This is a genomic window from uncultured Fibrella sp., assembly GCF_964250085.1.
GTDB lineage: Bacteria > Bacteroidota > Bacteroidia > Cytophagales > Spirosomataceae > Fibrella.
The window spans coordinates 1-230,686 of record NZ_CAXUEC010000006.1 but is presented as its reverse complement, the minus strand read 5'-3'; the positions used below and the strand labels follow the sequence as shown (position 1 = coordinate 230,686).

The following is a 230,686-nucleotide window of genomic DNA, read 5'->3' as shown; positions in this document are numbered from 1 at the left end:
ATCGGATACTGTGATCACCTGGCTTTTTGAAGAAAGCAGTTTCGCACCAGTTGGGAAGATAGCCCATGAGAGCCACTATAGCATTGTAACCGATCATATAGGGACACCCTTAGAGATGATCGATCAAAGTGGTCAGTCAACATGGCAGGCGGAGACAACAAGTTACGGGAGAATACGGGTAAGCAAGGGAACAAGATCCGACTGTCCGTTTCGATTTCAGGGGCAGTATGAGGATGTAGAAACCGGACTGTACTACAACCGTTTCAGGTACTACGCACCACACGAGGGCATCTACCTATCTCAGGACCCCATTGGATTGATGGGAGACTCCGCAAACCTATACGCCTATGTTGATAACCCATTAGGGTTTATTGATCCGCTGGGTCTAGCCCCAGTACCACCTGGCGGTCACCGAACAGGAGATATCTCGAATCACGGTACACTTTCACCTGGTACTAACCGGGCTCCCGGATATACCAACACACGTCCAGATCGCTTTGTACAAAGTCACCACCCTATACAAGACGAATGGGCGCAACGTTGGGCCAGTAACAATGGCATAACCGATTACCGCCGAAACAACGCCCCTGCTACCTTACTGGAGTCATCAAGCGGTACTCCACACGCGCGGATTAGTGCTGCTCAGCGGGCGAGACGTCGGTTGCCCGGTGGGTGGGATACTACATTAAGGGATGAATTCCGAACTTCGTATCGCGAAATGCTGGACGCAGGTGTGCCAGGGTGCCAAACGAAGAAGGCGATAAAGAAGGCATACAAGTACTTTGACTCATTAGGCGGTTTTGACTTATAAGTGAATATGAATAACAATGCATTTGAAAGGCTTAATGGCCACTTCAACCCCCCGGCATCTCAGGAGATGATTCAACAGATGGTTGGCCGAATGCCTGATTTGCCGTTGGTGTTACAACAGTTCTGGCAGCAGGCCGATGGTGGTGAGTTGAATTCTGGCGTTAAACTGTACAGCCTTGATGAGATTGACGAACGTAATGAAACGTTCGAAGTAGCTGAGTATGCCCCTCAGCTAGTATTGATAGGTGATGACAGTGGGGGCGATGGCTTCTTTTTAGATCGTCAGACCGATGCCAGTAGGGTATATCAGATAGGCCTGGGAGCGATAGGCAGCTCAGAAGGGCGTTTGGTGTCTGAGAACCTTCTGACCTGGTTGGCCGAAGGAGCCGTTTCTACAGAGGAGTCGACATCAGAGGCCGACGCGCTACTAGTCGATATCTACCTGACAAAGCCTCCAGAGCAGGGGATGAAGGCACTATTAACGATAAAATCTAAACTCAAGCTCGATCTTGGCATTGCTGCTTTAAAACAATTGGCAACCCAAACCCCAGTGATGCTGCTCAGTAGCGTGTATAGGAGCAAATACCGAAAAGCCGTGGATGAAATTAACCAAGAAGAGCACTGCATCGATTTTAGAAAAGCTGAGGCGGTTTGAGCCATGATAGGGTACCATCCTTACGGCTTTCATCGCCGAACTAACGTACCTGATATACTGACAAATTGTAGCTGTTTATCGATGAACACTCTCAGGCTAAGATCCTATAATAAAGGGCCTTTGACCAAATGAACCTGACCGACATAATGCAAACAGTTAACTACAATGGCCTGTTTATGCAGCACATCGGTGGAAGCGTTTTGTGCGGATGATGAGGCCATCATTGGCTGGTTGAGTGAGGTTGACTATAGTTCCCCACCGACGGTGGAATTAACCAATAGTTGGGTACACGACAATGTGCATTAGCAGTCTGCTGGCTTAAGCGCAGGCACCAGCAGGTGAATGCACAGTAACGCAACCAGGTAGGCTGTTCCGCAAAGAACAAATAAGATATTGTATCCGGTAGCAATGTTGCCCAGTGCTTTGTAGGTGTCTAGCAGGGAGCCGACGAGCAGGGGGAAAAGCATACCGCCCAGCGAGCCAGCCATGCCCCCGATGCCCACTACCGAACTGACGGCTTTGCGTGGAAACAGGTCAGACACCAGGGTAAACAGATTGGCACTCCAGGCCTGATGCGCGGCCACCGCCAGGCTTAGTAACCCAATGACGATCCATAGGCTGGTGGCAAACTGAATGGCCATCACCGGCACAATACACAGCGCAAACACAAACATGGCAGTCTTCCGCGACCAGTTGGCCGTCCAGCCCCGGCGAAGGAAATACCCGGAGAGATAGCCGCCGCCCACACTACCCAGTGTAGCCGACGAGTAAATAATGATGAGGGGCAGACTGGGTTTGGTAAGGTCCAATTTGAAGGTCGACGCCAGAAAGGAGGGGAGCCAGAACAGGAAAAACCACCATACAGGGTCTGTGAAGAGCTTGCCCGTAATAAAGGCCCAGGTTTGGCGACGTTTCAATAAATCAACCCACTTGAGCGGTGCTTCCCCGGCCGCCTGAGGAGCTTCGTTCACATAAGCGAGTTCTTCGGGCGAAATTTTCTTGTGTCGGGTTGGACTTTCGTAGTAGTGCCACCAGAAAAATAGCCAGATAAAACCAATGGCACCCGTTGCCAGAAACGCTGCCTGCCAGCCGTAGTGTCCCAGAATCCAGGGGACGAGTAAGGGGGCAACGACGGCACCGATGTTGGTGCCCGAGTTGAAAATGCCCGTGGCGAAAGCCCGCTCTTTCTGCGGAAACCATTCGGTTACCGTCTTGATGGACGCCGGGAAGTTTCCGCCTTCGCCCAGGCCCAACATGGCCCGGAAAACACCGAAACTAAACGTACCAGTAGCAGCCGCATGCAGCATGGCCGCCAGGCTCCACAAAAAAACCGAGATGCTGTAGCCAAGTTTAGCGCCAATCCGGTCGATACTCCAGCCGAAGGTGATGAAGCTTACCGCATACGCTCCCTGAAAAGCCATTACGATGTGGCTATAATCCGTTTCCGTCCAATTGAAAACTTGCTCCAGCGTTGGTTTAAGCAGACTGATTACCTGGCGATCGAGGTAATTGATGGTCGTTGCAACAAACAATAAAGCGGTAATCTGCCACCGGTAACTGGTTGGGAAGTTAGGCATTGAAAGGAGGGAAGAGTGGAGGAAAGTGTAGTGGCAACGTACCTGAGTACTCAAAAGCGCAGGGTTCGGCCTTCGCTACTGCTTTGCCGGGCCAGCGCAATCACTCTGGCAATCGCCTGTATTTCGTGGGGCTTCACCACGGGTTCGGCACCATTGGCGATAGAGTCGTACAGGGCTGCGTAAAAAGCGGCGTAATTACCGGGCAAACTATCGACTAATGTTGTCTCGCTTTCGGTGGTGAGCAGGCCCCGGTTCTCTATGGGTTCATATCCCCAGTTTGGCGTGTTGGGCAACGTACCCCGTTTCGCCGCAGGTTCCTGAACGTCCAGCCCGCCTTTGGTAAACGAACCCGCCGTTCCGTGAATAGTAAACCGCCGATGGTTCTGATGGGCCATCAGGCTGGATTTCAACGTCACTTCCTTGTCAGGGTAAGCCAGCCGAATTGTAAACCAGTCTTCAACCCGACTGTTGGGTCGAATAAGCCGGATATCGGCCGAAACGGTTTTCGGATTGCCAAACAAGTGAAGTGCCTGATCGACAAGGTGCGGGCCAAGATTGAACAAACTGCCGCGACCTTCACCGGCCAGCTCTTTCCAGGAGTCACTCCGACTGTCGACCGGCGCAAACCGATCATAGCGTGCTTCGTAATCGAGCACAGTGCCTAACCGATTGTCGGCGAGAAGTTGTTTGACGGTCAGAAAATCAGCGTCCCAGCGTCGATTCTGATAGGCGGTCGCTATCAGGTTGCGCGATGCGGCCAGCTCCAGTAACTGACTGGTTTCGGCTTCAGTAAGGGCAAACGGTTTTTCAACGACCACGTGCTTGTTGCTGTTGAGCGCGGCCTGGGCGTAGCGAAAATGGCTGTCGTTGGGTGAACAGATAAAGACCAACTGAATGGCACCGTCGGCGAATAGCTCCCCGGCCGAAGCAACCGTGTCAATTGCCGGATCGAACGCCGCCACTTCGGCGGGTCGACTGCTTACCACTTTCGTCAACTGAAAGCCCGGATGAACGGATAGGAAGGGAGCATGGAAGTAGCGGCCAGATAGGCCAAACCCGACAAGACCAACGTTGATTTTTTCGTGAGGCGTCATGTAATCGAAAAAATGGCTAATGGCAGGGTGAGAAATTGCCGTTTTAATAGCACGGTAAGGGCTTTTAGCCTTTAAATTACCCGTCTCAAGGCTAATTTAGGTTCATTATCTATGCGACGCATCACTCAATATGATGGCCTATATGGCGAAGCCAACACTGACACGCCGGGCCACCGACCCGATGCCGGGTATGTATTCTCCGAATTACTCGAAACCCGTAGCCGTAGCTTCGACTGGGTGATTCAGCCGCACATTCATGCCCGGTTGTTTCAGTTATTCTTTATAGAGACCGGCGAATTCGAGCTTCAGGAGGCTACCCGCAAGCGTCAGCTATCGGGGCCTTGTCTGCTGCTGATACCACCCACCGCCCTGCATGGTTTTATGTATAGTGCCGACGTGCGAGGGCGCATTATAACGTTATCAGGCACGCTGGTCGATAGCCTGTTTCCCAGCGGGTCGCCGGTACCGGTTATGCTGGCCTCTCTACAGTGCATACCCATAGTAGATGCCCCTGACACGGCCCGTCGGGTTGGGGAGTTACTTAAAGCCATCGACGGAGAACTGTTTGATAACCAGGCCGAAAAACAGTTAATGTTACAGGTTTACCTGCAACAATTTTTCCTGGCTACGTACCGGCTCTGGCAGCAAAACGAGGCGATAGTGCCACAGGCAACTGGTTTGCCGTTTCACTATTTTCGGAAATTTCAGCAATTGGTGCGGCAAATGGGAACAACCCATACGATTACCCAATTGGCCGACGAACTGGCCATGACCACGGTTCACCTGAACCGGATCTGTCAGGCCGTTGCTGGCAAGTCGGCCGGGCAGTTGGTGCAGGAGCATACCCTGGACGAAGCCCGCAAACTATTGACCTATACAACGTATTCTGTGTCAGAAATCGCTTACCTGCTTCACTTCGAGTACCCTAACTATTTCGCCAGATTTTTCAGGAAGCATACTGGCTTATCGCCCACCGAATTCAGGGAAGGGCGGGGGCAGCCTTGATCTGAACCCATACGGCCAGGTACGTTGTCAGGGCAGGGGCACGGGGGCTGAGACGCGCTTCCAAAACGTAAAAAGTAACGCTACGACCGCCAGCAGAGCCAGCCCGTACGGGGCGTAAGGAATTCCTTTTTCAATCAATAGGGTTAGGAAATTGGGCTGATTGGTTATGCGTTCGACCACCCACGCAACGGCAGCAACTGTGGCCAGAAAAGCACCCGTTTGCCGAACGGCCGGGTAAACAGACGTCCGGCTCAGCAAAATAAGCCAGGGGATAGTTAGGGCGATGACTACTACCTGCATGAGTTCGATACCCAGGTTGAAGCCCAGAATACTCAACGCCATCGGGCCGGTATCCAGGCGCAGATTCACCAGCGTTCCAGCAAATGCCAGGCCATGAATCAGGCCGAAACCAGCCGCTACCCAGGCTTCCCGGCCCGGAAACAGGGGGCGAAAGGCATGAAAGGCCGAAACAAGGATAGAGATCGCAATGAGGATTTCGACGGGCTGGGCCGGGAGGCGAACCCAGCCGAGTGAGCCCGCCAGCAGGGTAACCGAATGGCCCAGGGTAAACGCTGTCACGATCTGTAACAGACGAATCAGGCTGTAACGTACCCCGCCGAAGCGGCCCCAGCGCCGCCGGTTGACCAGCAGCGGTGCGGGCAGTAACAGTACCAGCAGAAACAGCAGGTGATCGGTGCCTTCGGCAATATGCCGCATACCCAGCCAGATCATGGCCTGAAAACCTACCCAGGCGCTTCCCGTTTCCAGACTGATCGGCAGAGGGTCTATGCGATTATTGACGATATCCAGTTCAATGACGCCGACCTGAGCCGGTTGTTCGTCGGCCACCTGTCCACGTGCCCAATCCTGCCGTACCGACACCAGTATTTTATGCGTCACCACCTGATGAAGAACCGCATCGTAGCGCAAAACGAGCCGCCGAACATCGCTTCCCGGTGGGGGAACCAGCCGCAACTGAGCTATCAACTCGCGGTATACACCGTTGATGGGGTTTTGCGTTTGTTGCACCGACAAGGCTGTCACCGATACCGCCCACGAATGTCCATTGAGGCTTTCGGGCCGGATGTGCTGGATCAGATAGGTCCGCAACCGGGGGCCAAGGCGAGCGATGAGCCCGACAGATGAATCGTTGACGGCGTGGCCAAAGGCGGCCTGTAGTTCGTTCAACGGAATCTGTACGTCGGCATCAATGCGGTGGGCGTGGATGTTGAGCAAAACCACCGAATTGGGCATCGGGTGAGCCAGTGACGGGCCAGGTGCGAACGTCAGCAACAAGGCACACAACGTACCCAGCAACCTCCTGAAAGCGGAAGCACCGGGTACGTTGTGTGCTGGTCTCACCAATGAACGGTTAGTTGCTGCCATAATCGCCGGTGCGGTCGCGCCATACCGAGTGTGGGTGAGGGGTGTTCCGAATGATAATACCGCCCTGCGCTGAGTACTCGATCCAGATGCTGGGGCCGTCGAGCCGTATATAATCGTTCTGAGTGCTCATGGTGCCGGTTCCTGAGTAAGCGATATACGTGTTGTCTAGCTCAGTCGTGTATTTAGCCAGAACTGTAGCGGCCGTTTCGGTATCCAGGTCGTTGGTGTATAGCTTTATAGCGTTCAGTACCAGTGCTTTGTTCGCCGCACTAAGGTCTCCTACTTTCAGCCCCTGTCTGGTTGTCGGAAACTTACTGTCCTGACCGGGCCCCAGCAGTATATCCGTAAATGTAGCAGCTAGTTTGGCTGTGCTCAACTCGCTGCTGCTTAGCCCCGCCAGCAGGTCGGCAAACGCTTTCCGTTCCTGCTCAACAGGCTGGTATGTTCTACTGTTGGCAGTTACGGTAGCCATCGGTTCCACGGCCCGGAACGAGGGCGTAACACCGGTGATTTTTCCCCCGTTGTAGGTATTGGCCAGCGTATAATGGTGCCCGCCAAACTGCAATTCCCAGAGGCCGGTCGTGCTGGGTGTACCCAAAAAGGCCATGTAATAATTGCCTCTTCCATAATCCGAGCCACCACCGTTGGCCGCTAAATAATCATCGGCTACCAGATTGCCTTCCATCTCGTCGAAGCCTTCATTGGTTACGTTCTGCACCAGCACAGCGGCCAGTAACGACCTGGCGGCAGCTAACTGGGTGCTGGACAACGTACCCAGGCTGATACCAACCCGGTTTCGGTAGAGGCCCTCTGGTAGGTTCGACCAGCGTATGGCGTTTGCTTTTGTATAGGTTAGCTGCAACGTGGCCAACTGGGTGGCGGTTAGGGTAGCTTTAAAGGCTTCGGACAGACAGACAACCCGCGCCAACCCGGTTACCGAGGCACAGTCGGTTGTTACCACCGTTCCTGAGCCGGGTGCGCCAACGGGAAGAGCGAGGCTGCAACTCTGCCCACCGAAGCTAAGGGCAAACGTAGCCGTACCTGCCCCCGAGGGTGTTCCGCTGATGGCGAACGTCAGGTTACCAGCGCCACTGCCCAGTGAACCAGCTTGTAGGCTGGCCGTCAGGCCGGTCACGCCCGTCGACGTTATAGCGCTGCCTGTTGCATAGGTGCCTCCGTTACCACCTGTATACGGCACGGTGCCCGTGCCCGTGTAGGCTGTTCCACCAACTGCTGCCGTTGAAAAGGTGGCTGATCCGCAGGAAAGTGCGGAAACTGTTGCCGAATCGGGCGTTACGGTGGTCCCGTTTTTTTGACACGAGACAACTGCTAAAAAGCTCACAACGAGAGCAACGATAATTGGCTTGAAAGAGGTATGCATGCTTTGAGCGATGATAGTAAATAAACACTACCACCAATACGCCAGGGTCGATTTGGTTGTTGCCCGGTAACCGGATACGTAGCTAACATAATTGGCTACTTTTAGAACCCATCTACTCAATTCTTTGCTAACTGAGCAAGGCATCAGGGAAGGATTAATAAAAAAAGCAGACTAACAAGGTCAGTCTGCTTTCCGATCTATCCACACCATAGGAGGCGTAATGCCCCCTTGATGCAGTAAGAATAGTGATTAGTCAGGTTACTTTCGATCTACCTATGCTCATTTTTTTATAAACTGGCCTTATCCGAAATGTGTGTATACCTATCACAGCCAGTTGATCTGGCAAATTTTGTTGAGTTGGCCCAGAAAAAGAAACAGGATACATGACCGACATTACTATATAACACCCCTGCTAAACTCTACCACGTAATAGAAATGTAATGGGCTGCTAATAACGTCAAGTCGGTATATTAATTTACTGATAACCAGTTATATAAAAACTTTGTGTTTTCTGTGAACGAGGCATGGAAAGTAAGTAAAACAGCTTGCGTCGCCCGGTTTATCTAACACTATGGCCATTGCCTGGTTAATCATAACTAGTTTACGATTGATTGGCTACCGGATTTTCTGGCTGTTCACATAGACAATTAGGTACAATTGATAAGAGGGATTAGGCAGAAGAAAATACAACCTGTTGTATCAGTCAATGAGGAGTAGCCAGCATATATTAAATCACCTTATCTCATAACTCTACCTTTTTTATATGTACACATATTGATTTGTACATTTTGGTAAATTCTTAGTAGCCAGGCTACATTTTCCTAGTCAACTTATGTCTGTTCAGCCCTTGCTACCCGAAGAAACCAACAGACTGGAAGCGCTAAAAAGCTACGATATTCTGGACTCCCTGCCCGAACAGGAGTACGAAGACATTACCCTGCTAGCTTCTCAAATCTGCCAGACACCCATTGCCCTGATTAGCCTTATTGATGATCATCGGCAGTGGTTTAAATCGAATCACGGTCTGGATATCCGGGAAACGGATCGCGAATTTGCGTTCTGTTCCCACGCGATTGTCAACCCTGAGCAGACGATGATTGTTACGGATGCCCGGGCCGACGAGCGCTTCGCCACTAATCCGCTGGTGACGGGCGATCCGCACATTGTTTTTTACGCTGGTGTTCCGTTGGTCGATTCAAACGGGTATGCACTGGGGTCGCTATGTGTAATTGACCAGTCGTCGAAAGAGTTAAGTCAAGCGCAGTTGGTTGCCCTGGAAGCGCTGTCGCGACAGGTGATGACGTTACTTGAACTCAGAAAAGCCAATAAAGCCCTCAGAGACAATGAAGAACGTTTTCGATCGCTGATCGAGGAATCGCCCGTGGCTACCTGCCTGTTGGTTGGCCGGGAGATGCGGGTGGAGGTAGCCAATGAAATGATGCTGAGCTACTGGGGAAAAGACCGCTCTGTTATTGGTCAGTCTCATGCGGAGATATTACCCGAACTTAGCGGACAACCATTCAACCAGTTGCTGGATGAGGTGTTTACCTCCGGGAAAGCGTACTCGGCAAAGGCGGCCAGAATAGAACTGATGAGTCGGGGCGTTGCTGCCAGTTTCTATTTCGACTTCACCTACAAGCCGCTGCGTAACGGCGCTGGTGAGGTATACGCTATTCTGGTGGTTGCTCTCGATGTTACCCAGCAGGTAAAAACACAACAGCAACTGACCATTAGCGAAGATCGGTTCCGAAGTATTGTGGAGCAGGCACCTATGGCGATCGGGTTGCTGAGTGGCCGGGACATGGTCATTGAAATCGGCAACCGGAAAATGACCGAGATCTGGGGTAAAGACCCATCCATTGCGGGGCAGCGGTTGGTAGAGGCTTTGCCCGAAATCCAGAACCAGGGGTTCATCGAACTACTGGAATCTGTTTATGACACCGGTGAGCCGTACTGGGGCAGCGACATACAGGCTAATCTAAACCGTGATGGCAAGCTGGAAGATGTTTATTTCGACTTTGTTTACACGCCCCTGCGCGATGCCGACGAAGCCATTGTTGGTGTTATGATCATGGCTGCGGAGGTTACCCAGCAAGTGTTGGCCCGGCAGAAGATTCAGGAGGCCGAGAGTACGCTTCGGAGCGCTATTGAACTGGCCGAACTGGGCACCTGGCAAGTGGATCTCACTACGGGTGTACTCGATTACTCGGATCGACTGAGGAGCTGGTTCGGCCTTGACAGAGAAGAGGTCATTACCGTTGAGCGAGCCTACAGCGTCATTCATGAGGAGGACAGGCCGCTGGTTCGGGCTAGTATGCTGCGGGCAATTGCCCCCAATCAGGAGGGTCTCTATGATGTTGAATACAGGGTGGCGGCCAGCGATACCGATCAACAGCGGATTGTTCGGGCGCAGGGAAAAGCGCATCGGAATCAGCAGGGAAAAGCCTACAAGGTGAGTGGAACAGTTCAGGATGTGACGCATCACCGACGTACCCAGATGGCGTTGGAAGAGCAGGTGCAGCAACGTACCCAGGCGTTGACCGAATCGAATAACTTACTCATGCGCTCCAATGAGAATCTGCAGCAGTTTGCCTACATCGCCAGCCACGATCTACAGGAACCCCTGCGTAAGATTCAGGCGTTTGGCGATCTGCTGGAAGGGAAATTTATCGCTCAGCAAGACGATAGCATCGACTACCTGCGACGCATGAAACTGGCCGCCGGCCGGATGTCTACGCTGATTCGGGATTTGCTGGCCTTCTCACGCATTTCTACTCAACGGGATACCGACGCACCCGTTTCGCTGACGGAGGTTATTAAATCGGCCAAAAGTGCGTTGGAACTGGTACTTCAGGAAACGGAGGCCGTTGTGGAACTCACCCCGCTGCCGGTCGTGGTCGGCGATGCAACCCAGTTAGGCCAACTCTTCCAAAACCTGATCAGCAATGCACTCAAGTTTCGTCAGAACGGCCGTCCGCCTGTTATCTGCATACGAGCCAGTTGGATCGCGGCCGACAATCTTCCTGCTGGCGTGGTTCCCAGTCGCGAGGCAATCGCTTATCACCAGGTTGATGTAGTAGACAATGGAATTGGCTTCGATGAAAAATACCTCAACCGTATTTTCCAGGTATTCCAACGGTTGCATGGCAAGTCGGCCTATGAGGGCACGGGTATTGGTCTGGCAATCTGCGAGAAAGTGGTGGCCAACCACGGTGGCGCAATTACGGCTAAAAGCCAGCCTGGTCAGGGGGCTACATTCAGTGTGTATTTACCCGTTTAATCAGTCGGCAGGGGGTTAATTGTACCAGGGGTGAAAAGAAATTCGCTGGTATGATGGTACCTTGGCCCCGCCCGCAGACGACAGTAGACACGCTATGTCGAAGCAGGGCAAACGGGTATGAAGAGACACTATAGCTCAATTGTGGGTTTGTTGATAAGTAACTACCTTGGTTTGCTGGCAGGTACGTGTCAGGCACAATCCACGGTCGATTCAACGACAACCCGTGCGTTTCGCAATCAGCAAAGTTATCAGTCGATTAGCCGGTCGTCGGAAGATTCAACGCGTTCTGTTTTCAACTTCGGCACTGCTCCCTGGTATGGCCGTGTAACACCGCTCCTGATGTATACGGGGATGGGTAATGTGCGGGATAAGATTGCCCAAAGTATCGAAATCGGTAAGTCGTTCAACGTCATTGATTTGGGTGTTGCTTTTGGTCGCAATTCGCTTCGTCCCGACTCCACAATGTTTCTGGAAGGGCGGGTCACGATGGACGTAGCCAATTACGGGGTTTTCGCCAACGAAATGACCATTGGCGCAGGTCGGGTGTTCGACAAAGCGGGTAGCCTGATGCTGGAACTGACTTATAGCATCATTGCGCAGGTTGCACCCCGGTTAGGCATTGGCCTCACGACAGGCTACTACGATTTCAGCAGCGAATTTGCCGACAGTTCCAAAACGTTCTACGGCGTCTACATCCGGTATGGCCTGTTGCGTACGGATGCGGGCGGTTTGCTGGGTGGTGGCCGGGGCCGTCCCCCGCGCGTTGGCCGCCCCGGTCGGCACGGGCATGGGCGGTAGAATCGTCTGGCGAAAAACCGTAATTAAAGGCTGATTAATGTTATCATAGAGCAGTGACATAGCCCATACCTGTATAGTGAGTACTTTTGCAGTATGCAGCAACTTCCTCTGGTTTCAGTTGTGTTGGCGACCTATAATGGCGAGCGCTTTCTGGAAGCCCAACTTGATAGTATTGTTCGCCAAACGTACTCGAACCTGGAAGTCGTTATTGTTGATGACTGTTCAACGGATGCTACCCCGGCTATCCTCGGCAACTATGCCAACAAGTACCCCTTCGTCCGTGTCGTACTGAACGAAAATAACCTTGGGTACGTCCGTAACTTTGAGAAAGGCATGTTGCTGGCTACGGGTGACTACATTGCGCCTAGTGACCAGGATGATATATGGCACCTCGACAAGATTAGCACCCTGATTGCTGAAATTGGCGATAGCGATCTGGTATATGCTGATTCCCGACTGATCGACGAAGATGGAAATAGCCTGAACATGGTTATCTCTGACGTAAAACCTGTTCAGAACTTCGACAATTGCCTCGCGTTCGCCATTTGGAATACTGCCCCAGGGCATGCTATGCTGATCACGAAAGAATTAGTCCGGCAAACTACCCCGTTCCCGACTAGTTTACCTCACGACCACTGGCTGTGCTTTGTGGCTACCTTCCGTAAGCCAATCCGGTTTGTCCCGGACGTGTTGGTCGATTACCGCCAGCATAGTCAGAACGTCTTTGGCATTACGCACCGGGTCGATGGTGTACGAAGGCCACGTAAACAGAAAACCGAAGAGCAGAAACTGCGTGAAATCCGTGAGCGAATCCAACTACTTTACGATAAATGCCCGGCCGAACTGACTGAACAAAAAGAAGTGCTGGCGCGGCTAAATCAAAGCTATAAAAGCTTCTCGTTGAGGAATAATTACATTCGGATGATGACTTTTTTTCAAAATCGGGACAAGCTATTAGCCTCTAAAAAGCGATCTGCGTACCGAAAATGGCTATTCTGCCTGAAGATGTTTGTGAAAATACGGTAGTGCCCGGTAAGCTGAACTCCCCACTACGATGCCCGTTTCACCGCAATAGCGCTTGTACCTGATCAACCAACTGATCGAATTTGTCGGGGAGGGTTGCTTCTTTTTTAACCAGTTTCCCCTGTGGTGTATATAGCCTGACCGGAGACATATCGCTAAGATTCAGTGTGTTGAAGACGGAATACGTTTGCGTCTCCGATAGCCTGATGTGCTCGCCTTTCAAGCGATTACGAACGATAGACTCCAGCCAGAGTGTCTCGTCTTCATCATTAGTGCTGACATAGAGAATGGTGAGATCGCGCGGGAGAAAGGCATCGCGAAGGCGCTGGGCATCACGCGCCAGTTGCCGTTCGGGTTCACTTTTCGGCGCCCATAAGACCACATACACAACTCGTCCCCGGTTTTGATCAATGACTTTTTGGAGTAGTTCTGATCCGGTCCGGTTGGTGCCCGTAGTCACGTAGATACCGTCGCTGACAAAACCGCTGTTTACACCCGGTTGTTTTTCCAGTACCAGATACTCGGCACGGGCTTTCCTGACCAGGGCCGTGTCGCGGAGGGCCTGACCAATCATGTCATTGAAGGATTGCTTCAGGTACTTATCTCCGATCTTCGGCGCAATGTATTGCCCAAGCACCTGAACCATGCTAAGTGTCGACTCGCCCGTAGTCATCGTCATCATGTATGCTTTTAAGTAGTCGAGCGTCAGGCTATCGAAGAGAGGGCGGGCGGTTTGTATGGCGTTTTCGTAGGTCAGCAGGCGGGTCAGTGTATCAGGATTTTTCTCCAGTAGCTTTGATAAATAGCGGACATCGGCTGTTCGGGCAGTGTTGGTTTCGCGAAAAACAGCGAGTCGTTGCCGGTCGTTGTCGGTAAGCCCGGTGCCGTATTGTTCGAGAAGCTGGGCCAGGGTACGTATCCGTATGCCGCGACCGCCACTGGGTGTTTCCTGCTGAATGCGCATGCCCGCATAAGCCCCCAATCGGCTCAGGGCATTGGCCCGGCTTGCCGTCAGCGGGGCGTCGGCGTCGGCAATCAGGTCTTTGAAGTAAGTGGCCGGTATCGTTTGCTGTTCCTGCAGGGCTTTATCGAATACGTAGGCAGCCGCGTCGTAGCGGACGTTGGTAAGTACCCAGTCGCGCACCAGTGGAAAAACTACCTTTTGAGCCGTAAACTGGTTGAAAGGCGCTAAAAAGGCCTGGCTTAGGGTGGTGTAGGTCTGGTTGATGTTGCCGTTCAGCGCTCGCTTCAGGGTACGTTGCTGTGTGGCTTCATCGGGCTTATTCTTCGCTTCGAAGGCTTTATACTGCGCAAATTGTTGATTGACCTGTGCGTTCATACCGCCAAACTGAAACGGAACGGCCGCTACATACAGCGAATCATTGTCGACGTCGATGGAAAGACGGCCCGCTGAAGCAAGGAAAGGCGTGCTGATGTTGCCCAGCACAAACTGCATTTCTTCCTGTGGATAGACGATCGGCACGGCCACCCGGAATCGGCCGTCGGGCTGAAGTGGGGCAGGAAAGGCTTGTTCAATGCCACCCCGGAGTATATTCGTCCGGGTGACGAGCACCGACGGCGATTGGCGATAGAGCTTAGCCGAGAGGCGACGTACCTGACCCGTTATAATGACTGAATCGACAGGAGACTGAGCGAAGACCGTGTTGACAGTCAGTACAAGAAAGAAGAGCAGGCGAGCCATTTGTCAGTTATCAATTAGCAGTGAACAGGTATCAGTGAAATAGCAATCAACAAGTATCAACTGTTTTGGTAGCTTAGGAACATCGATAATTGATCATTGCTATTTCGTTGAGATGCCGTGGTACCGTTCGGGTTCCTGGTAATCCTGGCGAAGTGGATGCCCTTCCCAGTCTAATGGTAACAAGATACGCCGTAGATCGGGATGACCGGTAAATCGAATACCGACCAGGTCAAAGGCTTCCCGTTCGTGCCAGTCGGCGGTACGCCATACACCGGCCAGGCTGGGTACGTTGGGCAACTGCTCCTGGTCGCCGGGGGAGTGCCGTGGTACGGTTAGTTTCAGCATCAGGTCATGCGCGTAAGGAATCGACGTCAGGTTATAAACGACCTCCATTGTGTTCGTTTCCGGGCCGTTGTCGATCGCCGTTACGCAGGCCAGCAGGTCGAAAAAGAACCGCTCGTCGTTCCGCAGAAACTGACATAAGGCTACCAACTCATCAGCCTGCACCGTCAGGTAGGCTTGCAGGCCGGTGGTCACTGGCTCAACGTTGAACCGCTCCTTTAATAGCGTGGTAATGTCAGAGAAAGTCATCTTCTTACGTCTTCCGTCCTCTGTCTTCTGTTGTGTTGCGTGCCAAGTAAGCCCCTTTAGGGGTTTGGGGTAGCAGCGCAATAGAAGATGGAAGACAGAAGACTTTTTACACGTCCATTTTTACCAGTGCGCTGCCACGCAGAACCGGCACCACATCGTACAGGTCATGCTGGAGACAGTAGGCAATATCTTTGTGAATTCCCAGCCGTTGTAGCCGCCGGATATGCGACGCATTCGATAGGTAGTTGACCAGATTATCTTTCCCATCACAATACAGCCGATGGGCCATCAGAGCGCCATCTTCCTGCATCGAATAATCGTCGCGGAGGCGGTGGGCCAGTGCACCGGCAAAGAGTGTGTCTTCGAGGTTGGGACGCCCTTTCCAGCCCGCGCACAATACCATTACGTCGTAGGTCTGGGTGCGCAGATAACGCGCAATAGCGTCGAGATTGAGGAACGACCCAACCAGCACTTTCACCGCCGACCGTGACTTGGTAATTGCCAGCGTGCCGTTGGTGGTTGTCATCGCAATGTCGGTGCCCTGGAGGCGCTCGTCCATGTAGCTGAATGGCGAGTTGTCGAGGTCGAAGCCTTCTACTGTATGAGCGTTACGCTCGGCAGCGGCCAGATAACCACGTTGTTGCAGGGCCCGACATTCGTCGACAGTAGCCACGGGAATGATGCTTCCCACGCCGTAGGCGAAGGCGGTTACCATGCAGGAGGTAGCCCGGAACACATCGGCCACGACAACAATCGTGTTATCGACCGTGTGTAGATGAAGCAGGTCCGGGGTTAAGCAAACGTCAATTTGTTTCATTAGAGATAAAGGTTTTTTTGACAGGATTTGTCTTTAGTCTAGTTTCTCCGGGTAAGGGACAAATCCTGTTAATCCTGTCAAAAAACCTTTTTATTTTTTCAGAAATGGAAGTTTTACTACCTCGGCTTTGAGTAGCTTTTCGCGGACGCTGACGTAGATTTCGGTACCGGGCTTACTCAGTTCAGCAGGTACGTAGCCCATCCCAATGCCTTTTCCCAACGTGGGCGACTGCGTGCCTGATGTAACCTCGCCAACCACCGTACCATCGGCGGTGCAGAGCGAATAATGGCCGCGCGGAATACCCCGGTCAATCATGCTGAAGCCAACCAGCTTACGCGCAATACCTTGGTCCTTCTGTTGTTTGAGGGCCTCGGAGTTAATAAAGTTATGGGTAAATTTTGTCACCCAGCCTAATCCAGCTTCCAGCGGAGAAATATCGTCAGTGATGTCGTTGCCATACAGGCAGTAACCCGATTCGAGGCGGAGCGTATCGCGGGCTCCCAGACCGATTGGTTTGATGCCATACGGGGCACCGGCTTCCATAATTGCATTCCAGACGGTTTCGGCCTGATGGTTCGATACGTAGATTTCAAAACCGCCCGCGCCGGTGTAGCCTGTAGCCGAGACAATGACGTTGGCCATGCCTGCGAAATCGGTCTTCTCGAAGGTGTAATACGACATTGATTCGAGCAGGGCGTTGGTCAACGGTTGAAGCGCTTTGGCCGCCAGCGGACCCTGAACAGCGAACAGGCACATATCGTCCGACACGTTCACTAGCTCTACATCATAGTCTGGCGCATATTGGTTGACCCAGTTCCAGTCTTTGTCGATGTTCGAGGCGTTAACTACAAGCATGTATTCGTTTTCTGAGATGCGGTAAACGAGCAGATCGTCGATAACACCGCCCCGGTCGTTGGGGAGGTACGAATACTGCACTTTTCCATCGAACAATACGCTGGCATCATTGGCCGACACGCGCTGAATGAGATCGAGAGCACCGGGGCCTTTCAGGATGAACTCGCCCATATGCGAGACATCGAAAATGCCTACGGCGTTGCGAACGGTGTTGTGCTCGTCGAGATCGGAGCTATAGCGAACGGGCATTTCGTAGCCCGCAAATGGAACAATTTTGGCACCCAACGCCCGGTGTACGGCGTCTAACGGAACTTGCTTCAGCGACATGTTGACGGTTTTATTGCCGCAAAAGTACGGTCTTTCGGCTGGAAAGTGTAGACTATTCCAGTTGAAACGAAACCGGCAGGTTGTACTTAACCCGAACGGGTTCGCCACGAAGAAGACCGGGTTGCCAGCTTGGCATTTTCTTGACTGTACGTAGCGCCTCGGCATCAACAGACGGGTAAATGCCTTTCAACACGTCGTAGTCGCATAATGAACCGTCAGTACAGACAACAAAGGAGATATATACCTTTCCTGACACATTTTTTTTCTGTGCGTCTATCGGGTATCTGATTGTCTGCCCCAGAAATTGATACATAGCAGACTGCCCTCCATTGTAGGAAGGGTTACTCATGGATTGCTTGTAGCTAATCGTTTTGCCACCAAGTAGTGTAGCCATACCGCCAAGGTCTTCTCCTGCATCATACCGTTCAATGTAGCTGTACGAACCATCGGCTAAACGGCCGGTCCACTGCCCGTTTTTAAATCCGTCTTTGTAATCGCCTTCTTCAATAAATGTGGTTTTTCGCGTAGAATCACTACGCGACTCCTGACTACTGACGTACCTGTAGTGACCGTTTCCTTCTTTAATAAGTTGTTTACCAGTACTATCCCAGGCAGCCATCAACTGCGTGTGTTGATGAAGCGCTTTTCTTTCGCCCTCATATCTTGTTTCTATCTTCAGAAGCAAGCCATTAGGTTGCCAGGTTGTTGTACCTGCTTCGTCGGGTAACGTGGTTGATTCAACCATGCCTCGTTTATCGTAGCTCACCGACGGGCCTTTCATCAAATCAGACGATGTCCGCTGACTTATAGAGCCATCTTCCCGTAGGGTATAGATGGCGCCGATCCAATCACCGGTTGGTTCTTTATGCCCAAATTGATACGTCAGTTCACCATTCTGTCGCTGGGCATTAGCTACCCTTGCTAAGGGTACTTTAGCCACCTCTTTGAGTTTCCCGGATTCCTTTATTTCGAACAGTGTTAACTTTCCACTTGGCAAGCCAGTAAGCGTGTCAATGGGTGTATGTTGTTGATATACAGGTTTTGCACCCCATAGCGAATTAGCGATTGGGGTAAATTTGGCATCGAATTCCTCGATCAGGCTACCATTCTCATAGCGGATCGGTGTATTGGCACGAAACATAATCGGGTACGTTACCAGTTGCCGGACGGGTTGCCCGCTCTTTGTGGCAGGTTTCCAGGCATTGAAGAGGCGCATTACGCGTAGGGCTTCCTGGTCGCAGTCGGACCGCAGACCTCGCATCACCTGCACATCGGATACATGACCATCGGGCTCAACAACCGCCGTCAGAAATACCTTTCCCGTAACGTTAGCCACCTTCGCCATAAATGGCTTTTGCAGGTTTGCGGCCAAAAACGTTTCGAGCATTGCCTGCCCGCCAATTGGCGTTGCTACCGAGTCAACATCAAAGGGTTTATAAACGGGTGCCTGAGCGTGGAGTTGGCTCAGGCTAACACTTAAGAGCAGTAGGAGGATGTGTAGATAAAGGCGCATTCTGGCTGCATGAGTTAGCATGTTTGACAAATATAACGGAAACGTCAATTTGGTATATATGCATCCATTAAGTGGAGATTCTCGTCCTGGTTTGCGTCCATTTGGCCCGGACGCTACCTTCGCGGGTAGTCACTTCATATAGTCGCATCGCATGAATTCTGTAGGTACGTTATCCCCTGATTTATTGCTCGTTACTGAACAGGACGAGGTGATCGGCACAGCCGAAAAAATGCAGGTCCATCACGATGGCGTGCTGCATCGGGCTTTTTCGGTTCTGATCTACAATGATCGGGGCGATTATCTGCTCCAGCAGCGCGCTCTGGAGAAATACCATTCGGGGGGGCTCTGGTCAAATGCCTGCTGCGGGCACCCTACACAGCCTACAGGTACGTCGGCGCAGGCCGAACAGCGGCTGGAGGAAGAGATGGGTTTCCGCACACCGCTTTCGCCTTCATTCAGCTTTATATATCACGCCTCATTACCCAATGGCTTAATCGAACATGAGTTCGATCATGTATTCGCGGGACAGTATGATGGCGAAATTCCCTTCAATCCCGCCGAAGTAATGGCCGTGCGCTGGGTTAGTCGTGCAGAATTGTTACGCGAAATAGCCACTGCGCCGGAGACGTTTACGGTCTGGTTCAGGATACTGGTTGATACGATTGAACAGCAGAAGTAGGTACGTTGCATTGGCCGACTGGTGTTAGTTAGGCCATACCTCCAGGATGTAGCCTCACTGACACCAGTCGGCCAATGCGTTTCGTCAAGTTGCAGGAGTTATTCGCACTAGTTCAATTCTCTATCTTTTCCAGCAGGGCTGACACGGCTGTGTAGGCTACCTGCAACTGGGCATCGGTGGTGCAGTAGGGCGGCATAAAGTACAGAACATTGCCCAGGGGGCGCATCAGCACGCCTTTTTCGAGCAGGAATTGATAGGCTACATCGCGAATGTTATTGAAATAGGAGGTCTGTCCGCTGGTGATCAGATCAAAGGCCAGTAACGTACCCCGCTGCCGCACGTTACCTACTACCGGTGACTGGCGCAACGTATCGGCAAACCCGGCATGGCTGGCGGCAATGCGTTGAATATCGGCCAGTCGTTCGGGGGCGAGTAATAAATCGAGGCTGGCAAGAGCGGCGGTGCAGGCCAGCGGATTGGCCGTGAATGAATGCCCGTGGAAAAGGGTTTTCATCTTATCGTCCGACAGAAACGCATTGTAAATGGCGGCTGTGCAGGTCGTTACGCCAAGTGCCATCGTGCCGCCGGTAATACCTTTCGAAAGGCACATCAGGTCGGGCTGTTCGGTCAGGTAATGGCTGGCGAAGAGTTTGCCGGTACGGCCGAAACCGGTCATCACTTCGTCGGCGATGAGTAGCGTTCCCTGGGTACGTGCCAGCACGAATAGCTCGTTCAGCACATCGGGCTCATACATCGTCATGCCACCAGCCCCCTGCACCAATGGTTCCACAATGAAGGCAGCTACCTCGTCTGTAAATAACGTTCGGGCCAGTTCCAGCACCTCGGCTTCGCGGCCGGGAACGGGGGCGGGCAGGTACGTTACATCAAACAGAAATGGCGCAAACGGAGCCGTAAAGGCCGAGCGCCCACTCACAGCCATTGCCCCAAAGGTATCGCCATGATAGGCATCCTCGAAGGCCACTACTTTTAAACGTGGCTGACCGATGTTATGCCAGTACTGGAAAGCCATTTTCAGGGCTACCTCCACGGCCGTGGAGCCATTATCGGAGTAGAAAACGCGTCGCTGATTAGTCGGGAGAATCGGCAACAACCGTTCGGCAAGCTGAACGGCAGGCTCGTGCGTAAAATCAGCAAAGATAGTATGCTCCAGCGTGCGTAGCTGAGCCGATACCCGGTCGGCGATATACGGATGCGAATGGCCGTGGATAGTGACCCACCACGACGAGATCATGTCGAGAATTTCGCCTCCGTCTTCAGTATACAGCACCGATCCTTCGCCCCGCACAACGGGAATAGGCAGCGGCGCCGTCTGCATCTGCGTAAATGGATGCCAGATAACGGCCTGGTCGCGTTGAGAAAGTGTAGTCATATAGCAAAGGTAAAGCGTATTGTGGCGCCGAAGCGCCGGCTTCGGTAGTGTACAGCAATCAGGATCATACCAAAAAAAGGGTAGCCAATCTTCCGATCAGCTACCCTTCCTGTATAACCGGGAACTAATACTAGCGCTCGCCAATGGCTTTGAACTCGCGGAGGTTTGAGCCGGTGTAGATCTGACGTGGCCGACCGATTGGCTCTTTCTGTTCACGCATTTCCTTCCACTGCGCAATCCAGCCGGGGAGACGGCCGATGGCAAAAAGCACCGTAAACATGTTGGTTGGAATGCCAAGAGCCCGGTAGATGATACCCGAATAGAAATCGACGTTCGGGTACAGCTTGCGCTGTACAAAATACGGATCATTCAGGGCGGCTTCTTCCAGACCTTTAGCGATCTCCAGTACCGGATCATTAACACCAAGTTTGCTCAGCACATCGTCGGCGGCTTTTTTAATGATCTTGGCACGCGGGTCGAAGTTTTTATACACGCGGTGACCGAAGCCAAAGAGCCGGAAGCCGGTTGTTTTGGCATTCTTGGCCATGTCGATGTATTTAGCCACATCGCCACCACCTTCCTTGATTTCTTCGAGCATCTCGATCACTTCCTGGTTGGCACCGCCATGCAGTGGCCCCCAAAGTGCGTTGATACCAGCGGCAATGGACGAGTAGAGATTGGCCTGCGACGAGCCTACAAGCCGAACGGTGCTGGTTGAGCAGTTCTGCTCGTGGTCGGCATGCAGAATCAGGAGTACGTTTAATGCTTCAGCGACAACGGGGTCAACTTTGTAGTTTTCGACTGGCAACGCGAACATCATATTCAGGAAGTTCGGGATGTAATCGAGTCCGTTTTTAGGGTAATTGGTGGGGTGACCGAGTACCCGTTTATACGACCAGGTGGCAATGGTAGGCAACTTGGCCATCAGCCGGGTAATGTGAAGGTCGGTGTTTTTTCCATCCTGAGAGTCAGGATAGAATGCGCTCATAGCATTGACCAGCGACCCCAGTACGCACATCGGGTGGGCATTGACCGGGAAGCCATCGAAGATCTTACGCATGTCTTCGTTGACCAGCGTATGGTGGCGAATGTCGTTCGAGAATGTTTCGAACTGTTCCTGCGTCGGTAGTTCGCCGTAGATCAGCAAATACGATACTTCAAGGAAAGACGCCTTTGAAGCCAGGTCTTCAATTGAATAACCCCGATAGCGCAGGATTCCCTCCTCGCCGTCTAAGAACGTAATGGCACTTTGGGTAGCACCTGTATTCTTGTACCCTCGGTCGAGGGTGACGTAACCCGTCTGGTCACGGAGATTAGAAATATCAACGGCTTTTTCGTGCTCAGAGCCTTCCAGGGTTGGAAAACTGTACGATTTGCCATCTACGGTTAATTCAGCAGTGCTTGCCATACGTGCGTGCGAGGGTAAAAGAAATTCAGCGTTAACGGATTGTGTGCCCGTACAATGAGCGGTGGGCGAAATTAGTATCAAAAGCAATCGAAAGCCCAGCCTTATCGCCGAAAAGTTCAAGGATTAGGAAGGTTGTTTATACAACTCCAAAAACGGGTAGCCAGTTTCGGGAGAATATGAAGAGCGAAAGGGACAAAGAGTGACTGAGTGAAGTCGCTTTGCTATATCCCGTTCATTACTTTAGCGAAGCGCTTTCACTCAGTCACTCTTTATTTATGGTTCGCGTAAAAATCTGTTGTATCAGCAGCCCCGACGAAGCTCGAATGGCTATCTCCATGGGGGCCTCAGCGCTGGGGCTGGTTGGCCCTATGCCCAGTGGCCCCGGCGTTATCACCGACGAGCAAATTGCCACTATTGCCCGGATCGTGCCGCCGCCGATCGCCACTTTTCTACTAACCAGTGAAACCGACGCTGACCGGATCATTGCGCATCAGAAACGGGTGCATACCAATACCGTGCAGATCGTGGATGAATTGCAAACGGGCGAGTACGATCAGATACGGGCTGCTTTGCCCGGCATATGGCTTGTTCAGGTGATCCATGTTATCGATCAGAAATCAGTCGAAGAGGCCTTGCGAATAGCCCCGCACGTAGACGCGCTATTGCTCGATAGCGGAAATCCAAACCTGACCGTTAAGGAACTGGGTGGCACGGGTCGGGTACACGACTGGGCGCTGAGCCGCCAAATCCGTGACCGCTCGAACGTACCTGTCTTTCTGGCTGGTGGGCTGCGACCCGATAATGTCCGGCAGGCAATCGACGCGGTTCAACCATTCGGCCTCGATCTATGTAGCGGCGTTCGCACCAACGGCCACCTCGACCCCGCAAAACTGGAAGCGTTTATGGCGGCAGTAAACCTATAAGGGCTCGGAACAGCAGTGGCGGATTGCCTTACAGGTCTGGAAATTATTTCATTTTCACCAGCGTAACGCCCTGACCGCCACGGTCGGGGTGTTCGTCGGCCATGCTGGCTACCTGCTTGTAGGAGCGGAGGTGGTTGCGAACGAGTGTGCGCAGAATGCCATCGCCTTTACCGTGTACAATGCGGAGTTCGGGATAGCCAAGCATGAGCGCACTGTCCATAAACCGGTCGAGTTCGCCGAGTGCTTCTTCGCCCCGATAACCCCGAATATCCAGGTTGAACGAGAAATTCATCATCTTCTCGTTGAGGTCCATGCCCTGGCTGCGGGGTGTTTCGCGGATGCCTACTGCCTCCCGGTACGTTTTACGACTTACTTTTTCGAGCCGGTTCAGCTTGATATTCGACTTCAGTTCGCCGATCCGTACTTCCGCATCTTTACCACGAATAGCCAGGATTTCGCCAATGGCGGTCTGCCCCTGAATGCGCACGTAACTGCCCACACCAATAGGGCTGGTGTCGTTCTCGAACTCCTCTTCCGGCTCTTTCGGTTTGGCTGGCTCCACCACCACTTCGGGCTTCAGCTCTTTATGGTCAAACTGCTGTAGTTCAGCACGTACCTGGCGGGTTGTGTCTTTGTCGGCTTTCGATTCCTTGATCTCCCGAATCGTATTTTCGATGCGCTGATTGGCTTCCTGAACCAGCGTTTTGGCCTTAGCCTTGGCCGTATTCAGCAACTGTTTCTGCTCATTGTCGAGCTTGGTTTTCAGCGCTGTGTACTCCGCTAGCTGCTGCGCTACTTTGCGCTGCTTGATGCTGATATCGAGGTTCTTTTCTGAAAAAACGCGCTTCTCTATGTCCAGTTCTTTCAGCAATTTCTCGAAGTTCACCTGCTGGTTGCCCAGCTTTTCTTTTGCCCGCTCAATGACGGCGTTAGGCAAGTTAATTTTTCGGGCAATTTCGAACGCGAACGATGAGCCGGGCCGACCCATCTCCAGTTCGTAGAGCGGCTCCAGCTTTTCGCCGTCGAACCGCATGGCACCGTTGATGAGGCCCGGTGTTTTGTCGGCAAACACTTTCAGGTTGGTGTAGTGCGTGTTGATGACACCGTAAGCGCCTGATTTATTCAGTTCTTCCAGAATGGCTTCAGCAATGGCACCGCCTTGTCCGGGTTCGGTGCCCGTACCGAATTCATCGATCAGGAAGAGGGTCCGTTTGTTGGCCCCGATCAGAAACTTTTGCATGTTGGTCAGGTGCGACGAGTACGTGCTGAGGTCATTCTCCAGCGACTGTTCATCGCCAATGTCGATAAACAGGTTCTGGAATACGCCCATATCCGAATACTCAGCCATAGGCACCAACAGGCCGCACTGCATCATGTATTGCAGCAGGCCAATGGTTTTCAGGGCGATCGATTTACCACCAGCGTTGGGGCCGGAGATGATCAGAATACGTTCGGCAGGCGTTCCTGGCTGCTCGTCGAGGCGGATGTTCAGCGGCACCACACTTTTTTTCTGCTTCTGGTGCGACAGGTATAGCAGCGGGTGGCGGGCGGCGGTCCAGTTCAGCACGGGGCGGTTCATTACCTGCGGCATACCCGCCTGTAGTTCTCCCGCCAGTTTCGCTTTGGCCCGGATAAAATCGATCTGCGCCAGAAAATTGATTGCCTTGCTTAACTCAGGCAGGAAGGGACGTACCTGATCCGTCAGCGCGAGTAGAATTCGGTACACTTCACGGCGTTCTTCGTATTCCAGTTCGCGTACCTCATTGTTACCATCAAATACCTCGGCAGGCTCGATATACACCGTTTTGCCGGTATCTGATTCGTCATGTATAAAGCCCCTTATCTTACGTTTATGCTCAGCAGCCAGCGGAATAACCAGCCGACCACCGCGAACCGTAAGCCCCAGATCATCGGGAATCCAGCCCTGTTGGCGGGCGGTACGAAGCATGCCATCCAGCTTTTTGCGGAGGTTTGTCTGCTCCGAAATAATCCGTCGACGGATGCTGGCCAGTTCGGGTGACGCGTTGTCGCGCACGTGGCCACGGTCATCAATAACGCGTTCAAGGGCGGCCAGCAGATTTTTGTCGACGACGACAGGCTGGGCCAGTTCGGCCAGGTATGGGTATTGGTCTTCTTCCTGGTTGGCCAGGAAACGAAGGCAATCCTGAATGGCTTTCAGGGCCAGTTTCAGGTCGAAAAACTCATCTTCCATGAGCGTAATACCTTCTACGCGCGCCTTCTGCAATTGCGGGCGCACATCGAGGTAATTGCTCTGCGGAAAGTCAGGTTCGTACTGCACAATCTGCGTGAACTCGTAGGTCTGACGCAGCAGCTTATCAATCAGTTGATGATTGTCGGAGAAACGAATCTTATCCACATAATCCTGTCCCAATGGGGATATACAGGCCTGCCGAAGCAGTTCGCGGATTTTATCGAAACCTAGTTTTTGTTCGAGGGTATTGGGGTAAAGCATTCAGGACTATGTTAATGATCAATTAACAATAATCAATTAACAATGGGTCCGCTCGTTACTGAGTTTCTCCGTTGGCTGGCGAAAGAACGCTAATTGATCACTGATAATTGATCATTGACACTACTTCACGCTCTTGCCAACGTCGATGAGGTCTTCGGCCGACATGTAGCCAATCGCTTTTTTCACGACGCGGCCATTGCTATTGATAAACAGGAGGGTAGGATAGGCTTCCAGCGGATACACCTGAGCCAGCGAAGGGCCTTCGCCTTTCTCCATATCCATTTTCACGTTAATAAACTTCTTGTTGAAGACATCGCCGACTGTCTTCTGCGTAAACACGTTTTTCTGCAACATTTTGCAGGGGCCACACCAGCTAGCGTACGCATCCAGGAAGATGACTTTGTTTTCAGCTTTCGCCTTCTTCAAAATATCGGCCCAGCGAGCACTGGTAAATTGGATACCTGCCCCCTTCTCATCATCACCAGCCGGTGTAAATGAAGAAACGGTGAGCAGAACAACGAGGCACAGGCTAAGTAATCGAAGCATGATTAGAAAACGGTTATGATACGTACCTAACGAAGAGATGCTACGCTTTCGTTTCTGAAAACGAGTGCGGTAGCCAAATTTACCCAGTCTTCGTTACAAACGAACGGGTTTTCGACCGTATTTACGGACTAAACAGAATTTTTCACTTGTTCCTGATGAACACTGAAAACCCTGTCTATCCCGCAAATTCCGTCGAAAACCCGTTTGTCTAACTCAAAAACTGGTTATTCTTCCGTGCTCCGGTTCCAGTCAGCGTCGGCAACGTGCGTTGGCTGATTGGCATCGTCATTTTCGGCGATAACCTCGTCGATTGCTTCCACGTCTTCAGCCACTGAGGTACCGTTGGCCTGGTCGTTGAGACGTGATGGCAATTCATTATCTAAATTTTTATCGTTCAGTTGCGCAATCCCACCGTTGGGGTCATTGCCCATAGTATTGTGCATTTGCTGAGCCGCGTGCGACTCGGTGCTTTCCTTGCGGATGTTGCTTGATACGCTCATGATTTCGTTGAGTTTTAACTTTTTAACTATTAAATACCAGACGCCGGATTGATGCTTTCGCCGACTATCCAGCCTCCTTTTAATCCCTTTAATACGTTGGTTGATGATCGACCGACGTACCTGTGTTGGCTACGTCTTCGTCTGTCTCTTCCTGCGATACCGAGCTATCAGACTCGTCATCATCGTTGTCGTTATCGTCCTGCTTTTTAGCCTCTTTCTGGGCGTTGGGCACCCCTACAACCGAATCGGAACCGTAATCATCTGGTCCTGCCGTTGTTACGCTGACCGTCGATGTTTTGGTCTGGTCGCTACTTGGTGCGGCGTTCTTTGCACCTTCTTCGGTTACCTCCATCGTGCTGTTGTCCATGTCGCCCATGCGTAGTACGCCATTCTGGCTGTCCATGTCCTGGCTTCCCATGGCGCGAATGTTGCGTCCGTTCTGGCCATCCGTTATTTCGGTGCTATCCAGGCCGTTGGCCGAGTTTTCTATCTCGTCCGTATGCTTGTTATCACCCTCGAAATCGCTATTGGTCGAATCGTCGCTACTATGCGCCGTCCGGTGCTGATCAGTCTCCATACTGTATAAGTTTCACTGTTGAGTACCTGGAGAACTCATTTATATGCAAAAAGTTGTCTAATTTGCTTGCGCGGTCAAATGAGATTCACCTTTTAATAAATATGACCGAGTATTATGCTAGATTTTCGGTATAAATACTGATATTTGGTAACTCAAAGTACACAAGAGTTTCAACGCGTAACTATAGCATACTAGAAGCTATCATTTACTAACAGGCTGTTCTATAAGAGCGCCGTACAGATCTTAATAGTTGGATAAAGCGTAATTAGAAAGCGAGCCGATGCTGTCGACTCGCTTTTTTGTTTGCAGACAGTATGAGTATTAAATACTTTATTTGTAGTACATCGTACTTTATTTATTTCATAGGTGTTAGCCTTTGTTTTCTGGTAATGGATCAGCTAGTACAATGCAAACGCCCCCGGCCAACATTGGCCGGGGGCGTTTGCATTGTACTAATTTTTAAGTGGTACTAGTTTTTCTTGATTGTTTCGGTAATAACCCGGTCTCCACCTGCACCTGCATACTTATAGCTCAGGGTGAAAGTTTTGGTAGCAGCGTCATATTTATTTACACCGAACTGAACGGTTGCCGTGCTAGCAGTCCCCCCTGGCGTTAGGGTGACAGTGTTGTCTGCGTTAACTCTCAACTGCATGGTTGCGGCAGCGCCCAAATCGGCAAATTCTGTCTCGCTCGTGGTAGCGTCAACCGTTGCCAGCGTCTTGCTACGTTTGATGTCACGTGGACCGGCTGTTGGGTGGTTGAACAAGCCTGTTGCCGTATACACGCCATCATACGGATTTTTGGCCTTCAGGTTGATAAGAATGGTGCCAAAATTGCCGCTTACAGCACCTGTAGAAACCGATTTGATTTGAACGGGCAACACATAGTTTTTGCTGAAATCGAAATTGGCACTTTTGAATTTCATACCCACCGTAGCTGTACGCTGTCCCTTCGGAATTACTACCTGAGTTGGTAGCGTGTATAAAGCGGCAGGAATCAGATCAAACGCCTTTTTTTGCTCTGTGTTATACTGCGTCAGGGCGGTTGGATCGGTACCCAGGCTAACCGTAATGTCTTCCGGGGCCACGTTTGCGCCCGAATAACTCACCGTGAGTGTATAATTATTTTCTGGTGCTACCTCAAAAGCCTGGCTATACAACGCGTATTTGCTGCCGTAGGGAGACGAGAAACTGCTTGGGTTTTTGAACTCGACCACGTTTACTGAATTAGCCGGGTCAAGGCTAAGAGTGTCGTTCAGACAGGAAGTCATTGTTGCCCCTACGAAAAAGAGGCCAACTAGTTTTATGAAATTTTTCATGTTCATCTAATCAGTTTGGGTCCCAGAAAATCAAGTCAGCGAACTGGTTGACCGCTTTGAAATTAGCCGCGTTGTACGACTGCTCCGATGAAGGATACAGGATACGGGTTGGCAGTTTGTCGGGCCGGGTTGAGTTTGATTTATTGGAAGCAATGTTGGTGTATCCGTTGCCAGCCGGGTCCGTTTTAGGATAGCCTGTGCGACGGTACTCGTTCCAGCCCTCTTCAGAATTGATCATGTTCAGCGCAATGTATTTCTGCGTGATGATCGCCTCCAGCCGTTGCTCGTTGGTGGTGGCCAGGGCAATGTTTACCAGATAACTGGTGGCGTTGTCTGTTTTGTATGTAGCTACATCGGCAGTTACGTTTTTCCCCGCGCCCACCACGTTGGTTACGTCTTTATACAGGTACGTGAATGACTGCGTGATACCCTGATCAAAGCTGGTAGCAAACGTACCTGGCAGATACCCTTTCAACTGGGCTTCTGCCTGTAGGAAATAAGCCTCGCTAGCCAGCATAATGGGCTGGCCCATTGACGGCCCTTTCAGAACACCCAGCGCATCGGTAATGCTGGACGCGCTGTTGAACGTACCTGTATACCAAGTCGAATAGCTTGCAATGATGGCTGGCGCGTTGCTCTCGTTACCCAACTGATTGATAGGCGTTGGCGCAGTGGTAGAGGCGAAGTTTTTGTAAATCACCGTACCCCGGCCGGTGTCTGTCAATTTTTGCCCCTTGTAGAAGCCAAAAGCAAACTGAGTTGGAATCCGTGATGAGTTAGCCAGGGCCCCTGCTACAGTGTAGCCCCATGTGCCCCATGTTGGGTTCTGCTTGCCATCCTGCTTGATATAACCTGGGTTAACAATGGCATCCGTTGTCAGGAAACCAAGGGTTTTATCAAGAGCGGCAAACTTTGTGGTTACGAAAGACGACAACGCCGATACGCCCGACATCCGAATTAGTAGACGGAGTTTCAAGGTGTTGGCAAACTGCTTCCAAGTCGTCATGTTTCCTTTGAAAAGGGGATCAGATGACGAGTTCAGCGCCAGCGGAAACTTGGCAGCATCGATGGCAGCAATAGCCGCATCCAGTTTAACCACCAGGTCCTGATAAATCGTGGCTGCATCGTCATATTTGGGCGTACGGCCAGCGTTACCCAACAGGGCTTCTGAATACGGAACGTTACCAAAGGCATCAACCAGCCGCGCAAAGTCCAGCACCGTCATGATCTTGGCCGTTGCGTTGAAATAGCCCTGCCCTTCAACACCTTCTGTTTGATCAATTACGTATTTGAAATCCTGAAGGTTGTCATACGTATTAACCCACAAACCGTTGTAGTCACCTGTAACCAGGTTGTAGTTCAGCAGGTTGCCGAAGCCAGAGAAGCCACCGGCATTGGCCATATAGCCGCCGAAATGAGCCCCATAGTTGTTGTAGGACGAAGACAATCCGGCTGCGCTGACAATAGCCTGTGGCAGTACTAGCTGCGCCGAAGCGCTGATCGCTGAGTTTGGATTGGCGTTTATATCCAGGTAATTATCGCAAGAGGAAGTGACTAGGGCGACCAGGGTCAGCAACCAATAGAGTGAAGTTTTTTTCATCGTTTGTCAATTAGAAAGTTAACGAAACAGTGCCGCCGAAATACCGCGCTGGTGGAGTCTGAGCCAGGGTCGTGAAACCTACTGCGTTGCTGTCTGTACCGTTGGCGCTATATTCCGGATCGGTGTACAGGTTCGATTTTGGCACCCAGATAAACAGGTTGCGGCCCTGTGCGCTCAATGTAGCCCCCTTGATAAAGCCCGATTTAGCTAACAGTGCCCGTGGGAAATCGTAAGAGATTGCCGCTTCACGCATTTTCCAGAATCCGGCCGAGTTCACGTAGTTTTCGCCAATACCCGTGTTACGCGTGCCATCAGTCCAGAAATCGGCACCACCGCTGCGAACAGCAATGTTGGTGTTGGCTACGTAGCTACCGTCAGCCTGGAGAACTGATGAATTCGGGATCACAAACCGGTCGCGGTTATACCAGGCCGTACGAATACCGGCACCTGAGAAGTCGTACCCTGTCGACACGCTATTGTAGATATAGTGGCCGTTCCGATATTCAAACACGGTTGTAAAACGGAACCCTTTGTATTTCAACGTCGTGTTCAGACCCACGATGTGTGGTGGGTTCGTGATGCCCACATCGCTGAAGCTACCATTGCTGGCTGGGTAACCGGTAATTGGGTCAACGATGATACGGCCCTGCGGATCGCGGTTATACGTAGTTGCCTGTAGCAGTGGGAAAGGCTGACCGGTTTTGGCCAGAACCCGTGCCGACGTACCTACGCTCGACAGAATCAGTTGATCTGACTGCTCTGACAGCGATATAACCTTGTTGCGGTTGAGGGTGTAGTTTGCGCCAACGGAGAATTCCAGGCCATTGGCCAGCTTGATTGGCGTAAAGCTCAGGTACGTCTCTAAACCCCGGTTTTCTACCTCACCAACGTTGGTCAGCAAGCTTTGGAAACCAGAGGCCGACGATACGAATACCGAGATGGTTTGATCGACGGTATTGGTTTTATACACCGTCAGGCCACCACTGATGTTGTATTTCTTCAGCTCGAAGTCGAAACCTGCCTCGGCACCGGTCGTAATCTCTGGTTTCAGGCTAGCCGAAACCAGGCCGTTATTGATCGTAAAACCAGCTCCGCTTGAGTAAGGGTAACCAGCCCCTTGGCTAAAGGTTGTATTCAGGGCATAGGCACCAAATGTGGTTGAGTTGCCTAAGTTGATCTGACCCACTTTTGAGTAGCCACCCCGAATTTTCAGGCTCTGTAACCAGCTTGTATTCTGAAGGGCAGGAATAGCATCGGTGGCAATGAAGGAAACGTCGGCCGATGGGTAAAAGAACGAACGGTTTTCTGCCGCCAGAATCGACCGCCAGTCGTTACGGGCCGTTACGTGCAGGTAGATAAACTCCTTGAAGCCGATCCGAGTCTCGCCATATACGCCAGCCTGACGGGCCGTGTAGTTCGATTCAAACGCAGCCGGATTGTTCAGCGAGTTGCTAATGTTGTACAGGCCGTTGATAACCAGGCTGCTGGCACTAACATCTACGTTTTTCGAGGTGTTGTCGCGGAAACTGGCACCGCCAACGATGTCGAACGTGATATTCTGACCAATCTTGGTTTTATACTCGGCCAGAAAGTCATTCACCAACTGTGTGTTGAAACTGCTGTTGTCAGATACTCCGCCGGGGTTATCGGTCTTAGAGCTACCAGAAATACTCTTGGTATAGTCTGAATAGGTGAACTTACCCGTTGTGGTCTTGCTCGACACGTTCCGGGTTGTAATACCCACACGGTAGGTCAGTTGCAGCTTTTCAACAGGCCGGTAGCGTAACTCCATGTTGCCCTGGAAATAGTCATTCCGGGTTTGAACGCGGTTGTTGGCCAGCGTGAAATACGGGTTCTGGAAATACTCGTTGTAATAGCCATTCGGATTGGCGAACGGGTTATTCTGCCAATCCGAATATTTCGTAACATCTACCTGACCAGGTGACATCAGCAGGTTCTGGTAAGCTGTTCCGGTGGCGCTACTCTGATCATACCGGTTGGCGATGAAGTTGGTATTGAAGATCGCCGTCAGGTTCTTGTAGATCTGGCGCGTACTGTTGGCCCGGATGCTGTACCGCTTGTAGCCGTCTTGTGGTACCGTCGACTTCTGATCGAAATATTGAGCCGACAGGTAATATGTCGACTTGTCATCGCCCGACGACAGGCTGAAATCGGTCTGGTTGGCGGCACCCGTCTGCCAGAACTTCTCGCGCGAACCCGCATACGAGTAAGGAACCGTCTGGATAGAGCCGTCTTGCAGCGGCTTTCCGATGATAACCGGCGAACCGTCAAAAGCAGGACCGTACTGCTGGTTCTCATACGGAGTGTACGTAGGTACGTCGTCAGGCGTAGTACCTGACCCGAATCCCTGCTGCAATTGGGGCAGGTAGCTTACTTTTTCAAACGTGGTCGTATTCGACAGTTTAATTTGTGTCTGACCCGCTTTTCCTTTCTTGGTCGTCACGATCAGGGCACCGTTCGATGCATCTGAACCGTAAAGAGCGGCAGCACCAGCCCCGTTCAACACCTGGATATCTTCAATATCTTCCGGGTTCAGGTTGCCAAGAATGCTGTTTGGTGAGATAATGTTGTCGATGATGATAAGTGCCTGGTTATTGCCCGTTAATGAACGGTTACCACGCAGAACCAACCGATACGATGGGTTAACCCCACTGCTTACGGCCGAAATCAGCAAACCTGGTACTTTACCCGATAAGCCTGCTGCAATGTTTGATGATTTGCCCTGGGTAATGTCCTGGGCTTTGACGGTAGTAGACTGGCTACCCAGTGCCCGACGTTGCGCCGTGATACCACCAGCCGTAATAACAACTTCGTTCAAGTTGGTCGCGTCTGGCGATAACGTAACATTCAGAGACGTTTGATTACCCGTAACGACTTCCTGAGTAACGAAACCGATGAATGAGTAAATTAAACGCACCGTGCCTGATGGAACGCTGATTTTATACTGCCCATCTACATCGGTTGTAACGCCCCGCGTGGTGCCTTTAATGGCAATATTCACCCCTGGCATAGCCGCACCGTCCTCATTTGAGGTAACGCGTCCCGAAATAATCCGGTCTTGCGCCAGCAGAGGAACACTTAAGAAGCACAGCAGAAGCTGAGCTATCAGTAAAAGTTTTCTCATGTTAGAAAGTTGATTAGTTTAATATGGAATTAAAAATTGGTAAGATTCCTCAAAACTACCAGATAGTTGCTTTGCGAACAAATTGTTATCAATCCTTTTTCATGTATACTTTATTCTGAAATAGCGGGAAATAGGTATATTTTATTCTGTAAGCGATCTAATTTTAGAATTATTGGCGAATTAGTTGACTTTAATGTAGGATTAATATTCATAATTCGGCTTATCCGTTGAATAAGTTACACACAATAAAATCCAATGTTACCCCACCACTGATCCAGATAAGATTACGTTTAAAGCCACGAAGTGTGGGGCATGCCAGTTAAATGAAAAAAGGCGATGCCAGCTTATGCCGACATCGCCTTTCTATGGTAAGCGAGACTAATTAAACTACTTACGTCTGAGGGTCTCATTAATTACCCGGTCGCCGCCTGAACCTGCATACTTATAATTAAGTGTGTAGGTTTTGGTGGCCGGATCATATTTGTTGACCCCAAATTGTATCGTAGCCGCATTGGCTGATCCTTTGGGAATCAGTGTAACGGTGTTATCGGCATTGACGCGCAATTGCATCAACCACCCTTGGTTACCTAAATCAGCGAAGTTGGTCTGAACCGTATTAAGGTCAATGGTTTGAAGCGTCTTCTCTTCGTTGATTGCCCTCGGACCATTCACCGGGTGAGTGAACGTACCTGTTGCGCCATACGTACCATCATACTGATTCTTGAGTTTCAGCGAGATGATCTTGTAGCCAAAATTACTACTTACAGCCAGGTTGTTGCTGGTGCCCGTTACCCGGATTGGTAAGGCGTAATTGGCGTTGTTATAACCCACCTGATCTGTAATCTTGTCAGAGCCCGAAAAGAAATTCAGGGACACTGGCGCTAAACGCTGACCTGCTTTAATAGTCGTTGTCGTTGTCGTGAACTGATACAGCGAAGATGGTAACGGCTTATAGTTAGTGCTATTAGCCGCGTTATAGGCCGTGAGCACAGATGGGTCGATGGCCAGATTCACAGTCACATCCTGACCCAGCGTTTGTGGGCCCGACAGGTTGACGTTGAACGAGTAGCTCACCGGAGCCGTCTGGATTGAAAGTCCCTGGTTAGCTACTACACCGTAGAAAGCCGACGTAGGAATATCAATCACCGGAGCTGTCGCCGTGAAATCAACGAAGTGTTCGTCGTCTTTGAGGCAGGAGGTCATGCTAAGGGCAATAGTAGCCGCCAGGCATAGACTTAAATAATTTTTCATAGTCTTTGATGTTGTGTCTTACTTAATCCAGAAGATTTTGGTCTTGTCGAACTGGCTGTCGGTGCCTTGCGCTTTTACAGCCGTTTCATTATACTGTGTCTCCGTTTGTGGATACAACAGGCGAGCCGGAATTTGCTTGATCGAGGTGCTGGGGTCTTGTGAGATTGGCACCGCCGGAATTCCCGTACGGCGGAAATCGCTCCAGGATTCGAAGGGGGCTGTTCCGTTCAGCGAATTCCATTTTTGCGTAAGAATGAGGGCCAGTTTGTTGGTCGCTACATCCCAGGTCACGTTTGCGTTGCCACTATCCAGGAACTGACGGGCATAATCGGCGGCCGTACCCTGATCATCGAAAATGCCTAGATCAGAATACGACTGTGTAATAGCCGACTCGTACAACGTCTTGGCATTACCCGTGATATAACCCCGCTGTACAGCTTCAGCTTGTATAAACAGTGATTCTACGGCAGAGAGAATAGGGGCATCCTGTTCTGGACTCTGTAACACACCAGGCCCGATACTCGACGTCTGGCTATTCACCAACGGCGATATTGTGCCAAAGAAGGTAGCACCGAAGGCATTGCCACTCACTGGATTATAGAGACCAAATATCCGGCTGTCCTGCGTACTGACGAGGAAATTCACCGCGTAACCACCCGCCCTGTAGATGTTATTATTTTCTACTGGCTGCCCATTTACACCATTGCCATACGTAGCGTATAACGGATTCTGCTGGTTGGTCGAGTTCGTGTAACCGGGGTTGATGGTTGCGCCCTGATCAGCGGTGGTGATGAAGCCATATGGTGAGGCTTTCAGTACCGCCAGTGCCGACTGGATGAACGCTTGCCGATCTGCCCGCTCGCTCTGTCGCAGGATCATGCGCAATTTGAGCGTATTGGCAAACTTACGCCATTTATTAATGTCGCCCTGATACATGATATCATTGACGCCCGGGTTGGTGATGGTCTCGCCAGCCGCCGCACGTGTCTGACCACTGGCAAACAAGGCCAGTGCCGCATCGATCTGCTTGAAGAGGTCTTCATACACTGCAACCCCTGTGTCGTAGGCAGGCTGCGCCACAGTCAATCCCTGCAAAGCGTTCGTATACGGAATGTTGCCGTATGTATCGACCAGAATCTGGTAGTGAAACGCCTTCATGATCTTGGCCATCGCCTGCGCATTGGGCTGGTTCTGGGCCAGTGCCTGCTTCTCGATATAGTCGTAGTTCTTCAGGTTGGTATACGCATTGTTCCACACTCCCTGATTGAACGTGTTGGTGAACTGGTAGTTCTTATCCGATGTAGCGATCGAATAGTTACCGCTGTAGTTCCAGTAGCCCATCCACAGATTCAGAAACGTGAAGCTGGTCTGGTAATAGGTCGCCGTGTTGGCCAGGGCGTTGGGCAGCACCAGTTCGGGGGTAGCCGCCGTTACCTGGTTTGGGTTATTGTTGACGTCGAAAAACTCGTCTTTGCAGCCCGAAGCGGTCATCAGCAGCAGGGCCAGTGATCCGAGGGCTAGTTTCTTAGTAAGCATAGAGATGTCTTGTTTGGAGGTTAGAAGCCAATACCCACCCGGAAACCGTAGAAGCGGGTAGGGGGCGTCTGGTATTCGTTGGTGGTACCCTGTGCGTTTGAGTTGTCAAGCGAGTACTCAGGATCGGTGAAGACGTTGGTCTTGGGCCGGATCATAAGCAGGTTACGGCCGGTGAGGGCGATGTTAAACGTTTTAACGAACTTGGTCCAGCCCAGAATAGACGCAGGAATGTCGTAGCTCAGGGCTACTTCACGCAGCTTCCAGAAGTCGGCCGAGGTAACGTAGCTCGAACCGGCATTGTGGTAACCCGAGTTGGTCCAGAACTCCAGGTTGCCATCGCGGGTGGTTACGCTGGTGTTGTTGGCAAACGAACCGTCGGCATTAACGATGACCGAGTTAGGGAAGATAAAGTTCTGCCGGTCGTTGTACGTTGTCCGAATACCTGCACCGGTAAACTCAAGCGCGTTACCCAGCGAGTTGTAGATAACCGCTCCGCTCCGGTATTCCACTACGGCTGTCAGGGTAAGTCCTTTGTATCCGAACGTGTTAGACAGGCCAAAACGGTTCTTAGGTTGCGTAGTGCCCTGGTATTGCAACTCCGTGTTGAGGATAGGATACCCAGTAGCCGGGTTTACCACCGGCCGACCCACAAACTGACCCGATGCGTCGTAATAGGCACCTGTCGGATTCGTGTTCTGCACCCGGGCAATATCGGTCGTATACAGAGCGGGGTAGTTTTTCCCAACAGCCGCATACACATCCGAGCCTACTCCATTGGTGAGCGGAAGCTGTACCCGATCAAGGCCAGGAAATACATCGCTTACGATGTTGTTGTTGTAGGTGTAGTTAACGTTCAGGTTCCAGGTGAAGCCGCCCGCATTAACGATAGGCCGGGTTGTTTTTACTTCCACTTCCACACCCTGGTTCTTCATCGTACCGGTGTTAATCAGGGCTGATGTGTAACCCGTTGAGCGAGCTACCCCGATGGGCACTGTCTGGTTAGACGTAACCGTATTATAAACAACCACTTCCGCGTTCACGCGGCTAAACAGGCCAAACTCGATCCCTGCTTCCACATTGGTGGTAAATTCAGGCTTTAGATTTGGTGAGTTCAGGCGGTTGCTCAATTCAAAGCCGGGCTGGCTACCGAATGGGAAGAAAGCACCCACGCCCGTACCGGGGTTGAAGGTATTTTGCAACTGGTACGGATCTACGTTCACGTTACCCGCCTTGGCATAGCCACCGCGCAGTTTCAGGTACGTTAGCGTGTTGTTGCCTTTCAGAGCAGGAATGGCCTCGGAGAGAATAGCTGAGATGTTGGCCCCTGGGTAGAAGAATGAGCGGTTGGCTGATGCCAGCAGCGAGGTCCAGTCATTACGGCCTGTCACGTTCAGGAACAGGTAGTCTTTATAACCAACGGTCAAATCAGCAAAGGCACCTACCAGGCGGCTCTGTGATGTAGATTCCGAGCCTACTAACTGACCCAGGCGGTTGGCGATGTTATACACACCGGGAACCACCAATTGGCCAGCCGATGAGGTGATTTGCCGGGCATACTGTATCCGCGTTTGCTGACCTAAAATCAGTTTAGTAGTAAAGTCACCAAACTTGGGCGAGAGCGTAACCAGCAGGTCACCGGTGAACCGGGTGCTGGTGGTACTCTGATCCGTAACGTTACCGTTCACCTGCTTTACCGACGAAGCGATGTTACCCGCGCTCCAGGGGTCAGACTTGGCGTAGTCGCTGAATGAAACCGCCGACAGATTGCTCTTATACTGGTTGATGTTGATCTGACCACCTAACCGGTACAACACGTTCAGCCAGGGCTTGACCTGGTAGGCTACGTCGGCGAAGCCCTGCACCGCGTAGATGTCCTGTTTCGCCCGCGAATTATCACCCGACACCTGCCACCAGGGGTTTGGGTAATACGCATTGAAATAGCCGTTCACATCGCCATAGGGGCTATTGATGTCCATGATGCGGGGGTCGCGCAGGGGGGCGTGGGCAGGCTGGTTCAGTACGTTCCAGTAAACCGGACGGCCCTGCGAGAAATCACCGTTTTCAACATTTTTGTTGGTGTAGGTGAAGTTAATTTTGCCATTAGCCGAGAACTTACCGATGGTGCGCCCACCGTTCATCAGAATGTTGGTTCGTGAGTACTTATCATTAGGTACCACGCCATTTTGGTCTACGCGCTGAATGCCCAGACCGAAATATTCCGAAGCGTCGCCGATCCGGTACGAAAGGTCATGTTGTACGGTGGTACCAGTGTTGAAAAACGCCCGGCGAGGATCGGTGCCCGTTGATGTGAAAGGCACTTTCAGGGTATCCAGACGAATAGACCCATCCGCGTTGCGAATCTGCACGCCATAACCCAGGGGCTGGATCGAGCCGTCGTAGCGGGGACCAAACTGCTGGTTTTCATAGGGTACATACAGGCGATAGCCGTTGGCATCGAGGAAAGGATTGCCTTCACCACCGTTGGAACTGAATGTGCGCTGTAAGTCAGGCATGTACGAGATGCTCTCGAACTGGGTGTTGTTGGTATACGACACCTGAGCCTTGTTTTTGCCACCACCACGCTTGGTATTAACGATCAATACGCCGTTCGAGGCATCCGAGCCGTACAGAGCAGCCGCTGATGGCCCTTTCAGGATAGACGTGTTGTCGATGTCGTTCGGGTTGATCGAAGCCAGAAAAGAAATATCTGTCAGTACCCCGTCGACAACCAGCAAGGCCTGGTTGTTACCCAGGAAAGAACGGTTACCCCGGATGGTCAGACGTGGGTTGGAGCCCACCCCATTGTTGGTCAAATTGACCTGTAAACCAGCTACTTTGCCAGTCAGGCCGCTGGCAATGTTGACGGGAGCAGCCTGAACAATCTGTTCATTGTTTACCCGCGTTACCGACGTACCTATCTCACGGGCATTCCGTTGAATACCGAAGGCGGTGACAACTACCTCGTTGAGGTTGGTCGCATCGGGCGACAGCGTGATGTTGAGCGTAGTCTGGGCCCCGGTAACGACTTCCTGAGAAACGAATCCGATAAAGGAGTAGATAAGCCGGACAGTACCTGAAGGAACACTAAGTCGATAGTTGCCATCGGCATCGGTAGTGACCCCGCGGGTGGTGCCTTTGATGGCGATATTAACGCCAGGCAGGGGGGACCCGTCTTCACCGGAGGTGACGCGTCCGGTAATCGTCCGGTCCTGCGCCAGCAGGGGAAGGCTGAATAGGCACAGCAGTAGCTGTGCGACCATTAAAAGTTTTCTCATTTTGAGTGAGTCGATTAGTTTATAAATGAAATATTTGTTGACACTCTTATTCAAAATTACCAAATTGTTGTCAAGCGAACAAATTGTTTTTTAACTCTATTTAACTGATCTTATTTGGCTATCATTAAAATAATCTATATAAAATTCGGTCATATATTAATTTCATGATAATACTCAAAATAAAAATTGCTCCGTAGAAAATACGGAGCAAAGTGATAGTATAAAATGCTTAAGCTAAAATACGGTAGCTATTTGTCTGGCTGCAACTTGTCCACCAGTTAATTCAGCCAGCAGTTCATCGACGTTGACAGTAGCAAAACTGCTGGCATAATCAGACATGGCGTAAGGGATAATAAGCGTGTTGCCATGAATCTGTCCACCGCAACTGTATACTACATTAGGTACGTACCCTTCACGCTCGTTTTCGTCGGGGCTAAGCAATGGGTCTTTCGTACGGCCAATCACTTTGGATGGATCGTTGAGGTCAAGCAGAAACGCGCCAATGGCATATTTGCGCATTGGCCCTACACCGTGACTCAATACCAGCCAGCCAGCCTCTGTTTCGATCGGTGATCCGCAGTTACCAAGTTGCACATATTCCCACGGGTACGTCGGTTTAACAATCAATTCTTTCGTCTGCCAGAAGTACAGGTCTTCCGAGTACATCAGGAATATGTTCTCGCCATCCTGCCGTGATAGTGTAGCATAGCGCCCGTTGATTTTACGCGGAAAAAGAGCCATCCCTTTATTCTGCACCTCCGCGCCATTCAGCGTGCTGATGGCGAAATGAGTGAAATCTTTCGTCTCCAGTAATTGTGGAAACGTTACCCGGCCGTTGTAGGCGGTATAAGTGGCGTAGTAGGTAATTTCGCCGTCGTCGTCCCGAAACTCAACAAAGCGGGCGTCTTCAATGCCATTGGTCTCATTGGGTGAATGCGGGAAAATACACCGCTCATCGATGCTCTGGTCATCATCGAAGTGCATTTCGTAGTTCGACCGGGCCAGGGCCAGCAGGCCGCTGGTAATCGTTTCGTACTCGGCATTGTGTCTAAACTGGCTCATCACCCGTTTTACCTGCGCCTCAATGTCCTGCAGTGTGAACTCATCGCTGAGGCCTGCCAGAATTCCCTCTGAAATGCTGTTGATCAACCGAAGTTCATACAGCTTTTTTACAAACGTTGCCTTGTCAAACTGCTGGCTGACAATGGCTTCGGGCGAGGTAACGTACCTGGACGGTTTCTGGAGAATCACTTTTCCTTCCCCGTCAATATACCCAGTCCGGAAGGAGATGGACGAGATGTGACCTTCGCCGGTAGCGCGCAGACTGAGCACAAAGCGCTTATAACCAGCGGGCAAATTTGTTTGATCTGGATGCCATACCATCGACGGATTAAACAGCGCGGCCGATTCCAGCGAGTACTCCATCGTGAAATACGCGCCCAGCAACAGTTTACGTTCGTCGGTGAGTGGTTCGTCGGTCAGTAACTGGCTTTTTACCTGATCGAACCGGCGCAGAAAAAATGGGTTCAGCTTATGATGGCGGTTGCCGAATTCGCGGATTACTTCATCCAGCTTTTGACGAACTTCGTCTTCCGTTAACGAATTGACACGGGCGATGATCTTCAAAACGCGGGTGCTGTTGCCCAAATCGAAAGGACGAAACAGCACACGGGCCGGATCGGGACGCAAGACAACGCCCGTACGAGTGGCTTTTAGGCTCATAGGAGATTGGTTCAATGGTTAACCTCTAACGTCCAATGTTGCCCGGCATGTCATAACTATAGACAGAAAATAGTAATTACCGATCAGGCAGAGCAACAGTGAATGGTAGTCGTTAAACGTTAAACCATATAGATATACAAGGCTAAGATAAGACACTTACGGCTGACCGGGCAATCGATTTTTCAATTGTTGGTTGAAAAGCCAGTTGTAATTCGGCCAGCGACAGCAGGTAAGATAATGTCGATTCGGCACCCTGATTCTGGTTTACCCGGTCAATATGCAGGCCATCCCGGCAACCGCCGGTCATTGAATCGTAAAGAGGCAACCCCAGGTCATTCAGGCCCGTAAACCAGCGGAAAACACGCATGGCCCGGCGCTGCCAGTCAATATCGCCTGTACTACGCCACGCTGCCAGACAGGCCGAAATAGAGCTGTAGGCTTCCAGCGGTTGCTGGTCAAACTCGGCCCGGGGCATGCCTTTTACGTGGAAACCGTTGGAGCCGATTGGTTGGAAATGAGTCCGATTATCAACACCCAGCGGCGTTTTTTGCGGAGTCGTTCCCGGCTTCGACGTTTGCAGATCCATCAACCAGGTTAAGGCTTTCAAGCCGATGGAAACAGCTTCTGGATCGCCGGAAACAATAAGCGCATGGCACAAGACGCCATTATCATAGGCCACCGTGTTCTCGAACCATTGCCAGTCGGGCGTGGCCGTTTCGCTGAATCTAAACAGGAGCTTAGCCACCAGTTTTGTGCGAATGTTCTTGGCCAGCCGGTCGTCGCTGAAGCGCTTCAGGTATTCATTGATGCCCAGCAGGGCAAAGGCCCACGACCTCGGCGACTGCATAGCCAGCGTAGAGGGCAGCACCTGTTCAAGCAGGCTCATCGCCCACACGAGCGCGTTCTGCTCGTCGGTGCGGCCAATGCACGTACCCAGCGCCCAGATGGTTCGCCCCGTGCTGTCTTCAGAGCCCACCTCTTCGAGCCAGCGCCGATCGTAACTCATAAAATTCCGAAACTGCCGGTGTTCATCTGAATAGGCGTGGTTGATGAACGCCATATACGTATCAGCCAACTGGTCGACACGCCGGTCGTGAACCCCCGATTCTTTCAGCAGTAGGGTTAGTATCAGGGCACGGGCATTATCATCGGTGCAGTAGCCTTCTTCGTAAAAAGGCAGATGATACCGCGCGTGCTGAATCATACCGGTCGAATCGGTCAGGCGATATACATGATCAAGCTTTAAGGTGGGTAAATGAAGGCCACCGCCCAAACCGCCCGGATAAAGTCCCGGTGTGTAGGTCGCACTCATTCGTTCGTGGCGAGCCTGAGCAAACGAATCAGCGTACTCCCCAATAACACGCTCCCAGATCATGCCACGCCCCATCAGATAGGCCCGCTTACGCATGGCATGGCGGGCGGGTTCGTCGCTCAGTAAGTTAATTACTTCGTTGGCAATAGCCTCTGAATCGCCAAAGGGAACTAGGCGGCCCCGGTCGTCGGCCAGCAGTTCTTCGGCATGCCAGTAAGGAGTAGAAATCACGGCTTTCCCCACACCAACCGAGTACGCTAACGTACCTGACGTGATTTGGGCGGGATTCAAATAAGGGGTTATGTAAATGTCGGCAGCACCGAGAAACTCAAGCAGATCGTCGAGTTCGACAAACTGGTTGTAAAACTGAATGTTGTTTCGTACTCCGTTCGTCTCCGCCAGTTGCTTCAGCTTGTCGCGGTACGCTTCCCCCTCATGCCTGATCAAGTGCGGATGCGTAGCACCCAACACCATATAAACGACATTGGGAAACTGCTCTACAATGCGTGGAAGGGCATTAATGACGTTTTCGATGCCTTTGTTGGGCGATAAAAGCCCAAACGTAAGCAGCACCTGCTTGCCTTCAAGGCCGAACCGATCTTTGTAGAAATGCGGATCGACAAACGACATATCGGGAATGCCGTGCGCGATGACATCAATTTTCTCATCAGGAATTTCGTAGATCGTCGTCAGAAACTGACGCCCTTTTTCCGACATACAGACCACCCGTGCCGACACGTCGGCAATCGCTTTCAGGGTTAGCAACTGATCCTGATCGGGGTTCTTCAGGATGGTATGAAAAGTTGACACAATGGGCATTGTCAGCCCGCGAAGTAACGTCAGGATGTAGTTACCCGCTGGCCCGCCGTAGATACCGTATTCATGCTGAAGGCAGACAACATCAACGTTTTTAGAGTTCAGAAATTCGGCAGCTTTCCGGTAGGCTTCCAGGTCATGCTGGTAAAAGTCGTACCGGACCTCATCGGGGTAATCATAGCCTTCGAGCGTGTCGTTGACCGAGACTACCCACGGTTTGGCGTCTGGAATGAACCGGGCGTATGACTGATACAGGTCGGAGGTAAATGTAGCGATACCACACTGCCGGGGCAGGTAGTCTCCGATGAAAGCTATGTTCTTTGGCGTTTGCCTCCGGAGCGATGCAGATCCCGTGTTTGTTATCATAACTAATTGAGTAGTGAGTATTTGTCTACTTTTAACACTATTTCTGTAAACCCTGTTCAATTCTTTACAGAATGGACTTAATGCAAAAAGCCAGCACACTTGGGCTGGCTTTTTGCATTAAGTCGGTAGATCCTTTCGTTGCTTATTGTTTTAGCAGGCGAATTGTCTTGGTTTGTGTGCCCGTCTGTAGTTGATATATATAGACCCCGGTCGGCAGGTTAGCTCCGTCTACGCCTACCTTGTATACGCCGGCTGGCTGTGCATCGGTTGGGGCATTCTGCCTGAGAATAGCGCCACGGGCATCGGTCAGGGTATGCTTCACAGTGCTGCTTTCTGGAAGTTTATACTCAACCGTGGTCAGGTCCTGAAATGGATTCGGCCAGGCCGACACGGTCAGGTCCGAGCTTGCTTCGGCAGATCGGGCAGCTACGGGTGCAATGGTCGCTGCGAAAACAGAGCCTGCTTTTGCTTCGAAACCAGGCTGAAAAACAATTGCTTTTCCGGCTGTGTAGGTAGCCGTAGCCGACCGCTCCACTATGTTCGTGGCGGTAATCTGGTCAACCGCCTGCACGTCGACAGGGGCGTTGGTGCCAACGGCATCAACCAGTGCTATTGATGTATTGCTGAAGACTGATTTAGTGGCCGTGCGTTGCCCTGTGTTCTGCGCCTGAGCGGCAGTAGCGGCAACACAAAGAGAAAGAAAAAGTAGCGTCTGTTTCATGGATGCCGATCGTTTCAACAAGTTTACAGAATTTCGGTCAATAGTTTAGTTACATCTTTAAAAAACGATTAACTGAATGCTAACCAATTACCGGAAGAAGGGGTTATTTTTAAAGAGTCAATGGCCCCGAACAACCTGTTATGAAAGTAGAACACATCCGCGAACAACTTCACCTGCTCATCGAAGAAGTCGATGATATTTATGTCCTGAACGGGCTATACCGTAACCTGCTGGCTGATAAACGGCAGCGTGATGCCTATGAGCAGGAGCAGGTTCGGAAGTTGAAAAAGAAAGAAAAGTAAGTGTATCAGGCAAGAGCAACAGGCCGTGCCAAACCACCTGGGTTTACAAGACAAGGAGTGCTCATTCGGGCTGGAAAGATGGCGCAATCACCCCCTCAGATCGCCGCTTTTACCCCCCGTTCCCCGCTGTGTAAGTCTGTATATTTGATCTGTTAATCAGATAACAACTACTTTATAACACGCATGAAAAAGATAACCGTTCTCTACTGGGTCTTCACAGGCCTGTTCGCCTTCTTTATGTTCGGATCAGCCATTCCGGATATTCTGATTATGCCAATGGCAGTGGAAGGGTTCAAAGGAATTGGGTTTCCGGCTCATCTGGTCCCCTTTCTGGGCTGGGCAAAAGCATTGGGCGTCATTGCCATACTAGTGCCGGGTTATCCCCGCATCAAAGAATGGGCCTACGCCGGATTGATGTACGATGTTATTGGCGCGATCTATTCCGTGGCTTTTGTGCAGCCGATCAGTACCTGGGCACCCATGCTGATTATCCCGGCTGTAGGGCTTTTATCGTATCTCTACTATCACAAAAGGCAGCAGGGAGGGAGTACCGGCTGAAAATCGACCGGAGGTGTTGCCTGGCTGACAAAGAATAGGAACGTTCCTATTCTTTGTCTCCTTCGATCTCGTTGACCAGTTTGTCGTACCAAACCTGCCCGTAGGCGCGGACAAGGGCTTCGCGGACGAATTTATAGATAGGTACGTTCAATTCTTTGCCGAAGCCGCAGGCAGGCGCGCAGATTGGCCACCGGTCGTAGTTCAGCGCGTGGTATTGATCATACTTCGTGACGCGGATCGGGTACAGATGGCACGAAATCGGCTTTTTCCAGTTGATCTTTCCGTCGTTATACGCCTCTTCGATGCCGCATTTCAGGATGTTTTTCTCGTCGTAAATGGCATACACACACTCGCGTCCGCCGACGGTCGTGGTTACGTAGTCGCCGTCTTCATCGGCTTCGTAAAGGCCCTGCGCCTCGATTGCCTGAATGCCCGCGGCCGACAGATACGGTTTCACTTCGGGGTATACGTCCCGTAGTTTAGCCAGTTCGTCGCGTTCGAGCGGAGCACCGGCGTCGCCTTCCACACAGCAGGCACCCTTGCATTTATTGAGGTTGCAGACGAAAAACTGCTCAGCAATGTCGTCGCTGATGACGGTATGGTCGATTAAAATCATGGAGGCTACTGGCTTACTTTCAACTTCTGACCCTCTTTCACACCCAAATCACGTAAATCGTTCCATTGCAGCAGTTGCTCGATGGTAACGTTGTAGGTCCTGGAGATACGGTACAGCGTTTCTCCTTTTGCCACCACATGGTAAGTCGGTTCGGCCACAGGCGGCACAACGGTAACGGGCGGAATGGGTGAACCCGAGCGAGGCGTACCAGCCGGATTTGTAGCGGCACCTGACGTAGGCTGACCGGCAGGGAAACCCGCTGGAATGTTCTGCACGACCAGCGTTTGCCCAACAGCTAATTTATCCTCTGAAGTCAGGTTATTGCTTGCCAGTAACTCCTCGACGGTTACACCATAGTACCGCGACAGGCTGTAATATGTTTGTCCCGGCTCTACCGTATGTTTCATGGTTCGGCCTTTGCTGGGTTCTGCCGCCGGGGGCGCTGCCGTAGTCATAGGCGGCAGCGGCGGAATCGTAACCGACTGATTGCGCGGTAATGGCTCCCGCTCAACAGGTTGTTGTTGCTGCGGTTTTTTTACGGGCTGGCTGGTAGTCGCGCTTTCCGTCGGATCGGGTGTTTCGGCGAACGTACCTGAACCTGTCACCGGCCGGGCGGGCGTTGTGCGTTCGCGAACGGTTTCACCTTCCGATCGAACAATAATGGTGCGTTGGGGTGAACCGGCATCGCGGGGAGGCGCAATCGGTACTTCCACGGTTTCGCCCGGGTTGGCCCGGTCAGGGGTTACGGCCGTAGTCACAGTAGGGGTGGGTGCCGCCGCAACGGGTCGGGTCACGGGCGTCGTTGCTGTACGCGACGGGGCTGGATTGGGATCTGTTCCCCGCGGCTCGTCAGACTGGGTCGGTGGGGTGGCGTTACCCAGTAGTTTGGGCTGATACCGTTTCCGTTCCGAGGCATTGCGCGGAATAGCGTTGGCCGTTTGCCCGTTGGCGGGGTCCAGGCCAGTCCGTTCAACAACGGGCCGGGTCGACGGTGTGGCGGGCGAATTGTCGTAAACGGGTGGGGTAGGGGCGTTCATGATCTCGATCGGCGTTTTCGACGGGCGACGTTCGCGTAGCCATAACACCCGGCCAACCTGCAATTTCTGCACCCGGTCCATTCTGTTGTAGCGGAGCAGTTTTTTCAGCCGAAGCGCATACCGTTGCGAAATACCGCGCATGTTCTCGTCAATACGGGCCGTGTGGAATGGCACCAGTGCTTTCTTCCGTTTCTTAGCTAAATAATACACTTCACCGGCCGTAATGGCGTCGCGTTCGCCCATGTCGTTGAAACGCAGGAAGCTCGACAGGCTGATCTTTGCTTTCCGTGCCAGCGAACCGGCATTGTCGCCGCTCTGGGCCTGAATACCGGGCAAACCGTTTATTTCGTACAAGATCGGGTCATTGGCCGACGCCGTTGCCTGGGTTACGCGCTTCAACACCGGGAAACCGATGTCGTCGGTTACGACCGCCTTGATGGGTTTATCGGTTGCCTGCGCAATCCGTTGACGCAGGTCATTGATCTGTCCGTTTGGGGTTGGAATAACCAGCACATACGGCTTGTCGATGGGTACGTGGTCAATCAGCAGCCAGCGGTTGTAGGTACGTATGTCGTTGGCGTTCAGGCTCAGTTCACTCGCAATTTCGTCGATCGTCTTGCCGGCACCACCGTTGTATTCCACCAGCGAAAACGTATTGACAGGCTGATAATTCCGAATGGCGTATTCAACGGCCAGTTTGTGGGCAAAGAACCGGAGCATGTACCGGTCGGTGCGGCCATCGAGTGTGACGTCGCGCGAGTTGGCCCAATCGGGCGAAACGAGTTTGCTGATGCCTCCCGTGCCGAGGTAGAACGAGAATAGCGACGATAACCAGTTGGAATACATGCCATTACTGCGGCGGAGGTATCGGGCCGTAGCGGCGGTCGATGACGAAATATTTTTCCGCTCGTCTACCTCTTCATTCACCACCATACCATAGTCCTGGGCTGTTTCGCGCTTGAACTGCCAGAAACCTACGGCTTGTGAAGACGATACGGCATCGGGCGTCAATGAGCTTTCCTGGAGCGCGAGGTATTTGAAATCGGTCGGTATTTTTTCGGTCAGCAGGATCGTTTCGATGATCGGAAAGTACAGCAGCGCCCGGTCGAGTTTCGCATTCCAGTATTGCCGGTTGCTCATCAGGGCGTTCACATCCTGCTGAATCAATCGCCGCGCATCGGGGTCGAACCGAACCGTCAGATCGGCAAATGTCACTTGCTCTGGCACAGTGGGGCTCGGTACGGGCTGGGCGGAGGCCGTCAGCGCGAACCATAGGAAGAAGAAGGTCAGGGCGTGTTTCATAGGTTACAGTTTACGGGCAATAAGGATGCCGTCGCGAACGGGCAACAGCAGATTCTCGACGCGGGGGTCGGTGTGAATTTTTTGATTAAAGGCGACTACGGCCTGCGTGTCGCGGTCGGCGGGCTTGATGGGCTCCACCACTTTACCACTCCACAGCACATTATCGGCCAGAATGAAACCTCCCGGTCTGACCTTATCAAAGACCAGGTCATAATATAGCCCGTAATTCTCTTTATCGGCGTCGATGAAAACAAGGTCAAACACCTCATTCAACTCTGGAATCAGTTCGCTGGCCCGGCCAATACGCAGGTCGATCTGCGCGGCATAAGGCGTTTCAGCCCAGTAGCGCCGGGCTATCGACTCCAGTTCTTCGTTCTTGTCAATCGTGATAAGGCGGCCCCCGTTGGCCAGCCCTTCGGCCAGGCAAATGGCCGAATAACCCGTGTACGTGCCAATTTCGAGCACCCGCCGGGGACGAATCATGTGCGAAAACATGGATAAAAGCCGCCCCTGTAAATGCCCCGACAGCATTCGTGCGTGTAATATATGGGCGTGGGTATCGCGGTTTAATCGCTGTAACACCTCGTCTTCAGGCGAGGTATGCACATCGGCATAGTCGGCAACATCAGTCGGCAGAAAGTTCATTCGGTACGCTGTGAAGCGGAGATTGACTGTAAAAGTACGGTTTTCTCCAAAAACGGTGGAAAGCTATTGTCAGTATACGGTTGCTCAGGTACGTTGTCGTAATTCGTCTCTGTATCAGTTATGCCATATCCTGGAGATATGGCATAACTGATACAGAGACGAATTACTGTTTCTTCGTGTCGATAATAATGGTAACGGGTCCGTCATTGACCAGCGACACCTGCATATCTGCCCCAAACTCACCCGTTTGAATGGGGTGACCCACCTCCGCAGAAAGTCGGGCAATCAGTTGTTCATAGAGTGGAATAGCGAGATCAGGTTTAGCCGCTTCGACAAAACTGGGCCGATTTCCTTTTTTTGTTTCAGCATGAAGAGTAAACTGGCTGATTAGCAGGATACTTCCCTCAACGGTAGCCAGATCCAGGTTCATCTTGCCAGCCTCGTCGCTGAAGATACGCATCCCGGCAATCTTTCTCGCCAACCAGACCACATCGTCCGACGTGTCGGTGTGCGTAATGCCCAGCAGTACTAAAAAGCCACGCTGAATCTGACCACGTACATGCCCGTCAATGCGAACAGCCGCTTCAGAAACACGTTGAAGAACAGCAATCATATAGTTACGTCAGTAGGTTGTCATTATCGCAAAACTAAGCCATGAGTTGGTCGATTCCCGTAGTTGGCTACCTTATCTTCGTTTCCCACAAGCTCTTAAACGCATCGACTATGGTTACTCTCAACGACCTGCACGCTTTTCCTCAATTTGCCAACGTACCTGACGAGCAATTATCCTGGCTGCTCGAACGGGCGGAGGAAGCCAGTTTCCCCAAAGGCCATGTCATCTACGAGGCCCAGAAACCGATCGACTCGCTACGGTTGCTGCTCGACGGGCAAATTAATATAATTGGTCAGGCATCTGAAGACCTGATAACGTACCTGGCTCCGGCTGTGCTGGGGCTGCTGCCCTATTCCCGAATGGCCGAGGCGCGGTTCCCGATCGTGGCCGAAACAGACGTGCGCACGCTGGGTCTGCACCGCGATCACCTGCGCGAGATGACCAGCACCTGCTACGAACTCACCGAAACATTCGTTCAGCAGATGACCGATCGGGTACGGTCGTTTGCGCATCAGGTGCAGCAGGAAGAGAAAATGGCCTCGCTGGGTCGGCTATCGGCCGGGCTGGCCCACGAACTGAATAATCCCGTGGCGGCTATCGTGCGCAATGCGGAAGCGTTGAAAGGGCACATGCGCGCCACGCCCGAACGATTTAAAGTGATCATGGGCCTGGCCCTGACCGATGTGCAAACCGACGCCGTAGACGAGTGGCTCTTCAATAAACTTGACCACCGGGCGAAACCGCTGTCGCTGCTGGAACGAAGCAGCCTGGAAGATGACCTCACCGACTGGCTCGACGATCATGACGTACCTGAAGCAGCCGATCTGGCTAGTTCGCTGGCCGATTATAATTTCTCGGAAGATGATCTGGAGACGATTCTGGAGCAGGTAGGCAAGGCCAACTTAACCGGCGTGCTGGAATGGGTGAGCAATAATCTGGTTACCGAAAAACTGGTCGTCGATATTGGCGAAGCGTCGAGCCGGATGGCTACGCTGGTAGCGTCGATCAAATCGTACACGCATATGGACCGGGGGGCGGGCAAAGAAACGGTCGATCTGGCCGAAGGCATCCGAAGCACGCTCACCCTGCTGGGCCACAAGGTACGCGCCCGAAACATAGCCGTCACCGTCGATATTCCCGACGATTTACCCACACTCTGCGGCTGGCCCGGCGAACTGAATCAGGTCTGGACCAACCTCATCGACAATGCCATCGACGCCATGCCGGAGAAGGGCGGTGCGCTGACCATTCGCAGCTACCTGGAAAGCGAAAAGTTTCTTTATACCACCTTCACCGACAATGGATCGGGCATTCCCGACGCGATTCAGAAGAAGATTTTCGAGCCATTTTTTACCACAAAAGGCGTCGGTAAAGGCTCCGGTCTGGGCCTGGATATTGTGCAGGGCGTGATCAGGCACCACAACGGCAGCATTAAAGTCAACTCTAAACCCGGCTCGACTACCTTCACCGTTTGCCTGCCCATTGATGGGTAAAGGGTAAACCCGCACGCGGAGCACCTGAAACATATTCCTCTACTTCACCAAAACCCCGCCTTTCATCACCATACGTACCTGGCGAACGGCGGCGATCTGGCGGGTTGGATCGCCTTCTACGGCTACCAGATCGGCCAGTAAGCCGGTCTTGATGCGGCCCCGGTCGGCCAGGTGAAAGACATCGGCGTTGATGGAAGTGGCCGACCGAAGCACGTCAACAGGAGCCATGCCATAATCGGCCATCAGTTCGAGTTCGCGGGCATTGTCGCCATGCGGAAAAACGCCTACATCGCCACCCGCACAGATCGTGACGCCCGCCTGAAGCGCCTGCTTCACCGTTTCCCGTTTCTGCTTCAACCGTTCGGGTTCAGGTTCGCCTCGTTTCCAGCCACGGTATTGCGCAATGGCGTCGCCAGCGGCAATCGTGGGACATAATGCAGTACCATGCTGTTTCATCAACGCAAAGATTTCGGGCGTACCCGCGTCGCCGTGTTCCAGGGTTTCGCAGCCCGCCAGAATAGCCCGACGCATGCCTTCGGCTGTTCCTGCGTGGGCCACCACGCCCCGCCCGCTGCTTTTGGCCACCTCCACAATGAGTTTCAATTCATCGAGCGTGTAGGTGGGGCGGGCATCAGCCATCAGGCCCCAGCGGTAGTCGGCATATACTTTTATTACGTCTGCTCCTTTACCGATTTGCTGCCGCACTGCCTGAATAATCCGGTCGTGCCCATCGGCTTCTTCGGCTCCCTGTGGTATGGTAATGTCGACGCTAAATCCCTTTGGCGCATAACTGCCCGTAGCAATAAGCGCCCGTGTGGCCACAATCATGCGCGGACCGGGAATAATGCCTTGATTAATAGCCTGCTTTAAGCCAACGTCGTCATAGTCAGCCCCTTCGGTGCCTAAATCACGAACGGTAGTAAAGCCCGCCCGGAGCGTTTTTTCGGCATGAACCGTGGCCCTGGCTACCCGTAGCGATCGGGCTTCGCGCAATACCTGATCGTCCCAGGGTGTTTCGTTATACGGATGTAGCAGCAAATGCGAATGCCCTTCGATCAGGCCCGGCAACAGGGTTGTGTTGGGTAAGTCTACCACCGTCGCCGATACGCTGTTGCTTCCCGTCAAACTGGCGACCGGCCCCACCGCGTCGATCTTATCGCCACGTACCCGCACGGCCCAGCCTTCATGCATGGTTTCGCCGTCGAAGACCCGTGCTGGTCGGAGTAGCGTAACGGGTTGGGCAAACGTGGGGAGTGTAACGAAAAACAAAAATAAGTAGCTGTAGATGAAGTGCATTTGTAGCGGTGTAAAGTCCGGTACCAAAATAGGTAACACTGACTTGAGTCCGCATTTTAAAGACAAAAAATGCGGACTCAAGTCCGCGTTACCTTGGCTTGGCGCGTTCGTACTGAACAGGCCAGGGCATGTCGTCGCCTAGCTCAGTAGCAGCATGGAGCGGGAAATAGGGATCGCGGAGAAAACCACGAGCCAGTAAGATCAGATCGGCCTGACCATCTGTTAGAATGGCCTCGGCTTGTGCCACCTCGGTGATCAGACCAACAGCACCTGTTGCCAGACCTGTTTCGCGCTTGATCCGTTCAGAAAAGGAAACCTGATACCCAGCCGTATTCGGAATGTTGGCCTTAGGTACGTTGCCGCCCGTTGAGCAGTCGATCAGATCGACGCCATGCTGTTGCAACAAGGCAGCCAGTGCCACTGAATCATCGGCTGCCCAGCCGCCTTCGGTCCAGTCGGTGGCGGAGATGCGTACGAAAAGCGGATAGTCGGCGGGCCATATTGTCCGCAGATCATCAACGATTTCGAGCAGCAGCCGAACCCGATTCTCGAATGAACCGCCGTACTCGTCGGTCCGCTGATTGCTGAGCGGCGATAGAAACTGGTGTAGCAGATACCCGTGTGCCGCGTGGATTTCGGCCACAACGAACCCCGCCTGCAAAGCCCGCTCTGCCGCCGACCGGAAATCGGAACGTACCTGCTGGATGCCTTCGCTTGTCAGTGCGGTGGGCGCAGGTTCGTCGGGCGTAAACGGCAAGGCGCTTGGCGCTCCCGTCTGCCACCCGGTGGGCTCGTCAGACAAAATCGCCTTGCCGCCATCCCAGGGGCGATGATGGCTGGCTTTTCGACCCGCATGGGCCAACTGAATACCCGGCACAGACCCATTGGCGGTGATAAAATCGGTAATGCGTTTCAAGCCGGGAATGTGCTCGTCCGTCCATATACCCAGATCGTGAGGCGTGATGCGGCCCTCTGGCGAAATGGCCGTGGCTTCGGTGATGATCAGGCCCGCGCCGCCCACTGCCCGGCTACCCAGATGGACCAGGTGCCAGTCGTTGGCAAATCCGTCGACGCTGGAATACTGGCACATGGGCGATACAACAAGGCGGTTTTTAAGCTCGACGCCGCGAATCGTCAATGGCGATAGTAGCAAAGACATGTTGATATAAAAGATGATCGATCTTTAAATAGGATGGCTCATCGGTTGTTCATACCACTAACGCAAAGATTGGCCGAACGTTTGGGCGCTGGCCGATATATGCTTAAATAGCAATATCAGGATCAATCTGTTTCCCTATACCCTCCGTTTTCATGACCTTTCGTGATTTGTTTGCCTATGCTGCCGCCCAGCCGGGAGTCATTGCGTTGTTCTTGCTGCTCATTCCTGCGCTGGTTTATGTACTGAATTTATGGGCGGGCGATACGGCAGAATCCATCTGGCGCTGGCGGTATCTGTATGCCGGTCTGGTCTACGCAGCCTGTATTCCGGGCATGTTTGCCGTCACGCTGAATGTCTACCTGTTCCTCTTCGAACGGCAAAGCATTTGGGACATGAACCTGGTGCTTCAGGTACTGCCCATCCTGACAATGGTGGTCACCCTGATGCTCATTCGCCGGAAATTGCCCTTCCAGTATATCCCCGGTTTTGGGCGACTATCCAGTTTCCTGACCCTGATCGCCGCGCTGATCGGTATTCTATGGTTCGTTGATCGATTGCGGCTGGTTGCCTTTACCTACGTACCCTTCACCTACATTGTTGTAGGTTTCGTAGCCCTGTTGCTCATTATCCGGTTTGCCTGGAGCCGTATTTTTTAGGAGGTTTTATTGATGACTTCGCGAAGCCAGACACATCACGAAATCAAACGAACGACAGTGAACGACAGCGTATGTTCAGACCAACGGCGTGCTTTTTTGGTTATACGAAAGTCCACATACTTAGCTACGAATGACCGACGATTTACTCCATTTTCGGGTTACCCGGATTCAGGTCGAAACCGCCACCGCGAACAGCTACTTTCTCGAACAGGTTGGAGGTCAATTGCTTTCATATCAGGCTGGTCAATTTCTGACGCTTCTGGTGCCCCGGCATGGTCAGGAGGTACGTCGGTCCTATTCCCTTAGTTCGTCTCCTGGTGAACCGTTGCGTCTGACGATCAAACGGGTGCAGAATGGGGAAATATCACGCCATCTGATCGATACGCTGCGTGTTGGCGACGTACTGGCGAGCCTCCCTGCGGCAGGTCGGTTTACGCTGAACGCCAACCAGCCCGGTGATCTGGTGTTGCTGGGGGCCGGGAGCGGCATAAACCCGCTGTTCAGTAGCCTGAAAGATGTATTGCGTCATCAACCCGACCGCCGGGTGACGCTGCTGTATAGCAATACCAGCGAGGTCGATATTATCTTTCGCGATGAACTGGCTCAGTGGCAGGCAATGTACCCAGACCGCTTTCGACTGATTCACCTCCTTAGTCGCCCGCTAACAAATCAGGTTGGCCGACAGGGGCGATTAAATAATCTGTTGCTCGAAGGGTTACTTCCTGAACTGATCGGAGCATCGGACCGGCACACTGTGCAATTTTATATTTGTGGACCAGGCGATTACATGCGTATGGCGCAGTTTACGCTGATTGTCAACAGGATTAGCCCGGATTCGATCCGGCGCGAGAATTTTGTGGTGCAATCGGCTGTTGTCGATTCGGCGCTGGCCACGTTACCGCCCCAAGCCGCAGTTGCCCGAACCATCAGTCTACAGTTTCGTGGTCACGCCATCGACCTACACGTACCGGCCTACAAGTCGGTGCTACAGGCAGCACTGGCGGCGGGCATTGCACTGCCATACAGTTGTCGGGGCGGTCGTTGCTCTACCTGCATGGCGCGTTGTTCGGTTGGACACATGTACATGACAATCAACGACGTGCTGACCGACCGTGATCTGCGCGAAGGCTGGGTACTGACCTGCACGGGATATCCAATGAGTGACACTGTCAGACTGGACGTTTAATTCAATCGCTATGAAATTACCCATCTTACTGGCCATCGACGACGATGAACAGGTACTCGAAGCCCTCCGGCGCGACCTGCGGGCACATTACCGGAAAGAGTACCGAATTTTAACGACGGCTTCGGCCAATGAGGCCCTGGAATCGCTGGCCGAACTAAAAAAACGGGGCGATACCGTAGCCCTCTTATTGTCTGACCAGAAGATGCCCGACATGCTGGGCGTCGATTTTCTGCGTCAGGCCCGCACCATTTTCCCCGAGGCCAAGAAAGCCCTGCTCACGGCCTATTCCGACATCGACGCGGCGGTTCGGGCAATCAACGAGGTGCAACTCGACTATTACATCGCCAAGCCCTGGGACCCGCCCGAAGAGAAGCTTTACCCAATCCTGGACGGTTTGTTATCCGACTGGAAGTTCAAATACGTACCTGACTACGTGGGCCTCCGGTTGATCGGCTACCAGTTTTCGCCCAGTTCCCACGAGTTGAAAGACTTCCTGGCTGGCAACCTATTCCCGTACCTCTGGCTCAATATCGAAGCCGACGAACGGGGTAGGCAACTGCTCGACCTACATGAACTGACTACCAGCGATTTGCCCGTCGTTGTTTTTGAAGATGGGTCTGTATTGAAACAGCCTTCCATTCAGCAACTGGGCGAGAAATTGGGATTAAGCCCTAAAGCAGAGGGGGACCTATATGATCTGGCCATTATTGGTGCTGGTCCGGCTGGTCTGGCGGCGGCGGTCTACGGTGGTTCGGAAGGGCTACGCACCATCCTGATCGACAAACGGGCACCGGGTGGCCAGGCAGGTACGTCCTCCCGGATCGAAAATTACCTTGGTTTCCCCAACGGGCTAAGCGGCTCGGAATTAACGCAACGGGCTATCACGCAGGCCAAGCGATTCGGGGTCGAGTTTCTGGCCCCGCAGGAAGTGAACGAGATTCAGTCGGAGGGGCAATACAAGCGCATCAAAATGGCAGACGGCAGCGAACTGGCTGCCCGCGCTATTCTGCTGAGCACGGGCGTTTCATACCGAAAACTGACGAACGAAAGCCTCGAAAAATTCACTGGAGCCGGTGTGTACTACGGAGCCGCCACTACTGAAGCCTATGCGTTTAAAGGCCAGCCGGTCTACATCGTGGGTGGTGGCAATTCGGCGGGGCAAGGGGCGATGTACCTCTCGCGAACGGCGTCGGAGGTGTTTATCTGTATCCACCGCCAAAGCCTGTCGGAAACCATGTCGCAATATTTGATCGATCAGATCGAGCGAACGCCCAACATCAAGCTGTTGCCCTGTACCGAAATTATTGAAGGAAAAGGTAGTGACAAGTTGGAAGCGTTGGTGATCGAAGACCTAAATAATAACGAACGACGCGAGGCGCCGGCGGCAGCGCTGTTCATCTTCATCGGTGCAAAACCCCTCACCGACTGGATTGAGATGGACATTATCCGTGATGAAAAAGGATTCATCCAAACCGGCCGCGACCTGATCAATCATGCCCGCTACCGCGACATCTGGAAGCAGAAACGCGAACCGTTCCTGCTCGAAACGTGCAGCCCCGGCATCTTCGCCGCAGGCGATGTCCGTTCGGGTGCCATGGCCCGCGTTGCCTCGGCCGTGGGTGAAGGTGCCATGGCCGTCAGTTTCGTGCATAAGTACCTGGCCGATAGCTGATTGAACCCTGTGAGGCCTTACAGGGTTGAAGAATGAGTAACGTACCTGAAACAAAAAAGCCCTGCTGGTACCAGCAGGGCTTTTTTATAAATCAAAATTCAATGTGATCTAATAGAACTTGGCGCGACGGTCGGTGATTTTCGCGGCTTCTTTAATCGCTTCGTTCACGTAGACTGTTGTACGCTGTCCCTGATTCTGCTGAATCGAGGTTTTGTACATCGCGTAGTCAGCTACGTTTGGCGCGGGTGAAATACGGGTTGGCTCTACGATCAGAACACCACCTTCACCAGCAAAGGGCTTCGAGCGGCTACCTGCTTTTAGACCAAAAGCACGTCCGAGTGCGATAGGGTCCACACCGGCGGTGCGCATAAAACCGGTGGCGAGGTTGATGTCTTCGGCGGTTTCAACAATAGCACCTGCTCCGTATTTCTGGGCAATGGTTTCGAGTGGACCACTTGGGTTGCCCAATTTCGCCATGATCTGCTCGGCTTTCTTCTGGTTACGCACTTTGGCGGTCAATTCAGCGCGGTAGTCATCAACTTTTACGTCGTCTTTATCCGTGCTGCCCGTTAGAACAGCCACTACATACTGGTCGCCCACCTGGAACGGCTCCGATACGCTGTTTTTGTCGGTCTTGTCGTCGAATGCCCAACGAACGATGGCGCGGGCGTCGGTCAGCGCGTTGATGTTCGAGGCTGTTTCCGGAATGCGTTCAGCGTTGGCAATGACCAGCGACTTATCTTTTTTGGCGTTTTCATCAAACGCTTCTTTCGTCTTGCTGTTTGCCGCAAACTGGCTGGCTTTCTGGTACGCTTCGTTGGTTGTCGCTTCGCTTGGCGTAATGGTTTTGCCAATGCCCGCAACGCGATACAGTTGGTTGGTTTTAGGCTCGGTGATCTTGATGATGTGATACCCGAAATCCGTTTCTACAACACGAGGAATCAGGCCTGAACCAGCGAATCCAAAAATGGCTGACTCGAAGGGTTTCACCATCCGGCCATCATTTTTGAAGTAACCCAGATCGCCACCCTGTTGGGCCGATCCATCTTCGCTGTTGCTTTGCGCCAATGCTTCAAAGCTGGCACCGCCCTGAATCTGCTTCAGGAGGCTTTCGGCCCGGCGGCGGGCGTCTGCCTTAGCCGAATCTGTTTTAGCCGTTGCCCGAATCAGGATATGGCTGGCCCGAATGGTGAAGCTGGTGTCTTTCTTGGTGCCGCCGTACTTATAAATAAAGTAGGTGTTGCCTTCTCGGAAAGGACCGTATACGCCACCTGACGAGAATGTTGGAATGGCCGCGCGCAGTTGCTCTGGCATTTCGCCGGCCGTCAGATAGAGTGGTACAGGTACGTCGCTATTTTGGCGGGCAAACGTCGAATCGTTCTTCGCACCGCCAAGGCCACGGGCCAGCGTTTTGATTTCGTTATACAACGAAGCACTGTCTTCTTTCGATGGGTTCACCGCAAACGATACGTACTGGATCGAGCGGGTGTCGGCACCTGGGTATTCCTGTTTGTGCTTGCTCAGGTAGTCGCTCAGTTCCGAGTCGGTCACCTTCACGGTGGTGTCGTTGACCGAGTAGTATGGAACGAACAGGAACTTCACATCGGCCTTGGTATTCTGCGCCTGGTATTCTTTCTGCGCTTCGGCCGTGGTGGCGTAGTTCGACAACCGCATCAGGTTATCGAATTTCTCGCGGAGGCGGTTTGTGCTGATCTGCTGTTCGAATGAGGCCCATTGTGCCTGTTGGGCAGGTGGTACGTTGCGCAGACCTTTCAAGTACTGAATGATCTGATTTTTGTCGAAAACACCTGTTTGTGGGTTAGTAAACGCCTGCCGCACTTCAGCGCTGATGTTGTTTCCCTGCACCATATCGACGAGTTCTTCGGGCGATACAGTCAGACCCAGGTTGTCGAATTCTTTCTGATAAGCCGTTTCAAAAATGAGTTGATTCCAGGCTTGTTCCCGAATCTGAGTCATTTCCTGTTCGCCGGGCGCGCGGCCCGTCTGCTGCTCATACTGAGCACGAACCTGCTCTACTTTCGCCTGGAAGTCCTGATTATCAATGGTTCGCCCATCAATTGTTCCGATCTCCTGGTTGTTGCCGCCAAACAGCGTACTCTTGCCGCCCAGCAAATCGCTCCCTACAATGAACAGAATCAAGCTAACGGCGATTACGCCAACTGCTAATCCGGAGCGTTCACGGATTTTGTTAATTAATGACATCTCGGTTTATACACGAATTTAGCCCGCAAAATAACAATCTTTCCCGCAGGGATACAAGAATTAAGCCAAAAACTGGCGAGAGAGTGCTGTCTTCATGTAGCCTATTTTTGCTGGGACCCCCGCACAACGAGAATTGACTGTGTTGCCAGTTCTGCTGTTTCCGGCCATCTATCGTATTCATATTGTCCATTTGTAGCAATTGCCGTATACGGGCCACCCGGTTTCACATAAGCGCGTATCTCGAAGGTCTGCCCGTCGGTGGTATGGTCGGCTTTTCCAACAAAAATTCGGGTTTTCCAAGTGCCATCTTTGTTTACATTGGCTGGGTCCTGCACATAGAATTTCTGGTCCTTAAGGACAGGATGAACCACAACCCAGACGAAATTGGCGTTCGTTACTTTTCCTTCTACAAAGGACATTCGGGGAACGACCTGCCTTGGATAAGGGCGACGAATGACAAGCCCGCCTGCCGTTGCTTTTTCTCTTACCAACAGCCAATACCCGGCTAATGCGCTGAGAAGTAAAAAAAGCGCAGTTGCTACACTCACTAAAAGCAATTTGGTACGCTTAGGGTAACCTGGCGTAGCCGTTGAGTCAACGGGAGGCGGGGCGTTGGCAGGCTGAGAAACCCCCTCGGCGTAGGAGCGGCAGGTGTTCAGAATCTTCGTGCCAGGTACGTAGGCGGGATCCGAAAAGAGCAGAGCAAGGGTGTTTAGACTGGGAATATGCAGGAAGTTATGTACACGGTCTATCTTCCTGACAAGAAAAAACTCTTCTTCAAAGGAGTCTTTGAGTGGCTGATAATTCGCCCGGCTGGAGTTAAACTCGAAAGCCGGGTATGTATCTCGATCTCGTGCGTGATAGGCGGCGTACTGGCGTTTGATGCCCTCCCGCAGTAGGTGCATCTCCTCTGCACTGACAGATTTAGATGACTTATTCATGCTGCGAAAACTGGCCTGCCTAGTTGTGGGCTGCCCCTTTGCTTACTTCGGTGATGCGGCTGGAAAGTTCAGCGTCGGGCCAGTTTTCCAGCATATCGCCCGATGTGAGTTTAGTGGCTGGATTGACGAACGCCCGTATCTGACAGATAAGCCCCTCATCGTCTTTTGCGGTTCTGCCGACATAAATAACTCCGATCCAGGTGCTGTTTTCCTGCACCAGAATAGGTGGTTGAATCCAGACCGGCCCGCCAGATTTGGCACGTACCCCAATCCACACTGTTTTTGCATTGGTTGCTTTTCCATCAATAATAACTTCCTGCGGCACCCTGCTCAGAGGAGTAGGCCGGTCTATTACCAAACCGCTCGGCGGAGGGCCAAACGAGACGTAGCCAGCGAAGATGAACACACCCAAACAAAGTAAGCAGACAAGACCACCCAGGAATAGCCACTTGATAGGTGACGGTTGCAGTGGCGTAGGTTGATGAAGCGTAGGTACGTTGGAAACAGCCTCCAGGTTAGTTGGCCCCAAGGCATAAGACTGGCAGGTATTCAGAATCTTAGTGCTGGGTACGTAGGTGTTGTCGCTGAAAATAAGTGCCAGCGTATGAGTACTGGGAATACAGACGTTGGGGCTTGCCCGATCAATTTTCCGCACCTCATAAAATTCTTCTTCAAACGAGTCTCTGAGCGGCTGGTAGTTTGCCCGGTTGGTGTTGTAGTCAAAATCAGGATACCGATCTCTATTACGCAGATGGTAGACACGGTATTTGCTTTTGATGCTTTCACGCAGTACCTGTATCATATGTGAAATAATTGATTTGACAAACGTAAACATACCGTAGGAAAACGGAAAGTGGCTGAAGGCGACCGAAAAGGAAACGAAAGGAAACCGAAAGACAACGGGAACAGCACCAAAATGACTTTGTGGGCCGCAAACCTACTTTCGTCTCGCCGCAGGCTTTCCGCCTTATATCCATCCAGTTCAACCTTCTCTTTTCTATGTACACACGATTACACGCTTTTCTACGGCTGTTTCTCTGGATTGCCTGTTTAAGTACCCTGCTTATTCAGTGCAAGAAACCAGATGAACAACCAATAACGCCAACACCCACCCAGGAGCCAATCAAGCCCGGCGTTAACGTAGGTTTTGGTGCCCAGCTATTACCCAAAGCTGATTACGAAAAGGTTCCTCTGTTGCCAGACCCGTTGGCAGGTGCCCGCAGGAGCAGCCTGTCAAAGGACCCCAATTTACCCACGAGCTACGATCTATCAATCAACACACCACCTGTTGGCAATCAAGGTAATCAATCCTCCTGCGTAGCCTGGGCGGTTGCCTATGCTGCAAGGAGCTATTTCAATAAAGTAGCTAAGAATGTATCCTATAAAGCTACTAATGGTAGCCTGAACACAGAAAGTCTGTTTAGCCCTGCCTTTCTATATAATCAGGTAAAGCTGGGTGGTTGTGATGGTGGGTCTCAGGTCAGCACGACCCTTGAGTTATTGAAAACCACTGGCGTATGTACCCTTAAAGAGATGGCTTATGTAGACAATGACTGTTCTACTCAACCGACCGCCGACCAGCGGCAAAAAGCGGCTGCTTATAAAATAAGAGATTGGGGACGGATTAACATTTCGGCGACTGTAATTCGGAAATACCTGTATTTCGATTCCCCGGTTATCATTGCAGCTAGAGTGGATGACAATTTTGTACAGCTTAAACAAAAAGACAGCAGTGGTGAATATAGCTGGCAGGAATACAATCCGTCGACAGTAGTTGGAGGTCATGCTATGGTCATCGTCGGGTATGATGATACCCGCAAAGCGTTTAAAGTCCAAAACTCTTGGACTGATCGTTGGGCTAACAAAGGCTTTATCTGGCTTAGCTATGATATTCTTCCAAAAGCAGTATTTGAAGCATATGTGATGATAGCGGACGGTAACCCAAACGCAAAGCAGCCGAGCATCAAAACCGAGTCGGCAGGGCCTGTTATTAATCGTCAGGTACAGCTAAAAGGTACGATCACTGACTTAGGCGATATTCCTGTCCTGCGCTATGGGTTTTGTACGTCTTCAATCCTTGTATTGCCAACCGACCAGACGGTCGTTCAGAATCAGACGGTTACCAGCCTGCCCTATAGCTTTTCACAGAACGTTCCGATAACTACCGAACGGTTGTATTACCGGGCATTTGCCGAAACAACCAATGGTATTGTTTACGGCGATACGGCTAGTGTAATAACCAAAACTACGGCTGTCTCTGCAACCGGCGGTGTGCTGGTTTACCAGACTGACGCATTAACGTATGCTTATGATGCGGGCAGTGGAAAACCGGTATGGAACTACCGGATGCCGTCGAGTTATGCCAGTGGGCTGGGATCAATCACCAACAACGTTTATGCTTGTGCTTCCCGCTTGTTGTTATATGGCATCAACGCACAGACAGGGCTACAAAAATGGACCTATGATCCAGGCGGGCAAATTCCTTATCCACACTCGGCTGCGGTTGTTACCTCAAAAGATGTGGCGTTTCTGGTTGCCGGTAAAACGATCCATGCTCTTGATTTAGCAACGGGCGCAAAAAAATGGACCTATACACCTACAACGCCGGGTACTATCAGTGGTATAGCCGTAGCTGAGAATTACCTGGTTGTGTATGGCCTCAATGATGCTGTGCTGGTATTGGATGCGTCAACCAGCGCATTAAAACAGACAATTCCCGTTGGAACGGAGGCTAGTCCGGTGATAGCCAACGGCGTACTGTATATGCTGGGTTACAATAGCATCGAAGCCTATTCGCTTGCTACTGGTGTGCAGAAATGGGTATATAGAGGTGGAAATCTTGGTACGCCCACAGTGTACAATAATACGCTGTATATCAATCAGTTATCTCCACAGCGCCTGCTGGCAATTGATGCCGGCACCGGCATTCAGAAATGGGCATATACCTCAACGGAGGGCTGGATTGATGCATTAAGTGTAGATAATGGCATTGTTTGTATAAAGCAAAATACAGCAAGTGGTTTTGATGCGAGCATCATCGCTCTGGATGCTGTTGCAGGTGGGATAAAATGGAGCAAAAAGTACGTGTACACACGCAGTTCCTACCCGGTAGACGCTCCTTTGGTGGCTCGTAGTACTGTTTATATCAGCTCTTTCGACAATGTGCTGGGTCGGAATATCCTGACTGCCCACGAGGCTGATACGGGAAAAACACTGTGGGAAATTACAGATCAGGGTGCGTCTCAACGGGGAGCTTACTGTGTTCAGGACCCGGATGGCAAAACACATCATTTTCCACAATCAGGTACTCAGCAATAAAGGGTGTACCGGTTATTTAAGTGATTGATTTGTTGTGTTCCAATACATAGATAAGAGACTCTTCGGCTTTATATCCACACCTTTTTCATCGCTTCGTTTTATGTTAATCAACTTACTGGTATCCTCGATCGAGCAATTGGCCTCTTCCACTAGCCCAAACCGTTTAAACCAAAAATTAATGGTTCAACTCTGCCATAGTACTTCCTGCTTCATTACGTGTGTTCTGATAGCGTTGGTCTTCAGCCAATGTGGTAAATCGGGGGCCGATGGTCAGCCCATGCCAAAGAATTCGGCCAAAATGCTGGAAAATCCTACAATCAGCGGTGTGTCTAATACAACAGCTATCTATAGTGCCAGTGCCGCTTCCTACACGATTGTGATCCCGTCTCTACTTAATACACCGACACTTAACGTGGCGTTTAGCGTACCGGCTAGTGCAACGGTGAATCCAGCCTCTGGTAGTCTACAGAACTTTGCGGATCCTGTCAGCTATACCGTTACAGCGGAAGATGGCAGCAAGCAGGTATATACAGTAAGCATCCGAACACCTTTGCACGTTATGCATGAGAAAGCCCAAAGCCTCTACAATGTGAAACTTAGCCCTGTATTTTCAGCTACGGTTACCCCAAATACGAGCTTGACAGGTTCTACTTTCGAGAAGACGCTGGATGGTAATGATGCAGCCTATGTTGATACGGCGATGTTTCGCACGCTGGTCGTAAACCGTTCTGGTGCGGCCCCCTACACTGACACTTATAGGATTTCTTCTGTTAATGGAAAAGCTTCTAACGGCCAGCGGAAACTAGCCTATTTCATTACCAGGTCGTCAAACTCCGAATTGATCACCTTCCAAAAGGTTATCGCAGTTGATCCTCAACCTGAATACGGATTTTTACCTATGATCACCTGTCGCTGGAAAGTTGTTGGTGGGCGCATGGCTGCACCAACGCCAGGGGAAGAACACGAAAAAGGCGGGCCGATGAAAAATTCGGACGGTTCCTACACGTTCAGACGACATTGATACCTTGCTCTTCAAGCCATCGTATAGCCCGTATAGGGCCGGTATAACGGTGGCCGAAAGCCGATTGTACTATGAATTACCCGTCAAAACCCGTCCATTTTCAGCACGGTGAAGCGGGCAAACAGCTCTTCGGAATACCAGTTGCGCTGCCGGGTTTTCTTTACAATCTCCCGATGGCCGCTTTGCCGGTAAGCAAACTGATCCACGAGGGCCGCGTTGCGCCAGACGCTGATTGTGCATTGCTGAACCACCGGTTTTTCGCCCGCACCGAAGGCCAACAGCAGGTTATCCTCCTGTTCATCAATGCGTTTTCGGGCTTCAGGTACGTTCCGCCAGAAGTCCAGCAATGCGCCGGTACGAATGCTGGCCCGGGTCAGTACGGCGATGGGTCGGTCTGGCGTGTTTGCGTTGGCCGGTACGGTACCAGCGAGTTTCTCAGGTACGTTATTGGTTGGCCGAAACGGGTCGATGCCGTCCCACAGACCATGCGATTTAAAGGGCTGGAGATAGAGCGTGGGCGGTTGCGAGTGGGCTGTCTGGTGCTTATCTGGTAAAAAAAATCGCCACTGATCGGTAGCGAAAAAAGCCTGTGCCTGAGCTTCTGTTTCCCACACTCCCAGGAAGATGTAGCGCGAAAAATCGGGCCACAGCCCAAAGTTTTTGCCCGTCCCCATCATTTTCTGAAAACCCAGCCCAGGTACGTTGAATGGCTTCATGAGCCAACGCCCCATGTTGGCAAAGGCCCGGTAACGTTGACCAGGAGGAAATGTCAGGATAGAGATGGTAACAAGCGACATAAATCGGAAAGCGATTTTTTCAGGCGTGTGCCTTGTAGGGTAACGCTAAATGGGGCCTCCCGGTTTAGGGTTGCCCTGCCCAGCGGGCTACGAGTTGCTGCAAAGCACCCGGTTCGCCGCTAACGGCCACGGCCACCTGCCCGATCTGCTGAATGGCGGGCTGTTCGCCAAACCAGTCGTAACGGGGGTACTGCCAGAACCAGAACCCAGCCCGGCCACTGGAGGTAGCCGGTACGGTGGGGTGCAATAAAACCAGCCCCCGGCCAATGGGTGCAGGATGGCGAGGTTTTAGAGGACCGAGGCCATGAATATACCGCAGTACCAGACGTGACAAGTCCTGCTCGCGCACAGCCAGCGCGGGGCGGAACTTGGCATCGGCCACCAGCCACTGGGCCGGTTCATCAACGGGTCGCCATTCGACCAGGAAGTCGGGGCGGAGGGGTAAATCAGACCGGTAGGGCATGGTGGTGCCGTAGCCGGGGGGCAAACATTCGTAAGACACCGTGACGCGGTTGCCGTTGGGGTGCAATAGCCGATAGTGGCCGCGTTCGGGGTAATCGGCATCAGCCTGCGACTCGAAGGTGTGCCATTGATAACCAAGCGTCTGCCAGGCGTCGAGCCATTGGTAGAGGCATACCAGTTCGTAGAGCGTATCCACCGAGCGCACACCCGTGAGCCAGTCGGTGGTTTGGTCGGTACTGGGTACGTTGCTCGTAAACCAGTTGCGGATCAACTGCCCGGTGCGGCGGTAATGCTCGCTGTGGTCGAAGCCCGTCAGCACGGGCGGGAGCAGGAAAGCCGGTTGCCGAACGGGCAGATACTCACGGGCAAATTGCTGCCAGTTGGCTACCTGTCGCTGCAACTGACGTACCTGCTGGGTGAGGCGTTCGGGGTATGAATTGCCCATCCAGCTTGTTTGTGGGTTGCTTTCGGAGATAGCCAGGCCTTGCACCAAGCCATTGAGATACCCCGCCACATCGGCTAAATAACCGTGGATGAGGCTATTTTCGGGGGTTTCGGTGCTGTTTTCGAGGGTTTCGGTCAACACATCGCCTATGCGGAACCAGCGATTGGCGAGCAGAAAGGTGTCGGGGGCCGGGCCGTCGGCGAGTTCCAGACTAGCCGGATTGGCCAGCAGGTAGGCAATAGCCTGATCGGTGAGCAGGGCGTGGTCGGGGTGGCTCACCCGGTGCAGCGCGGGTTGCAGGCGGGTAAGCGGGGCTACCCGGAACAGGGGTTGCTGGCGGGTCAGGTAGGCCAGATCGGCGCGAAGACTGGCCAGCCGCCCGGCCGTTGACTGATAGGGCAGGTCGCTAATGCCCACCCGACCAGTATCGGTGGCTACGTTCACCTGCCGTTCCCAGAGGTACGTCAGCATTTGGCCAAGCTGCTCCTGACTGGCTTTAGACGTGCTGATGAGCAACGTACCCAGCCGGTCGCGGTCGGTATTGTCGGCGTTGGCTACATAGAGGCGGCACTGCCCGAACCGGTTTCGGAACGAGGGTCGAAGGGACAGTGTGGAAGCTTCGCCAAAGGGCAACTGCATGACCTCGCTGGTAAGCGGGTCGCGGGCAATATACCAGCCGGGAGCCAGCAGATCGAGCGGCCACCACTCCTCACCAACGCCCATCGCGGTGAGCGGAATAGGCGCATCAGTTTGCAGCAGCAGGGCTACGTAGGCGGTTTCGGGCAGGGGCTGGGCCGGCGTGTCGGGCGTGAGCAGGTACGTTTGCGCCTGGTCGATGCCGGGTGTCCAGGTCACTACGGTCAGTTTGGGAAGCATGGGCGCAGGTTCATCAGGCGAAGAAATGATACTGATGATACTGTTGTTGCCCCACCCGGATAAGTCGTTGCAGAACCTGTGCCGACTGCGGCAGGGCACGTACCAGGCGATCATACAACTCGTTGAGTCGTTTGCCGAAGCCTTCGCCCCGCCCCGACAGCAGAGGCAGTAAATGGATGCCCACGGCATAATCGAGTGCCTGAAGCGGGTAGGTTGTTTCGTCGGTCAGAAGGCGGCGCAACGCGGCTGTGTGGTTGATAATGGCCCGTCGCTTGCGCGGACTCAGCAGCACGGGCAGACCCCAGTCGCCCCGGTCGTCGTCCATCACCCGTTTAAGATCGCTGAACAGGTTTTCTTCGTCGGAAAGTAATACCCGTTCGGCCAGTGGAGCCATGAACCAGGCATCAAGCTGGGCCACGGTAAGTAGCTGGACCGGGGCCGCATCGGTGGCCGACAGCACAGCCTCCGGCAACTCATCGGTGGTAGGGCGCAGGCGGATGATGGCCGCCCGGTCGATGAGGCGGGGCGAGAGCGGCTCGGTGGTATGATCGTAGTTGATGGTAGCCACAAAGCGCAGCCCCTGCCCAATAGGTAGCAGCCCCACCGGCTCGTTGAAGCGCAGGGTACGTTCCTGTTCGGGGTCACAGAGGCGAATAAAGTCAGACCAGTAGTGTTCAACCGGGCTTAGGTTAGCTTCGTCCAGCAGCACCCAATAGGCCGCGTCAGCTTGCTGGCTATAGTCGGCGGCGCAAGTCTGAAGTACATCGAAAAGGCCGGTTGTGGCGGGTTGGTAGGCTCCGGTTAAAGGGTTGAAATAGCCGATCAGATCGCGCGCCGACACCCAGCCTCTGGCCACCGAGATGGGCAGAAAACGCTGGTGAAGCCCCGAGGCCCGCGCCAGCAGAGTAACCAGCGACGTTTTGCCAACGCCGGGCAACCCCGCCACGACCGTCAGGAAATTCTGGTGTAGCGTAACCACATAATGCGCTACATCGGCCGGACTAAGCGGGCGGCCCATCTGGCTCATTCGGTCACGTACCTGAAGGAGGTAATCGCTGACCGTCAGTATGTTGCCCGGCAGGCCTTTGGCGGGCCTGACTACGGGAACGGTATTCAGGTCGGGCTTGTGGAAAAGGCGGCCTTCGTTGGCTTTCAGGTATTCATTGAGTGCCTGCTGACCCTGGGGGTGGTTTTCCAGGAAGTTGGTGATAAAGGCGGGCAGAAGGCGGTTGAACCAGTCCTGGCTTCGGTCGAGTTTATCTTTGAGGCGGGTCATACGCTGGTGTTCCAACGGTCCCGTGGGGGGCGGCAAGGTGTGGAGTAGCTGTTGAAGCTTATCCCAGAATTCTTTTTTTTCGGTTACCCGAATAGCTTGTTTTGCCCAGCGAATCAGTTCGTCGGCATCGCCGAAATAGATGGGTTCGCGGAGTACGTGGCTCTCCAGCAGTTCACGGGCATCAAGAATATAATCGTCTTCATCAGCCCGTAAAAGATGGGCGTTGAGGTCGGCGCGGCGAAAGCGGTACACACAGCCGTCGTAGTCGTTGGGCTGATCGAGTTCGGAAGCCGACGCAGGAATCAGCCGCAAATCGCGCCGCCCGTCGGGGAGGTCGCGGTCAAAAATAGCCTGAAAGGGGCCAATGATGTCAGCTTCGGTGGCCAGGAACAAGTATGTCAGTGGCACCACGGCCTCGGCAATAAGTAAGGTATTTTGGTTGGCAGAGAATGACCGTTGAATGACGCGGCATAGTTCGTGGGGTTCGGGCTGGCGCAGTTGCTGAAAGGTGGTTACATATTTGCAACTGAAGTAAATAGCTGGATCGTAGTTTACCTGATTAAGCCCATAATCGGCGTAGAACAGCTCATTAGGCTGATATTGCTCGTCAATTTGTCCGTACTCAGCCGTAACAAATACACGCCCCTGATTGGGGAAATCCTGGGTTGTTGCCGGTTGCCAGGCAGTGCCGGTAGTACGAAATCGGATAACCTTAAGATAGCCCAGCGTAGGCTTGGATGGGTTGGCTCCATCTTTTTTGGCAATGATACGCATATGTAAAAAGGGGGATCGGCTACCTTTGGCCTGTGGGTAGGTTTATATAGCTCAAAGTACGGTATTTTATCCGTCTGAAAACGTGTTTGTGGACACCTGGCCGGGGCAACTGCTCATTCCCCAAAAGTCTCCCACCCTCTTTCTCGCCAATTTATTATGACCAACCTTTTCTGTAGCCTTACGCTTCTTTTTTTCACGCTGTCAACGGCACTAGCTCAGACACCCGCCCGTACGCTGACCTGGCAGTTTCCGCTACCCCGCCCCCACACAGGTGTGTTACTAGGCAATGGCACACAGGGAATCATGGTCTGGGGAGGCGGTCGAACCCTTCATTTTACCATTAGCCGCACCGGATTCTGGGATCATCGGGGTGGGGTGGATTTCAACACAAAAATTACCTATGCTGACCTGAAGGCCAAGCTACAGACGGGCGATAAAGCGGCCATCGACGCTGCCTTTGCGGTACCCCGGTCAGAAAAGCCGTCGCTCGGGCATCCGCAGCAACTGGGTGGTGGGCGGCTTGACGTGACCCTGCCCGAAGGCTGGCTCATTCAGTACGGTAATTTATTTACAGACCGGGGTTTGTTGCAGATCGTTGTGCGTGACCCGCAACAGGTAAGCCACGTGCTGAACGTTCGGCAGGCGGCTAGCCTGGAAGTGACGGAACTGGAAATTCCGAAAGACCTGCGCGGCAAGCTGGCGTATAAACTCATTCCACACTACACGTTTGTGGCTGAAGCATTGCGGGCGGCAAGCATCGAAGAGCCGCAATGGGTACTGAAAGATAATAACGGCAAAGGAGCGTTCATTCAGCCGTTGCCCGAAGATGACCCGCTGCTGGTTGGCTATGACCTGATCAACGAGCAGCACCTGTATATTCAGACCAGTAACCTCTACTACAACCGTAAAACCCGCCGCTTCGACTACCCTGCCATGCAGGCTTTGCTCGACAGGGCACCGTCGGCCGTGGCGAGCGCCGACACCTTCTGGCAGAGTTATTACAAGGTGGTGCCCCGCATTGCGCTGCCCGATCCCCTTTTGCAGGAAATCATTGACTACGGCCTCTACAAACAAGCCTGCGCCACATCGCCAAACGGGCTGGCCTGCACCTTGCAGGGGCCGTTTATGGAAGATTATCAACTGCCACCCTGGAGCAACGATTACCATTTCAACATCAACGTGCAGATGATCTACACACCCGCACTGGCTACCAACCGGCTGGCGAATTTCCGCCCGTTGTGGAAAATGATTGGTGGCTGGATGCCGCAACTGCAAAAGAATGGGGAAGCGTTTTTCGGTCGGAAAGGGGCGCTCATGTTGCCCCATGCGGTGGATGATCGCTGCCACGTGGTAGGTACGTTCTGGACCGGCACCGTCGACCATGCCTGCACGGCCTGGATGGCAATGATGGCCTGGCAAAATTATCGGTATGGCCTTGAGCAGCCCGACGCGCCGCAACTGCTGAATCAGACGGTTTGGCCATTGCTCAATGGTGCGTTCGAAGGTTATTTTGCCATGCTCGAAGAAGTGTCGACTGGCGACGGGGGAAAGAAATTCAGCCTGCCCGTATCGGTTAGTCCCGAATATCGGGGCGCAGATATGAACGCCTGGGGGCGCGACGCCTCATTTCAACTGGCGGCGCTCCACCGTATCTGTCGTATTCTGCCGTTGGCGGCGGCGGCAATGGGCAAGCCTGTTGACCCGCGCTGGGCCGATGTGGACAAGCGTTTACCTGCCTACACAACGTTCAAGGGCAAGTTTGTGGACGAATGGAACATGAGTAACGAACGCATTGCGCTCTGGGAGGGCATGGACCTGATCGAAAGCCACCGGCATCATTCGCATCTTGGCGGTGTGTATCCATTTGCGACCCTGGACCTGAACGACCCCGTGCAACGCAAACTGGTGGATAATAGCTTACAGGCCTGGCGATATAAGGGCGCGGGTGGTTGGGCAGGCTGGTCTGTACCGTGGGCATCGACGATCCTGAGCCGGATGGGCCAAACCGACGCCGCCATTAAGTGGCTGCATTACTGGAAAGAAAACTACACCAATGAAGGGCGCGGGACGCTGAGTAATGCCAACACCAATGGTACCAGTCTGTTAGGTGCGCCTGACTGGGAACTGGAAAAACAGAACCGCGAAGTGATGCAGCTCGATGCGGGCTTTGGCGCTTTGAATGCGGTGCTGGAATTGCTCGTACAAAGCCGCGACGAAGCCATCTACGTGCTGCCTAACCGACCACGTACCTGGCAAAATCTAAGCTTCGACGATGTGCGGGCCGATGGTTCGTTTCTAATCGGCGCAACGGTAAAAGAAGGAGCCGTGACAGAAGTTCGGGTGAAGAGCCTGGCCGGTGGCAAACTAACGCTGGTACATCCGTTTGGTAGGAAGATCAGCGTAAATGGGCAGGCAATGGAATCCGATCAACTGGTCCGTGATTGCAAGCCCGGTGAGGTACTGATTCTAAAGTCGATGTAGGCTTTTTTCTACAGAAGTGGGGATTTGAAAAAATAGAGTCCAAACGGTCAAGGCCCACTGGTCAACGTTGCTATGCTGATCTGCGAAGCAACGTTGACCAGTGGGCCTTGACCGTTTGGACTCTATTTCTAGTCGTCCTTTCCGTCTGGATCGACTTTATCTTCGGCTTTATCAAAGGCCCGGCCAATAGACTTACCGGCCTGCTTGAAACCACCTTTGATGTCTTTCCAGGCGGCGGCTGTGGCGTTCTGCGCCTTGTCCATGTCGTCGCCAAGTTCTTTGCGTTCCTGCTCTAATTCAGCAAGTTCGTCTTTCGATTTTGCTTTCGCCTTGGCCCCTTGACTCTTGATATCAGCTTTCAGGTTATCAATTTTAGCATCGAGCTTGTTCCGTTGCACTTTCATGTCGGCAACCGCCTCGTCGCGCTCGCGACGGAAATCGGCAGCGGCCTCATCGCCAGCGGCTTCTGCTTTGTCGCCAGCTTTATCTAAGCCTTCACGGGCATCAGCGGCAGCATCTTTAGAATCGGCAGCAACGGCGTCGCCTGTTTGCTCCATCGCGTCTTCCGTGCGTGACTCCTTTTTGCCATCAGAGCTACACGCCTGAAACAAAGTCATGGACGTAGCCAACAGGCCAATACTGAAAAGAGAAGCGAAGGATCTCGTTTGCTTTTTCATTATGTTGTGTATGTGTTTGGTTTAACAGAGAATTAATCTGCCAAGACCATGCCAGTAAAAAAAGAGACCCCTGAACAGGGGGCCTCTTTACCAGACTACTTCAACTTTATAGCGCAGCCGATGGCTTTTGTGAGTGGGGTTACCACTGGTCTGCTCGCCAGCAGGCTGGCAACGGCATCGTCGACATACGCTCGTTGCGCACCGGCGGCATCCTGAGGACTATCGTCGACGCTACCTATATACTCAACGGTGAACCGGTCGCCGCTGCGCTTTAATACATATACCTGTGGCGTACGCGTAGCACCGAAGGCTTTGGTTACGGTCTGGTTCTCATCGAGTAAGTACGGAAATGTGTAATTTTTGGTGCGGGCACGTACCTGCATCCGTTCAAAACTGTCTTCTTCATACAGCGATGCATCACCCGACAACAGGGCAATAACGGGAAAGCCCTGCGGACCAAACTTACGATCCAGGGCTATAATCCGGTCTTCATAAGCTTTTGAGAAGGGGCAATGGTTACTGGTAAAAACGACAATCACTCCCTTCTGATTCTTATAGTCGGCTAACGAGATCGTCCGATTATCTACGTTAGTTAGTGCAAAGGAAGCAGCTACATCACCTAAAGTGTAGCCCGATGCGGGCCGCTGTGCAAGAGCCGGTAAGGTCAGGACCCCCAGCAACATGGCCAACAGAAATGGTTTCATGGTGTTATTGTTCACAACGGTTAGACAGCGAATAACGACAAAGTATTAATGCAATCGCAGCGGTAGCTGATTGGGTACTAAATTTTGGCCCCGAACGGCGAGAAGTATGACTGCCATCGCCTATCCGTTTAGGACTGAAGCCGCAAAATGGCTACCGTTTACTCAATCATAACAAAAAAGTTGTGGCAGTAAATTGGATTTACTAAACAGCGTTCAGTATGTTTGATGTGTTAATCAGATTCGAATGGGAATTGTAGAGCGAAAAGAGCGGGAGAAAGAAGAGATGCGTCGCCGAATTGTGGATGCAGCCCGTCATCTGTACGTACTTAATGGCTACGAAAAGTTAAGCATTCGTGCTATTGCTGATGAGATTGAGTATAGCCCGGCTACCATTTATCTGTATTTCAAAGATAAAAACGAGGTGATGTATGCCATACATCAACAGGCATTTGGTAAAATGATGGCTGACTTTCAGCCGATTATAAATATTGCTGACCCATTTGAGAAGTTGGTCACAATGGGCCAAAGCTACACGCGATTCGCCGTTGAAAACCCTGAGTTATTCGATGTCATGTTCATCATTACGGCACCAATGGAGACACTCGAGTGCCGGGAAGATATCTGGACAGAGGGCCGGATAGCGTTCAACATGCTGGTCCAGGTAGTGCAGGAGTGCATTAATGCAGGCGTTTTTCAGCCGCAGGATGCCGAAGTGGCCGCTATGATGATCTGGAGCACCATTCATGGCTACACAGCGCTATTTATTCGTAAACGCATGAACATGTTCTCCGATGAACGCCGGGCTGAATTGATGGAGAAAGCATTTGCGCTGTTTTGCGGAACACTTAAAAAGGGGCTTTAAAAAAATTTACCCGTTTACTAAACACTGTTCATTAACTATGATACGATTATGAGGCAGGTTTTATACACTATAATTTTCACGTTACTAGGCTCGTTGGCCGGGCAAGCGCAGCCTCAAACAGGTACGTCGGCTTTGCTGGACGGGTACGTGCAGGAAGGGTTACAGAATAATCTGGCGCTGAAGCAGGAGGGACTTGAGATCAGCCGCGTGAAAGAATCGCTGAATCAGGCTAAATCGCTGTTTTACCCTCGGGTTGCTTTCAACCCAACGTATTCACTGGCGGCGGGCGGGCGGCGGCTCGAATTTCCGGTGGGCGATTTGCTGAATCCCGCTTATGCAGCCTTGAACAGCCTGACGGGTGCTGATCGGTTTCCTACCAATATTCCGAACGTGAATCAACTGCTGGCTCCCAATGATTTTCATGACACGAAGGTGACGGTGCAATATGCGATTTATAATACCGATGTGCAATACAACTACCTGATTCAGAAGAGTCTGGTGTCGGCGCAGGAGGCTCGTAAGCGCGTCATCGAAAATGAAATCCGGTACACGATTCAGTCGGCTTATTACCAGTATCTGCAAACGCTCGACGGCTTGCGGATCTACGACAATGCACGCAGCACCCTTCGCGAACTGGCCCGCCTGAACGAGAAGCTGGTGAGCAACAACGTAGCGACGAAGGAAGTGGTCACGCAGGCTAGATATGAACTCAGCAAAGTAGACCAGCAGGTGGCCCTGGCCGAACGAAATCGCGAATCGGCGCGGGCATACTTCAATTTTCTGCTCAACCGCGACCTGACTGCCAGTATCCAGATAGACTCTTCGTTGGCGTCGGTTCCAGTAATAGACCAGCCATCAGCGCTGGTTCAATCCACTGAGGTGCTGACCGGCCTGCAACAGCTGGCAGTTAGAAACCGGCAGGAGGTTGGGCAACTAGGTTACACACTGGCAGCGGCGCAGACGGCCGTTAAACTAAACGAGGCCAACGCCATGATCCCAAACCTGTATGTCGGTGGCAATTTGGGGTTTCAAGGCTACGGCTATACGTTCCGAAATCAGGCGTATGCACTGGCCCAGGTTGGCTTGCAATGGGATCTGTTTCGCGGCTACGAAAAACGGTCGAAAATTCAGCAGGCCAAAGTTCAGACCAACCTGCTGCAAACCCGCCTCACCGAGGTAGAACGCCAAATTCAACTACAGGTGCTGCAAGCGTACTACGATTTAAATGCCGCACAGGAAAGTCTGGCCGCCACACAGTCGGGCATGGCCAATGCCGAGCAGACGTTTCGGGTACTCGATAGTAAATACCGTAACGGACAGGTATTGCTGATCGAGTTTCTACGCGTACAGAACGATCGGCTCACGGCGCAACTGCAGCAATCGCTGGCCCGCATGGACATACTCATCAAACGGGCTGCCCTTGACCGGGCCGCGGCGGTAAACTAGCCAGATCATGATTCCAGCCGTACTCAATACCGTGCTTTTACTGGCAATCAGTGGCCTTCATATGTACTGGGCAGTTGGCGGAAAATGGGGAGCCGCCGTGGCCATTCCTGAATTGCCGGGAAAAGCCAAAGCCTTCTCACCCGGACCATTCGCTACGTTGTTCGTTGCGGCCGGGCTGGCTGTTATGGCCGGCTTACATCTGCAAAAAATTGGCTGGTTGCCCATACCATTACCCAACTGGCTGGCTCAGTACGGGCTGTGGGTGGTTGGCGGTATCTTCTTCCTGCGTGTCATCGGCGACTTCAGGTACGTTGGCTTTTTCAAGCGCATAACGGATACGGCCTTCGCCAAAATGGACACCGAATTGTACATTCCGCTCTGCCTGACAATCAGCATAAGTGCCTTCTGGACAGCCGTTTCTATCGAAGATCAAATTACCCTTTAATCAAATGGAAGCTCCTGATTTCGCCATTCGTCAATCGTTCCTTTATGATATCAACTAATGGAAGCAGCGTCTCATACCGGTTGTCGAGTGTATCAAGAATAACCAACTTACCTGCCCACTTATCCGTGTTCTGTTGATGAATAAGATTCTTATCTGCTGTGATTAAGTAATCGACAGACGCCTGACTTATTTCATCAAGAAGCTCACTGTCTTTCAGCGAACTCCAGCCCATTTCGGGTACAGTCAAGACATGATAGCCATCGCCAAACCTAAATTTTAGCTTTCTGGGCAGGTTCTCGTCAAGAAGCAGTTTTAGCATACTGCGAAGGGGTAAGCGTAACTATTGACTCTGCCAGGTTTAGAACAGCTACCGCCTGATTGAATTGAACAGAAGGAAAATCGTCTAAAAATTCAGCCACTGTATTTCCGCCGCGCACGTAATCGAAAAGATTTTTAATAGGTACACGCGTATTGAAGAAAACGGGTGTACCGCTCTGAATATCAGGGTGTATAGTGATTAGTTGATTCATAGTGAATTCATACATATTGCTTTTCGAAAACAACGACAATTTACTAAAAGTGTCCAATCAAACACGCACATGAAACGTATCTATTCTTTTTATTCACTGCTACTAATTGGTGCGCTCTGGGGCTGTGCCAGCAAGCAGGAAAGCGGAACGGCCAGCAACGTACCTGCCGACTCTACTCAAACGGATGCGTCGGTTGTGCCGGTCAGGCTGGCATCGGTGCAGCAGGTTATGCGGGCCGAGCCTGTAGTGGCATCAGGTCTGGTGTCTTCGTCGGAAGAAGCGCGGCTATCGTTCAAGGTTGGTGGCATCATCAACAAATTGTATGTCGAGGAGGGGCAAAGCGTTCGGAAAGGGCAACTGCTGGCTACGCTCAACCTGACCGAAATTGACGCGCAGGTAACGCAGGCGCAACTGGCGCAGGAAAAAGCGGAGCGTGATCTGGGTCGGGTTGAAAAACTGTATGCTGATACCGCCGCCACGCTGGAACAACTTCAGAATGCAACCACAGGCAGCAACGTGGCAAAACAGAACCTGACCATTGCGCAGTTTAACCGGGGTTATGCGCAGATACGGGCGTCGGTTGATGGCACCGTGACGCGCAAACTGGTCAACGAAGGCGAGTTTGTAGCGGCGGGCGCGGGCGTGTACCTGCTTTCAGGCAACCGCCGCTCCGACTGGGTGGTGCGGGTTGGCATTTCTGATAAAGACTGGGCGCGGCTGAAACTCGGTGATCGCGCCAGCATCCACCTCGACGCCTATCCCGACCGCACCCTGACGGGCACGATCAGTGAACTGGCTCAGGCCGCCGACCCCATGAATAAACTGTATGAAATCGAGATTCGCCTGGCTGGCAATGGGGTGAAACTGGCGCCTGGTCTTTTTGCCAAAGTTACCCTCACGCCCGCTCTGCAACGTACTTACAGCCTTGTCCCGATCGAAGCCATCGTTGAAGGAAATGGAAAAGAGGGATTTGTGTACGTGCTCGAATCTGACCGCCGCCACATTCGTAAACAGCCTATTCAGATTGGCTATATCAGCGGTGAGAGCGTACTGCTTACTGGGGGTATAGATGCAGGTAGTCAGCTTGTTACGTCAGGGTCTGCCTACCTGACGGAAAGTTCGCTTGTTGCCGTGAAGTGATTTTCCCACTTAAATCTGCGCCCCATTCATTATGAACTTAGCTGAATTTTCCGTCAAAAACTGGCAGTTTATGCTGGTGTTGTTCATTGCGGTGGTAGCCCTCGGGGTTAACTCGCTGCTGAACATGCCGAGGGGCGAAGACCCCGAATTTACGGCACCACAATTCGCTGTCATCTTCGTTTATCCCGGCACCGACGCTGAGGATATGGAAGAACTGGTGGCCGACCCTGTAGAGGCCCGGTTCAATGCCCTCGACAACATGGATCACATCATCACCAACATCGAAGATGGGTTGGTCGTGGCGCGGGTCGAATATGAGTACGGGCAGGACCCCGATGAAAAATACCAGGAAATGGTGCGCGAAGTCAACGCGCTTCGGGCTGAATTGCCCGCCGATATGTTCAGGATCGAAATTCGGAAGTTTTCGCCTACTGATGTCAGCATCGTGCAGGTTGCTCTTCAATCGGAAGTAGCCTCTGACAAGGAGTTAGGCGAGCAGGCCGACCGGTTGAAAGAACAACTGGAAAAGGTGAAGACCCTGAAAAATGTAGCCAGTTGGGGCTTCCCGAAAACAACCGTACGCATATCGCTCAACATTGAGAAGATGGCACAGGCGGGTATCGCCGTAAACCGGGTTGTGGGCGCGTTGCAGGCCGAGAACCTGAACATTCCGGCGGGCAGTTTACAGGCTGGTACGCGGAAATTCAACGTCAAAACGTCGGGCGATTACCAGTCGCTGGACGATATTCGGAACACGATCGTGTCGACAAATGGGCAGAAGACGATCTATCTGCGCGACATTGCCGATGTGGATTTGAACTACGAAGACCAGACCTACATCACACGGCTCAATGGGCACCGGGCGGTGCTGGTTACGGCGGCCCAAAAAGCGGGGGCAAATATCGAGAAAGTAGGCGCTCAGCTTCGTCCGGTTATCGAGCAGTTCGGCAAAACGCTGCCGTCGCATATCGTGCTGACCAAGAATTTCGATCAGGCGGCCAGTGTCAGTACCCGGCTATCCCGTTTTGCCAAAGATTTCGGCATTGCCATTCTGCTGGTTTCGCTGACGTTGCTGCCGCTTGGCTTCCGGGCGGCCTCGGTTGTAATGATCTCCATTCCGCTCTCGCTGGCTATCGGACTGGCTCTGTTGGGCGCGTTTGGGTTCAGCATCAATCAGTTAAGTATCGTTGGTTTCATTGTAGCCCTTGGTATTCTGGTCGACGATAGCATTGTTGTGGTCGAAAACATTGAGCGCTACCTGCGCGAAGGATACAACAAGCGGGAAGCGGCTATTAAAGCAACTAACCAGATTACGCTGGCCGTTATCGGATGTACAACCACGCTGGTATTGGCTTTTTTGCCGCTGATGTTCCTGCCCGAAGGCTCCGGCGACTTTATCCGGTCGCTACCAACGGCAGTAGTCACCACGGTTGTTGCGTCATTGGCGGTGTCGCTGACGATCGTGCCGTTTCTGAGCAGTCGTCTGTTGACACATAACCATAACCCGGAAGGGAACTGGTTTTTACGTGGCTTGAAGCGAATCATCAGTGTCTCGTATCGCCCGTTGCTCAACGCCGGTCTGCGCTTTCCGGTGATCACGTTGCTGGTTGCCGCGCTCCTTTTCGGCGGGTCGCTGACGTTGTTCAAAAAGGTGGGCTTTGCCCTGTTTCCCGCTTCCGAGAAACCGCAGTTCATGATCAATATCGAAACGGGCGATGGCAGCAGTTTACCCGAAACCAACCGAGTGACCCGCTATGTGGAAGACGTGTTGAAGCGCGAAAAAAGCGTTCAGTATTTCACGAGCAACGTAGGCAAAGGCAATCCGCGCATTTACTACAACATTACGCAACGAAGCGAATCGGCTAGCTTTGCTCAGCTCTTCGTGCAACTTCAGTCCGATACAAAAACGGCTGAGAAGCAACGCATTATCGACAAACTTCGCGAGCAGCTAGCCAGTTATCCCAACGCTAAAATTGAAGTAAAAGACTTTGAACAGGGGCCCGCGCAGGAAGCTCCCGTGGCGGTCCGTATTTTCAGCGATAACCTGGATTCGCTACGTACCCAGGCCGCCCGCGTAGAACAGATTTTCCGCCAGACGCCTGGCCTGATCTACATTAATAACCCGCTCGCCACCCGAAAAACGGACCTGCGCGTGCGGATTAATAAAGAAAAAGCCGGGTTGCTGGGCCTGTCTATCACCGACGTGAACCGCACGATCCGCCTGGCAGTAGCTGGCCTGAACATAGGTACTTTCAAAGACCCGGAAACATCCGATGATTATGTGATCAACGTAACGGCGGGCGGCACCCGCCTGGCCAACGGGGCCGTGACGCAGGAAGCACTGAGCAATCTTTATGTAAACAGCCTCACGGGGGCGGCCGTACCGCTTCGCCAGATCGCCGATCTGCAATTTGAAACGGGAACCAGCCAGATTCGTCATTACGACAAAGACAGGTACGTATCCATTACGGGCTTCGTAAAAACCGGTTATCTGGTTGACAACGTCTTCACGGACGTGCTGAATAGGATGAGCACCATGACGTTTCCCAACGGTTTTTCCTACAAAGCAGCGGGTGAACTGGAGAGTCGTGAGAAATCATTTGGTGGACTTGGCACCATTATTCTCCTCACCGCCTTTGGTTTTCTGGCCGTGCTGATCCTCGAATTCGGCACCTTCAAAAGTTCGTTGATCGTGCTGTCGGTCATTCCGTTGGGCGTTATCGGGGCCATTGCCGCTTTGTTGCTGACGGGTAATCCGTTCTCGTTCGTGGCCATCATCGGCCTGATCGCGTTGATCGGTATCGAAGTGAAAAATTCGATCCTGCTAGTGGATTTCACCAACCAGTTGCGCGAAGAAGGTATGCCGCTCGAAGCCGCCATCCGTGAGGCGGGCGAGGTGCGTTTCGTGCCCATCGTGCTTACATCCCTCACGGCCATTGGTGGCCTGATTCCGCTGGCGATCGAGAATAATCCGCTTTATAGCCCGCTGGCCTGGGTATTAATTGGAGGCTTGATTTCCAGTACGTTACTGTCGAGAATTGTTACGCCGGTGCTTTATAAACTATTGCCACCGAGCGTTGTGGTCAAGGTCAATCGCAACGAGGCAGAGTTGATTCATTAGCTGTTATCTTTACGATTATTCCCCCGTAAGCCATGAAAAAACTTGTTCGCTTCGATTGGGCTATTAAGAAACTGCTCCGCCAAAAGGCCAATTTTGGCATTCTGGAGGGATTTCTATCTGAATTGCTACGCCGTGACGTTCGAATCAAGCAGATACTGGAAAGTGAATCCAACAAAGAGCATCTAAAAGACAAGTTTAACCGGGTAGATCTCCTGGCCGAGTTGGACAAGGCTGAATTGGTCATCATCGAGATTCAGAATAACAGGGAAGGCGACTACTTTCAGCGGATGCTTTATGGTACGGCCAAAGTGCTAACCGAACACATTAGCGAAGGCGATGACTATACCGTGCTGAAGAAAGTGATCTCTGTCAATATCGTGTATTTCGATCTGGGTCAGGGGCAGGATTACATTTATCATGGTACCACCCGCTTCATTGGCTTGCACAAAAATGACGAACTGGCTCTTTCTGAGAAGCAGAAAGAAACAATGAATTTTAAAAGTGTCGATGATATCTACCCTGAATATTACGTCATCAAGGTCAATGAGTTTAATGATGTAGCGAAGGATGGCCTTGATGAATGGGTTTACTTTCTGAAAAATGCAGAAATAAAGCGCGGTTTCTCTGCTAAAGGATTGAAACAGGCTCAAGAGAAACTAGCCTTCATGCAAATGTCGGAGGCGCAGCAGCGTAACTACCGGGCCTATCTGGAAAACCTCCGTGACGATGCGAGTTATGCGCTGACCGTAAAGATGGATATGGAAGAGATGCTGGAGAAAGCAACGAAAGAGGCCACAGAGCAAGGTATTCAGCAAGGCATGCAACAGAAGTCCGTAGAGATTGCCAGGGCAGCCTTGAAAAATGGAGCAACTATCGAATTTGTCATGAGCGTTACTGGCCTCTCCCGTTTAGATGTTGAGAGTATTATCAAGGAGCAATAGCAAATCCGATTCACTGCTTCAAAAGAGATACCATCAACATGAGTGTGTCAAAACTGCGTAGACAGTGTCTTGCCGGCTGGGTACGTTAGGTCGGTAATGCGCCAACGGCCTGCGGTTTGCACCAGATCGACACGGATTTCGGCTGGTTTGCCCGCTTGCAGGTACGTTACATACACGATCGCCCGCGACCCGCCAACGGTCGCTGGCTCGACCCACGTTTTGGTGATACTCGCATCGGGTGCGTTGAACAGCGGATTCACCTTCGGCGCTTTATAGCCTGGCTGCGACACTTTCCTCCAGATCTTATCGGCCAGCGGTTTGGCAAAAAACTGGTCGATTAAAACACCCGTTTTAACTTCCCGGAAGGGATTGTCTGTTTTATTATGCTCGAAATACAGCGCACGCACCAGCCGGTCGGCCGCTGAGCGGGGCGCATCGGGACCGGGGCGTTTGGTCAGGGCCGCTGCGCTATCGACGGGGGCAGTTGCTGAACTAGTTTTAGTGTCTGTCTTTTTCGAATCGCACGAGATGAGTGTCGTCAGCAGGAGCAAGGCTACAAGAAGCGTGGTTTTCATACAGGCTTTGTTTAGGAGGCAGAAAGGTACAGCCTGACGCAATACTGTGCCATTGCTGATGCCTGAGTCTACCAAAAAAAGAACCCGCCCAGTTGCCTGAGCGGGTTTTGTCATGAAAGGTGGATAATCGGAAAGCGTAGCTACCAGCGGCGATTAGTGGGTGGGGTCCAGTCCCGGTCTGAGTTGCCCCGGCCATAGGCATAACTGCCCTGATTATAAGATCTGTATTGCTCATAGGCGAACAGGCGGTTGCGTTGAGCAGGCGACAGAATGGCGATGACATCCTGGCTTTTCTGCCACAGCATTCGTTGCTGAATGCCCGGATTGCGCGCCGCCTGGCTCAGTTCACGGTCATAGTAATTTTCGATGTTCAGCAGGTCTTTCTTCTGCCGACGGCTCAGGTCAACGATCTGATCGAGCTGGCGCAACTGGAATAAATCCTGCCGACGATCAGTGTCATACCGACCACCACCCTGGTTTCCATAACTAGGTCCGTTGTAGCGAGGGTCGGGAGTAGTGTAGGAGCCACGGTCATACCGTGCGTTAGGTTGTTGGGCTAGCGTTGCTCCGCCTGTTACTGTTAACAGAAAAGCCGCAAAAAGCAGGGGACTGTTCATGAGTATGAGCATTTAATGAGTGAGGTAAACAGACAAGCAGATCGTTGCAACGGAATCTATGGATTAGAGGGAGTGGCCTTGGGAAGGTTTAATGACCGCTCAAAAATTCTGTATCTTCCTGAATCAGGTATTTACTGAAAGGCTTATTTAGCAACTTGTATTAAATTATTCGGCAATTTTCCAGTTTTAAGGAACCATATTGAAAAAATGTCGTTTTTTGTACGATGCTTCTTTTTTCGTTTATGGGGAGCTACCACACTGTCTGACAAATTGCGCTCAGTTGATTACCAAGTACTCTTGTTTGCGTCTTTGGATCCCTGTTTTGCATCTTTTGTAGAAAAGTGTTTTTTTTAAGTTTTCAATTTTTATCGTTTTACAATCATGCAAACAGGAGTAGTGAAGTTCTTTAATGAGAGCAAAGGTTTTGGTTTCATCGTCGATGACGAGTCAAAAAAAGACATTTTCGTACACATCACTGGCCTGAACGGGCTAACCATTCGTGAGAATGATCAGGTGTCATACGAAATCGTTGATGGCAAAAAAGGCCTCAACGCCGTTAACGTAAAGAAAATGTAGAGAAAAGGGGAAACCCGATCTTTCTATGAATCATAAAAAACCCGCTCTGCTTCAGAGCGGGTTTTTTTACGACCAGTAGGTGCGCACTATCGCCTGGCCACTTGTGGTGCTTTAGGCGAAAAACGCACTACCGTATTTGAAACGGGCTTCAGCGATTTCAGGTACGTATAGATAGCACCCAGGTCCTGTTCCGTCATGCCGGCATACATGCCCCACGGCATCACCGAGTTGAAGCCATCTTCACCAACGGGCAACTGTGCCTTATCGGCGGTTGTACACGCTTTGAACCGGGCAATAAATGCTTCTTTGGTGTAGGTAGCCAGGCCCGTAGTATGAGGCGTAATGTTGGCCGAACGGACCGTACCGCCAGGCATTGGAAACTCACGCCCACCCGCCATATACATACCGGGTAAGGGCTCTCCCTTATCATTAACCGGGGTGTGGCAGTCGTTGCAACTGGCAAAGCTGGTTAAATAGCGGCCATAGGCCAACTCGTCCGATGGGTCAGGGCGGGGTTTGTGTTCACTTTTACCAGGAATTGTGTTAAGGATAAACGTCATCGGAAAGTCAGCCGCCGACGGTGGAATAGCCTTATTCTCAATTGGCTTCAATGACCGGATATAGGCAATAATGGCTTCGATATCAGACCGGTCGGCCTGCCCGAAGCTCTTGTACGGCATCACTGGAAACAGCGCATGACCATCACGACTTACGCCACTGGTAATGGCCCGGTAAATTTCGCCATCGCTCCACGTACTTAGGTGGGCAGGGGTAATGTTAGGTGCGTAGAAATTTCCTGGGAATCCCCATTCGCGGATAAATCCTTCGCCACCCTTGCCTTCAGTACCCGCCACCATTGGCCCGTTTAGTTTGGTCCAGTCACGGGTTGAGTGGCAATCGACGCAAACCGCCACGTGATTAGCCAGGTAGTGCCCTCTGGCTAGTTGGGCGGAGTCGGCGCGGATGGTTAGCTCGGGTGGTGGACCAACGTTGGGCAGCGCATACCGGATGTAGAGCAGCCCGGCACCAACTAGTACAAATACCAGAAGAAAGAGCCAGCCCAGCAGACGTATAACTCGTTTCATGCCTGAAGAAAGAGTGAGAGAGTGAACTCAATACTAGTTAATTGTATCCGTAGTTCCGCCCGTGATTGTCTGTGCATTGGTATCGATTTATTACACGGTTGCAAAAGTTTGTTCAAGACATAAAAAGCCCGAACCGATTCATTGGTTCGGGGATGACCAATAGACTACCGGTTGGTTGATGTTCAGGACGAGGCGGCATATCCGGGAATAATGGCAACGTACCTACTTGGCGGTGATTATAGCAATGGTCAGGCGGCTGATGCAGACCAGCCGTTCCTGCTCATCAGTGATCCGAATGTCCCAGACGTGGGTTGTGCGGCCGAGATGAATGGGCGTGCATTTACCGTATACCCAACCCGAGGTTGCCGACCGAATGTGATTGGCATTTATTTCGAGGCCTACAGCCCGCTGGGTGGTTGGGTCGCTGAGGCGAAGAAAAGAGGCGACGCTGCCCAAGGATTCGGCCAGTACGACCGAAGCGCCGCCGTGCAAAATGCCGAATGGCTGGTGGGTACGTTCATCCACTGGCATACGGGCTGTAACGTGCTCATCGGTAGCTTCCAGGAACTCGATACCAAGGTGACCAACAATTGACTTTTTGTTAAGCTCAATTAAACTCTCTAGTGTTAGCGTAGACTTCATAATGCGCTGATTTTTCTGTATTTTTGCGGCCGAATTAGCCTACCGAAAGGTAATACAAACTGCTTTGGCACATAAAGACATTTATATAATTCGCCACGGTGAAACTGACTACAACCGCCGGGGCATTGTGCAGGGCAGTGGTGTCGACGCAGACCTGAATGAGATGGGCCGGGCACAGGCTATGGCTTTCTTTCAGGCGTATCAGCATGTGCCTTTTGCCAAAATTTATACCTCTACCCTGATACGTACCTATCAGACGGTCGAGCCGTTTATCGAACTGGGGATTCCCTACGAAAAACTGTCGGGCCTGAATGAGATTAGCTGGGGTATTATGGAAGGAAAAATTCCGAATACGCTCGATGACGATTACTACCGCAACCTGATCGAAAACTGGTCGGCAGGTAATACGGCGTTGCCCACTGAACAGGGAGAAAGCCCCGAACAGGTGGTTGCCCGGCAGCGCCCGGCGATCGAATACCTGCTGGCCCAGCCCGACGAATCGCCGGTTCTGGTGGCCATGCACGGCCGGGCTATGCGTATTTTGCTATCCTGGTTGCTAAATAAACCGCTGGCCCGGATGGATGAGTTCGAGCACAGCAACCTGTGTTTATATAAACTAACCTACCAGTCTGAAGCGGCCTCGTTTACGCTCGATATTGCCAACGATACGTCACATCTTTTGGCTGTCAATACGTTCTGATTCAATCGGTTAGTGTTACATTTTACCCGATTTTCGGCCGGGGCAATCCTCAACGCAAGTACCACTTTTGTCGATCTTAAAGGTGGCTCCATCTTTCTTGACGGTAGTTTTTCCCTGTAAGAATGCGCCGGAGACATTCTCATACTGGCAGGCGATCACTTCTTTCCAATTTTCATCAACGTATCCTTCCAGCCCGTTTCGACGTACCCAGCGCAGGCCTTCCGAAAAGCTGCTGCCAAACGAGGAGTAGTTGGGAATTGGGTCATTGAGACGTTGCCCATCGGCATTGATAAAGTACGTACTCTCTTTTTTTATAACTAAAGCTTTTCCATTTTTGAAATTGCTGACTTTATCGAACTGACAGGAAACTACTTCTGCCCATGTACTGGTATTCAGATAGCCCCAGGTCGCTCCTCTTCGTACTGGTATTGGGTTTCTAGTTTCGTCGATATATTCATCGTAATACTGACCAAGATCAGTAGGCTTACCCTGTTTGTCGATGAACCGATAGACAGCTTCTTCTTTTAATTTTGCCAGGGCTTTATTGGCCGCAAATCGCCATAGTTTATCATAACGCTCAGGGATTACTGTCTCGCCTTTTTGATTTATATAGCCATAAACGCCATCGCCATCCTGGTCAGCCCAGGCCAGTTCTTCGTTAAAATACCCCACCTGTCCAGTAAATACACGGCCGCTAGTGGTCATGTAGCTAACTTTATTGTTTAGTGTTACCTGGAATACCTCTGAGTTAGGTCTGCGTTCCAGTTTGTCGTAGATGAGGGGAATAACCGCATTGCCTTTGGTGTTAATTACGCCCCATTTATCCCCTCGTTTCACAATCGCTACCTCGTTGCTGAAGTCTTCAGCACTCTGAAATATAATGGGAATTGCCTGCTCACCGATCTTATCAACATACCCATATAGGCCATTCTTCAGCACGCGCCCCAGCCCACTGCTAAAATTCCAGGCATCGTCGAAGGTGCATTGGATCACTTCCAGCCCCTGTTTGTTAACGTACCCCCATTTGCGATTGCGTTTTACGTAGGCCAGCCCTTCATAAACAGGTCCCACCATATAGTACTTGTCGCGCCAGTTTTTGACTTTGGCTGGCGGCCGAACGGCCTCCACAACGCGCGGCTCTTTGCGTTTTACCGGCGCAACCACCACCGGTGTGGGCGGCTGTTGGCTTTTCTTGAGGCGGGCAATTTCTTCGGGAGTTTGGGCAGAAACCGCAATAGTCCCCAGACATGTCAGCAAACCGATAAGCCAACGTACCCAGCCCCGCGAGTTAGTCTTCATAAGTAAGTGCGGTAGATAATAGTATAAGACAACGCGTTAACGTCTTGATAAGCAGCCTTCAACGCATACGCCTTTCAAATTGATTCTGAAGATGAGACCATTTCGTCTTACGGTGGCCATTCCATTAGAAAACCCAGTCGTATAATCATAAGTGCAGGGGATGACCTCCTGGGCCTTTTCATTAAGGTATCCCCACCTTCCGTTACGTTTTACTTCAATGAGTCCTTCGGAGAATGTGCCTATTGACTGATAGAGAAAAGGAGTGACTTCCTGCCCCTGCTGGTTGATGCAGCCCCACTTACCATTTTGTTTTACTGCAAAAAGATCTTTAGCAAAAAGTAAAGCCGCTTCCCATACACAAGGAATTACTTCCTGCCCGTTTCTATTGACAAATCCATACTTGCTATTCCGCTCCGCGTAAGCTAGCTCCCCAGAGAAAGAAGAAACGTAGCTATATAAGTCTCGCCAGCTTTTGGGCTTAGCGACGCCTGTCGGTCTAAATTCGGGTGTCGTAACAACTACTAATGCAGGAGCCTGTTGACGAGTTTTCCTGAGTTGGGCAATTTCGGCCGGGCTTTGAGCGAAGCTGACAGGAGGTATCAACCAGGCCAGCAGGCCGACGCACCAAAGGGCGGTCCAATGTACCCAGCCCCGTAAGTTAGTCTTCTGCTCCATACGTGGCGAGTTTTCTGGACCAGGCCTGTGCCTGGGCGTTGGTCGAGTCGAGTTTCATGATATTGGTCGTTGCTTTTCGGGCTATAGCGCGGTTGGCGCTTATTGCCCAGGTTTCGGGATCATTGAGTAGGGGGACCAGTTCATTGGCGAGCCGGTTCGCAGCGCGCACGCGTAGTTTTTTTGGGTTTACATCGGGTAGGTTTAGCGCGGCGGTATACAGGATCCAGTTTGTGTAGGCATCGAAATCAGAGCGGTCGTAGGCGGCATTGAAGCGTCGGGCCAGGAGGGGGAAGTCCCGGATGGCCCGCATCGAGTCAGGGAATTCGGCCAGTGGGTCTGCTACTGGAAGCCGGGCTGTGTCGGCTGGTGAGTAGGCCGCTGAATCGGCCGCCATAGTGGCCGAACTGTCTACTGCCTGAGTGGGTTCAACAACTTGTTCAACCTGTGTTGGCTTTGGCTGCGGCCTGAGCCAAATGTAAAGCAGTAGGGCCGCAATGGTCAGGCCCAGGCCTGCCTGAATCAGCCTGTTTCGCTCGCGAATCGGTTTCAGCTCGGCTTCACGGTTGATTTTCAGTTTATTACGTTCGGTTGTCAGGTTTGCTACCTGTGCCTGTAGGGTGTTGTTTGCCACCTGCAACGTACCTGCTTTTGCGGTTTCAATGGCCAATGTTTCCTGCACGCTTGTCAGTTGCTGTTGCAGGGTGGCCAGTGAATCCTGAGCGGCTTTTCGCGCTTTTTGCAGTTCGCTCTGTTCATTCAGTAACCGGCCGTTATACGCCTTCAGAATTTTATATTCTGCCTGGGCGGTTTCGCGTTGAGTCACTGCCTCGGCCATGCGCCGGGTGATGTCGGTGGTATTGGGGGGTTGCTGGCTGGCCACAAAGGCGGCGAGTTCTTTGCCATTGGTATACCGCTCGGCTGGTTTTTTAGCCAGGCATTTCATCACCACCAGTTCCAGCCAGGCGGGGTAGTCAGGTACGTTGGGTTGGCGGCCCGTTTTTGCGGTAATGAGTGCGGCGCGGGTAGGCCAAATGGGCGGAACGGGCGCGGCGGCGTGTTTTTCCTGAATTTTTCCCCGCTCGGTGGTAGTTCCGGTTTTTGCCGGAAACGGCACCTCACCCGTCAGGCACTGATACAGCACCACCCCCAGGCTGTAGATGTCGCTTTGGGTAGTGGCCACCATGTCGTCGAACGTTTCGGGGGCCATATATTCAATGGTTCCCGCTCCGCGCAGGCTCGACCGGCGGTCGTTATCCACAAAGGAGAGCCCAAAGTCGATCAGGACCCATTCGCCGGTGGGGCGTTGCATGATGTTCTTGGCAGTGAGGTCGTTATGAATAATGCCACCCCGGCCTTTCACCCGCATTCCGTCGGCATAATCCAGGTCGAGTACGTCGCAATGGCAATATTGAAGCGCGCTGGCGGCATGGCGAAGCACGCACTCGGTTTCGGCCGCCGATAGGTACGTTTCCTGCTGAATGAGGCTATTCAGGTTTACGCCCCATTCTACCCTCGGCCCGTCGCTGGTTTCTTTATAGTCGCCGATAAACTCCATTTCCATCGATAGCCGGCCGCCATTGTCCGACAGGGCATAGATTGCCGCAATGTTGGGGTGGTTGCTGTTGCTGAGCCGCATGAGCACCTGCTTCTGGCTTTCGAGCGATTTGGGTGGAATTGGCTGATGCAATTCGCGCACGGCCCGAATGCAGTGGAGTTTTTTATCCAGGGCTTTACGCACAAACGCCTCGCCGCCGTTGATGACCGACAGGAGGTGATACTTTTCTTGAATGGGATCAATACGTTCGCTTGCCATGCGGGTGTGGAGCGTTAGGTGGTGGGGGTAGACGTGGGTTCGGCACTAATGAGCAACATCAGGCCGTCACCTAATTCGATCTGGTCGCCGGGGGCCAGCAGGTGGCTCACGCGCAGGTCGTACAGCCGGATGAGTGCCCCCTGAGCGGTATGTACTTTGAGTTTGTTTTTAGGTGGAATACCCCCTTCTTCTGCACAAAGCCACAGCCCGGTTGGTTTAACCACGATTCGGGCATGGTTGCGGCTAATCATCTTGTTGGATTCACCCTCCCCACTGTTGAAATCGGCTTCGGCGGCATCGACAAAGGCAATGGCATTGAGCCTGTACTGACCCGACTCGAGCCGGGGGCGCAGGCCTCTGCCAATTGTATAGACTTGGCTGTCAGTTGGTTCAAGTGTATAATACGGCTTGTGGAGCTGCCCGTTCAGTGCTTCGAGCCGCAGGGCAACAGCGATGCTTTCAAAAGCGGTTGGCTGCCCCTGCTTCAGCAACAGCAGGGTGTACGGGCCGCGCACGAGCGCATCGGGCCAGTCCGGCGGCGTGGCCGTGATCTCCCAGTTGAACAGGTACGTATCGGGGAGGGTGATGCCATAGTCGAGCAGCTTGCGGTGGAGCAGCAGCCTGAATTCGTCTGTATCGAGGGCGGCCCTACAGGATTCTTTCTCGGTGGATGTGGTGCAGGTAACAGCCAGCCTCAGCCCGGTTAGTTTGTGCTTATCAACAAGCTGGTATGGAGTCAGCAGGTTTACGATTGCCCCAACAATTGTTTCTTTGCTATGGCCGGGTACGTTGTTTTTTGGGGTCAGCCAGTCGAAAATGCCCATGAATCGTCGTTTGGTTAAGTGTGGTTAGTTATTGGCAGGAAAGCTACCGAGGTAGCCGTGCCTGATGAGTACCGGAACCAACTGCCTGTTGGCCAGCGCCACCGCGTTTGCCGATTTGTCACCTTCTTCAATGCGGATGCAAACGACAGTGTGTGACCGGCCCGATGGCGTGGGTGCAAAAAAGGCGTACCACCCATCGAAAATAGATCGGCCCCGGTAGTTGGTTCGGGCTGGTGTGCCTGTTTTGCCGGCTACAACAATATGGTTATCAGCCAGATTTCCTTCCGATTGTTTCCGCATGAACCGGGTGAGCAGGGCGGCAGCTTCGGGCGTGGCGATTCGGCGACGGATGAGCGTGTCGGTCTGGTGGGTAAACCGGGACTGCACCAGTACGCCCCCGTTGGCGATACTGCCCACCAGCCGGGCCAGAGCCAGCGGTGTGGCATCGAGCCGACCCTGCCCCCATGCAATCCATGAAAATTCGCTCAAATGTTTGGGGTTAATGGGGTTTGATGTTGAGTAGAAGGCCCGATTTTTCAGAAACACAGAGTCGCGCCAGATGCGCTGGGTACGTGAGGAGACTATAGCGGGAGGCGAAAAGAGATAGCCCCCTGTACCCTGTAGGTGCATCCCCGTTGCGCGGTACAAAGCGGCCATTGAACTGTCGAGGGCGAGGTTGTTGGCCAGTCGAATGAAATAAACATTGCTCGACTTGACGATGGCTTTTTCCATGTCTACCACACCGTTTGGCTCAGGGGGCGGGCCGAGCCTGATTCGCTCGGCCGACTGAACGGAGTAGCGGATGTCAGCGGCGGCAGGTCCGGCCTGGTTCAGTGCAGCCAGGGCCGTAAGTAGTTTGATGGTTGAACCGGGCGGCGTTGGGTACGTTATGCCTGGATCGCGGTCGGTCACAACGTGGTCGAGTCGCCGTTTCTGGCTGTCGGGCAGCAGCAACTCCCTTGGATTGGCCAGATTGGGTAACGGATTCACCGCCGAAGCCAGTACTTCGCCCGATGCGGCATCGATAACGACTACTGAGGTACGCTGCTCCGAAAAATCAGACTGGCGGATGGCCGTTTGCAGGGCCATTTGCAGGGCCGCGTCAACGCTTAAGGTGACATCACGGCTTTGTTGGTTAAATTCCGCCACGCGGTTGCTATTGGGGCCTGCTTTCAGTAACGGTTCCAGTTGGCTGTAGTCGTATCGTTTCAGATGGTAGGTGGAGTCGATGGCTGGTGTGCCCCGCTTTGCTTTATACCAACCGGGCAGCTCAATCTCTTCCCGGCCGTTGGGGGCGGTACTGAAGCCCCGTAGAAAGGCAAGGTGTTCATGTTCGGCGCAGTAGCCATTCTGCCCACCCCACAAAAGTTTGGTGTTATAATCGCCGGTCCAGAAAAACAGATCGGCACCAAACGGGTAATACCGGGCCTGGCGGCTGGCTAACAGGGTATCCAGCCGCTGTTGGGTCAGGCCTGTTTCAACCGCATCGAGCAGGGTATTTGTTTGTGCGCGTACCGAGTCGGGCGAACTGGTTGCCAGCAACAGCCCGTTTCGGTCATAAATAGACCCCGATTTGAGGCGGGCCATCAATACGTCGATCCGGGGATTATAGCTCATAAATAATACGCCGTTCCGGTCGGGGACAATGGCTTGTCTGGTGAGGTAATACCCTGGTCGGATAACCTGATACCAACTTAATGCGCCCACCAGAGCTACCAGCCCGATGAGCTGGCCGGTTGCCGTAACCTGGAGGGTTTTATTGAATAACGTGCTGATATAGGCTGATTGAGTAGCGGCACCCGGCCGGGCCGACACACTGCAAATGAGCCCAAAGGCCGCCAGATTAATGCACATCGAACTCATGCCGTAGCTCAGAAAAGGAACGGAAACCCCCGTGAGCGGAATAAGACCAAAGGAGCCGCCGGCGATCAGTAAAAACTGAACACTGGTGGCAACGGCAATACCGGTGCAGATGTAAAAGCTAAACACCTGCCCCGCCCGCCCGGCAATCAACAGGCTGCGGTGGAGTAACAGGCCTATCAGCAGTATAACGGCCACCAGCCCCAGCCAGCCGATTTCTTCGCCCAGTGTAGCCAGAACCATGTCGGTATGGGCGGCGGGCATGTTGTTGGCAAACCCTTCGCCAATGCCCTGCCCGGTTAACCCGCCCGATGCCAGGCTCCAGATGCTATGGGCCAGGTGGTCGCCACCCTTGTTGAGGTTATACCAGGGACTTAACCACATCGACTTTCGCTGGGTGAGCCGGTCGCCTACCCCCGGCAAGCTGTCTCCCACGGCAAACAGAGCCACAACCAGCATGAGTAGTATGGCCGTGTCGTAGATCCGTTTTTTCAGGAACGAGTAGGCCGTTAATCCCAGCGCGATAATACCCGTTGCTACCCACTGGATCGTTTGGCGTACATCTGGGTTGGCATCGGTGTTGAGTAGGCTACTTAGCAGCCATAGTAAGGCTATATAGGCCAGCAGGGTAACAAAAGCCTCGCCCAGATCGCCCCGCGTGATACCGTACAGCAGAATAAAGGTGAGGCAAATAACCAACGCCGGTCCCATGTCGCCAGCGATCAGGTATAAAAGGAGGACGAGTGCCACCAGACCACCCACCCACAGTAGGTTTTGTAGTCGCCAGGCCGGGCGTGGTGCTTTTTGCAGGAATTCGCCATTGACCGAGAAATAACCGGCCAGACCAATAACCAGCAGAAACTTGGTTAGCTCACTTGGCTGAAATTTACCGATAATGGGCAAGCTGAGGTTTACGTTTACGCCACTCCCAGCGGGTCCGCTCCCCACGGCCACCACAAGCACGACTAGCCCAACTGCCAGAACGACCCACGTAAAACCGGGCAGGTTGTAGATGGTACGATGACGTAGCCAGTATAACCAGTCGTAATGGCGTTTGGTGTACCAGGCAGCCACGTTCATCTGCGATAGCAGGGTCAGCATGAGTAAGCCTGCCACTACACCGTAGACTGTCTTTTCGGCCAGAATAAGGTCACGGAGTGGATCCTGAAGGCTAAATTGCGTAAGTAGTGAGAGCCCCGTGAGTATCATCAGCATGGGAAGCAACAGCGGATCGCCGGTGAACTGTCTGATTCGCCAGAAAAAAGAGGCCGACCAGAATGCGCCGAAAAACAGAAAGAGCAACAGAATAAACCGGCTTTTGAATTGGGAAGGCGTTCGTACCGTAAGGGCCTGGTCTGCTTTTAATCGCTCACGTACCGAATCAGAAAATAACCGGACAGAGGTAGGGCGGACCCCGGGGAACTGGCTATTATCAGGTTTTCGAACCTCGGCGGCCCGCACCCGATAGCTTCTTCCCCCCAGCGAATCGATTTTGGTGAGGGCAACCGAAATCGTTTGTCTGCTGAGTTCACCAACGTTTGGAAGGGTGTGGTGCTCCAGATAACCCGAAAGCGTACTGACCAGCAGGTCAACATCTGCCGGGTCGGTGAGGGCATGAGTGCGCTGCAACAGCCGCCGTAAGTCCCCTGTACTGAGTGGTTTCGCCAGATTAACGATGGAGCCTTGCCGATAGCCGGTCATCGCCTGGTCGAACTGGCCGCTTAGGGTCCAGAATAACCGGGCAAACAGGCAGGTCAATAACACGCTGCCAAGCAGCATAAACCTGAATTCTGACTGTCGTGCGGGAGAGCTTTTCATGGCCGGCCGGTGGGTGTGGTGGGTGACTGGGGGTTTGTCTGGCTACCGCTTACCGCCGACCCAGTTGTTGGGGGTGCCGCCGTTAACGTACCTGAAATGACGCTACCTGAAAGGCCTGTGCCCGACACCAGCGTACCTGACAGAGCGTGAGTCGAATCAGAAGCAGATAGAGCCGAAACCGGTTTGTGTGGCCTGGCGGTTATGTAGGCAGTGGCCCAACTGCCTAGTGCTGCGCCCGCCAGTAGGGCCACTGCCAGCCAGCCAGCGAAAGCCGAAAATGTAGCTGGTGGTCGCCAGCCTGAGGTCGGCATTGGTAGCGATACGGCTACAGGTACGTCCTGGCTGGGTACGTTATCAGGTTGGTCGGCCCCGGCTGATAGCAGGCGTGTTTCATCAGCGGCCCCGGCAGGTGCCTCGTCAATGGCCTTCTGTGGTTGTTGTGTTTCCGGCACAGAAACGAGCTTGTCTTTGCCCTGAAGTGGCTGGCTGGTGGCAAGTACAACCGTAATATTATCCAGACCACCCGCCGTATTGGCCGCGCTGATCAAAGCCTGCACCCGCTTACCGAGCGATACCGGCCGGGCCAGAATGTCTCTGATGGTGGCCGAGGTAATCATGTCGGTCAGGCCATCGCTGCATAGCAACAGATCGTCTCCGGGGTCATACGCTGTTTCGCCAGACTCCAGAAAATCAGGATCACTGATGCTGTGCGGTTCAAGCCCCACCACCTGCGTTACCTCATTGCGGCGCGGGTGATGCATGGCTTCTTCTTCGGTAAGTTTTCCTGTTTCTTCCCGCATACCCACTACTGAATGGTCGTGGGTGATCTTCTGCAACTGCCCGTTCTGATGGCGGTACATGCGCGTATCGCCAACGTGTGTGAAATACAGCAGGTTGTTGTCTGTATCAATAATGGCGGCCGTGAGTACGCAACACATACTCGACAGTTTTTCGTCTTGCCGCCCTTCGGCGTAAATCCGGTTGTTGGCCGTGGTAACGGCTTCCTGCAACAAGCGGGTAGGGGTAGTCCCGTTTAGCTCGCGGGTTAGGTCCAGTAGTGTATCGCGGGCGATAGTGGCGGCTCTATCGCCACCCCGATAGCCGCCAACGCCATCAATTACGGCGAGCAAGGTTAAATGAGGTGCCCACAATCGAGTGCAAATGTAGGTATCCTGATTGTCAGTACGGCGCATACCCGGGTGGGTATCCGCGTGGAAAGTGAGCAGCGACATGGGTCAGTGTGGGTAGTTGCGGCGGTGCCAACTGGCAAATATTACTACAGTAATAACCAGCAGGATAACCAGCAGTAAATTAACCATAACGGTAGGTTGGTTATTCAGTTGAGGCGTTGAAAGCGTAGTTCAATACGCCCGCTCAACAAAATGGTAGCGGTGTTGGGAAGCAAAGACCAGGCTGGGTTATTGCCCGGTGAACCCGGCGGAATTTGCCGCTCATTCACCATAACCGGCGATTTTACCAGCGACAGAATTTCGTATTTATCGTCTTCGCGGTTGTATTTGATCCGAACGTGGCGGTCAGCCACAAAGTCAGAATCGATACCTAGTAGAAAAGACGAATATTCGTCTGAGGGTTCACGCCGTTTGATCGTGATCTCATCATCTTTCATATACCAGGTTGCCAGTTGGCCCGCCGTGGGGGAGTACTCTATTTTGGCCAGTGATTCGCCAACCACCGATTTGATCGATTCCGTTTTGCGAACCAGATCAGGGTTGAATTTATCACGGAAGATGCCCGTCGCCACAAACTCAAGACCGCTGAGTAGCTCCAGGTTGATGTCGAGCGTTTTGTATACGTTCGAGTTTCGGGGCTTAAACGTAGCCCGAATGGTGCCCGATGTGCTTTGAATTGCCCCGGTGGGCATTCCTACTACCCGAATCTGAGTAGGGTCAATGAGGTCGTCGCCCAACGACGTACCTGGCTGGTAGCTGAACTGCCAATAGCCAGCTACGCCGCCTTTCCGCTCTTCAGACCGTTCCCGGATAATGGTATACATTTCATCGAGCAAGTCTTCTGTAATGACCGGAAAAAAAGGGAAAAGATCGTTGTATACATCCGGGTGAATGACGACCAAATAGTACATGTCGAACAAAACCCGCCGTTTCAACGACTTCTCCTGAATACTGGCCTGAAAGCAGGCAAGTAATTCGTCCAGCAGTTTCTGGTTGGTGGGGCGGTCAGGTGAAGCTACTACCGAAGCGGGAGCTGCCACTGGTGGAATTAGCTTGGCTTGCAGTCTTGACCAACTCTCCATTAAGTCAGTTAATAAACTCATTGTCAGCGGTGGTTTGGATAGGCAACAAATTTATTCGTAAAGACATAGTAACCAAAGAGTCGCTAGACTTATTACTAAGCAATTATCAGAATTGGTATTATTCAGAATTTCCTGAACGCCCTACTCGTTTAATAGTCTGATGTAGTCGGGTTGATGCAGGCCAGCTACCGCTCATCCGGCTCGATCTAAGGTTTATCCACGCAATAGGCAATTTCCCACAAACAACGCTTTCGCCAGCACATATTTGTGTAGTTTCGTTGGCAGGCCTATAGCAGGCCTGCTTTAGTTTGCATGTCGAAACAACGTATATACTGGTTTTGCCAGATCGTCGGCTGGACACTGCTTATCATGGTTGACTTCATCATCTACTGGATCGATGATGGCTTTAAACCGGAAGTGTTCTACCTGGCTATTGCCGACATTATGCTGGGCATTAGCCTTACGCATCTCTACCGCCTCACTATTCAGCGGTGGAATTGGGTGCGCCTTCCCTTTCTGCAACTGGTTCCCCGCGTGCTGGCATCGGTCATTGTGCTGGCCTTCATCATGTCTATCATCAACGTACCTGTAGATCTGGAACTGATTATGAATCAGCAACTGCACGGGCTTTCGTTTTTCATGGCCACAATGGTTAGCTGGGTAAAAACAATGCTGGCCTGGGTGCTGAGTTATACGGCCTATCACTACGTGGAACGTACCCGCCAGGCCGAGATTGAAAAGATCCTGTTGAAGTCGTCGATTCGGGAGACGGAAGCAAAAGTGCTGCGATCACAGTTGAATCCTCATTTTATGTTCAACGCCCTGAACAGCATCCGGGCATTGGTGTACGAGAATCCGCAGAAGGCACAGTTGGGTATTACCCAACTCTCGAATATCCTGCGCAACTCACTGCTAGCCGACCGGCGCAAAACCGTTGAGCTACGCGAAGAGATAAAAACGGTGCAGGATTATCTGGCCCTCGAAAAGGTCCGCTATGAGGAACGGCTCGATTGCCGCGTTACCGTAGACCCTCAGGCCAATTACTGGCAGGTGCCCCCCATGATGCTGCAAACCCTGGTCGAGAATGCGATCAAGCATGGCGTGTCGAAAGCAGTAAACGGTGGTTTTGTTGAGTTAGTCGGGCGGATTGTGACTGGTAGCACCGGGCGTGACGAACTCCATATTAGAATACGAAATACAGGTACGTTAGGCGACAAGCTGGCGTCAGACGGGTTTGGCCTTAAAAACACATCGCAACGCCTCGATCTGCTTTACGGCTCCGAAGCGTACTTTACCATTGAACAGGAATCGCCCGGCATTGTAGTGGCGAACGTACAAATTCCCCAACAGTCAGACAGTATTTTTAGACCCGAACGAGAAACCGTAAATCAGTGAATGGTTATTGGTTGATTGGTTATTGGTTGCTTCGCTCAGGTACGTTACGTCTCCAAGCGAAGCAACCAATAACCAATCAACCAATAACTATTCACCGATAACTGACCATGAGAACCATTATTATCGATGATGAGCGGCTGGCCCGTAACGAACTACGCCGCCTGCTCGAAAACTTTCCGAAAGTTGATATCGTGGGCGAAGCCGCCAATGCCGACGAAGCGTTGCCAATGATCGACGAGCTACAGCCTGACCTGCTGTTTCTTGACATTCAGATGCCCGGCAAAAATGGATTCGAGCTGTTGCAGGCTATTGAAGGGAAAGCACCGGAAGTTGTCTTCACAACGGCGTATGACGAATATGCCATTAAAGCATTTGAATTCAATGCGCTCGACTACCTGCTGAAACCCGTTGATCTGGCGCGACTCAGTGAGGCCATTCACCGGGTTGAGGAGGAATTGCACCAGAGCACAGTTGCCGAACGGCCGGGTGCGGTGAAAGACCATACCAAACTACTTGGTGAGAACGATCAGGTGTTTGTGAAAGATGGCGAAAAATGCTGGTTCGTCAAACTGGGCAAAGTGCGGCTGTTTGAGTCAATGGGTAACTACGTACGCCTTTACTTCGACGATCAGAAGCCATTGGTATTGAAGTCATTAAATGCACTCGAAGACCGCCTTGATCCGGCTACTTATTTCAGGGCAAACCGGAAACACATCATTAATCTGCAATGGATCGACAAGATCGAGCCGTGGTTTAGCGGGGGGTTACTCGTAACGCTACGGGGCAGTAATGACAAAATTGAAATCAGCCGTCGTCAGGCTATTCGCTTCAAGGAAATGTTGAGCTTATAATAGCCTGGTCGGTCGTTAACGCAGTAGTCCATAGTCTGGATAGTCACCTACGTGCGACTATCCAGACTATGGACTACTGCGTTAACGACCGACCAGGCTAAAAGGCAAATAAAAATCCCTGCGTTCAAACTGACGCAGGGATTCCGTACCCACCGTAACTTGTACTTAACCTAAAATGAAACCATAAGGGTTAACCCCTTACCAAACCTAAACGTACCATTGTTTAGAATCAATGTTGAAGTGGCCTGTTCGATCAATGAACTACGTCAACGGCAGTTGCCTCAGACGCCACGCCCACTAATCAGCCTAAACAGGACCGCTATGATTGCTATCACCAATAAAGCATGAATTAATCCTCCCATTCCAAAACTGTTGAATCCTAAAAATCCAAGAGCCCAGATGATAATCAAGATCACTGCTATTGTGTACAGCAAATTTCCCATAACGTTCGTGTTGTTGAGTAAATCAGAAAGCTTAACTAAGCTCGCATTCTGATAACCTCATTGGAAAATTCCGTGCCAGTTCACTTCCTTCTATTGTTAGTAACATAAAAATAGGCCTTCATTGAATGAGAATGAGGCAGATAGGCCTCAAAAAGGCCATTCTCAGCAACAGCGAAAAGCAGGCGACAGGATCTGACCTGTAGAAATTATTCCCCAACTATTCACCACTTCATAGGCACCAACTCCACACTTTTCCCCAATACACACTACCACCGCAATCGTTCCTTATTTGGGTTAGTACTTATTAAATTAGCTAACTGCTTCTATACGGGTCATTTATCCATGTACGTACAGTTTATTGTCGTGTAGCCGAAAATCAGGCATCATATTTTATAGTAATTGACTGAAAACGAAGAGTTAAAATTACGTGAGCATACTATGAATGGGGCAAGAGTAGGGGGTTCGGCGACTAATTACACCTTCAGACCGGCCATTAACACCAATATGACGACTACGAAGCACGTGTTGATAGTAGATGATGAGGCCGATATTTGCCTGTTGCTATCTGGATTGCTTCGCCGATTGGGCTATCAGCCTACCTGCGCGCATTACCTGGAAGAAGGACGCCAGTGTCTGAGTCGTCAACACTTTGATGCAATATTTCTGGATCTGAATCTGCCCGACGGAATCGGATTCGATCTGTTGCCAATAATCAAAACAGGACTCTCACTATCAGAAAGCCCTAAGGTGGTGATGATTAGTGCTTTCGACGGCATGGCTGAGCGCAAGCGTGCCAGCGATCAGGGTGCCGATTATTTCATGGGAAAGCCCTTTACCCGTAAAACTGTTGAACAGGCATTAGAGTCTATACAGGTTTAAATGCACCTTTGTCGTCTCTATTTTGTTGTACACTGTGCAAGGCTAGTAACAATACACTAGAAGCACCAACACAGCCTTGTCCACCATTCCTTCGACCCCGAGGCGGCATTACTGACCGAATCGGGTATTTTCTATGGAAAAAATCCTGATCATCGACGATAACAATGACATCTGCGTTTTACTGGAGCGTTTTCTGGCCAAACAGAAATACAAAACCGCATCAGCGCAACGAGGTGAAGATGGGCTGTTGCTGCTTCGAAAGGAATCGTATGATCTGGTGATATGCGATTTCAAACTGCCCGACACAGACGGACTCGAGATGCTGCGTCGCATAAAAGTGCTCAGTCCCAATACGGCCGTTATTATCATCACAGGTTATTCCGACGTTCGCATAGCGGTTCAGGCGCTGAAGTATGGCGCATTTGATTACGTAACCAAGCCACTGTTACCCGACGAAATCCTGTATACGATTAAAGGCGCGTTGGATAAAAAGGGCGTTACAACCGTTAAAGCGGCAACTCCTGTAGTTAATGAGCCCGAAAAAATTGTTGCTAAACCCTCCCGAACTGGACGAAACGACCTGGCCCCAAATGGGAAGCGGTTCATTTTCGGCAAAAGCCGGGCCGCTGAGCAACTTCAGAAACATATCGAGTTAATTGCCCCTACCAATATGTCGGTGATCATCACCGGCGAAACTGGTACGGGCAAAGAGTTTGTAGCCAATGCTATCCACTTGAGCAGCAAACGGGCCGATAAGCCGTTTGTGGCTATCGATTGTGGTGCATTATCAAAGGAACTGGCTGGTAGTGAGTTGTTTGGCCACGTAAAAGGAGCATTTACCGGTGCCACCTCCGATAAGATGGGTAGCTTCGAATACGCTACCGGAGGTACGTTGTTTCTGGACGAAATAGGTAATCTCTCCTACGAGAATCAGATTAAACTATTGCGTGTTTTACAGGAGCGAAAAATCAAGCGGGTGGGTGGCAACAACGACATCAACGTAGATGTTCGCATCTTATGCGCTACCAATGAAGACCTGCGCGATGCAGTGCGTCAGGGGCGGTTTAGGGAAGATATCTTTCACCGGCTCGATGAATTCCGCATCGACCTGCCTGCCCTTCGGGAGCGCCGTGCAGACATCATGATGTTTGCGGAACATTTTCTGGAGCTTGCTAACCGGCAGCTAGAGAAAGATGTACTGGGCTTCGATGAAGAAGCTAAAGAGAAATTTAAAGACTACTACTGGCACGGCAATTTACGCGAACTACAAAATGTGGTGAAGCGGGCCGTATTGTTAACGCAGGGCGATTACGTGACCGTCGATGTGTTGCCGCATGAGATTGTTTCGCCAACGTATATATCGGCCGAAGAATCGGCCAGTTTTGTTGTCGACGCTGTTCGGCCCGGTTCTCCCCCTATCATGCAACAGGCTTCTCAGGGAGGTAACTTAAAATCGGTCTCTGAAAGTGCTGAGCGGGCTGCAATCCTGAAAGTGTTGGAAAAAACGGGTTACAATAAGACTAAGGCCGCTGAAGTCCTGAACATCGATCGCAAAACGCTGTATAACAAGCTGAAAGCGTATGATATACATCTTTAGTTTGAAGTACTTCGCTGATTGACAAACAAATGATCAGCGAAGCACTTCAAATTAGAGATTAGTTGAAGCTATATCCGATTGAGAGAAGGCCCACTCCGTTTTTGGCATTACTAAACACCGCCTGTGACGCTGTAGTATTGGCAATTTTCTGCAAGCCCTGTGTGTAACGTACGCCTAGCAGAACTTGACCGAAGTAAACGTTCAGGCCACCCGCCAGACCATAGTCGACCCGGTTAAACTGATCGGCGTTGAGGTTAAGGGCTGAGTTGACAATACCTGAACTACTCACGCCCGAGTTTAATAAGTAACTGGCGTAAGGACCTGCCTGAATTTCCACTGCATCCCCCAGTTTGAACGTGGCCAAAACAGGCAAGTCGATGTAATTGAGATTGAATGAATAATTGTTGTCTTGTCCTAAAATGCGGGAGTTCGTTGACGCGCCTTTGTTTACATAAAGCAACTCAGGCTGGATGGCGAAAGCAGACCCTACCGGAATTTGAGTGAAAATACCCGCGTGGAAGCCAATCCGTTCTTTGCGATTCGAAAAGTCGACTTCATTGAACTGAAGTGTGCTGGCCGAGAGACCTCCTTTAATACCGGTACGTACCCGAGCCTGGGCTTTAGCGTCTGTGTTTGCCGACAGAATACCAGCGGTAGTGAGTAGTATTAATGCGAGTGTTGTGATCGATGTTTTCATGACGTTATGAGTGATTGTTGTGAAAGTTGGATGATACAAACTGAACTGTATGTTTGATAAACTGTGAAGATAAATCTGTGCCAGTTTAGGAGTTCTATAAGTCTGGCTTTGCTTAATTTGTTAGTAGACAGGAAGTTGGCTTGTTTTAAAATTGCACTTCATCTGTACTGGCCGAATCTATTTGTGCGCTTATTGCGGATCGGATTCCACACTTCCGGCCTATATGGACAACACAAGAACTTGGATACGTTAATTAATTCTGTTTAACTTCTACGTGGTTAATGGGCTGTATTGGCTAATTTAGCTGTTCATCAAGTAACTCAGCTTTACCTTCTTATCTGGCATGCTAAACGCTACATCAACAACAGTGAAGACGATTCTGATTGCCGACGACGATGCCGACGATCGCCTATTCATGATTGAAGCGCTTCGGCATAATGGGTTTCGCCACGAGGTGAAATTCGTCGAGGATGGGGAAGACCTCATGGATTATCTGACGCATCAGAACGGATTTACTGCTGATAATGCACCGTTTCCCAGCCTGATTCTGCTTGATCTGAATATGCCGCGTAAAAACGGTTTCCAGGCACTGGCCGAAATTCGCGGTAATACCGTGTTGCGGCGTTTGCCAGTAGTAGTTATGTCGACTTCTATGGCCAATGGTGATGTAGTTAAGACATATGAGATTGGGGTAAACTCATACATCGTGAAACCTCATAATTTTAATCGGTTGGTCGAAGTGATCAACTCGTTGAAATATTACTGGCTGGAAACAGTTCAGTTACCGGATTAATAAACAAATGGGCGGTAGCCATACCGAGGCATCTCGAAGAGGCAGTACCCGCTATTTATTATTGCTCAACTCAAACATATGAATCCTGCCGTCATCCTGCCACCTCCCGACGTGTCTGACAAAGTAGCCACCATTCGTGTGCTGCTGGTTGAGGACGATGAAGATGACTATATCCTGACCCGCACGCTGATGAGTGCGCCCGAAAATCGAAACCTCCGCCTCGACTGGGTTGAAGGGTACGATGAAGCATTCGAGCGAATAACGGCCAATGATTATGACGTTTATTTGATCGACTACCGCCTGGGCGAACGAACCGGCATCGAACTCATTCAAGAGGCTACCGATGCGGGTTGTCAGGCGCCCATGATTCTATTGACGGGACAGGATGACCAGTCGGTCGATTACTCGGCGATGGCTATCGGTGCGTCCGACTATCTGGTTAAAGGCCGGATAGATGCTCAGTTGTTGGGTCGCAGTGTGCGCTATGCGCTACGTCAGGCCGAATCGCTGGCTAAATCGGTTGAACAGGAGAAAAAATATCGATCCCTATTCGAACGGTCGTTCGACGCCATTTTTGTCGCCGATAGTCATATGCAGTTTCGTGACGTGAATCCATCGGTTGAGAAACTGCTGGGCTATAACCGGGACGAACTGTTGAAGATAAATCCAGCCCGTCTGTTCGACCGGCTCGATGCGTTGCGGCAATTGCGCTTCTCGGTGCGGGAATTCAATCAGATTAAAGATTTTGAAACGACTATCGTCAGCAAAGAAGGCCGCAAACGAATCTGCCTGATCTCGGTTTGGGCGGTCGATGATGCCGCTGGCCGACCAGTTTGGTACCAGGGTATTGTGCGTGATATTACGGAGCAGAAAAAGGCCCAGCAGGAACTGATCATCGCTGAGAAGCTAACGATGACGGGAAAACTGGCCCGAAGCATTGCCCATGAGGTACGTAACCCATTGACGAACCTGAGCCTGGCGCTCGATCAGTTGTGCGACGAATTAGGGGATAACCAGGAAGAAACCCAGCTATATACCGACATTATCGGGCGGAATGTAGAGCGCATCAGCACACTCATCACCGATATGTTGAATTCGTCGAAACCACGTGAACTGGATCGTAAACCACAGGATCTCAACGACGTTGTTCGGGACACACTCGGTTTTGTTACTGACCGCATCAAGTTGAAACAGATGCAGTTGACAACCAACTATTCGACCGACGACTGTACTGCCCCACTTGATCGTGAACAGGTACGTATGGCGCTGACCAACATTCTGATCAACGCGGTAGAAGCGATGGAACCCGGTCAGGGCAAACTATGGGTTGATACCTACTGCCTCGACGATACGCAGGTGTGCGTTATTATTCGCGATAATGGCAGTGGTATTGCGCCTGAAAATATTCAGCGGCTATTTGACCCGTTCTTTACTGGCAAACAAAGCGGGATGGGATTGGGCCTTACCGCTACCCAAAATATCGTAACCAGCCACCGTGGCCACATTGATGTAGATAGCAAAATGGGCCAGGGCACCACGTTCAAAATTACATTCCCGAAGTAATAGCTTTTAGCATAGACCCCCAACCCCCTGAAGGGGGCTAAAGCTCTGCTATTACTTCATCGTCAACTTCAGGCCGAAGTCTTTGCCTTTCGAAACGTTCTTAAGCTCTACTTTACCGTTTTGCCAAGTCGCAACTCCATTGATAGTAGTGGCTGTGCCATAACGCACGGTCAGATATAGTACTAGGTCCACCAAATAGTCATTGACGCTTTTTGCTGTATTCAAATAAAGGTCAACTTGAATCTTACTAAGCTTTCCACCTGTTTGAAAATATTGATAATCAATAGATTCTAGGTTGTCGAATTCCTTAGTATAACCGATGTGGCTGGCGTCTTGCTCGAATGCTTCAGTTGTTTCAGTGGCCTTAGCAGTATAAAAATCGTCACCAATACTTACCCGTCGCCAATCATGATCCGTGGTCAGACCAATAGAGGTGAGACGGGGAGTTAGGGCTGCAACAGTGGACTTTGTCGATGTACCTGATTCTATTCGGCTAGCAGTACTATCTGAGCTATTGGTGGCATCTGTGTTCTGGCGGCTGGTGCAGGCGGCCGCGAGGCCGATAAGGCAGAGGGAGACGAAAAGGCGTTTCATACTGCGAAACTACAACTCACGCTGGATGTTGAGGAAAAAACCAGTCTCATGCTGCGCATTCACAACTGTACTGAACCGGAAAACCATGTTGTAGTACGTAACTACATCGAGACTGATCCCCGTACTATACAGCCAGCGGTTAGCCAGTCGGCTCTGGTATTTCTCGGCAATATTGCTGCTGATATAGCCTGCGTCGGCAATCAGCGACAGGTAGGCGGCAATGGGCACCGTATTGAACTGCTTGACCGGAATCCATTTCCACTCCTTCTTCACATCGAATAGCCGGAAGCGGATGTTGTTTCGGAAAACGCCGTATTGGTTTCCTTCAATTACGTACAGTTCATAACCCCGAATAACGTCATCGCCCACGCCCAGCCCCCGGATGCCGAAATACGGCTGCCGGTCGGCCCATACGTTGCGAAAGCGAATGGTATTGGCCGCAAAGAACCGTTTGCTGAGCGGATAATACCGACTGACACCCAACAGCAAGTCGGTCTGCTTCAAATCGGCGTTGGGTAGCCAGCCCGAACGAGACAGCATAGCCGTTAACAAAGTGCCCTGCAAGGCATACGCAACATTATCGCGGCGGTCGTAGCGGTAGTTGTAAGTCAGCGTTAGAAACTGCTGTCGGGTACGTCCGTCCAGAAAATAATCGGGGTTGAGCCGGGCTACCGTGTCGGCAATGGTGTTGTTTGTATAGCGGGCTTCCAGTTCGTGAAAATTATAGAAGCCATCGCGGCGGGTAACGGCTACGCTGGTGGTGAGCCGGGTACGTAGGGTGGTGAGGCCCGCCGGTCGAATGTATTCCCACTTGTCGAGGAAAGGCCGGTAAGCGATTTCGCGGTTGGTGGCGTAATAGAAATCGGCGTTAACACCAATTCGTTGCGCTTTGTCGACATAGGGCCGGTCGTAGGCAAGAATGTATTTCGGGGTAAATCCCGTTTGGGCAACGGCCGTTAGCTTGTCGTTGCGGCCGGTAAAGTTTTTCCAGTCGAGCCGAACGCCGTAGTTGGTTCGGCGCAGGTCGTGGCCCCGGTCATACCACCATTCGTTCAGGTTGCGGTCGGCCAGTTCGAAGATGGGGACGACAAATATGTACCACCGCTCTTTCATCGTCACCGTTACGTTGATGGGGCGGTTACCCAGCGGAGCCGTCGTATCTTCAACCGCCGCTACGTCTACGGAGACAAACAGATTAGTGTTCCAGATTTTGCGCTTGTCCCAGGCTACTTTCTGCGTTAATTCACTTCTGCGCAAGGTGTCGCCGGTACGGATTGCCATTTCCCGAAAGATGATGCGATCCTGGGTACGTACATTTCCCGCCAGCGTTACCGACCTGACCACCACCGCCGAGTCGGCCGGGGGAGGGATAGGAGCCGCCAGTTGCCAAAGCGAGAAAACGAACGTAAAAAGCGACATAACGAGCAGGGAGACAGGCCACAATAATTAACTGGCCTTACAATAAACGAAATTCGGAAGCAATTGGATGATTCAAGTCCCCAGAGAATAGAAAACGGCATCAGTAACCTCTAAGGTAAGAAATAACCCAACTCGTTCGCCGAATCATGCAATGGTCTGCGTATTATTGTTGTTATAAAAAGACATACCTATGCAAACTGAGCGCGCTCCCTCTGCCGCGAAAGCATCCGTTAAACCGAACCTGAGTTTCTGGCAAATCTGGAACATGAGTTTCGGTTTTTTAGGAATTCAATATGGCTTCGGGCTTCAGCAGGCCAACATGAGCCCCATCTATCGTTATTTGGGCGCCGATGAATCGTCTATTCCGGGGTTGTGGCTGGCCGGGCCACTTACGGGGTTGCTCTTGCAGCCTATTATTGGTGCGGTGTCGGACAGGAGCTGGTCGCCTACCTGGGGTCGGCGAAAACCGTTTGTGCTGGCTGGCGCACTCATTGGCAGTATCGCCATGATCCTGATGCCCAATTCATCCTCCATCTGGATGGCCGCCGGTCTGATGTGGATGCTCGACGCGGGCCTCAACTCGGCGATGGAGCCTTTCCGGGCATTTGTGGGCGATATGCTGAACGATAAACAACGGCCCACGGGTTTTGCCGTTCAGTCATTCTTTGTTGGCTTCGGGCAAACACTCGCCAACGTGATGCCCTATATTCTGCCGCTGATCGGTATTTCAATGGTCGTTTCAGAGTCGCAACTGGCCAACGGTATTCCCAACTCGGTTCGCTACCCATTCTACATCGGCGGCGCGTCGATCCTGATTGCCGTTTTCTGGACCATGCGCACCACCAAAGAATACCCGCCCGTTGATGACGATTATAAAAAGGCGCATGTATTTACCGACGAAGAAAAGAAGTCGATCTCGTTCTGGCATCTGGCCCTCACGGTTGGTGCGGCTATCCTGGCCTTCTGTTTCGCCTTCAATGCTGGCGGTTTAGCGAATGGAGCTAAATGGGGGCTCGGTATACTGGCGGGCGGTTATCTGGTGCTGATGCTCCCCGTTTTCAAAGAAGTGCTGGCGTCCCTGTCGTCTATGCCAACAGTAATGAAGCAACTCTGGTGGGTCAAGTTTTTTACCTGGTATGGCTTGCCGCTGATGTGGCAGTTTCTGTCATTGGCGGTAGCTAAATATGCATTCAACGCACCCAACGCCACGTCAAATCCAGCCGGTTTCGAGGCCGGGACAAAATGGGGCGGTCTATGTTTCGCCATGTTTAGCATTTCGTGTGCCATTATCTCCATATTCATTCCGCGCATCGCTAAAATGCTCGGTAGCGCACGGGCCACGCATGCCCTGTTCCTATGCCTTGGCGCGGTCGGCTTCTTCCTGACGCTGACATCCAACGATAAAATGATTTACCTAGTTGGCATGTCGATCATTGGTTTGGCCTGGGGGTCAATTATGTCTATGCCCTATCTGATGCTGGCGGGGGCTGTTCCAAAAGAGCGTATGGGCGTTTATATGGGCATTTTCAACGGCTTTATCTGCGTGCCTCAGTTTATCGGTATGCTCACGGTGCCGCTCTTCTACAAAACGCTACTGGGCGACGATCCCCGCAACGCACTTGTGCTGGCGGGCGTGTGTATGCTGGCCGCTGCCGCTTCGTGCTTCCTGGTTAAAGAAAGCCGTACTGCTTAGTTTTAAGTCGCCCACGGCACCAGCCCTGTAGTCAGGTAAACGACGTCGATTAGCGGCTCTTTCCTGATTACATAGCTAGTGCCGTGGGTAACTTATAAATTCATTCCTAACACGCGGACAGGCCGGTGCTGGAAGCTGGTTTTGACAAACCTGCCTTTTCGGGTTGCATACCTATAGTAGGTTGTGCCCACCCGAATAAATGTACTGTTGGTGAGTTGACCCGGATCAACGTCGTCGTCGAGGGTATGCAAGCTGCCATTGGTCTGTTGAGCAATCTGAAATTGCCCCGGCTCAAACGCATAGTCATGCCCGGATTGCGTGTCGCAGGAGATAACATGAACAGGTACGTTAAGATTGGCTAATAAAGCCATGTCTTTTACGCCACTTCCGTTATCGGCAATAAGAATCAGATGCTGCGCTTCAGGGAATTCCCGGTGGGCAAATTGTAAAGCTTCCACTACATTCTCTGCATTGAGGCTGTTGTTGAGGGTGTTGCGGGCAGCAGCCAGTAGCGTGGGTAAGGCTCGATGGGGATCTCGTTCGCGGGTAACGAAAAACATTCCTGCTGGCCCGCCAGGCCTGGTTTCCTGCCCGAGGCTGTCGCAGTCTGTATAGAAAACCGTTCCCTGTATCTGCGGGCTTTTACTATTGTGGCGGAACCAGGCGTAAATCTGGGCGGCAAAAGGATCCATACTGGTTGTCAGATCACAAACAACTACGGCATTCGGCCATCGGCGCAGGTTACGTGTAAGTGCTGCAAATACGGTCGAATCCGGGCCAATAGCGCCCGATACCAGTTTTTTCTCAATGGTCAGTTCAAACGGTGATAGTGTTCGAAACGTAACGACTGGCCACCGCCAAACGGATTGAATAACGGACAGAATGGGACGTACCTGAGCGACTACCGGTTGCCGGGTGGCGGTTCGCTCGTGGCCAACGGCGTCCTCCATCAACCCCGGTATAGATGGCGGTGCTGTGTTCGTTGAGATGACATGGGTTAGCTGTCGTTTTAAGTACGTTCGTTTAGCGCTGATCTGACCTGCCCGACCGGGTGAGCACACAACCTTTAACGTACCTGATTGGCGGGCAACTCGGGGTATCGGTGGTTTCTTTGCCGGGAGAAGGCTGATGAGGTAACCGATTCCCATCAAGAGCAGACAACCTGCAAGCAGACCCGTACGCCACCTGCGCCACCGGATTTGCCCACGCAGCCGCCGCCAGTCTTCAGGATTGTAAACTGGCTTGTAATCGTCCAGCGACTGACGTACCCAGTCGTGCAGTGGTTTATCGTCGGTGCTGTTCATGAGTGTGGTGAGTCTGTGAAGCCAGCGCACGGCGCAATAGCCGGTTGGCCTCGGTGAGGTGAGCGCGTGAGGTGCTTTCGGTGATGTGCAACTGATCGGCGATGTCGCGGTGCGAAAAACCTTCCAGCACGTATAAGCTGAACACCATACGATAAGCTGGAGGCAGGCGATGAATCACATCCAGGATATGTTCGGCAGACAGTTGCGCCAGAATAGCCTCGTCGTTCTGATAAGGCTCAGCGACCAACTGCTCAATGTGCTCGGTCGAAACGGTAGGTGACTGTTTCTTTCTGCGGTATTGATCAATAGCCGTATTGACCATGATCGTACGCAGCCAGGGTTTTAGAGCGGCTTCGTTTTTTAACTCACCAATACGCCTGAACACCTTCATGAACCCATCATTCATCAACTCACGGGCGTCTTCACGATCGTCGGCGTAGGCCAGGCATACCGACAATGCATACGGATAGAAGCGTTCATAAAACGCACTCATGGCCGCCTCCTTACCTTGTCGGCACCCGTCAATCAGGCTGTCGATCGTGGCGTTAGTCACAAGATCCGTCGTAAGTGTAGGTTGTTTTCGTCATCAACTGGGGCGATGACCCATTGGCGGGTGGGGTCAATACCTGCTCTGACGAGGCTACATACCCTGCTCCTGTAAGTTTGTACTGTAGCTGCGAGCGGCTGGTCTCTATCGTTCCTGTGTTCAAGACCAAATAAAAAGAATACGTATTTGGAACGCCTTCTTCTCCCTTTGGGTCATTTATGTCTGGAAATCCTTTGAAGTGATTTGGCACCTCTCCGGGTGGGAGTTTGGCCTGGAGGTACGTTGATTCGGAGTAAGAAGTTAATTTGCCATCGACCCAAAACTCGCTCTTCACTAAACGGTTCTGAGTGTCATACGTGAAGACTGTGCGGTAATTGGGGCCCGTCTGCGTTTGAAAGAGACCGTTTTGAAACACGTACGGATGCACCTCGATTCCTCCCTGCCTCTCAACATAATCGACCGCTTTCCCATTTTTATAGGTCCACTCTGATGTCATGCCGTCTGGAAATAGGGGCCTTTCCTGAAGTGTGGTCGGAATAACCGGGTAGGTTGTTGCCTCTGCGCGGGTGATCAACGAGCCAGCGGTGTCATACGTATAGGTGCTGACAGTCTTGGTCTGGAGGCCATATTCATTCGTTTGTTGCCTGAGCTGTTGTGTTAGCCGACCGTTTGTATACGTGTAGGTATACAGCGTTGTGTTGGTATTGTTACTCAAGGCCCCATTGGTAGGTGTCCATTGAGAAGCTGATGATAAAGAAATTAGGAAACCGGCATTGTCATACGTGTAGTCGTCACGTTGGACATAGCTGTAAATGCTGGCTGATTGCCCTTTGAAACGCTTATCATAGTGTTGTACAATATGACTTATTCTCCCCAACTCGTCGTACTCGTATACAGTCTGATCGGTGTTGTCGTCGGGCGTTTGGTTGTTTTGCAGCACCGTATCCTTGGCCTCGATCAGCCTGATTCGGCAAGGTCCTTCGGCTTGCCTGTCAACTTCCCGGTGGGTGCAGCGGCTCCCTGATCCAATCAGAAGACTTAGCACAATCACCCGCTGGATATTGGTTAGTACGTGTTTCGTCGTTTTCATAATCCGTGGAGTAAATCCTGTTGCTTACAGAGACGACTTACTGCGCAGAAACGCTGGGTACGTTGCTGTTTATTTTTGCCGAAACGGATTAGGTACGTTAAAAACAAGTCTATTTTCGTGCATCTTCAGGCCATGTACCAACGTACCTGACCCATTTTTCTGACTGTTCCTATGATCCTTACCTCAAAACAACTTATTCTGTCGGTCGGTGAATTACTGGCTGATTTCATTGGACAAACCTTTTCGGAAAGCCTGTTCGATGCGGCCGATTTTACCCGATTTCAAGGCGGTTCACCCGCCAACATGGCCGCTAATATGGCTCGATTAGGTAATCAGGCGGCGCTGGTTGCCTGCGTTGGCGACGATAACCTGGGGCGGTATCTGGTGCAAAAAGTAGCCGAGACAGGCATCGACGTGAGCCATATACATGTTCAATCGACTCAACCCACGAGCCTTGTGGTGGTGTCGCGTACAAAGGGGACGCCCGATTTTATTGCTTATCGCACCGCCGATTGCCTGATTCAGCCCGAGCACCTGCCCGATCAACTGCTCGACCAGACGGCCCTGTTCCATACTACCTGTTTTGCCCTTAGCCGTAACCCTGCCCAGACAACCATTGTCGACGCAGCCCGGCGTGCGTCTATTGCCGGTGCGCAGATCAGTATCGATGCTAACTACGCACCAAGTATATGGCCAGATCGCGACAACGCCTGGCAGGTGCTGGGCGATTATTGCGCGTCCGGTGCCCTGGTTAAACTGAGTGAAGACGACGCCGAACGCCTTTACGGTGCCCCGCAAACGCCGGAACAGATACGTACTGATTTTCACCGGATGGGGGCCAAACTCGTTTGCCTCACGCTTGGCGCTGAAGGTAGTATCGTTTCGACCGATAACGGAGGTAGCGTCGTGCAGATGCCCGGAAAGCCCCTGTCTGTAGTGGATGCTACCGGTGCGGGCGACGCCTATTGGGCTGGTTTTCTAACCGCCTGGCTCGATGGCTGTACGCCCGCTGAGTGTGCCGCCGCTGGCGCCAATCTGGCTGCTCTGAAACTCATTCGTCGCGGTTCACTACCGCCAACCGTTGACCGGAAAGTACTGTACGAATTGTAGAACCATAAACCGGCAGTCATCTTCTGGCGATACATAGTTGGTAGCTGAACGACTGCGGGTCAGTTGTCTTTGGGGCCTCTGACCACCTCCACTATACCGGAAGAGAGCTGCGCTTCTGGCCAGGAATACAGTACTTCGCCCTCTGTCAGCGATTTGGCTGGACCAACGAAAGCCCGTATCTGCGCCTTCATACCGATATCGGCTTTGTCTTCACTGCCAATGTAAATCGGGCCTTTCCAAGTGCCATCGCCGTTGACTTTAATCTCAGGCTGTACCCAATACCTGATCGCTTTGGCGTTACGAACCACGATCCAGACGGTACTGGCGTTGGTCACTTTTCCCCGGGCCAGTAACTGACGCGGAACGATGCTGTCATTGGTGGGACTATCGATCACTAATCCACTGGCAGACAGAGTAGCTGGCTGAGTTGTAGCCCTATGAACCGCAAGACCGGCGAGTATGATAACCCCGGCCAGCGTTATCTTACCGGTAGTTGTCCAATTACTCAACCAGTTTTTGGCCAGCGGTCCCGTTTGGGTCATATTCGCACTGGCCAGACCATCGGCTACTTCGTAAAACTCATCCCTTGTTTTTCCCCGCGCATACAGGTAGCAGGTATCAATGATTTTCTCGTCTTTCAGGACATAATTCTCATGAAAGATTTTGGCGAAGATTTTTGTGCTGGGGATAGCCGCAACGGCTTGCTGCGTATCTGTTTGTCCATACTTGACTAGCTCTTCTTTGATCGATTCCTGAAGATGAGCATAGGCAGCCGGATAGCTATTGAACTTGATTTTTGGATATTTTCCGGGTTTCTGTAAGCGGCACGTCTCGTATTTTTTTTTAATATCCTCTCTCAGGGCCTGCATTTCACGCTCTGTCATGTGCCTTGGATTTTGGTGAGGGAATAAAAAGCGAATACGTAGGGAACAAATGACGGAACAAAAGAGGAATATGTCAATGAATTCATGTGGCTGGTGAGTACATACTTTTGTTAAGAAGCGAACAACAGCTTGGTTGTAGTAGAAAGCATTCAATCAGAAGTTTCTCGTTGACCAGTATTGGTTCTTGATAAAGTATACCTGGCCTTTGTTAAGGGGAATCATCTTATTGCTTCGCAGTCTGGCTTTCCGTTTCTGTCCACATCTGTTAAAAAATATGAGGTAACGCCCTACCAGGGAATTAGGGCTACCAGTACGTTAAAAACGCCTTCAACGTATCTGATCGATTTATAATCAGGTACGTTGAAGGCGTTTTTTTGCTATGTCTGTTACTTCGCCAGCTTCAGAATCTTACCCTCAGCATGATCGCAGAGGTACAACTCACCAGCTCGATCTTCGCCAAACGCGGAGATAGTACCCGCCCGTTCCGAGATTAACTGGTTAGTCGCCTTGTTTGGGCCAGTTGGCGTTAGGGCCCACACCCGCCCGCTGACGTAATCGGCAAAGATATACTTGCCAGCCAGAGCCGGAACGGCTTTTCCTTCATAAACGTAGCCACCCGTCACCGACAGGTCACCGTTTGCGTGCGTATACGTATGGATCGGCTCGACCAGTGGATCGTCGGCTTTTTCTCCTGGTTTGTAGCCTGCGTTGCCTTCGCGAATCCGCCAGCCATAATTGCCGCCCTTGGTCACCACATCAATTTCCTCAATCTCATTCTGGCCAACATCGCCCGTCCATAGTTTACCCTGTTTATCAAAACTGAACCGCCACGGGTTTCGCAGGCCGTACGCATAGATTTCTTCGCGGAAACCGTCTTTGTTGGCTTTATACGGATTGTCGGCCGGAATACCATACTGCCCCTTGTCTTTTCCGTTCACATCGATTCGCAGGATTTTCCCAAGCAGCACCGTGCGGTTCTGGGCGTTGTTTTGTGGATCGCCACCGCTCCCGCCATCGCCGGTGGCAATGTACAGGCAGCCATCAGGCCCAAAGGCGATTTTACCGCCGTTATGGTTTGAATAAGGTTGCCTGAAGGTAAACAACACCACCTCGGAGGCTGGGTCGACCTGGCGAGCATCGGTTGAACTGGCTTTGAATCGGCTGATGACGGTTTCGCGCGGGTTGTTTTTGGTGTAATTGACAAAGAAATAGCCGTTCTCCTTGAACTTCGGGTGGAAGGCCAATCCCAGAAGGCCCATTTCGCCGCCGTAAGCCACTTTATTCTTGATGTCCAGGTACGTATCTGCTGATTTAGCCCCCGTTGCCTGATCAACCACTTTTATTTTCCCCGACTGCTCGATAATAAACATCCGGCTGGTTCCGTCGTTGGCGTATGTGTACTCGACCGGGGCATCGAATGTAAGGCCAGGGTGCGCGTCGGTGGTCGAAATGGTGATGGCAGCAGGGGCTCCTGACAGTCTTGTCGTTGTGGTCGATTCTGTTGGTGAAGAACAGGCCCACGACAGAAAGAGCGAGAAGCCAGAGGTGGCTGCCAGTGAGTAAAGGAGCGTGACAACGGTTTTATAAATCATAACATTGATGGCTGAATTGCACATACGCGAAGGCAAAAGGCAAGCCAGTCTGAGATGACGAACTATTTGGACCGACATTTGTTCGCCAATCAGTTGATTAACGGTATTTTGCCTCGGTTTCCTGCTTGGTCCAAATTGTATGGACTGTTGGAGCGTCGCCCCAGGATTGGGGCAGATTAGCCACTCTATTTTATGTCTACCCCGCTCATCGCTTTTTTGAATCGCCTGTCGGCGCAACAGCAGCAGTATCAGTACCGATTGCCTTCGCGTCCCGACGCAGGCCGGTTCATCGATCAGTTAATGCGCCTGCTGTTCCCCGTAACCCAGGATTGCCAGTCGGCTACGGCCAACGCGGGCGAAACCTACCAGCGACTCAATGACCAGTTATTATGCCTGCTACACCCGCTCCAGCCGAATTTAACCGTCAGGGCCGAAGCAGTTGCCATGCGCTTCTTTGATGAACTGCCTGTTATTCACGAAAACCTGCTGCTCGACGCACAAGCTATCGCCGATAACGATCCGGCGGCGATCAGCATCGAGGAAGTCATTGCCGTGTATCCGGGCTTCTACGCTATTGCGGTGTACCGCATCGCTCATGCGCTGTTGCAGGCTGAAGTGCCCCTGCTTCCCCGCATGCTGACCGAATACGCCCACGGACAAACCGGCATCGATATTCACCCCGGAGCCAGTATCGGTCCATCGTTCTTCATTGATCATGGCACCGGCGTGGTGATCGGCGAAACAACGATCATTGGCGAAAACGTCCGGGTATATCAGGGTGTTACGCTGGGCGCAACGCACGTGGCCAAATCGCTGGCACAGAAAAAACGCCATCCGACGATTGAGGACAACGTGGTAATTTATGCCAACGCCACTATCCTGGGCGGCCACACTGTGGTTGGGCATAATTCGGTGATTGGCGGCAACGTCTGGCTAACCGAAAGCGTCGAGCCTCACTCGCTGGTGTACCACCAGAGCCAGATCGACGTGCGGCCGATATTGCAATAGAAGGGTTTTGGGTTTAACGTCTAAAGTTCAAGGTTCAATGCCTAAAGGGCTCCGCCCATCTGTATTGCAATACGGATGAGCGGAGCCCTTTAGGCATTGAACTACAACTCCGAGAATCGCCGTACGCCTTTGGCGAAGTACTGCCAGATAATGCTTTTCGGAAAAAGCCGCACCTCGGTAGTCGCCAATCGAGCCAGGCTACGGCGCTGCTGACGTAACGCCGAAGCGTCGGACCGACCCAGCCACCCGTAGAAAGCGAAATGTGCCCGAAGAATAGCCCAGATAGCCGCCCACTCGCCACGCAGGAGCAATGGCCCGGCAGAAAGGCCATCAACCACCAGCCGCAGCAACAACAATCCCCAGGGGGTTTGACCGGGCAGGTTTTTGTAGAGCATAGCCAGGCTATTGCGGTAGTTCAGGTACGTCTTCTTCGGGTTGCTTTTCGCCAACGTACCTGCACCAACATGATGCACGGTTGCCTCGCCGCAGGTCCAGATTTCGTACCCCTGCCGTTGCACCCGCCAGCACCAGTCTATCTCTTCCATGTGGGCGAAGAATGCCGTATCGAAACCACCCGTCTGGTGAAAAATGGCTGATCTGACAAACAGGCAAGCCCCTGATGCCCAGAAAACGGGCCGATTATCGTTGTACTGACCGGTGTCGGTTTCGACGGAATCGAACAGGCGACCCCGGCAGAAGGCGAAACCCAGCCAGTCGAGGTAGCCGCCCGCACCGCCCGCATACTCAAACTGCGTGGGCTGGTCGTGGGCCAGCAGTTTAGGCTGACAGGCCGCTATGCGTGGGTTCATGTCGAGCAGGGTCAGCACGGGCCGAATCCAGCCGGGCGTAACAGCCACGTCGGAGTTGAGCAGGCAATAGTATGTAAAGGGACCTTCGTGCTGGCGAATATGCTCAAGGGCTGTGTTATAACCCCCTGCATAGCCTTCGTTGGTGGGCAATTCGATCACACGCACGGTGGGAAATTGCTCACGTAACAGGTCTACCGAGCCATCGGTACTGGCGTTGTCGGCTACATAAATAGTAGCGTCCTCTGAATAGGCAACAACAGTGGGCAGGAATTGGGAAAGGAATCCCCTTCCGTTATAATTCAGAATGACAACCGCAAGGGACATACGATTACCCCATCATACTGCCTAAATCCAGACCGGGAATATTGGGCAGTAGTCCTTCGGTAGCCTGTTGCAGATGCGATTTAATGATCGGCTCGATATTCTCCATTGCCTTGTTGGTAGCGGCAACGACCAGGTCCTGAAGCATTTCGCGGTCATCGGCCGATTTCATCAGGTCAGGATCAATAACCAGACTGGTTAGCTGTTTCTGACCGTTTACGGTGGCGCGTACCATACCCGCCCCGGATTCGCCCGTGGCCGACAGCGTACTTAAGCTTTCCTGGGCGGATTTCATGCGGGACTGAATTTCCTTCATTTTCCCCATCATGCCCATCATATCTCCGAGATTACCAAACATAATAGTAGGTGCTGATTTTGACGTTCAACGTTAAGGGAGCATTTACTGTTCACTTTGACAGGCCAAAAGGCTTTGCCGCATGGTCCTCAGTACTCCTTTTTGTCGCATAGCGACCCAATGTTTGCAGCAGAACCGGGATGTATAGGCCCGGGGTGCCGTAGGTACGTTACCACAAATAGGCGTGGTTGTGGCGTACCTACGGCACGCTACAGTATGACTGACTGCTCAAAGGCTATAAACATTGGGTTGCTACGCGACGATCAGGGAGTAGACATTGAACTGTAAAAACTACCGGATCAGCAACACCTGACCGGTTCGTTCAAAGCCTTTGCCTGTGGCATCGGTTATGCGGATGCGGTAGCCGTAATAGCCTGACTGGGCGGGCGTACCGTTGATCTCGCCATTCCATCCGGTCGTGTTTTTATCGGTGGTATTATACACCACATCACCCCAGCGGCTGTAGAGTGTCATCTCAAACGTAGCCCAGAAGGCCAGTAGCCCTTTTGCCATGAATGAGTTATTCTGCTGATCACCATTGGGCGTGAAGGCAGTGGGCACAAACACCCGCAGGCCAAGTTCAACCTCGATAGGGTTCGAGTAGCTTTCGATACCCGCCTTGTTCTCCGCCGCAATCTGATATTGCGTAACCTGGCTGTCGGGGTCTGGTGTATAGGTTGTGACCTTACCGAGCGACTTTTTGTCAGAAACACCCGTTAATGGGTCAATGAAAATGAGCTGATACGACTGAGGTGACTCGTTTGAATAGGGAGAATCCGGCGTCCAGGTTAGCCTGCCATCGGCTGTCTTGGTCAGCAAAATAGTACAGGCCGCCGGCGTTGGTTTAGAGAGTACACCGCATGAATTCTGAATAGCTGTCTGGTAGCAGTAATTCTGGCTGTTGGTCTGCACCGCAGCATCCAGATACGATCGGTCATTGCTCACACCCAGTGGATGGAAGGCCGCCCCCACACCTTCGGCCCGTGTTATAACGAGTGTGTACGGTGACGGTAACCCCACTGTGGGCAACGTTGCCTGTACATTCACACCGTTGGGCTGAACCGAAACATAGGCCGATGCCGGGGAGGCAACAGATCCATTATCAACCCCAGACACGCAGGTAGACATTGACCGAACCGTTGTCTGCCCCGCCGTTAATTCCAGCATGTAGCAATAAGTTTTGCTGCAACTGATGTCTATGTCGTCGACATAAGGCGATGTTGGACCAACCCAGGCTGGCCCCCCGTTTTTATAAACCCGATATAGCCTTACCGGATCGGTCCCAGCGTAGGCGGGCCAGCTTACCGTATTTTTTTTGTCTTCCGGTTTAGCCGTCAGAACTAAGCTACACACTTCAGCCGAACGCTGGTCGGAGGTGCCGCATACGTCTTTGGCCACTAGCTGAAAACAGGTGACGTCTGTTGGCGACGCAGGAATAGTGAAGGTTCCGCCCGACGTACCTGTGAGGCCGGTTGGCGCGTAAACGCCCCCTGCGTCTTTCTTGTACAGTTCCAGGTTGTAGCCACTGGCACCCTGATAGGTGATCGTTGCTTTTGTGGCGTCTGAGGTCAACGCGCTGATCGTTGGGCTGGCGGCTGTCGAAGTCTGTATTTTTACGGGTTGTTGAGAGAGGTTGCCCGTACAGGCATTGGTGTATGCTCCTGACACCTGGGCGAGATACGAAGTAGCCGTGCCAGAGTACGTATGCTTCACCGAACCAGTTGTTGCTGTGTGGTTCAGGACCACCGTAGACGGAGCACTGCCATCACCCCAGTTGATGGTTAAAAAATCGTAGCGAATCGTTTCAACATCCAGGGAGTATGTCAGCGTAACCACCCGGTTAGCGCAACTGATTGTACTAAACGCGACTGCTGTAACCGGTAATACCTCCACGACCCGGCAGGCGAACGTACCTGTAGCATTATTGCCGGCAGCAACTTGTAGGATTGTATAACTACCCGGACTTGTATAGATGTTATTCGTACTGGCAACGCCACCCGGTATCCCATTCCCAGCATATTGATACACGTACCTGATGTTGGCTAAACCAGGTAACACACCCGTAACCGCGAGCGGCTTACCAGCACATACCTGCGCGGGAACGGTGAAACCGCCGGTTTCTGCCGAGGCAGAGGTTGGGCAGAAATTTTGCGCGTAAGCCGGTATTATATTGATTAACAGGCTGATGAGTAGCACGCTGAGTTGCCATTGCCTGTTCCAGAATCCATTCACGGTGTAATGTTGTTTCGTAGCTAGTTCCTTGATGTTCTGAATCCTTAACGCAATTACCGTCCTTTTCGCGCATCCGACGAAACGTATCTTTGCCGGACAGAGTTTTGTAGACGGATGGATAGTGGTGATAGGAAATGGAGCAAATAACCCGCCAAAAAACGCTGCTTATCCAATTACCTATGAACAAAGATACGGGCACCGATTCGGGTACTAGCAAGTTAGATCGAATAGAAGAGGCCATCGCTGATATCCGCGCTGGTAAAATTGTACTGGTTGTTGACGACGAAGATCGTGAAAATGAGGGTGATATGATCTGCGCGGCCGAGCTGGTCACCCCCGAAATGGTTAATTTTATGGTGAAAGAAGGGCGCGGTCTTATGTGTGCTCCCCTCACCGAACAACGTTGCCAGGAACTGGGCCTCGACATGATGGTGACCAGCAACACGTCGGTCCATACCACGCCATTTACTGTTTCGGTCGACCTGCTGGGCCACGGTTGTACCACGGGTATTTCCGCTTCCGACCGGTCGAAAACCATTCGTGCGCTGGTCGATCCCGCCACCGTACCCGACGATCTGGGGCGGCCTGGTCATATTTTTCCGCTGCGGGCAGTCGATGGAGGCGTTATTCGTCGGGCTGGCCATACCGAGGCGGCGGTTGACCTGGCGAAGCTGGCTGGCCTGGCACCGGTTGGTGTGCTTATCGAAGTGCTCAACGAAGATGGCACGATGGCCCGTTTGCCTCAGCTACGGATCATGGCCGATCGGTTTGATATGAAACTGGTTAGTATCCAGGATTTGATCGCCTACCGCCTTCGTACCGAAAGCCTGATCAAGCGCGAAATAGGCGTCGACATGCCCACTGAATGGGGCCACTTCGACCTGATTGCCTACAAACAGAATGATACCGAAGACACGCACCTGGCCCTGATCAAAGGGCAGTGGGAGCCGGGCGAGCCCGTTCTCGTGCGGGTGCACTCGTCCTGCGTAACGGGCGATATTTTCGGCTCGTGCCGTTGCGATTGCGGTGCTCAGCTACATGCTTCGATGGAGATGGTGGAGCAGGAAGGGAAAGGTGTTGTGCTCTACATGTTTCAGGAAGGGCGTGGCATTGGGTTGATTAACAAGCTGAGAGCCTACAAATTACAGGAAAATGGCCGCGATACCGTTGAAGCAAACCTGGACCTGGGCCTGCCGATGGACGCCCGGGACTATGGCGTTGGCGCGCAGATTCTCCGCGATCTGGGTGTGCATAAACTCCGGTTGATCTCGAATAATCCAAAAAAACGGGCTGGCCTGATGGGTTACGGCCTGGAAATTGTAGAGACTGTACCGCTTGAAATGCCTACAAATCCGTATAATGAGCGTTATATGACCACAAAGCGCGATAAAATGGGGCATACTATTTTGAAAGGGTAAATGACAGGAGGTTCAATGTTTAAGGTTCAATGTTCAGCGTTGCGTTGCCGCATCATCGTGTTGAAAGCAGCAGCGCAACGCTGGACATTGAACCTTAACTATTGAACAGAATTTAACAACCCTACGCCTTAACTTACGGCCTGAAAGCGTTACGCCTCTATGAGTTTCCTATTTCCGTCGTTTTTGTGGGGATTGCTGGCCCTTGCGGTGCCGATTGCCATCCATTTATTTAATTTTCGACGTACCCGCCGCGTTTACTTCACCAACGTAGCGCTGCTGCAAACCGTACAAACCACTACCCGGTCGTTTAGGCGGCTGCGCGACTGGCTTATTCTGCTGGCTCGCTGCCTGTTTCTGGCGGCACTGGTAGCGGCATTTGCGCAACCGTTCATTCCCTCGAAAAGCAGCCTGGGCCTGTCGCGGCAAGGGGCTACCAGTCTCTATATCGACAACTCGTTCAGTATGCAGAACGAGGAAAACAACAACGCACCGCACCGCCGCTACATCGACATTGCCGTGGGTAAGCTCGATCAGTTGCTGACGCTGTTCAAGAACGCCACATCGCTGCAACTGTTGACCAACGATTTCTCGGCCGACGAACAACAGACCGCCACGGCCGAAGCCATTCGGGATCGGCTGGCATCGGTTAAACTGGCGCACACCCCCCGGACACTGGAAGCCGTTTACCGCCGGCAACGCAACCTGCTGGCCAGTACGGGCCGGGGGGGAACGCATCAGTTGTTCTGGTTTTCCGATTTTCAGAAAAGTACCGCTGGTGATATCAGTCGCCTGAAAATAGATACCGCCGATCGGTTATTCCTGGTGCCTGTCACGGCTCAGACCGAGCGTAACGTGGCCGTTGATTCGGTCTGGCTGACTACGCCTTTTGTGCGCGAAATGCAGAACAACAGCCTTAACGTGCGCCTGCATAACAGTGGGCGCGAGGCGGTACAGAACCTGCCCATTCGCCTTTATCTCGATGATGTGCAGGTGTCGACGGCGTCGGTCAATTTACCGGCCAATGGCACGGGCGACGTGACGCTGACGGTGAACGTGACCAAAAAAGGGTTTCACCGGGGGCGCGTCTTCTTCGATGATCAGCCCATCACCTTCGACAACGATTACTATTTCGTCATCGAAGCCTCGCCTGCCATTCGGGTGCTACACTTAGTCGGGCAGAAAACCACGCCCGACTATATCCAGGCCGTTTTCGAGAACGATAGCTTATTCACATTCCGGCAATTCTCGGCGCAGAACTTCGACGTCGGCCAGCTAAAAGGCACCGATCTGGTGGTGCTGGAAGGTGTTCCCCAGGTATCGGGTACGTTGCGCACCGAACTCGACCAGTTTGTGAAACAGGGCGGCAGCATGGTCGTCATTCCGCCCGCCCGGCCCGATGCGGCGAGCTATGGCTCCTTTCTGAGCAGCCTGAACGTACCTGGCATTCAGGTAAATCCCGCCGATGCGGCGCCGGTTCCTATGGCTGAACCCGACCGTCTCAATCCGTTCTTTGCCGACGTGTTTCAGCAGGGATTCCGGCAGGAGGTGCTCAATATGCCGCAGGCCACGCCCGTCTGGCAATGGAACGGCGGCGACCGGCTGCTGAGTCTCCGTAGCGGCCAATCATTCCTGACCCAGTCGCGGGTGGGTGGAGGTACGACCGGTAAGCAGGGGCAACTGTATATGCTGGCCAGTCCGCTCACCGCCGATTATGGCAACCTGGCCCAACACGCGCTATTTGTGCCGGTGATGTACAAAATGGCGGCTCTCAGCGTTCGTCCTCAACGCACAGCCTACTCCTTCGACGATAATGTACTGACTTTCCCGGCCACGGCCAACGTCGCCAATGCGGCTGATCGGGCGGTGTATAAATTGAAAAACAAATCGCTGGAAATTATTCCCGTGCAACGTGTGGTAGGCAACCAGCTCGTATTGGAACTGCCCAAAGCAAACCAGCTTACGTCGGGACAGACCGTGGAGGCAGGCTACTATGAGTTGCAGCGCACAGGCAACGACGGCGCGCCACAAACGGAACGAATCATCGCGCTGAACCACGGCCGGGCCGAATCGCAGATGGCGTTCTATAGTGCCGCCGAACTCCGGCAGGCCTTTGCCAATCAAACCAATGTTGAAGTTTTCGACAGTATTCAGGACAGTAATTTCGGACAGGCGCTGGAACGCGAGAACCTTGGCACTAATCTGTGGCCGTACTGTATTATAGCGGCACTGGCTTTCCTTTTGCTCGAAATCATACTCGTTCGCGTGCTGAAAGCCTGAACCGGTTGTTCAATAACCAAGTTTGGTTTTTACCTTCGCCCTGTATTACTTTTAAGTAGGTTGAAAGCCGGAAGTGGCTTGGCAGCAGGGTTTTACCATTCACCATTTTTTACGAAACGAAACGCAAGCTCGATATGAACTTCTTTGCTAAAGTGGCGTACACGACGCTCGATGAAACCATTGAAAACGTGAAACAGGCCGTGCTGGCCAACAAGGTCGTACACCTGTCTGATTTCAAGCCCGATCTTCCCGTTCACGATTTCTACAGCCGCCTGTCCGAAACCATCGGAAAAATTCATGCGGCCGATGAGGATATTGCTACTGGCAAACAAACCGGCAATCGCTGGATCGACATTACGTATAATCCAGAAATTCCCGACCGCTACCGGTCGAGCAATACGCGGCAACCCCTGCATACAGATGACTCCTATGTAGAATTGTATGACGAAGTAGCCGTGAATTTCTTCTACAGTGCTTCACAGGCCAAACTAGGTGGTGCCACTACCTTCATCGACCTGCAAACGCTGGTTGACTGCCTGCAACTGGACGGCGCCACCGATCTGCTCGACGAACTGATGCGTACCGATGTGGTTCACTCGAAAGGCGGCATGCGTAAGGTGAGAAAGCCCCTCGACAAAGACGAAGAAGGCTATCTGGCCAACTGGAACTACTACTGCCTCGACCGGGAAGAGAATTCGCCCGAAGTGCTCGATCTGTGCGAACGGTGGCAGAAATTCCTGGAAACCCGCATCATGGAATCGGGCATCATTATGCCCGTTGTGTTGAAACAGGGCGAATGTGTTTTCTTCCACGATGACCGTGTCATGCACGGCCGTAATGCTTTCTTTGCTGAATATCCTGGTCAACGCAGCCTCATCAAAGGCAAAATTATTCTGTCTGCTGCCGGCCAAACCAGCGATTCGGCAACGGTGGCCGCATGAGTGACCCCGTAACGACGCCTGCCGACTCCTCAGCCGTTGCCCGACTAGGTATCGGCACGTGGCAACTGGGTGGTCCCAACTACGTTGGTAACAAGCCAACGGGTTGGGGCGCCGTAGACGAAACCGACGCTATCCGGGCCATCCACTGTGCGCTTGATGAGGGTATTCGTTTTATCGATACCGCCGATAGCTACGGGGCCAACGGACAGGCCGAAACACTGGTTGGTCAGGCACTGAAGCAAACAACGTACCCAGGTACGCTACCCGTTGAAATCTGTACGAAATTTGGCAACCGGCGCGATGCCAAGGGTCAGCCTACTCAGGATTACAGCCCAACGTACCTGACTGAAGCCGTTGAAGCCAGCCTGCGCCGATTACAGCGCGACACACTGGATGTGTTGCTACTGCATAGCCCGCCCGATGCCTTCGACTGGGATTCGTATGACCCCGAACCATTCGATGCCCTGGTTCGCGCTGGTAAAATAAAGGCATACGGCGTTAGTTCGCGGTCGGTGTATGGCGCTAAACGCGTTATGAACGCGGGCTTTGGGTCGGTGCTGGAAGTAATTTACAACGCGCTGGATCGCCGGGCCGAAACCGTTTTATGGGAAGACCCCAAGGCGACAACCTACCGGTTTATTGCCAGGGTGCCGTTGGCATCGGGTTTCCTGAAAACAACGTACCTGGAACAGGACCCCGTTTTTCCGCCCGATCAGTATCGTCATTATCTGCCCGACCGCGACAGTCAGTGGCTACTCGACAGTGCCCGCAGTCTGGCTTTTTTAGATCAACTCGACGGTGGCATCAGCGCTTCGGCGGTGCGGTTTTGCCTGAGTCACCCAGCGGTATCAATAGTTATTCCGGGTGTACGCTCCAGCCAGCAGGTGGTGAGCCATGTTCTGGCCGCGAAACTGGGGCCGCTACCTAACGAAATAGTGGAACGTATAAAAGTGGCCGTGCCTGATGTGCCGCCGCACTGGAAACCCGCGTAACTTTACGCATCACCCAATTTTTGCTTATGAAGCTAAGTGTAGTTATCCCTGCTTACAACGAAGAGGAGTCGATTTCGGAAACGCTCCGTGCGTTGTATCAGACGCTTGCTAAATACGGTATCGACCATGAGATCTGCGTAACGAACGATAACTCGCGGGATAACACGCTGGCTGTATTGCAAGGGTTACAGACCGAAATTCCATCATTGGTGGTCTTCACCAATCCAGGCCCTAATGGATTTGGCTATGCCGTTCGTTACGGCCTCGAACGATTCTCGGGCGATTGTGTCGCCGTTTTCATGGCCGACATGTCGGATGATCCCGAGGATCTGGTCAAGTACTATTACAAAATGCGCGATACTGGTACCGACGCCGTTTTCGGTTCTCGCTGGCAGAAAGGAGGTAAGGTCGTTGACTATCCGGCCCTGAAAAAAGTCATCAATCGGGTTGCCAACCTCATCATCCGCCTGATGATGAACACCCGCTACGATGACACGACGAATGCCTTCAAGCTGTACCGCCGCGAGACGATGGAAGGCATCAAGCCGTTTCTGTCGCCGCACTTCAACCTCACCGTTGAACTGCCTCTAAAAGCGATGGTGCGTGGATACAGCTACGAGGTTGTTCCCAATAGCTGGACAAACCGGAAATACGGTGAATCGAAACTGAAAATCAAAGAGATGGGAAGTCGTTACTTCTTCATCCTGCTCTACTGCCTGATCGAGAAGCACTTCTCGCAAGGTGATTTCCTCAAGAAAACAGCCAAGCCAGTTGTTGAAGTAAGCCGGTAGCACCCCACCCCTAACCCCTCCCCGTAAGGGAGGGGGACATCTTCAGAATACGCTAAAGCGGTCCCCCTCCCTTACGGGGAGGGGTTAGGGGTGGGGTGCCGCCGCGGTGGGTCTCACTTAAACAGCCCCGGTATCTGGTACATTCCCCACGACAGGATCACGCCCCAGAGGCTGCCGCTGACGAGCATGGCCACGATGATGCGGGGAATGGGTACGCGGAACGAAATAGCCAGGGCAGTACCGCCAATGGGTGTCAGGAGAATAGGAGTCAGCAGGGCAATGCCGGCTAAACCCGCCCGTTGCCAGATGCGTACGGCCAGCCGGGTACGTTTCGAAAATAAACGAGGCGCTACCTTCCGATAACGACTTTGTATCTGTTCAACGGCCGAACCGGCAAACAGCACCAGCAAGACGCTCGCCATCATGCCCAGGGCCGAACAAACCGCCGTTTCGTGCCAGCTTAGTTTCAGAGCCAGACCCGCCAGCGGGCCACCAATGAACTTGAGCATACTGGCCAGGGCTACTGAAATATATTTGGCGTAACTCATGGGTTAAATTGTCATTTGCTTTGCGTCATTACGCTGCGCTGTTATTTGATAGTCGTTCATTGTAAAAACCAACAACTAACTACCTGATGGCTCCCAATGATAATAAATGACTATCAAATGACAGCATAGCGTACTCCTGAACACGGATTAATCACTAGAAGTTAATGCCTGTTGTTGCCACGGCCTATCCTGGCCCTCCGCGTTTTCAGTATAATGCTCATCTGCAAACGATTATACCCAGTTTAACCCGACGAATTCCGGGCGTAACTTATCAACGGGAACGCCTGACACTGGCTGACGATGACTTCGTTGACCTCGACTGGCTACGAAAACCAGCCAATAACCGCCTGGTCGTGCTCACTCACGGGCTCGAAGGCGACAGCCACAGGCACTACATACAGGGAACAGCCCGACTCTTTCACGAACACCATTTCGACGTGCTGGCCTGGAATTGCCGGTCGTGTAGCGGCGAGATGAACCGGGCATTTCGGCTCTATAATCATGGCGAAATTGGTGATATCAACGAAGTGATCACCCACGCCCTGGGGCAGAAAAAATATGACGAGATTGTGCTGGTTGGCTATAGCATGGGCGGTAACATCTCGCTCAAATACGCCGGTGTGCATGGGGCCAGACTACCCACCGCTATCCGACGGGTAATTGCCATTTCGGCGCCCGTTGACCTGAAAGCCAGCGCGTCGTTGCTTGATTTGCCGGGCAACCGATTCTATCGGAACCGGTTCATGAAGAAGCTACTGGTGAAAATAACGCAGAAAGACGTCCTGTTTCCCGGTCGCCTCGACATGGCCCGGCTCAGTCAGGTACGTATCTGGAAAGATTTCGACGACTGGTTTTCGGCCCCGGTCAACAGTTATCGGGATGCCGATGACTTTTATGAACAGGCATCGGCCATCAATTTCATGTCGGGCCTCACTATTCCGACGTTACTGCTCAACGCGGCCAACGATCCGTTGCTCTCGCCCGAATGTTCGCCAGTCTGGCTGGCTGAACAACATCCGAATTTTTTTCTGGAAACACCCCGGTTGGGCGGTCATGTAGGATTCATGATGCCCCGTAGCCTGTTCAGCTATGCCGAACGCCGGGCATTAGCCTTCGCGCTGGGCGAATTGGCTGGCTAGCGGCTTGCTTCGCGCTGTATGTATTGCTAAAGCCTGCGTCAGCGATTCACTACAGCATGAAACTCACTAATCATAAAAAGGGGGTCTTCGACATTATGCCGAAGACCCCCTTTTTGCAGGATATGTATTCTGAAAACGATTAAGCGGCGACAGAGGCGTGTTGGCATTTCAGGTACGTCAACACACCGCCAAAGGTCACTAGTTTAGGGTAATCTTCATCGGGGATACGGATACCGAACTCCTGTTCCAACTGCATTATCAAGTCAACCGTGTCGAGGCTGTCGAGGCCAAGATCACGGGTGAAATGGACATGATCGGCTAGCTGAGAATCCTGAATGCCAAAGTTTCTGAGTATGTTGATGACCTGGTCTTTCATGATGCAAGGGCGCTTTTTATGTGAATGGAAATAGTACGTCTTGAAGAAGGTGTTACTTTCTCTAACGGCCAAATGCCTGATTTTGTTACTTCTACATGCCGCCGATAAATCACAATTTAGTAATTTTTAATGAAGAGCCTAATTAAGGCTTTCGCCCATTAACCGCTTCAATTCCAGTTGGTTCAGCACCAATTGGTACTGAAAGGCCAGTTGACCAAGCAGTGCTTCTTCAATGCCTGTTTCGGCACTTTCCAACTCTACCGCCGTAATGACGCCATTGCGAAGCCGGGTTTGTGCCAGTTGAAGTGCCTGCCGGGCCTGCAACACCTGCGTATTTAAATTCTGCAGCCGGGTCTGGTTGGCGGTAATGTCGGCGTTGAGTTGGGCCAGTTGCTGCCGAAGTTGCGCATTGGCATTGTCAACGGCGTAGCGGCTGGCGTTCAGGTTCAGTTTAGCCGCCTGCTGCTGCAACTTGTACCGGCCACCTGCGTAGAGCGGTGCCGTAAATGACACACCAGCCGCTACGTTGAAACGGGGCGTATTTACGTCAGGTACGTAGCCGTTTCGAAAGCCCGTAGAACCAACCGCCACCAGACTGGGGCGACCCGACAGCTCATCCACGCGAATGTCCGTTTCGGCCAGCCGAACCCGGTCCTGAGCCGCCAGGATGTCCTTATTGCCTGCCTGTGCCAACTGTACCTGTCCGTCGAGGGCGAAGGGTTGTAAAATGCCGTTGAACTGTTGCGCATCGGTGCCAACAGCCGGTTCGTTGTTACCCGTCAGGTACGTTAAAAGCGCGCGTTGCCGGTCGAGCTGGTTTTGCAGGTCGATCTTGCGGTTCTGCGCTGTTTTTAAACGTACCTGTTGCGTGATTACATCATATTGCAGGGCATCGCCGTTTTGCAGCCGGGCACCCAGAATCTTCACGTTTTCGGCCGCCGTGCGGATCACCGAATCCTGCACCACGATACTCCGCTGAACGAAACCGATGCCATAATAGGCGGCGGCCACCTGATAGGCCAGGCTGTGGCGGGTCAGTTCCTGCTGCCGTTGGGCGATGCGCAGGTTATCGCCCGCCCGCTGTACCGCCGCGCCCGTCCGGCCAAAATCGTAGATCGACTGCGAAACCGATACGTTACCGTTGATATTATGGTTGGGCTGAAACTGCAACTCAACATTGCGTCCATCGACGGGCAGCGTTGCCTTCGGAACGGGGTTAATGTACTGGTACGTTCCGTTGACGGACACCTGTGGTTTCAGGGCTGTGCGAGCCAGATCGGCCTGTAACCCAGCGGCCTGTATCTGCTGATCCTGTTGTTTCAACAGAGGGAAGTTAGCCGAGGCCTGTTGCAGTAATGTACTCAGGTCACCGGGCAATGCCTGTGGCTGTTGCGCCATTGCCAGTGAAGGCAACAGCAAAAAAAGGAATGTATGGATTGGTTTCATTGATGGGAATGTCATTAAATTGTCATTTATGGTCATTCCGCTGCGCTGTCATTAGGTGGTCATTAGTCGTAAAGACAATGAATGACCACCTAATGACAGCGTAGCGCAATAGCAACATAATTAGTGTGCGGCGTCGGCGGCAGCTTTAGCGGTAGCGGCATCCATTTTTACGGATCTCAGCAGGAATAGCAGTGGGAAGGAGACGACGAAAAACATGCCTGCCAGCCGAAACGCATCCAGATACGCCAGCAATAGCGACTGTTTTTGTACGGCCAGTTCCAGTGTACGATAGGCACCCGTTACGGCGTCGATCGCGTTCATTCCTTTCGCTGTCAGCGTTTGCGTCATGCCGTTGATCCGGTCGGTAGCCAGCGGGTTTTCAGAGGTGATGTTGGCTACCAGATCGCCCCGGTGTGCGGCCACACGCTGGGCTACATACGTATTGGTGATGGCTACGCCGAAGGCACCGCCCAGTTGCCGCATCATGTTGGTGATGGCAATGCCCATTGGCAACTGCTGCGGTTTCATACCCGATACCGACGAGTTGATCAGCGGAACATTGACGAAGGCCAGACCTACACCCCGAATAAGCAGCGCCTGAACGTAGTAGCCGTCGGAGGTTTCGGTCGTGAACGTCGACATGGTGAAGCAGAACGTAGCAAAGGCAACGTACCCAGCCATGACGATGTAACGCGGCGATACGCCTTTACCCAGCAACCGGCCCACCAGCGGAAAACAGATGGCGGCAATGGCACCACCCGGAATCAGCAACCGCCCGGTCTGGGTAGCCGTGAAACCAGCCACACGCTGTACCATCAGCGGATATAACAGGACCGATGTGAACAGGCCGTAGCCCACGATAAACATCAACACGGCACCAACTGCCAGGTTACGGCTTTTCAACACCCGGAGATCAAGCACGGGCGAACTCGTGCCCCGCAGTTGCGACCAGATAAACCAGGGAAGGGCAATTACAACCGCTCCGGTCAGGTAACGGATAGTGTTGTTATCGAACCAGTCGTCAGATTCGCCCCGCTCCAGCACGTATTGCAGACTGCCCACACTAACGGCTAACAGCATGATACCCAGCCAGTCGATACTTATGGCTTTCCGGTCAATGTCGAACTCATCGGCTTTCTTGTCAATAAATCGCAGGCTCAGGAATGTGGCGGCGATCCCCACCGGAATGTTGATGTAGAACATCCAGCTCCAGTGGTAGTTGTCGATGATGTAGCCGCCCAGCGTTGGCCCGAATGTTGGTCCAAGCACGATGCCGAGGCCAAACAAGGCCGACGCCAGCGCCCGTTGCTGCGGTGGAAAGGCATCGAACAATAGCCCCTGCGAAGTTGACAGCAGTGCCCCGCCGCCTACGCCTTGCAGGAACCGGAAGAATACCAGCGTCCAGAGATCGGGGGCAACGCCACAACCATACGACGCAACGGTGAACAGGATAATGGAGGCGATGTAATAATTCTTACGGCCAAAATAACGCTGTAAAAAGCCCGTCATCGGAATAACGATAACGTTGGCGATGCCATAGGAGGTCACCACCCACGACGCATCTTCGATGGTGGCGCCGAGGCTACCGGCAATGTCGGTCAGGCCCACGTTCACGATCGACGTATCGATCAGCTCCATGATCGCCGCCGTGACGGCCGTGATCACGATGATCCAGCGCCGGAGCCCCGTTGGCAGCGATGGCGCTGGGGCCGGCGGGGCCTTTAGTGTAGTTTCCATGAAGACGTTGCGTTTAATCGGCTATGCGTACGGCCGCATCGACGCTCAGGCCGGCACGGAGTTTATTCTTATACTTTTCAGGATTCAGAATCTCGATTTTTACCGGAACGCGCTGCGTAATCTTCACAAAGTTGCCCGATGAATTGTCGGGTGGGAGCAGAGCAAAACGGGCACCTGTGGCTTCCGACAGGGAGGCTACCCGACCCTTTATATCGAGATCAGGATACGCATCGACCTTGATATCAACGGGTTGGCCAACCACTACTTTTTCCAGTTGCGTTTCTTTCATGTTGGCAATTACCCAGAACGTGCTGTCATTGACGATCGTCATCAGGGTTTGGCCCGGTTGCACATACTGCCCCACAACGGCGTTCTTTTTGCCAATTTTACCCGCAATTGGGGCGGTCAGTTTAGCGTAGGTCAGGCGGAGTTTGGCGTTTTCAATGGCGGCGGCTTTCACTTTCAGTACAGCCTGCATTTTCTGAATAGATGCCTGCGCTTTCTGAATGCCTGCCTGGGCTACACCTTCCTGGGTACGTGCCAGCCCGATCTGCTCCTGATTGCTTTGGTACGTCTGCGTCTGCACATCCACGTTGTTGCGCGAATCGTCGAGTTGTTTGCGGGTCAGCGACTGATCATTGAATAAGTTCTGGTCGCGTTGCAGGTCGGCCTGTGCTTTATTGCGGCGAACCGCCTGCACGGCGGCGGCTGACTGAGTTACCCGGAGGTTCTGGGCCACATTGCGGATATTGGCCTGGGCCGAGGCCAGATCGGCCTGCGCCGTTTTGATATCAGCCAATGTCGACTGATAGTCGGCTTCGGCCTGTTGCAAGGCTACTTCGTATTCCTGTGGATCAATGGTAAGCAACGGCTGACCGCGTTTTACCGTAGCGTAGTCGTCCACATTAACTTCCTGAACGTACCCGGCTACCCGCGCCAGCACCGGGGCGGATGTACCTTCGATCTGCGCGTTGTCGGTTGATTCATATTGTTGGCCTCGGCGATAGGCGGTGAAACCCCAGTACGCTGCCGCCACAATGACGATCAGACCGATGAAGCGGGGGAGATAAGTTTTTAAAGGAGATGTTGATTCAGTTGCCATACGTTTAATTGAATGAAGCGAGAAAAGACGTGTTGTGTGTAGTAGAAAAACAAGGTTGCTCGCTTAGGGAACGCAACAAAGGTAAACCGAGTTGACTATAAAAGTCAAGCGGGTTGACTATATTTGTGTGTTAACTAATCATTAATCAGTTTGCGAGTCGTTAAAGTTCGCCGCGCCAATGAAATCAGTAGATAGTAAACTCTTTACCTTCGAGATGTTCCGGGAAATTCGAGGCCGGTCGATGGGGCGGCTTGCCTGGCGGCTAAAGCGCTTTCTGGATGAGTTTATGGAGCCCCGTTTGCATCAGCGTGGTTTTGCTGATTTCAAACTCAGTTACCTGCGGCTCATTGCCAACATTGAAGAGAACGGCATCACGAACAACGAACTGGCTCGCAAGGCCGATGTTACCAAGCAAATGATGAGCAAGGTCGTTAGCGTGCTTGAGGCAGAGGGGTATATTTATACCAGGAAGGACGAAGTTGATTCCCGCGCCAGCCGGATTTTCCTGAGTGAGCGGGGAGTCGAATTATTGGTGGGTGTGCATCAGTGTATGGAAGAAGCCCACGCGCATTTCAGTACCATTATTGGTCCAGACCGCCTCTCCCGCCTGATCGATGATATGAAAGACCTGGTAAACGGCCTTGACGGCGGAGACTGCTAACTGATTTGGGATCAGGGATGTCGGATTGGGAATTTAGCTGCGCTACTTGATTGTGACAGGGCAGCGCTAAATCCGCAATCCCACATCCCCAATCCCAGACAGTTACGCCCACACCATTGTCAATACGCCCATCAGCATAATCAATTTGCAGAGGTTACTCAGGTAACTGTATTCGCGGCGGGTGTCGGCCAGTACGAGGCGGTAAACCAGCCAGGCCACGGGAATTAGCACGAGCATGAAAATCCAGCTCAGGCGGGGGTTATTCCAGGAATCGGCGGTGAGGAAAAGCGTGGCGATGAAAGCCGCAATGATCACGTAAAGCAGTGATTTGGTCCGGCGAATTCCCCAGACGATCGGCAGGGTGCGGCAACCGTAACGCGCATCGCCGCGCACGTCTTCCATGTCTTTGATGATTTCCCGAACCAGCGTGACCACAAAGGCAAAGGCGGCATACATGATCAGCAGGTTTTCATTCTGCTTGTAGTAAACCGCCATCACAATCAGCGACAGCGCCGTCAGGAACGAGACCACGAGGTTGCCAATAAATGGTTGCCGCTTCAGGTTGGCGGAGTAGAACCACAAAAGCGATACCGACAGCACATCGACGGCAAATACCCAGCGGCTCAGCAGCAGCCCCAGAAAACAGCCGATCACGTTCAGTGCCTGATGCGCCGTGATGGCCCAGCGGCGTTTCAGGTATCGCCCGATAATAACCCGCTCGGGCTTGTTGATGATGTCTATTTTGACGTCGAAATAATCATTGATGATATAACCGGCGGCCGCAATACATACCGTCGATAAGGTCAGAATGACCATCCGCCCATCCAGCAACAGGCGGGGCCAGTCTTCGCGCGGACCAATCAGGGCGATCCGTGCCAGGTATTGCGTACCAACCACAATCAGCAGGTTCTGCACCCGGATCAGGCGTAAAAATCCTTTGATGTAATCGGCTGCTGTAATGGGACGGGTCATAGATGGTTGTTTTACCTCACCCCCAGCCCCTCTCTTTCACAAGGAGAGGGGCACTTCCACTTCGCGGATTGTAGCATATATCTGATGATTGGAACATTAGATCCATTCCATCTGGAAAAGATGTTCGTTAAACCAAATCACAGGCCAGAAGCCGCGAGGCAGGAGTGCTTCCCCTCTCCTTGTGAAGGAGGGGGGCTAGGGGTGAGATGACTTTCTTACAAACTTATAACTCCCGGTGTTATAAATCGGAATGTATCCGTACTCTATAGCATTAGTTTGATTAATGGGTATCGGAAGTCGGCCAGGTACGTAGCGAATACCCTCATCGGGGCGAAGCCAGAACTGTTGCGGCGGCGTTTCGCCAACGCGCTCAAAACCAAGCTTTCGGTAACTCGCCCCGTCCGACCAGTCGCGGTCGGCGTAGGTCATCAGGTCGTCGGCGGGGTGGTTGGTCAGGTACGTCTTCACGAGTTTATCCAGGCCGCCAACGACGGTGGTGCCAATCCGGCTGGCAACACGCAGGAGTTCGGCCGAGCGGTGCGGTTGTCCATCGCGAAGCTGGGTACGTGGCTGGGCGAAGGTGGCTACGGCCAGCAGCAGCTCGCCAGTCGGGCGGTTGGCCAGGTACGTGTCGGAGCCGACAGCGGGTAACACGCGGTAGTATTGTTCAGGCAGGTAAAGGCCATAACGCACCTTGCCGGGTAGAGCGACCTGAAGGTGATGCTCGTCCAGAAAGGCCATTGCCGTTGCCTTGTCAATGCGGCGCGCTTTTGTCAGTCGCCCCGGAATGCGGATGGATTGGCCCTGTAAAGCGGCCAGGCGCGATGCTACGACGGCTGGCTTTTGCTGCTCAACATCTTCCCACAAGTGAATGATACGTTCGCCCTGCTGTGCAAATTGATTCGTCAGGTCGCGAAAGAAAAAGGTAAAATCCTGTTGGCGGCACAACCTCGCATACGTACCCAGATCGACCCGGTGAAGCAGCAGGGTAGGGGCGAAGGGCGTTAGGGCGAAGGGAGTGGTCATTATCATTTTTATCATTCCGACGACGGAAGAATCGTAGCGCTCCTTCTAAAAACGTCAAATGGAAAACTACGATTCCTCTGTCGTCGGAATGACAAAAATAATGACAGTGTAGTTGCTGGTAGGTGCAAGCTGCTACTCACCCACGGCGCGTTGATCACCTTTGGGCATGGGTCGCAACAGAACGGGCGATTTTTTCAACTGTTCCTGCACCACGTCAATGGCTTTTTCGAGCTGTGGGTCGGCTCCGTTCTGGCTCAGCTTAGGGGTCATGTCTACCTCAATATCCGGGGCAACACCTTCGTTTTCGATTTCCCATTTGCCCTCCGGGTTATAGATACCAAAACTAGGCGACGTGACCGAACCCCCATCGATGAGCGGCGGATAGCCAGAAATGCCTACCAGACCACCCCAGGTACGTTTCCCAACTATGGTGCCCAGGTTTCGGCGACGGAAAAAGGCGGGTAACGCATCACCACCCGACCCGGCATACTCGTTGACGATCATCACTTTTGGCCCGTAGATCGACGCGGCGGGGCTGGTAAAGGGCTTTCCGTCGCGGGGTGCCCAGTAACTCAGCAGCGGCCGGTCGAGCATATCAACGATGTAATCGGCTACGAGGCCACCGCCGTTGAAACGTTCATCGACAATGACTGCCTGCTTATCGACCTGACTGAAGTAATACCGGTTGAAATTGTCGTAGCCCTGCTGGCCCGTGTTGGGCAGGTACACGTAGGCCACTTTGCCTCCGGTGGCGGCGTGTACTTTGCGGCGGTTGCCTTCCACCCAGTCCATCAGGCGCAGGTTCGTTTCGGCGGCAATGGGCACTACTGTCACTTTCCGCGATCCCGTCATGGAGGCGTTTGGCCCCACCGTGAGCGTAATCTGCCGGTCGACTGTGTTTTCCAGTTGCTGATACACATTGTCGCTGGCGGTCAGTGGTTTGCCGTTGATGGCCAGCAGGTACTCACCCGCTTTTACGTTCACGCCCGGTTCGGTAAGTGGCGCGCGGAGGGTCGGGTTCCAGTTTTCGCCGTTGAACACTTTTCGGAAGCGATAGAGACCGCCAGCCAGTTCGTAATCGGCTCCGAGCATGCCAACGGGAACAGGTTTACTATCAGGAATATCGCCCCCGCTGACGTAGTTATGGCCCACCACCATTTCGCCCATCATTTCGCCGATGAGGTAGTTCAGATCGGCCCGATGGGCTACATGGGGCAGAAACGGCGCGTACTTCGTCTTGATGGCGTTCCAGTCGATGCCGTGGTAGTTGGGTACGTAGAAATAATCCCGTTCGATGCGCCAGAACTCGGCCAGCATCTGCGCCCATTCGTGACGCGGGTCGATCATGGCCTGCAAGGTGCTGACATCCACTTTGCCCTCGGCCACGGCTGGTTTGCCCGACGCGTCGGCGATGTTCAGCTTGTCGGAACCGGTCATGAACAGCAGTTTTTTTCCATCGGCCGACACCTCGTATTCGCTAACTTCGGCAAGCAATGCTTCTGTTTTGCGCTCCTTGAAATCGAACCGGTAGAGCGTTGGTTTGGCCGTAGCGGGTGTGTAACCGATGTAAAACAGTCGCCCGCCATCCGCCGATTTTAGCTTGTCGATGCTTCCTGCCGGAACAGGCAAGGCCACAATCCGCTGGCCGATGTTCTCCAGGTCAATCACTGTTCTGGGTACGTTGGGTATCACCAGTGTGGTGGCGGCCGATTTTGTTATAACCGGTGCTGCTTTCTTCGTCGACGTGGCGCGGGTGCTGTCTGTGGCGGGCAGGGCGGGTACGGCTGCTTCCTTCTCATCGTCGGATTCAGGGGCAAACGGGCTGGCATCTTTGGCGTTGAGCACCACCGCATACAGGTTCTGGGTCACGAGGCCGCGACGGTCCAGACCGGCCATGTCGAGCCAGGCAAAGGAGGGGCCAACGTTGGTACTGGCGGTGAAGATCAGGTATTTACCGTCGCGGCTAAAGGCGAGTGCGTCGGTATGGCTGGCTCCGTCGGTGACGGGCGTGGTCTTGCCCGATGCCAGTTCGTACAGGTGAATCTGGTTCAGGTAGTTGTCCATCTTGCGCGAAAAAGCCACCCATTTCGAATCGGGCGACCAGTCGGCAACAATAGTCGAATTAGGGCCAAACGTATCGGTCGTGATCTTCACAGGCTTGCGTCCGGTGGTCAGATCCATGTACCAGAGGTTCAATTTCTTGTCATGGTACAGTAGTTTCTTACCATCGGGCGACCATTTGTCGAGTAAATAAAAAGACGGGTCACCCAGCGACACCATTTCGGCGGGTTTCTCGCCTTTGGCATCGCGCAGCGCCAGCATGTACTCGCCCGAGGCGTCGGACACGTAGGCAATACGCGCCCCGTCGGGCGACCAGATGGGGTTGCGCTCGTGTACGCCGTCGGTGAGGGTCAGGTTGCGCCAGTCGCCTTTTTTGGCGGGCAGCGTGTAGATATCACCGCGTGCTTCAACCACGGCCCGTGCGCCCGTTGGCGACAAATGAAAGGCCCGGACCATGCTGCCCACGGGTTTCCAGGTAGGCCGCAACGCCAGCACGTCGATGTTGCCGCCCAGCGAAATTGGTACTGGCTTGCCTTTACCCACTGCCGAAGACGCCGCCGGATCGAGCAGATGCAGGCGACCGGCCTGTTCGTAGACAAGTGTTTGCCCGTCGGTTGCCAGTGATTTTACATCGAAATCGGCATGATTCGTTACCTGACGTACCTGCTTACTGGTTCGGTCGTAGGCGAATACGTTCATGGTCCGTTGCCGATCCGAGAGAAAGTAGATGGTATTACCCACGTAAACCGGTTGCACGTCCGATGCATTGACATGCGGAATATCATCGGCATCCAGCGTTTGTAGGTTCAGCAGCCGGATGGGCGTTGTCATGCCGCCCCGGTAGTGTTTCCAGGTATTGAAAGCATCAGACGTGACACTGTAAGCCAGTTCTTTACCATCGGGCGATAATTTAGCCCAGGTGCCCACCGTCGGAATCGGCAATGGCTGCGGTAGCTCTCCCTTTACAGACACGGTAAACGCCCGCGTCGACCGCGACGGTGCTGATAGGCTGTTTGATAAAAAGAGCACCCGTTGCCCATCGGCCGACCAGCCCTTGACTGTTTCCGGGCTTGGGTGAAACGTTAACCGCTTCGGCATGCCCCCGTTGAGCCCTACCAGATACACGTCGGTGTTGCCATCATAGGTAGCCGTGAAAGCGATGGTCTGTCCATCGGGCGAAAACTGGGGACCGCTTTCGGCCCCCGGCCCCACCGTGAGGCGGCGCGGCGATGAACCGTCGCGGTTGGCTACCCAGAGGTCGCCACCGTAGCTGAACGCCACATGTGTTTTAGAGAGTGATGGCTGCCGCAGCAACAAGGTTTCGCCAGGTACGTCTGTCTGGGTCTGTGCTAACAACGTACCTGATTGGGCAAGAAGGCCGATGAAAAAGTAAGCAATCGATTTCATTTGTTGACGAGAAGTGAGTGCGAAAAAAGGGACATAGATGGAGTAGAGAATACCGCTTGATAAACTAGTTATTTATCCTGATTAATTTGCTTGAAAACCGTTGACTGTCAGTCGCATAATTCCGTATATTTTGTTGTAATCGAACAATAAACAACTCAACACTATGCAAACTACTTTCCAGTTAGATGCCAGCGAGCTCAACGAGCAGTTCGTGCAGCGCCTGCGGGCTTTTTATGCCGGTCATAAGGTGCGGATCACCGTAGAAGAAGAGCCAATGCCAGGTTTGAACCAGGCTGTATTTGTCACGCCTACCAACACGGTACCGCTAGCCTATCAGCCGCCCCAAACGCCCATCGACGCCGAGATAAAATCGTTGACCAATAACCTGCTGTTTGGCCGGGCGGTGTGATGGATGGGGCGGGGGCGCCCAGCCTGTCGACGGGCACGACTCGCGGAGCCCCCGCCCCATGCTCTATGCTCCCTGCTACTTCCGATAATCCAGCGCGGGTTTACGGTCGCCCAATAACGCTTCGTATTTGAAGTCAGCGCCGCGTTTCTGGAGCCATTCGGCGCGTGCTTTTTCGATCAGCGTAGGGGTGGTAAACAGGTCGAGTGCGGTAAGGGCCAGCGTTTTGGCGGCAACGATCATGCCTTTCTGGCCGATGGTCATACCACTGGCCGCCGTTGATTGCCAGCTATGCGCTGATGAACCCGGTACCCAGGTAGCCGTTTGTAACCCAACCGTTGGTACCGTCCAGCTTACGTCGCCCACGTCGGTGGAGCCGCCGCTGGTGGCGCTTTCCGAAGCATCGCGGAAATCTTTGATCAGCGCCGCGTTGGTAATCGGTACCCGCTGGTCTTCGGGGAACGTCGTTCTGATTTTTTCGGCAAAGGCCGTTTCTTCGGCTGTGTAGGTAATGCCGCCCACCGTTTTCAGGTTATTGTGCATTACCTCGGCCAGCGTTACGTTGGGCAGCAGGTTAAACACACCGCCCAGTACTTCCCAGTCTACTTTGGTGCCGGTGCCTTTAGCAGCTCCTTCTGCGGCGTTCTCAATTCGTTTCCAGACACTTTGCAGAATATCGCGGTCTTTGTGGCGGGCGTAATAATACACTTCGGCAAAGGCCGGTACCACGTTGGGCGCTTCACCCCCTTTGGTAATCACGTAGTGAATGCGGGTATCCTGCGGCACATGTTCACGCATCATGTTCACCATGTAATCCATCGCTTCAACACCATCCAGGCCCGAGCGGCCACGCTCTGGTGAGGCGGCGGCATGGGCGGCAATGCCCCGGAACCGGAACTTGGCGTTTTTGTTAGCCAGCGACGTACCTGCGTCGGCGGCGTTCTGCGAGCCGGGATGCCAGTGCAACACCACGTCGACATCGTTGAAGAGCCCTTCGCGCACCATGTACACCTTGCCCGCGCCACCTTCTTCGGCCGGACAACCGTAGATTTTAACAGTCCCCGTATGGCCAGCTTTCAGCCAGTTTTTCACTTCGATCGCCGCCGCCATCGAGGCCGTACCGAACAGGTTATGGCCACAGCCATGCCCACCTTTTTGCCCAGCAATGGGTGTAAAGTCAGGTTTGGCTTCCGTTGCCAGACCGGGCAGCGCGTCGTATTCGCCCAAAATACCGATCACGGGTTTGCCCGTTCCGTAGGTAGCCACAAAGGCCGTGGGAATACCCGCTACGCCCGCTTTTACGTCGAATCCCTCTTTTTTAAGTTGTTCCTGAAGCAGCAACGAGCTTTTTTCTTCCTGATAGCCCAGTTCGGCAAAGTCCCAGATCTGTTTGGAGATCCCTGCAAATTCCGGGAACCGCTTGTCGAGGTCAGCGATGATGGTCTGTTTGTCTTTGTCAGTGGGGGTGGCCGTCCGATTCGGCGAGTTCACGTTTTTTTTTGATTGGCTGAATGCTAGTACGGGCAGAAGTAGTGCCGCAATAAGGAGTTGTTTAGTCATACGGGTTGTGATGAGTTGGGTACGTGTTGTCGGGATTACCCTCAACCCTTAAAAATAGAGAAAATGTAGCCGTATGGTACCGTTGGGCCATTTCATTGCTTGCATATGATGACAAAATCATCATTGGCTGGTTAACTCATGCGAAACCCTACCGCTATGAGCATCTACATCGGCACCTCGGGCTGGAGTTACGACCACTGGCAGGGCGTGCTATATCCGCCGGGTACGTCGGTGGCAAAGCGACTAGGGTATTACCTGGACGAGTTCGACACGGTGGAGCTGAACAGCAGTTACTACCGCTGGCCCAAACCCAGTGCCTTTGCGGGCTGGCGCGACAAGTTGCCGCCGGGCTTTCGACTGTGCGTAAAAGCCCCCCGCTGGATGACCCATTACGGCAACCTGACCAACGCCCCCCGCTGGATGGACCGGATCAAAGAAGGCTGGCACGAACTGGGCGACAAACGGGCCATTCTGCTGGTTCAGCTATCACCCCGGTTCACCTGCCACTACGCCCGCCTCGCCCAATTCCTCGACCTGCTCCCCGACTGGATGTCGACGGCCGTTGAGTTCAGGCACCCGAGCTGGCATCAGGACGCGATTTTTGACTTGCTTGAACAACGCGGCGTGGCGTATTGCATCATGAGCGGGGCCAACCTGCCGTGTATTCTGCGCGCCACGGCCCCGTTCGTCTACGTCCGGCTGCATGGCCCCGACTGGCACTCGCTCTACGGCGGCTCCTACTCCGACGACGACCTCCGCTGGTGGACCGACCGAATCCGTGAATGGGCCGCACAAGGCAAAGACGTCTATATGTATTTCAACAACGACATCGGCGGCCACGCCGTCCGGAATGCCCTGACCTTGCGGGAGATGGTCGGCTAAGCACCGAACGTACCTGAAAGCTGCTATTTTGGTGGATTTATATTACCTCCCTTTCTTGTATACTTGTCACCTTTGTTAAAAGCTGCTTTCTTTAATAGCTATCATAACGAATAAATAATAACCTGTATGGTTGAGAAGGAACTACGTTACTTTATTCACGCCTTCACGAATCTTAATACGGGCGGAGGGAGGCTAAAAGACCCAGCGCCACATAAACCCCTGATCTTACTATCGGTAATTCAAGGCTATGAAAGCGGTCTACTTACAGATAATACCATTTCAATAACACCTGAACTTACAAGTATTTTCAAAACGAATTGGAGCAGGCTGGTGTCTACAAACCATACCCTGAGTTTCGCCATGCCATTTTTCCGTCTTAAAAATGAATATGGAGATTGGTGGCAATTAATAGCCAATCCGGGTTGCGAGCGGTGGGTACAAACGGGCGACCTGTCTAATTTTAGCAGTTTGAGTAACGCTGTGACTTATGCAGAGATCGACCTGAAATTGGCTGATTTATTACTGGATCGTGTTTCGCGCAATGTGCTGTACCAAACGTTACTGGATCGTTATTTCCCAGGACAAGCAGGATATACTGAATTGCCGGGCAACCCGGCACTTGACGAACTCCGCCGGGAAATGCTTGACGAGTTGCCAGATGCGTATGGTAAAAAAGTGAAGGGGCTGAAGAAGCGGCTTAACGCAGAAACATACGAAATTGAATTATATGCACGCGAAGCTTTGTTTCGTCGTGAAGTTGTCCGCTTATATGATGATCGGTGTTGTATTAGCGGTATTCGTGTTTCTGCACCTTATTCGTTTACGATGGTTGACGCCTGTCACATTGTGCCATTCGCTGAAACATTCAACAATCACCCAACGAATGGTATCGCTCTTTGCCCAAACCTTCATCGGGCCTTTGATAAGGGTGCTATTTCAATTGATGATGATTATCAGGTTCTTATTTCAGGTACGTTCGTAGAGGATAAAACCAGTATATATAGTTTAAGTACTTTATCAGGCAAGCATCTCAAATTGCCCCAAAATAAGCTGTATCTTCCTAGTTTGGAGGCATTAGACTGGCACAGAAAGTACGTATATAAAGGGTGACGTATCTACGGGTTGCTTTGGTGGATTGCGTTTTACTACTGATGCTGCGCTGCTGTGTCTCGATGGGACAGCAAGTCACGTCAGGAGTCTCCACTCCGGGTACGTTGCACAAAGTAGGCATGGTTTTCGTTATCTTGCTGACAGCTAATTGAACAGCGCAATGAACACAGCACCCAATTTTGAGCAACTGATTGTGGAGAGTATCAAAGGATTGCCTCAACAGTATCTTAGCGAAGTGGCCGATTTTGTCTTGTTTCTCCGTCATCGGGTGGTCGAGCATCAACCCTACGATGTACATAGCATTCAGCAGGAATTAAGTACCCTGGATGCTCGCGAACAGCAACACCTTGAAGACGAGTTTGCTGACTTTTACCAGCGGTTTCCGAGCGCATAATTCAGTAAACTGCCGGTGCTACGTACCCCTGATGCAGTTGTGAAACGGGGAAGATCAAATCCCAATCCCGGCCCCAAACAACGTTGCCGCGTTCAATGCGGAAGCGTTTGAAGTTGGCTAGCTGCCGGTATTTGTTATGCTGTGGGTGCGGGTGGTTTTGTAAGAATGGACCAAAGTCAACAACCTGTGAGGTGCCGTCTGAAAAGTTTATCCGTAGCCGGTGTTCACCAGCATACTCTGCTTCTGTCACTGCTATTATTTTCATAAGCGTTTTGTGATTTTGCGAATTGCGGGCTTCTTCTTTAGAACGAAAAACTCAAGCCATTTTTGCGCAATTTCTTCGGCATATGCCTCAACGACTTTAAGCGCTTCTTTCTGGTCTTTTGCTGGCAGCATAGCTACACCGTCTGCTTTTCTTACCTGGATATCTGTTAGCTTACCATCGTCAAAGAACAGCTCGAAGATGGTTTCATACTCAGCATGACTTACATGGACATGAACAGGTAAGTGTTCGTTGCTGTAGAAATAGAAAATAAAGCCAAAGTATTCTATTAGTTTAGGCATAATGCTATTGCGGTGAGTGAGTTAACAACAGCATAAGTACGCAAAACTGTTCAACCCACCAACGCCCGTAGTTCCTCTACAACGCCCTTCACCGCCGCAACCGTAGCGGAAACGTCGGCTTCGGTGTTGAAGCGGCCGAGGCTGAGGCGCAGGCAGGAGAAGGCTTCCTGCTCATCGAGGCCCATGGCCAAAAACACGTGCGAGGGTTCGATGCTGGCGGCGGTGCAGGCCGAACCGTTGGAGACTGCAATGCCTTCCAGACCCATGATGAGTGCGTCGGAATCGCAATTTTCGAACAGAATATTGGTCGTGTTATACAGGCGATGTTCCCGGTTGCCGTTGACCGACGTACCTGGAATAGTCAGTAAAGCCGTTTCGATTTGGTCACGTAGAGACGCAAGATGTTGCGTCTCCCGCGCGTCAGCAATTGCTAACCGCGCTAATTCGGCGGCCTTGCCCATGCCCACGATGCCGGGTACGTTCAGGGTGCCACTGCGTAGACCGCGTTCGTGACCGCCGCCGTGTAGCAGGGCTTCCAGCTTCACCTTGCGAGGTTGCGACGTACCTACACTATGCTGACGCACATACAAGCCGCCAACGCCTTTAGGGCCGTAGAATTTATGAGCCGAGAACGTCAATAGATCGATGGCCGCACCGGGGTGACCGGGCATGTTAACGTCGATAGGCAGTTTGCCAACGGCCTGTGTAGCGTCGGTCATGAAGAGAGCACCGGCTTCGTGGGCTAGGCGGGCAATATCAGCAATGGGCTGAATGACACCCGTTTCGTTATTCACCCACATCACGGCCACCAACAGCGTATCAGGCCGAAGCGCCGCTTTCAGGTCGGCTAAATCCAGTAGCCCGTCCTGTTGAACGGGTAGGTATGTTACCTCATAGCCGCGTGTTTCCAGAAAATGGCATACATCGAGCACTGCCTTATGCTCGGTTTGTACGGTAATGATATGTCGTTTGCTGTCGCCGTGAATCTCAGCTACGCCTTTTATAGCCAGGTTAATCGCCTCGGTAGCACCAGAGGTAAAGACAAGTTCGTGCGGATCGCATTGCAACAAATCGGCCACCTGCTGACGCGCCTTTTTCACCGCCTCACTGGCACTTACGCCGAATGGGTGCGTACTGGCCGCGTTGGCAAAGTTATCGGTCAGAAACGGCATCATCGTTTCCAGAACGCGCGGGTCGAGGCGGGTAGTGGCGTTGTTGTCGAGGTAAATCATAGCCGAATTTAACTAGATTACCGGGTACGTTGTCTTTGTTAGGTAAAACAAATGTCTACGGCTATGAAAACGATTACGATTGATCTGAAGTCTTTTTGCCTGGGTCTGCTTGTGATGGGCGCGGGGTTGCTGATGGCCAATAAACCCGCTGGTCAGCCACAGCCCGAACCGGGCAAGCAACCGCTGGTACAGCCTCAACCTTCTGGCGATACCCGCCGGTTTCAGGCGTATGTTGCCAAGGATAGCCGCACCATCATCATTGATACCCAGACGGGGCGGTTTCTGCTCGAACGGCCATCCATAGGTCTGCCCACCTGGCAGTCATACGATTTTGAGCAACTCCACCAGCGTAAATAAGCTGCGGTACGTAAAACAGCTACGCCGTATCGTCAAGGTACGGCGTAGCTGTTTTACGTACCGCAGCTTATTTACGCTGGTGGAGCGGTGCCTGCTACTTATACATGTCGACAGGGCAACTTAATTGTGCTTTTTCAGTTTGTGTAAACAGATCGCGTCGGCCGGAATGGCTGCGTACCTGCATAAATCGCTTAGTCTGCTCTCATGAATTTGGTTACCGCCGATCAGCCAATCCCTATCTATACGTTAGAGGAAGAAGTCATATTAACCGGCAAGTTGTTCAGTATAGTCCGGTTCGACGGGATGCTGACGCACCAGTCGGAGATGCTCATTCCGCACCGAAAAGCTTACTTTCTCTTTGTTTTAGTCCGGCGTGGCGACAGTCGGCATTGGGTGGATATGACCCAGTATACGCTGAAAGAGAACACTTTTTATTTTTTCGGCCCTAACCAGCTAATTGTAAAGGAAGAACCCAAACCGATGTGGGGCACGGCCTTTGCGTTTACGAAGGAGTTTCTGGCCCTACAGGAAAACGCTTCGTTAAGTGCCCTGCCGCTAGTCCAGAATCCGCAGAACGGGCATGAATTGATACTTTCCGAGGCCGATGTAGCCGTTGTGGAAGATATGCTGGCTAAAATCTATGCCGAGCACAGCCGCCCCGGTGAGTGGCAGCAACGCATGCTGACCGCTTACCTGACGGTGTTGCTGACGTACCTGAGTCGGTTGTATACAGAGCAGTTTGAGAGCAATCCGTTTTTGACCGACAAGCTGTTGCTGAAACGCTACCAGGCCAGGATTGATGAGCACTTTCGCGATCTGCACCAGGTGAGTGAGTATGCGTCACTGCTTAATGTGTCGGCGGGATATCTGAGCGAGGTCGTGAAAGCACAGAGTGGCAAACCGGCCATTACGCATATCCATGAGCGGCTGATGCTGGAGGCCCGCCGCCTGTTGTTTCATACCCAACAGTCGTTGAAAGAAATTGCCTTTGACCTTGGCTTTTCAGACGCATCCTACTTCAATCGCTTCTTTAAGCGCGAAGCGGGCGTAACACCGGCCGATTATCGGGTTACCATCCGTGAAATGTACCAGTAATACCGAAAGATGTGTATCATCTGCTGACAGTGGGCGCGGTAGTTTTGCCCCACAAACAGATGAACTATGAAAACAGTACTTATTACTGGTGCCAATAAAAGCATCGGATACGAAGCCGCCAGGCAGTTATTGCAAAAAGGATATTACGTTTACCTGGGCAGCCGTGACCAGCAGAAAGGCCAGAAGGCGGCCGATCAACTGAAGGCGGAAGGGTTTGCCAACGTGGAGCCGATCGTAATCGATGTAACCAGTTCCGATTCTATAAAAGCCGCCCGTGAAACGCTCGGTCAGAAAACGGATATACTGGATGTGCTGATCAACAATGCGGGCATCAGTGGTGGCTTGCCACAACCGGCCATCGGCACAGACATCGCTATGTTCAGGCAGGTATTCGATACCAACTTTTTCGGGCTGATCGAGACAACGCAGGCCTTTATGGATCTGCTGAAGCAATCAGCGGAGCCAAGAATCGTGAACGTTACTTCTGGTTTGGGTTCACTAACGTTGCATAGCGATCCAGCCTGGAAGTATTACCAGGTTAAGACAGCCTGTTATGGCCCGTCGAAATCGGCTCTGAACGCCTACACCATTGTGCTGGCCTACGAACTGCGCGATACGCCGTTTAAGGTAAATGCCGTGGATCCGGGTTATACCGCTACCGATTTCAATCACCACAGCGGTCCCGGTACGGTGCCCGATGCCGCCGCCCGCCTGGTGAAAGCAGCCACGTTCGGCCCGGATGGCCCAACGGGACAGTTTTTTAGCGACGACAACGCGCCCGATACAGGAATAAGCCCCTGGTAACCAGACAGTTTCTTTGCAAGAGTTAGTAGTCAGGCCGTATCGCCACGATACGGCCTGACTGGTTTACTACAGCACCTGGCTGATGGCTTCGCCGAGGTGCATCAGGGCGGCTACTTCGTCGTCGGTAAAATCGTAGGGGACAGGCTTGGCAATGCCCAGGGTGCCATGTAGTTCGCCGTTCAGCAGCAGGGGCAGGGCAATTGATCCTTCTACTTTGGTGTCGCGGGCTGCCGGACGGGCCACACCCGATTCGTCGGTTTGCAGGTTGCAGAGCTGAACGGCCTCGCGGCGCTCGGCAGCAATGCCCGCCATGCCTTTACCGATGGGGATCAGGCTTATTTTGGGGAGCAGAAACTCGGGCATACCGGCGTAGGCCACCAGCGTCAGCAGGCCCGTAGTGGGGTCGAGGCGGTGGAGGGTGCCGGTGGTGCAGTCGAAGGTGGCGAGGGTTTGGGTCAGCAGTGCGTTCCAGTCGGGTTTTGCCGATGGATTTGTTGGCGTAATCAGGTCGAGCAGGGGTTGAATGTCGGTCGTTGTCATGAGGGGAAGCGTTTATAAAAACGCCCGCAGGCGTTCAGGTACGTTCGTTCTGGCAAAGGTAAAGCGGTATTTTCTGGGTTTTATTTTAAAACATATCCGGGTACGTTGTGTATTAACAGAAAAACAATCAACGTATCCTCATGAAACCACTCACGTTTTCTATCGACCTTAAATCGGTCGCTCTCGGTGTTGCACTGACGGGCGGCTTACTAACCCTGGCGAACTTTAAACCGTCTGATAAACCTGCCCAGGAACCGGGCGATTTGAACCGCCGCTATCAGGCTATAACCGGTGATAAGGGAACGGTCATTCTCGACACCCAAACCGGAAAATTCATCACGTACCCCTATTCGCTTATCAGGGTCAAATGGGATAGGGGCGACTTTAACGCGATCCAGTCAGCCGACGAGAAGAAGTAGTGCATTGGCTTACCGGTTGCCACTAATCTAAACATCGCAGCGAACTGAACGGTTACGATTGGGCCTATTCATCCAAGTACGCTGTGGTATCTAACGCAACAATTGCTCCGCCAGCCAAGCCTAACAAATGGCTGGTGCTGGCTACACTGGCCTTCGGCACGTTCATGGCGACGCTCGACAGCAGCATCGTCAACATTGCCCTGCCCACAATTCGCCGCGAGCTAAACGCCGGCGATAGCGTGGAATGGGTGGTGCTTAGCTACCTGCTCACCACCACCAGCACACTGCTCATTATGGGTAAACTGTCTGACTGGCTGGGGCGACGATCTATGTACATTACTGGTTTTGCCATTTTTGTGCTGGGGTCACTGCTGTGCGGACTATCCTGGAATATTGTTTCGCTGGTGGGTTTCCGGGTCGTGCAGGGCCTGGGGGCAGCCATGATTTTTGCCATTGCCCCCGCCATTATCTCCGATACGTTCAGCCCGCAGGAGCGCGGGCAGGCTCTGGGGTTGATGGGCGCGATTGTGGCCGCCGGCTCCAGTACGGGGCCGGTAGTGGGTGGCTTGCTGCTGGGCAAGTTTGGCTGGTCAAGTATTTTTTTCGTGAACGTACCCATCGGCCTCATCGCCATCTGGCGGGCTTCGGTGGTGCTGCCCAGAAGTCCAAAACTACCCCGCCAACCCTTTGATCTGCTAGGTGCGGGGCTGTTTCTGGTGGGTGTCACCACCTTGTTGACCGGCCTCGATTTCGGCCCCGAACCCGACTATGGGTGGCAACACCCGCTGGTGCTGGGCTTGCTGGGCACTGGCTTTGTATTGCTGGGCCTGTTTTTCTACTGGGAAAGTCGTACGCCATCGCCTATGCTACAACTCGGTCTGTTCAAGATTCGCCCCTATACTACGGCTATTGTGGCGGCCTGGCTCGGCTTTGTGGCGTCGGGCGGTAACCTGTTCATTATTCCGTTCTTTCTGCAACAATTGCTCGGTTTTTCGCCACAAACGGCCGGCCTGGTACTGCTATCCGGCCCGTTGACGTTAAGCATTGTGGCACCCATTGGCGGTTACCTGTCGAGCCGGGTCAGTACGCGCTGGTTGGCCAGTACAGGGCTGTTGCTGGCGGCAGCGGGTTACTTCTCTTTCTCGTTTCTGGATACCGACTGGAACTGGCACAACGTAGTATGGCGCAGTTCGCTGGTCAGTTTGGGGTTCGCCCTGTTTCAATCGCCCAACAGTAGCAGCGCACTCAATGCCTCGCCGGTGTCGTTGCGCGGCGTGGCCAGCAGCGTCATCGCGTTCATGCGCAACATGGGCCTGGTTGTCGGTATTGCGCTGTCGGCGGCGGTCTGGTACAGCGTTCGGAACTACTACGCCCAAACCAACAACGTTGCTCCGTCGAGCCCGATGGCGCAACTGATGGGCATGCGGTTTGTATATTGGGTCATGACCGGCCTGGTGCTGACGGCGGCGGCTATTTCGTTCTCGCGTGGAAAAGCCGTCTGCAAACCCGAGCCCGCCGACGTACCTGGCGAGGGCGTATCAACGCTGGCGGGGTAAACCGGCAAAGAAATTTGGGGCGTCCGAAATGTCGGACCACTGTAAATCCTGTCGAAACTTTTTGAATCTTGTCGGTCCTATTCCGATCGACATGAAACGACTCGCTACGATTGACACGGTACGTGGACTGGTGATGGTCATTATGGCCCTTGACCACGTTCGCGATCTGTTACACACGCCCGCCCTGACGCAGGACCCGACGAACCTGGCCACAACGACACCGATGCTTTTTCTGACGCGGCTGATCACCCACCTTTGCGCACCGACGTTCGTGTTTCTGGCTGGCACGTCGGTCTATCTGTCAACTCGTAGAGAGGGCGAACCGCAGGGCGAGGCGCTGGCTGCACGGAGTCGGTTTCTGCTGAAACGAGGGCTGGTGCTGATCTTGCTGGAAGTGACCCTGATCAACTTCGCCTTCTGGACCGACATTCAGTTTCGGTCGATGATGCTCCAGGTAATTTTTGTGATTGGCGTTGGGCTCGTACTGCTGTCGTGGCTGATCCGGTTCCAGGTACGTGCCCTGTTGATTGCCGGGCTGGCGATCATCTTCCTGCACGACCTGTTGCTACTGGTACCCACGTTTACCAATCCGGCGGCACGACTGGGTTGGTCGATCCTGTTCCGGACGGATTTCTTCCCGATGAGCCCTAGTTTTTCGCTGCTTGTTGCCTATTCCATTGTGCCGTGGTTTGGCATTATGCTGGTCGGCTACGGTTGCGGGCCACTTTTTGCCAAACCGCTGGCCGACCGCAGGGCGCAACTGGTCAAGCTTGGGCTCGGTTCATTGCTGCTATTTATGGCCCTGCGATTCCTGAATGTGTACGGCGATGCGGCCCCCTGGTCGGTGCAGAAGAGTCCGGCATTTACGGTCCTGTCCTTCCTGAATGTCAGCAAATACCCGCCGTCGTTGCTCTACGCGGCCCTCACCCTGGGAGTGATGTTTCTCCTGCTCGCGGTTGCCGATGGCGTCGATAACTGGCTGACCAGGCGGCTACGGGTTTACGGGAACGTGCCGATGTTTTATTATATCTGCCATTGGTACCTGGCGAAAGCTGCCATGATCGTCATGCTCCTGGTGCAGGGCTTTTCACTAGGCGAGATGCCCCTCGGAACAATGAGTTTTGGTCGCCCGGCCAGCGCAGGAGTGTCTTTGCCCGTCGTGTATGCCGTTTGGCTGGTGGTAGTTATCGTCCTCTATCCGCTCTGCACCTGGTATGGCCGCTACAAAGCCGACCACCCGGAAGTCGCCTGGACCAGGTACGTATAAAGCAAAATAGGCAAGTTAGTTTTGCTGATTTTCCAGCCGTTTGCGTAGTAAATCGGGGTAATTGAGCAGGTTGATTTTGCTGGTTAGTTGTTCGGGCAACAGGCCCACTAATGAGCACAGCAGGTTAATTGTATTTCTTGTTTCTGCTCTGTGGTGGGCAGACTGGGCTGTAAGCTCGGTGTAGTTTACCAACAAGCTTGTATGGGATTCAACCAGCCCGTCGTACTTGAACAGGAGGTCGGCTACTTGTGCCTCCAATTGATTAATTCGATCTTCTATCGACATAAAAATTAAGTCTGTTTGTCTGACAAGCATATGCACTAGGCAGGCAAGATACTGTTTTTTTGTCGTGCAAGCGCTGTCACGATCCCCCGAAATGAACGGGTGTGAGATGTGCCAGTTCATCATCGTCAAATAATCGAGAGCGGATCAGAAAGCGGATACCCATCGGAATTTCGAGCGAAAAGCTTGCGCCACGACCGGGTGTAACGTCGATAGTGAGGTGGGTATGTTGCCAGTAGTCAAATTGACTTTCAGCCATCCAGAAGTCGCAGCCTTCAATGTCGCCGAGCCACACGTCTGACTGCCCGACGATGAAATCGCCTTTCTCGAAACACATGGGCGATGAGCCATCGCAGCAGCCACCGCTCTGATGAAACATCAGGTCACCGTGTTTCGCCTTTAGTTTGGCAATAACATCGGCCGCTGCCGGGGTGATGTCAATGCGGGATATGGTTTGGGTGGTCATAACGAATGAGTGAACGAATAAATGAATGGAAAAGCGAGAGAGAAAACAGCGAACGGTTTTGCCGGTCTGTGTAGCCGGGTTGTCACTAATTCACTCTTTTGCTCTTTCACTCTTTGTTAACGTACCTGGCAAATTTGCATCTCTGCCTGTACATTAGTGAAATTGGGAATGTCGCCAATCAATTCGTCTCCGTGCGTAGCCAGTCCGTTCTGTAACTCTTCCATTGTGCTGAAAGTCAGGTTGGTAATCATGGTGTAGGCGGCAGGTGAATCGGGTGAGCCACCGGCCAGCCCTTCGCGCAAATCGACATTGATAAGCCCCAGCGGTGTGAGCCTTTCTTTGACCAGCGGCGTGTGCCTGTCGAGATAATACGTCATGTCGAAGTGACTATCGGCGGTGTTGGGGTAAAGAACAGCAAGAGAGACCATATATTGGTATAAAAGAGTAAAAAGCTGAATACCAGGCAGTATAAAGCACTAACGTAACACAGGCTTCAGCCCGTCTATTAACACGACAGCCACTGATAGTACTAATTCAGGCTACCGCGTCCGTAAACAGGCTGAAGCTTATGTTACGTCAGTACATTATGCTTTAAAAGAAGCCTAATTTCTGTTTGCTGTATGAGATAAGCAGGTTTTTTACCTGGCGATAGTGGTTCAACATCATCAGGTGATTTTCGCGACCAAAACCTGATTTCTTGTAGCCACCGAACGGTGCGTGGGCCGGGTAATCGTGGTAGCAGTTCACCCACACACGACCCGCCTGAATCTGCCGGGGTATGGTATACAGCTCGTGCGCATCCCGCGACCAGAAACCCGCACCAAGCCCGTAGAGCGTGTCATTGGCGATGGCAACGGCTTCGTCGGCGTCTTTGAACGTTGTTACCGACAATACTGGACCGAAGATTTCTTCCTGAAAAATCCGCATTTTGTTATGGCCTTTGAAGATCGTCGGCTGAATGTAGTAGCCTCCCTCAACACTGTCGGCGGGGCCACCACCAGTCAATATTTCGGCACCCTCCTGCTTGCCAATGTCGATGTATGACAGGATTTTCTCGTACTGATCGTTGCTTGCCTGCGCACCCATCATTGTGTCGGCATCCAGTGGATGACCAAGTTTGATGGCTTTGGTGCGGGCAATAACGCGCTCGATAAACTTGTCGTAGATGTCTTCGTGTACCAGCAACCGCGACGGGCAGGTGCAGATCTCGCCCTGATTCAGGGCAAACATCACGGCTCCTTCCACGCACTTGTCGAAGAAATCATCGTCGGCATCGCCCACCGATTTCATGAAAATATTGGGTGACTTACCGCCCAGTTCCATCGTGACCGGAATCAGGTTTTCTGAGGCGTACTGCATAATCAGACGGCCCGTGGTGGTTTCGCCGGTAAACGCCACTTTATTGATTCGTTTGTGTTGCGCCAGTGGTTTACCCGCTTCAGGACCAAAGCCCTGAATGATGTTTACCACGCCCGCAGGAACAATACCTTCCAGCAATTCAAACAGAATGGCCAGCGATGTTGGCGTTTGCTCGGCGGGTTTGATCACCACGCAGCACCCGGCGGCCAGGGCTGGAGCCAGTTTCCAGGTGGCCATCAGCAGCGGAAAGTTCCAGGGAATGATCTGGCCCACAACGCCAACCGGCTCTTTAATAATCAGCGACAACGTGTCGGCATTGAGTTCGGTGGCCGACCCTTCTTCGGCCCGGATCACACCCGCGAAATACCGGAAGTGATCGACGCAGAGGGGTAAGTCAGCAGCCATTGTTTCGCGCAGGGCTTTACCGTTTTCAACGGTTTCAACGCGAGCCAGGAATTCCAGGTTTTTCTCGATCACATCGGCAATCTGAAGCAGCACTTTGCTGCGCTCCGTTGCTGACGTTTTTCCCCAGGTTTGAAACGCTTTATGGGCCGCGTCAACGGCCAGATCAACGTCTGCCGCTTTTGACCGGGGCATTTTCGCAATCAGGCTACCGTCGACGGGCGAGGTATTGTCGAAATATTCGCCATCGACAGGTGGTACCCATTTGCCACCGATATAGTTGTCGTAATGCGACCGGAATTTGGGCCGGTTAACGTGAGTTTCTACTACTTCAAGGGTTTCCATAGAGACGATCTAATTGATTTGTAATTGAATCGTCACAAAGTTTGCTTGAATTGTTCAAGGCCAGTTGAGCGATCGTATCGACTGCATGCACGATCCTATCAATCTTGAACGTACCTGGTCAGGAAGCGGCCAGGGTTTCGATGGAGAGTTCCAGCGTTGGCGAATGCTGGAGCGTCTGATAGATAACACAATAGCGTTTGGTGAGCTTCACCAGTGTTTCCATTTCTTCTTCACTGGCGTGTGTATCGAGTTCAAACGTGAGTCGGATCGCTTTAAAGCCGACCGGTGCATCTTTGGCTACGCCCAACGTACCCCGGAAGTCCAGATCGCCCTCGGCCCGGACAACGCCGTAATTTATGGGTACGCCAATAGCAGTGGCTACGGCTTTTAATGTCACTCCCGCACAGGCGACCAGCGCTTCGAGCAACATATCGCCGGGTGAAGTCAGGTCGCCCGTTCCGCCGGTCGCTTCGGGCAGGCCCGCATTGACCTGCGAACGGCCCGTAGCTACATGGCAGGACACTTTATCGCCCAGTGTACCTTCGGCGTGCAGGCTAATCATCGCCGTTTCGGGTTGCTGCTGATACTGTTGTTTGATCGGTGCCTGAAGGGTCCGAAGCTCGTCTGTTGTCATGTCGATAAAAGCTGAAAGAGTGCAGGAAAAGATTTATGTATGCCAATAAGAGAGCATCGCAATTTTATACTCAACTGCAGCCCAACAAGTTGTAGATGATGAATGAGCGGGCCTTTCGGTGTTGCTACTACCTACCAATGAGCCACAAAAAAGAACCGGTACTGATGTATGCGTGAATACGCAAAGGGAAACGGAGACAAGGGGGCGCTCCGGCGAAGCGAATGGGCGTGTGGTTGGCGGAAAGACTTTACGTATAAAAAATATAATAATAATGATAAACTCACAGGCGTAAACCCCTATATTTCAAGTTATCAATGGTATAAGGTAAAGTTGGCCACGAGATAGTATACGAATAGTTATGAAGAGCAAACAAGTAGCCCCGCTTAATATTTCCCGTCATCTACATTCACGGCGTCTTGAGCAGGAAGTAGAGAACCGGACTGCTTATACGATCGATACGGCGGAGCTGAATATCTATGAAACATACCACGTTGCTGAAAAAATTGAACTGACATTCAACACACCCATACTGGCCAGCATGATCCGGGGGAAGAAGGTGATGCACCTGGCTGGCACACCGTCGTTCGATTTTTTGCCGGGCGAATCGGTGATCGTGCCCGGTCAGGAAACCATGCGGATCGATTTCCCCGAGGCGCGCAGGAACAACCCCACGCAGTGTCTGGCACTGGCCATTGCACCCGACAAGGTGAAGCAGGTAACCGATCTGCTGAACGACCAGACACCACTCATCGACAATGCGCAGGGCTGGCAGTTTGGGCAACGAAATTTCTTTCTGACCAACGATGAACCCATTCATCAACTCATTGCCCGGCTAATCTACATCTTCACCGAAGACAACAAGGCCAAGGAGGTATTTGCCAATTTTGTGTTGCAGGAATTGGTGGTTCGGCTTATGCAAACACAGGCGCGCACGCTCCTGTTGGGACCAGATACTACCCAGGCTGGTGTGAACCGGTTATCGTACGTGGCGCAGTATATCAACAAGCACCTGAGTCGCGCCCTACACATTAGAGAACTGGCCGATCAGGCGTGCATGAGTGAGCCCAACTTTTACCGGATCTTTAAACAGACATTCGGTATAACGCCGGTCGATTACATCAACCAGCAACGTATTGCACTGGCTTCCAAATTGTTGCGAACAACCAACCGCTGCCTCGCCGACATTAGCGTTGAATGTGGTTTCAACAACCTGACCTACTTCATGAAGCTGTTCCGGCGCGAAATAGGTACGTCGCCTTCGCAATACCGGAAGCAGATACTGTCGGCGTAATTACCATGCAGCTACTTACATACCTCAGCGTCATGCGTGTGCCAGTCAAAAAAGAAACAGGCACACGGTAATACCAGGTGCCTGTTTTTTAGTAAACCTATGAAGCAATAAACAGTATGTAGTCATCTGAGTGAGTTAAACACGCAGGCTTGCTACAGACTACCCTGCAAATGAATACGTACCGGGGTCGAAAGGACGTCTATTGATGAAATCCGGTACTTGATGGGGGTAAAGTTGCCTTTTATCAAGATAGTATGTAATGGGTTAAACCCTAATTTATGTTTGTTTAGGGTTTGTACCAGGTCAGCTACGTTGGTGCAAGCGGCTGAGATCATTTACCCTACATCCTTCCCAATTCGGAAATAGCGTACATCGCTCTGAACCGAAGCCAGCAGGTGCTGGGTACGTTCGGGGCGGGCATCGGTGATGAACAACTGGCCAAACGCGCCTTCATCGATCCGTTGGATCAGCTTGGCGATCCGGCCGTCGTCGAGCTTATCGAAAATATCATCGAGCAGTAGGATGGGCCGGGTTTGCTTTTCGGCCTGCAACTGGTCGAACTGGCCCAATTTGAGGGCAATGACAAACGTTTTCTGCTGGCCTTGTGAGCCGAATCGTTTCAACGAAATACCGTCGATCAGGAAATCGAAATCATCGCGATGGACGCCCATTGTGGTTCGCTGCATGGCCACATCGCGGCTGCGGTTCTGCACAAACAGGTCATCGAAGCCCATCTTATCCAGGTCCGAATCATACAGAATGGTCACGGCCTCCCGGCCATCGCTCAGGTACGTATAATGCGCCTGGACGCTGGGCAGCAGGTCACCAATGAACCGTTTACGCCGGTCGTGAATGCGTTGACCGATGTACAGAAGTGGCTCGTCGTAGGTATCCAGCAGGTCGTGGTCAACGTTGCGGCGGTCGGCAAAGAGCTTTAGCAGGCTGTTTCGTTGCTTCAGCACGTGCTGATATTGCAGGTAATCCTGGAGGTATTCGGGATCGAGCTGGGCTAGTACACCGTCGACAAACTGGCGGCGGTCTTCGCTATGCTCCCGTACCAGATCGGTATCATTCGGGGCCATGAGCACCACCGGAAATCGGCCAATGTGTTCGCTGACCCGCTCATACGGTTTTTTATCGGCCAGAATTGCCTTCCGCTGGCCTCGTTGCAGGCTAATAGTGATCTGAGTAGGCCGGTCATGATTGACAAACGTGCCATCCAGAATAAAATAATCTTCGTCGTGGGTTACGCTCAGGGCGTCAAGGGATTGAAAAGCACTTTTCGACAGCGCCAGGAAGTAGATCGCATCGAGAAGATTGGTCTTACCACTGCCATTAGGCCCCACAATCACGTTTACCTGCCTGCTAAAGGTGAAGAGGGCATCTTCGTAGTTTTTAAAATTGGTCAGGCTCAGTTTGTCGAGGTGCATGGGAGGTTGGACGCGGGATAGAAGATACCGGATGTTGGCCATTGACCCAGGAGGTTGGATAATCTGACAAATGTCTCCCGTCTAATGTCCAACTTCCGGTAGCCTGTAATTGGTTTATGCGTACTTTTGCAAGCATTTTGCCCGGAAATAGCAACAAAGATACGTTCCCTTTGTTCGGCAATTAACCGGGTAAGCTACCCCCTCTACTTAGGATACACATGGCAACCGTCAAAGACAAGGCTCCCGCCGCCAAAAGCAACGGAAAGGCAACTCCGACCAAAACACAGCACCCCAAAGAGCGGTATATGTATTGGTACGAGTCGATGCAACTTCAGCGGAAGTTTGAAGAAAAGGCTGGCCAGCTATACGGGCAACAAAAAATCAAAGGTTTCTGCCACCTATACATTGGTCAGGAAGCCTGTTCATCCGGTTCATACTCGGCCCTGACCCCCGATGATAAGTGGATCACCGCCTATCGCGACCACGGCATTCCGCTTGCCCTGGGCTCTGACCCTAAAGCCGTAATGGCCGAATTGTATGCCAAACAAACGGGTTCGTCGAAAGGGAAAGGTGGATCGATGCATATCTTCGATAAATCGGTCAATTTCGTGGGCGGACATGGTATCGTAGGCGCCCAGATTCCGATGGGGGCGGGTATCGCCTTCTCGGAGAAGTATAACAAAACGGGCAACCTTTGCATCTGCTTCTTCGGCGACGGAGCCGTACGGCAGGGTGCCCTTCACGAGGCGTTCAACATGGCGATGCTGTGGAAACTGCCCGTGATTTTTGTGGTCGAAAATAACGGCTACGCTATGGGTACGTCGGTAGCGCGTACGTCCAACGTAACTGAGTTGTATACGATCGGTGAGGCGTATGACATGCCCGCCGAGCCAGTTGATGCGATGGAAGTAGAAGCCGTTCACGAAGCCGTTAGCCGCGCCGCTGAGCGTGCCCGTGCTGGTGAAGGGCCAACGTTCCTGGAATTCCGCACGTATCGGTACCGGGGTCACTCCATGTCTGACCCACAGAAGTACCGGAGCAAAGATGAGGTTGAGCAGTACAAACAGCGCGACCCGATCGAGAACGTTCGTCAGCATATTCTGAGCAACGGGCTGGCTACGGAAGACGATCTGGCCGCGATCGACCAGAAAATCAAAGCTACCGTTGATGAGTCGGTGAAGTTTGCCGAAGAGTCACCGTATCCACCGGCCGAAGAAGCATTTAAAGATGTATACGTGCAAAAGGACTATCCGTTCCTGATGGAATAGATTTTGTAGCGCAAGGTTTGGCGTCAACGCTATTGATCGGGTCTACATGCTCTATGTATAGCACAACTTTAGACGTTTAACGTTGAACCTTGAACTATTTTTCCTACTTTTGCCCCTCAAATTGCAACTTGTATGAGCAAGAAAAACGCGGGTTTAGAATTTCTTGAAGATCCCGACGCACTGGCAGGCCGTTTAGAAAAGGCCGAAGATTTTTTTGAAATGAACCGCAACCTCATTTTTGGGGTGATTGGCGGCCTTGTACTGCTTATTGGCGGCTACTTTGGCTATCGTTACTTTCAGGGTGAGAAGAACATCGAAGGACAGGACAAACTGTTCAATGCGGTGTATAAATTTGAGCAGGATTCGTTGCAACTGGCGTTGAATGGCAAAGGCGCAACGCCTGGTCTGCTGGCAGTGGCTGATGAGTATAGCGGAACGAAAGCCGGTAACCTGGCTAGTTTCTACGCGGGAACGGCCCTGTTGAAAGAAGGCAAATACGATCAGGCCATTGAGCAGTTGAAAGACTTTAGCTCGTCTGATCTGCTGGTTCAGGCTCGTGCCTATTCACTGATTGGCGATGCTTATTCAGAGAAGAAGAGTTACGCTGAAGCCGCCGAGTATTATGAAAAAGCGGCTGACTATAAGCCGAACAAATTTTTCACGCCGGGCTACCTGCTGAAACTGGCTATTGCCCAGGAAAGCGCGAAAGCCAACGATAAGGCGATTGACGCCTATCAGCAGATTCTGGACAAATACCCGGAAACGGCTGAAGCAGTAACCGCCAAGAAATACAAATCCATGCTCGAAGCGCAAAGCGGCGAGTAGTCAACTGGGTACGTAGTATTACGAATACACAAAGGGACGAAGCCGTAACGAGGTTCGTCCTTTTTTTTTACCGTTCACTGTTGCTCCGCTGCCCGGCAGAAACGACCAATAAGCAGAGCAACGATGAACGGTAAACTATAAACTTTTTTGATATGTCTTCTGCCGATAAAAATCTTAGCGTCTTTTCTGTCGACAACCTGCCGGATATCAGTGGGCGACGTTTCGCCCTTATTGTGGCTGAATGGAACAGCGAGGTAACCGAGGCTCTGTTCAAAGGTGCCTACGATACCTTGATTCAATACGGAGCTACCGCCGACAATGTGTTGCGCGGCAACGTACCTGGCACTTATGAACTGACGCTTGCCGCCCAATGGTTTGCGGAACGGACCGACATCGACGCGGTGATTTGTATCGGATGTGTTATTCAGGGTGAAACCAAGCATAACGACTACATCAACCACGCCGTAGCCCAGGGTTTTACGAACGTAAGTTTGAAGACGGGCAAGCCGGTCATTTTTGGTGTATTAACCCCCAACACCCAGCAACAGGCCCTTGATCGGGCTGGTGGTATTCATGGTAACAAAGGTGACGAAGCCGCCATGACAGCCATCAAGATGCTTGGTCTAAAGAGTGAAATAGCGAAATGGTGAAAAAGTGACTGGCTTAGCTGACGCCACAGTGAGCGAGCCTATCTCTTCAGTCTACCCTCGTACTAGTCACTCTTTCACACTCTTATTCTTTCACTCTTTATTATATGCACGTTTGGAAATTTGGCGGAACCTCGGTTGGAAGACCAGAGCGGATGCACTCGATTCGGAATCTGATTACGGCCGACGCTAGCCGCAAAGTGGTTGTCTTGTCGGCGCTGTCAGGCACAACGAACGCATTATTGTCGATTGGTGAGTCACTCAAGGGCAACGCCGACGATGAAGCCTTTGAAAAAATTGAGCACCTGAAAGCGCATTACGACAGCTTTGTGCGTGAACTTTTTAAAACTTCTGACGGGTTGGCCGCTGGTCAGCGGGTAATCGGTAATGAGTTTTCGTTTCTGCGATCGCTGACCCGAATCAAGCCGTTTACGCTGAAGCAGGAGAAAGAACTGGTGGCAGAGGGAGAACTGCTGAGTACGCAGCTCTTTGCTGCCTACCTAACCGAAGAAGGGGTATCGTCGGTGTTGCTGCCTGCGCTGGAGTTTATGCGCATTGATGCAGATAATGAGCCTGAACTGGCCGTAATTGAGCAGAATTTGCGGGAGATGTTACCAGCCCATACCGACAAACAGATTATCGTTACTCAGGGATTCATTTGCCGGAATCCGCGCGGTGAGGTTGATAACCTGAAGCGTGGTGGCTCTGACTACACAGCCTCACTGATTGGCGGTGCGATCCGGGCCGACGAGATTCAGATCTGGACCGATATTGATGGCATGCACAACAACGATCCGCGCATTGTGAAAAAGACGTTCCCAATTCGCGAACTAACCTTCGATGAAGCGGCCGAACTGGCTTATTTTGGGGCCAAGATTTTGCATCCATCCACAATCACGCCCGCGAAGATGAAAGGTGTTCCGGTACGACTGAAAAATACGATGGCACCCGATGCGCCAGGTACGTTGATTACGGATAAGCTCAGTGAAGGGGCTCAGAACGGACAGGTGTTTAAAGCCATCGCGGCCAAGGATAATATCACCGCCCTCTATATTCATTCTACCCGGATGCTGAATGCCTACGGCTTTCTGCGGCGCATTTTCGAGATTTTCGAGCGGTTCAAAACACCGATTGATCTCATTGCTACCTCGGAAGTATCCGTGTCGGTTACGATTGACAATACAGAGAACCTCGCCGCTATCCAGGCTGAACTTGGCCAGTTCTGCGAACTCGAAGAACCTGATTACGATCAGACCATTATCTGCATTGTGGGTAATTTCAGTTCCGACCATCCGGGCATTGCCTTGCAGGTGTTGAAGGCCCTCGAAGGTATCCCGATCCGTATGATTTCGTATGGTGGCACTGAGCATAACATTTCGCTACTGATGCATGGCCAATATAAAACGCAGGCACTGAACGCATTAAATGACAGTTTGTTTACTGCCAACTAAACATATAAAGGTTTGAAAACCTTATAAGTTTAAGAACACCGCCCACGGCTCTTTACTAGAATGTAGAGAGAGGCTTTGTATATGAATGATTGCAAAGACGATCTAATCAGGTCTTGAGAAGGTTGATAGAAGAGTTCATTGACGTGATTAAGCGTCTGATTACCACACACTAATGTTACAAATTCCATTCATACGCGAGAATAAAGACCTGGTTTTGGCCGGTCTGCGGAAACGCCACTTCGCCGAAGCCGATGAGGTAGTTGACCAGTTGCTGGCTTTGGATCAGCAGCGGCGCGACACGCAAAAAGAACTGGACGACACACTGGCCCGGCAGAATGTAATGGCCAAAGAGATTGGTCAGTTGATGAAAACCGGCCAGAAAGAAGCTGCTGAAACAGCCAAAGCTGAGACAGCCGCGCTTAAAGAGCAATCCAAAACGTTGGGCGAAAAGTTAACGGGAATTGAACAGCAAGTGCAGGCTATACTGGTTACGGTGCCCAACATTCCGCACAGTAGTGTGCCCGAAGGACGCTCGGCCGACGATAACGAGGTGGTGCTGGAGTGGGGTGATAAACCGGCGTTACATGCCGGTGCTGAACCCCACTGGGAACTGATCAAGCGGTTTGGCCCCGGTGGCAGCCCAATGATTGATTTCGATTTAGGCAACAAGATTTCAGGCGCTGGTTTCCCGGTTTATAAGGGCAAAGCCGCCCGGTTGCAACGGGCATTGATCAACTATTTTCTGGACCAGGCGCTGGCGGCTGGGTACGTTGAAGTACAACCGCCTATCGTGATCAACGAAGACTCGGGGTTTGGCACCGGCCAACTGCCTGATAAAGAGGGACAGATGTATTATGCCGAAGCGGATAAACTGTACTTGATTCCAACCGCCGAAGTACCAATCACTAACCTATACCGCGATGTGATGGTAGCAGAAGCGGAGTTACCTATCCGGCATGTAGGCTACACGCCCTGTTTCCGGCGCGAAGCAGGCTCATGGGGCGCACACGTACGCGGCCTGAACCGACTGCATCAGTTCGATAAAGTAGAGATTGTCCGGATCGAGAGGCCCGAGAATTCGTATGCTGTGCTCGAAGAAATGAGCCAGCATGTTCAGGGATTATTGCAACAACTGGAATTGCCCTACCGAGTGCTCCGTCTCTGCGGTGGCGACATGGGCTTTACCTCGGCGCTGACATATGATATGGAAGTATGGTCGGCGGGGCAGGGGCATTGGCTGGAAGTAAGCTCAGTGAGTAACTTCGAGACGTATCAGGCCAACCGGCTGAAGCTCCGCGCCAAGCTCGATGGGGGTAAACCAACCTTGTTGCACACGCTGAACGGGTCGGCACTCGCGCTGCCCCGTATTTTAGCGGCGCTTTTAGAGAACAATCAAACCGCAGAGGGCACTATTCGTATTCCCGCTGTGCTGGTCCCTTACTGCGGATTTGAGGTGATAGATTGACGTAACGCGGACTTCAGTCCGCATTTTTTGTGTCTAAATGCGGACTGAAGTCCGCGTTACGTTAGCAGTCACACGAATAGTTGGCGTAACCGGGATAGTGTGGCGATAAACGACCGGCGATGCTGATGACCCGGTCGAGTGGAATATGTTGACCGTCGGCCAGGTCGAGCGTTTCGAACTCGTTTTCGTGGCTAACGCCTACAACCATCGCATCTGTCTTGATGAACTCGTTCAGGTCGGTAAGGTATTCGATACGAACATACTTGCGTGGCTCAATGGCAGCGCGGAAGTCAGACAGGTCAGCGGTTTTCATAACGGTATAGCTTTTACCCTTCAAGGTCAGAGAGACCTTACAGGGTAAACAACAAGAGCCGGTCAGATAGTTGCTGAAACTACCCGACCGGCTCTTCTAAGTGGCAGGAACGTACCTGCGCTATTCGGCGGCTGCCAGCGCGCGGTGAAACTCACGGAGAATCACCTCTTTCATCGCAATCTTCCGTTTTTGCGTATTGATCTTATTCAGAATCTGCTTGTCTTCGGGGTTCTCCGGGTCAAGGCTGTCGATATCCTGCATGGAGAACTGCAGGTCATTCTTCTCTCGTTTTACCAGGTATTCCAGCTCACGAATTTTGGTCCGTAGCTGCTCGGCCTGGCTCTTCAGGCTGAACGCCGGGTATTTCCGGTCCAGCACCCGACCAAGGTAACTAAGCTCGAAAATCTTGTCGCAGGCTGCCCGGAACTTCTCGTTCACGGCCTTATCCTGCATCTTGAATGGCACCTTGATTTCTTTCCAGGCATTAAGCAACTCCTTCGCCCGGTTGGCCGATGTGAAGATTTCCGAGTCAGGAACCTTCGAGAGCGATTCCGCTTCGTCGGCCATTTTCATCTGTTGTTCAATACGTGGGTCAATTCGTTTCTGAATAACGATCCCCTTTGCGTTATTATACTTTTCGAAGACGTATTGCACCGTTCGCTTAAAGCGTTTGTGCAGTTTCCCGCCTTTTTTAATGGGAACTTCGCCGATGTTTTTCCAGGCGTTATTGAGCCGCCGAACCTCCTGATAAACAACATCGAGGTCGGGGTTTCGAACGGCGCGTTCAACCAGTTTTATCATCTCTTCGTACTGGTCGAGACGTTCCTGAATGACCTTATTTTGCTCGTTGAAGAACTCACGCCGACGCTGGAAGAAACCGTCGAGTAACGCCTGGAACTGGTCCTCTACTTCGGCTTCAACACTTTTATCAACCGGTCCGGTTTTGATCCACTTTGTCTTGATATCCTGGAGTGCTTCGGCGGTTGGTTTCCAGTCGTCGCTACCGGCAATCACTTCAGCTTCAGCAATAAGCGCCCGTTTAATTTCCAGGTTCTTTAATTGATTGGTGTGGATCAATCCAGACAGGATATCCTCAAGTTGGTCGAGGCGATCGAGCAGGGGTGGAAAATCGCCAATCGCATCAAAGCTGATCAATTTGCGGCGTAGCTGAAGCAATTTAGTCAGGTATGACCCTTTATTTTGCGCCTCAGTTACCTCTTCTTCTAATTGAGCAACCTTGCTTTGAGCAATAATAAAGCGATTTTTAAAGTAATCGAGCGCTTCCTGCTCTGTTCGTTTAACTTCGCCAATCTGGCGGTCTGGATAGTCGAGATAGCCCTTTAAAAATACCTTTCCGTCTTCGACGTAACCGTATTCGTCTACCAATGAAGCATTTTCCATTTTTCCTTACTGAAGGGTTCTTGCGAGGGTTAATTAACGATATTTGCCCAACCACAAACATAGTCAAAAAATGAGCCAAGAAACGATTATCTTTTCTATGGCGGGTGTAAGTAAAATTATTCCCCCCAACCGACAAATCCTAAAGAACATATACCTTTCATTCTTTTATGGAGCCAAAATAGGCGTGCTGGGACTCAACGGTTCAGGTAAGTCTACCCTCCTGCGAATCATCGCTGGTATTGATAAAAGTTACAATGGAGAGGTCGTTTTCTCGCCCGGCTATTCAGTTGGAATGCTGGAGCAGGAACCCCAGCTAGACCCCACCAAAACCGTTCGTGAAGTAGTGGAAGAAGGGGTGCAGGAGATCGTTGATCTGCTGAAAGAATTCGATGAGATCAACGAAGCTTTTGGCGACCCCAATGCCGACTACGAAAAGCTAGGTGCCCGGCAGGCTGCCGTTCAGGAGAAATTGGATCATTTCAATGCCTGGGAACTGGACACCCGCCTCGAACGGGCGATGGACGCCCTGCGTACGCCCCCGTCCGAGGCACTGATTGCCAACCTGTCGGGTGGTGAAAAACGGCGCGTGGCCCTGTGTCGGCTCCTGCTTCAGGAACCCGACGTACTACTGCTCGACGAACCAACCAACCACCTCGACGCGGAGTCGGTGCTGTGGCTGGAAGAACACCTGCGGCAGTATAAAGGCACGGTTATCGCCGTAACCCATGATCGCTACTTTCTGGATAATGTGGCGGGCTGGATTCTGGAACTTGACCGGGGCGAAGGGATTCCCTGGAAAGGGAACTATAGCTCGTGGCTCGATCAGAAACAGCAGCGGCTGGCAAAAGAAGAAAAGACCGAATCGAAGCGACAGAAGACGCTGCAACGCGAGTTGGAGTGGGTCCGTATGGCTCCCAAAGCGCGGCAGGCTAAGTCGAAAGCGCGGCTCGGTGCCTATGAGAAAATGCTTGATGAAGATTCGCAACAGCGCGAAAGCAAGCTGGAAATCTTTATTCCACCGGGACCACGGTTGGGCAGTAAAGTGATCGAAGCGCAGGACGTGGCCAAGGCATTCGGCGATCGGCTATTGTTCGAACACCTTGAGTTTAAGCTCCCACAGGCGGGTATTGTGGGTATTATCGGGCCGAACGGCGCGGGTAAAACAACGCTGTTCAAACTCATCACCGACAAGTATAAACCCGATGCAGGTACGTTCGAGGTGGGCGAAACGGTGAAGGTGGCCTACGTGGATCAGGAGCACGACGGGCTCGATCCCGACAAGACCGTGTACCAAACCATCGCCGATGGCAACGACTGGATTATGCTGGGTGGCAAACAGGCCAATGCGCGGGCGTATTGCAGCCGCTTCAATTTCGCTGGTGCCGATCAGGAAAAGAAGGTAGGTACGTTGTCGGGTGGGGAGCGTAACCGCGTTCACCTGGCCATGACGCTGAAAGAAGGCGCCAACCTGCTATTGATGGATGAGCCAACCAACGATCTGGATGTGAACACCTTACGGGCACTGGAGGAAGGGCTGGAAAACTTTGCCGGTTGCGCCGTTATTATCAGCCACGACCGCTGGTTCCTCGACCGGGTAGCTACGCACATCCTTGCCTTTGAGGGCGATTCGCAGGTGTACTGGTTTGAAGGTAACTTCTCAGAATATGAGGAAAATCGCCGTAAACGCCTCGGTAACGACGCTACGCCGAAACGCATTCGGTATAAGAAGCTGGCGTAGAGCTAATTTTTGGACGTGAAAAAATGCCAATCGGTCGCCTAGCGACCGATTGGCATTTAAGGACTAGTGGTATGTTAATCATAAAATAACTCCCTTTGACCTTAGCAACGTACCTAGCTCGAGGCTACAGCCGGGGAGGATATCGACGGTGTCATTCCAGTCGGTCAGAATCCAGCGTTGGTTGGGTTCGGCAATGAGCGTGCGTTGGGTTTTGGTCAAGATCCAGATTACTTTCTTAACACCGAAATCAAGCATTTTCTGGGTCTTATCGTACACATATTCCGTTTCGCCCAGATTGGTCGGTAAGTCTATTTTTACGTCTATTTCAGTAACCACATTGGGTGGAACGGAGAAGTATTTATCATCCAACGGCACTGGTAAACTGGTCTGGTCGTATACCGCGATGTCATTAGACAAGTTGTTACCCGGCCCCATATGCAAACCAGGCTCATTAGTTGCAATCAGGTAATCGTCGAACGGTAGGTACTTATATAGTATGTGGATAAGCAGTGACACAATAGCAGATTGTAACGCACTGGCGCCCATAATGTCTTCCTTGTTTTTTTGGCGGGATAGCACTGCCCGATACCCCCGATAATAATATGCCACCCCGTCGATCTCTTCGTAGATCAACGAGCTTGGTACTTTGCGAGATGACGGTGAGTGTCTGGTTGATGTTGAGGTAACTGCGCTCATTTTCGCTGCGTTTATCGTTATACAGATAACGCGTTTTGACTATGATCAGTTAGCATCATAATGCAGAAGAGCCAGGTACGTACCTGGCTCTTCTGCATTATAGCGTGGTTTCAATCCTCAGCGCTGAATGAGTAGCCGCAGGGTTGTGGGCGTCATGCCAGGTACGTTCAGATTGATCAGGTAGAGGCCTGATCCGAGGGTCGACGTGCTCAACTTATAGGGTTCCTGACCTGAAACAGGCACCTTTACCTTATACAGGGAACGTCCGTTCAGGTCGGTTAGCAAAAGATCGACGGGCTGCGTTCCGGCGGGACGTAAATCGATCAGGACGTGATCTGTGGCGGGGTTGGGCCATAGTTTGAATTTGTCGCTGCTGTTTTCTGCGGCGGCAATGGGCGTGGATTCGCTCGAAGTTCGGCCACCACTGGCTACACAGGTGGCCTCCGTAATGCTCCACTGCTGGTTGGTGCCCCCATTTAGTGAAGACTGGATAATATCGCCCCCCTCTTTAGTACTACTGCCTTTCACGTCAATGACTTTGCCTGAATGGTTGGCCGTAATTACATAGTAGCCACTGGTAGCACGGCTAATGCTCCATTGCTCATTGGCGCCACCCCAATAGGGCCACTGAATTAACTGAATACCGTCCTGGGTTGACGAGTTAGGTACGTCGATGCATTTGCCTGTGTGGCCAGCAAGAAGTTTAACGAGTCCACTTCCTGCCGATTGAATTTTCCACTGTTGCCAGGCCTTGTCTGCATACGTGTACTGCTTAATGACTGTGCTGTTGGCAGTAAGGCCGTTAGTGACGCCCAGTACCTTTCCGCTACTACGCGAGATGATTTTATAGCATTTAGTGTCGTCGAAAGTGGGGGCAGTGTTCACACAGGTACGTGCTTCGATGCTCCATTGCTGAGCCATTGTGCCGTTGATGGTGAATTGAACGATTTCACCGCCTTCTGTCTGGTTACTTGCTTTTACGTCGAGGGCTTTCCCCGAATGTTGGGCTATTAACTGATAGTAACCTGTAGCGTCGGCGCGAACAGCCCATTGCTGATTGGCACCACCTGCATAATCCCACTGCATGACTACTCCGAAGTCGCTGGTAGATCCGTTGGCTACATCCAGTACCTTATTGCTGTGTTGCGCTATAAGCTGATAGTAACCGCCAGACGTAGCGGCAAACTTCCACTGTTGCCAGGCCTGATTGGCGTCTGTTCGCTGGAGCACGACTGAGCCGTTGACCAGCCCACCATTATCCACGCCCAGCACTTTGCCACTAACCCGTGACAGGAGTCTATAGCAGGTCGTTGGTGAAATAACTACCGACGCTGATACGGGTGCGGTGGGTATGGTACTGGTTTCAACGCCACCCGTCCAGGCGGAACCCCGTCGGGTATAGACCCGGAAATAGTAGCGGATGCCCGGCGTTAAGTTCGTAACAACCAGCGAGGTAGAGATGCCCTGATACAGTACTTTCCCGCCAAGAAGGGCTGCGCCAGCACCTGTGAAACTCGCGTCGGCGGTGTAAACAAGGTCGGTAGGCCGGTCAGAAAAACCAGATCCTGCTTTGGCAACGACCAGCACATTGTCGAAAGGAATCGTCGGGTTGCTCCAGTTCAGGCGAGCCGAATTGATCAGTGGTGTGGCTATTAAACCGCTGATTGCCAATTGGGCAGAGTTACAATCCGGGTAGATCTTCACGGAGTCCTGGGCAGTGAGTCCCCCTATATCGGTCACTTTCAGGCTGATGAGGTAATAATACGTCTCGCCATCACACCCAACCGGCGATACGGCGATGATGGGGGATACGGTGTTTAAAACGGGTTCGCGGTGCTCATGATTGTTGTGCCGTAAGGTAACCTGCCAGGCATAGGTCAGACTGGTTGGCGCTTCGTCGGTGACCGCGGCGGTTAAGGTGTATGAACTTTCCCGGTCAAGCGGATAGATCGCGTTATTGAGCGGATTGGTGATGCGCACAGTTGGCGCACTATTATTGACAGACACCTGAAGCGTCTTAAAATCCGAAAGACCCTGATTGTCTTTTACCGTCAATTTCACGGTAAACCCCGTAGTGACAGACGATGTAAAGACGTGGGTTGGATTAACCAATGTCGACGTTGTGCCATCGCCAAACTCCCACAGGTACGTCAGTGCAGTAGCATCGGGGTCACTGGATGCATCGCCTTTGAAGGTGACGCTCAATGGGGAAGGACCAGTCAGCACCGATGCACTGGCTACTGCCACGGGTGGCCGGTTGCCGCCATAACCAATACGCATAACATCGCCGGTGTTGATATTGATGTAATACAGTGCCTCGTCGAGCGGATTGTATTCTACATCGACAATACCCTGGGTGGTAGCGTCAGGAAGGAATTCACGTACCTGAGTGACGGCACCCGCAGTGCTTAACGTAGCAACACGTACCCAGTTAGCGCCATAATCGGCGAAGAAGTACGAATTACGCCAGATTGCCGGGAAGGTGGTGCCTGCATAGTAGGCCCCGGCTGTAGAGGCGTTGCCGCTAAACGGTTTGCCTACTGCTCCGGTGGTGGCCGTTTCGCTGAGCGTAGTTGCTGTGGCTGTAGTGCCGTTGAACGTGGGCGTACGGGCAATGGCTGAGCCATGATTCCAGTCGAGCGCCGGGCGGCTGTGGAAGTACCGCCGTTGCAAACCAGGCAATGGCTGAGTACTACAGGGGCTGGTAGCCACTACCTGCACCGATGCCGGGTTGACGGCCTGTTTCAACAGGTTATCAAACGTCAGAAAAGGTTTGTTACATGTATTGTCCGGGTTAGGCTCGTCTTTATTTTCCAGCGTCAGGGCGGCAGTAGCGTAGCTGGTGTTGGCTTCCATGCCTTCGTAGATGGGCCAGCCTGCGTTTTCGCCCGGCAAGCCGATCACGTGCATATCTTCCCAGGTGTTCATGCCCACATCGCCAATAAGTAACGTACCTGGATTGGCATCGGCCTGATTGGTGCTGCCCGTGTTGGGCTGAATGGTCATCCGGTACGGGTTACGCAGCCCCAGGGTCCAGACGCGGGATTTGGCTGAACGTGGATTTGCCGCGTCGAAAAAGGGGTTACTCGCTATGCCATTGCCGGTAGCGGGATCAAGACGTAGTACTTTACCGCAGTGCGAGGTAAGCATCTGTGACCGGAAGGCACCCACATTCTGGCTGGCTGTCATGATACCCTCATTAATGGCCGTTTGGTAGTATGTTTCCGATGCGCTTCCTTTGTCGGTGCTAGCGTAACTGGCATTGTCGCCAGTCGAGAGCAGTAGCGACCCGTCGCGGCCGAAGACGAGTGTTCCCCCCGCATGTGACTCATGGGTCAGTGGCACACCCGTCGATTTTGATTCGCCCAGCAATACCTTTCGGCTAGCCATATCGGCAGCAACAAGCGTGGTAGTGGTAACGAGTTGATACCGTGTAACCCGGCTGATGGTGGCGTTGTAATACTCGTCTTTTGTGGCCGAATACGCGGCCGTTCCTGCATTCAGGAGGTGGTGTCTGTCTACAATGTAAAACAGATAGATCAGTCCATTCTGAGAATAATTAGGGTCAAGGCAGAAGCTCATAAGCCCGAAATCACGCCAGTTACCTACTTCCTCACTAATGTCGAGGGCGGGGGTGGCTTGCTTTACGTACTGGGTGCCGTTCCAGACCGATACCCATACACGGCCCGCTTTGTCCCAGACAAACTGGCGCTGGCCATCGGCCGAAAAAACGAGACCCATCGGCTGGGTATACCCGCTTTGAGCCTTGGTATTACTAAAACCAGTTGGGAGCGACTGACCCGAGAGAAGAGAACTACTTAGTAGCCACAAGGTAACGATAGTAACAAACTGGTAACGGTGTGACGGACACACGTTGGAAGCGGAAGAAAACATTCTATCAAATAGTCTATGAGTTATATAGTATATAAATTATTGAGGCTGAAATAATTACATACTACCAACTCAGGACGAGGCGCATCCCGGATTGTCACTGGGTAGGCCCAAAACAAACGATCGTGATCGGGGGGCTAACCTACAGCTCCCTGATCACGATCTTCACCAAACGGAGTTGGCTGAGTAGTTATGTACGCATGCCACGCAGGAGCGTCTGGCATTTCATTTCTGTTTCGAGCCACTCTTTCTGCGGGTCAGAATCCTCCGTGAGGCCCGCTCCCGCGTAGAGGGTGGCTATTTTCCCGTCTAATGAAAGGCAGCGAATATGAACAAACAACTGGCTTGCTCCGTCGATATTGACCGGCCCGACAAAGCCCGCGTAGAATCCTCGATCGTGCTGTTCGTGGGTTTGAATAAAATCAAGTGCTTCGGGGCGAGGCATGCCACAAACCGCCGATGTAGGATGCAATAGTCGCAGCATCACCGTGCCCAGTTGCGGGAAATTCACAGCCTTCGTATCTACCGAATACTGCGAACAAAGGTGCATCAGGTTGCCTGCCTGAGCGGTTTTGGGCCCTTCTTCTACATATTCGCGAAGCCGGATTCTTTTGAAACAACCAATGATGTAGCGACTTACCAATGCCTGTTCTTCAATCTCCTTTTGTGACCACAGGGCGTCGGCGGTTCGCTTCAAAGTGCCCTCCGGGGTGTAGGCTGATTGCGTACCTGCCAGGGCAACCGTTCTGAAAATGCCATTGGCATCCATACTGGCTAACCGTTCGGGAGTGGCTGATAACCAGACCTGTGCCGGTCGACCGCCAGTGCCTTCGGGCAACCAAACGGCTGAAATAAAGGCCGTGGGATAAGCGGCACACAGCCGGTCGAACAGCGTAACGACATCAGGTACGTTGCTGAACTGAATGGTTTTGGTTCGCGACAGCACTACTTTCCAGAACCGACCTGCCTGCATGGCAGCAACTGCCTGGGCAACCATTTCTTCAAAAGCAGCCTGCGCGTCGGGATCTGGTTGCTCCGTAAACGAGATCCCCGTAAGTAGGTCAGTGCGTTGTTGGGCAGTCAGGTACGTTGCTTCATCAAAGGCACGGGTAGCCGTAGTATCAACGGTTGGCCGATACAAAAGCTGGCCATCTGCGCTGAGCACCACGTGGCGGTCGGCGTGCAGGTAGAAAGCGCGGGCAAAATCGTCGGCAGGAGCGTCGAAAAGACCGATGGCAAAACCAGGTGGACGTTCGTCGAGGTCGATCGGTTGTTGCTCGGAAAGAACTTCGCCCAGGTGAACGATCAAATGTTTCTCCGACTGGTTTGGCAAACGCCACAAAGCGGCGGGATGGTCGTTGGTCCGGGCGGTTTGCCAGAGGTGATTGAGGGTAACGTCTAAATGAACCGTGGTGTTGGAACCGGCAGATGAAGCAGTCATGAGCGCAAATAAGTACGAAAAGTACCCGTATAGCTAATGAACAGTTTAGCGCCAGGTTTGGTGCTGTAGCGGGGTTGACGATTTAACGGCTGAAATCCAGATGGCTTCGCTTGTTGGTAACCCCATGAGCGAAGCCATCTGGGAAATCTTAACCAGTGGACTTCATTCCTGCCAGTGGCCGCCTGAACCGACCTAGAGCGTATCTGCAAAGCATATAAGCAACCAGGCAGAACAGAATGATACCCCATCCTTCAATAAGTACCAGCAGGAAGCTCTCCAGCAGGCTGGCCCCGGTAGCCAGTGCGTCGGTTGCTCTGCTCAGGAAACCAAGCTGATACGCCTGTACATCGTTGCTATTGGGAAGAACCGTTCGCTGAACCGACTGACGTTGGTAGATGGTCAGCGTAACCGTGCTGAACTGAAGCTGGTCGACCAGGGCAAGATCGCTGACTTGCGCTTCGTCGGTCTGTTGCTGATGGGTCAGCCGGTTTTCTTCGGTGTCGTTCGTATCGCCCAGTTTTTGCTCCCGCCTGTTCATGGCCTCGTGCATGCGGCGGTCATACGCCCGGTTGCGCTGGCGGGTTTGGGCAGCGGTCAGGCGCTGGAGGGCCACGTCATCTGATTTTATTTCACGAAAATCCAGGTAGTCCGACAAACCGGTCAGGGCGCGAAGGGTTGTGTCGAGGCTGGCGTTCGGCACGCGCAGGGTCATGGTGTTGCTGACCGTGTAGCGGGTGGTTTCGAGCAGGGAATCGGCGCTGATGGCCACCGTTTGCGTATCGTCTTTCTGGCTGTCGAGTTTGGTATAGGTGACAAAACCACCCTGCTGAGTGATAACGGCTTCGATTTGATGCGTTGCCTGTGCCACGTTTTCCACTCTAAACTTAACATCAGCAGTTCTGATGAATTGATGGGGAGGAAGTTTGGCCTTATCAGCCGGCGCACCCACTAGCGTAGCGGGTGCTTCCTGAGTAGAGACTTCGTCGCCGGATGGCGCAGGTACGTTGTCAGCTAAGGTCGTATCTACCTGTACTTCCATCAGTTTAGCATCCTGATGTGATTGGCAACCAATCAGCCAAAGCATTGCCAGGGCTAGCCAAACATGTTTGTTAATGGTTTTCATTAGTTTTTTCAGCGTAGATGAGCCAATGCTTCTTATTCCATAAGTCACTCATTATAAACCTATAAGGTTTCTGAAACCTTATAGGTTTGGACCGTGTTACCGGCCGGTTGTTGCGCTACCCTCGGCTACTACTTCACCGTTGAATGTCAGCGTGACCGGACCGCCGTCGGCGTTCGACTCTACGTAAACTGATTTGCTGAATGCACCCAGGCTTGCTGCATTGAAGGTGGCTTTGATCTGGCCGGTTGCACCGGGCAATACAGCCTCTTTGGGCCATTCCACACCCGTACAACCGCAAGACCCTTTAGCGCTGATGACCAGTAGTGGCGACTCCCCTTTATTGGTGAACGAGTACGAAACGGTTACTGGTTTGCCCTGCCGAACTTTGCCAAATTCGTGGGTGGTGCTGGCCCAGCCAAACGCAGCGGCCAGTGTATGCGCAACGACGGTGCCAGCTACGAGCAGCGCTGAAAATAAGAGTGTTAACGTTTTCATAAAGAATAAAATAAGCGATGGTTTAAGTCAGTCGGCCCTTCCGGCTGATTACTGGATCAAAAGTAGAGGCCGCCAAGTTGCCCGCTTGTTAATGGCTGGTTATCCGTTGTTAATGAAATGTTAAAGGTGAATCCGACGGGTGAACGAGTGAATGGGTGATTAAGCAAAAGACGTACTTTCGGGCAGTTTATGTAACGCGGACTTCAGTTCGCATTGCTCCAATAAAATGCGGACTGGGCGTCCCCGACTGAAGTCCGCGTTACGTTATGTCTCGTTCGCTGATTCGAATTCTGGTCGTGCTTTCGGTCATTGCCATCGTGGGTATCCTCACGGTACAGGCGATCTGGCTTCGGCGTGCCTATGCGCTGGGCGAACGGCAGTTTCGGCAAACGGCGTTTGTAGCCTTGCAGGAAGTGTCTGATGAGGTAGCCCGGTTGAACCGAATCCGGCAGTCGCGCTCGGCGGTGACGCAACTCTCCGCTGATTACTTCGTGGTGCGGACCGACGCGCCGATAGACCCGATTTTGCTGGAACATTATCTGCAAAATGCCTTTCGGCGGCACCGGCTCCTGACCGACTTTGAGTACGGAATCTACAATTGCGAAAGCGAACGGATGGTCTACGGGGCCTATGTAAGCTCGCAGAAGGCAAGCAGTGGTCAGCTAGCCAAGCGGATCAGTCGAAGACGCACGTTGCCCAAGATTCAGGGCTACACCTACTATTTCGAGATTCGTTTTCCGGGGCAGGCGGGGGTGGTGGCCGGGCAACTCGATGGCTGGATTGCCTCGTCGGTGGCGGTGGGGCTGGTGGTACTGCTGTTTGGCTATACGCTCTGGGTCGTGCTTCGGCAACGGCGACTCGCCGAAATACAGCGCGACTTCATCAATAACATCACCCACGAGCTGCAAACACCCGTATCCACGTTGCGCATTGCGGCGGGGGTATTGCAGCAACCCGATATTGGTCAGCAACCCGACCGTCTGCATCAATATGCCCGAATCGTGAATGAGGAAAGCAGACGGTTACAGCAACAGGTGCAGAATATATTGCAACTGGCCCGTCGCCAACGGACCGGGTTCGCTCAGGAACGTACCCAGCTAGATCTGAACGGTATGATGACTTCGCTGGCCAATCACTATTCGCCGCCGCTGCAACTCGCTCTCCAGGCCGAACCGGCCCCTTTGCTGGCCGACCAGTATGCGCTGGAAACCCTGCTGGCCAACCTGATCGACAACGCCCGTAAGTATTGCGAAGGCACACCCTGTGTGGTGTTAAGCACACGTACAGAGGGAAATCGGTTGATCTGGTCAGTAACCGACAATGGCATTGGCATTGCCAGAACGCATCACAAAGCCATCTTTCGGCAGTTTTATCGGGTGCCAACCGGCAACGTGCACGATGTGAAAGGCTTTGGGCTGGGGCTGTATTATGTGCAGCAGGTAGCCCGTGCCCACGGCTGGCGTATCCGGCTGGAAAGCCAGCCGGGGCAGGGGAGTAGTTTTGTGTTCAGTAGCCCGCTGGGAAAACGGCCGCAAGTGACTGGCGCAACTGGTGTAGTTGTTGATGGAGTTAACTAAATAACGTACCTACCTAACCCGCTTGTCCTTGACAACCCGCGCCCGGATTTTATACGTCGAAGACGACATTAACCTGAGCTTTGTTACACGAGACAACCTCGAAGCGGCCCATTTTACCGTGCATCATTGCGCCACTGGTATCGAAGGCTGGACCGCTTTTCAGGCCGATGAGTTCGATCTGTGCCTGCTCGATGTCATGCTGCCGCAGACTGACGGCTTCACGCTGGCCCGGCAAATTCGAGCCGTTAATGTTGACGTACCGATCCTGTTTCTGAGTGCCCGCGCTGAGCGGGCCGACCGCCTGACGGGCCTGCGTTTGGGCGCCGATGATTACCTGACCAAGCCATTCAGTATTGATGAATTGCTCCTGAAAATCGAGGTATTCCTGAAGCGAAGCCGGACCAGTACGTCACCGGTAACCAGTCAGGTACGTGTTGCGCCGCCGCTTCCTGCCATAGGCACGTACCTATTCGACCAGGCCAACCTGACATTGAATCGGGCGGGCCAGAACGATATACTGACGCAGCGCGAAGCCGATGTACTGGCTTTTTTGCTGGCTCGCCCAAACGCCGTAGTCCGGCGCGACGATTTATTAAGAGCTATCTGGGGGGATGATGATTACTTCATGGGCCGTAGTCTGGACGTGTTTATTTCGCGATTACGCAAGCGGCTGTCGGCCGACTCGACGGTTCGTATCGACAGTGTGCATGGGGTGGGGTTTCGGCTGGTTATTCCGGCCATTCTGTAGACAATAACGGCCCGTATGATCGTTAGGTAATCTGATTCCTGCGGGTATCTTTGTGTTTCACCTAAACAGCATTTCTTTACCCATTACACATGAAAAAAGTTAGTTTTCTCGCTGCGTGGCTGATGTTGGGGGGCATCGCTACAGGCACCGCTTTTGCACAGACTCCTATCCAGTTCAACGCCCGGGCGTTGGTGGCCATCTCCGATGCTGATCTATCGGCCTCGGCGCTCATCGACGGCAACCGCTACACGACTCCCGGTACCCGTGATCAACTCACGTACATTAGTTTCCCACTGAACCGCAACGGGCAGAGTATCGGTACGTCAAACACCCTGTCGAACTCGATGGCGTTGACCGACAAGGTACTGGCTATTGCGCCAAACGGCCGACTGGGTTTTGTGGTTGAGGGGCGCGGTCAGTTAAGCGATAGCCTGACTACCATCAAAGGCATTACCGATTTTCCGGCTACAAACTACATGTTTGCGGTAGACTTAAGTGCCCCACAAAAACCGGCGGTCAAGTATCGTCTCCCCGTTGGAACGGGCGGCGCGCTTACGGCAGTGACCCTGGCCCCTAACGGAACAAGCCTTGTCATTGCGTCGACCGAAGCGGGTAAGGAGCTGAAATTGATCGATCTGGATGCCAGCTCAAAACCAAAATATGTTTTAACCTCTGCTTCGCCAGTTGCGGGCGTTGGCATCACCGACGTAACGTTTCACCCGAGCGGACAGTTTGTGGCCTACACTACGGCTGCCGGTGAAGTGGGAATTATGAAGTACGTTGTCGACGAAAAGACCAAGAAGCCCTATGTCGCTGCACACGGTAAAGCCGTGAAAGTGGGTACACAGCCTGGCTCTGGTAAATTCACGGCCGATGGTAAATACTACGTAATTGCCGACAGCAAAGACAACAAGGTATTTGTGATTGAATTTGGTACCGACGACGCGCCCGTAGATGCCAAGATTACCTCGCAGGTAGCTACCGGCGAAGCACCCGAAGCAGTAGCCATCAGCTCCGACGGATCAGTTGTGGCGGTTGTCAGTTCGATGCAGTCTGGTCAGCCATTCACCAACGCGGCGGCGGGCAAAAGCGAGATTGCGTTGTTCGCCTTGTCGGGTGGTCAACTTACGGCGGGGGGTAAAGCCCAAATCGATGGCGTTATGCCGCAGGCGGTTGAGTTCGATAAAACAGGTGATAACCTGGCCGTTGCTATTCCCGAATACCTTGACTATGGGCTGCGTAACGGGGGCATCGAGTTTTATAAAGTGGCAAAAGGCGCTCAGCCTAGCCTGACCAAGCAGCCGGGCCGTATCAGCGTTACACGGGGCGTACACGCTATCCGGGTAGTAAACTAGTCGGCCAACGTACCTGACTGTAAAAGGGGCTGAACTCGTGATGAGTTCAGCCCCTTTTTTTGGTTGACTGTCGGCCGCGATTACTGCTTCATAATCTTTCGAACGAGTCGGTGCTCGCCAACCTGAACATTGAGCAGGTATAGCCCGGCCGGTTGTTGACTAAGGTCGAGTACCGTTTGGCGGGTATCGGTTTGCCGGTTCAATACGGGAATACCAGCCAGATTGCTCAGGGTGAGCTGGGCCGGTTCACGGGTTGTCAGGGGCAGGTCGATCGCTACGGTCAACAGGTTTTGCGTAGGCACAGGATACAGCGAGACCGTATTGAGCAGTGGGTTTTCGACAGCCAGTAGTGGGAGTACCGTAATAATAGCCGAACCCGATACGGGGCCGCCACTACTACAATTGTTGCTGACGGCCGTGAGGAAATAAGTTGCCGTTTTGGGTGGTATCACCGACAGTATATGCGGGTTGGCGTTGGTCTGGAACGTGCTGGTTGCGCCCTGCGTACCATCGACGGTAGAACTGTAGCTGATACTCCAGGGACCATCGCCAGCCAGCGCGATACTGAGGCTGGCGGGGCTGCCTTCGTAAATGTTCTGTGTACCTGTCAGCACGGCGGCGGGGAGCCCGCGAATCGTCAGGATGGTTGGGCTACGTTGCCCCGGCACTTCTGCGCCCGGATTGGTTGCCAGCACCCGCACGAAGTAAACGCCACCGGTTAACGTAGTGGGCAGGTTGGCCGTGAGTGTATTGCCAGTGCCTGCAACCGACACATCGACGTAGTTTTTCGACAGGGTGTCGGCCACTTGCACTTTAAATGCATTACCCGAATTGAACGTACCTGATGTGGTATACGCAACGGCGAAACTTGTGCCGGCGCACACTGTTCCCGTCGCCAGAGCCTGGGTGGTGATCGTCGGTATGTTCACAAAAACGGTCGCGGTGGCCGGGTTACCCGGCAGGCCGTTGCCACAAACGTTTGATACACTGGCCACCCGGTAGGTAGTTGTCTGAAGCGGCTTCACCGATACCGACGACAGAGTATCGTTGGCAATACCGGAGGTACCGTCGGTCAGCGTGTAGGTGTAGGGCGGTGAACTGGTGAACAACAGTTTTAATGACGTCGACTGACCGTAGTTGACCGTAGTCGATCCCAGCAGCCCCAGTGTTGGGTTGGTATTGACCACCAGCCGGATCGTGCTGCGTGGACTCGCGCAACCGCTGCTGGAGACAGAATAGACCTGATAGGCTTCGCCGCCTTTCGTGGCGTTGGCGGTTGGTGGCGTTGGATTTTGAGCACTCTGTGGCAGCAACTGACCGTTTGGGTCATACCAGCGAAGGCCGGGACCAGTCGCTTCCAAGGGGCGGGCTACTTCATTCCGGCAGTAAGTCACCAGCGATGACGACACTACAGGTGCCGGATTGGCCTGCACCGTCACCCGCAGCAATGCCTTATCGCTCACGCAACTGTTCACTGTTTGCGTTACGCGGAAATCGAGCGAGTAGGTGCTGGTCACCCCAGGGGTAGGCGCAAATCCATCGGGGTAGGCATTGTCGTCTACGTAATACCACTTTAAATTCTGGCCCTGAGCGGTTAAGGGTTGTACCGTTTGCTTTGGCTGGTCGGGGATATTGCTGCTTTCGAGGCAATAGGTTACTGCCTGAGTAGCCGGTGGGGCGGGTTTAGGCTGAATCACCACGGCATAATCAATCTTCGGTCCTTCGCAGCCGTCGGTTGATTGAGATACCTTGTACGTCAGCGTCCGGGCTACGTCGGTGGGTAATACCGGCGGCGTTGACCCAAGCGGGCTGTTGTTCGAATCGTAGAATTTCAGGTTGGTGCCTGTAGCCTGAAGCGCCCGTCCAGGGCTGAGCTGGCAGAGCTGGAACGGCGTAATGCCCGGTACACCCGGCGTTGATTTTACCCGCACCGTTACCGTCGCCTGATTGCTCCGGCAGCCGTTCAGGTCCTGCAATACCTGATACGTATAGGTTTTCACGGCGTCGTTTTGTGGGGTTGGCCCCGTTGCGCTTTCCCGCCCGTCTACCAGCCAGATAATCGACGCGCCAGTCTCGGGGGTGGCTGTCAGGGTTGGGGCACCGTATGTCTGGCAAAACTCAATGCTGGTGGTGGTGGTTGGCAACGCTGGCTTCCGTTTCACGGTTACGCTGATAGTCTGCCGAAGGCTTTCGCAGCCATTGATTGTTTGCGTAACGTAGAACTGCTGAGGCGTACCTACATTGGTTGCGGCGGTACTGGGTGTTGGCGACTGGCCGCTGCCTGTTCCTCCGGTTGCGCTGTTATACCAGAGCAGACTTTGCCCCGCCGCCGCTATGGACGTTGCCACATCTTCGGCGCAATAATCGCGGGGCTGCGTAAAGGCCGGATTTGCCGGAATAGCATACACAGGTACGTTGTACACGATCTTCGGCCCTTCACAACCATCGGTTGACTGGGAAACCTTATAAGCCACTGTTGTTACCTGCCCGGTACTGGGCGATGGGGCCGTACTGCCCAGTAACTGATCATTGGCATCGTAATATTTCAGCTCCGTACCGTTGACCTGTAATGGACGTGATTCCCGACCAAAACAGAGCGAGTAGGGCGTAATGCTGGGTTGTCCGGGCGTTGGTTTGACGGTCACCGTTACGGTAGCTGGCTCGCTACGGCAGCCATTCAGGGTTTGCAGCACCTGATACGTATAGGGCCGGGCCACGTTGTTGGGAGGCACCGGAGCTGTTCCACTTTCTGAGCCGTTGTTTACCCAAATCAGCGTAGCGCCGCTCTCGGCCTGCGCCGAGATTACCGAAGGAGTATAGTTCTGGCAGAAAGGCTGACTGATGATGTTGGTTGGCAGGTCGGGCTTGCGCTTTATCGTGACCGATACCTGCTGCCGTTGCTGGCTCTCGCAGTTTGTTACCGTCTGGCTGATGTAGAACAATTGGGCTGTACCCACGTTGCTGGCTGCGGTGCTGGGCGTTGGAGCCTGCCTGGTTCCTGTACCACCCGTCGCAGCCGAATACCAGAGTACGCCCGGTTCGGTAGCCGTTAAAGGCGTTGACGCATCGCCAGCGCAGTATGTCCGTGACTGGGCGGATGTTGGCGCTCCCGGTGTTGCATTCACACGGGCCGTTACCGGACGCTGCGCACTTTGGCAGCCGTCGCTGTTTGTTTGGGTCACGTAGAAGGGCGTGTCTCCCTGGCTGGCTGTAGAGGGCGAGGGAGCCTGTGCCAGACTGACACTCGTAGGCGAGGTATACCACTTCAGGTTCTCACCCGTGGCTGTCAGGGGACTTGAGGCCTGATTCTGGCAAAAAGCAGCGATGGCGTTCGTATACGGAACGGTTGGCGCATCGGGCGTATCTTTCACCTGAACCAGCACCGACAAAAAGTCGCTCTGGCAGCCGTTGGCATCAGTTTGGGTAACCTGGTAGGTGTATGAGTTGGCGGTGCGGGGGGCGGTGATGGTCGTGTTGTTTATGAATGTACCCCGGTTGCTGCCTCCGTCGGTATACCACTTCACGTTATTGCCACTGGCAGTGAGCGAAGTGGGTGCCTGCGCTTCGCAGTAGATGTAAGCGGCCGACAGCGTAGGTTTAGCCGGCAGCGGGCGCACAAAGAACATAAGTGCCGGGCTGCGCTGGCTGGTGCATCCGTTACCATCGGTCTGGGTTACTTCGTAGATGGTCTGGCTGTTCGGGGTTGAGGTGGCGGGGCGAGGTGCGCCGGGCAGGGCCGTGTTGCTACCCTGCACATACCAGGTCAGGTTATTGCCCGATGCGGATAGTGTCTGCTGGGCGTCGTTCTGGCAAACGTTCACGCTGGCTACGTTGGGCGGAGCGGGTTGTGCATTGATCACTACGGTGCCCTGAACGCGTGTACTGTTACACCCATTGACGACCTGCCGGAAATAGACAGGTACGTTGCCACCCGCCGTGGAAATCTGAAAGCTGCTTCCGGTAGTTAGAGCGGTAGGTGCCGACAGGGAAGCGAACCACTCGATAGTGCCGCTTCCGTTAGCGGTAATCGTCTGCATATTGTTCGTACCCGTATTCTGGCAGAAAGAACCACTATTCAGCGACGGATCGCCCGGCTTTGGCGTTACCGTCACCGTAAATGGGCTGCTCAATGGGCCTTCGCAACTACCGTTGAACTGACTGATCCTGTATTGTTTGGTAGATGTCGGGGCCGGAATTGTGGCCGCGGTGGTGGTCGTGTTGTCGGTCAGGTTATACCATTTCACGGAGGTGGCACCGCCTGATAAGTTGGCACTTAACGGACTCTGGGCCACGTCTGAGCAATACGGGTTAGTAGGTAGAACAGGCGTGGGTGCACTGCTGGGCGTGGGATTGATGGTAACACTGCCCTGGACGCGGGTGCTACCACAGCCGTTGACGACCTGCCGGAAATAGACAGGTACGTTGCCACCCGCTGTTGAGATTTGAAAGCTGCTTCCGGTGGTTAGAGCGGTAGGTGCCGATAGCGAAGCGAACCACTCGATGGTGCCGCTTCCGCTGGCTCTGATCGTTTGTGTAGCCCCTGATCCCGACCCCTGGCAAAATGGGCCAATACTGGTGTTGTCCAGCGACGGATCGCTCGGCTTTGACGTAACCGTCACCGTAAATGGGCTGCTCAATGGGCCTTCGCAACTACCGTTGAACTGACTAACCTGGTACTGTTTGGTTGATGTTGGGGCTGGAATAGTGGGAGTGAGGGCAACAAGGCCATCGGTCAGGTTATACCATTTCACGGAAGTGGCACCGCTTGATAAGTTGGCGCTTAACGGGCTTTGGGCATCGTCTGAACAATAAGGGTTGGTTGGCCGGTTGGTGGTTGGCGCACTGCTGGGGGCCGAGTTGACCGTTACCGATTCAATCCTGGTGCTGGCACCGACGCAGCCACGGCTATCGAACTGGCTGATGGTATAGGTGTAGGTTCCGGTCGTTTGCGGTGTTGGAATGCTGGCTCCTATCTGTGTTCCTGACTGAATGGAGACCCACTGAATAGTAGATGCTATCCCTGTGCTAGTGGGCGAGGCCGTCAGGGTCGACGGCCCCTGACCTGGACAGAAAGCGGCAGGTGGCGTAAAATTTGGCGCGGAAGTAGGGGCTGCTAATGAAACAGTTACAGGTGCTTTGGCGCTTTTGCACCCGTTGATCGTCTGGGTAACGTAATACGTGACGGGTGTGCTGGTTGTAGGTACGTTATAGGTGCTGCCGGTAGCCACCACGGCGGCACCCGCCGCCGAGCCGTTGTACCATTCTATAACACCAGTGCCTGTAGCCGTAATAGGCTGTAGACCTGAACTGGGGCAAAATGTGTAAAGTCCTGATTGGCCTACGGTCGGAACGTTCGTGCCAATTGTTACGGCAGTTGGCGTTTGACTGCTGGTACGTACAGGCTTGTCAGACACGACCCTGAACCGGTAGCCAGTTCCGTAAGTAAGCGTACCCAAACTGCCTGACACGGTGAGTGTAGTAGCACTGGCTGGGGCAGAAGCTAAACTTGCCACGACCACTGGAGTAGCCGAAAACAAGCCATTTTCGTCCGATTGCTGTAGCGAAAATATATTCCCTGCCGTGAATACGCCTGTGGTTGAGAAGGTAAGCGAGATGGTCGAACCAGAGCAGAGGTTTGTTGTCGGCGATATGTTTGAGGTAACGTTGATCGTCTGCGCCTGCGCTAAACTGATGGCTGCCAGGCCAGTCAAAATCGTTAGCCACACAGCCAGATAACGGCGAGTAAAGAACCAATCCATACTGAAAAATTTATGAGTTAGATATAAAACGTCCCTAAAGGTAGGGGATTTAACGGGAGTCGAAGTCCATGTTTTAGCTGAAAAGCCCCCTTAAATCGTCGTTAAATCCAATTACCAGGCTGAAACGTAGTAACAGTCACTATTCTCAAAAACCAGACCAGATATAATTCTACCGTTTGTCTATATAGCTAGTCAACAAGGAAATTGAGCGTATGCCGAGTGCGTGTGCTTCGGGTCGGCGCATCATCAGGCAATACGCGTTGTTGAAGCCAAGCGGCTTTTCCCAATGCAACGCATAACGCCGTTTAAACTCCTGGCTCACATAGGTATACACGGCTTCAGGCTGTCCATCCAGGGAGTCGAGTACGGGGGCAGACGGTTGCAGAATAACCAGCAAACCCGTACCGGTATATTCGGGATAGAAGTCGATGGCACCGGTACGAAGGGCGTCGAAGCAAAGTTGCGTGCCGCCAAAACCGGTCTTCGAAACAACGCGCAGTGGCGTATAGCCTTCAATGAGCTGCCGGTAAATTTCTGCCAGAATATACTGCTCGGTAAACACTTTCGAGCCCATCACCACCTGGCCCCGGCGTGGTCCGGTGGGTGTTTGCAACAACCCGGCCCGGCTCAGAAACTCGCGGGCGACCCGCTCTGGTGATTGGTGGAGGTAGTCGGCGCGGTAGTTCAGGTCGGTCATGATCGAGTCGGTAAGGCGACCAGCCAGCCGGTCTAGGGTGGGGCCGAGGGCTGGGTACGTTCGCAACGTGGCTTCGCGCACGATGGGAGCAGCAGCATAGGGCGGAAAGGCGTGTTTGTCGTCGTCGAGCACTACCAGGTTAAACGCCTTGATGCGTCCGTCGGTCGAGTAGCCGCTGATCACATCGACTTTCCGGGTACGTATTGCTTCGTACATCAGGCTCTGGTCGAGTAGTCGGTTGGATATCTGGAGTCCGTAGGTTTTTTGCAGCCCCGGATACCCGTCGGCTCGTCCGCCAAACTCATGGGCAAACCCCGCCAGTAGCTTCGTCTGCCCCGCTTTTGGTAGCAAATAAGCCGACGATAGCAGGGGAAGCAAGAACAGCCAAAGTGCGGTTCGGTTGCGTAGCTGCCCCCATTTCACCACCTGAAGCCGTGCCAGTGCCCAGTCGAACAGCACAGCCAGCAACGCCGCCGGTATAGCCCCGGCCAGCATCATGTTGGTGTTGTTGAGCGCAATGCCGCCAAAAATAAATTCGCCGAGGCCCCCCGCCGCCACATAGGCCGCCAGCGTAGCCACGCCCACGTTGATGACCGTAGCCGTGCGGATTCCCGCAAAAATAACGGGCAGTGCCAGCGGCAATTCGATCTGGCGCAGCACTTGCCCATCGGTCATGCCCATGCCCCGCGCCGCCTCGGTCAGCGTTGGGTTCACCTCCGTAATGCCCACGTACGTATTGCGAATAATGGGCAGGAGCGCGTACAGAAACAGGGCCATCAGGGCTGGTCCTGCGCCAATACCCAGCAACGGAATCAGAAAACCGAGCAGCGCAATGCTCGGTACGGTTTGCAGCACGCCCGCTACACCCAGCACCGCCGAGGCCACGCGCCGCCGTTTGGCAATGAAGATGCCCAGTGGCAGACCAATGAGCAGGGCCAACGCCAGGGAACCAAACGTCAGCCCAATGTGGGTCATGGTCTGTTCCAGTAACTTGGCGGCATTATCGCGTATAAAGTCGAGCATAGGGTTTTAAGGTGCAACGGCGTTGCTACACTGTGGGAATACGTTGTCACTCGCCGCAGGCAAGCGCCAACGAGGGTTATCAGTTACCTGTTAATCGTTATAACGCCATGTATTCTTGTACGAAATCGGTGGCGGGGTAGTCGCGCAACTGGTCGGGTGGGCCGAGTTGAACGATACGCCCGGCGTCCATGAGGGCAATACGGTCACCGAGGGTAATAGCTTCGCGCACGTCGTGGGTGACGAGCACAATGGTTTTCTGCTGAAGTGCTTCCAACTCCCGAAACTCCCGCCGGATGGCCGCGCGGGTAATAGGGTCAAGCGCGCCGAAGGGTTCATCCATCAAAATGATGGGTGGGTCGGCCGCCAATGCACGGGCCAGCCCAATCCGTTGGCGTTGTCCGCCGCTGAGCTGGTCGGGGAATCGGGTCAGTACAGAGTCGGGCAGGCGAAGCATGGTCAGCAGTTCCTGGGTACGTTGCCGGATGCGGTCGGTTTCCCAATCCAGCAGGCGCGGCACCACGGCAATATTGTCGGCCACGCTATAATGCGGAAACAGCCCGGCATCCTGAATAACGTACCCAATGCGCCGTCGGAGTACGTGCGGTTCCTGCTCCTGGATAGCCATGCCGTTGATCTCGATCGTGCCAGCGTCGGCGTCGATCAGGCGGTTAAGCATTTTAAGCGTCGTGGTTTTGCCGCAACCCGACGTACCCAGCAACACGAGCGTTTCGCCCGTTGGGATTGTCATCGTCAGGTCGTCGACAACGGCCCGATTGTGGTATCGTTTGGTTACGTTGGTCAGGCAGATGGCGGGCGGGGGGCTGCCGTCGGATGTGGACATACAGAAATGAAAACAAAGTGACTAACGTGTAAACTACGAAGAAAGCAAAGCAGCGCAGGCTGGCCGAAAAAAGAACAGCGCATGCCATAACCGTTGGGTACGTTGTGGGTGCGTTCAGTAAAAATAGCTTACACAACGTAAATAGGCTACGTGCAGGGCGTTGTACCTTGCCGCGGTAAGCTGGTCATCGTGGCCGGTTGCCGTCACTTCGTTCGGTTTATGCTCACACTCCGCGTCCGACTTGCCCAGTTTGTGCAGCAACAGGCAGCCAACCGCGTATTCTGGCTGGTCTTGACCGGGCTGGTGAGCGCTCTGATTGGCTTTGTGGAACGGCAGTTTAGTGGTAACGACATTCATTCGCTGGCTGCGTACTATGTCGATACGGGCGTCAACCCAACGGTGATCATCCGCGACTGGTCGCCCGAACGCCGTTGGCTGGCCTGGCTGGAGGTGGCCGTCGATACGGTGCTGTTCATACCCGCCTATGTGGTGACGCTGGCTATCTGGTGTCGGTATTTCTCGTACCACAGCCTGTTTGTGACCAACCGGTTCCGGCCTTTTCTGAAGCTCGTTATGCAGTGCGCTGGTGGCTGGATCAGGCGGGCGCTGGTGGTTGGTGCGCTGGCCGATCTGGCCGAAAACGGGATGATGATGGGCTGGCTGCTGGACCAACCGGGCCTGTTGCCGGGCGGGGCTGTGCTTGCGTTGCGTATTTTGAAGTTCGTTCCAACCGGCGCGGCGGTGTTCTTCATTCTGCTACATCCGCTGGGTATTCTGCTGTCGGTCCGGGAATCGTTTTTCCGGCTTATCGGGCTTGATCGGTATAACCAGGAGATGGTTAGGCAGGGGCTGATGAACCACATCAACAAGCGCCGCCGTACCGACCTTGATATTCGGAATGCGGTGTTGCGGTTCAAAAGCGACAGGGCGTTTGTTCCTCCGCAGCCACTCTCGTTTGGCAGGTACGTTATCACGCTTTGGAAAGGCTTCCTCAACGTGCAGTTTGTGGTGTATCTGCTGCTGTTCATGTTCGGTGTCTTTCAACTCGATCAGTTCGACGAGCTGTTTTATTTTTTGCTCACCGAGCGGCGGGGCGTGTGGGTGGTACTGTTTACATTGCTGGCGCTCTGCCTGTGGAGCGGCATGGTGTACGTCAGCAGTAAGATTCTGCTGTTCATCCAGCCCAATTTTTTCGATGGCGTCGACCCGGATAAAGTCGATTCAACGGCTCGGGCACTCGACAAAATAGGTGGCGAACTACGTCTGCTGCGCAATACGCCTCTCTGGTTGTCGCACGCGCCGTTCCTGCTGCTTTTCCTGACGCTTGCGCTCAACTTCAGCCGATTGGCTTCCGTTGAACAGAAAACGCCGGATTTTGCCTTTAAATACACGATCATTCTGTTGGCACTGTCGACGGTTTATGCCCTGTTTGCAGTGGTGATTCATCGCATTCATTATTATTCGGATAAGGAAACCCGCCCCGAACGGCGTTGGTCTTTTGCCTTATTCAAACCCGATTCGCCCGCCAGTGATTACGCCCTCCTGGTGGATCGGGCGCCGTACAGCATCTTGTATGGGCAGGGCGTGCTGGTGCTGTTGCTGCTGTTGTTTCTGCCCTCGGCCACTGGTCTGGTATTGTCGAAAGGTATTGGTCTGTACGCCATTGTCATGATCTGGCTGACCGGCCTCGCGTATATGGGTACGTTGCTGTATCAGTTCAACCAGTTACCAAAGTACCCCGTGCTGGTGGGGTTGCTGGTTGCCGTGCTGGTGTTTTCCCGCTTCAACGATAACAGCGATATTCGGTTAAGTCCCGTAAAACTCAATACCGTCACTGGCGAACCCGACACGACCGCCCGTCGCCCCAGTGTGGAAGCGTACTATGCCCACTGGCTGAAAACCCGGCACGCCTTCAGCGATACCAGTACACTGCCCGTGGTGGTGATCGCCACCGCCGGTGGGGGCATCCGGGCGGCGGCCTGGACAACAGAATCGATGATTGCGCTGAACAAACAGATACCCGGCTTCGATCACCACGTGTTTGCCATCAGCGGTGTGTCGGGCGGTGGGGTGGGAGCGGCTACATACGTGGCCATTCTGGGTGGTCAGGCCACCGTGCCGATCAGCCAGTCGCTGACCTCGTTTCCCGACAGCATAACGGCCCATCTGCGCAATGTAGTCACCGAAGATCTGGTGTCGCCCACGGTAGCGTCGATGTTGTTTCGGGGTGGTATCCACAACTTCACGCCGTTTCCGCTGTATAGTATCGATCGAAACCGCTGGCTGGAAGATGCCTGGGAGCAGCGAATCATGACCAGCGTGAACATGCCCAACGATGGCGTTCGCGGGCAACTGACCGAGTCGTTTCTGTCGCTCTGGCCGAGCAATGATGCCCTGGCTGCCGACTCGCTTAATCTGCCTGCGCTGCTACTCAACGGGGCTGTGGCCGAAACGGGGCAGAAAATAGTGATGAGCAACCTGGATTTGGGCAATACCAGCGACCGGAAGAATCCGTTTTACGACGTGGCTGACCTGTTTGCCAGCATCAACCACGACGTGCCTTACAAAACGGCTACGTTTCTGTGCGCCCGTTTTCCGTTCGTCACCAGCGGCGGAAAAGCAACTGGCATGCTGCCTAACATTACAACGGATTATCGCGAAACCAGTTATCACATCATCGACGGCGGTTACGCCGAGAACACGGGTATCGTCACGGCGGTGCAACTGATCAAAAAAATGCAGCGCATTAGCGATAGCCTGGCTTTACTAACAAATCGGCCCGTGCCACTTCGGCGGCCGGTGGCGTATTACCTGCTTTTTTTGCCCAATTACGCCGCGTCTGAGGCCAAGGGTTCGGTGACCACGTTTCGATTTCTGGCCGAACCGGTTAAGGGGTTCCTCAACACCTGGGATCGCAATGGGGTCAGCCTCGACCAGTTGATTGGGCGCACGTTGCAACGCGACAGAAAAGCGCTCAGCTTCGACTATGCCAGCCTGATGCTGAATACCAAAAAACACCGCTATCCGCTGGGATGGTACATATCGCCCACGGCCGTTGGCAAAATGAGCGATCAGGCCAGCACCGATGTGCAGAGTCAACTGGCGGTTCCTGCGTCGGTATTCAGGCAATTACAAAGGCAGATTCACCCGTAGTTTGCGGGTATTTGGCCATGCTTCGGCGTAGTCCCCGCCCTGAAGGGAGTCCGCTGGCGCAGGTGTAGGCTTCGCGGAGCTAGAATGCGCCAGCAGGCTCCCTTCAGGGTGGTGGGCTACGCCAAAGCACATCACGCAAATGAATGGTAGTTGATTGATTATAAACAGTTTAGTGTTAATACTTTGTTTCTTTTTTCAAGTAGCCCGGTACTAAAGTGAATTCTGTTCAGGTACGTTGCCAGCCCATGATTTCATTCTAAAAAAGGCTTGGAAAAGCCGCGAAAAAGTCTTAATTTTATTGAGTTAAACAACCCCGTAAACATGGCAAAATCCGATTCTGCTACGGCCACAGCAACTGCTAATGACAACAAGCTGAAAGCCCTTCAGACCACTATTGAGAAATTAGATAAAGCGTTCGGCAAAGGAACCGTTATGCGGCTGAGCGAGAGCAAGGTCATGGACGTACCTGTGATCTCAACAGGCTCGCTGGGCCTCGATCTTGCCCTTGGCATTGGCGGTTTACCACGCGGTCGGGTCGTAGAAATATACGGACCAGAATCGTCGGGCAAGACCACGCTGACCATGCACGCGATTGCCGAAGCCCAAAAAGCCGGTGGCCTTGCCGCGTTCATCGACGCAGAACACGCGTTCGACCGTACCTACGCCGAGAAACTGGGTATCGACGTCAATAACCTGCTGATTGCCCAGCCCGACAACGGCGAACAGGCACTCGAAATTACCGAACACCTGATTAGCTCGGGTGCCATCGACATTATCGTGATCGACTCCGTGGCGGCCCTGGTGCCAAAAGCGGAGATTGAAGGCGAAATGGGCGAGAGTAAGATGGGTCTACAGGCCCGTTTAATGTCGCAGGCCCTTCGCAAGCTGACCGGTACGATCAACAAAACGCAGTGCTGCTGCATTTTCATCAACCAGTTGCGCGAAAAAATCGGTGTGATGTTCGGTAACCCCGAAACAACCACTGGTGGTAACGCCCTGAAATTCTACGCATCGGTTCGTCTCGACATCCGTCGGATCGGACAGATCAAAGAAGGTGCTGACAACGTGGTGGGTAACCGGACTAAAGTAAAAGTGGTGAAGAACAAACTGGCGGCTCCCTTCAAAGTCGTTGAGTTCGACATCATGTACGGTCAGGGTATCTCGAAAGTAGGTGAAATTCTTGACCTCGCCGTTGAAATGGAGATCGTTAAGAAATCGGGTTCATGGTTCTCATATGGTACCAGTCGTCTGGCTCAGGGCCGCGATGCCGTGAAAGACCTGATCCTCGACAACCCTGAATTGATGGCTGAACTGGAAGGAAAAATTCGTGCTAAGATCGCCGACGATCAAAATGCTCTCCTCGACCCAATGGGTGCCGTTGAAGAGGAAGACGAAGTAGCCGAATTGTAATTTTTCAACCCCATAAGGTCTCTTTTCAAACCTTATGGGGTTATTGGTTTTATATAAAAAGGGCCGTTTCCAAGCAGGAGACGGCCCTTTTCGTTTGCTATCTATCATTTCTCATTGTAACGTATTGCTGACGCGTGGCCCTTCGACAGGCTCAGGGTGACAACTCACATCTAGATGTTCATGACGAACTTGGGTGAGATTGTCACCCTGAGCCTGTCGAAGGGCCGCGCGAAAGCAATACAGTATAGTCGGAAGAAATAACTCCTCAAAAAACGCAACGCTGGCATGGTAGAAGAATCTGATTTTGAATTGAGAATTAGTGCAACCATCGAAGGTATACAGTTTTCGCCTCGTAAGCTTCTGTCAACGAGTAAGTTAACATTTGAAGAGTATTATGAGAAAGGAGACGAGTTTCAGCGTAAAACCCATACAGATGTTTACCAAAGCGGTTGTGCTACGCTCTGTGTATCCGTAAAGTCGCTATCGGAGCGAAATAGTCAGTTCGACAGCTTGCTCAATATAATTGTTGATAACTATGAAGCTATTAAAGAAAGCGGTGCTACCGATATTTACATCTGGGTGGCTGTTTTTAAGTCAATCCAGGGAAATTGGGGAGCTACAGCCGAGCAAATTCAAAAGATAGCGTCGTTCAACGGATCGCTCGCCGTCACCTATTACGCAGAAAACTAAGCCGCATACGCAGCAACGTACCTGCGCTTATTTCAGCTCTAATTTTTTGAAGGCGTCTTCGGCGGCTGATTGTTCCGCTTTTTTCTTGCTGTAGCCGCTACCAGTGGCAAACGGCTCGTCATTGACGATGACCTGCGCAATGAACTCACGAAATTGGCTACTGCCCTGTTCCGAAATAATCTCGAAGCGGAGTTCTTTGCCTTCGCGTTGCGCCCACTCGATCAGGCGGCTTTTGAAGTTGCCGTTGTTGTTCACTATCGCGTCGAGGTCGTAGTGAGTCAGTAACTTTTTGATGATGAAGCTCCGGGTGAAATTGAAGCCTTTGTCGAGGTAAACGGCACCCACGAGGGCTTCGAGTGCATCGCCATACATAGACGTGCGAGCGGGCATCAGGCGACCACGTTGCCCATCATATTCGATCAGGTTGTCGAGGCCAATCTTGCGCGAAATGGTATTAAGCATCTCACGGTTCACGATCCGTGAGCGAATTTCGGTTAGAAATCCTTCGTCCTTGAACGGGTATTTCTTGAAAAGGTATTCGGCAATAACCATTCCCAACACGGCATCGCCCAGGTATTCGAGCCGTTCGTTTGACTCGCGAAAGCCGGTTACCGTCGACTCTTTAGAAGCGGAGGTGTGAAGAACGGCTAACTGGTAAACGCCTATGCGTGAGGGTGATTCGCCGATAATGTGCGCAATAGCCTGACGCAGTTGCCGACGTCGGTTTTTCTCGTCAGAAGAGCTAAACCAGTGGGCAAATGGTTGCTTGAAGAAGCGGGGCAATGCGAGATCCACAAAAAAAGCGGCGAAATGATTCTAGAAGAATTAGCTGCTGAGCGAAGGCCGGATTCGGCTAAGGTCAATACGCCGTGATGGCGCAAAAGGAAAGAAGAGATGACCGGGATCAGGTCAATAGTTGATACCCGGTCATGACTTGATGCGTTGAGCTTACTTGCCCGTGTTCTCGTCCAGGTATTTGATCGCCTGACCTACCGTGGTGATGCTCTCAGCCTGATCGTCCGGGATTTGTACGTTGAATTCTTTTTCAAATTCCATAATCAGTTCGACCGTGTCGAGGGAATCGGCACCAAGGTCGTTTGTAAAGCTTGCTTCCGGCGTAACTTCCGACGGATCAACACCTAATTTATCAACGATGATTTGCTTTACTTTTTCAGAAGTCTGAGACATTTCGGTAGTCCTTTTGTGTTAAAAAACTTCGCAAAGAAAACACTTTACCAACGTAAAGCCAAACAATTTTTGAACTCGCTCTGCGTTGATTTTACTTTCCTGTTTATCGATAACTTTCTAATTATAAGTTTATTACCTGTAAAAGCTGGCAACTTTCCAAACCTTGACCTATTAAACTCCACCGACTGAATAGTGTATGTTTAGCCCGGCTTGAACTCGCCGACCGTGTACCTTTACCCCCCTTATACCGTCTAATTTGATTGTTATGCAGATTCCCAAACTGAAACATACCGACAGCGATCGATTTTTCCTGATGGCTGGTCCCTGCGCCATTGAGGGCCGTGATATGGCCCTGCGCATTGCCGAACGCATCGTCACCATAACAGACCGGTTGCAGATTCCCTACATCTTCAAAGGGTCGTATCGGAAGGCAAACCGGACCAAGCTAAATTCCTTCACCGGCATCGGCGACGAACTGGCGCTGTCTATCCTGGAAGAGGTAAGCCGCACGTTCGATATCCCGACGGTGACGGATATCCATGAGGCGCACGAGGCGGCCATAGCAGCGCCGCATGTGGATGTGTTGCAGATTCCGGCGTTTCTGTGTCGGCAAACGGAACTGCTCGAAGCCGCCGCTAAAACCGGCCGGGCGGTGAACGTGAAGAAAGGACAGTTTCTGTCGGGCGAGAGTATGGGCTTTGCCGTTGAAAAAGTAAAAGCAACCAACCCCGACGCGGTGGTATTCCTGACCGACCGGGGCAACTCGTTTGGCTACGGTGATCTGGTGGTCGATTACCGCAACCTGCCCGCGATGCAGGCGCATGGCGTGCCCGTGGTGATGGACTGCACGCACTCGCTGCAACAGCCCAATCAGGCGTCGGGCGTGACGGGTGGCAAGCCGGCACTGATCGCTACTATTGCCAAAGCAGCTATTGCCGTTGGGGCCAATGGCCTGTTCATTGAAACGCATCCGAACCCCGCCGAAGCCAAATCGGACGGAGCCAACATGTTGCCACTCGATCAACTCGAAGCATTGCTGGAACGGTTGGTCCGCGTTCGGGAAGCGATTCTGTGAAGGCTGTCAGTTATGCCATATCTCTATGATATGGCATAACTGACAGGGCAGACACAAACCCAACGTACCTACGCCAGTTGCTCCTGATGCTGTTTGGCGAAATCGGACGGTGATAGGTTGTATACGCTCTGGAATGTTTTTCGGAAGCGTTTAATATCTTCCATCCCCACCAGCGCCGCCACTTCCGACACGCGCAACGTACCTGAAGCCAGCAACTGAGCGGCCCGTTTCATGCGGATATCGCGGATGAACTCCACAACCGATTGACCGGTGATGGCCTTGATCTGCCGGTAGAACGAAGACTGGCTCATGCCCATTTCCCGAACCAGCGTAGGTACGTTAAACTCCGGGTCTTCCAGGTTGGCTTCTACAATGGCCATTGCTTTTTCGAGCAACTGTTTCTCCTGATCGGGAATGGCCACGTCGGTCGGTTCCAGCAGGATCTGGCGTTGGTAATACTCTTTCAACTGGTGTCGGTTCTGGAGGATCATGGCTACCTTGGCGTACAGAATCCGGGGGTTAAACGGTTTCGCCAGGTACTCGTCGGCTCCCGTTTCCAGCCCTTCCAGTTCGTGAATGATCGCGACCCGCGCCGTTAGCAGCACCACCGGAATGTGCATCGTTTTCGGATGTTGCTTGATTTTCCGACACAGTTCCAGTCCGTCGCTTCGGGGCATCATCACATCGCTGACGACCAGATTGGGCAGCAATTCCAATGTTTTCTCCCAGCCTTCAACACCGTCGCTTGCCACAAAAACCTCGAAGACGGGCGATAAAAGCTGTTGTAAATACTGCCGAAGCTCATCGTTGTCTTCAACCACCAACAGACGGGCCGACCCCGGATTGGAGAGGAACGTACCTGACTCTGTTCCAACAAGTTCGGGCGTGGTTTGTGGTAATTGTTCCGAGGGTGGTGCTTCGTCGACCCGGTCGGTGGGGGCCAGGTGGTCGTGACCGAATGGCAGTCGTAACGTGAACGTTGTACCGGCCTGGGGTTTGCTTTGCACCGTAATCTCGCCCGAATGAGCTTCGGCAAACTGTTTTACCAGCGACAGGCCAATTCCCGTGCCCATGATCCGCAGCGTTTCGGTATGCGATGCCTGAAAATAGGGGTTGAAAATCTGCCCAAGTTCGTCGGCTTTCATGCCAATTCCCCAGTCACGTACGGTAATCTGGAGATAGTTGTCCTGTAGCTGGTTAGCCCGGAAAACAGCCGCCTGTTGTGGCGAACCAACCACCGAGATGATTACCCTGATTTTGCCTTTATTGGGTGTGTATTTCAAGGCGTTTGACAGCAGGTTGGTCATGATGATTTCCAGCTTGCTACGATCGTAGTACATTGGAATGGCCATGTCGGGAGCTTCCAGTTCGTAATCCATCTGCAACTCTTCGGCCTTCAGTCGGAAGATCAGGAAGATCTCCGTCAGGAAACGGATAATATTGCCCTGACTGGCCCGAAGTGATACATGGCCCGACTCGACCTTACGGAATTCCATAAGCTGATTGACCAGTTCCAGCAGCTTGCGGGTCTGCTGATGCATGAGCATGATCTTCTCCTTGACCCCGTTGACCACCTGTTTGGTCGCGGCCAGCTCTTCCATCGGCCCCAGAATCAGGGTCAGTGGAGTACGTAGCTCGTGCGAGACGTTGGTGAAAAAGCGCAGTTTCAGATCGGTCACTTCTTTCTCTTTTTCGGCCTGGAACTTCTCCAGCGCCAGGGTACTTTTCAGCGCTTGCTGGGCCATTTCGATCCGCCGATAGAGTAGTAAGGCACCCGCGACCAGACCGATACCGAGCAGATACGCCCACCAGGTACGGTACCAGGGCGGCAGAATAGTGATGTTCAGCATGGCCGGTTTTGTCGACCACGTGCCTTCGCCGTTACTGGCCTTCACCACAAACGTGTACTGGCCGGCGGGCAGGTTGGCAAAACTGGCCGACCGTTGGCCCGGCGGCGGCGTGATCCAGGCATTATTGTAGCCAATGAGCCGGTATGCGTAGTTGTGTTTCTGGGGATTAGCGTAGTTCAACCCGACAAAATCAATGGAAAAATCGTTTTCCGACGCGCTCAGCGACAGGTTTTCCGTCTGGTCGATTCGTTTGGTGAGCACCACATGCCCATTAACGGGTTCATCCACCAGAACAGGTTTGTTGAAAATGCGCAACCCCGTCAGGCGGACCAGTGGCGCGTAGGGGTTAGGTTGAATGTCGCGGGGATGGAAATACGTAATGCCTTTAATGCCCCCGAAATAGAGTGTCCCGTCGGTGGATTTATAGGCCGAGCCAACCTTGAACGAATTGCTTTGCAGCCCATCGGCTACCAGATACTGTATCCATTGCCCAGTAACCGGGTTGAAGCGGGTTAAACCGGCTCCCCCCATCCAGAGTTGCCCCTGCTCATCTTCCAGAATTGTTTCGACGTTGGTGATAGGAAGCCGCTTGTCGAAACGCCGGATCACCTCCTGCCCCCTGGTATTGGTAACGATCTGGTTGAGTCCGCCACCGATGGTACCAACCCAGATTGCACCGCGGCGATCTTTCAGCAGGGGCCAGGCGTAGTTGTTGCTCAGGCTGGTGGTATCCCCGGCGTCGTAGCTGAACTGCCTGAGCAACGTAAGCGAGTTGGCCGTTGCCCGAAACTTCAGTACGCCCGCGTTTCGGGTGCTGGTCCACAGCAGATCGGTGGTTTTATCGTAGTAGAGGAACGAAAACTGGTTGGTGGGCACCGGACTGTTACCCGTGTGGAAGCGCTGAAGCAGCTTGCCCTCTTTGTTGAACCGGAGTAGCCCCAGGTCGAGCGAGGCAACCCAGATGGTGCCGAATCGATCTTCCACGATACTTTCCAGCATGGTCGAACTCAACCACAACTGGCTGGAAAGCTGCTTTATATTGGTCCGTTTTTCTCCGTTCAGCAAGATCAGCCCCTCATAGCGGGTGCCAACCCACAGGGTGCCATCGGAGGCCCGGCAGAAAGCCGAAACGTCGACACCGGTTGCATCGCCCTGCAACTGGCGGTTTTCATAATTACGATAGGTTTTGGTGGTCAGGTCATAGCGCGAAAATCCGTTTCGGGTACCAATCCAGAGCCAGTTTTTTGCTTCGTCTTTATAAATGGCGTTGGCAAAATTGTTGGTCAGTGTCGGGTGTTGGGCATACTGTCGCTGAAGGTTGGCAAAAGGCTTGTAGCGGAGGTCGACCTTGTTGATGCCGCCCGCCGAAACAGCCAGCCAGAGAATCTGATTTTTGTCTTCGAAGAACTGGTGAATACGCCCCGAGTTAATGCCGAACGGTACATCGTCGAGGGGAAGATACGTAGTTGGCTTACCCGTAAGAACGGGCATGGGCGAGGCCGGTTGACCAGCCTGCTGAGGCTCCCACCGATGAAGCCCAAAGTTGGTGCCTACCCACAAACGCCCGAACGAATCGAGGTGAATGCATTCGAGCCCTTGAATGGGGTGCCCGAGCGAGTATGTGTTAAACGGCTGTCGGGTACGTCGCCTGGCCGGATTAACCCAGAAAATCTGGTTCTCGGCACCGATCCACAAATCGTTCCGGCGGTCTACGTGAAGGGCACTTACGGCCCGGTTGGCCAGTGGCGCTTCCTGCGCAACAAGCGGTTGGGCCGCTAAGCTGGCTGGATCAACAAACCACAGACCAACGCCGTAGGTGCCTATCCAGACAGTACCGCCCTGGTCAACAACGACGTCGGATATATAATAGTCGGGACCGGTATGACCCGACAGAACCAACTGCTCAATGTGCGTCAGTTGGCTGTCGGCATCAAGCGTGAGTATGAACACGCCCCGCCGACTGGTGCCGACCCAGATTCGCCCCAGCTTATCCGACGTGATAGACAATACATCCGACATCTGTAACCGCTCTACCAGTGCTTTGTTGGCCGACGGCCTGACCTGCTGGCTGACATTGACAAAGCGGTCATGATCGGCATCGAACAGGCTCAGACCAGCACTTTCTGTACCCACCCAGAGGCGTTCCTGCCGGTCGACGTACATGTCCTGAATCCGGTTACTGAACAGGCCGTTGCGACTGTTGATAGGCAGCAGGTATTTCTTTAGTTCGTAGCCGTCGTACCGGTTAATGCCGTCGTTGGTGCCAATCCAGATAAAGCCGGATTTGTCCTGTTCCACACACATGCCATCGCTATGGGCTAACCCTTCGTTGACGGTAATATGTTCAAACCTAAGCTGTCCAGGCTCATGCTGTGCCTGACCTATAGCTGCCCACGGGAAAAACCCTGAAAAGCATAAAATAAATGTACAGAGTCGCTTCATGTTGTGTCACTAAGTTACCCCATTTTTTGGCGAAAATGCAGCAGTGCATCAATTCTTAGTGCAGATTCATGACCTTATTGTGCAATATTGACCACCATGTTCCGTAATTGAATATAGCTTTCAGACCATGGCGTACGTGATCAGGAATTGAGCATTTATCGAGTTGATGGTCCGCTAAAATACAGGCTATCCAATCTACAGAAGCTGCTCGTCATAGGCCGGAACGTACCTGGCAACCAGCTTCTGGTCTGTACCCGGCAGCTCTATCGGCAACGTACCTGACCGGAATGTGGTGATTTTTCGGGATTTATACGGACATAACCGACCATAGCTGTCCCCGGATTTATGCAGTTGGGGTATCACTAGCTAATTGGTCATGAAATGTAGCTAACCCTCTAAAACCGCTCTAATGCCCACCTCCGACCACTTGATGACGAAATAATACCCCCTTTTTGACGAAAACCAGATACCTCAAATAGCCGCAATAGCTCTACGTTTGTATTATTTAAATATCAAACGTAATCATCCGAAGACCGATAAGTAAGGCAGTGGCGTTTGTCTGCGTCGAACCAGTGAACTGTATCAATTGAGAATAAGGGTAACTACTTAACGGGCCGATAGAGCCAACGTTAGTAGAGCGGTAGCTGTACCTGGTAAGTGAACTACAATGTATGACATGAGCTGACAATCGCGAATACCAGTTTATATGGCCCAATGACACTAAGCTACGGTTGTCTGGTTCGGCGATCAACTGCATTAGGTATCTGAAAATCAGTTTAGTTGCTCGACAAGTCAGGTAAAACAATAGGGCGAATGGAATACATATAATTTTCGATTGTATTAAAATAAGTTTTTGTATTAATAAATAAAGTTGCTTGCGCGTGAAAAACGAATCTAAAACACAATGATTATATGATGACAGGATGTACCGAAAGGGAATTGCTTCATACGAAGCGTGCTTCCTTACCCAAAGTCAAGCTTGGTTTGCAGCGAGCCTGGTTGCTTTTTTTTATGCTACAGTTCCTGGCAGTTTGTGCCGTGGCTCAGACCAAAATCACAGGTCGGATAACGGGTGATGCCGACGAAGAACTGCCCGGCGTCAGTGTCGTCGTGAAGGGTACATCGACCGGTACGGTAACCGGTTCAGATGGCAGGTATTCATTAACTGTACCCAACAACAACGTGACGTTGGTTTTCTCGTTCATTGGGTACGTTGCCCAGGAAGTTCCGCTGGCTGGCAGAAGCAGTTCATCGGTAGATGTGAAATTGTTGACCGATAACAAATCGCTCGACGAAATTGTGGTAGTTGGTTACGGCGAACAGCGCAAAACCTCCTCGACAGCGGCGGTATCGACCCTGAAAGCAGCCGATGTAGCCATGAAACCGGTGGTTAACCTCACCAACAGTCTGGGTGGCCGTGTGGCGGGTGTAATCTCGCGGCAGGGTAGTGGTGAACCCGGTCAGGATGGTGCCAACATCAACATTCGCGGTATTTCAACAACGGGTAACAGCCAGCCGCTGTTGATCGTAGATGGTATCTACCGGGATTTCTCCCGGCTGGACCCCAGTTCGATCGAAACGTTTACGGTGTTGAAAGATGCGGCGGCAGTAGCCCCCTATGGGTTGGCTGGTGCCAATGGCGTAGTGCTGGTAACCACCAAACGCGGTAAAGCGGGCACGCCAACATTATCGTATAATGGCTGGGTAGGTATTCAGAATCCAACGCGGGTGACGCCCCAGGTGAATTCGTATGAGTTTGCGCTGATGCAGAATGAAGCGGCTGTAAACGATGGTCGCCCGGCGGCGTACACCGCCGACCAGGTAGAAGGCTACCGGAAAACGGTAACCGGCGAAGCAGGCGCTGACCCGGACCGCTACCCGAACAGCAGCCCGCTGACCGACCTGATCGACCCAAACACGGTGCTAACGTACCACAATCTGGAACTGTCGGGTGGTTCAGACAAGATTCGCTATTACATGGGCATGGCCTATACCAACCAGCAGGGTATGTACCGGTCGGTGTACACCAAAAAGTATAACCTGATTGCTAAAATCGACGCCGATGCCACGCCAACAACCAAGGTGAGCCTGAACATCAATGGGTTCATCGAAGATAACGTGTATCCGGGCCGGTCGGCGGGGGATTTATTTTACCAGGCCTTCCGTACACCGCCCGTATCGCCGGTGTACTACTCAAATGGTTTGTGGGGACAGTACATTGGCCGGTCTTTGGTTGGCCAGGCATTCTATAGCGGTGAAACGCTCAACGAGCGCAACCAACTGTATACCACCTTCACCATTGAGCAGCAACTGCCCTTTATAAAAGGATTGAGCCTTAAAGGCGTTGTGAGCTACGACCCCGACACCCGTACGGGAAAAGCCTATTCAACACCCGTACCAGTATACACGGTCGACCTGTCGAAGCAGCCCTACAATTATGTACTTGGTGTTCAGGGCGCGTCGAAGCCGAGCCTGAGCCAGGGATACTCGCAGAACAAGGCGTTTACCTATCAGGGCCTGATCAACTACGCCAACTCGTTCGGTAAACACAATGTAACGGCACTGGGCGTGTTCGAATACCGGAACCAGAAGTACAACCAGTTCGGAGCCAGCCGCCTGAATTTCAACACGACAATTCCTGAATTAAGCGTTGGTAGCTCTACGCCGCTGGATATCAGCAACTACGGTTCGTCGTCGGAACAGCAGCAGATTGGGTACGTGTATCGGATCGGCTACAACTTCGACGAGAAATACCTGTTTGAAGTGGCGGGTCGGTATGACGGCCACTACGTGTTTGCGCCCGGTCAGCGGTACGGTTTCTTCCCCTCGTTTTCGGCGGGCTGGCGCATCTCGGAAGAGAGCTTCATGAAAAACAACGTCACCTGGGTTGATGCCCTCAAGATTCGGGGGTCATACGGTGAGTCGGGCGCGTTGCCTTACTTCCCTGGAAATCCACCCCAACTGGCGGCTTTCCAGTACCTGAGTTCGTATAGCCTGTATGGTGGTTCAGCCGTGTTTGGCGATCCTACACAGGGCGTATCCGAACGGGCGCAGGCCAACCCGAACATTACCTGGGAGCGCGCCAAGAAATTCAACATCGGTCTGGAAGGTTCGCTCTACAAAGGCAAGCTGACATTTGAGGTGGATTACTTCACCGAACGCCGGTCAAACATGCTGGTAGTACCATTTGTATCTGTTCCTGCTGAATATGGCGTGGGACTATCGCAGGTGAATGCTGGTGTCATGCAGAATCAGGGTATCGACCTGACGATGGGTACCAACCACCGGATTGGCCGTGACCTGCGTATCAGCATGAACGTCAACTTCCTGTACTCGAAGAACAAGCTGATCGAAACGTTTGAGACCAACGCCACCCGGCTCAACCCAAACCGCGCCCAAACGGGTCGTCCATTGAATACGCCGTTCGGTTACCATGCGCTGGGGTATTTCACGGCTGATGATTTCAACGCCGATGGTTCGCTCAAAGCCGGTATTCCAACGCAGCCCTGGGGTGCGGTTCGTCCGGGTGATTTGCGCTACGCTGATCTGGCCGGCGCGCCTGGTGCAGATGGAATACCAACTGCTCCCGATGGCAAGATCGACGCCAACGACCAGACTGTAACGGGCTTTTCTAATACACCACAGATCGTATACGGCCTGATTCCGAAGATTTCGTACAAAGGCTTCGATCTCGACTTGTTGTTCTCGGGAGCCGCCCGCTCAGGACTGGGCCTGTTTGGCAGCATTGTGTATCCGTTCGATGCGTCGGCATCGGCTACCAAGCTGGAGTTTACCGATCACTGGACGCCAACGAACCCCAACGCGCTGTATCCACGGCTGACGGGCGCACCAACGACCAACAACACCCAGGGGTCGGACTGGTGGGTACGTAATAACTCGTACATCCGGTTGAAGCAGATCGAGTTGGGTTATCGCCTGCCTGCCAGTCTGATCAGCCGTGCCAAGCTTACGTCGGCTCGCTTCTACATATCGGGGCAGAACATGTTTACGATTACGCCCAACATGAAGGAAATTATTGACCCTGAGGCAAGTACAGGTAACGCGCAGTATTATTTCCAGCAGCGGGTTATCACGTTCGGAACCAACTTAACGTTCTAATCGCCTTTAATCAACAGCAATTATGCTACAACATACATTGAAAAAAATCGGTGGCATTGCCCTGGTGGGTACGTTACTGACCACCATACTGACGCAGTGTAAACCCAGTCTGGAAATTGAACCGCGCGACCAGATTTCGGATGCGTCGCTCTTTTCGAGCGTTACGAATGCCGACCTGTTTCTGAACGATGTCTACAACCAGTTGCCCGACGTCAACAACGAGACGCTGAACCTCGATCAGGCCGCCGACAACTCCTACGTGGGTGCCGAGTGGATGTGGGGCCGCGTGTCGATTTACAATGGCTCGCTGAGCCCCAACGACGTACCTGCGGGACCGGGCGATAACGGCGGAAGCTGGGGTTGGGGAACGTCCTACTCACGCATTCGGAAAGCGAACCTCTTCATCAAAAAGGTAAACGAGTCGACGTTGCCGGCTGATTATAAGAAAAGCCGGGTTGCGGAAGCGCGTTTCCTGCGGGCGTTTTTCTATCACTACCTATGGCAGGCGTATGGCGGCGTTCCACTGATTACCGTGCCGCTGGATAACATCTCGCAGGGTGATTCGATCAACCGCCCCCGCGCTACCGCCGCCGATACGTATAAGTTCATTGCGGATGAACTGACGGCGATTGCGGGTGACCTGCCTTTGAAGGTGTCTGGCAACGATCTGGGTCGCCCAACAAAAGGCGCCGCCCTTACGCTCCGCGCCTGGATCGACCTGTACCACGCCAGCCCGCTGCGCAACACCAGCGGTGCCGTTGAGCGGTGGGTGAAAGCCGCTGCCTCGGCCAAAGAGGTGATGTCGCTAGGTACGTATAGCCTCTTTCCCGATTACGAGAAACTGTTCTACGTAGAGAATAAAAATAACGCCGAGGTGATTTTTGACCGGCAGTACAAGTCGATCGTGAAAGGGCATCAGCGCGAAGGCCGTGAAGGTCCCGCCTACGTAAATGGCATTCAGCAGTCGTGGGGCAACCTGGCACCCACGCAGGAACTGGTTGACGACTACGCGATGGATAACGGGAAAGCGATCACTGAAACAGGATCAGGCTATAACGCGCAGGACCCGTACAAGAAGCGGGAGAAACGGTTCTACCAGAGTATTATCTATGACGGATCGGTTTGGCAGGGCGACACCATGCGGATGCGTCGGGGAATCAATGCGCTCAACGAGATTGACCTTGGTTCGGCCAGTGATGTGAGTAACACGGGTTATTATGGTCGTAAAACGCTGGATGAGCGTATTTCGGGCCAAACCAGCCTGGCGCAAAGCCCCGGTGGCAACAGCTACATCTACTTCCGGTATGCCGATGTACTGCTGATGTACGCCGAAGCGCAAAACGAAGCCGTTGGGCCCGATGCGTCGGTACTGGCTGCGGTTGATGCCGTTCGGTCGCGGAGTAGCCTGCCCACCATCACGGCGACGTACGGCACGGTAACGAAAGACAAGATGCGCGAGATCATTCGCCGCGAACGCCGGATTGAACTGGCTTTTGAAGACAAACGCTGGTGGGATGTACTTCGCTGGAAAATTGCCAACGGAACCAACGGCGTGCTGAATAAACAGGCGTCGGGTATGGTGATCGAACGGAAAAACGGCGTCTGGACCTATACGCCAACCAAGATCGTGAGCAAGACCTTCCTCGACCGGATGTATGTGTTCCCAATTCCCCAAAGTGTATTGGATCAGAACCCGGTTATCAGAAAGCAAAACGGTGGTCCTGATGGATGGGTAAATGGCCAGAATCCAGGCTATTGAGTTGAGCTTGTTAAGTGATTATTGATTGCGTTGTGCCAGGGTCAGAGGCTGATTCTGGCACAACGCGTTAAATGCGGGGTGGTTGAGTTGCTATCGCGCAAAAGCAACGTACCTGCTTCGGCAAATTGCGGCGGCGATTGTACCTTTAGTAACTGGTATGAAACGAATTCTTTGTCTTGTTCTGATTGTCGCGTGGCTGGGTTCGTGTAGCCGTCAGGAAACGGCTGAGCCAACGCTGTTTACGCTGCTGTCGCCGACTGAATCGGGTGTGGCGTTTGCCAATACGCTGACCGAAACCGATGATCTGAACATCCTGAATTACATCTACTTCTACAACGGTGGCGGTGTGGCGGTGGGCGATGTAAACAACGACGGGCTCTCCGATCTGTATTTTACGGCCAACCAGTTGCCCAATAAGCTGTACCTGAACAAGTCGAAAAATGGCAAGCTGGCGTTTGACGACATTACCGACAAAGCGGGCGTGGCCGGTCAGAAAGGCTGGAATACCGGCGTAACGATGGCCGATGTAAACGGCGATGGCTGGCTGGACCTGTACGTTTGCCAGGTCAACCTGCGGAGTCAGGCGGGGGCGAACCAGTTGTTTATCAACAACGGCAAACCGGGCGTACCCACGTTTACCGAGCAGGCGGCTACCTATGGCCTGGCTCATAAAGGATACTCCACGCAGGCGTCTTTTTTCGATTATGACCGCGATGGCGACCTCGATATGTATTTGCTCAATCACTCATTGCGGGCAGTAGGTGCATTGGGCGACACCACGATGCGCGCCATTCGTGACCCTGAAGCGGGTGATAAACTATTCAGGAATGACACTAACCATTTTGTCGATGTAAGTGCCGAAATGGGAATCAGAGGCAGTAAGCTGGGTTATGGGCTTGGCATTGCTGTGGGCGACGTTAACCAGGATGGGTGGCCGGATATATACGTCTCCAACGATTTTCACGAGAACGATTACCTCTACTACAACAGAGGCGACGGGCGCGGTTTTCGCGAAGGTATAGCGCAGTCGATGGGGCATACCAGCAACTTCTCGATGGGCAGTGACCTGGCCGATTTCAACAACGACGCAGCCCTCGACCTGATCACGCTCGACATGCAACCCGAGAATGAGGAATACGTGAAAACCTCGGCCGGGGCCGATTCGTATGACCTGGTCCAACTGAAAACGAAAGCTGGTTTTCACTACCAGTACCCGCGCAATGCCCTCCAACTGAACATGGGAAACGGTAGTGGCAACGTACCTGAGTTCAGCGAAATAGCGCAACTGGCGGGCGTGTACGCCACCGACTGGAGCTGGAGCGCCCTATTCAGCGACCTTGATAACGACGGACTGAAAGACCTGTACATCACCAACGGCATCGCCCGCCGACCAATCGACCTCGACTTCTTTAAATACATCGCCAGCCCAACCGTGCAGGCGTCGTTACGCAACGGACTGGCTGGCCAACGGCAATCACTGATCGAGAAAATGCCGGTGGTGGAGGTGCCGAACTTCGCGTATCAAAACGGTGGTGACCTCACCTTCGACAACAAAGCCAAAGCCTGGGGCCTGGATCAGAAAGGTTTTTCGAACGGGGCGGCTTACGCCGATCTGGACAATGACGGTGACCTGGATCTGGTCGTCAACAACATAAACAAGCCCGCCTTTATTTATCAGAACAACGCCCGTCAACAACAGCCTGCCAATACGTACCTGAGCCTCAAACTGGAGGGATCGGGCCGGAACACGGCGGGTATCGGGGCGAAAGTGACTGTGCAGGCGGGCGGTAAAATGTACTATCAGGAGCAAATGCCGACGCGCGGGTTCGAGTCGGCCGTTGAGCCGGTGTTGACGTTTGGCCTGGGCAAAACGGTCCTTATCGACTCGGTTACCGTGATCTGGCCCGACGCCCATGTGCAGGTGCTACGAACCATAAAACCGAACCAGCGCCTGACGGTAAAGCAGACCGACGCTACACAGACGTTCGTATACGGTAAAGCCCGCGCTGGCAAGCCGATCTTTACCGACGTGTCGGCTCAGGTACGTCTTGATTACCAGCATCGTGAAAACGCATATGTCGATTTCTACCAGGAGCCACTGATGCCGCATCTGCTTTCGACCGAAGGGCCCGACATGGCCGTTGGCGACGTGAATGGCGATGGCCTCGACGATTTTTTTGTGGGCGGTGCCAAAGGCCAGCCGGGTACGTTGTTTGTGCAGAAACCGAACGGCCAGTTTACACCTACTAATCAGGCCGTTTGGCAAACCGACCGTGAAACCGACGATGTGGGGGCCGCCTTTTTCGACGCCGATGGTGATCGTGATCTGGACCTGTATGTGGTGAGTGGCGGCAACGAACCCGTGACCAGCCCCGAACACCTGCTCGACCGGCTATACCTCAACAACGGCAAGGGCACGTTCACCAGATCGGTTGGGCTCCTGCCAAATCTGTACGCAAATGGCTCGTGCGTAAAACCTGCCGATTTCGACGCAGACGGTGATATCGATCTGTTTGTGGGGAGTCGCTCGGTGCCCGGCCAGTATGGGATTTCGCCCGCCAGTTACCTGCTTGAAAACGACGGCAAGGGCCATTTTGCGGAGGTGCCCTTTCAGAAGGCGTTTAACGTACCTGATCTGGGCCTGGTAACCGACGCCGCCTGGGCCGACGTTGACCACGACAACCGGCTTGATCTGATTGTGGTGGGGGAGTGGTCGCCGGTCCGAATTTTTAGCAACAAGGGCAAAACATTTCAGGAAATTACCAGCACCAGCGGCTTAGCCAATACGAGCGGCTGGTGGAACAGCGTCGTGGCCGACGACATGGACAATGACGGTGATGTTGACCTGATCGTGGGCAACCTGGGACTGAATTCGCAGGTGAAAGGGAGCGAGAAAGAGCCGCTGATGGGGTATTTCAAAGACATAGACGGCAACGGCACACTCGATGAAATTCTGGCCTATTACAAAGCCGGAAAGCTGTATCCCATTGCTGGCAAAGACGAACTGTCGACGCAACTGGTTGGCCTGAAAAAGAAATTCGTCACCTACTCAGACTACGCGAAAAGCGATTTCGACGGTATCGTAAGCGCTGATGATTTGAACGGGGCGGTGACTCGGAAAGCCACGCTGTTTGCAACCTGTTTCCTGCAAAATCAGGGAAATGTTACGTTTACGGTTAAGCCGTTGCCCGTTGAAGCGCAGCTTTCGCCCGTAATGGCCATCCTGACCGGTGATTTCGACGCCGACGGCAAGAAAGACATGCTCCTTGGCGGTAACTTTTTTGGTGCCGCGCCTACGTTTGGTCGGTATGATGCGGGCCACGGTCTGTTTTTACCTGGAAATGGCTCAGGTACGTTCAAGGCCATCTGGCCGCAGAAAAGCGGCTTTCACCTGAATGGAGAGGTCCGCGACATGCATCGCCTGAAAACCGCCACCGGCAACCTGATTGTGATCACACGGAATAATCAGCCTGTGCAGGTGTTCAGGTAATACGGATTTTAATCCGTCTCTCTAACTGATTATATAAAGTTCGCACAGCGAAAAACGGACTAAAATCCGTGTTACATGTTGAAAACGAATACAACCATACCAACCACTTCATCGCTGATCGGCTACCTCCTGATCGGGCTGCTGGGTACGTATCTATGCCTGAGTTGCCAGCAAAAAACGGCCGACGAAGCGGCAGCCGCAGACGATGGTCCCGCGTTGTTTACGCTGCTTCCATCCGAAAAAACGCACGTTACGTTCACTAATGAGCTGACGGAGGGACTGAATACCAACGTGTTGATGTATGAATACTTTTATAACGGCGGTGGTGTAGCCGTGGGCGACGTGAACAACGACGGGCTGGAAGACCTGTACTTTTCGGCCAACATGACCACCAATAAGCTGTATCTGAACCGGGGCAAAATGGCGTTCGACGACGTAACCCAGGCGGCGGGCGTGGCGGGTCGCGAAGGGCCCTGGAAAACCGGCGTGACAATGGCCGACGTAAACGCCGATGGTAAGCTCGATATCTTCGTTTGCTATTCAGGGAAGCTGTCGGGCGCTAAACGGATCAACCAGCTATTCATCAACATGGGCAACAACGCCAGCGGTGTTCCGCAGTTTACCGATCAGGCCCGCCAGTATGGCCTCGCCGATTCGACCTACAGCACCCAGGCCGTTTTCTTCGATTACGACCACGACACCGACCTCGATCTGCTGCTGCTGAACCATAATCCCAAACGGCTCACCCTCGACGACGTGAGTATTGCCGAACTGGCTAAAAAACCGGATCCGCAGATTGGCATTCGTCTCCTGGCGCAGGAGAAAGGAGCCGATGGACAACCCCATTTTACGGACGTGACGAAGCAATCGGGCCTGAAGAACTCGGCGCTGTCGTATGGCCTTGGCGCGGGTGTTTCTGACATAAACGGCGATGGCTGGCTCGATATTTACGTTTCCAACGACTACAGTATTCCTGACTATCTGTACATCAATACCGGAAAAAACGGTAAGCCGGGATTCACCGACCAACTGGCCAACAGCCTGGGGCATACATCGCAGTTTTCGATGGGCAACAACGTGTCGGACGTAAACAACGACGGCTTGCCCGACATTTTCACCCTCGATATGCTGCCCGCCGATAATCACCGGCAAAAGCTGCTTTTCGCCCCCGACAATTACGAAGCGTTCGACCTGAATCTGCGCGCCGGTTTCAACCACCAGTATATGCGGAACATGCTGCATATCAATAATGGAGCTGGCGGCGCGGGGGCTACTTTCAGCGAGGTGGGGCAGCAGGTTGGCCTGTCGAACACAGACTGGAGCTGGTCGCCGCTGTTTGCCGATTACGACAACGATGGCTGGAAAGACCTGTTTGTGACCAACGGCTACACGCGGGATTACACGAACATGGATTTCCTGAAATACATGGGCGATTTCCTGCAAAACAACCGGGGAAATGTGCGTCGGCAAAACCTGCTTGAACTGGTGCAGAAAATGCCGGCATCGGGCGTGGTCAGCTACCTGTTCAGAAATAATGGTGGCAAGGGAAATCTCTCGTTTTCAGACGTTAGCAAGGCGTGGGGCATTACCAAACCCGCCAACGGGAATGGGGCCGTATACGCCGATCTGGATAATGACGGTGACCTCGACCTGGTGGTCAATAATACCACGATTGGTCCGCCAACGACGACCGACCGTAGCCAGTCCGCGTTCATTTACCAGAACGAAGCCAACACGCGGGGGACCAACCATTACCTGACGGTCAGGCTGGCCGGGGCCGGGCAAAACACGCAGGGCATCGGCGCCACCGTTACGCTCTACAGCCGGGGGCAACGCCAGTACCTTGAGCAGATGCCCGCCCGTGGTTACCAGTCCAGTGTATCGCCGTTGCTGCATTTCGGCCTGGGTGCGGTGGGTACCGTTGATTCGCTGCGCGTTGTATGGCCTACTGGAAAACAGCAGGTGGTAAGGCAAGTAAAAGGAGATCAGGCGATTACGTTAACTGAAACGCAGGCGTCAGGTACGTATCAACCTGTCGAATCAGCACCGGCCGTGTTCACTGAAGTGAAGTCGCCCATCGTGTATCGTCATCCGGCTACAACGGTGAATGACTTCAAACGGCAACCGCTGCTGGTGAATCCGTTGTCGTTTTCGGGACCTTGTCTGGTAAAAGGCGATGTCAATGGCGACGGGCTGGACGACGTGTATGCGGGTGGTGGAAACGGGCAGGCAGGTACGTTGTTTCTGGGTCGGCCGGGTGGCGCATTCCAGCCAAAATCCGTTGCTGCGTTTACCGACGATACCCGCAGCGATGATGCCGACGCCGTTTTCGTGGATGTCAATGGCGATGGTTTTCCTGATCTGTACGTGGCGAGCGGTGGCTACGCGAATTTCATGCCCGACGATGCGCTCTTGCAGGATCGGCTCTACCTGAACGATGGCAAGGGTAATTTCACGAAAAGCCCCGCTGCCTTGCCCGCGATGCACACCAGCAAAAGTTGCGTTCGGGTGGCCGACGTGAACGGCGACGGAAAACCCGATCTGTTCGTTGGTGGCCGCGTCATTCCAGGGCGTTACCCCGAAACGCCGCCAAGCTACCTGCTCATCAACGACGGCCACGGAAAATTTACCGACAAAACTGCCGAACTGGCGCCGGCACTGCAACGCATTGGTATGGTTACCGATGCCGCCTGGGTTGATCTGAGCGGCGACAAGCAACCTGAACTGGTGGTGGTAGGCGAGTGGATGCCCGTGACGGTATTCACCAAAACTGCCGGAAAGCTCACCGACCACACGACCGATTTCTTTGCCAAACCGTATAAAGGGTGGTGGAACAAACTGCTCGTTGGCGACTTTAACAAAGATGGCAAGGCTGACCTTGTCATTGGCAACATGGGCCTGAATACGCAATGCAAAGCCAGCGATAAAGAGCCCGCCGAACTGGTTTACAAAGACTTCGACGACAACGGCTCGGTCGACCCGATTCTCTGTTTCTACATGCAGGGAAAGACGTATCCTTACGTGTTCCGCGACGAACTGCTGGATCAGATCAGTATGATGCGCGGTCGTTTCCCCGATTATAAAAGCTACGCCGATCAGACGCTGGAAACGATTTTTACGCCGGAGGAATTGCAGGGAGCCACTCGGCTGGAAGCGAACGAATTGAAAACCAGTTATTTTCAGCGCGGCACCGATGGGAAATTCCAGACGATGACATTACCGCAGGAAGTTCAGTTCTCACCAATCTGCGCTATGACCACGCTCGATTACGACCACGACGGGAATGCCGATCTGCTGATGGCCGGGAATATCAATCAGGCCCGGTTGCGCTTCGGAAAGTCCGACGCCAACTTCGGATTGCTCCTCAAAGGTAATGGTCGGGGCGGGTTCCGGGCGGTGCCGCAGTCGGCATCCGGGTTCCGGCTTACGGGCGATGTGCGCAGTATTCTGCCGGTGAATCAGACGGTGCTGTTCGGTATAAATCAACAGCCTGTGCGGGCTTATCAGCCAACAAAGTAATGAGACGGATACACTATTTTTTTGCGCTGTTGATTCTTGGTCTAAGTGCTTGCCAGCGTGAGTCAGGTACGTTGCCGCAACTGGGTATCGGCGTCATTGATGAGGTAACCGACCGCATGACCGACGTGATGGTGCATGACGTGACGAACCCGCCACTGGCCGCCCGATTCTTCGCCTACGCCTGTCTGGCGGGTTACGAAGTGGTAGCTCAACACGACAGCACAACCAGATCAATGAACGGCGTGTTGAACGGGTTCCCGGCTATCGACAAACCAGCCGATCAACCCAATGCGCAGTATCAGTTGAGTGCCGCGCTGGCCATGCTGGCAACGGCAAAGAAAATGCAGCCCTCAGGTACGTTGCTGCAAGCCTATGAAGACAAACTACTCGACTCGTGCCGGACGCTGGGGTTTGACGAAGAAACCCTCGAGCAGTCGAAACAGTATGCGCTGGCGGTTAGCAAGCAGATTCTGGCCTATGCCAAAGCCGACCGGTACAACCGTATCAGCAACTTTCCGCGCTACACGCCAACGGCCGGTGCAGGCAACTGGTACCCCACACCGCCTGGCTTCTTCGCACCAGTCGAGCCGTATTTCAACACGATCCGTCCGTTCACGCTCGACACTGCCAGCCAGTTCAAGCCCACGCCGCCTGTGCCGTTTTCGACCGCAAAAGACTCGCCCTTTTTTGCCTTGATGAAGCAGAATCACGACGAGCAACTGTCGGAACAGGAGAAACAGATTGCCGCCTTCTGGGACTGTAATCCATTTGCGCTGGAAGATAACGGGCATCTGCTGGTCGGCATGAAGAAAATATCGCCGGGAGCGCACTGGATGGGGATTACGGGCATTGCCTGCCGGAGCGCGAAGGCCGATTTTGTCAGGGCGATGCAGGTTCATACGGCCATAGCCATCGCGCTTACTGACGGGTTTATTTGCTGCTGGGACGAGAAGTTTCGCAGCAACCGGATTCGCCCCGAAACTGCCATTCGCGCCCACCTCGATCCAGCCTGGAAGCCGTTTCTGCAAACGCCTCCCTTCCCCGAATACCTAAGCGGACATTCCACCATCTCATCGGCTTCGGCGGTAATCCTGACCCATTATTTTGGCGATAAATTCGCGTATACAGATACCGTCGAAAACCGATTCGGTCTGCAATCGCGCTCGTACCAATCCTTCAACGAAGCCGCGCAGGAGGCTGGCCAATCCCGTTTCTACGGTGGTATTCACTTCATGGATGCCATCACCAACGGCCAGATTCAGGGTCAGAAAGTAGGCGAATGGGTGCTGAAAACGATGGAGGGAAAGAATTAGTAGTCTTACCCCAGATAGCTCCCGATGCTGACCAGGTCGGCGAAAACACCGGAGGCGGTTACCTCAGCACCGGCACCGGGGCCTTTGATCACCAGCGGACGTTCTTTGTAGCGTTCAGTCGTAAACGAAATGATGTTGTCGGCCCCGGTAAGCTGGTAAAACGGATGTTCGGGTCCAACGCCGCGCAGCCCAATTACGGCTTTACCGTTCTCGAACGTAGCAATCATCCGTAGTTTCTCGCCACGCATGTCGGCCGCATTCAGCATGCTTTCAAAGTAATCGTTCTCGGCCTTCAGCGCGTCGAAGAAGGTGGGAATCGTCGGCGCGTCGAGGCAGGAGGGAGGCAGGATATTCTGGATCGTGACGTCGTCCGGTTCGAGCGGGAAACCAGCTTCGCGGGCCAGAATCAGGATCTTGCGGGCCACGTCCTGGCCGCTGAGGTCGTCGCGTGGGTCGGGTTCCGTATAGCCTTTTTCTTTGGCTTCGCGCACCACGTCAACGAAAGACGTACCTGGCTTGAACGAATTGAAGATATACGACAACGTACCTGACAGAATCGCCTCGATCTTCAGAAACCGGTCGCCCGAGGTGAGCAGGCCCTGAAGTGTGTTGATGATGGGCAGACCGGCCCCTACGTTGGTTTCGTACAGGAATTTTACGCCCCGGTTCAGGGCCGTGCGTTGCAGGCGGCGGTACTCGGCATACGAGCCGGAGTTGGCCACCTTGTTGGGCGTCACCACTGAAATGTTGGCGTCGAGCAGCGACTCGTAATGCTGCACAATGTCTTTATCAGACGTGCAATCGATGAAGACCGAGTTGGGCAGGTTGTATGATTTTATTTTTTCGAAAAAGGCTGGTAGCGAAGTGGTTACGCCATCCGTCTGCTGAAATTCTTTCCAGGTGTGCAGATCCAGTCCGTTCGGGTTGAGCACCATTTTTTTGGTGTTTGACAAACCTACCACGCATATTTTCAGCAGCTTTTCCTGCCGTAAAAATTCAGCCTGGGCGTTGATCTGGCGCAGCAGCGTTTGACCGATCAGGCCGGTGCCAACCAGAAAGACGTTCAGCACGCGGGCTTCTGACTGGAAAAACACGTTGTGCAGTGCGTTGAGAGCTTTCGACAGGTTGTTTTTCGTCACCACCACCGAGATATTGATCTCCGACGACCCCTGGGCCACGGCCACGATATTTACACCGTTTTTGCCTAGTACCGAAAACAGTTTCCCCGCAATACCCGACGATTTGCGCATGCCTTCGCCCACGGTGGCGATGATGCTCAGATCACGCTCGATACTGATGTTGTCGACATGGCCGCTGGCAATATCGGCGGCAAAGGCGTCGTCCAGAATCAGCTTCACGCGATCGGCCCCTTTCGGGTCGATGGCGAAGCAGATCGAGTGTTCCGACGAGGCCTGCGAGATCAGAATGACGCTGATTTTATGCTGGGCCAGAATACCGAAGAGCTTGGCCGAAACCCCCGCCACCCCGATCATCCCCGAGCCCTGCACGTTCACCAGCGCCACGTCGTCGATGCTCGAAATGCCCGTAATCGTGTACTGCCGGCGATCGGCGGTGCGGCTGACTAACGTACCTGCGTGTTCGGAATTGAACGTATTCAGCACGCGGATCGGAATGTTGCGGGCAAAAGCGGGTTGCAGGCTAGGCGGGTAAATGACCTTTGCACCAAAGTGGCTCAGTTCCATCGCCTCCGCGTAGGTAATCGTTGGAATATTGAAGGCATTGGGCACCTTGCGCGGGTCGGCGGTCATCATGCCATCTACATCGGTCCAGATGTCGATCACCTCGGCGTTGAGGGCCGCACCCAGAATGCTGGCTGTGTAGTCGGAGCCGCCCCGGCCCAGCGTGGTGGTTTCTCCTTTTTCGGTTGAGCCGATGAAACCCGTCACGAACTGAATGGGCGACGAGATGCCTGACTGCGCTTCGAAAAAGCCCTGAATTAGTGGGTTAGTGAGCGTATAGTTCACTTCGGCATGACCAAACTGGGCATCGGTTTTAATCAGGTCGCGCGCATCGCAGAAGGCAGCGGGTACGCCGCCTGACTTAGTACATTCGGCCACGACCAGGTTGGACAATCGCTCGCCGAAGCTCATGATCAGGTCCATCGTGCGGGGCGTCAGTTCACGGATCAGCGACACGCCCCGGAGCAGGTCTTCCAGTTCGTTGATCGTTCCGCGCACGGCCGCGAAGACCCGGCTTTGCTCTTTAACCGGAATAATTGCCTTGACGACGTTGAAATGCCGGTCTTCAATGCGCCGCACCAGTTCCATATAATCGATCTGGCCGTTGGTCGCCATCCGGCCAATTTCGATCAACTGATTGGTGACGCCGCCCATCGCCGATAGCACAACGATAATGGGCGTTTCCTGCTGGCGGTGGGCGGTAACGATGCGGATAACCTGCCGGATGCTCTCGACTGAGCCAACCGACGTACCGCCGAATTTAAGGATATGCATGGGTACTAATGAGCGAATGTGCGATTGACTGAATGAGCGAATGCGTGAAAGAGCGAGTTGCGCTTCGTTAGCGAACTACACAGTCAATTGGTGCGCTGGCGGGGCACTCTTTCACGCATTCAGTCTTTCACCCGTTAAATTCCTGGCGATGAAGTAGCGGCAAATATAAGGCCGTAACCCGTTGGAGTGGGCCAACGCCAGTGAATTAGCACGCATCGCTAGTCAGGTTTACGGTGCACAACGTACCTGGTACAGGTCGCTGGTATCTGTTGAAAAGCGAAAACACATTTTTCAACGTGACATCAGCCATTCCGTCTACTTTACGGTCAGTCGGTGTACGCGTTTCAACGCCATTGATTGCGGGCCATAATCTTGGATTGTTTTCGGCCAAATGGATCTGACGGTATTCCTCCAGTCCTTTAGTAGCAGATATTATCATTGAGTGGGGCCTTTCCAGCGGTCCATCCGGTATGTAAGTTCATTCGGCCACTACTTATTGATTCGCTTCCAGACCGTGACGATTCCGGGCATAACAATGGAGTCAGGTACGTTGCTTTTACCCGTATAGGCTGTTTTCTGATTCCGTAAACGGTACAACTGCCTGAGTCTATCAGACAAGCGATGGATAGTTACCGGAAGCAGGCCGACATCTGGGAATGAATTAAAAAAAGGAGCAGCTCTACCCGTAAGTAGAGCTGCTCCCTGGCTGGTTGATCCGGCTCGTTTGGCTTAGAAGAAGAATTCTTCAGAGATGATCTTGCCGTCTTTTACTTCGTATTTGCACATCTCATTCATGTCCATGCGACCCATTCCTTTCATGGTTACATCCATACGCAGTTCCATAAAAATGGTATTGCCAAATACTTTGGGGTCTCCAGTCGAACCTCCGTGCACGGCTTCGATCATACTCTGGAAATGCCTTCCCTTTTCTATAATTGCCTCTAGTCCATGAACAGTCTGAATCGTGTGTGTACGGTCGGGTTCAGCACTGGTTGCATCGGCTGCATATAGTTCGTTCTGGGCGTCTTCAAATTTGCCCTGGCTGCAAAGCGTGTGTAAACGACTGGCTATTTCCTGAATGGTCATGATAGTTCTTTTGTGAATGACGGATAAAACAGGGTCGAAACTACCAAAAAATACTAAGCATATACAACTAATTGCGTCTGATCGGTTGAGTGGGTAGGAAGATATGTGTTACCTATCAGCAGTCCTTTTTAACGTCGTTTATAAGGCAAACAGGCTATTGTCTGCTAATCACCGTGTTGGCATCTCAATCAAATCTTCCAACTAAGGTGCTTCTTATCAACAGCTAATCAGCCGCGTTCCTCAGTCGCTTCAGTCCAGTACCGGTAGCTGGTTTCTCAGTACCGTTGAAGATTATCAGACTCGAAAACGTGGTGGCCGACGTGGTGCTGTTGCATGGTCGTCAGCATGGCGTTGGCTACTTTTTCGGCGTCTACAGCTTTGTATTTAGCTGGAATCAGCGGGGCAAACAACCGCATCACGCCGCTACCGATGCGTTCGCCCAGGCGTTTTTCGCTGCGGTTTCCCAGCAATAGCGATGGCCGAAAAATCAGTAAGGTTGGGTAACTGAGGGCGGCGAGGTCGCGCTCTACGTCGCCTTTCACCTGGTTATAAAAGATTGTCGACGATGCGTTGGCTCCCATCGCCGTGACGATGGCAAACTGAGATGCGCCATTTTCCAGCCCCAGGCGGGCAATGTCGAGCGGGTATTGATAGTCGACTTTGCGAAACGCCTCTTTTGAACCGGCCTTCTTTATGGTGGTGCCCAGGCAGCAGAAGATGTCATCGGCGCGGACAAGCAACCCGTTTGGATGATCAAAGTCGAACGGGACTTCCTGAAGGCGAGGATGTTGCCAGGTCAGGGGTTTGCGCGTAAGCACCTGAACCCGATCGTAGGCGGGCGACTCAACGAGGAGGTGCGCCAGTATGTCGCCTACCAGACCGGTTGCGCCCACAATTAATGCCGTTTTAAAGCCGGATATAGTCATTTGCGTTTGATGAAATCAGTATTGGAATCATTCGGGGTATTTCACTAATTTACCCCTTAAGGCAAAGCCGAAAAGAAGTCTATCCCACAACGTAACCAGCCATTATGCGTCAAAGACCAGTTTATAAAGTCCTTTGTTTTTTAATATTACTGTCAATTGTTACGCTGCTGGCTGCACTTCGTAGCACGATCGACGAGCCGCTCGAACGGGTTCTTGCCCGAATCAGGGCGTATGAGCAACAGTACCCCTACGAGAAAGTGTACCTCCACACTGACCGTACAACGTACCTACCCGGTGAAACCATATGGATGAAGAGCTACCTTTTCTACGGGGCTAGCCGGGGTGCCGATTCCAGCAGCGGGGCCGTTCTGGTTGATCTGGTCAGTCCCAACGGACAGAAAATCCGGCTCGATACCCGCTTCCAGTCAAAAGGAGGTTACGGTGAAGGCTATCTGGCATTACCCGACTCGTTGCCGACGGGACGCTACACGCTGCGGGCCTACACCGGCTGGATGCGTAACTTTTTGGAAGACTGGTACTTCAACAAAGCCATCGATATTGTGCGGGCCGATGAAACGAAAGGAGCTTCACTCGTGGGTAATGGTTCCGCTATCGAAGCGCGACCTGATGTGCAGTTTTTGCCTGAAGGTGGCCAGTTGGTTGCTGGATTAACAAGCCGGGTAGCGTTTAAAGCAGTGAGCCAAACGGGTGTAAGCGTGGATGTGTCGGGCTTTGTGCTCGATAGCAAAAAGGACACCATCGTTGGGTTTCAGAGCCAGCATCTGGGCATGGGTACGTTCCCGTTAACACCCGAGACCGGACAAACCTATCGGGCGTTCGTCAGAACCCCCGGTACAACCAGCTATACCTCATACACGATGCCTGCCCCGCAGTCGATGGGCTATTTGGTACAGATCGACAACCTCAGCAACAAAGACAATATTCGGGTATTTGTGAGCAATAACATGCCACCGGTAGCCACCACGCCCGAATCTGGAACAGCGGCGGGTATGCTCACAGTACTGGCGCAGGTGAACGGACAACCCGTTCTGGCCCTGCGAGGACCAGCCAGCCGGAAACAGTTTATGGTGCAGATTCCCCGCGCCAAATGTCCCGAAGGTATTGTGCAGATCACCCTGCTCGATCCCGCCGGGAGACCTGTTTCTGAACGGCTGGTTTACTCAGATCGGCAGGAGCGGATCAACCTGACGGTGACGCCCGCCATGCCTGTGGCCGGTCCGCGAAAACGGGTAGACCTTACCGTTACAGCTACCGATTTGGACGGAAAACCCGTTATGGCCGATCTGTCGCTGGCGGTTACTGATCTGGCCCAGCAGCCTAAACCAAAGCTATTCGAGAAATCGCTGCCGTCGTATCTATTACTGACATCTGACTTGACTGGGTACGTTGAACAGCCGGGTTACTACTTCGATCCGGCCAATAAAGATCGACTGAACAAGCTCGATCTGCTGCTGATGACTCAGGGCTGGCGGCGCATCACCTGGGATAACGTACTGGTGGATTCACTGCCCCCCACACGCTACCTCTTCGACCCCGGCTTAACCCTGTCGGGGACCGTTTATCGGGGTACGTCGAAGAATCCGGCGCCCGCCATTCCACTCACGATCATGGTAAACCGGAAAGATTCGACGCAGGATCTGTACACCCTTAGTTCTGATGAGAAAGGCCGGTTCTTCCTGAACAATGCAAACCTCATCGATACGGCCACGGTGTTTGTTCAGGCTCAGAAAACAAGCGGTGGCCGAAACTTTACGATTAGCCTCGAAAAGCTGTTCACGCCACAGATTCGGGTGGTTCGGCCGCCCCTAGTGCCAAGCGATATTGCCTACGCTGAACTGGCCGAATTCCTGAAACGCCAGAGCGACTATGCGGCCATCGAAGCGCAGATCAGGCGCAACCGGGAGGTTCAGCTACAGACGGTGGTGGTGAAAGCCAAACGAGTTGATCCTTATGCTACACAGCGGGGTATATTCAGTAACGCTGACGTAAGCCTTAAAGTAGATGACATGAACTCAGCCGGTGCCTTAACGATATTTGATATTCTTCGGAGCCGGGTTGCTGGCGTACAGGTTTCGGGGGGAGGGCTCGAGCCAACGGTGCAAATCCGGGGGGCGTCCAACTTCTCAGGCGTGATTGAACCCATGTTCATGATCGATGGTATGTCTGTTGATAAATCGGCGATCTCCAGCATTATGCCCAGTGATGTGGCCTATATCGATGTCATCAAAGGAGCGAGTGCGGCATTGCTCGGGTCGCGCGGTGCCGGGGGGGGGTATCAACGTCATCATGAAGCGTGGCGGCGAGACAAATGACTACGTAAATAAAATGGTACCGGGTGTTCGGGTTGAAAAAGTAGTCGGTTTTGCTCCGAAGCGGACGTTCTACGCCCCCCGCTACGACAAACCAACGCCTGAAGAGAAGGCCCGCCCCGACTACCGGGCTACGCTCTTCTGGGCACCGCGCATCCAGACCGACGCTACGGGTAAAGCTACGGTTTCATTCTATACGTCGGATGCTAAAACCTCGTTACACATGGTGCTGGACGGCGCTACCGTTTCGGGTCGGCCGGGGCATGCAGAAGCGACGATGAAGGTAGAATAGGCGTATTTCGGCTTACTCATTAAGGAATCGTCGCCGTAGCCGGTTGCTCAGATTGTCTTATTTTTGTCGTGTCAATTAATCTGCCTAGAAGCTGTTTTGTATGCGCGTTGCTGCCCACCGTTATATCCGTTTTAGCTATCTGATTGTGGTGGCCGTTGTGGCGTTCACGGCCCTGCGTTTCGCCGATGATGATCCGTTAACCCGCATATTGGATAGTTTTACCCGGTATACCGGGCAGTTTCCGTACGAGAAAGTGTACCTGCATACAGACCGCGTTGCCTACCTGCCCGGCGAAACCATCTGGATGAAAAGCTACCTCTTCTACGGCGAAAACCGGGCGGCCGATTCCACAAGCGGTTCCGTCTGGATCGACCTGGTTAGTGCCAGCGGCCGAAAAATTGTGCTGGATACCCGCATTCCGTCCAAAGGAGGCTATGGTGACGGTTATATGATCTTGCCCGATACGCTGTCGACGGGACGCTACACGCTGCGGGCCTACACCAGTTGGATGCGCAATTTTTCGGAAGAATGGTATTTCAATCAGGTCATCAACGTTGTGAAACCCAGCGCGCCTCCTGCTCCTCAGTTGGGCACCGCGTCGGCGAAAACCGACGTACAGTTTTTGCCCGAAAGTGGCCATTGGGTGGTGGGTCTGCCCGGTCGGATGGCGTATAAAGCCATTAACTCGGCTGGTATCGGCATTGATGTAGCCGGGTACGTCCTGAACACCAAAAAAGATACGGTGGCGGGCTTCCAGAGCCAGCATCTGGGCATGGGTGTTTTCTCGCTGACGCCCGAAGCAGGCCAGACCTACACCGCCTACGTACGCATGAAAACGGGCGACACGTACACGCCATTTCCCTTGCCCGCCCCACAGGCCACTGGCTATATCATGCAGGTCGATAACCTGACCAACAAAGAGAATATCCGCATTTTTGTGATGCATAATCTGCCTATTCCGACAGAAGCTACGGCTATGGCGAGTGCGCCTGGCTCTGGCTCGGCAACTGCACCCACGGGTCCGCAACCGATGCTGTCGATCGTAGCGCAGGTGAACGGCGCACTGGTCTACGCGGCAAAAGCCCCCGCCAACCGCCCCCGGTTTCTGGTCAACATTCCGCGCAACAAGTGCCCGCAGGGAATCGTGCATATCACGCTCTTCGACGATAAAGGAAAGCCCGTTAGCGAACGACTGGCCTATTCGGATCATAACGAGATTATTCAACTGACGGTTAAATCGGCCCGTGTCAGTGTGGGCGTTCGCCAGCGCGTAGACCTGACCGTTACGGCCACCAATGCCCAGGGCACCCCCGTAGCCGCCGACCTGTCGCTGGCGGTAACCGATACCAAACAGCAGCCGACAATCCGGCCAAACGGTCGGTCGCTGGTATCGTACCTGCTGCTCACCTCCGATCTGGCGGGGCATATCGAGCAGCCCGGTTACTATTTCGATCCGAAGAATACCGACCGGTACAACAAGCTCGACTTGCTGATGATGACCCAGGGTTGGCGGCGGTTTACCTGGGATAAAGTGATGGCCAGCAGTTATCCGCCCATGCGCTTTTTTGTAGATACAAGCCTGACCCTCAGCGGAACAGTTTATCAGGCAACCTCGCGGGTGCCCGCTCCCAATGTAGAACTGTTGGTAATGCGCAGCCGGAAAGACAGTAGCCGCGAAACGGGAATGGTAACGGCCGACGCACAAGGCCGGTTCTTCCTGTCGGGTATGCAACTGATCGACACCAACACCGTTTTCATTCAGGCTTCGCGGGGCACCAGCCGTAATTTCAATGTAGTGCTTGATAAGCTCTACTCGCCTCAGGTACGTCTGGTTCGGCCGCCCCTGAACCCGCTCGATCTGGATTATGAGCAACTGGCCGAACTGCTGAAACGCCAGAAAGCGTACCTTGACATTGAACGTCAGATTAGCCTGAACAACGAGATTCAGTTGCAGACGGTGACCGTTAAAGCCAAGAAAGCAGACCCCTACGCCCAGCAACGGTCGATGTACGGTACGCCGGATAACACGCTGGTTGTCGACGATATGATGGCGGCGGGGCAATCGTCTATCTTCGACCTGCTTCGCCGGATAGCGGGCGTGCAGGTGAACGGCGGTGGCCCTACGCCGTCGGTCACAGTACGGAACAGTGCGCCCCTGTTCATGATCGATGGCATGCGTTCCGACATTCAGGCCGTTGGCAGTATATCGCCGCAAACTGTGGCCAACATCGATGTGGTGAAAGGAGCCGGAGCATCGATCATGGGAGCGAGCAGTGTGATCAACATCATCACCAAACGAGGCGGACCCTCCAAACAGGATGTGTCTAACGTACCTGCGCCCGGTATTTTGATCGAGAAGGTAGTGGGTTACGCCCCGAGACGTCAATTCTACGCTCCCCGCTTCGACGCCGCCACCCCCGACGAGCGCGTTCGCCCCGACTTCCGGGCCACGCTCTGGTGGGTGCCCCGCCTCCGCACCGACGCCACGGGAAAAGCCACCACCTCCTTCTTCACCTCCGACGCCAAAACCACCCTCCGTTTTGTCGTAGAAGGCACCACCAAATCCGGCCAGCCCGGCTATGGTGAAGGCACGATGAAGGTGGAGTAGGGAAGACTGAAGTATCAACTAGCGGTTTGCTAGCGTTCATTCTCCTTTGGAGATATCCCATCTGCACGAGTCTGCTGATGCCTCTTTCTAAAGTGAATATAAGGTCTGAACAGCTCTTTTATGAATGATCTGTGTGTTTTCGGCATTAGGTAAAGGCAGCAGTTAAGCGATACTTCGCCGGTTACTTTATAGTGTGATCGCCACTCGTTTAAAGCACTAATGGCGGCTTTTTCCACCTCTTCAAGTGTAATCGGCGCATTTTGAGTAAACGGTTCGCAAGCAATTAAATCAATGATAGGTAGGTGATTCGTAGTGTGCTCAAAGCTATTAGTAGCTAAATTGTATAGGACAGCATGTACTTTGGTGCCTTCCTGTATTAACATCGCAACTCTGGTTGCTTTATCCCGATAAACCATTGAGCTATAAATGCCATCTCTGATAGATGTTGCTAGCGTACGGTTTTTGTCAAGAATAGCCGTGTGGCGAAACAACGGATCAGATGTGCTACTGTCTTGAGCTGAACTGAATTGGCTGACGAAATCAGCTTCTTTTTTTGGATCGTTCAGGTCAATAATTTCTTCATCAGATTCTGGCAAAATGGATAAGCCAAATGTTTTTCTCGAGCGTCCATGGTGCTTGGTCATGTTCTCGAATACAGTTACTATTTTCTGGCAGGCTTTTGAGGACTCTTTGTAACTGACATCAGGTTTGAACGTGTACAGGTAAATTTTGCGATGCGGCTCATTCGTAAATCGGATAATACGGCCGGCCCGTTGAAATAGAATATCAGCGCTGTCTGCCGTGTCATAATTAACGACAACGTTGGCATCTTGAAGGTTGACGCCGATGCCATTTGCGTCTGTGCAGATTAAGATGTTGACTGGATAGGTTGGTTCAGTTCCTCGTGAATTAGGCGAGAAATTGTCTAATAGTTCATTGCGCCGATCTTGCGTCTTCAAAGTGTAACCATCGCTTTTAGTTTGATGCGTAACGGTACAGCCCACATGAAACTTGGCAATTTTAGCCTGAGTCAAATAAGCTTCTAAGAAAGAGGCGGTTGAATGACGTTCAACAAACACAAGAACTTTGTCGTCTTTTTCAACAAGATGTGTTTTTAATAGAGCAAGTAGCTTAGTTGCCTTGTCATCGTAAGTCAAGGCGCGTAGTTTGTCACGCACTGACCGCAAGCGTAATTCTCGCCGTGACCAATCCTCTTTTAGAACTGACTTGTACCCCAGCTTCTTTTGCTGTTCTTCTGTTGGGAAGGCCGCCATGTTTTCCGTAGTTGTCTGTTGATAACCCGGAAATAGGGCAGGTGACGATTGCTGTGCCCGGACATCGCGCACACCTAGTGTAAACAGGTTTTTCGTTATACAATCGGCAGTTGCCCGTGATGAACTTAGCCAGGCGGCAATAAACTGACTGTTTGTACTATCAACTATTTGGGTGCCGAAAGCCTCTTTTTCATCGATGTAGCCGTCAGGATAATTTGGAATTTCTTGGGCAAATAAACCTATGTCAAATGCTGCCCGTAATAATTCGAAGGAGGGCAATTCGTAGCTGATGCGACGTAAATAGACGGTCTCCGGTAAATAGCGCTTGTGCTTGCCAAACTGAACAAAAACTCGTCCATTATCTACGTCGCCCCGCTCCCGTGCCATCTGTAGTACTTGCCCTAAGCCGAGGGAACTTACAAAAGGCAATTGAGTGAATTCATCCAGGGAGGGTACTTTTCGGCGTGTCCAACTGCTCATATCCGGTGTGAGTGGCGGCGTTGGCATAAACTCCAACATACTTTCCGCGTTTTTCGGGTTCGTGCCGTATGGAGTTGCTGTTAACAAGATAATGGTTGCCTTCTGATCATTCACAACAGGATGTACCCGATCAACCGCAACGCTGCCCCGCGCATCTTTCCGCTGTTTGATGTGCTTTTGCCAATGCGCTTTCAACTGATTTCGGTACGCGTGGGCTTCATCGATCAGAATAATCGTTTGGTCTGTGGCCTTCTCAAGCAAGGCATCTGATTTAAACACCTTGTGGTATTTGCGCTTTGATTTTTCCTTGAATAGCAGGTCTGTACTGATTGGCGTTACGTGAAAGCCGCGCGGCTTTAATTGATCTTGCCAATCCTGGTGAACTCCTGAAGGGGCTATGAGAATAATATCGCTGCCAATTTGTTGGGCCTTCAACCAAAAAGCTAATTCGGCGCCCATAATGGTTTTCCCCAATCCGGTAGCTGCCAGAATGATAGCGGACTTATGTTCCCGGATATGGGCTATAGCTCTGCCAATTACCCATTGCTGATAGTAGACGGGTAACATAAGGTCAGGTACGTTGGGGCGATCGAAGAATATGTCAAGAGCAGCCAAAAATTTAAGGTATGCATGAAATGGAAGTGCCAGCTTAAGCCATTCTCTTAATACCTCAAGCAGCGGGAGCGTCATGTCTTTAGCCGTTGCCGACGCTTCCTTGAACCAATCAATAAATTCGCTAATAGCTTTCGGGTCACGGGTTGCACTAGCCTGTTCATGTTGTGATTTCAGCCCATAGCGGGTGTAGTTCCCTGAACCATGCACCAATACGCTGTTATCGCAGATGTAGAACTTGCAGTGGTAATCTACCTGCATTTCGCGCGAATCGAGAATGATAAACCCCCCGTTTTCAAGACGTCTTACCAATTCACTAACGATGGGTGCATAAACGCCATTACCGCTTTTTAATTCGTCTTCGATTTCCTCGCGAATAGCCAGTTGATTGTAACCCCCCTCTTCAGGCCCAACCAGGATATAGTACTGAATTTTCTGACCCTCTTTGAGATATGATCGCCCTAATTTGTAGCCATCTAGCCGGAAATAGCCGGTTGCAATGCGAATCAATTTTTGCGCTTCGGGGTAATATGCCGCCAGGAACGTACCCACCGTACCGGCTCCTACGCCAATGAGCGGCTTGCCGGTTTCGGGATCTACAATAAGGCGAGATTTGGGTTGATCCATGAATAGCCTACTAATACGAAACGACTGCCTGTCATTTGTAGGCTAACAAGTTACGTAGTAGCAAACAGTTGTATATAGGCTACTTAGCTGGCGGTCATTTTACTCTCGTACGATAGTGAGAATGGTTATAGGTTCGGTAAGCACACGTACGCCCTGCGGAGTTGAGCCGGTGAAAAATATCTTTTCCCAATATGAGTTGTTCTGTTTGCCGCCGAAAACCATAGCCGCCATGCTAGTATCGAACCAAATGGGTAACGTACTTAGATTGAGGATGGTATTATGCAGGTTTGTCCAAAGCTGATTGGGGAACTCAGTTTGAAAGAGTTTGCTCTCATCAGCCTCAGCCTTGCAGCAGCTCTTGCTAACTATTTGTACCGTAACCACCTTCCATTTCGTCGTATAAGGTGCTACCGAAACCTGCCAGCTTGGGTACGTTGACGGTACGATGAAAATAGAATAGGGGGCTCGATATTCGTGATGGATAATAGGCCCTTAACTTAGCCGAAGTTGCCGTCGGTGAATGGTCGGTAAAATGAGTTTGGTTAAGGCTAGCGCTAGCCAGTAACTGTTGAAAGATGTGGGCCAATGTAACCTACATACACTTTCCGCTCCTTGTCATCTGTATAAAAGTGGAAACGTAGGTCGCCGGTTTTAACGTGCTTTTCAAACACCTCTCGTCGTCCATCTGGTAATTTAAAACGTCGTTCAGCACCAAAACGGCTCATGGTCGAATTGCTCTCTCCAGAGACACGAAGATTAGTTTCAGCGTTCAGTTGGTCTACATTGAATGAGCCCGTTTTCCACCTCGAGGCGAACGCATCTAATGCTCTTAAGCGATCAATAATCTGTGCCAGATGGTTCGACATTCCTACTTTCTTCAACTGTTTTTGCACATCGCCGCATAAGACCAAATGTGTAAAAAACTCGGTCCGCTTATCCCAAACTTCGCCACTTCGTTGCAATCCCTCTTCCTGTTGCTGTTGAATCCAGCTAATATGTTGTTCAAGATGATTTGTAGTAGCAAAATGCCTGACGTTTACTTGTGCAGTCTGCTCCTGACCGGTCTCATCCAAATACCAATGCCAGCCCTGAACTTGTTGTGTGTTCCATTGGCTGTGCGTGAGTAGGCTTAACAGCATATTGTTACGCAAGTAGGCCACGCCAAACCCTTTGGCTTCTGGAGTACCTGCCGGTTTAGCTAAACAAAACACCGACTGCTCGAACAGGGTTGATGCCTCAACTTCTTCGTGAGTCAACAAAGGTGGATTTGCTACGATGAGCCGAAAACGATCTTTCAGGTCGCGCTCAACCCGTTCGTCGTTCAGCCACGCGCCTACTGCATAGTCTGGGGCAAGGGATAACGAGAATAAGTTATGGCCTATCTCTTCGGGAATACGTACCTGGCGTAGGCCAAATTGCTGAACCGCGCCTACCGACTGAACAAACTGAGTCATCACTTCGCAGGCCTCCGCAATCGTACCGACTGGGTTTGCCGATAGTTCATTGAAAATACAGTCCATCGTTAGTGCAGCAGACGGTCCAACTGATTGGCGTATTCATCGAAAAAGCCACGCGGTTGCTGACTAAGCCGTCCGTTGATGTCAATCGTAGGCTGTACAATCTCCGTGACATGTTCTTCGGCCTCGGGGTCACGCTCGAAATAATACACCGATACCTGTTCGGGTTTTATCTGCTTTTCTTTTACCGCTACCCGAATGCCGTTGAGCAGGTGATCGCTGTGTGTTTCAACGATGAGCTGAACGCCATCGGCGGCGGCACAGGCGAGCAACGTACCTAGCTGCGCCTGTCCCTGCGGATGAAGGTGCGATTCAGGGTTTTCGATAAGCAGCAAATCGCCGGGGCGGGCGGCCAATACGGCTACAATGATGGGCAGTACGTAGGTAAACCCAAAACCAACGTTGACAGGCGTAAAATCGGGCGTTACATTCTCACCAGCCTCGAAACGGTAGGTCAGCGTAGCTACATTCAAATCAGAGCGGTAGGTGGTGGTCAGACGCGTACCGGCCGAAATACGTTGAAACCAGGCATCGACCTGATCGAGTAAAGTGTTGGAAGGCGCAATTTGAGCGGATGGCAGCACGATTGGCTCTCGCTGATAATTAGCCAGGAAATGCACCGCAAACTCGCCATTTTTGCCAACAGACCGTAGTTGCTGTACCTGATAATTAGACGTTGGGAAAATGACGCTTGGCGATTTTCGTTCGGCGTTTAAATATTGGAATCTACCATCACTAAATAAAGGCTTAGGTAGCGCCGCCATATGGTGGTTTTTCAACTGAACTGGTAAAAAGTCAGCATCTTGTACATAATCATACCTGCGTTCAATAATGGAGGCGTCATTGAATAAAAGACTGAAATAAATAATTGGTTCTGACGCTTGGGCATGTAACGCATCTCGACCCAACCCAATGTTAATTAAATCGCCATTCAAAGATAGTCCTTCCATGAGCTTCGACTGCCGCAGTAGCAACAAGGCCTGAATGACGCTTGACTTTCCTACGCCATTTACGCCGGTCAGCAGGTTTAGTTCGGTGAGGTTCAATTCAGCGTATTCAAACGCCTTGAAATTTTCTATGGTTAGGCGGGTGATCATTGGCTGTATTTTTTTAGCAAACTTTCTATAGCTCCAAAACGAGTTTGTACAGCGTTGTAATCAGAAGTTGCTCTGGTTATAGAATTGTCGAAAAGTTCTGATTTAAATAGGCTTTTGTATTCAGCTCGAAATTGTTCAATTTTTCGATTAATTATGTCTACTTGATCATTGCTAAGACGAGCAATCTGTGAAGTCCATACTTCAAAAAGAGCTCCATTTAGTAGTAATTTGGAATTCTGATGCCCGTAAGACCGGCTGAATTGATGTCTACCAAACCACTCGAAACCAATGTGCAACGATTGTACTAGGTCGTTTGCTAAACCGTTCCTTTCCACGTTCGTTAATTTTGCAAGCTTTTCCATGTTTTTGTCTAGAAAAGAGCTCATGGGTTTTTCGAACTGCGGATAGGGCGTCAATCGGAAAGCAACGTACCTGAGAACCAATTCTCGGTCGGCCATGCGTTTGTCAGAAGCCTTAATAAACCCATTGAATGTCTCACTCTCCGACACATATTTCAAAAATTCAGCGGCGGGTCCCTGATTCAATGCGTGGCGAATTTCCATTGGGTTAAGCATCAACCCCCCTGTGTTTATACGCCGGAACACGTTATATTTTACAGGCCGGGGCGTACCTGGTTTGATGATATAGGCTGTTACCTGAGTTTCCATGATCCGACGTTGCATAGGCCGAGGCAACTCATCGAATGTCATTCCATCATATTGCTTTAAAATTTCCAGACCGCGAAGCCGTAGTCGTTTCTCTGTTTTGTCGACCACAAAATTTTTCAGCGTCCAGAGCCGTTGCAGCCCATCAACGACCAGCCAGTTATCTTCACTTTCGGCGTCGAAGTAAAAGGCAGGTAGAGGAAAACGAAGCATCAGTGACTCAATCAACCTGCTTTGTACGTCGCGAGCCCACAAATTGCCCTTACGCTGAAAATCCGGGTCGAGATCAATTTCGTTGTGTTTCAGCCGCTGAATGAGGTTGTCCATCGTTTTGGGCTCAACCGTAATATTTATGTCTTTGGGGTCGAATGGCTCTTTGATATCGTCCTCAACGGTCGATTCGTCGGTAGGTTCAACGTTTTCGGGATCTTCAGTGTAGAGCGGTAGCATATCAGGTACGTTAGGCTGTATTAAGCCAATAAGGTAAAATGACCGCGCTCCGAACGCGGCCCGGCTAAGTTGCGGAAATTGTTTTGAATCATCTCGCGCTCGCGGCTGCCGACGGTGGGAAACTGATCGAGCACGTAGAGCATGTCGGTTTCGCTGAGGCCGTAGGCGCGGAACACGAGCGCATCAATCTGAGCTTCGTAGGCGAGCGTATCGGCCGTGGGCGACTGCCGTTTCAACGTCAGCACCGTATCAACCAACGCGGTCAACTGCGCTTCTACTTCCGCCGATGGCTCAGGTACAGGTAACTGCTCTACTTTATTGTTGATCCACTCATTTGTACCCATTCCTGTCGTTGTAGCAATCTGATTAAAGAGCCATTCGCTTGCTTTTGAGTTTAGAACAGCTAGAAGATATTTTAATTTATCTCCAGTCATAAAGAGAATTGTATTTATTACATAATGTCCTCCATCATCATAAGTGAATTGTGCCTTGTCTGACAGTTTACTCCAAATAATCTTAGGCATTTCAAATTCACGCAAAAAGGCACAGTTTCGGAGATTAGTCCAATGGTCACCTTGGTCGAAACGTTTTCTGATTGCTGGCTGAAACTCTTCAGACTGAAAAAACTGGTAAAGAGATGGATAATCTTTTGATACATCTACGCGTGGCAGTTTTTCGTTTTTCAACCCATTGTGTGAAACGATCATCCAGAAATCGCTGCTTGTATAGCTGTATTTTCGTAAGTCACGTCCACGTAATGTAGGTTTAATAATTTCAGCATTTTTAGAATCTTCATTGACCAGAATATCCCTTGTTTTTCCATCAATTATGAATGCAGGATTATATCCTGTAGTAACACCTCGATAAATTGGATTTGGCCACGTACCCAGCTTCTTCCCATTCTCTTCCATCAGCTTTTTCAGCACACTGGCCTGTTCGTCGCCTACGGCCCAGCCTTCGGCGGGAAGGTCGGCGATGGTGAAGGCAGTGCGGGTAATGTAGCTGGTGAGGCTTTCGGTTTCCTTATCGAAATCGGGGCCAATGGTGGCGGCCTCTAGCGTAAACTGTCCGGGTGGTTTCAGGCTTCCGTCGCGGCGGGCGAGCAGAATGTTGGTTTCTACCACGGCGGTCTCGAACAGGCGGGTATCAGCAAAATTCAGCAGGGCGAGCGGGTTGGTTTGCTGCACAAATAACTGCCGCAGGGGTTTGCCGTATTGTGTTTGCAGCCACGAGTTGGAGGTGATGTAGGTGAGTATACCACCGGGCCGCAACAGCCGCACGCCCTGCTCGTAGAACAGGCCGTAGATATCGCCGGTTTTTTCAAATGTCTCGTAGCCCTCGCGTTGGTATTGCATAGCTTCGGCGGGTATGCGCGCGAGTTGCAGGTAGGGCGGGTTGGCAATGATGATGTCGAAACCCTGCTTCTCAAACACTTCGGGGAAAAACAGGTGCCAGAGGAAATAGGGTTTGTTGTGAGGATCAAGCTCGTCTAGTTTTTGCTGGCTGCTGCGCACGGTCGCCAACTGCTTGTGCAGGGCGGCTATACTTTTCTGTTTGCGGGCAATCTGGTCTTCTTTCTGGGTACGTTTGGCTTTGGGTTCATTTGGGTTATTCCGAATGGCGTGTTCAATGTCGGTCACGTCAGATTCCAGATCGCCAATTTGCCGTTCCAGCGACCGCTCGACCAGGTCAAAATTGTAGTCGAGGTGATCGTGTACAATCGCTTCGATCTGCTGTTTAACCTGCTCTTTCTTTTTGCCTAATTGCTGTAGCTTTTCGGGATCGTAGTAAAGCTTCAGCAAGTCGCGCAGTTGCTGTTTTTTCTCGTTCGAGAAGTGCATCGAGATCTGAGGATCGGCAACACGGCCAAAAATGTCGATCTGCCCATTCTCAACCACATACGTCACTTCCTGGTCTTTCAGGAGCTTGTCCAGCTTAATGCCCTCAAAAGACTCAAGCAGGCTGTTGCCCTGCATAATCTTGTAGTCGAGGTTGGGTAGTGGCTGAGGTACGTCTTCGTCGACTACCAGCGAGAGCCAGAACCGAAGTCTGGCAATATCCACGGCACCGGGTTCCATATCCACACCGTATATGCTTTCGCCGATGATTCGTTTTTTTACCTCGGCCCGGTTCAGGGTCAGATCGAGCGTCATTTTGGCGGCAAAGATTTCCTGCAACATGCCCACCGGGAACGCGCCGGAACCAATAGCTGGGTCGCAGATTTTCAGGTCGTCGAGCAGTTCTTCAATGCGCGGCGCATGAATGGTGAGCAAGTTATGCCGATCTTTTTCGTCACCCCGGCTACCGCCCCGAACCAGCGTGGTTATGGCTTCTTGAACGGCCGATTGCATAGATGTTCCCAAGTCACGAATCAGGTGATAGGTCAGGTGCTGAATGAGGCTTTCCTGACACATGTATTGCACAATTTCTTTGGGCGTATAGAACGCGCCTTTCTCGCGGTTTTCTTCGAGCAGGTTCTCGAAGATATGCCCCAGCATTTCGGGGTCTATGCCTACTTCATAGTCGCCGGGGCTGTTTTCGTCAATCGTGAAATTGTACTGATCGAAGAACTGAAGCAGCGTCTGAAAATAGTCGGTGGGCAGATCAATCTGGTTGGTAAGTGGTTGTCCGTCGGGCCGAATGTCTGGGTCGAAGAGACCACCGTTCAGGTACGGTACCCGGCAAGGGGGCACCCCATCCACGCTGAATTGTTCGTTAGGTCGGTCTGGATTATTTAGTGTGTTGAAAAATAGTTCGGTTAGACATTGGCTATAAAAATGGTCGGGCCGGGTAAACTGATCGAACAGAGTCTGCATAAACCGTTTGTCGCCATTTCCCCATATGGGTTGCCCGGTAATGAGTACAGATGAGGTAGCTT

At 52.6% G+C, this 230,686-nt stretch carries 177 protein-coding genes (1 of these 177 cut by a window edge); 73 read left to right on the top strand and 104 right to left on the bottom strand.

Going from position 1 to position 230,686, the window contains the following annotated elements; all coding sequences use genetic code 11:
• Both tssD and ACFE8Q_RS19430 read left to right on the top strand, forming a co-directional pair.
• Positions 1 to 811: the final stretch of a type VI secretion system tube protein TssD gene (gene tssD, locus ACFE8Q_RS19435; protein ID WP_375447099.1), read on the top strand. It extends 3,398 nt beyond the left edge of the window; 811 of the gene's 4,209 nt are visible here — the last part of the coding sequence; the start codon falls outside the window, past its left edge; it ends in the stop codon at positions 809 to 811.
• Positions 812 to 817: 6 nt separating this feature from the next.
• Positions 818 to 1,465: an SMI1/KNR4 family protein gene (locus tag ACFE8Q_RS19430; RefSeq protein ID WP_375447098.1), complete on the top strand. Its 648-nt coding sequence runs from the start codon at positions 818 to 820 to the stop codon at positions 1,463 to 1,465.
• Positions 1,466 to 1,767: 302 nt separating this feature from the next.
• On the opposite strand, the gene ACFE8Q_RS19425 is transcribed toward ACFE8Q_RS19430, so the two are convergent.
• Positions 1,768 to 3,042 (bottom strand): MFS transporter, encoded by a 1,275-nt coding sequence (locus tag ACFE8Q_RS19425; protein ID WP_375447097.1) that lies wholly within the window; start codon positions 3,040 to 3,042, stop codon positions 1,768 to 1,770.
• 50 nt (positions 3,043 to 3,092) lie between these two features.
• Positions 3,093 to 4,136, bottom strand: a complete 1,044-nt coding sequence (locus ACFE8Q_RS19420; protein ID WP_375447096.1) for a Gfo/Idh/MocA family oxidoreductase — start codon at positions 4,134 to 4,136, stop codon at positions 3,093 to 3,095.
• A gap of 111 nt (positions 4,137 to 4,247) precedes the next feature.
• Between ACFE8Q_RS19420 and ACFE8Q_RS19415 the strand changes: the two genes are divergently transcribed.
• Positions 4,248 to 5,141 (top strand): helix-turn-helix domain-containing protein, encoded by an 894-nt coding sequence (locus tag ACFE8Q_RS19415; RefSeq protein ID WP_375447095.1) that lies wholly within the window; start codon positions 4,248 to 4,250, stop codon positions 5,139 to 5,141.
• Positions 5,142 to 5,168: 27 nt separating this feature from the next.
• Here the strand turns inward: ACFE8Q_RS19415 and ACFE8Q_RS19410 are convergent, their stop codons facing one another.
• On the bottom strand, positions 5,169 to 6,503 hold the full coding sequence (locus ACFE8Q_RS19410) for a HupE/UreJ family protein (RefSeq protein WP_375447094.1): 1,335 nt from the start codon (positions 6,501 to 6,503) through the stop codon (positions 5,169 to 5,171).
• Positions 6,504 to 6,513: 10 nt separating this feature from the next.
• On the bottom strand, positions 6,514 to 7,908 hold the full coding sequence (locus ACFE8Q_RS19405; RefSeq protein ID WP_375447093.1) for a DUF3500 domain-containing protein: 1,395 nt from the start codon (positions 7,906 to 7,908) through the stop codon (positions 6,514 to 6,516).
• 832 nt (positions 7,909 to 8,740) lie between these two features.
• Here ACFE8Q_RS19405 and ACFE8Q_RS19400 point away from each other — a divergent pair.
• The 3 genes from ACFE8Q_RS19400 (at position 8,741) to ACFE8Q_RS19390 (ending at position 13,012) form a co-directional block, all read left to right on the top strand.
• A complete protein-coding gene (locus ACFE8Q_RS19400) occupies positions 8,741 to 11,188 on the top strand; it encodes a PAS domain S-box protein (protein ID WP_375447092.1) in 2,448 nt (815 codons plus the stop codon).
• Positions 11,189 to 11,305: 117 nt separating this feature from the next.
• On the top strand, positions 11,306 to 11,986 hold the full coding sequence (locus ACFE8Q_RS19395) for a hypothetical protein (RefSeq protein WP_375447091.1): 681 nt from the start codon (positions 11,306 to 11,308) through the stop codon (positions 11,984 to 11,986).
• A gap of 93 nt (positions 11,987 to 12,079) precedes the next feature.
• A complete protein-coding gene (locus ACFE8Q_RS19390; protein WP_375447090.1) occupies positions 12,080 to 13,012 on the top strand; it encodes a glycosyltransferase family 2 protein in 933 nt (310 codons plus the stop codon).
• A 37-nt stretch (positions 13,013 to 13,049) separates the two neighbouring features.
• Here ACFE8Q_RS19390 and ACFE8Q_RS19385 read toward each other — a convergent pair whose 3' ends face one another.
• From ACFE8Q_RS19385 to ACFE8Q_RS19365, 5 genes are all read right to left on the bottom strand, one after another.
• A complete protein-coding gene (locus ACFE8Q_RS19385; protein WP_375447089.1) occupies positions 13,050 to 14,711 on the bottom strand; it encodes a hypothetical protein in 1,662 nt (553 codons plus the stop codon).
• Positions 14,712 to 14,810: 99 nt separating this feature from the next.
• On the bottom strand, positions 14,811 to 15,302 hold the full coding sequence (locus ACFE8Q_RS19380; protein ID WP_375447088.1) for an NADH-quinone oxidoreductase subunit C: 492 nt from the start codon (positions 15,300 to 15,302) through the stop codon (positions 14,811 to 14,813).
• A 106-nt stretch (positions 15,303 to 15,408) separates the two neighbouring features.
• Positions 15,409 to 16,119 carry a 2-phosphosulfolactate phosphatase gene (locus ACFE8Q_RS19375; RefSeq protein ID WP_375447087.1) on the bottom strand — a complete coding sequence of 237 codons (711 nt, stop codon included), beginning with the start codon at positions 16,117 to 16,119 and terminating at the stop codon, positions 15,409 to 15,411.
• Positions 16,120 to 16,209: 90 nt separating this feature from the next.
• Complete coding sequence (gcvT, locus tag ACFE8Q_RS19370; protein WP_375447086.1) at positions 16,210 to 17,301, bottom strand: glycine cleavage system aminomethyltransferase GcvT; 1,092 nt, start codon at positions 17,299 to 17,301, stop codon at positions 16,210 to 16,212.
• Between the two features lie 52 nt (positions 17,302 to 17,353).
• Complete coding sequence (locus tag ACFE8Q_RS19365) at positions 17,354 to 18,814, bottom strand: energy transducer TonB (protein WP_375447085.1); 1,461 nt, start codon at positions 18,812 to 18,814, stop codon at positions 17,354 to 17,356.
• A gap of 151 nt (positions 18,815 to 18,965) precedes the next feature.
• Between ACFE8Q_RS19365 and idi the strand changes: the two genes are divergently transcribed.
• On the top strand, positions 18,966 to 19,493 hold the full coding sequence (gene idi / locus ACFE8Q_RS19360; RefSeq protein ID WP_375447084.1) for an isopentenyl-diphosphate Delta-isomerase: 528 nt from the start codon (positions 18,966 to 18,968) through the stop codon (positions 19,491 to 19,493).
• 112 nt (positions 19,494 to 19,605) lie between these two features.
• On the opposite strand, the gene bioA is transcribed toward idi, so the two are convergent.
• Both bioA and ACFE8Q_RS19350 read right to left on the bottom strand, forming a co-directional pair.
• Entirely contained in the window at positions 19,606 to 20,883 is a 1,278-nt protein-coding gene (gene bioA / locus ACFE8Q_RS19355; protein ID WP_375447083.1) for an adenosylmethionine--8-amino-7-oxononanoate transaminase, read from the bottom strand.
• A gap of 130 nt (positions 20,884 to 21,013) precedes the next feature.
• Positions 21,014 to 22,291 carry a citrate synthase gene (locus ACFE8Q_RS19350; protein ID WP_375447082.1) on the bottom strand — a complete coding sequence of 426 codons (1,278 nt, stop codon included), beginning with the start codon at positions 22,289 to 22,291 and terminating at the stop codon, positions 21,014 to 21,016.
• Between the two features lie 275 nt (positions 22,292 to 22,566).
• Between ACFE8Q_RS19350 and ACFE8Q_RS19345 the strand changes: the two genes are divergently transcribed.
• Positions 22,567 to 23,214 (top strand): phosphoribosylanthranilate isomerase, encoded by a 648-nt coding sequence (locus ACFE8Q_RS19345; RefSeq protein WP_375447081.1) that lies wholly within the window; start codon positions 22,567 to 22,569, stop codon positions 23,212 to 23,214.
• Positions 23,215 to 23,257: 43 nt separating this feature from the next.
• Here the strand turns inward: ACFE8Q_RS19345 and ACFE8Q_RS19340 are convergent, their stop codons facing one another.
• From ACFE8Q_RS19340 to ACFE8Q_RS19280, 13 genes are all read right to left on the bottom strand, one after another.
• The gene (locus ACFE8Q_RS19340; protein ID WP_375447080.1) at positions 23,258 to 25,687 is read right to left on the bottom strand and encodes an endonuclease MutS2; all 2,430 of its coding nucleotides are present in this window, start codon (positions 25,685 to 25,687) and stop codon (positions 23,258 to 23,260) included.
• 120 nt (positions 25,688 to 25,807) lie between these two features.
• Complete coding sequence (locus tag ACFE8Q_RS19335) at positions 25,808 to 26,233, bottom strand: thioredoxin family protein (protein ID WP_375447079.1); 426 nt, start codon at positions 26,231 to 26,233, stop codon at positions 25,808 to 25,810.
• A gap of 224 nt (positions 26,234 to 26,457) precedes the next feature.
• Positions 26,458 to 26,733: a hypothetical protein gene (locus tag ACFE8Q_RS19330; RefSeq protein ID WP_375447078.1), complete on the bottom strand. Its 276-nt coding sequence runs from the start codon at positions 26,731 to 26,733 to the stop codon at positions 26,458 to 26,460.
• Positions 26,734 to 26,821: 88 nt separating this feature from the next.
• Positions 26,822 to 27,310 carry a hypothetical protein gene (locus ACFE8Q_RS19325; RefSeq protein WP_375447077.1) on the bottom strand — a complete coding sequence of 163 codons (489 nt, stop codon included), beginning with the start codon at positions 27,308 to 27,310 and terminating at the stop codon, positions 26,822 to 26,824.
• A 469-nt stretch (positions 27,311 to 27,779) separates the two neighbouring features.
• Complete coding sequence (locus ACFE8Q_RS19320) at positions 27,780 to 28,628, bottom strand: BT_3987 domain-containing protein (protein WP_375447076.1); 849 nt, start codon at positions 28,626 to 28,628, stop codon at positions 27,780 to 27,782.
• Between the two features lie 10 nt (positions 28,629 to 28,638).
• Positions 28,639 to 30,228: a SusD/RagB family nutrient-binding outer membrane lipoprotein gene (locus ACFE8Q_RS19315; RefSeq protein ID WP_375447075.1), complete on the bottom strand. Its 1,590-nt coding sequence runs from the start codon at positions 30,226 to 30,228 to the stop codon at positions 28,639 to 28,641.
• A gap of 10 nt (positions 30,229 to 30,238) precedes the next feature.
• Positions 30,239 to 33,373: a SusC/RagA family TonB-linked outer membrane protein gene (locus tag ACFE8Q_RS19310; RefSeq protein ID WP_375447074.1), complete on the bottom strand. Its 3,135-nt coding sequence runs from the start codon at positions 33,371 to 33,373 to the stop codon at positions 30,239 to 30,241.
• Between the two features lie 387 nt (positions 33,374 to 33,760).
• Positions 33,761 to 34,624, bottom strand: a complete 864-nt coding sequence (locus ACFE8Q_RS19305; protein ID WP_375447073.1) for a BT_3987 domain-containing protein — start codon at positions 34,622 to 34,624, stop codon at positions 33,761 to 33,763.
• Positions 34,625 to 34,642: 18 nt separating this feature from the next.
• Positions 34,643 to 36,160, bottom strand: a complete 1,518-nt coding sequence (locus tag ACFE8Q_RS19300; protein WP_375447072.1) for a SusD/RagB family nutrient-binding outer membrane lipoprotein — start codon at positions 36,158 to 36,160, stop codon at positions 34,643 to 34,645.
• A gap of 20 nt (positions 36,161 to 36,180) precedes the next feature.
• On the bottom strand, positions 36,181 to 39,435 hold the full coding sequence (locus ACFE8Q_RS19295) for a SusC/RagA family TonB-linked outer membrane protein (protein WP_375447071.1): 3,255 nt from the start codon (positions 39,433 to 39,435) through the stop codon (positions 36,181 to 36,183).
• Positions 39,436 to 39,669: 234 nt separating this feature from the next.
• On the bottom strand, positions 39,670 to 41,157 hold the full coding sequence (locus ACFE8Q_RS19290) for a glycoside hydrolase family 130 protein (RefSeq protein WP_375447070.1): 1,488 nt from the start codon (positions 41,155 to 41,157) through the stop codon (positions 39,670 to 39,672).
• A gap of 142 nt (positions 41,158 to 41,299) precedes the next feature.
• Positions 41,300 to 43,651, bottom strand: coding sequence for a glycosyltransferase family 4 protein (locus tag ACFE8Q_RS19285; RefSeq protein WP_375447069.1), 2,352 nt, complete (start codon positions 43,649 to 43,651; stop codon positions 41,300 to 41,302).
• 142 nt (positions 43,652 to 43,793) lie between these two features.
• Entirely contained in the window at positions 43,794 to 44,372 is a 579-nt protein-coding gene (locus ACFE8Q_RS19280) for a 3-coathanger stack domain-containing protein (protein WP_375447068.1), read from the bottom strand.
• A 140-nt stretch (positions 44,373 to 44,512) separates the two neighbouring features.
• Here ACFE8Q_RS19280 and ACFE8Q_RS19275 point away from each other — a divergent pair, with 140 nt between their 5' ends.
• Positions 44,513 to 44,674: a hypothetical protein gene (locus tag ACFE8Q_RS19275; protein ID WP_375447067.1), complete on the top strand. Its 162-nt coding sequence runs from the start codon at positions 44,513 to 44,515 to the stop codon at positions 44,672 to 44,674.
• Between the two features lie 183 nt (positions 44,675 to 44,857).
• Entirely contained in the window at positions 44,858 to 45,232 is a 375-nt protein-coding gene (locus tag ACFE8Q_RS19270) for a DoxX family protein (RefSeq protein ID WP_375447066.1), read from the top strand.
• Positions 45,233 to 45,278: 46 nt separating this feature from the next.
• On the opposite strand, the gene ACFE8Q_RS19265 is transcribed toward ACFE8Q_RS19270, so the two are convergent.
• From ACFE8Q_RS19265 to dtd, 4 genes are all read right to left on the bottom strand, one after another.
• Positions 45,279 to 45,848, bottom strand: a complete 570-nt coding sequence (locus tag ACFE8Q_RS19265; protein ID WP_375447065.1) for a DUF3109 family protein — start codon at positions 45,846 to 45,848, stop codon at positions 45,279 to 45,281.
• 5 nt (positions 45,849 to 45,853) lie between these two features.
• Positions 45,854 to 48,187, bottom strand: coding sequence for a LysM peptidoglycan-binding domain-containing protein (locus ACFE8Q_RS19260; protein ID WP_375447064.1), 2,334 nt, complete (start codon positions 48,185 to 48,187; stop codon positions 45,854 to 45,856).
• A 3-nt stretch (positions 48,188 to 48,190) separates the two neighbouring features.
• Positions 48,191 to 48,832 (bottom strand): O-methyltransferase, encoded by a 642-nt coding sequence (locus tag ACFE8Q_RS19255; protein ID WP_375447063.1) that lies wholly within the window; start codon positions 48,830 to 48,832, stop codon positions 48,191 to 48,193.
• A 163-nt stretch (positions 48,833 to 48,995) separates the two neighbouring features.
• Positions 48,996 to 49,445 (bottom strand): D-aminoacyl-tRNA deacylase, encoded by a 450-nt coding sequence (gene dtd, locus ACFE8Q_RS19250; RefSeq protein ID WP_375447062.1) that lies wholly within the window; start codon positions 49,443 to 49,445, stop codon positions 48,996 to 48,998.
• A 110-nt stretch (positions 49,446 to 49,555) separates the two neighbouring features.
• Between dtd and ACFE8Q_RS19245 the strand changes: the two genes are divergently transcribed.
• Positions 49,556 to 50,938, top strand: a complete 1,383-nt coding sequence (locus ACFE8Q_RS19245; protein WP_375447061.1) for a sensor histidine kinase — start codon at positions 49,556 to 49,558, stop codon at positions 50,936 to 50,938.
• Positions 50,939 to 50,977: 39 nt separating this feature from the next.
• Here ACFE8Q_RS19245 and ACFE8Q_RS19240 read toward each other — a convergent pair whose 3' ends face one another.
• The gene (locus tag ACFE8Q_RS19240; RefSeq protein ID WP_375447060.1) at positions 50,978 to 52,234 is read right to left on the bottom strand and encodes an amidohydrolase family protein; all 1,257 of its coding nucleotides are present in this window, start codon (positions 52,232 to 52,234) and stop codon (positions 50,978 to 50,980) included.
• 88 nt (positions 52,235 to 52,322) lie between these two features.
• Entirely contained in the window at positions 52,323 to 53,393 is a 1,071-nt protein-coding gene (locus ACFE8Q_RS19235) for an NADH:flavin oxidoreductase/NADH oxidase (RefSeq protein ID WP_375447059.1), read from the bottom strand.
• Between the two features lie 152 nt (positions 53,394 to 53,545).
• Between ACFE8Q_RS19235 and ACFE8Q_RS19230 the strand changes: the two genes are divergently transcribed.
• The 3 genes from ACFE8Q_RS19230 (at position 53,546) to ACFE8Q_RS19220 (ending at position 56,907) form a co-directional block, all read left to right on the top strand.
• The gene (locus ACFE8Q_RS19230) at positions 53,546 to 54,049 is read left to right on the top strand and encodes a hypothetical protein (RefSeq protein WP_375447058.1); all 504 of its coding nucleotides are present in this window, start codon (positions 53,546 to 53,548) and stop codon (positions 54,047 to 54,049) included.
• Between the two features lie 130 nt (positions 54,050 to 54,179).
• Entirely contained in the window at positions 54,180 to 55,235 is a 1,056-nt protein-coding gene (locus ACFE8Q_RS19225) for a 2Fe-2S iron-sulfur cluster-binding protein (protein ID WP_375447057.1), read from the top strand.
• Between the two features lie 10 nt (positions 55,236 to 55,245).
• Entirely contained in the window at positions 55,246 to 56,907 is a 1,662-nt protein-coding gene (locus tag ACFE8Q_RS19220) for an FAD-dependent oxidoreductase (protein ID WP_375447056.1), read from the top strand.
• A 108-nt stretch (positions 56,908 to 57,015) separates the two neighbouring features.
• On the opposite strand, the gene ACFE8Q_RS19215 is transcribed toward ACFE8Q_RS19220, so the two are convergent.
• From ACFE8Q_RS19215 to ACFE8Q_RS19205, 3 genes are all read right to left on the bottom strand, one after another.
• The gene (locus tag ACFE8Q_RS19215) at positions 57,016 to 59,130 is read right to left on the bottom strand and encodes a SurA N-terminal domain-containing protein (protein ID WP_375447055.1); all 2,115 of its coding nucleotides are present in this window, start codon (positions 59,128 to 59,130) and stop codon (positions 57,016 to 57,018) included.
• A gap of 101 nt (positions 59,131 to 59,231) precedes the next feature.
• The gene (locus ACFE8Q_RS19210; protein WP_375447054.1) at positions 59,232 to 60,071 is read right to left on the bottom strand and encodes a hypothetical protein; all 840 of its coding nucleotides are present in this window, start codon (positions 60,069 to 60,071) and stop codon (positions 59,232 to 59,234) included.
• Positions 60,072 to 60,090: 19 nt separating this feature from the next.
• Positions 60,091 to 60,873, bottom strand: coding sequence for a hypothetical protein (locus ACFE8Q_RS19205; protein ID WP_375447053.1), 783 nt, complete (start codon positions 60,871 to 60,873; stop codon positions 60,091 to 60,093).
• A 404-nt stretch (positions 60,874 to 61,277) separates the two neighbouring features.
• On the opposite strand from ACFE8Q_RS19205, the gene ACFE8Q_RS19200 reads away from it, so the two are divergent.
• Both ACFE8Q_RS19200 and ACFE8Q_RS19195 read left to right on the top strand, forming a co-directional pair.
• Positions 61,278 to 63,389 carry a PQQ-binding-like beta-propeller repeat protein gene (locus tag ACFE8Q_RS19200; RefSeq protein ID WP_375447052.1) on the top strand — a complete coding sequence of 704 codons (2,112 nt, stop codon included), beginning with the start codon at positions 61,278 to 61,280 and terminating at the stop codon, positions 63,387 to 63,389.
• Positions 63,390 to 63,666: 277 nt separating this feature from the next.
• Complete coding sequence (locus ACFE8Q_RS19195) at positions 63,667 to 64,410, top strand: hypothetical protein (RefSeq protein ID WP_375447051.1); 744 nt, start codon at positions 63,667 to 63,669, stop codon at positions 64,408 to 64,410.
• A gap of 83 nt (positions 64,411 to 64,493) precedes the next feature.
• On the opposite strand, the gene ACFE8Q_RS19190 is transcribed toward ACFE8Q_RS19195, so the two are convergent.
• The 3 genes from ACFE8Q_RS19190 to ACFE8Q_RS19180 all read right to left on the bottom strand — a co-directional run bounded on the left by ACFE8Q_RS19190 (position 64,494) and on the right by ACFE8Q_RS19180 (position 69,040).
• On the bottom strand, positions 64,494 to 65,207 hold the full coding sequence (locus ACFE8Q_RS19190; protein WP_375447050.1) for a DUF3291 domain-containing protein: 714 nt from the start codon (positions 65,205 to 65,207) through the stop codon (positions 64,494 to 64,496).
• Between the two features lie 64 nt (positions 65,208 to 65,271).
• Positions 65,272 to 66,990 (bottom strand): hypothetical protein, encoded by a 1,719-nt coding sequence (locus ACFE8Q_RS19185; RefSeq protein ID WP_375447049.1) that lies wholly within the window; start codon positions 66,988 to 66,990, stop codon positions 65,272 to 65,274.
• A gap of 13 nt (positions 66,991 to 67,003) precedes the next feature.
• Positions 67,004 to 69,040, bottom strand: a complete 2,037-nt coding sequence (locus tag ACFE8Q_RS19180) for a hypothetical protein (protein WP_375447048.1) — start codon at positions 69,038 to 69,040, stop codon at positions 67,004 to 67,006.
• A 156-nt stretch (positions 69,041 to 69,196) separates the two neighbouring features.
• Here ACFE8Q_RS19180 and ACFE8Q_RS19175 point away from each other — a divergent pair, with 156 nt between their 5' ends.
• Positions 69,197 to 71,521, top strand: coding sequence for a glycoside hydrolase family 95-like protein (locus tag ACFE8Q_RS19175; protein ID WP_375447047.1), 2,325 nt, complete (start codon positions 69,197 to 69,199; stop codon positions 71,519 to 71,521).
• Positions 71,522 to 71,649: 128 nt separating this feature from the next.
• On the opposite strand, the gene ACFE8Q_RS19170 is transcribed toward ACFE8Q_RS19175, so the two are convergent.
• Both ACFE8Q_RS19170 and ACFE8Q_RS19165 read right to left on the bottom strand, forming a co-directional pair.
• Entirely contained in the window at positions 71,650 to 72,198 is a 549-nt protein-coding gene (locus ACFE8Q_RS19170) for a hypothetical protein (protein WP_375447046.1), read from the bottom strand.
• A 95-nt stretch (positions 72,199 to 72,293) separates the two neighbouring features.
• Positions 72,294 to 72,902 carry a thioredoxin family protein gene (locus tag ACFE8Q_RS19165; protein WP_375447045.1) on the bottom strand — a complete coding sequence of 203 codons (609 nt, stop codon included), beginning with the start codon at positions 72,900 to 72,902 and terminating at the stop codon, positions 72,294 to 72,296.
• A 244-nt stretch (positions 72,903 to 73,146) separates the two neighbouring features.
• Between ACFE8Q_RS19165 and ACFE8Q_RS19160 the strand changes: the two genes are divergently transcribed.
• Genes ACFE8Q_RS19160 through ACFE8Q_RS19150 form a run of 3 tightly spaced genes read left to right on the top strand, consistent with a single transcriptional unit; the run spans position 73,147 to position 75,655 of the window.
• On the top strand, positions 73,147 to 73,764 hold the full coding sequence (locus ACFE8Q_RS19160; RefSeq protein ID WP_375447044.1) for a TetR/AcrR family transcriptional regulator: 618 nt from the start codon (positions 73,147 to 73,149) through the stop codon (positions 73,762 to 73,764).
• Positions 73,765 to 73,812: 48 nt separating this feature from the next.
• Positions 73,813 to 75,210, top strand: a complete 1,398-nt coding sequence (locus tag ACFE8Q_RS19155; RefSeq protein ID WP_375447043.1) for a TolC family protein — start codon at positions 73,813 to 73,815, stop codon at positions 75,208 to 75,210.
• A gap of 7 nt (positions 75,211 to 75,217) precedes the next feature.
• Positions 75,218 to 75,655: a DUF3995 domain-containing protein gene (locus tag ACFE8Q_RS19150; protein WP_375447042.1), complete on the top strand. Its 438-nt coding sequence runs from the start codon at positions 75,218 to 75,220 to the stop codon at positions 75,653 to 75,655.
• Here the strand turns inward: ACFE8Q_RS19150 and ACFE8Q_RS19145 are convergent.
• Both ACFE8Q_RS19145 and ACFE8Q_RS19140 read right to left on the bottom strand, forming a co-directional pair.
• Positions 75,645 to 75,974 carry a DUF5615 family PIN-like protein gene (locus tag ACFE8Q_RS19145; protein WP_375447041.1) on the bottom strand — a complete coding sequence of 110 codons (330 nt, stop codon included), beginning with the start codon at positions 75,972 to 75,974 and terminating at the stop codon, positions 75,645 to 75,647. The genes ACFE8Q_RS19150 and ACFE8Q_RS19145 overlap by 11 nt on opposite strands.
• A complete protein-coding gene (locus tag ACFE8Q_RS19140) occupies positions 75,955 to 76,185 on the bottom strand; it encodes a DUF433 domain-containing protein (protein ID WP_375447040.1) in 231 nt (76 codons plus the stop codon). Before ACFE8Q_RS19140 ends, ACFE8Q_RS19145 begins: the two co-directional genes overlap by 20 nt.
• Before the next feature lie 69 nt (positions 76,186 to 76,254).
• On the opposite strand from ACFE8Q_RS19140, the gene ACFE8Q_RS19135 reads away from it, so the two are divergent.
• The 3 genes from ACFE8Q_RS19135 to ACFE8Q_RS19125 are packed head-to-tail and all read left to right on the top strand — an operon-like array spanning position 76,255 to position 81,387.
• A complete protein-coding gene (locus ACFE8Q_RS19135; RefSeq protein ID WP_375447039.1) occupies positions 76,255 to 77,325 on the top strand; it encodes an efflux RND transporter periplasmic adaptor subunit in 1,071 nt (356 codons plus the stop codon).
• 31 nt (positions 77,326 to 77,356) lie between these two features.
• Positions 77,357 to 80,446 (top strand): efflux RND transporter permease subunit, encoded by a 3,090-nt coding sequence (locus tag ACFE8Q_RS19130; RefSeq protein WP_375447038.1) that lies wholly within the window; start codon positions 77,357 to 77,359, stop codon positions 80,444 to 80,446.
• A gap of 32 nt (positions 80,447 to 80,478) precedes the next feature.
• Complete coding sequence (locus ACFE8Q_RS19125; RefSeq protein ID WP_375447037.1) at positions 80,479 to 81,387, top strand: Rpn family recombination-promoting nuclease/putative transposase; 909 nt, start codon at positions 80,479 to 80,481, stop codon at positions 81,385 to 81,387.
• 47 nt (positions 81,388 to 81,434) lie between these two features.
• Here the strand turns inward: ACFE8Q_RS19125 and ACFE8Q_RS19120 are convergent, their stop codons facing one another.
• On the bottom strand, positions 81,435 to 81,962 hold the full coding sequence (locus ACFE8Q_RS19120) for a hypothetical protein (RefSeq protein WP_375447036.1): 528 nt from the start codon (positions 81,960 to 81,962) through the stop codon (positions 81,435 to 81,437).
• Between the two features lie 140 nt (positions 81,963 to 82,102).
• Entirely contained in the window at positions 82,103 to 82,579 is a 477-nt protein-coding gene (locus ACFE8Q_RS19115) for a hypothetical protein (protein ID WP_375447035.1), read from the bottom strand.
• 381 nt (positions 82,580 to 82,960) lie between these two features.
• On the opposite strand from ACFE8Q_RS19115, the gene ACFE8Q_RS19110 reads away from it, so the two are divergent.
• Positions 82,961 to 83,155, top strand: a complete 195-nt coding sequence (locus ACFE8Q_RS19110) for a cold-shock protein (RefSeq protein ID WP_085412350.1) — start codon at positions 82,961 to 82,963, stop codon at positions 83,153 to 83,155.
• Between the two features lie 86 nt (positions 83,156 to 83,241).
• Here the strand turns inward: ACFE8Q_RS19110 and ACFE8Q_RS19105 are convergent, their stop codons facing one another.
• The gene (locus ACFE8Q_RS19105; protein WP_375447034.1) at positions 83,242 to 84,240 is read right to left on the bottom strand and encodes a c-type cytochrome; all 999 of its coding nucleotides are present in this window, start codon (positions 84,238 to 84,240) and stop codon (positions 83,242 to 83,244) included.
• A gap of 222 nt (positions 84,241 to 84,462) precedes the next feature.
• Positions 84,463 to 84,882 (bottom strand): hotdog fold thioesterase, encoded by a 420-nt coding sequence (locus ACFE8Q_RS19100; protein WP_375447033.1) that lies wholly within the window; start codon positions 84,880 to 84,882, stop codon positions 84,463 to 84,465.
• A 64-nt stretch (positions 84,883 to 84,946) separates the two neighbouring features.
• On the opposite strand from ACFE8Q_RS19100, the gene ACFE8Q_RS19095 reads away from it, so the two are divergent.
• Positions 84,947 to 85,582, top strand: coding sequence for a histidine phosphatase family protein (locus ACFE8Q_RS19095; RefSeq protein ID WP_375447032.1), 636 nt, complete (start codon positions 84,947 to 84,949; stop codon positions 85,580 to 85,582).
• 15 nt (positions 85,583 to 85,597) lie between these two features.
• Here ACFE8Q_RS19095 and ACFE8Q_RS19090 read toward each other — a convergent pair whose 3' ends face one another.
• The 7 genes from ACFE8Q_RS19090 to ACFE8Q_RS19060 all read right to left on the bottom strand — a co-directional run bounded on the left by ACFE8Q_RS19090 (position 85,598) and on the right by ACFE8Q_RS19060 (position 96,164).
• Complete coding sequence (locus tag ACFE8Q_RS19090) at positions 85,598 to 86,881, bottom strand: WG repeat-containing protein (protein ID WP_375447031.1); 1,284 nt, start codon at positions 86,879 to 86,881, stop codon at positions 85,598 to 85,600.
• 36 nt (positions 86,882 to 86,917) lie between these two features.
• Positions 86,918 to 87,556 carry a WG repeat-containing protein gene (locus tag ACFE8Q_RS19085; protein WP_375447030.1) on the bottom strand — a complete coding sequence of 213 codons (639 nt, stop codon included), beginning with the start codon at positions 87,554 to 87,556 and terminating at the stop codon, positions 86,918 to 86,920.
• Positions 87,540 to 89,369 carry a protein kinase gene (locus ACFE8Q_RS19080; RefSeq protein WP_375447029.1) on the bottom strand — a complete coding sequence of 610 codons (1,830 nt, stop codon included), beginning with the start codon at positions 89,367 to 89,369 and terminating at the stop codon, positions 87,540 to 87,542. The genes ACFE8Q_RS19085 and ACFE8Q_RS19080 overlap by 17 nt, the downstream gene beginning before the upstream one ends.
• 14 nt (positions 89,370 to 89,383) lie before the next feature.
• Positions 89,384 to 90,193 (bottom strand): FHA domain-containing protein, encoded by an 810-nt coding sequence (locus tag ACFE8Q_RS19075; protein WP_375447028.1) that lies wholly within the window; start codon positions 90,191 to 90,193, stop codon positions 89,384 to 89,386.
• A 24-nt stretch (positions 90,194 to 90,217) separates the two neighbouring features.
• Positions 90,218 to 93,871 (bottom strand): FtsW/RodA/SpoVE family cell cycle protein, encoded by a 3,654-nt coding sequence (locus ACFE8Q_RS19070; RefSeq protein ID WP_375447027.1) that lies wholly within the window; start codon positions 93,869 to 93,871, stop codon positions 90,218 to 90,220.
• Complete coding sequence (locus ACFE8Q_RS19065; RefSeq protein WP_375447026.1) at positions 93,868 to 95,064, bottom strand: protein phosphatase 2C domain-containing protein; 1,197 nt, start codon at positions 95,062 to 95,064, stop codon at positions 93,868 to 93,870. The genes ACFE8Q_RS19070 and ACFE8Q_RS19065 overlap by 4 nt, the downstream gene beginning before the upstream one ends.
• 143 nt (positions 95,065 to 95,207) lie before the next feature.
• Positions 95,208 to 96,164 carry a hypothetical protein gene (locus tag ACFE8Q_RS19060; protein WP_375447025.1) on the bottom strand — a complete coding sequence of 319 codons (957 nt, stop codon included), beginning with the start codon at positions 96,162 to 96,164 and terminating at the stop codon, positions 95,208 to 95,210.
• Between the two features lie 291 nt (positions 96,165 to 96,455).
• Here ACFE8Q_RS19060 and ACFE8Q_RS19055 point away from each other — a divergent pair, with 291 nt between their 5' ends.
• Together ACFE8Q_RS19055 and ACFE8Q_RS19050 are read left to right on the top strand one after the other, a co-directional pair.
• The gene (locus ACFE8Q_RS19055) at positions 96,456 to 97,538 is read left to right on the top strand and encodes a sensor histidine kinase (protein WP_375447024.1); all 1,083 of its coding nucleotides are present in this window, start codon (positions 96,456 to 96,458) and stop codon (positions 97,536 to 97,538) included.
• Between the two features lie 107 nt (positions 97,539 to 97,645).
• Positions 97,646 to 98,389 carry a LytR/AlgR family response regulator transcription factor gene (locus ACFE8Q_RS19050; RefSeq protein WP_375447023.1) on the top strand — a complete coding sequence of 248 codons (744 nt, stop codon included), beginning with the start codon at positions 97,646 to 97,648 and terminating at the stop codon, positions 98,387 to 98,389.
• A 281-nt stretch (positions 98,390 to 98,670) separates the two neighbouring features.
• Here the strand turns inward: ACFE8Q_RS19050 and ACFE8Q_RS19045 are convergent, their stop codons facing one another.
• Positions 98,671 to 98,832, bottom strand: a complete 162-nt coding sequence (locus tag ACFE8Q_RS19045; RefSeq protein WP_375447022.1) for a lmo0937 family membrane protein — start codon at positions 98,830 to 98,832, stop codon at positions 98,671 to 98,673.
• 504 nt (positions 98,833 to 99,336) lie between these two features.
• On the opposite strand from ACFE8Q_RS19045, the gene ACFE8Q_RS19040 reads away from it, so the two are divergent.
• Positions 99,337 to 99,711 carry a response regulator gene (locus ACFE8Q_RS19040; protein WP_375447021.1) on the top strand — a complete coding sequence of 125 codons (375 nt, stop codon included), beginning with the start codon at positions 99,337 to 99,339 and terminating at the stop codon, positions 99,709 to 99,711.
• A 133-nt stretch (positions 99,712 to 99,844) separates the two neighbouring features.
• Complete coding sequence (locus ACFE8Q_RS19035; protein ID WP_375447020.1) at positions 99,845 to 101,308, top strand: sigma-54-dependent transcriptional regulator; 1,464 nt, start codon at positions 99,845 to 99,847, stop codon at positions 101,306 to 101,308.
• Positions 101,309 to 101,366: 58 nt separating this feature from the next.
• Here ACFE8Q_RS19035 and ACFE8Q_RS19030 read toward each other — a convergent pair whose 3' ends face one another.
• On the bottom strand, positions 101,367 to 102,005 hold the full coding sequence (locus ACFE8Q_RS19030; RefSeq protein ID WP_375447019.1) for a porin family protein: 639 nt from the start codon (positions 102,003 to 102,005) through the stop codon (positions 101,367 to 101,369).
• 343 nt (positions 102,006 to 102,348) lie between these two features.
• Between ACFE8Q_RS19030 and ACFE8Q_RS19025 the strand changes: the two genes are divergently transcribed.
• Positions 102,349 to 102,798, top strand: a complete 450-nt coding sequence (locus tag ACFE8Q_RS19025) for a response regulator (protein WP_375447018.1) — start codon at positions 102,349 to 102,351, stop codon at positions 102,796 to 102,798.
• A gap of 78 nt (positions 102,799 to 102,876) precedes the next feature.
• Positions 102,877 to 104,361, top strand: coding sequence for a PAS domain S-box protein (locus ACFE8Q_RS19020; RefSeq protein WP_375447017.1), 1,485 nt, complete (start codon positions 102,877 to 102,879; stop codon positions 104,359 to 104,361).
• Between the two features lie 51 nt (positions 104,362 to 104,412).
• Here ACFE8Q_RS19020 and ACFE8Q_RS19015 read toward each other — a convergent pair whose 3' ends face one another.
• Both ACFE8Q_RS19015 and ACFE8Q_RS19010 read right to left on the bottom strand, forming a co-directional pair.
• A complete protein-coding gene (locus ACFE8Q_RS19015; protein WP_375447016.1) occupies positions 104,413 to 104,955 on the bottom strand; it encodes a hypothetical protein in 543 nt (180 codons plus the stop codon).
• Between the two features lie 9 nt (positions 104,956 to 104,964).
• Positions 104,965 to 106,374 carry a BamA/TamA family outer membrane protein gene (locus tag ACFE8Q_RS19010; protein WP_375447015.1) on the bottom strand — a complete coding sequence of 470 codons (1,410 nt, stop codon included), beginning with the start codon at positions 106,372 to 106,374 and terminating at the stop codon, positions 104,965 to 104,967.
• A gap of 190 nt (positions 106,375 to 106,564) precedes the next feature.
• Here ACFE8Q_RS19010 and ACFE8Q_RS19005 point away from each other — a divergent pair, with 190 nt between their 5' ends.
• Positions 106,565 to 108,067, top strand: coding sequence for an MFS transporter (locus ACFE8Q_RS19005; RefSeq protein ID WP_375447014.1), 1,503 nt, complete (start codon positions 106,565 to 106,567; stop codon positions 108,065 to 108,067).
• A 92-nt stretch (positions 108,068 to 108,159) separates the two neighbouring features.
• Here ACFE8Q_RS19005 and ACFE8Q_RS19000 read toward each other — a convergent pair whose 3' ends face one another.
• The 3 genes from ACFE8Q_RS19000 to ACFE8Q_RS18990 are packed head-to-tail and all read right to left on the bottom strand — an operon-like array spanning position 108,160 to position 111,008.
• On the bottom strand, positions 108,160 to 109,371 hold the full coding sequence (locus ACFE8Q_RS19000; RefSeq protein WP_375447013.1) for a hypothetical protein: 1,212 nt from the start codon (positions 109,369 to 109,371) through the stop codon (positions 108,160 to 108,162).
• Positions 109,352 to 109,924, bottom strand: coding sequence for an RNA polymerase sigma factor (locus tag ACFE8Q_RS18995; protein WP_375447012.1), 573 nt, complete (start codon positions 109,922 to 109,924; stop codon positions 109,352 to 109,354). Before ACFE8Q_RS18995 ends, ACFE8Q_RS19000 begins: the two co-directional genes overlap by 20 nt.
• Positions 109,917 to 111,008: a hypothetical protein gene (locus ACFE8Q_RS18990; RefSeq protein WP_375447011.1), complete on the bottom strand. Its 1,092-nt coding sequence runs from the start codon at positions 111,006 to 111,008 to the stop codon at positions 109,917 to 109,919. Before ACFE8Q_RS18990 ends, ACFE8Q_RS18995 begins: the two co-directional genes overlap by 8 nt.
• Before the next feature lie 171 nt (positions 111,009 to 111,179).
• Between ACFE8Q_RS18990 and ACFE8Q_RS18985 the strand changes: the two genes are divergently transcribed.
• Positions 111,180 to 112,118, top strand: coding sequence for a carbohydrate kinase family protein (locus ACFE8Q_RS18985; protein ID WP_375447010.1), 939 nt, complete (start codon positions 111,180 to 111,182; stop codon positions 112,116 to 112,118).
• Between the two features lie 59 nt (positions 112,119 to 112,177).
• Here ACFE8Q_RS18985 and ACFE8Q_RS18980 read toward each other — a convergent pair whose 3' ends face one another.
• Positions 112,178 to 113,002, bottom strand: coding sequence for a hypothetical protein (locus ACFE8Q_RS18980; RefSeq protein WP_375447009.1), 825 nt, complete (start codon positions 113,000 to 113,002; stop codon positions 112,178 to 112,180).
• 386 nt (positions 113,003 to 113,388) lie between these two features.
• Positions 113,389 to 114,594 (bottom strand): PQQ-dependent sugar dehydrogenase, encoded by a 1,206-nt coding sequence (locus ACFE8Q_RS18975; RefSeq protein WP_375447008.1) that lies wholly within the window; start codon positions 114,592 to 114,594, stop codon positions 113,389 to 113,391.
• Positions 114,595 to 114,786: 192 nt separating this feature from the next.
• Between ACFE8Q_RS18975 and epsC the strand changes: the two genes are divergently transcribed.
• Positions 114,787 to 115,602, top strand: coding sequence for a serine O-acetyltransferase EpsC (epsC, locus tag ACFE8Q_RS18970; RefSeq protein ID WP_375447007.1), 816 nt, complete (start codon positions 114,787 to 114,789; stop codon positions 115,600 to 115,602).
• A 101-nt stretch (positions 115,603 to 115,703) separates the two neighbouring features.
• Here epsC and ACFE8Q_RS18965 read toward each other — a convergent pair whose 3' ends face one another.
• The 3 genes from ACFE8Q_RS18965 to ACFE8Q_RS18955 form a co-directional block, all read right to left on the bottom strand.
• Complete coding sequence (locus ACFE8Q_RS18965; protein WP_375447006.1) at positions 115,704 to 116,735, bottom strand: glycosyltransferase family 2 protein; 1,032 nt, start codon at positions 116,733 to 116,735, stop codon at positions 115,704 to 115,706.
• 4 nt (positions 116,736 to 116,739) lie between these two features.
• Complete coding sequence (locus ACFE8Q_RS18960; protein WP_375447005.1) at positions 116,740 to 117,090, bottom strand: YbaB/EbfC family nucleoid-associated protein; 351 nt, start codon at positions 117,088 to 117,090, stop codon at positions 116,740 to 116,742.
• Positions 117,091 to 117,378: 288 nt separating this feature from the next.
• Positions 117,379 to 119,319 (bottom strand): T9SS type B sorting domain-containing protein, encoded by a 1,941-nt coding sequence (locus ACFE8Q_RS18955; protein ID WP_375447004.1) that lies wholly within the window; start codon positions 119,317 to 119,319, stop codon positions 117,379 to 117,381.
• Positions 119,320 to 119,498: 179 nt separating this feature from the next.
• Between ACFE8Q_RS18955 and ACFE8Q_RS18950 the strand changes: the two genes are divergently transcribed.
• The 5 genes from ACFE8Q_RS18950 to ACFE8Q_RS18930 all read left to right on the top strand — a co-directional run bounded on the left by ACFE8Q_RS18950 (position 119,499) and on the right by ACFE8Q_RS18930 (position 125,738).
• Positions 119,499 to 120,737 carry a bifunctional 3,4-dihydroxy-2-butanone-4-phosphate synthase/GTP cyclohydrolase II gene (locus tag ACFE8Q_RS18950; protein WP_375447003.1) on the top strand — a complete coding sequence of 413 codons (1,239 nt, stop codon included), beginning with the start codon at positions 119,499 to 119,501 and terminating at the stop codon, positions 120,735 to 120,737.
• A gap of 159 nt (positions 120,738 to 120,896) precedes the next feature.
• Positions 120,897 to 123,014, top strand: a complete 2,118-nt coding sequence (locus ACFE8Q_RS18945) for a BatA domain-containing protein (RefSeq protein ID WP_375447002.1) — start codon at positions 120,897 to 120,899, stop codon at positions 123,012 to 123,014.
• Positions 123,015 to 123,148: 134 nt separating this feature from the next.
• Complete coding sequence (locus ACFE8Q_RS18940) at positions 123,149 to 123,955, top strand: TauD/TfdA family dioxygenase (RefSeq protein ID WP_375447001.1); 807 nt, start codon at positions 123,149 to 123,151, stop codon at positions 123,953 to 123,955.
• Positions 123,952 to 124,947 (top strand): aldo/keto reductase, encoded by a 996-nt coding sequence (locus tag ACFE8Q_RS18935; protein WP_375447000.1) that lies wholly within the window; start codon positions 123,952 to 123,954, stop codon positions 124,945 to 124,947. Before ACFE8Q_RS18940 ends, ACFE8Q_RS18935 begins: the two co-directional genes overlap by 4 nt.
• Positions 124,948 to 124,973: 26 nt before the next feature.
• Positions 124,974 to 125,738: a glycosyltransferase family 2 protein gene (locus ACFE8Q_RS18930; RefSeq protein WP_375446999.1), complete on the top strand. Its 765-nt coding sequence runs from the start codon at positions 124,974 to 124,976 to the stop codon at positions 125,736 to 125,738.
• Positions 125,739 to 125,851: 113 nt separating this feature from the next.
• Here the strand turns inward: ACFE8Q_RS18930 and ACFE8Q_RS18925 are convergent, their stop codons facing one another.
• Positions 125,852 to 126,286, bottom strand: a complete 435-nt coding sequence (locus ACFE8Q_RS18925; RefSeq protein ID WP_375446998.1) for a hypothetical protein — start codon at positions 126,284 to 126,286, stop codon at positions 125,852 to 125,854.
• A 164-nt stretch (positions 126,287 to 126,450) separates the two neighbouring features.
• On the opposite strand from ACFE8Q_RS18925, the gene ACFE8Q_RS18920 reads away from it, so the two are divergent.
• Complete coding sequence (locus ACFE8Q_RS18920) at positions 126,451 to 127,425, top strand: YheT family hydrolase (protein WP_375446997.1); 975 nt, start codon at positions 126,451 to 126,453, stop codon at positions 127,423 to 127,425.
• Positions 127,426 to 127,564: 139 nt separating this feature from the next.
• Here ACFE8Q_RS18920 and ACFE8Q_RS18915 read toward each other — a convergent pair whose 3' ends face one another.
• The 4 genes from ACFE8Q_RS18915 to ACFE8Q_RS18900 all read right to left on the bottom strand — a co-directional run bounded on the left by ACFE8Q_RS18915 (position 127,565) and on the right by ACFE8Q_RS18900 (position 132,086).
• The gene (locus tag ACFE8Q_RS18915) at positions 127,565 to 127,801 is read right to left on the bottom strand and encodes an acyl carrier protein (protein ID WP_375446996.1); all 237 of its coding nucleotides are present in this window, start codon (positions 127,799 to 127,801) and stop codon (positions 127,565 to 127,567) included.
• Between the two features lie 138 nt (positions 127,802 to 127,939).
• Positions 127,940 to 129,247: a TolC family protein gene (locus ACFE8Q_RS18910; protein ID WP_375446995.1), complete on the bottom strand. Its 1,308-nt coding sequence runs from the start codon at positions 129,245 to 129,247 to the stop codon at positions 127,940 to 127,942.
• A 120-nt stretch (positions 129,248 to 129,367) separates the two neighbouring features.
• Positions 129,368 to 130,984, bottom strand: a complete 1,617-nt coding sequence (locus ACFE8Q_RS18905; protein WP_375446994.1) for a DHA2 family efflux MFS transporter permease subunit — start codon at positions 130,982 to 130,984, stop codon at positions 129,368 to 129,370.
• Between the two features lie 13 nt (positions 130,985 to 130,997).
• A complete protein-coding gene (locus tag ACFE8Q_RS18900; RefSeq protein ID WP_375446993.1) occupies positions 130,998 to 132,086 on the bottom strand; it encodes an HlyD family secretion protein in 1,089 nt (362 codons plus the stop codon).
• A 178-nt stretch (positions 132,087 to 132,264) separates the two neighbouring features.
• Between ACFE8Q_RS18900 and ACFE8Q_RS18895 the strand changes: the two genes are divergently transcribed.
• Positions 132,265 to 132,747 carry a MarR family winged helix-turn-helix transcriptional regulator gene (locus ACFE8Q_RS18895; protein ID WP_375446992.1) on the top strand — a complete coding sequence of 161 codons (483 nt, stop codon included), beginning with the start codon at positions 132,265 to 132,267 and terminating at the stop codon, positions 132,745 to 132,747.
• A 102-nt stretch (positions 132,748 to 132,849) separates the two neighbouring features.
• On the opposite strand, the gene ACFE8Q_RS18890 is transcribed toward ACFE8Q_RS18895, so the two are convergent.
• From ACFE8Q_RS18890 to ACFE8Q_RS18880, 3 genes are all read right to left on the bottom strand, one after another.
• Entirely contained in the window at positions 132,850 to 133,719 is an 870-nt protein-coding gene (locus ACFE8Q_RS18890) for a geranylgeranylglycerol-phosphate geranylgeranyltransferase (RefSeq protein ID WP_375446991.1), read from the bottom strand.
• Positions 133,720 to 133,914: 195 nt separating this feature from the next.
• Positions 133,915 to 134,745: a hypothetical protein gene (locus ACFE8Q_RS18885; RefSeq protein ID WP_375446990.1), complete on the bottom strand. Its 831-nt coding sequence runs from the start codon at positions 134,743 to 134,745 to the stop codon at positions 133,915 to 133,917.
• 132 nt (positions 134,746 to 134,877) lie between these two features.
• A complete protein-coding gene (locus tag ACFE8Q_RS18880; protein ID WP_375446989.1) occupies positions 134,878 to 138,213 on the bottom strand; it encodes a PDZ domain-containing protein in 3,336 nt (1,111 codons plus the stop codon).
• 163 nt (positions 138,214 to 138,376) lie between these two features.
• Between ACFE8Q_RS18880 and ACFE8Q_RS18875 the strand changes: the two genes are divergently transcribed.
• A complete protein-coding gene (locus ACFE8Q_RS18875) occupies positions 138,377 to 138,622 on the top strand; it encodes a hypothetical protein (RefSeq protein ID WP_375446988.1) in 246 nt (81 codons plus the stop codon).
• 75 nt (positions 138,623 to 138,697) lie between these two features.
• Here the strand turns inward: ACFE8Q_RS18875 and ACFE8Q_RS18870 are convergent, their stop codons facing one another.
• Positions 138,698 to 140,179: an amidohydrolase gene (locus tag ACFE8Q_RS18870; RefSeq protein WP_375446987.1), complete on the bottom strand. Its 1,482-nt coding sequence runs from the start codon at positions 140,177 to 140,179 to the stop codon at positions 138,698 to 138,700.
• A 156-nt stretch (positions 140,180 to 140,335) separates the two neighbouring features.
• Here ACFE8Q_RS18870 and ACFE8Q_RS18865 point away from each other — a divergent pair, with 156 nt between their 5' ends.
• The 3 genes from ACFE8Q_RS18865 to ACFE8Q_RS18855 all read left to right on the top strand — a co-directional run bounded on the left by ACFE8Q_RS18865 (position 140,336) and on the right by ACFE8Q_RS18855 (position 142,565).
• On the top strand, positions 140,336 to 141,061 hold the full coding sequence (locus ACFE8Q_RS18865; RefSeq protein ID WP_375446986.1) for a DUF72 domain-containing protein: 726 nt from the start codon (positions 140,336 to 140,338) through the stop codon (positions 141,059 to 141,061).
• Positions 141,062 to 141,187: 126 nt separating this feature from the next.
• Positions 141,188 to 142,171, top strand: coding sequence for an HNH endonuclease (locus ACFE8Q_RS18860; protein WP_375446985.1), 984 nt, complete (start codon positions 141,188 to 141,190; stop codon positions 142,169 to 142,171).
• A 160-nt stretch (positions 142,172 to 142,331) separates the two neighbouring features.
• A complete protein-coding gene (locus tag ACFE8Q_RS18855) occupies positions 142,332 to 142,565 on the top strand; it encodes a hypothetical protein (RefSeq protein ID WP_375446984.1) in 234 nt (77 codons plus the stop codon).
• A gap of 1 nt (position 142,566) precedes the next feature.
• Here ACFE8Q_RS18855 and ACFE8Q_RS18850 read toward each other — a convergent pair whose 3' ends face one another.
• From ACFE8Q_RS18850 to ACFE8Q_RS18840, 3 genes are read right to left on the bottom strand one after another with little or no spacing between them, the layout of a single operon-like run.
• Positions 142,567 to 142,830, bottom strand: coding sequence for a DUF2442 domain-containing protein (locus tag ACFE8Q_RS18850; RefSeq protein ID WP_375446983.1), 264 nt, complete (start codon positions 142,828 to 142,830; stop codon positions 142,567 to 142,569).
• On the bottom strand, positions 142,827 to 143,129 hold the full coding sequence (locus tag ACFE8Q_RS18845) for a DUF4160 domain-containing protein (RefSeq protein ID WP_375446982.1): 303 nt from the start codon (positions 143,127 to 143,129) through the stop codon (positions 142,827 to 142,829). The genes ACFE8Q_RS18850 and ACFE8Q_RS18845 overlap by 4 nt, the downstream gene beginning before the upstream one ends.
• 50 nt (positions 143,130 to 143,179) lie before the next feature.
• The gene (locus tag ACFE8Q_RS18840) at positions 143,180 to 144,361 is read right to left on the bottom strand and encodes a cysteine desulfurase family protein (protein ID WP_375446981.1); all 1,182 of its coding nucleotides are present in this window, start codon (positions 144,359 to 144,361) and stop codon (positions 143,180 to 143,182) included.
• A gap of 63 nt (positions 144,362 to 144,424) precedes the next feature.
• Between ACFE8Q_RS18840 and ACFE8Q_RS18835 the strand changes: the two genes are divergently transcribed.
• The 3 genes from ACFE8Q_RS18835 to ACFE8Q_RS18825 all read left to right on the top strand — a co-directional run bounded on the left by ACFE8Q_RS18835 (position 144,425) and on the right by ACFE8Q_RS18825 (position 146,617).
• Positions 144,425 to 144,718 (top strand): hypothetical protein, encoded by a 294-nt coding sequence (locus ACFE8Q_RS18835; RefSeq protein ID WP_375446980.1) that lies wholly within the window; start codon positions 144,425 to 144,427, stop codon positions 144,716 to 144,718.
• A 204-nt stretch (positions 144,719 to 144,922) separates the two neighbouring features.
• Positions 144,923 to 145,813: a helix-turn-helix domain-containing protein gene (locus ACFE8Q_RS18830; RefSeq protein WP_375446979.1), complete on the top strand. Its 891-nt coding sequence runs from the start codon at positions 144,923 to 144,925 to the stop codon at positions 145,811 to 145,813.
• A 66-nt stretch (positions 145,814 to 145,879) separates the two neighbouring features.
• Positions 145,880 to 146,617, top strand: a complete 738-nt coding sequence (locus ACFE8Q_RS18825; protein ID WP_375446978.1) for an SDR family oxidoreductase — start codon at positions 145,880 to 145,882, stop codon at positions 146,615 to 146,617.
• Between the two features lie 66 nt (positions 146,618 to 146,683).
• Here the strand turns inward: ACFE8Q_RS18825 and ACFE8Q_RS18820 are convergent, their stop codons facing one another.
• Entirely contained in the window at positions 146,684 to 147,157 is a 474-nt protein-coding gene (locus ACFE8Q_RS18820) for a GAF domain-containing protein (protein WP_375446977.1), read from the bottom strand.
• Positions 147,158 to 147,297: 140 nt separating this feature from the next.
• On the opposite strand from ACFE8Q_RS18820, the gene ACFE8Q_RS18815 reads away from it, so the two are divergent.
• From ACFE8Q_RS18815 to ACFE8Q_RS18805, 3 genes are all read left to right on the top strand, one after another.
• Positions 147,298 to 147,576 (top strand): hypothetical protein, encoded by a 279-nt coding sequence (locus tag ACFE8Q_RS18815; RefSeq protein ID WP_375446976.1) that lies wholly within the window; start codon positions 147,298 to 147,300, stop codon positions 147,574 to 147,576.
• Positions 147,577 to 147,620: 44 nt separating this feature from the next.
• The gene (locus tag ACFE8Q_RS18810) at positions 147,621 to 149,132 is read left to right on the top strand and encodes an MFS transporter (RefSeq protein WP_375447227.1); all 1,512 of its coding nucleotides are present in this window, start codon (positions 147,621 to 147,623) and stop codon (positions 149,130 to 149,132) included.
• Positions 149,133 to 149,223: 91 nt separating this feature from the next.
• The gene (locus ACFE8Q_RS18805) at positions 149,224 to 150,399 is read left to right on the top strand and encodes a DUF1624 domain-containing protein (RefSeq protein ID WP_375446975.1); all 1,176 of its coding nucleotides are present in this window, start codon (positions 149,224 to 149,226) and stop codon (positions 150,397 to 150,399) included.
• A 15-nt stretch (positions 150,400 to 150,414) separates the two neighbouring features.
• On the opposite strand, the gene ACFE8Q_RS18800 is transcribed toward ACFE8Q_RS18805, so the two are convergent.
• The 5 genes from ACFE8Q_RS18800 to ACFE8Q_RS18780 all read right to left on the bottom strand — a co-directional run bounded on the left by ACFE8Q_RS18800 (position 150,415) and on the right by ACFE8Q_RS18780 (position 153,887).
• Positions 150,415 to 150,684: a hypothetical protein gene (locus tag ACFE8Q_RS18800; RefSeq protein WP_375446974.1), complete on the bottom strand. Its 270-nt coding sequence runs from the start codon at positions 150,682 to 150,684 to the stop codon at positions 150,415 to 150,417.
• 76 nt (positions 150,685 to 150,760) lie between these two features.
• Positions 150,761 to 151,147, bottom strand: coding sequence for a DUF779 domain-containing protein (locus tag ACFE8Q_RS18795; RefSeq protein ID WP_375446973.1), 387 nt, complete (start codon positions 151,145 to 151,147; stop codon positions 150,761 to 150,763).
• Positions 151,148 to 151,263: 116 nt separating this feature from the next.
• Complete coding sequence (locus ACFE8Q_RS18790) at positions 151,264 to 151,575, bottom strand: EthD family reductase (protein ID WP_375446972.1); 312 nt, start codon at positions 151,573 to 151,575, stop codon at positions 151,264 to 151,266.
• Positions 151,576 to 151,738: 163 nt separating this feature from the next.
• Positions 151,739 to 153,253, bottom strand: coding sequence for an aldehyde dehydrogenase family protein (locus ACFE8Q_RS18785; RefSeq protein WP_375446971.1), 1,515 nt, complete (start codon positions 153,251 to 153,253; stop codon positions 151,739 to 151,741).
• A gap of 118 nt (positions 153,254 to 153,371) precedes the next feature.
• The gene (locus tag ACFE8Q_RS18780; protein ID WP_375446970.1) at positions 153,372 to 153,887 is read right to left on the bottom strand and encodes an OsmC family protein; all 516 of its coding nucleotides are present in this window, start codon (positions 153,885 to 153,887) and stop codon (positions 153,372 to 153,374) included.
• 358 nt (positions 153,888 to 154,245) lie between these two features.
• Between ACFE8Q_RS18780 and ACFE8Q_RS18775 the strand changes: the two genes are divergently transcribed.
• Positions 154,246 to 155,178 carry an AraC family transcriptional regulator gene (locus tag ACFE8Q_RS18775; RefSeq protein WP_375446969.1) on the top strand — a complete coding sequence of 311 codons (933 nt, stop codon included), beginning with the start codon at positions 154,246 to 154,248 and terminating at the stop codon, positions 155,176 to 155,178.
• Positions 155,179 to 155,513: 335 nt separating this feature from the next.
• On the opposite strand, the gene recF is transcribed toward ACFE8Q_RS18775, so the two are convergent.
• Positions 155,514 to 156,608, bottom strand: a complete 1,095-nt coding sequence (gene recF / locus ACFE8Q_RS18770; protein WP_375446968.1) for a DNA replication/repair protein RecF — start codon at positions 156,606 to 156,608, stop codon at positions 155,514 to 155,516.
• A gap of 218 nt (positions 156,609 to 156,826) precedes the next feature.
• On the opposite strand from recF, the gene pdhA reads away from it, so the two are divergent.
• The 5 genes from pdhA (at position 156,827) to serS (ending at position 162,264) form a co-directional block, all read left to right on the top strand.
• On the top strand, positions 156,827 to 157,876 hold the full coding sequence (pdhA, locus tag ACFE8Q_RS18765) for a pyruvate dehydrogenase (acetyl-transferring) E1 component subunit alpha (RefSeq protein ID WP_375446967.1): 1,050 nt from the start codon (positions 156,827 to 156,829) through the stop codon (positions 157,874 to 157,876).
• 132 nt (positions 157,877 to 158,008) lie between these two features.
• Entirely contained in the window at positions 158,009 to 158,701 is a 693-nt protein-coding gene (locus tag ACFE8Q_RS18760; protein ID WP_375446966.1) for a tetratricopeptide repeat protein, read from the top strand.
• Positions 158,702 to 158,853: 152 nt separating this feature from the next.
• Positions 158,854 to 159,351 carry a 6,7-dimethyl-8-ribityllumazine synthase gene (gene ribH / locus ACFE8Q_RS18755; protein ID WP_375446965.1) on the top strand — a complete coding sequence of 166 codons (498 nt, stop codon included), beginning with the start codon at positions 158,854 to 158,856 and terminating at the stop codon, positions 159,349 to 159,351.
• 104 nt (positions 159,352 to 159,455) lie between these two features.
• Positions 159,456 to 160,799, top strand: coding sequence for an aspartate kinase (locus ACFE8Q_RS18750; protein WP_375446964.1), 1,344 nt, complete (start codon positions 159,456 to 159,458; stop codon positions 160,797 to 160,799).
• A 172-nt stretch (positions 160,800 to 160,971) separates the two neighbouring features.
• Entirely contained in the window at positions 160,972 to 162,264 is a 1,293-nt protein-coding gene (gene serS / locus ACFE8Q_RS18745; RefSeq protein ID WP_375446963.1) for a serine--tRNA ligase, read from the top strand.
• Between the two features lie 61 nt (positions 162,265 to 162,325).
• Here the strand turns inward: serS and ACFE8Q_RS18740 are convergent, their stop codons facing one another.
• Both ACFE8Q_RS18740 and ACFE8Q_RS18735 read right to left on the bottom strand, forming a co-directional pair.
• A complete protein-coding gene (locus tag ACFE8Q_RS18740; protein WP_375446962.1) occupies positions 162,326 to 162,577 on the bottom strand; it encodes a hypothetical protein in 252 nt (83 codons plus the stop codon).
• 120 nt (positions 162,578 to 162,697) lie between these two features.
• Positions 162,698 to 163,978 (bottom strand): DUF349 domain-containing protein, encoded by a 1,281-nt coding sequence (locus ACFE8Q_RS18735; protein WP_375446961.1) that lies wholly within the window; start codon positions 163,976 to 163,978, stop codon positions 162,698 to 162,700.
• A 70-nt stretch (positions 163,979 to 164,048) separates the two neighbouring features.
• On the opposite strand from ACFE8Q_RS18735, the gene ettA reads away from it, so the two are divergent.
• Positions 164,049 to 165,716 carry an energy-dependent translational throttle protein EttA gene (gene ettA / locus ACFE8Q_RS18730; RefSeq protein WP_375446960.1) on the top strand — a complete coding sequence of 556 codons (1,668 nt, stop codon included), beginning with the start codon at positions 164,049 to 164,051 and terminating at the stop codon, positions 165,714 to 165,716.
• Positions 165,717 to 165,794: 78 nt separating this feature from the next.
• On the opposite strand, the gene ACFE8Q_RS18725 is transcribed toward ettA, so the two are convergent.
• From ACFE8Q_RS18725 to ACFE8Q_RS18705, 5 genes are all read right to left on the bottom strand, one after another.
• Complete coding sequence (locus ACFE8Q_RS18725; RefSeq protein WP_375446959.1) at positions 165,795 to 166,412, bottom strand: Uma2 family endonuclease; 618 nt, start codon at positions 166,410 to 166,412, stop codon at positions 165,795 to 165,797.
• Positions 166,413 to 166,529: 117 nt separating this feature from the next.
• Positions 166,530 to 170,153: an RICIN domain-containing protein gene (locus tag ACFE8Q_RS18720; protein ID WP_375446958.1), complete on the bottom strand. Its 3,624-nt coding sequence runs from the start codon at positions 170,151 to 170,153 to the stop codon at positions 166,530 to 166,532.
• A gap of 340 nt (positions 170,154 to 170,493) precedes the next feature.
• A complete protein-coding gene (locus ACFE8Q_RS18715) occupies positions 170,494 to 171,744 on the bottom strand; it encodes a chorismate-binding protein (RefSeq protein ID WP_375446957.1) in 1,251 nt (416 codons plus the stop codon).
• Between the two features lie 148 nt (positions 171,745 to 171,892).
• Positions 171,893 to 172,867, bottom strand: coding sequence for a DUF4349 domain-containing protein (locus tag ACFE8Q_RS18710; protein ID WP_375446956.1), 975 nt, complete (start codon positions 172,865 to 172,867; stop codon positions 171,893 to 171,895).
• 96 nt (positions 172,868 to 172,963) lie between these two features.
• Positions 172,964 to 173,362 (bottom strand): DUF1573 domain-containing protein, encoded by a 399-nt coding sequence (locus tag ACFE8Q_RS18705; protein WP_375446955.1) that lies wholly within the window; start codon positions 173,360 to 173,362, stop codon positions 172,964 to 172,966.
• A gap of 266 nt (positions 173,363 to 173,628) precedes the next feature.
• Between ACFE8Q_RS18705 and ACFE8Q_RS18700 the strand changes: the two genes are divergently transcribed.
• The 3 genes from ACFE8Q_RS18700 to ACFE8Q_RS18690 all read left to right on the top strand — a co-directional run bounded on the left by ACFE8Q_RS18700 (position 173,629) and on the right by ACFE8Q_RS18690 (position 177,042).
• Positions 173,629 to 174,939 carry a sensor histidine kinase gene (locus ACFE8Q_RS18700; protein WP_375446954.1) on the top strand — a complete coding sequence of 437 codons (1,311 nt, stop codon included), beginning with the start codon at positions 173,629 to 173,631 and terminating at the stop codon, positions 174,937 to 174,939.
• A 28-nt stretch (positions 174,940 to 174,967) separates the two neighbouring features.
• Positions 174,968 to 175,687: a response regulator transcription factor gene (locus ACFE8Q_RS18695; RefSeq protein ID WP_375446953.1), complete on the top strand. Its 720-nt coding sequence runs from the start codon at positions 174,968 to 174,970 to the stop codon at positions 175,685 to 175,687.
• Between the two features lie 89 nt (positions 175,688 to 175,776).
• The gene (locus tag ACFE8Q_RS18690; protein WP_375446952.1) at positions 175,777 to 177,042 is read left to right on the top strand and encodes a WD40 repeat domain-containing protein; all 1,266 of its coding nucleotides are present in this window, start codon (positions 175,777 to 175,779) and stop codon (positions 177,040 to 177,042) included.
• Positions 177,043 to 177,122: 80 nt separating this feature from the next.
• On the opposite strand, the gene ACFE8Q_RS18685 is transcribed toward ACFE8Q_RS18690, so the two are convergent.
• The 3 genes from ACFE8Q_RS18685 to ACFE8Q_RS18675 all read right to left on the bottom strand — a co-directional run bounded on the left by ACFE8Q_RS18685 (position 177,123) and on the right by ACFE8Q_RS18675 (position 185,362).
• Entirely contained in the window at positions 177,123 to 182,801 is a 5,679-nt protein-coding gene (locus ACFE8Q_RS18685; RefSeq protein WP_375446951.1) for a T9SS type A sorting domain-containing protein, read from the bottom strand.
• 169 nt (positions 182,802 to 182,970) lie between these two features.
• Positions 182,971 to 184,521: an ABC transporter permease/substrate-binding protein gene (locus ACFE8Q_RS18680; protein ID WP_375446950.1), complete on the bottom strand. Its 1,551-nt coding sequence runs from the start codon at positions 184,519 to 184,521 to the stop codon at positions 182,971 to 182,973.
• A gap of 97 nt (positions 184,522 to 184,618) precedes the next feature.
• Positions 184,619 to 185,362, bottom strand: a complete 744-nt coding sequence (locus ACFE8Q_RS18675) for an ABC transporter ATP-binding protein (RefSeq protein ID WP_375446949.1) — start codon at positions 185,360 to 185,362, stop codon at positions 184,619 to 184,621.
• Between the two features lie 219 nt (positions 185,363 to 185,581).
• Between ACFE8Q_RS18675 and ACFE8Q_RS18670 the strand changes: the two genes are divergently transcribed.
• The 3 genes from ACFE8Q_RS18670 (at position 185,582) to ACFE8Q_RS18660 (ending at position 190,615) form a co-directional block, all read left to right on the top strand.
• A complete protein-coding gene (locus ACFE8Q_RS18670) occupies positions 185,582 to 188,515 on the top strand; it encodes a hypothetical protein (protein WP_375446948.1) in 2,934 nt (977 codons plus the stop codon).
• A 321-nt stretch (positions 188,516 to 188,836) separates the two neighbouring features.
• Positions 188,837 to 189,925, top strand: coding sequence for a recombinase RecA (gene recA, locus ACFE8Q_RS18665; RefSeq protein ID WP_375446947.1), 1,089 nt, complete (start codon positions 188,837 to 188,839; stop codon positions 189,923 to 189,925).
• A 285-nt stretch (positions 189,926 to 190,210) separates the two neighbouring features.
• Positions 190,211 to 190,615, top strand: a complete 405-nt coding sequence (locus tag ACFE8Q_RS18660; RefSeq protein WP_375446946.1) for a hypothetical protein — start codon at positions 190,211 to 190,213, stop codon at positions 190,613 to 190,615.
• A gap of 27 nt (positions 190,616 to 190,642) precedes the next feature.
• Here the strand turns inward: ACFE8Q_RS18660 and rnc are convergent, their stop codons facing one another.
• Both rnc and ACFE8Q_RS18650 read right to left on the bottom strand, forming a co-directional pair.
• Positions 190,643 to 191,410, bottom strand: a complete 768-nt coding sequence (gene rnc / locus ACFE8Q_RS18655; protein ID WP_375446945.1) for a ribonuclease III — start codon at positions 191,408 to 191,410, stop codon at positions 190,643 to 190,645.
• A 153-nt stretch (positions 191,411 to 191,563) separates the two neighbouring features.
• Positions 191,564 to 191,803: an acyl carrier protein gene (locus tag ACFE8Q_RS18650; protein ID WP_085412421.1), complete on the bottom strand. Its 240-nt coding sequence runs from the start codon at positions 191,801 to 191,803 to the stop codon at positions 191,564 to 191,566.
• A 265-nt stretch (positions 191,804 to 192,068) separates the two neighbouring features.
• Between ACFE8Q_RS18650 and kdsA the strand changes: the two genes are divergently transcribed.
• Positions 192,069 to 192,878, top strand: a complete 810-nt coding sequence (gene kdsA / locus ACFE8Q_RS18645) for a 3-deoxy-8-phosphooctulonate synthase (protein WP_375446944.1) — start codon at positions 192,069 to 192,071, stop codon at positions 192,876 to 192,878.
• A gap of 68 nt (positions 192,879 to 192,946) precedes the next feature.
• Here the strand turns inward: kdsA and ACFE8Q_RS18640 are convergent, their stop codons facing one another.
• Together ACFE8Q_RS18640 and ACFE8Q_RS18635 are read right to left on the bottom strand one after the other, a co-directional pair.
• Positions 192,947 to 197,032 carry a two-component regulator propeller domain-containing protein gene (locus ACFE8Q_RS18640; protein WP_375446943.1) on the bottom strand — a complete coding sequence of 1,362 codons (4,086 nt, stop codon included), beginning with the start codon at positions 197,030 to 197,032 and terminating at the stop codon, positions 192,947 to 192,949.
• Between the two features lie 333 nt (positions 197,033 to 197,365).
• Entirely contained in the window at positions 197,366 to 197,533 is a 168-nt protein-coding gene (locus tag ACFE8Q_RS18635; RefSeq protein WP_375446942.1) for a hypothetical protein, read from the bottom strand.
• 648 nt (positions 197,534 to 198,181) lie between these two features.
• On the opposite strand from ACFE8Q_RS18635, the gene ACFE8Q_RS18630 reads away from it, so the two are divergent.
• From ACFE8Q_RS18630 to ACFE8Q_RS18610, 5 genes are all read left to right on the top strand, one after another.
• Complete coding sequence (locus ACFE8Q_RS18630) at positions 198,182 to 201,289, top strand: SusC/RagA family TonB-linked outer membrane protein (protein ID WP_375446941.1); 3,108 nt, start codon at positions 198,182 to 198,184, stop codon at positions 201,287 to 201,289.
• 22 nt (positions 201,290 to 201,311) lie between these two features.
• Positions 201,312 to 203,048: a RagB/SusD family nutrient uptake outer membrane protein gene (locus ACFE8Q_RS18625; RefSeq protein ID WP_375446940.1), complete on the top strand. Its 1,737-nt coding sequence runs from the start codon at positions 201,312 to 201,314 to the stop codon at positions 203,046 to 203,048.
• Positions 203,049 to 203,205: 157 nt separating this feature from the next.
• Complete coding sequence (locus ACFE8Q_RS18620; RefSeq protein ID WP_375446939.1) at positions 203,206 to 206,538, top strand: VCBS repeat-containing protein; 3,333 nt, start codon at positions 203,206 to 203,208, stop codon at positions 206,536 to 206,538.
• Between the two features lie 75 nt (positions 206,539 to 206,613).
• Positions 206,614 to 210,057, top strand: a complete 3,444-nt coding sequence (locus tag ACFE8Q_RS18615; protein WP_375446938.1) for a VCBS repeat-containing protein — start codon at positions 206,614 to 206,616, stop codon at positions 210,055 to 210,057.
• Positions 210,057 to 211,370 carry a vanadium-dependent haloperoxidase gene (locus ACFE8Q_RS18610; protein ID WP_375446937.1) on the top strand — a complete coding sequence of 438 codons (1,314 nt, stop codon included), beginning with the start codon at positions 210,057 to 210,059 and terminating at the stop codon, positions 211,368 to 211,370. Before ACFE8Q_RS18615 ends, ACFE8Q_RS18610 begins: the two co-directional genes overlap by 1 nt.
• Positions 211,371 to 211,375: 5 nt before the next feature.
• Here ACFE8Q_RS18610 and thrA read toward each other — a convergent pair whose 3' ends face one another.
• From thrA to ACFE8Q_RS18595, 3 genes are all read right to left on the bottom strand, one after another.
• The gene (gene thrA / locus ACFE8Q_RS18605) at positions 211,376 to 213,844 is read right to left on the bottom strand and encodes a bifunctional aspartate kinase/homoserine dehydrogenase I (protein ID WP_375446936.1); all 2,469 of its coding nucleotides are present in this window, start codon (positions 213,842 to 213,844) and stop codon (positions 211,376 to 211,378) included.
• A gap of 729 nt (positions 213,845 to 214,573) precedes the next feature.
• Positions 214,574 to 214,930 carry a SnoaL-like domain-containing protein gene (locus tag ACFE8Q_RS18600; protein ID WP_375446935.1) on the bottom strand — a complete coding sequence of 119 codons (357 nt, stop codon included), beginning with the start codon at positions 214,928 to 214,930 and terminating at the stop codon, positions 214,574 to 214,576.
• A 275-nt stretch (positions 214,931 to 215,205) separates the two neighbouring features.
• Positions 215,206 to 215,856 (bottom strand): oxidoreductase, encoded by a 651-nt coding sequence (locus tag ACFE8Q_RS18595; protein ID WP_375446934.1) that lies wholly within the window; start codon positions 215,854 to 215,856, stop codon positions 215,206 to 215,208.
• A gap of 104 nt (positions 215,857 to 215,960) precedes the next feature.
• Between ACFE8Q_RS18595 and ACFE8Q_RS18590 the strand changes: the two genes are divergently transcribed.
• From ACFE8Q_RS18590 to ACFE8Q_RS18580, 3 genes are all read left to right on the top strand, one after another.
• A complete protein-coding gene (locus ACFE8Q_RS18590) occupies positions 215,961 to 218,189 on the top strand; it encodes a TonB-dependent receptor plug domain-containing protein (RefSeq protein ID WP_375446933.1) in 2,229 nt (742 codons plus the stop codon).
• Positions 218,164 to 218,478, top strand: a complete 315-nt coding sequence (locus tag ACFE8Q_RS18585) for a hypothetical protein (RefSeq protein ID WP_375446932.1) — start codon at positions 218,164 to 218,166, stop codon at positions 218,476 to 218,478. The genes ACFE8Q_RS18590 and ACFE8Q_RS18585 overlap by 26 nt, the downstream gene beginning before the upstream one ends.
• Positions 218,479 to 218,578: 100 nt before the next feature.
• Complete coding sequence (locus ACFE8Q_RS18580; protein WP_375446931.1) at positions 218,579 to 221,086, top strand: TonB-dependent receptor plug domain-containing protein; 2,508 nt, start codon at positions 218,579 to 218,581, stop codon at positions 221,084 to 221,086.
• A gap of 29 nt (positions 221,087 to 221,115) precedes the next feature.
• Here the strand turns inward: ACFE8Q_RS18580 and ACFE8Q_RS18575 are convergent, their stop codons facing one another.
• The 5 genes from ACFE8Q_RS18575 to ACFE8Q_RS18555 all read right to left on the bottom strand — a co-directional run.
• Complete coding sequence (locus tag ACFE8Q_RS18575; protein ID WP_375446930.1) at positions 221,116 to 224,079, bottom strand: helicase-related protein; 2,964 nt, start codon at positions 224,077 to 224,079, stop codon at positions 221,116 to 221,118.
• A gap of 554 nt (positions 224,080 to 224,633) precedes the next feature.
• Positions 224,634 to 225,599 carry a hypothetical protein gene (locus tag ACFE8Q_RS18570; RefSeq protein ID WP_375446929.1) on the bottom strand — a complete coding sequence of 322 codons (966 nt, stop codon included), beginning with the start codon at positions 225,597 to 225,599 and terminating at the stop codon, positions 224,634 to 224,636.
• Positions 225,600 to 225,601: 2 nt separating this feature from the next.
• Positions 225,602 to 226,693 carry a DUF3696 domain-containing protein gene (locus tag ACFE8Q_RS18565; protein ID WP_375446928.1) on the bottom strand — a complete coding sequence of 364 codons (1,092 nt, stop codon included), beginning with the start codon at positions 226,691 to 226,693 and terminating at the stop codon, positions 225,602 to 225,604.
• On the bottom strand, positions 226,690 to 227,808 hold the full coding sequence (locus ACFE8Q_RS18560; protein ID WP_375446927.1) for a DUF262 domain-containing protein: 1,119 nt from the start codon (positions 227,806 to 227,808) through the stop codon (positions 226,690 to 226,692). The genes ACFE8Q_RS18565 and ACFE8Q_RS18560 overlap by 4 nt, the downstream gene beginning before the upstream one ends.
• Before the next feature lie 20 nt (positions 227,809 to 227,828).
• The coding region (locus ACFE8Q_RS18555) for an Eco57I restriction-modification methylase domain-containing protein (RefSeq protein ID WP_375446926.1) at positions 227,829 to 230,686 on the bottom strand (2,858 nt) is incomplete at its 5' end.

What these genes read in the sequence shown, in the direction of transcription:
- ACFE8Q_RS19195 (WP_375447051.1), top strand. Translation starts at nt 63,667, where the DNA reads ATGCCAAAGAATTCGGCCAAAATGCTGGAAAATCCTACAATCAGCGGT.
- ACFE8Q_RS19255 (WP_375447063.1), bottom strand. Translation starts at nt 48,832, where the DNA reads ATGAACTTTCTGCCGACTGATGTTGCCGACTATGCCGATGTGCATACC.
- ACFE8Q_RS18890 (WP_375446991.1), bottom strand. Translation starts at nt 133,719, where the DNA reads ATGACCCGTCCCATTACAGCAGCCGATTACATCAAAGGATTTTTACGC.
- ACFE8Q_RS19110 (WP_085412350.1), top strand. Translation starts at nt 82,961, where the DNA reads ATGCAAACAGGAGTAGTGAAGTTCTTTAATGAGAGCAAAGGTTTTGGT.
- ACFE8Q_RS19230 (WP_375447058.1), top strand. Translation starts at nt 53,546, where the DNA reads ATGACCTTTCGTGATTTGTTTGCCTATGCTGCCGCCCAGCCGGGAGTC.
- ACFE8Q_RS18990 (WP_375447011.1), bottom strand. Translation starts at nt 111,008, where the DNA reads ATGAAAACGACGAAACACGTACTAACCAATATCCAGCGGGTGATTGTG.
- ACFE8Q_RS18830 (WP_375446979.1), top strand. Translation starts at nt 144,923, where the DNA reads ATGAATTTGGTTACCGCCGATCAGCCAATCCCTATCTATACGTTAGAG.
- ACFE8Q_RS19135 (WP_375447039.1), top strand. Translation starts at nt 76,255, where the DNA reads ATGAAACGTATCTATTCTTTTTATTCACTGCTACTAATTGGTGCGCTC.
- ACFE8Q_RS18760 (WP_375446966.1), top strand. Translation starts at nt 158,009, where the DNA reads ATGAGCAAGAAAAACGCGGGTTTAGAATTTCTTGAAGATCCCGACGCA.
- ACFE8Q_RS18915 (WP_375446996.1), bottom strand. Translation starts at nt 127,801, where the DNA reads ATGAAAGACCAGGTCATCAACATACTCAGAAACTTTGGCATTCAGGAT.
- ACFE8Q_RS18875 (WP_375446988.1), top strand. Translation starts at nt 138,377, where the DNA reads ATGCAAACTACTTTCCAGTTAGATGCCAGCGAGCTCAACGAGCAGTTC.
- ACFE8Q_RS19010 (WP_375447015.1), bottom strand. Translation starts at nt 106,374, where the DNA reads ATGTCGCTTTTTACGTTCGTTTTCTCGCTTTGGCAACTGGCGGCTCCT.
- ACFE8Q_RS19225 (WP_375447057.1), top strand. Translation starts at nt 54,180, where the DNA reads ATGACCGACGATTTACTCCATTTTCGGGTTACCCGGATTCAGGTCGAA.
- ACFE8Q_RS18565 (WP_375446928.1), bottom strand. Translation starts at nt 226,693, where the DNA reads ATGATCACCCGCCTAACCATAGAAAATTTCAAGGCGTTTGAATACGCT.
- ACFE8Q_RS18570 (WP_375446929.1), bottom strand. Translation starts at nt 225,599, where the DNA reads ATGGACTGTATTTTCAATGAACTATCGGCAAACCCAGTCGGTACGATT.
- ACFE8Q_RS18735 (WP_375446961.1), bottom strand. Translation starts at nt 163,978, where the DNA reads ATGGAAAATGCTTCATTGGTAGACGAATACGGTTACGTCGAAGACGGA.
- ACFE8Q_RS18580 (WP_375446931.1), top strand. Translation starts at nt 218,579, where the DNA reads ATGCGCGTTGCTGCCCACCGTTATATCCGTTTTAGCTATCTGATTGTG.
- ACFE8Q_RS18960 (WP_375447005.1), bottom strand. Translation starts at nt 117,090, where the DNA reads ATGTTTGGTAATCTCGGAGATATGATGGGCATGATGGGGAAAATGAAG.
- ACFE8Q_RS18845 (WP_375446982.1), bottom strand. Translation starts at nt 143,129, where the DNA reads ATGCCTAAACTAATAGAATACTTTGGCTTTATTTTCTATTTCTACAGC.
- ACFE8Q_RS18790 (WP_375446972.1), bottom strand. Translation starts at nt 151,575, where the DNA reads ATGGTCTCTCTTGCTGTTCTTTACCCCAACACCGCCGATAGTCACTTC.
- ACFE8Q_RS19420 (WP_375447096.1), bottom strand. Translation starts at nt 4,136, where the DNA reads ATGACGCCTCACGAAAAAATCAACGTTGGTCTTGTCGGGTTTGGCCTA.
- ACFE8Q_RS18675 (WP_375446949.1), bottom strand. Translation starts at nt 185,362, where the DNA reads ATGTCCACATCCGACGGCAGCCCCCCGCCCGCCATCTGCCTGACCAAC.
- ettA (WP_375446960.1), top strand. Translation starts at nt 164,049, where the DNA reads ATGAGCCAAGAAACGATTATCTTTTCTATGGCGGGTGTAAGTAAAATT.
- thrA (WP_375446936.1), bottom strand. Translation starts at nt 213,844, where the DNA reads ATGCATATCCTTAAATTCGGCGGTACGTCGGTTGGCTCAGTCGAGAGC.
- ACFE8Q_RS18595 (WP_375446934.1), bottom strand. Translation starts at nt 215,856, where the DNA reads ATGACTATATCCGGCTTTAAAACGGCATTAATTGTGGGCGCAACCGGT.
- ACFE8Q_RS19210 (WP_375447054.1), bottom strand. Translation starts at nt 60,071, where the DNA reads ATGAATAAGTCATCTAAATCTGTCAGTGCAGAGGAGATGCACCTACTG.
- ACFE8Q_RS18720 (WP_375446958.1), bottom strand. Translation starts at nt 170,153, where the DNA reads ATGGGTCTCGTTTTTTCGGCCGATGGCCAGCGCCAGTTTGTCTGGGAC.
- ACFE8Q_RS18880 (WP_375446989.1), bottom strand. Translation starts at nt 138,213, where the DNA reads ATGAAATCGATTGCTTACTTTTTCATCGGCCTTCTTGCCCAATCAGGT.
- epsC (WP_375447007.1), top strand. Translation starts at nt 114,787, where the DNA reads ATGTCTACCCCGCTCATCGCTTTTTTGAATCGCCTGTCGGCGCAACAG.
- ACFE8Q_RS18575 (WP_375446930.1), bottom strand. Translation starts at nt 224,079, where the DNA reads ATGGATCAACCCAAATCTCGCCTTATTGTAGATCCCGAAACCGGCAAG.
- ACFE8Q_RS18610 (WP_375446937.1), top strand. Translation starts at nt 210,057, where the DNA reads ATGAGACGGATACACTATTTTTTTGCGCTGTTGATTCTTGGTCTAAGT.
- ACFE8Q_RS18590 (WP_375446933.1), top strand. Translation starts at nt 215,961, where the DNA reads ATGCGTCAAAGACCAGTTTATAAAGTCCTTTGTTTTTTAATATTACTG.
- ACFE8Q_RS19390 (WP_375447090.1), top strand. Translation starts at nt 12,080, where the DNA reads ATGCAGCAACTTCCTCTGGTTTCAGTTGTGTTGGCGACCTATAATGGC.
- ACFE8Q_RS19275 (WP_375447067.1), top strand. Translation starts at nt 44,513, where the DNA reads ATGAAAGTAGAACACATCCGCGAACAACTTCACCTGCTCATCGAAGAA.
- ACFE8Q_RS18865 (WP_375446986.1), top strand. Translation starts at nt 140,336, where the DNA reads ATGAGCATCTACATCGGCACCTCGGGCTGGAGTTACGACCACTGGCAG.
- ACFE8Q_RS18900 (WP_375446993.1), bottom strand. Translation starts at nt 132,086, where the DNA reads ATGGCAACTGAATCAACATCTCCTTTAAAAACTTATCTCCCCCGCTTC.
- ACFE8Q_RS19280 (WP_375447068.1), bottom strand. Translation starts at nt 44,372, where the DNA reads ATGAAACAGACGCTACTTTTTCTTTCTCTTTGTGTTGCCGCTACTGCC.
- ACFE8Q_RS19380 (WP_375447088.1), bottom strand. Translation starts at nt 15,302, where the DNA reads ATGACTTTCTCTGACATTACCACGCTATTAAAGGAGCGGTTCAACGTT.
- ACFE8Q_RS18640 (WP_375446943.1), bottom strand. Translation starts at nt 197,032, where the DNA reads ATGTGTGTGGAACAGGACAAATCCGGCTTTATCTGGATTGGCACCAAC.
- ACFE8Q_RS19265 (WP_375447065.1), bottom strand. Translation starts at nt 45,848, where the DNA reads ATGATTTTAATCGACCATACCGTCATCAGCGACGACATTGCTGAGCAG.
- ACFE8Q_RS18740 (WP_375446962.1), bottom strand. Translation starts at nt 162,577, where the DNA reads ATGAAAACCGCTGACCTGTCTGACTTCCGCGCTGCCATTGAGCCACGC.
- ACFE8Q_RS18895 (WP_375446992.1), top strand. Translation starts at nt 132,265, where the DNA reads ATGAAATCAGTAGATAGTAAACTCTTTACCTTCGAGATGTTCCGGGAA.
- gcvT (WP_375447086.1), bottom strand. Translation starts at nt 17,301, where the DNA reads ATGTCGCTGAAGCAAGTTCCGTTAGACGCCGTACACCGGGCGTTGGGT.
- ACFE8Q_RS19185 (WP_375447049.1), bottom strand. Translation starts at nt 66,990, where the DNA reads ATGCTTCCCAAACTGACCGTAGTGACCTGGACACCCGGCATCGACCAG.
- ACFE8Q_RS19065 (WP_375447026.1), bottom strand. Translation starts at nt 95,064, where the DNA reads ATGCGCCGTACTGACAATCAGGATACCTACATTTGCACTCGATTGTGG.
- ACFE8Q_RS19180 (WP_375447048.1), bottom strand. Translation starts at nt 69,040, where the DNA reads ATGCGTATCATTGCCAAAAAAGATGGAGCCAACCCATCCAAGCCTACG.
- ACFE8Q_RS18840 (WP_375446981.1), bottom strand. Translation starts at nt 144,361, where the DNA reads ATGATTTACCTCGACAACAACGCCACTACCCGCCTCGACCCGCGCGTT.
- ACFE8Q_RS19145 (WP_375447041.1), bottom strand. Translation starts at nt 75,974, where the DNA reads ATGCTAAAACTGCTTCTTGACGAGAACCTGCCCAGAAAGCTAAAATTT.
- dtd (WP_375447062.1), bottom strand. Translation starts at nt 49,445, where the DNA reads ATGATTGCTGTTCTTCAACGTGTTTCTGAAGCGGCTGTTCGCATTGAC.
- pdhA (WP_375446967.1), top strand. Translation starts at nt 156,827, where the DNA reads ATGGCAACCGTCAAAGACAAGGCTCCCGCCGCCAAAAGCAACGGAAAG.
- ACFE8Q_RS19345 (WP_375447081.1), top strand. Translation starts at nt 22,567, where the DNA reads ATGGTTCGCGTAAAAATCTGTTGTATCAGCAGCCCCGACGAAGCTCGA.
- ACFE8Q_RS19190 (WP_375447050.1), bottom strand. Translation starts at nt 65,207, where the DNA reads ATGTCGCTTGTTACCATCTCTATCCTGACATTTCCTCCTGGTCAACGT.
- ACFE8Q_RS18725 (WP_375446959.1), bottom strand. Translation starts at nt 166,412, where the DNA reads ATGAGCGCAGTTACCTCAACATCAACCAGACACTCACCGTCATCTCGC.
- ACFE8Q_RS19395 (WP_375447091.1), top strand. Translation starts at nt 11,306, where the DNA reads ATGAAGAGACACTATAGCTCAATTGTGGGTTTGTTGATAAGTAACTAC.
- ACFE8Q_RS19310 (WP_375447074.1), bottom strand. Translation starts at nt 33,373, where the DNA reads ATGAGAAAACTTTTACTGATAGCTCAGCTTCTGCTGTGCTTCTTAAGT.
- ACFE8Q_RS18680 (WP_375446950.1), bottom strand. Translation starts at nt 184,521, where the DNA reads ATGCTCGACTTTATACGCGATAATGCCGCCAAGTTACTGGAACAGACC.
- ACFE8Q_RS19150 (WP_375447042.1), top strand. Translation starts at nt 75,218, where the DNA reads ATGATTCCAGCCGTACTCAATACCGTGCTTTTACTGGCAATCAGTGGC.
- ACFE8Q_RS18945 (WP_375447002.1), top strand. Translation starts at nt 120,897, where the DNA reads ATGAGTTTCCTATTTCCGTCGTTTTTGTGGGGATTGCTGGCCCTTGCG.
- ACFE8Q_RS19155 (WP_375447043.1), top strand. Translation starts at nt 73,813, where the DNA reads ATGAGGCAGGTTTTATACACTATAATTTTCACGTTACTAGGCTCGTTG.
- ACFE8Q_RS19080 (WP_375447029.1), bottom strand. Translation starts at nt 89,369, where the DNA reads ATGGCAAGCGAACGTATTGATCCCATTCAAGAAAAGTATCACCTCCTG.
- ACFE8Q_RS19165 (WP_375447045.1), bottom strand. Translation starts at nt 72,902, where the DNA reads ATGAAACCATTTCTGTTGGCCATGTTGCTGGGGGTCCTGACCTTACCG.
- ACFE8Q_RS18965 (WP_375447006.1), bottom strand. Translation starts at nt 116,735, where the DNA reads ATGTCCCTTGCGGTTGTCATTCTGAATTATAACGGAAGGGGATTCCTT.
- ACFE8Q_RS18710 (WP_375446956.1), bottom strand. Translation starts at nt 172,867, where the DNA reads ATGAAAACCATTAACAAACATGTTTGGCTAGCCCTGGCAATGCTTTGG.
- ACFE8Q_RS18615 (WP_375446938.1), top strand. Translation starts at nt 206,614, where the DNA reads ATGTTGAAAACGAATACAACCATACCAACCACTTCATCGCTGATCGGC.
- ACFE8Q_RS19175 (WP_375447047.1), top strand. Translation starts at nt 69,197, where the DNA reads ATGACCAACCTTTTCTGTAGCCTTACGCTTCTTTTTTTCACGCTGTCA.
- ACFE8Q_RS19270 (WP_375447066.1), top strand. Translation starts at nt 44,858, where the DNA reads ATGAAAAAGATAACCGTTCTCTACTGGGTCTTCACAGGCCTGTTCGCC.
- ACFE8Q_RS19385 (WP_375447089.1), bottom strand. Translation starts at nt 14,711, where the DNA reads ATGGCTCGCCTGCTCTTCTTTCTTGTACTGACTGTCAACACGGTCTTC.
- ACFE8Q_RS19105 (WP_375447034.1), bottom strand. Translation starts at nt 84,240, where the DNA reads ATGAAACGAGTTATACGTCTGCTGGGCTGGCTCTTTCTTCTGGTATTT.
- ACFE8Q_RS19415 (WP_375447095.1), top strand. Translation starts at nt 4,248, where the DNA reads ATGCGACGCATCACTCAATATGATGGCCTATATGGCGAAGCCAACACT.
- ACFE8Q_RS19290 (WP_375447070.1), bottom strand. Translation starts at nt 41,157, where the DNA reads ATGAGCCTAAAAGCCACTCGTACGGGCGTTGTCTTGCGTCCCGATCCG.
- serS (WP_375446963.1), top strand. Translation starts at nt 160,972, where the DNA reads ATGTTACAAATTCCATTCATACGCGAGAATAAAGACCTGGTTTTGGCC.
- ACFE8Q_RS19040 (WP_375447021.1), top strand. Translation starts at nt 99,337, where the DNA reads ATGACGACTACGAAGCACGTGTTGATAGTAGATGATGAGGCCGATATT.
- ACFE8Q_RS19320 (WP_375447076.1), bottom strand. Translation starts at nt 28,628, where the DNA reads ATGAAAAATTTCATAAAACTAGTTGGCCTCTTTTTCGTAGGGGCAACA.
- ACFE8Q_RS18940 (WP_375447001.1), top strand. Translation starts at nt 123,149, where the DNA reads ATGAACTTCTTTGCTAAAGTGGCGTACACGACGCTCGATGAAACCATT.
- ACFE8Q_RS19055 (WP_375447024.1), top strand. Translation starts at nt 96,456, where the DNA reads ATGTCGAAACAACGTATATACTGGTTTTGCCAGATCGTCGGCTGGACA.
- ACFE8Q_RS19060 (WP_375447025.1), bottom strand. Translation starts at nt 96,164, where the DNA reads ATGAGTTTATTAACTGACTTAATGGAGAGTTGGTCAAGACTGCAAGCC.
- ACFE8Q_RS18795 (WP_375446973.1), bottom strand. Translation starts at nt 151,147, where the DNA reads ATGACCACCCAAACCATATCCCGCATTGACATCACCCCGGCAGCGGCC.
- ACFE8Q_RS18985 (WP_375447010.1), top strand. Translation starts at nt 111,180, where the DNA reads ATGATCCTTACCTCAAAACAACTTATTCTGTCGGTCGGTGAATTACTG.
- ACFE8Q_RS19035 (WP_375447020.1), top strand. Translation starts at nt 99,845, where the DNA reads ATGGAAAAAATCCTGATCATCGACGATAACAATGACATCTGCGTTTTA.
- ACFE8Q_RS18920 (WP_375446997.1), top strand. Translation starts at nt 126,451, where the DNA reads ATGCCTGTTGTTGCCACGGCCTATCCTGGCCCTCCGCGTTTTCAGTAT.
- ACFE8Q_RS18825 (WP_375446978.1), top strand. Translation starts at nt 145,880, where the DNA reads ATGAAAACAGTACTTATTACTGGTGCCAATAAAAGCATCGGATACGAA.
- ACFE8Q_RS19130 (WP_375447038.1), top strand. Translation starts at nt 77,357, where the DNA reads ATGAACTTAGCTGAATTTTCCGTCAAAAACTGGCAGTTTATGCTGGTG.
- ACFE8Q_RS18885 (WP_375446990.1), bottom strand. Translation starts at nt 134,745, where the DNA reads ATGACCACTCCCTTCGCCCTAACGCCCTTCGCCCCTACCCTGCTGCTT.
- ACFE8Q_RS19075 (WP_375447028.1), bottom strand. Translation starts at nt 90,193, where the DNA reads ATGGGCATTTTCGACTGGCTGACCCCAAAAAACAACGTACCCGGCCAT.
- ACFE8Q_RS18625 (WP_375446940.1), top strand. Translation starts at nt 201,312, where the DNA reads ATGCTACAACATACATTGAAAAAAATCGGTGGCATTGCCCTGGTGGGT.
- ACFE8Q_RS18705 (WP_375446955.1), bottom strand. Translation starts at nt 173,362, where the DNA reads ATGAAAACGTTAACACTCTTATTTTCAGCGCTGCTCGTAGCTGGCACC.
- ACFE8Q_RS19330 (WP_375447078.1), bottom strand. Translation starts at nt 26,733, where the DNA reads ATGAGCGTATCAAGCAACATCCGCAAGGAAAGCACCGAGTCGCACGCG.
- ACFE8Q_RS18925 (WP_375446998.1), bottom strand. Translation starts at nt 126,286, where the DNA reads ATGAGTTACGCCAAATATATTTCAGTAGCCCTGGCCAGTATGCTCAAG.
- ACFE8Q_RS18820 (WP_375446977.1), bottom strand. Translation starts at nt 147,157, where the DNA reads ATGACAACGACCGACATTCAACCCCTGCTCGACCTGATTACGCCAACA.
- ACFE8Q_RS19430 (WP_375447098.1), top strand. Translation starts at nt 818, where the DNA reads ATGAATAACAATGCATTTGAAAGGCTTAATGGCCACTTCAACCCCCCG.
- ACFE8Q_RS18650 (WP_085412421.1), bottom strand. Translation starts at nt 191,803, where the DNA reads ATGTCTCAGACTTCTGAAAAAGTAAAGCAAATCATCGTTGATAAATTA.
- idi (WP_375447084.1), top strand. Translation starts at nt 18,966, where the DNA reads ATGAATTCTGTAGGTACGTTATCCCCTGATTTATTGCTCGTTACTGAA.
- ACFE8Q_RS18660 (WP_375446946.1), top strand. Translation starts at nt 190,211, where the DNA reads ATGGTAGAAGAATCTGATTTTGAATTGAGAATTAGTGCAACCATCGAA.
- ACFE8Q_RS18690 (WP_375446952.1), top strand. Translation starts at nt 175,777, where the DNA reads ATGAAAAAAGTTAGTTTTCTCGCTGCGTGGCTGATGTTGGGGGGCATC.
- ACFE8Q_RS18600 (WP_375446935.1), bottom strand. Translation starts at nt 214,930, where the DNA reads ATGACCATTCAGGAAATAGCCAGTCGTTTACACACGCTTTGCAGCCAG.
- ACFE8Q_RS19220 (WP_375447056.1), top strand. Translation starts at nt 55,246, where the DNA reads ATGAAATTACCCATCTTACTGGCCATCGACGACGATGAACAGGTACTC.
- bioA (WP_375447083.1), bottom strand. Translation starts at nt 20,883, where the DNA reads ATGACTACACTTTCTCAACGCGACCAGGCCGTTATCTGGCATCCATTT.
- ACFE8Q_RS18815 (WP_375446976.1), top strand. Translation starts at nt 147,298, where the DNA reads ATGAAACCACTCACGTTTTCTATCGACCTTAAATCGGTCGCTCTCGGT.
- ACFE8Q_RS18935 (WP_375447000.1), top strand. Translation starts at nt 123,952, where the DNA reads ATGAGTGACCCCGTAACGACGCCTGCCGACTCCTCAGCCGTTGCCCGA.
- ACFE8Q_RS19335 (WP_375447079.1), bottom strand. Translation starts at nt 26,233, where the DNA reads ATGCTTCGATTACTTAGCCTGTGCCTCGTTGTTCTGCTCACCGTTTCT.
- ACFE8Q_RS18855 (WP_375446984.1), top strand. Translation starts at nt 142,332, where the DNA reads ATGAACACAGCACCCAATTTTGAGCAACTGATTGTGGAGAGTATCAAA.
- ACFE8Q_RS19375 (WP_375447087.1), bottom strand. Translation starts at nt 16,119, where the DNA reads ATGAAACAAATTGACGTTTGCTTAACCCCGGACCTGCTTCATCTACAC.
- ACFE8Q_RS19260 (WP_375447064.1), bottom strand. Translation starts at nt 48,187, where the DNA reads ATGAAACACGCCCTGACCTTCTTCTTCCTATGGTTCGCGCTGACGGCC.
- ACFE8Q_RS19325 (WP_375447077.1), bottom strand. Translation starts at nt 27,310, where the DNA reads ATGGAGACTGATCAGCACCGGACGGCGCATAGTAGCGACGATTCGACC.
- ACFE8Q_RS18700 (WP_375446954.1), top strand. Translation starts at nt 173,629, where the DNA reads ATGTCTCGTTCGCTGATTCGAATTCTGGTCGTGCTTTCGGTCATTGCC.
- ACFE8Q_RS19215 (WP_375447055.1), bottom strand. Translation starts at nt 59,130, where the DNA reads ATGTCATTAATTAACAAAATCCGTGAACGCTCCGGATTAGCAGTTGGC.
- ACFE8Q_RS18630 (WP_375446941.1), top strand. Translation starts at nt 198,182, where the DNA reads ATGCTACAGTTCCTGGCAGTTTGTGCCGTGGCTCAGACCAAAATCACA.
- ACFE8Q_RS19090 (WP_375447031.1), bottom strand. Translation starts at nt 86,881, where the DNA reads ATGAAGACTAACTCGCGGGGCTGGGTACGTTGGCTTATCGGTTTGCTG.
- recF (WP_375446968.1), bottom strand. Translation starts at nt 156,608, where the DNA reads ATGCACCTCGACAAACTGAGCCTGACCAATTTTAAAAACTACGAAGAT.
- ACFE8Q_RS19020 (WP_375447017.1), top strand. Translation starts at nt 102,877, where the DNA reads ATGAATCCTGCCGTCATCCTGCCACCTCCCGACGTGTCTGACAAAGTA.
- ACFE8Q_RS19285 (WP_375447069.1), bottom strand. Translation starts at nt 43,651, where the DNA reads ATGATAACAAACACGGGATCTGCATCGCTCCGGAGGCAAACGCCAAAG.
- ribH (WP_375446965.1), top strand. Translation starts at nt 158,854, where the DNA reads ATGTCTTCTGCCGATAAAAATCTTAGCGTCTTTTCTGTCGACAACCTG.
- ACFE8Q_RS19015 (WP_375447016.1), bottom strand. Translation starts at nt 104,955, where the DNA reads ATGAAACGCCTTTTCGTCTCCCTCTGCCTTATCGGCCTCGCGGCCGCC.
- ACFE8Q_RS19365 (WP_375447085.1), bottom strand. Translation starts at nt 18,814, where the DNA reads ATGCGCCTTTATCTACACATCCTCCTACTGCTCTTAAGTGTTAGCCTG.
- ACFE8Q_RS18870 (WP_375446987.1), bottom strand. Translation starts at nt 140,179, where the DNA reads ATGACTAAACAACTCCTTATTGCGGCACTACTTCTGCCCGTACTAGCA.
- ACFE8Q_RS19300 (WP_375447072.1), bottom strand. Translation starts at nt 36,160, where the DNA reads ATGCTTACTAAGAAACTAGCCCTCGGATCACTGGCCCTGCTGCTGATG.
- ACFE8Q_RS18800 (WP_375446974.1), bottom strand. Translation starts at nt 150,684, where the DNA reads ATGTCGATAGAAGATCGAATTAATCAATTGGAGGCACAAGTAGCCGAC.
- ACFE8Q_RS18775 (WP_375446969.1), top strand. Translation starts at nt 154,246, where the DNA reads ATGAAGAGCAAACAAGTAGCCCCGCTTAATATTTCCCGTCATCTACAT.
- ACFE8Q_RS18950 (WP_375447003.1), top strand. Translation starts at nt 119,499, where the DNA reads ATGAACAAAGATACGGGCACCGATTCGGGTACTAGCAAGTTAGATCGA.
- ACFE8Q_RS18835 (WP_375446980.1), top strand. Translation starts at nt 144,425, where the DNA reads ATGAAAACGATTACGATTGATCTGAAGTCTTTTTGCCTGGGTCTGCTT.
- ACFE8Q_RS19315 (WP_375447075.1), bottom strand. Translation starts at nt 30,228, where the DNA reads ATGAAAAAAACTTCACTCTATTGGTTGCTGACCCTGGTCGCCCTAGTC.
- ACFE8Q_RS18975 (WP_375447008.1), bottom strand. Translation starts at nt 114,594, where the DNA reads ATGATTTATAAAACCGTTGTCACGCTCCTTTACTCACTGGCAGCCACC.
- ACFE8Q_RS19005 (WP_375447014.1), top strand. Translation starts at nt 106,565, where the DNA reads ATGCAAACTGAGCGCGCTCCCTCTGCCGCGAAAGCATCCGTTAAACCG.
- ACFE8Q_RS18980 (WP_375447009.1), bottom strand. Translation starts at nt 113,002, where the DNA reads ATGACAGAGCGTGAAATGCAGGCCCTGAGAGAGGATATTAAAAAAAAA.
- ACFE8Q_RS19340 (WP_375447080.1), bottom strand. Translation starts at nt 25,687, where the DNA reads ATGCTTTACCCCAATACCCTCGAACAAAAACTAGGTTTCGATAAAATC.
- ACFE8Q_RS19125 (WP_375447037.1), top strand. Translation starts at nt 80,479, where the DNA reads ATGAAAAAACTTGTTCGCTTCGATTGGGCTATTAAGAAACTGCTCCGC.
- ACFE8Q_RS18905 (WP_375446994.1), bottom strand. Translation starts at nt 130,984, where the DNA reads ATGGAAACTACACTAAAGGCCCCGCCGGCCCCAGCGCCATCGCTGCCA.
- ACFE8Q_RS19405 (WP_375447093.1), bottom strand. Translation starts at nt 7,908, where the DNA reads ATGCATACCTCTTTCAAGCCAATTATCGTTGCTCTCGTTGTGAGCTTT.
- ACFE8Q_RS19140 (WP_375447040.1), bottom strand. Translation starts at nt 76,185, where the DNA reads ATGAATCAACTAATCACTATACACCCTGATATTCAGAGCGGTACACCC.
- ACFE8Q_RS19240 (WP_375447060.1), bottom strand. Translation starts at nt 52,234, where the DNA reads ATGCACTTCATCTACAGCTACTTATTTTTGTTTTTCGTTACACTCCCC.
- ACFE8Q_RS19160 (WP_375447044.1), top strand. Translation starts at nt 73,147, where the DNA reads ATGGGAATTGTAGAGCGAAAAGAGCGGGAGAAAGAAGAGATGCGTCGC.
- ACFE8Q_RS19030 (WP_375447019.1), bottom strand. Translation starts at nt 102,005, where the DNA reads ATGAAAACATCGATCACAACACTCGCATTAATACTACTCACTACCGCT.
- ACFE8Q_RS18785 (WP_375446971.1), bottom strand. Translation starts at nt 153,253, where the DNA reads ATGGAAACCCTTGAAGTAGTAGAAACTCACGTTAACCGGCCCAAATTC.
- ACFE8Q_RS18685 (WP_375446951.1), bottom strand. Translation starts at nt 182,801, where the DNA reads ATGGATTGGTTCTTTACTCGCCGTTATCTGGCTGTGTGGCTAACGATT.
- kdsA (WP_375446944.1), top strand. Translation starts at nt 192,069, where the DNA reads ATGCAGATTCCCAAACTGAAACATACCGACAGCGATCGATTTTTCCTG.
- ACFE8Q_RS19100 (WP_375447033.1), bottom strand. Translation starts at nt 84,882, where the DNA reads ATGAAGTCTACGCTAACACTAGAGAGTTTAATTGAGCTTAACAAAAAG.
- ACFE8Q_RS19000 (WP_375447013.1), bottom strand. Translation starts at nt 109,371, where the DNA reads ATGAACAGCACCGACGATAAACCACTGCACGACTGGGTACGTCAGTCG.
- ACFE8Q_RS19115 (WP_375447035.1), bottom strand. Translation starts at nt 82,579, where the DNA reads ATGAACAGTCCCCTGCTTTTTGCGGCTTTTCTGTTAACAGTAACAGGC.
- ACFE8Q_RS19170 (WP_375447046.1), bottom strand. Translation starts at nt 72,198, where the DNA reads ATGAAAAAGCAAACGAGATCCTTCGCTTCTCTTTTCAGTATTGGCCTG.
- ACFE8Q_RS19400 (WP_375447092.1), top strand. Translation starts at nt 8,741, where the DNA reads ATGTCTGTTCAGCCCTTGCTACCCGAAGAAACCAACAGACTGGAAGCG.
- ACFE8Q_RS18750 (WP_375446964.1), top strand. Translation starts at nt 159,456, where the DNA reads ATGCACGTTTGGAAATTTGGCGGAACCTCGGTTGGAAGACCAGAGCGG.
- ACFE8Q_RS19205 (WP_375447053.1), bottom strand. Translation starts at nt 60,873, where the DNA reads ATGATACAGGTACTGCGTGAAAGCATCAAAAGCAAATACCGTGTCTAC.
- ACFE8Q_RS19070 (WP_375447027.1), bottom strand. Translation starts at nt 93,871, where the DNA reads ATGAAAAGCTCTCCCGCACGACAGTCAGAATTCAGGTTTATGCTGCTT.
- recA (WP_375446947.1), top strand. Translation starts at nt 188,837, where the DNA reads ATGGCAAAATCCGATTCTGCTACGGCCACAGCAACTGCTAATGACAAC.
- ACFE8Q_RS18805 (WP_375446975.1), top strand. Translation starts at nt 149,224, where the DNA reads ATGAAACGACTCGCTACGATTGACACGGTACGTGGACTGGTGATGGTC.
- ACFE8Q_RS19245 (WP_375447061.1), top strand. Translation starts at nt 49,556, where the DNA reads ATGGTTACTCTCAACGACCTGCACGCTTTTCCTCAATTTGCCAACGTA.
- ACFE8Q_RS18715 (WP_375446957.1), bottom strand. Translation starts at nt 171,744, where the DNA reads ATGACTGCTTCATCTGCCGGTTCCAACACCACGGTTCATTTAGACGTT.
- ACFE8Q_RS19045 (WP_375447022.1), bottom strand. Translation starts at nt 98,832, where the DNA reads ATGGGAAATTTGCTGTACACAATAGCAGTGATCTTGATTATCATCTGG.
- ACFE8Q_RS19085 (WP_375447030.1), bottom strand. Translation starts at nt 87,556, where the DNA reads ATGGAGCAGAAGACTAACTTACGGGGCTGGGTACATTGGACCGCCCTT.
- ACFE8Q_RS18930 (WP_375446999.1), top strand. Translation starts at nt 124,974, where the DNA reads ATGAAGCTAAGTGTAGTTATCCCTGCTTACAACGAAGAGGAGTCGATT.
- ACFE8Q_RS18780 (WP_375446970.1), bottom strand. Translation starts at nt 153,887, where the DNA reads ATGACAACAGACGAGCTTCGGACCCTTCAGGCACCGATCAAACAACAG.
- ACFE8Q_RS18560 (WP_375446927.1), bottom strand. Translation starts at nt 227,808, where the DNA reads ATGCTACCGCTCTACACTGAAGATCCCGAAAACGTTGAACCTACCGAC.
- ACFE8Q_RS18585 (WP_375446932.1), top strand. Translation starts at nt 218,164, where the DNA reads ATGAAGCGTGGCGGCGAGACAAATGACTACGTAAATAAAATGGTACCG.
- ACFE8Q_RS18910 (WP_375446995.1), bottom strand. Translation starts at nt 129,247, where the DNA reads ATGAAACCAATCCATACATTCCTTTTTTTGCTGTTGCCTTCACTGGCA.
- ACFE8Q_RS18670 (WP_375446948.1), top strand. Translation starts at nt 185,582, where the DNA reads ATGCTCACACTCCGCGTCCGACTTGCCCAGTTTGTGCAGCAACAGGCA.
- ACFE8Q_RS19295 (WP_375447071.1), bottom strand. Translation starts at nt 39,435, where the DNA reads ATGAGAAAACTTTTAATGGTCGCACAGCTACTGCTGTGCCTATTCAGC.
- ACFE8Q_RS19050 (WP_375447023.1), top strand. Translation starts at nt 97,646, where the DNA reads ATGAGAACCATTATTATCGATGATGAGCGGCTGGCCCGTAACGAACTA.
- ACFE8Q_RS18860 (WP_375446985.1), top strand. Translation starts at nt 141,188, where the DNA reads ATGGTTGAGAAGGAACTACGTTACTTTATTCACGCCTTCACGAATCTT.
- ACFE8Q_RS19305 (WP_375447073.1), bottom strand. Translation starts at nt 34,624, where the DNA reads ATGAAAAATTATTTAAGTCTATGCCTGGCGGCTACTATTGCCCTTAGC.
- ACFE8Q_RS19025 (WP_375447018.1), top strand. Translation starts at nt 102,349, where the DNA reads ATGCTAAACGCTACATCAACAACAGTGAAGACGATTCTGATTGCCGAC.
- ACFE8Q_RS19235 (WP_375447059.1), bottom strand. Translation starts at nt 53,393, where the DNA reads ATGTCTTTGCTACTATCGCCATTGACGATTCGCGGCGTCGAGCTTAAA.
- ACFE8Q_RS18850 (WP_375446983.1), bottom strand. Translation starts at nt 142,830, where the DNA reads ATGAAAATAATAGCAGTGACAGAAGCAGAGTATGCTGGTGAACACCGG.
- ACFE8Q_RS19425 (WP_375447097.1), bottom strand. Translation starts at nt 3,042, where the DNA reads ATGCCTAACTTCCCAACCAGTTACCGGTGGCAGATTACCGCTTTATTG.
- ACFE8Q_RS19120 (WP_375447036.1), bottom strand. Translation starts at nt 81,962, where the DNA reads ATGAAAACCACGCTTCTTGTAGCCTTGCTCCTGCTGACGACACTCATC.
- ACFE8Q_RS18620 (WP_375446939.1), top strand. Translation starts at nt 203,206, where the DNA reads ATGAAACGAATTCTTTGTCTTGTTCTGATTGTCGCGTGGCTGGGTTCG.
- ACFE8Q_RS19350 (WP_375447082.1), bottom strand. Translation starts at nt 22,291, where the DNA reads ATGGCAAGCACTGCTGAATTAACCGTAGATGGCAAATCGTACAGTTTT.